The sequence below is a fragment of the Paramesorhizobium deserti genome (genome assembly GCF_001558695.1).
Taxonomy (GTDB): Bacteria; Pseudomonadota; Alphaproteobacteria; order Rhizobiales; family Rhizobiaceae; genus Paramesorhizobium; species Paramesorhizobium deserti.
This window is the reverse complement of record NZ_LNTU01000037.1, coordinates 57,254-287,939: the sequence shown is the minus strand read 5'-3', so window position 1 is coordinate 287,939 and position 230,686 is coordinate 57,254. Positions and strand designations below refer to the sequence as shown.

206 protein-coding genes, 5 pseudogenes and 1 riboswitch (2 of these 212 cut by a window edge) are annotated in these 230,686 nt (G+C 59.6%); of the genes and pseudogenes, 122 read left to right on the top strand and 89 right to left on the bottom strand.

Features of this window, described 5'->3' with window-relative positions; all coding sequences use genetic code 11:
- The 4 genes from ATN84_RS20140 to ATN84_RS26340 form a co-directional block, all read right to left on the bottom strand.
- Positions 1–332, bottom strand: the 5' portion of a protein-coding gene (locus tag ATN84_RS20140) for a (2Fe-2S)-binding protein (RefSeq protein ID WP_153020314.1). It extends 316 nt beyond the left edge of the window; 332 of the gene's 648 nt are visible here — the first part of the coding sequence; it begins with the start codon at positions 330–332; the stop codon falls past the left edge of the window.
- Positions 333–571: 239 nt separating this feature from the next.
- Positions 572–1,477, bottom strand: coding sequence for an AraC family transcriptional regulator (locus ATN84_RS20135; RefSeq protein ID WP_068884038.1), 906 nt, complete (start codon positions 1,475–1,477; stop codon positions 572–574).
- Between the two features lie 117 nt (positions 1,478–1,594).
- Positions 1,595–2,248, bottom strand: a complete 654-nt coding sequence (gene dhaL, locus ATN84_RS20130; protein ID WP_068884035.1) for a dihydroxyacetone kinase subunit DhaL — start codon at positions 2,246–2,248, stop codon at positions 1,595–1,597.
- 45 nt (positions 2,249–2,293) lie between these two features.
- Complete coding sequence (locus ATN84_RS26340) at positions 2,294–4,378, bottom strand: bifunctional sugar-binding transcriptional regulator/dihydroxyacetone kinase subunit DhaK (RefSeq protein WP_082766400.1); 2,085 nt, start codon at positions 4,376–4,378, stop codon at positions 2,294–2,296.
- On the opposite strand from ATN84_RS26340, the gene ATN84_RS27560 reads away from it, so the two are divergent.
- Entirely contained in the window at positions 4,317–4,544 is a 228-nt protein-coding gene (locus tag ATN84_RS27560) for a hypothetical protein (RefSeq protein WP_201026418.1), read from the top strand. The genes ATN84_RS26340 and ATN84_RS27560 overlap by 62 nt on opposite strands.
- Here the strand turns inward: ATN84_RS27560 and dhaL (ATN84_RS20115) are convergent.
- From dhaL (ATN84_RS20115) to ATN84_RS20090, 6 genes are all read right to left on the bottom strand, one after another.
- A complete protein-coding gene (gene dhaL / locus ATN84_RS20115; RefSeq protein WP_068884033.1) occupies positions 4,536–5,177 on the bottom strand; it encodes a dihydroxyacetone kinase subunit DhaL in 642 nt (213 codons plus the stop codon). The two genes, ATN84_RS27560 and dhaL (ATN84_RS20115), sit on opposite strands and share 9 nt — an antisense overlap.
- Positions 5,178–5,189: 12 nt before the next feature.
- A complete protein-coding gene (locus ATN84_RS20110) occupies positions 5,190–6,182 on the bottom strand; it encodes a dihydroxyacetone kinase subunit DhaK (protein ID WP_068884031.1) in 993 nt (330 codons plus the stop codon).
- A gap of 30 nt (positions 6,183–6,212) precedes the next feature.
- Entirely contained in the window at positions 6,213–6,986 is a 774-nt protein-coding gene (locus tag ATN84_RS20105; RefSeq protein WP_068884028.1) for a GolD/DthD family dehydrogenase, read from the bottom strand.
- A gap of 56 nt (positions 6,987–7,042) precedes the next feature.
- Complete coding sequence (locus ATN84_RS20100) at positions 7,043–8,032, bottom strand: substrate-binding domain-containing protein (RefSeq protein ID WP_068884027.1); 990 nt, start codon at positions 8,030–8,032, stop codon at positions 7,043–7,045.
- Positions 8,033–8,121: 89 nt separating this feature from the next.
- On the bottom strand, positions 8,122–9,123 hold the full coding sequence (locus tag ATN84_RS20095) for an ABC transporter permease (RefSeq protein ID WP_068884026.1): 1,002 nt from the start codon (positions 9,121–9,123) through the stop codon (positions 8,122–8,124).
- A gap of 48 nt (positions 9,124–9,171) precedes the next feature.
- Positions 9,172–10,650, bottom strand: coding sequence for a sugar ABC transporter ATP-binding protein (locus tag ATN84_RS20090; RefSeq protein ID WP_068884024.1), 1,479 nt, complete (start codon positions 10,648–10,650; stop codon positions 9,172–9,174).
- A 289-nt stretch (positions 10,651–10,939) separates the two neighbouring features.
- A riboswitch (FMN riboswitch) is annotated at positions 10,940–11,086 on the top strand.
- Positions 11,087–11,200: 114 nt separating this feature from the next.
- Between ATN84_RS20090 and ribB the strand changes: the two genes are divergently transcribed.
- Positions 11,201–11,851, top strand: a complete 651-nt coding sequence (gene ribB, locus ATN84_RS20085) for a 3,4-dihydroxy-2-butanone-4-phosphate synthase (protein WP_068884022.1) — start codon at positions 11,201–11,203, stop codon at positions 11,849–11,851.
- A gap of 97 nt (positions 11,852–11,948) precedes the next feature.
- Here the strand turns inward: ribB and ATN84_RS20080 are convergent, their stop codons facing one another.
- The gene (locus ATN84_RS20080; RefSeq protein WP_068884020.1) at positions 11,949–13,679 is read right to left on the bottom strand and encodes a dihydroxyacetone kinase family protein; all 1,731 of its coding nucleotides are present in this window, start codon (positions 13,677–13,679) and stop codon (positions 11,949–11,951) included.
- Positions 13,680–13,952: 273 nt separating this feature from the next.
- Here ATN84_RS20080 and tkt point away from each other — a divergent pair, with 273 nt between their 5' ends.
- From tkt to ATN84_RS20060, 4 genes are all read left to right on the top strand, one after another.
- Positions 13,953–15,962: a transketolase gene (gene tkt / locus ATN84_RS20075; RefSeq protein ID WP_068884018.1), complete on the top strand. Its 2,010-nt coding sequence runs from the start codon at positions 13,953–13,955 to the stop codon at positions 15,960–15,962.
- Positions 15,946–16,977: a class 1 fructose-bisphosphatase gene (locus ATN84_RS20070; RefSeq protein ID WP_068884016.1), complete on the top strand. Its 1,032-nt coding sequence runs from the start codon at positions 15,946–15,948 to the stop codon at positions 16,975–16,977. The genes tkt and ATN84_RS20070 overlap by 17 nt, the downstream gene beginning before the upstream one ends.
- A gap of 23 nt (positions 16,978–17,000) precedes the next feature.
- A complete protein-coding gene (fba, locus tag ATN84_RS20065; protein ID WP_068884013.1) occupies positions 17,001–18,065 on the top strand; it encodes a class II fructose-bisphosphate aldolase in 1,065 nt (354 codons plus the stop codon).
- A 209-nt stretch (positions 18,066–18,274) separates the two neighbouring features.
- Positions 18,275–19,186, top strand: a complete 912-nt coding sequence (locus tag ATN84_RS20060) for an agmatinase (protein ID WP_068884401.1) — start codon at positions 18,275–18,277, stop codon at positions 19,184–19,186.
- Positions 19,187–19,190: 4 nt separating this feature from the next.
- Here the strand turns inward: ATN84_RS20060 and ATN84_RS20055 are convergent, their stop codons facing one another.
- The 8 genes from ATN84_RS20055 to ATN84_RS20020 all read right to left on the bottom strand — a co-directional run bounded on the left by ATN84_RS20055 (position 19,191) and on the right by ATN84_RS20020 (position 28,347).
- Positions 19,191–19,583 (bottom strand): GFA family protein, encoded by a 393-nt coding sequence (locus tag ATN84_RS20055; protein ID WP_068884011.1) that lies wholly within the window; start codon positions 19,581–19,583, stop codon positions 19,191–19,193.
- 103 nt (positions 19,584–19,686) lie between these two features.
- A complete protein-coding gene (locus ATN84_RS20050) occupies positions 19,687–21,390 on the bottom strand; it encodes a glycerol-3-phosphate dehydrogenase/oxidase (RefSeq protein WP_068884009.1) in 1,704 nt (567 codons plus the stop codon).
- Entirely contained in the window at positions 21,390–22,922 is a 1,533-nt protein-coding gene (locus ATN84_RS20045) for an FGGY-family carbohydrate kinase (RefSeq protein ID WP_068884007.1), read from the bottom strand. The genes ATN84_RS20050 and ATN84_RS20045 overlap by 1 nt, the downstream gene beginning before the upstream one ends.
- A 67-nt stretch (positions 22,923–22,989) precedes the next feature.
- Positions 22,990–23,787: a DeoR/GlpR family DNA-binding transcription regulator gene (locus ATN84_RS20040; protein WP_201026413.1), complete on the bottom strand. Its 798-nt coding sequence runs from the start codon at positions 23,785–23,787 to the stop codon at positions 22,990–22,992.
- 242 nt (positions 23,788–24,029) lie between these two features.
- Positions 24,030–24,977, bottom strand: a complete 948-nt coding sequence (locus ATN84_RS20035; protein ID WP_068884005.1) for a D-ribose ABC transporter substrate-binding protein — start codon at positions 24,975–24,977, stop codon at positions 24,030–24,032.
- 117 nt (positions 24,978–25,094) lie between these two features.
- A complete protein-coding gene (locus ATN84_RS20030) occupies positions 25,095–26,138 on the bottom strand; it encodes an ABC transporter permease (protein WP_068884003.1) in 1,044 nt (347 codons plus the stop codon).
- Positions 26,139–26,161: 23 nt separating this feature from the next.
- Positions 26,162–27,703, bottom strand: coding sequence for a sugar ABC transporter ATP-binding protein (locus tag ATN84_RS20025; RefSeq protein ID WP_068884001.1), 1,542 nt, complete (start codon positions 27,701–27,703; stop codon positions 26,162–26,164).
- Positions 27,700–28,347: a DUF2291 family protein gene (locus ATN84_RS20020; RefSeq protein WP_068883999.1), complete on the bottom strand. Its 648-nt coding sequence runs from the start codon at positions 28,345–28,347 to the stop codon at positions 27,700–27,702. Before ATN84_RS20020 ends, ATN84_RS20025 begins: the two co-directional genes overlap by 4 nt.
- Positions 28,348–29,205: 858 nt before the next feature.
- On the opposite strand from ATN84_RS20020, the gene ATN84_RS20015 reads away from it, so the two are divergent.
- The 7 genes from ATN84_RS20015 to derI all read left to right on the top strand — a co-directional run bounded on the left by ATN84_RS20015 (position 29,206) and on the right by derI (position 36,426).
- Positions 29,206–30,756 carry an FGGY-family carbohydrate kinase gene (locus ATN84_RS20015; RefSeq protein ID WP_068883997.1) on the top strand — a complete coding sequence of 517 codons (1,551 nt, stop codon included), beginning with the start codon at positions 29,206–29,208 and terminating at the stop codon, positions 30,754–30,756.
- Between the two features lie 66 nt (positions 30,757–30,822).
- Positions 30,823–32,334, top strand: a complete 1,512-nt coding sequence (locus ATN84_RS20010) for a glycerol-3-phosphate dehydrogenase (RefSeq protein WP_068883995.1) — start codon at positions 30,823–30,825, stop codon at positions 32,332–32,334.
- Positions 32,335–32,372: 38 nt separating this feature from the next.
- Positions 32,373–33,308: a sugar phosphate isomerase/epimerase family protein gene (locus tag ATN84_RS20005; RefSeq protein ID WP_068883992.1), complete on the top strand. Its 936-nt coding sequence runs from the start codon at positions 32,373–32,375 to the stop codon at positions 33,306–33,308.
- Between the two features lie 41 nt (positions 33,309–33,349).
- Positions 33,350–34,327: a sugar-binding transcriptional regulator gene (locus tag ATN84_RS20000; RefSeq protein ID WP_068883990.1), complete on the top strand. Its 978-nt coding sequence runs from the start codon at positions 33,350–33,352 to the stop codon at positions 34,325–34,327.
- An 83-nt stretch (positions 34,328–34,410) separates the two neighbouring features.
- A complete protein-coding gene (locus tag ATN84_RS19995; protein WP_068883988.1) occupies positions 34,411–35,187 on the top strand; it encodes a DeoR/GlpR family DNA-binding transcription regulator in 777 nt (258 codons plus the stop codon).
- Positions 35,184–35,954: a triose-phosphate isomerase gene (locus ATN84_RS19990; RefSeq protein WP_068883986.1), complete on the top strand. Its 771-nt coding sequence runs from the start codon at positions 35,184–35,186 to the stop codon at positions 35,952–35,954. The genes ATN84_RS19995 and ATN84_RS19990 overlap by 4 nt, the downstream gene beginning before the upstream one ends.
- Before the next feature lie 10 nt (positions 35,955–35,964).
- Positions 35,965–36,426, top strand: a complete 462-nt coding sequence (derI, locus tag ATN84_RS19985; RefSeq protein WP_068883984.1) for a D-erythrulose-4-phosphate isomerase — start codon at positions 35,965–35,967, stop codon at positions 36,424–36,426.
- 3 nt (positions 36,427–36,429) lie between these two features.
- Here the strand turns inward: derI and ATN84_RS19980 are convergent, their stop codons facing one another.
- Positions 36,430–37,446: a LacI family DNA-binding transcriptional regulator gene (locus tag ATN84_RS19980; protein WP_068883982.1), complete on the bottom strand. Its 1,017-nt coding sequence runs from the start codon at positions 37,444–37,446 to the stop codon at positions 36,430–36,432.
- A 207-nt stretch (positions 37,447–37,653) separates the two neighbouring features.
- Between ATN84_RS19980 and ATN84_RS19975 the strand changes: the two genes are divergently transcribed.
- From ATN84_RS19975 to ATN84_RS19960, 4 genes are all read left to right on the top strand, one after another.
- Complete coding sequence (locus ATN84_RS19975) at positions 37,654–38,682, top strand: ABC transporter substrate-binding protein (RefSeq protein ID WP_068883980.1); 1,029 nt, start codon at positions 37,654–37,656, stop codon at positions 38,680–38,682.
- Positions 38,683–38,861: 179 nt separating this feature from the next.
- Positions 38,862–41,090, top strand: a complete 2,229-nt coding sequence (locus ATN84_RS19970; RefSeq protein ID WP_068884396.1) for an ABC transporter permease — start codon at positions 38,862–38,864, stop codon at positions 41,088–41,090.
- Complete coding sequence (locus ATN84_RS19965; RefSeq protein ID WP_068883978.1) at positions 41,087–42,172, top strand: ABC transporter ATP-binding protein; 1,086 nt, start codon at positions 41,087–41,089, stop codon at positions 42,170–42,172. Before ATN84_RS19970 ends, ATN84_RS19965 begins: the two co-directional genes overlap by 4 nt.
- 25 nt (positions 42,173–42,197) lie before the next feature.
- A complete protein-coding gene (locus ATN84_RS19960; protein WP_068883976.1) occupies positions 42,198–43,001 on the top strand; it encodes an inositol monophosphatase family protein in 804 nt (267 codons plus the stop codon).
- A 72-nt stretch (positions 43,002–43,073) separates the two neighbouring features.
- Here ATN84_RS19960 and ATN84_RS19955 read toward each other — a convergent pair whose 3' ends face one another.
- Positions 43,074–44,069: a nucleoside recognition domain-containing protein gene (locus tag ATN84_RS19955; protein WP_068883975.1), complete on the bottom strand. Its 996-nt coding sequence runs from the start codon at positions 44,067–44,069 to the stop codon at positions 43,074–43,076.
- Positions 44,070–44,188: 119 nt separating this feature from the next.
- Here ATN84_RS19955 and ATN84_RS19950 point away from each other — a divergent pair, with 119 nt between their 5' ends.
- From ATN84_RS19950 to ATN84_RS19885, 14 genes are all read left to right on the top strand, one after another.
- On the top strand, positions 44,189–44,656 hold the full coding sequence (locus ATN84_RS19950) for an Lrp/AsnC family transcriptional regulator (protein WP_068883972.1): 468 nt from the start codon (positions 44,189–44,191) through the stop codon (positions 44,654–44,656).
- A 113-nt stretch (positions 44,657–44,769) separates the two neighbouring features.
- The gene (locus tag ATN84_RS19945) at positions 44,770–45,501 is read left to right on the top strand and encodes a TylF/MycF/NovP-related O-methyltransferase (protein WP_068883969.1); all 732 of its coding nucleotides are present in this window, start codon (positions 44,770–44,772) and stop codon (positions 45,499–45,501) included.
- Positions 45,502–45,676: 175 nt separating this feature from the next.
- Complete coding sequence (locus ATN84_RS19940) at positions 45,677–46,744, top strand: HlyD family secretion protein (protein ID WP_068884393.1); 1,068 nt, start codon at positions 45,677–45,679, stop codon at positions 46,742–46,744.
- Positions 46,741–49,509, top strand: coding sequence for a ribosome-associated ATPase/putative transporter RbbA (rbbA, locus tag ATN84_RS19935; protein ID WP_068884395.1), 2,769 nt, complete (start codon positions 46,741–46,743; stop codon positions 49,507–49,509). Before ATN84_RS19940 ends, rbbA begins: the two co-directional genes overlap by 4 nt.
- A gap of 2 nt (positions 49,510–49,511) precedes the next feature.
- Positions 49,512–50,624: an ABC transporter permease gene (locus ATN84_RS19930; RefSeq protein ID WP_068884391.1), complete on the top strand. Its 1,113-nt coding sequence runs from the start codon at positions 49,512–49,514 to the stop codon at positions 50,622–50,624.
- A 278-nt stretch (positions 50,625–50,902) separates the two neighbouring features.
- The gene (locus ATN84_RS19925) at positions 50,903–51,637 is read left to right on the top strand and encodes a DeoR/GlpR family DNA-binding transcription regulator (protein ID WP_068883967.1); all 735 of its coding nucleotides are present in this window, start codon (positions 50,903–50,905) and stop codon (positions 51,635–51,637) included.
- 313 nt (positions 51,638–51,950) lie between these two features.
- Positions 51,951–52,880 carry a deoxyribose-phosphate aldolase gene (gene deoC, locus ATN84_RS19920; RefSeq protein WP_244491154.1) on the top strand — a complete coding sequence of 310 codons (930 nt, stop codon included), beginning with the start codon at positions 51,951–51,953 and terminating at the stop codon, positions 52,878–52,880.
- Positions 52,881–52,885: 5 nt separating this feature from the next.
- Positions 52,886–55,273 (top strand): aldehyde dehydrogenase family protein, encoded by a 2,388-nt coding sequence (locus tag ATN84_RS19915; protein ID WP_425287426.1) that lies wholly within the window; start codon positions 52,886–52,888, stop codon positions 55,271–55,273.
- A 135-nt stretch (positions 55,274–55,408) separates the two neighbouring features.
- A complete protein-coding gene (locus ATN84_RS19910) occupies positions 55,409–55,864 on the top strand; it encodes an RbsD/FucU family protein (protein WP_068883963.1) in 456 nt (151 codons plus the stop codon).
- Positions 55,865–55,877: 13 nt separating this feature from the next.
- Positions 55,878–56,810 carry a ribokinase gene (rbsK, locus tag ATN84_RS19905; RefSeq protein WP_068883961.1) on the top strand — a complete coding sequence of 311 codons (933 nt, stop codon included), beginning with the start codon at positions 55,878–55,880 and terminating at the stop codon, positions 56,808–56,810.
- Positions 56,807–57,682: a carbohydrate ABC transporter permease gene (locus tag ATN84_RS19900; protein ID WP_068883959.1), complete on the top strand. Its 876-nt coding sequence runs from the start codon at positions 56,807–56,809 to the stop codon at positions 57,680–57,682. The genes rbsK and ATN84_RS19900 overlap by 4 nt, the downstream gene beginning before the upstream one ends.
- Positions 57,679–58,707, top strand: a complete 1,029-nt coding sequence (locus tag ATN84_RS19895) for a carbohydrate ABC transporter permease (RefSeq protein WP_068883957.1) — start codon at positions 57,679–57,681, stop codon at positions 58,705–58,707. The genes ATN84_RS19900 and ATN84_RS19895 overlap by 4 nt, the downstream gene beginning before the upstream one ends.
- Before the next feature lie 37 nt (positions 58,708–58,744).
- Positions 58,745–60,199, top strand: coding sequence for an ABC transporter substrate-binding protein (locus ATN84_RS19890; RefSeq protein WP_068883955.1), 1,455 nt, complete (start codon positions 58,745–58,747; stop codon positions 60,197–60,199).
- Between the two features lie 149 nt (positions 60,200–60,348).
- Positions 60,349–61,440, top strand: coding sequence for an ABC transporter ATP-binding protein (locus ATN84_RS19885; RefSeq protein WP_068883953.1), 1,092 nt, complete (start codon positions 60,349–60,351; stop codon positions 61,438–61,440).
- 301 nt (positions 61,441–61,741) lie between these two features.
- Here ATN84_RS19885 and phnF read toward each other — a convergent pair whose 3' ends face one another.
- Positions 61,742–62,461, bottom strand: coding sequence for a phosphonate metabolism transcriptional regulator PhnF (phnF, locus tag ATN84_RS19880; protein WP_068883951.1), 720 nt, complete (start codon positions 62,459–62,461; stop codon positions 61,742–61,744).
- Positions 62,462–62,569: 108 nt separating this feature from the next.
- Here phnF and phnG point away from each other — a divergent pair, with 108 nt between their 5' ends.
- From phnG to ATN84_RS19825, 11 genes are all read left to right on the top strand, one after another.
- Positions 62,570–63,028: a phosphonate C-P lyase system protein PhnG gene (gene phnG, locus ATN84_RS19875; RefSeq protein ID WP_068883949.1), complete on the top strand. Its 459-nt coding sequence runs from the start codon at positions 62,570–62,572 to the stop codon at positions 63,026–63,028.
- Positions 63,028–63,618 (top strand): phosphonate C-P lyase system protein PhnH, encoded by a 591-nt coding sequence (phnH, locus tag ATN84_RS19870; RefSeq protein WP_068883947.1) that lies wholly within the window; start codon positions 63,028–63,030, stop codon positions 63,616–63,618. Before phnG ends, phnH begins: the two co-directional genes overlap by 1 nt.
- A gap of 2 nt (positions 63,619–63,620) precedes the next feature.
- Entirely contained in the window at positions 63,621–64,718 is a 1,098-nt protein-coding gene (locus ATN84_RS19865) for a carbon-phosphorus lyase complex subunit (protein ID WP_068883945.1), read from the top strand.
- A complete protein-coding gene (locus ATN84_RS19860) occupies positions 64,715–65,596 on the top strand; it encodes an alpha-D-ribose 1-methylphosphonate 5-phosphate C-P-lyase PhnJ (RefSeq protein WP_068883943.1) in 882 nt (293 codons plus the stop codon). Before ATN84_RS19865 ends, ATN84_RS19860 begins: the two co-directional genes overlap by 4 nt.
- Positions 65,593–66,366, top strand: a complete 774-nt coding sequence (gene phnK, locus ATN84_RS19855) for a phosphonate C-P lyase system protein PhnK (protein ID WP_068883941.1) — start codon at positions 65,593–65,595, stop codon at positions 66,364–66,366. The genes ATN84_RS19860 and phnK overlap by 4 nt, the downstream gene beginning before the upstream one ends.
- 3 nt (positions 66,367–66,369) lie before the next feature.
- Positions 66,370–67,101: a phosphonate C-P lyase system protein PhnL gene (gene phnL / locus ATN84_RS19850; RefSeq protein ID WP_068883939.1), complete on the top strand. Its 732-nt coding sequence runs from the start codon at positions 66,370–66,372 to the stop codon at positions 67,099–67,101.
- Positions 67,101–67,808, top strand: coding sequence for a DapH/DapD/GlmU-related protein (locus tag ATN84_RS19845; RefSeq protein WP_082766399.1), 708 nt, complete (start codon positions 67,101–67,103; stop codon positions 67,806–67,808). Before phnL ends, ATN84_RS19845 begins: the two co-directional genes overlap by 1 nt.
- Positions 67,805–68,644 (top strand): phosphonate ABC transporter ATP-binding protein, encoded by an 840-nt coding sequence (gene phnC, locus ATN84_RS19840; RefSeq protein WP_068883937.1) that lies wholly within the window; start codon positions 67,805–67,807, stop codon positions 68,642–68,644. The genes ATN84_RS19845 and phnC overlap by 4 nt, the downstream gene beginning before the upstream one ends.
- Before the next feature lie 25 nt (positions 68,645–68,669).
- Complete coding sequence (phnD, locus tag ATN84_RS19835; protein WP_068883935.1) at positions 68,670–69,665, top strand: phosphonate ABC transporter substrate-binding protein; 996 nt, start codon at positions 68,670–68,672, stop codon at positions 69,663–69,665.
- 61 nt (positions 69,666–69,726) lie between these two features.
- Positions 69,727–70,539, top strand: coding sequence for a phosphonate ABC transporter, permease protein PhnE (phnE, locus tag ATN84_RS19830; protein ID WP_153020313.1), 813 nt, complete (start codon positions 69,727–69,729; stop codon positions 70,537–70,539).
- A gap of 54 nt (positions 70,540–70,593) precedes the next feature.
- Positions 70,594–71,733 carry an alpha-D-ribose 1-methylphosphonate 5-triphosphate diphosphatase gene (locus ATN84_RS19825; protein WP_068883931.1) on the top strand — a complete coding sequence of 380 codons (1,140 nt, stop codon included), beginning with the start codon at positions 70,594–70,596 and terminating at the stop codon, positions 71,731–71,733.
- A gap of 66 nt (positions 71,734–71,799) precedes the next feature.
- Here ATN84_RS19825 and ATN84_RS19820 read toward each other — a convergent pair whose 3' ends face one another.
- Positions 71,800–72,237: a VOC family protein gene (locus ATN84_RS19820; RefSeq protein ID WP_068883929.1), complete on the bottom strand. Its 438-nt coding sequence runs from the start codon at positions 72,235–72,237 to the stop codon at positions 71,800–71,802.
- Between the two features lie 288 nt (positions 72,238–72,525).
- Here ATN84_RS19820 and ATN84_RS19815 point away from each other — a divergent pair, with 288 nt between their 5' ends.
- Both ATN84_RS19815 and ATN84_RS19810 read left to right on the top strand, forming a co-directional pair.
- On the top strand, positions 72,526–72,999 hold the full coding sequence (locus ATN84_RS19815; protein WP_068883927.1) for a VOC family protein: 474 nt from the start codon (positions 72,526–72,528) through the stop codon (positions 72,997–72,999).
- 266 nt (positions 73,000–73,265) lie between these two features.
- The gene (locus ATN84_RS19810) at positions 73,266–74,144 is read left to right on the top strand and encodes a lipid kinase (protein ID WP_068883925.1); all 879 of its coding nucleotides are present in this window, start codon (positions 73,266–73,268) and stop codon (positions 74,142–74,144) included.
- 6 nt (positions 74,145–74,150) lie between these two features.
- Here the strand turns inward: ATN84_RS19810 and ATN84_RS19805 are convergent, their stop codons facing one another.
- Positions 74,151–75,065 (bottom strand): LysR family transcriptional regulator, encoded by a 915-nt coding sequence (locus ATN84_RS19805; RefSeq protein ID WP_201026410.1) that lies wholly within the window; start codon positions 75,063–75,065, stop codon positions 74,151–74,153.
- Between the two features lie 92 nt (positions 75,066–75,157).
- Between ATN84_RS19805 and ATN84_RS19800 the strand changes: the two genes are divergently transcribed.
- The gene (locus tag ATN84_RS19800) at positions 75,158–76,237 is read left to right on the top strand and encodes an alpha/beta fold hydrolase (protein ID WP_068884382.1); all 1,080 of its coding nucleotides are present in this window, start codon (positions 75,158–75,160) and stop codon (positions 76,235–76,237) included.
- A gap of 4 nt (positions 76,238–76,241) precedes the next feature.
- Here ATN84_RS19800 and ATN84_RS19795 read toward each other — a convergent pair whose 3' ends face one another.
- Positions 76,242–76,547, bottom strand: a complete 306-nt coding sequence (locus ATN84_RS19795) for a ribbon-helix-helix domain-containing protein (RefSeq protein ID WP_068883923.1) — start codon at positions 76,545–76,547, stop codon at positions 76,242–76,244.
- 191 nt (positions 76,548–76,738) lie between these two features.
- Here ATN84_RS19795 and ATN84_RS19790 point away from each other — a divergent pair, with 191 nt between their 5' ends.
- From ATN84_RS19790 to ATN84_RS19780, 3 genes are all read left to right on the top strand, one after another.
- Positions 76,739–77,134 carry a VOC family protein gene (locus ATN84_RS19790; RefSeq protein ID WP_068884379.1) on the top strand — a complete coding sequence of 132 codons (396 nt, stop codon included), beginning with the start codon at positions 76,739–76,741 and terminating at the stop codon, positions 77,132–77,134.
- Positions 77,135–77,204: 70 nt separating this feature from the next.
- A complete protein-coding gene (locus tag ATN84_RS19785; protein WP_068883921.1) occupies positions 77,205–77,735 on the top strand; it encodes a Twin-arginine translocation pathway signal in 531 nt (176 codons plus the stop codon).
- 79 nt (positions 77,736–77,814) lie between these two features.
- Positions 77,815–79,386, top strand: a complete 1,572-nt coding sequence (locus ATN84_RS19780) for a GMC family oxidoreductase (protein ID WP_068883919.1) — start codon at positions 77,815–77,817, stop codon at positions 79,384–79,386.
- Between the two features lie 110 nt (positions 79,387–79,496).
- On the opposite strand, the pseudogene ATN84_RS27865 reads toward ATN84_RS19780, so the two are convergent.
- Positions 79,497–79,667, bottom strand: a pseudogene (locus ATN84_RS27865) (GNAT family N-acetyltransferase); the annotation flags it as partial.
- A gap of 487 nt (positions 79,668–80,154) precedes the next feature.
- Between ATN84_RS27865 and ATN84_RS19775 the strand changes: the two are divergent.
- Both ATN84_RS19775 and ATN84_RS19770 read left to right on the top strand, forming a co-directional pair.
- A complete protein-coding gene (locus ATN84_RS19775) occupies positions 80,155–81,582 on the top strand; it encodes an OmpA family protein (protein WP_082766398.1) in 1,428 nt (475 codons plus the stop codon).
- A 10-nt stretch (positions 81,583–81,592) separates the two neighbouring features.
- Positions 81,593–82,681, top strand: coding sequence for a hypothetical protein (locus ATN84_RS19770; protein ID WP_068883915.1), 1,089 nt, complete (start codon positions 81,593–81,595; stop codon positions 82,679–82,681).
- A 90-nt stretch (positions 82,682–82,771) separates the two neighbouring features.
- Here the strand turns inward: ATN84_RS19770 and ATN84_RS19765 are convergent, their stop codons facing one another.
- Together ATN84_RS19765 and ATN84_RS19760 are read right to left on the bottom strand one after the other, a co-directional pair.
- Positions 82,772–83,533, bottom strand: coding sequence for an ABC transporter permease (locus ATN84_RS19765; protein WP_068883914.1), 762 nt, complete (start codon positions 83,531–83,533; stop codon positions 82,772–82,774).
- Positions 83,530–84,456: an ABC transporter ATP-binding protein gene (locus tag ATN84_RS19760; RefSeq protein WP_068883912.1), complete on the bottom strand. Its 927-nt coding sequence runs from the start codon at positions 84,454–84,456 to the stop codon at positions 83,530–83,532. Before ATN84_RS19760 ends, ATN84_RS19765 begins: the two co-directional genes overlap by 4 nt.
- 540 nt (positions 84,457–84,996) lie before the next feature.
- On the opposite strand from ATN84_RS19760, the gene ATN84_RS19755 reads away from it, so the two are divergent.
- Both ATN84_RS19755 and ATN84_RS19750 read left to right on the top strand, forming a co-directional pair.
- On the top strand, positions 84,997–85,449 hold the full coding sequence (locus tag ATN84_RS19755) for a (2Fe-2S)-binding protein (protein ID WP_068883910.1): 453 nt from the start codon (positions 84,997–84,999) through the stop codon (positions 85,447–85,449).
- A gap of 3 nt (positions 85,450–85,452) precedes the next feature.
- Positions 85,453–87,672 carry a xanthine dehydrogenase family protein molybdopterin-binding subunit gene (locus ATN84_RS19750; RefSeq protein WP_068883908.1) on the top strand — a complete coding sequence of 740 codons (2,220 nt, stop codon included), beginning with the start codon at positions 85,453–85,455 and terminating at the stop codon, positions 87,670–87,672.
- 83 nt (positions 87,673–87,755) lie between these two features.
- Here ATN84_RS19750 and ATN84_RS19745 read toward each other — a convergent pair whose 3' ends face one another.
- Complete coding sequence (locus tag ATN84_RS19745; protein WP_068883906.1) at positions 87,756–88,685, bottom strand: AraC family transcriptional regulator; 930 nt, start codon at positions 88,683–88,685, stop codon at positions 87,756–87,758.
- Between the two features lie 239 nt (positions 88,686–88,924).
- On the opposite strand from ATN84_RS19745, the gene ATN84_RS19740 reads away from it, so the two are divergent.
- Complete coding sequence (locus ATN84_RS19740) at positions 88,925–89,698, top strand: SDR family oxidoreductase (RefSeq protein WP_425287435.1); 774 nt, start codon at positions 88,925–88,927, stop codon at positions 89,696–89,698.
- A 33-nt stretch (positions 89,699–89,731) separates the two neighbouring features.
- Positions 89,732–90,475 carry an SDR family oxidoreductase gene (locus ATN84_RS19735; protein ID WP_068883902.1) on the top strand — a complete coding sequence of 248 codons (744 nt, stop codon included), beginning with the start codon at positions 89,732–89,734 and terminating at the stop codon, positions 90,473–90,475.
- 10 nt (positions 90,476–90,485) lie between these two features.
- Here ATN84_RS19735 and ATN84_RS19730 read toward each other — a convergent pair whose 3' ends face one another.
- The gene (locus ATN84_RS19730) at positions 90,486–91,457 is read right to left on the bottom strand and encodes an AraC family transcriptional regulator (protein ID WP_068883900.1); all 972 of its coding nucleotides are present in this window, start codon (positions 91,455–91,457) and stop codon (positions 90,486–90,488) included.
- A gap of 96 nt (positions 91,458–91,553) precedes the next feature.
- Positions 91,554–92,480, bottom strand: coding sequence for a LysR family transcriptional regulator (locus ATN84_RS19725; protein WP_068883898.1), 927 nt, complete (start codon positions 92,478–92,480; stop codon positions 91,554–91,556).
- Positions 92,481–92,680: 200 nt separating this feature from the next.
- On the opposite strand from ATN84_RS19725, the gene ATN84_RS19720 reads away from it, so the two are divergent.
- From ATN84_RS19720 to ATN84_RS19710, 3 genes are all read left to right on the top strand, one after another.
- Positions 92,681–93,817 (top strand): iron-containing alcohol dehydrogenase, encoded by a 1,137-nt coding sequence (locus ATN84_RS19720; RefSeq protein WP_068883896.1) that lies wholly within the window; start codon positions 92,681–92,683, stop codon positions 93,815–93,817.
- 179 nt (positions 93,818–93,996) lie between these two features.
- Complete coding sequence (locus ATN84_RS19715) at positions 93,997–95,181, top strand: pyridoxal phosphate-dependent aminotransferase (RefSeq protein WP_244491142.1); 1,185 nt, start codon at positions 93,997–93,999, stop codon at positions 95,179–95,181.
- A gap of 48 nt (positions 95,182–95,229) precedes the next feature.
- The gene (locus tag ATN84_RS19710; protein WP_068883891.1) at positions 95,230–96,756 is read left to right on the top strand and encodes an aldehyde dehydrogenase (NADP(+)); all 1,527 of its coding nucleotides are present in this window, start codon (positions 95,230–95,232) and stop codon (positions 96,754–96,756) included.
- 281 nt (positions 96,757–97,037) lie between these two features.
- On the opposite strand, the gene ATN84_RS19705 is transcribed toward ATN84_RS19710, so the two are convergent.
- Entirely contained in the window at positions 97,038–97,322 is a 285-nt protein-coding gene (locus ATN84_RS19705) for an ArsR/SmtB family transcription factor (RefSeq protein ID WP_244491141.1), read from the bottom strand.
- Positions 97,323–97,531: 209 nt separating this feature from the next.
- Here ATN84_RS19705 and ATN84_RS19700 point away from each other — a divergent pair, with 209 nt between their 5' ends.
- The 4 genes from ATN84_RS19700 to ATN84_RS19685 are packed head-to-tail and all read left to right on the top strand — an operon-like array spanning position 97,532 to position 103,341.
- On the top strand, positions 97,532–98,824 hold the full coding sequence (locus tag ATN84_RS19700; RefSeq protein ID WP_068883886.1) for an NAD(P)/FAD-dependent oxidoreductase: 1,293 nt from the start codon (positions 97,532–97,534) through the stop codon (positions 98,822–98,824).
- A gap of 28 nt (positions 98,825–98,852) precedes the next feature.
- Positions 98,853–99,056, top strand: a complete 204-nt coding sequence (locus ATN84_RS19695) for a YgaP family membrane protein (protein ID WP_068883884.1) — start codon at positions 98,853–98,855, stop codon at positions 99,054–99,056.
- A gap of 44 nt (positions 99,057–99,100) precedes the next feature.
- Positions 99,101–100,108 carry an efflux RND transporter periplasmic adaptor subunit gene (locus ATN84_RS19690; RefSeq protein WP_068883882.1) on the top strand — a complete coding sequence of 336 codons (1,008 nt, stop codon included), beginning with the start codon at positions 99,101–99,103 and terminating at the stop codon, positions 100,106–100,108.
- Positions 100,105–103,341, top strand: coding sequence for an efflux RND transporter permease subunit (locus ATN84_RS19685; protein ID WP_068883880.1), 3,237 nt, complete (start codon positions 100,105–100,107; stop codon positions 103,339–103,341). The genes ATN84_RS19690 and ATN84_RS19685 overlap by 4 nt, the downstream gene beginning before the upstream one ends.
- A 126-nt stretch (positions 103,342–103,467) precedes the next feature.
- On the opposite strand, the gene ATN84_RS19680 is transcribed toward ATN84_RS19685, so the two are convergent.
- The 4 genes from ATN84_RS19680 to ATN84_RS19665 all read right to left on the bottom strand — a co-directional run bounded on the left by ATN84_RS19680 (position 103,468) and on the right by ATN84_RS19665 (position 107,763).
- Complete coding sequence (locus ATN84_RS19680) at positions 103,468–103,953, bottom strand: EF-hand domain-containing protein (protein ID WP_068884374.1); 486 nt, start codon at positions 103,951–103,953, stop codon at positions 103,468–103,470.
- A 25-nt stretch (positions 103,954–103,978) separates the two neighbouring features.
- A complete protein-coding gene (locus ATN84_RS19675; protein WP_068883879.1) occupies positions 103,979–104,191 on the bottom strand; it encodes a hypothetical protein in 213 nt (70 codons plus the stop codon).
- Between the two features lie 73 nt (positions 104,192–104,264).
- Entirely contained in the window at positions 104,265–104,789 is a 525-nt protein-coding gene (locus ATN84_RS19670) for an Hsp20/alpha crystallin family protein (RefSeq protein WP_068884372.1), read from the bottom strand.
- Positions 104,790–105,081: 292 nt separating this feature from the next.
- Positions 105,082–107,763 carry a bifunctional acetate--CoA ligase family protein/GNAT family N-acetyltransferase gene (locus ATN84_RS19665; protein ID WP_068884371.1) on the bottom strand — a complete coding sequence of 894 codons (2,682 nt, stop codon included), beginning with the start codon at positions 107,761–107,763 and terminating at the stop codon, positions 105,082–105,084.
- 219 nt (positions 107,764–107,982) lie between these two features.
- Here ATN84_RS19665 and ATN84_RS19660 point away from each other — a divergent pair, with 219 nt between their 5' ends.
- From ATN84_RS19660 to arcC, 4 genes are read left to right on the top strand one after another with little or no spacing between them, the layout of a single operon-like run.
- Positions 107,983–109,422 carry a YfcC family protein gene (locus ATN84_RS19660; protein WP_068883877.1) on the top strand — a complete coding sequence of 480 codons (1,440 nt, stop codon included), beginning with the start codon at positions 107,983–107,985 and terminating at the stop codon, positions 109,420–109,422.
- 10 nt (positions 109,423–109,432) lie between these two features.
- Positions 109,433–110,659, top strand: coding sequence for an arginine deiminase (arcA, locus tag ATN84_RS19655; RefSeq protein ID WP_068883875.1), 1,227 nt, complete (start codon positions 109,433–109,435; stop codon positions 110,657–110,659).
- Positions 110,660–110,684: 25 nt separating this feature from the next.
- Positions 110,685–111,686: an ornithine carbamoyltransferase gene (gene argF, locus ATN84_RS19650; RefSeq protein ID WP_068883873.1), complete on the top strand. Its 1,002-nt coding sequence runs from the start codon at positions 110,685–110,687 to the stop codon at positions 111,684–111,686.
- Positions 111,687–111,689: 3 nt separating this feature from the next.
- A complete protein-coding gene (gene arcC, locus ATN84_RS19645) occupies positions 111,690–112,607 on the top strand; it encodes a carbamate kinase (protein ID WP_068883871.1) in 918 nt (305 codons plus the stop codon).
- 13 nt (positions 112,608–112,620) lie between these two features.
- Here arcC and ATN84_RS19640 read toward each other — a convergent pair whose 3' ends face one another.
- Both ATN84_RS19640 and ATN84_RS19635 read right to left on the bottom strand, forming a co-directional pair.
- Complete coding sequence (locus ATN84_RS19640; RefSeq protein WP_068883869.1) at positions 112,621–113,463, bottom strand: universal stress protein; 843 nt, start codon at positions 113,461–113,463, stop codon at positions 112,621–112,623.
- A gap of 194 nt (positions 113,464–113,657) precedes the next feature.
- Positions 113,658–116,327 carry a cation-translocating P-type ATPase gene (locus tag ATN84_RS19635; protein ID WP_082766396.1) on the bottom strand — a complete coding sequence of 890 codons (2,670 nt, stop codon included), beginning with the start codon at positions 116,325–116,327 and terminating at the stop codon, positions 113,658–113,660.
- A gap of 503 nt (positions 116,328–116,830) precedes the next feature.
- Here ATN84_RS19635 and ATN84_RS19630 point away from each other — a divergent pair.
- The 5 genes from ATN84_RS19630 (at position 116,831) to ATN84_RS19610 (ending at position 122,608) form a co-directional block, all read left to right on the top strand.
- The gene (locus tag ATN84_RS19630; RefSeq protein WP_068883867.1) at positions 116,831–117,817 is read left to right on the top strand and encodes an ABC transporter permease; all 987 of its coding nucleotides are present in this window, start codon (positions 116,831–116,833) and stop codon (positions 117,815–117,817) included.
- Positions 117,818–117,908: 91 nt separating this feature from the next.
- A complete protein-coding gene (locus ATN84_RS19625) occupies positions 117,909–118,907 on the top strand; it encodes a substrate-binding domain-containing protein (RefSeq protein WP_068883865.1) in 999 nt (332 codons plus the stop codon).
- A gap of 88 nt (positions 118,908–118,995) precedes the next feature.
- On the top strand, positions 118,996–120,564 hold the full coding sequence (locus ATN84_RS19620; RefSeq protein ID WP_068883863.1) for a sugar ABC transporter ATP-binding protein: 1,569 nt from the start codon (positions 118,996–118,998) through the stop codon (positions 120,562–120,564).
- A complete protein-coding gene (locus ATN84_RS19615; protein WP_068883861.1) occupies positions 120,561–121,592 on the top strand; it encodes an ABC transporter permease in 1,032 nt (343 codons plus the stop codon). Before ATN84_RS19620 ends, ATN84_RS19615 begins: the two co-directional genes overlap by 4 nt.
- A 71-nt stretch (positions 121,593–121,663) precedes the next feature.
- On the top strand, positions 121,664–122,608 hold the full coding sequence (locus ATN84_RS19610) for a carbohydrate kinase family protein (RefSeq protein WP_068883860.1): 945 nt from the start codon (positions 121,664–121,666) through the stop codon (positions 122,606–122,608).
- 43 nt (positions 122,609–122,651) lie between these two features.
- Here ATN84_RS19610 and ATN84_RS19605 read toward each other — a convergent pair whose 3' ends face one another.
- Positions 122,652–123,632 (bottom strand): sugar-binding transcriptional regulator, encoded by a 981-nt coding sequence (locus ATN84_RS19605; RefSeq protein ID WP_068883858.1) that lies wholly within the window; start codon positions 123,630–123,632, stop codon positions 122,652–122,654.
- A 223-nt stretch (positions 123,633–123,855) separates the two neighbouring features.
- Between ATN84_RS19605 and ATN84_RS19600 the strand changes: the two genes are divergently transcribed.
- On the top strand, positions 123,856–125,913 hold the full coding sequence (locus tag ATN84_RS19600) for a bifunctional aldolase/short-chain dehydrogenase (RefSeq protein ID WP_068883856.1): 2,058 nt from the start codon (positions 123,856–123,858) through the stop codon (positions 125,911–125,913).
- Positions 125,914–126,026: 113 nt separating this feature from the next.
- Here the strand turns inward: ATN84_RS19600 and ATN84_RS19595 are convergent, their stop codons facing one another.
- Positions 126,027–126,425: a RidA family protein gene (locus ATN84_RS19595; protein WP_068884366.1), complete on the bottom strand. Its 399-nt coding sequence runs from the start codon at positions 126,423–126,425 to the stop codon at positions 126,027–126,029.
- A gap of 450 nt (positions 126,426–126,875) precedes the next feature.
- Here ATN84_RS19595 and ATN84_RS19590 point away from each other — a divergent pair.
- Positions 126,876–127,769: pseudogene (locus ATN84_RS19590) on the top strand (helix-turn-helix domain-containing protein).
- Between the two features lie 44 nt (positions 127,770–127,813).
- On the opposite strand, the gene ATN84_RS19585 reads toward ATN84_RS19590, so the two are convergent.
- On the bottom strand, positions 127,814–129,967 hold the full coding sequence (locus ATN84_RS19585) for a TonB-dependent siderophore receptor (RefSeq protein ID WP_068883855.1): 2,154 nt from the start codon (positions 129,965–129,967) through the stop codon (positions 127,814–127,816).
- Between the two features lie 330 nt (positions 129,968–130,297).
- Between ATN84_RS19585 and ATN84_RS19580 the strand changes: the two genes are divergently transcribed.
- The 4 genes from ATN84_RS19580 to ATN84_RS19565 are packed head-to-tail and all read left to right on the top strand — an operon-like array spanning position 130,298 to position 134,215.
- Positions 130,298–131,296, top strand: a complete 999-nt coding sequence (locus ATN84_RS19580; RefSeq protein ID WP_068883853.1) for an iron-siderophore ABC transporter substrate-binding protein — start codon at positions 130,298–130,300, stop codon at positions 131,294–131,296.
- Positions 131,293–132,336, top strand: a complete 1,044-nt coding sequence (locus tag ATN84_RS19575; RefSeq protein WP_068883851.1) for a FecCD family ABC transporter permease — start codon at positions 131,293–131,295, stop codon at positions 132,334–132,336. The genes ATN84_RS19580 and ATN84_RS19575 overlap by 4 nt, the downstream gene beginning before the upstream one ends.
- Positions 132,336–133,373 carry a FecCD family ABC transporter permease gene (locus ATN84_RS19570; protein WP_068883849.1) on the top strand — a complete coding sequence of 346 codons (1,038 nt, stop codon included), beginning with the start codon at positions 132,336–132,338 and terminating at the stop codon, positions 133,371–133,373. Before ATN84_RS19575 ends, ATN84_RS19570 begins: the two co-directional genes overlap by 1 nt.
- Positions 133,370–134,215, top strand: a complete 846-nt coding sequence (locus tag ATN84_RS19565) for an ABC transporter ATP-binding protein (RefSeq protein WP_068883847.1) — start codon at positions 133,370–133,372, stop codon at positions 134,213–134,215. Before ATN84_RS19570 ends, ATN84_RS19565 begins: the two co-directional genes overlap by 4 nt.
- On the opposite strand, the gene ATN84_RS19560 is transcribed toward ATN84_RS19565, so the two are convergent.
- The 3 genes from ATN84_RS19560 to ATN84_RS19550 form a co-directional block, all read right to left on the bottom strand.
- Positions 134,210–134,698: a nuclear transport factor 2 family protein gene (locus ATN84_RS19560; protein ID WP_068883845.1), complete on the bottom strand. Its 489-nt coding sequence runs from the start codon at positions 134,696–134,698 to the stop codon at positions 134,210–134,212. The genes ATN84_RS19565 and ATN84_RS19560 overlap by 6 nt on opposite strands.
- Before the next feature lie 123 nt (positions 134,699–134,821).
- Positions 134,822–135,811 (bottom strand): pyridoxamine 5'-phosphate oxidase family protein, encoded by a 990-nt coding sequence (locus tag ATN84_RS19555; RefSeq protein WP_082766395.1) that lies wholly within the window; start codon positions 135,809–135,811, stop codon positions 134,822–134,824.
- Positions 135,812–135,848: 37 nt separating this feature from the next.
- Positions 135,849–136,466 (bottom strand): glutathione S-transferase family protein, encoded by a 618-nt coding sequence (locus ATN84_RS19550; protein WP_068883843.1) that lies wholly within the window; start codon positions 136,464–136,466, stop codon positions 135,849–135,851.
- Positions 136,467–136,591: 125 nt separating this feature from the next.
- On the opposite strand from ATN84_RS19550, the gene ATN84_RS19545 reads away from it, so the two are divergent.
- Positions 136,592–137,497, top strand: a complete 906-nt coding sequence (locus tag ATN84_RS19545; RefSeq protein WP_068883841.1) for a LysR family transcriptional regulator — start codon at positions 136,592–136,594, stop codon at positions 137,495–137,497.
- A 58-nt stretch (positions 137,498–137,555) separates the two neighbouring features.
- Here the strand turns inward: ATN84_RS19545 and ATN84_RS19540 are convergent, their stop codons facing one another.
- Complete coding sequence (locus ATN84_RS19540; protein WP_068883839.1) at positions 137,556–138,182, bottom strand: TetR/AcrR family transcriptional regulator; 627 nt, start codon at positions 138,180–138,182, stop codon at positions 137,556–137,558.
- A 120-nt stretch (positions 138,183–138,302) separates the two neighbouring features.
- Between ATN84_RS19540 and ATN84_RS19535 the strand changes: the two genes are divergently transcribed.
- Complete coding sequence (locus ATN84_RS19535; RefSeq protein ID WP_068883837.1) at positions 138,303–140,339, top strand: NADH:flavin oxidoreductase; 2,037 nt, start codon at positions 138,303–138,305, stop codon at positions 140,337–140,339.
- A 43-nt stretch (positions 140,340–140,382) separates the two neighbouring features.
- On the opposite strand, the gene ATN84_RS19530 is transcribed toward ATN84_RS19535, so the two are convergent.
- Positions 140,383–141,156 carry a class I SAM-dependent methyltransferase gene (locus ATN84_RS19530; RefSeq protein ID WP_068883835.1) on the bottom strand — a complete coding sequence of 258 codons (774 nt, stop codon included), beginning with the start codon at positions 141,154–141,156 and terminating at the stop codon, positions 140,383–140,385.
- Between the two features lie 89 nt (positions 141,157–141,245).
- On the opposite strand from ATN84_RS19530, the gene ATN84_RS19525 reads away from it, so the two are divergent.
- A complete protein-coding gene (locus tag ATN84_RS19525; protein WP_068883833.1) occupies positions 141,246–142,070 on the top strand; it encodes a helix-turn-helix transcriptional regulator in 825 nt (274 codons plus the stop codon).
- A 30-nt stretch (positions 142,071–142,100) separates the two neighbouring features.
- On the opposite strand, the gene ATN84_RS19520 is transcribed toward ATN84_RS19525, so the two are convergent.
- The 6 genes from ATN84_RS19520 to ATN84_RS27350 all read right to left on the bottom strand — a co-directional run bounded on the left by ATN84_RS19520 (position 142,101) and on the right by ATN84_RS27350 (position 147,288).
- Positions 142,101–143,633: a tripartite tricarboxylate transporter permease gene (locus ATN84_RS19520; RefSeq protein WP_068883831.1), complete on the bottom strand. Its 1,533-nt coding sequence runs from the start codon at positions 143,631–143,633 to the stop codon at positions 142,101–142,103.
- Positions 143,634–143,642: 9 nt separating this feature from the next.
- The gene (locus ATN84_RS19515; protein WP_244491140.1) at positions 143,643–144,080 is read right to left on the bottom strand and encodes a tripartite tricarboxylate transporter TctB family protein; all 438 of its coding nucleotides are present in this window, start codon (positions 144,078–144,080) and stop codon (positions 143,643–143,645) included.
- Between the two features lie 62 nt (positions 144,081–144,142).
- Positions 144,143–145,126: a Bug family tripartite tricarboxylate transporter substrate binding protein gene (locus ATN84_RS19510; RefSeq protein ID WP_153020312.1), complete on the bottom strand. Its 984-nt coding sequence runs from the start codon at positions 145,124–145,126 to the stop codon at positions 144,143–144,145.
- The gene (locus ATN84_RS19505) at positions 145,123–145,968 is read right to left on the bottom strand and encodes a citryl-CoA lyase (protein WP_068883829.1); all 846 of its coding nucleotides are present in this window, start codon (positions 145,966–145,968) and stop codon (positions 145,123–145,125) included. The genes ATN84_RS19510 and ATN84_RS19505 overlap by 4 nt, the downstream gene beginning before the upstream one ends.
- Complete coding sequence (locus tag ATN84_RS19500) at positions 145,965–147,158, bottom strand: CaiB/BaiF CoA transferase family protein (RefSeq protein ID WP_068883827.1); 1,194 nt, start codon at positions 147,156–147,158, stop codon at positions 145,965–145,967. The genes ATN84_RS19505 and ATN84_RS19500 overlap by 4 nt, the downstream gene beginning before the upstream one ends.
- Positions 147,142–147,288 (bottom strand): hypothetical protein, encoded by a 147-nt coding sequence (locus ATN84_RS27350; RefSeq protein WP_161939600.1) that lies wholly within the window; start codon positions 147,286–147,288, stop codon positions 147,142–147,144. The genes ATN84_RS19500 and ATN84_RS27350 overlap by 17 nt, the downstream gene beginning before the upstream one ends.
- Before the next feature lie 110 nt (positions 147,289–147,398).
- Here ATN84_RS27350 and ATN84_RS19495 point away from each other — a divergent pair, with 110 nt between their 5' ends.
- Complete coding sequence (locus ATN84_RS19495) at positions 147,399–148,082, top strand: IclR family transcriptional regulator (RefSeq protein WP_068883825.1); 684 nt, start codon at positions 147,399–147,401, stop codon at positions 148,080–148,082.
- Between the two features lie 192 nt (positions 148,083–148,274).
- Here ATN84_RS19495 and ATN84_RS19490 read toward each other — a convergent pair whose 3' ends face one another.
- From ATN84_RS19490 to ATN84_RS19480, 3 genes are read right to left on the bottom strand one after another with little or no spacing between them, the layout of a single operon-like run.
- The gene (locus ATN84_RS19490) at positions 148,275–149,624 is read right to left on the bottom strand and encodes a sensor histidine kinase (RefSeq protein WP_068883823.1); all 1,350 of its coding nucleotides are present in this window, start codon (positions 149,622–149,624) and stop codon (positions 148,275–148,277) included.
- Positions 149,621–150,292: a response regulator transcription factor gene (locus tag ATN84_RS19485; RefSeq protein ID WP_068883821.1), complete on the bottom strand. Its 672-nt coding sequence runs from the start codon at positions 150,290–150,292 to the stop codon at positions 149,621–149,623. The genes ATN84_RS19490 and ATN84_RS19485 overlap by 4 nt, the downstream gene beginning before the upstream one ends.
- Complete coding sequence (locus tag ATN84_RS19480; protein ID WP_161939599.1) at positions 150,289–150,666, bottom strand: PepSY domain-containing protein; 378 nt, start codon at positions 150,664–150,666, stop codon at positions 150,289–150,291. Before ATN84_RS19480 ends, ATN84_RS19485 begins: the two co-directional genes overlap by 4 nt.
- 101 nt (positions 150,667–150,767) lie before the next feature.
- On the opposite strand from ATN84_RS19480, the gene ATN84_RS19475 reads away from it, so the two are divergent.
- Positions 150,768–151,043 carry a PepSY domain-containing protein gene (locus ATN84_RS19475; protein ID WP_068883817.1) on the top strand — a complete coding sequence of 92 codons (276 nt, stop codon included), beginning with the start codon at positions 150,768–150,770 and terminating at the stop codon, positions 151,041–151,043.
- Between the two features lie 2 nt (positions 151,044–151,045).
- Positions 151,046–151,603 carry a cytochrome b/b6 domain-containing protein gene (locus ATN84_RS19470; protein WP_153020311.1) on the top strand — a complete coding sequence of 186 codons (558 nt, stop codon included), beginning with the start codon at positions 151,046–151,048 and terminating at the stop codon, positions 151,601–151,603.
- 159 nt (positions 151,604–151,762) lie between these two features.
- Here ATN84_RS19470 and ATN84_RS19465 read toward each other — a convergent pair whose 3' ends face one another.
- The gene (locus ATN84_RS19465) at positions 151,763–152,665 is read right to left on the bottom strand and encodes a proline iminopeptidase-family hydrolase (RefSeq protein WP_068883813.1); all 903 of its coding nucleotides are present in this window, start codon (positions 152,663–152,665) and stop codon (positions 151,763–151,765) included.
- Positions 152,666–152,737: 72 nt separating this feature from the next.
- Positions 152,738–153,514, bottom strand: coding sequence for a LuxR family transcriptional regulator (locus ATN84_RS19460; protein ID WP_068883811.1), 777 nt, complete (start codon positions 153,512–153,514; stop codon positions 152,738–152,740).
- A gap of 128 nt (positions 153,515–153,642) precedes the next feature.
- Here ATN84_RS19460 and ATN84_RS19455 point away from each other — a divergent pair.
- The 5 genes and pseudogenes from ATN84_RS19455 to ATN84_RS19435 all read left to right on the top strand — a co-directional run.
- Positions 153,643–154,527, top strand: a pseudogene (locus ATN84_RS19455) (proline iminopeptidase-family hydrolase); the annotation flags it as partial.
- Between the two features lie 58 nt (positions 154,528–154,585).
- Complete coding sequence (locus ATN84_RS19450; protein ID WP_068883809.1) at positions 154,586–155,524, top strand: ABC transporter permease; 939 nt, start codon at positions 154,586–154,588, stop codon at positions 155,522–155,524.
- The gene (locus tag ATN84_RS19445) at positions 155,521–156,375 is read left to right on the top strand and encodes an ABC transporter permease (protein ID WP_068883807.1); all 855 of its coding nucleotides are present in this window, start codon (positions 155,521–155,523) and stop codon (positions 156,373–156,375) included. The genes ATN84_RS19450 and ATN84_RS19445 overlap by 4 nt, the downstream gene beginning before the upstream one ends.
- Entirely contained in the window at positions 156,372–158,051 is a 1,680-nt protein-coding gene (locus tag ATN84_RS19440) for a dipeptide ABC transporter ATP-binding protein (protein ID WP_068883805.1), read from the top strand. The genes ATN84_RS19445 and ATN84_RS19440 overlap by 4 nt, the downstream gene beginning before the upstream one ends.
- Positions 158,052–158,100: 49 nt before the next feature.
- Complete coding sequence (locus ATN84_RS19435; protein WP_425287424.1) at positions 158,101–159,600, top strand: ABC transporter substrate-binding protein; 1,500 nt, start codon at positions 158,101–158,103, stop codon at positions 159,598–159,600.
- A gap of 88 nt (positions 159,601–159,688) precedes the next feature.
- Here the strand turns inward: ATN84_RS19435 and ATN84_RS19430 are convergent, their stop codons facing one another.
- From ATN84_RS19430 to ATN84_RS19420, 3 genes are all read right to left on the bottom strand, one after another.
- Positions 159,689–162,859, bottom strand: a complete 3,171-nt coding sequence (locus ATN84_RS19430) for an efflux RND transporter permease subunit (RefSeq protein WP_068883802.1) — start codon at positions 162,857–162,859, stop codon at positions 159,689–159,691.
- A 28-nt stretch (positions 162,860–162,887) separates the two neighbouring features.
- A complete protein-coding gene (locus ATN84_RS19425; RefSeq protein ID WP_244491139.1) occupies positions 162,888–164,021 on the bottom strand; it encodes an efflux RND transporter periplasmic adaptor subunit in 1,134 nt (377 codons plus the stop codon).
- Positions 164,022–164,091: 70 nt separating this feature from the next.
- On the bottom strand, positions 164,092–164,697 hold the full coding sequence (locus ATN84_RS19420) for a TetR/AcrR family transcriptional regulator (RefSeq protein WP_068884354.1): 606 nt from the start codon (positions 164,695–164,697) through the stop codon (positions 164,092–164,094).
- Positions 164,698–165,290: 593 nt separating this feature from the next.
- Between ATN84_RS19420 and ATN84_RS19415 the strand changes: the two genes are divergently transcribed.
- From ATN84_RS19415 to ATN84_RS19395, 6 genes are all read left to right on the top strand, one after another.
- Entirely contained in the window at positions 165,291–166,031 is a 741-nt protein-coding gene (locus tag ATN84_RS19415; protein ID WP_068883797.1) for a hypothetical protein, read from the top strand.
- Positions 166,032–166,588: 557 nt separating this feature from the next.
- Entirely contained in the window at positions 166,589–166,840 is a 252-nt protein-coding gene (locus ATN84_RS19410; RefSeq protein WP_153020310.1) for a hypothetical protein, read from the top strand.
- Positions 166,841–166,936: 96 nt separating this feature from the next.
- A complete protein-coding gene (locus tag ATN84_RS19405) occupies positions 166,937–167,203 on the top strand; it encodes a type II toxin-antitoxin system prevent-host-death family antitoxin (protein WP_068884351.1) in 267 nt (88 codons plus the stop codon).
- Positions 167,200–167,616: a hypothetical protein gene (locus ATN84_RS27345; protein ID WP_068883793.1), complete on the top strand. Its 417-nt coding sequence runs from the start codon at positions 167,200–167,202 to the stop codon at positions 167,614–167,616. The genes ATN84_RS19405 and ATN84_RS27345 overlap by 4 nt, the downstream gene beginning before the upstream one ends.
- Positions 167,617–168,005: 389 nt before the next feature.
- The gene (locus tag ATN84_RS27555) at positions 168,006–168,311 is read left to right on the top strand and encodes a hypothetical protein (protein WP_153020309.1); all 306 of its coding nucleotides are present in this window, start codon (positions 168,006–168,008) and stop codon (positions 168,309–168,311) included.
- Positions 168,312–168,338: 27 nt separating this feature from the next.
- Positions 168,339–169,328: a glycoside hydrolase family 26 protein gene (locus ATN84_RS19395; RefSeq protein ID WP_068883791.1), complete on the top strand. Its 990-nt coding sequence runs from the start codon at positions 168,339–168,341 to the stop codon at positions 169,326–169,328.
- A 48-nt stretch (positions 169,329–169,376) separates the two neighbouring features.
- On the opposite strand, the gene ATN84_RS19390 is transcribed toward ATN84_RS19395, so the two are convergent.
- The 6 genes from ATN84_RS19390 to ATN84_RS19365 form a co-directional block, all read right to left on the bottom strand.
- The gene (locus ATN84_RS19390; RefSeq protein WP_068883790.1) at positions 169,377–169,895 is read right to left on the bottom strand and encodes a DUF995 domain-containing protein; all 519 of its coding nucleotides are present in this window, start codon (positions 169,893–169,895) and stop codon (positions 169,377–169,379) included.
- Between the two features lie 27 nt (positions 169,896–169,922).
- The gene (locus ATN84_RS19385) at positions 169,923–170,879 is read right to left on the bottom strand and encodes a glycoside hydrolase family 26 protein (protein WP_068883788.1); all 957 of its coding nucleotides are present in this window, start codon (positions 170,877–170,879) and stop codon (positions 169,923–169,925) included.
- Positions 170,880–170,934: 55 nt separating this feature from the next.
- On the bottom strand, positions 170,935–171,492 hold the full coding sequence (locus ATN84_RS19380; protein WP_068883787.1) for a DUF995 domain-containing protein: 558 nt from the start codon (positions 171,490–171,492) through the stop codon (positions 170,935–170,937).
- The gene (locus tag ATN84_RS19375) at positions 171,489–173,294 is read right to left on the bottom strand and encodes a glycosyltransferase family 2 protein (protein ID WP_068884348.1); all 1,806 of its coding nucleotides are present in this window, start codon (positions 173,292–173,294) and stop codon (positions 171,489–171,491) included. The genes ATN84_RS19380 and ATN84_RS19375 overlap by 4 nt, the downstream gene beginning before the upstream one ends.
- A gap of 68 nt (positions 173,295–173,362) precedes the next feature.
- Positions 173,363–174,349: a UDP-glucose 4-epimerase GalE gene (gene galE / locus ATN84_RS19370; protein ID WP_068883784.1), complete on the bottom strand. Its 987-nt coding sequence runs from the start codon at positions 174,347–174,349 to the stop codon at positions 173,363–173,365.
- Positions 174,349–175,398 (bottom strand): UDP-glucuronic acid decarboxylase family protein, encoded by a 1,050-nt coding sequence (locus tag ATN84_RS19365; protein ID WP_068883782.1) that lies wholly within the window; start codon positions 175,396–175,398, stop codon positions 174,349–174,351. The genes galE and ATN84_RS19365 overlap by 1 nt, the downstream gene beginning before the upstream one ends.
- A gap of 592 nt (positions 175,399–175,990) precedes the next feature.
- Here ATN84_RS19365 and ATN84_RS19360 point away from each other — a divergent pair.
- Entirely contained in the window at positions 175,991–176,941 is a 951-nt protein-coding gene (locus tag ATN84_RS19360; protein ID WP_244491138.1) for a helix-turn-helix domain-containing protein, read from the top strand.
- Positions 176,942–176,948: 7 nt separating this feature from the next.
- Here the strand turns inward: ATN84_RS19360 and ATN84_RS19355 are convergent, their stop codons facing one another.
- On the bottom strand, positions 176,949–177,791 hold the full coding sequence (locus ATN84_RS19355; protein ID WP_068883780.1) for a DUF2182 domain-containing protein: 843 nt from the start codon (positions 177,789–177,791) through the stop codon (positions 176,949–176,951).
- 5 nt (positions 177,792–177,796) lie between these two features.
- Positions 177,797–178,432, bottom strand: a complete 636-nt coding sequence (locus ATN84_RS19350) for a DUF1326 domain-containing protein (protein ID WP_068883778.1) — start codon at positions 178,430–178,432, stop codon at positions 177,797–177,799.
- Positions 178,433–178,750: 318 nt separating this feature from the next.
- Between ATN84_RS19350 and ATN84_RS19340 the strand changes: the two genes are divergently transcribed.
- Together ATN84_RS19340 and ATN84_RS19335 are read left to right on the top strand one after the other, a co-directional pair.
- Positions 178,751–181,156: a phosphoketolase family protein gene (locus ATN84_RS19340; RefSeq protein ID WP_068883774.1), complete on the top strand. Its 2,406-nt coding sequence runs from the start codon at positions 178,751–178,753 to the stop codon at positions 181,154–181,156.
- A 30-nt stretch (positions 181,157–181,186) separates the two neighbouring features.
- Entirely contained in the window at positions 181,187–182,371 is a 1,185-nt protein-coding gene (locus ATN84_RS19335; protein ID WP_068883772.1) for an acetate/propionate family kinase, read from the top strand.
- 4 nt (positions 182,372–182,375) lie between these two features.
- Here the strand turns inward: ATN84_RS19335 and ATN84_RS19330 are convergent, their stop codons facing one another.
- A complete protein-coding gene (locus ATN84_RS19330; protein WP_068883770.1) occupies positions 182,376–183,197 on the bottom strand; it encodes a universal stress protein in 822 nt (273 codons plus the stop codon).
- Between the two features lie 120 nt (positions 183,198–183,317).
- On the opposite strand from ATN84_RS19330, the gene ATN84_RS19325 reads away from it, so the two are divergent.
- The 7 genes from ATN84_RS19325 to ATN84_RS19295 all read left to right on the top strand — a co-directional run bounded on the left by ATN84_RS19325 (position 183,318) and on the right by ATN84_RS19295 (position 189,630).
- Positions 183,318–183,707 carry a hypothetical protein gene (locus tag ATN84_RS19325; protein ID WP_082766392.1) on the top strand — a complete coding sequence of 130 codons (390 nt, stop codon included), beginning with the start codon at positions 183,318–183,320 and terminating at the stop codon, positions 183,705–183,707.
- Positions 183,708–183,847: 140 nt separating this feature from the next.
- The gene (locus ATN84_RS19320; protein ID WP_068883766.1) at positions 183,848–185,254 is read left to right on the top strand and encodes a PAS domain-containing sensor histidine kinase; all 1,407 of its coding nucleotides are present in this window, start codon (positions 183,848–183,850) and stop codon (positions 185,252–185,254) included.
- Positions 185,244–185,861: a response regulator FixJ gene (gene fixJ / locus ATN84_RS19315; protein WP_068883764.1), complete on the top strand. Its 618-nt coding sequence runs from the start codon at positions 185,244–185,246 to the stop codon at positions 185,859–185,861. The genes ATN84_RS19320 and fixJ overlap by 11 nt, the downstream gene beginning before the upstream one ends.
- 103 nt (positions 185,862–185,964) lie before the next feature.
- Positions 185,965–186,345: a response regulator transcription factor gene (locus ATN84_RS19310; protein WP_068883762.1), complete on the top strand. Its 381-nt coding sequence runs from the start codon at positions 185,965–185,967 to the stop codon at positions 186,343–186,345.
- A gap of 162 nt (positions 186,346–186,507) precedes the next feature.
- Positions 186,508–187,095 carry a helix-turn-helix domain-containing protein gene (locus ATN84_RS19305; protein ID WP_244491137.1) on the top strand — a complete coding sequence of 196 codons (588 nt, stop codon included), beginning with the start codon at positions 186,508–186,510 and terminating at the stop codon, positions 187,093–187,095.
- A gap of 18 nt (positions 187,096–187,113) precedes the next feature.
- Entirely contained in the window at positions 187,114–187,560 is a 447-nt protein-coding gene (locus ATN84_RS19300; protein ID WP_068883758.1) for a pyridoxamine 5'-phosphate oxidase family protein, read from the top strand.
- A gap of 771 nt (positions 187,561–188,331) precedes the next feature.
- On the top strand, positions 188,332–189,630 hold the full coding sequence (locus tag ATN84_RS19295) for a PQQ-dependent sugar dehydrogenase (RefSeq protein ID WP_068883756.1): 1,299 nt from the start codon (positions 188,332–188,334) through the stop codon (positions 189,628–189,630).
- 55 nt (positions 189,631–189,685) lie between these two features.
- On the opposite strand, the gene ATN84_RS19290 is transcribed toward ATN84_RS19295, so the two are convergent.
- Together ATN84_RS19290 and ATN84_RS19285 are read right to left on the bottom strand one after the other, a co-directional pair.
- A complete protein-coding gene (locus ATN84_RS19290; protein ID WP_068883753.1) occupies positions 189,686–190,321 on the bottom strand; it encodes a TetR/AcrR family transcriptional regulator in 636 nt (211 codons plus the stop codon).
- A 229-nt stretch (positions 190,322–190,550) separates the two neighbouring features.
- Positions 190,551–190,865, bottom strand: coding sequence for a hypothetical protein (locus tag ATN84_RS19285; protein WP_068883751.1), 315 nt, complete (start codon positions 190,863–190,865; stop codon positions 190,551–190,553).
- Positions 190,866–191,293: 428 nt separating this feature from the next.
- Between ATN84_RS19285 and ATN84_RS19280 the strand changes: the two genes are divergently transcribed.
- Complete coding sequence (locus tag ATN84_RS19280) at positions 191,294–192,172, top strand: helix-turn-helix domain-containing protein (protein WP_068883748.1); 879 nt, start codon at positions 191,294–191,296, stop codon at positions 192,170–192,172.
- A gap of 214 nt (positions 192,173–192,386) precedes the next feature.
- Here ATN84_RS19280 and ATN84_RS19275 read toward each other — a convergent pair whose 3' ends face one another.
- From ATN84_RS19275 to ATN84_RS19260, 4 genes are all read right to left on the bottom strand, one after another.
- Positions 192,387–193,025, bottom strand: a complete 639-nt coding sequence (locus tag ATN84_RS19275) for a CDP-alcohol phosphatidyltransferase family protein (RefSeq protein WP_068883746.1) — start codon at positions 193,023–193,025, stop codon at positions 192,387–192,389.
- Complete coding sequence (locus ATN84_RS19270; protein ID WP_068883744.1) at positions 193,022–193,972, bottom strand: phosphatidate cytidylyltransferase; 951 nt, start codon at positions 193,970–193,972, stop codon at positions 193,022–193,024. Before ATN84_RS19270 ends, ATN84_RS19275 begins: the two co-directional genes overlap by 4 nt.
- Positions 193,969–194,610: a lysophospholipid acyltransferase family protein gene (locus ATN84_RS19265; RefSeq protein ID WP_068883742.1), complete on the bottom strand. Its 642-nt coding sequence runs from the start codon at positions 194,608–194,610 to the stop codon at positions 193,969–193,971. Before ATN84_RS19265 ends, ATN84_RS19270 begins: the two co-directional genes overlap by 4 nt.
- A gap of 319 nt (positions 194,611–194,929) precedes the next feature.
- Positions 194,930–195,826, bottom strand: coding sequence for a DMT family transporter (locus ATN84_RS19260; RefSeq protein ID WP_068884344.1), 897 nt, complete (start codon positions 195,824–195,826; stop codon positions 194,930–194,932).
- Between the two features lie 134 nt (positions 195,827–195,960).
- Here ATN84_RS19260 and ATN84_RS19255 point away from each other — a divergent pair, with 134 nt between their 5' ends.
- A complete protein-coding gene (locus ATN84_RS19255; protein WP_068883740.1) occupies positions 195,961–196,410 on the top strand; it encodes an Lrp/AsnC family transcriptional regulator in 450 nt (149 codons plus the stop codon).
- Here the strand turns inward: ATN84_RS19255 and ATN84_RS27860 are convergent.
- From ATN84_RS27860 to ATN84_RS19225, 5 genes and pseudogenes are all read right to left on the bottom strand, one after another.
- A pseudogene (locus tag ATN84_RS27860) lies at positions 196,411–197,153 on the bottom strand (carbonic anhydrase). It abuts the gene before it with no gap.
- A 125-nt stretch (positions 197,154–197,278) separates the two neighbouring features.
- The gene (locus ATN84_RS19240) at positions 197,279–198,319 is read right to left on the bottom strand and encodes a LacI family DNA-binding transcriptional regulator (protein WP_244491136.1); all 1,041 of its coding nucleotides are present in this window, start codon (positions 198,317–198,319) and stop codon (positions 197,279–197,281) included.
- Between the two features lie 118 nt (positions 198,320–198,437).
- On the bottom strand, positions 198,438–199,937 hold the full coding sequence (locus ATN84_RS19235; protein WP_068883732.1) for a tripartite tricarboxylate transporter permease: 1,500 nt from the start codon (positions 199,935–199,937) through the stop codon (positions 198,438–198,440).
- A gap of 32 nt (positions 199,938–199,969) precedes the next feature.
- Positions 199,970–200,395 (bottom strand): tripartite tricarboxylate transporter TctB family protein, encoded by a 426-nt coding sequence (locus ATN84_RS19230; protein ID WP_068883730.1) that lies wholly within the window; start codon positions 200,393–200,395, stop codon positions 199,970–199,972.
- Positions 200,396–200,485: 90 nt separating this feature from the next.
- Positions 200,486–201,523, bottom strand: a complete 1,038-nt coding sequence (locus ATN84_RS19225; RefSeq protein WP_068883728.1) for a type 2 periplasmic-binding domain-containing protein — start codon at positions 201,521–201,523, stop codon at positions 200,486–200,488.
- 353 nt (positions 201,524–201,876) lie between these two features.
- On the opposite strand from ATN84_RS19225, the gene araD reads away from it, so the two are divergent.
- The 4 genes from araD (at position 201,877) to ATN84_RS19205 (ending at position 206,450) form a co-directional block, all read left to right on the top strand.
- Positions 201,877–203,619 (top strand): L-arabinonate dehydratase, encoded by a 1,743-nt coding sequence (gene araD / locus ATN84_RS19220; protein WP_068883726.1) that lies wholly within the window; start codon positions 201,877–201,879, stop codon positions 203,617–203,619.
- A 21-nt stretch (positions 203,620–203,640) separates the two neighbouring features.
- The gene (locus ATN84_RS19215; RefSeq protein WP_068883724.1) at positions 203,641–204,351 is read left to right on the top strand and encodes a ribonuclease activity regulator RraA; all 711 of its coding nucleotides are present in this window, start codon (positions 203,641–203,643) and stop codon (positions 204,349–204,351) included.
- 27 nt (positions 204,352–204,378) lie between these two features.
- Complete coding sequence (locus tag ATN84_RS19210; protein WP_068883722.1) at positions 204,379–205,281, top strand: dihydrodipicolinate synthase family protein; 903 nt, start codon at positions 204,379–204,381, stop codon at positions 205,279–205,281.
- A 74-nt stretch (positions 205,282–205,355) separates the two neighbouring features.
- Entirely contained in the window at positions 205,356–206,450 is a 1,095-nt protein-coding gene (locus ATN84_RS19205) for an SMP-30/gluconolactonase/LRE family protein (RefSeq protein ID WP_068883720.1), read from the top strand.
- 130 nt (positions 206,451–206,580) lie between these two features.
- On the opposite strand, the gene ATN84_RS19200 is transcribed toward ATN84_RS19205, so the two are convergent.
- Positions 206,581–207,243, bottom strand: coding sequence for a GntR family transcriptional regulator (locus tag ATN84_RS19200; RefSeq protein WP_068883718.1), 663 nt, complete (start codon positions 207,241–207,243; stop codon positions 206,581–206,583).
- A 76-nt stretch (positions 207,244–207,319) separates the two neighbouring features.
- Here ATN84_RS19200 and ATN84_RS19195 point away from each other — a divergent pair, with 76 nt between their 5' ends.
- The 4 genes from ATN84_RS19195 (at position 207,320) to ATN84_RS19180 (ending at position 212,739) form a co-directional block, all read left to right on the top strand.
- A complete protein-coding gene (locus tag ATN84_RS19195) occupies positions 207,320–207,940 on the top strand; it encodes a TRAP transporter small permease (protein WP_068883716.1) in 621 nt (206 codons plus the stop codon).
- Positions 207,940–209,205: a TRAP transporter large permease gene (locus ATN84_RS19190; RefSeq protein ID WP_068883714.1), complete on the top strand. Its 1,266-nt coding sequence runs from the start codon at positions 207,940–207,942 to the stop codon at positions 209,203–209,205. The genes ATN84_RS19195 and ATN84_RS19190 overlap by 1 nt, the downstream gene beginning before the upstream one ends.
- Positions 209,206–209,231: 26 nt before the next feature.
- Positions 209,232–210,221 carry a TRAP transporter substrate-binding protein gene (locus ATN84_RS19185; protein ID WP_068883712.1) on the top strand — a complete coding sequence of 330 codons (990 nt, stop codon included), beginning with the start codon at positions 209,232–209,234 and terminating at the stop codon, positions 210,219–210,221.
- A 361-nt stretch (positions 210,222–210,582) separates the two neighbouring features.
- Positions 210,583–212,739 carry a glycoside hydrolase gene (locus ATN84_RS19180; protein ID WP_201026409.1) on the top strand — a complete coding sequence of 719 codons (2,157 nt, stop codon included), beginning with the start codon at positions 210,583–210,585 and terminating at the stop codon, positions 212,737–212,739.
- 34 nt (positions 212,740–212,773) lie between these two features.
- Here ATN84_RS19180 and ATN84_RS19175 read toward each other — a convergent pair whose 3' ends face one another.
- The 3 genes and pseudogenes from ATN84_RS19175 to ATN84_RS26325 form a co-directional block, all read right to left on the bottom strand.
- Positions 212,774–213,736, bottom strand: a complete 963-nt coding sequence (locus ATN84_RS19175; RefSeq protein WP_068883708.1) for a dihydrodipicolinate synthase family protein — start codon at positions 213,734–213,736, stop codon at positions 212,774–212,776.
- Positions 213,737–213,983: 247 nt separating this feature from the next.
- Positions 213,984–214,679, bottom strand: a complete 696-nt coding sequence (locus tag ATN84_RS19170; RefSeq protein WP_068883706.1) for a GntR family transcriptional regulator — start codon at positions 214,677–214,679, stop codon at positions 213,984–213,986.
- Between the two features lie 402 nt (positions 214,680–215,081).
- Positions 215,082–215,273 (bottom strand): annotated as a pseudogene (locus ATN84_RS26325) (transposase); the annotation flags it as partial.
- Positions 215,274–215,636: 363 nt separating this feature from the next.
- Here ATN84_RS26325 and ATN84_RS19155 point away from each other — a divergent pair.
- Complete coding sequence (locus tag ATN84_RS19155; RefSeq protein WP_068883700.1) at positions 215,637–216,611, top strand: MBL fold metallo-hydrolase; 975 nt, start codon at positions 215,637–215,639, stop codon at positions 216,609–216,611.
- A 7-nt stretch (positions 216,612–216,618) separates the two neighbouring features.
- Here the strand turns inward: ATN84_RS19155 and ATN84_RS19150 are convergent, their stop codons facing one another.
- Positions 216,619–217,524, bottom strand: a complete 906-nt coding sequence (locus ATN84_RS19150; protein ID WP_068883698.1) for a LysR family transcriptional regulator — start codon at positions 217,522–217,524, stop codon at positions 216,619–216,621.
- Between the two features lie 498 nt (positions 217,525–218,022).
- Here ATN84_RS19150 and ATN84_RS27015 point away from each other — a divergent pair, with 498 nt between their 5' ends.
- On the top strand, positions 218,023–218,406 hold the full coding sequence (locus ATN84_RS27015) for a hypothetical protein (RefSeq protein ID WP_068883696.1): 384 nt from the start codon (positions 218,023–218,025) through the stop codon (positions 218,404–218,406).
- Positions 218,403–220,334: a pyrroloquinoline quinone-dependent dehydrogenase gene (locus tag ATN84_RS19140; protein ID WP_068883694.1), complete on the top strand. Its 1,932-nt coding sequence runs from the start codon at positions 218,403–218,405 to the stop codon at positions 220,332–220,334. The genes ATN84_RS27015 and ATN84_RS19140 overlap by 4 nt, the downstream gene beginning before the upstream one ends.
- A 104-nt stretch (positions 220,335–220,438) precedes the next feature.
- On the opposite strand, the gene ampC is transcribed toward ATN84_RS19140, so the two are convergent.
- The gene (ampC, locus tag ATN84_RS19135) at positions 220,439–221,629 is read right to left on the bottom strand and encodes a class C beta-lactamase (RefSeq protein WP_068883693.1); all 1,191 of its coding nucleotides are present in this window, start codon (positions 221,627–221,629) and stop codon (positions 220,439–220,441) included.
- A gap of 193 nt (positions 221,630–221,822) precedes the next feature.
- Between ampC and ATN84_RS19130 the strand changes: the two genes are divergently transcribed.
- Together ATN84_RS19130 and ATN84_RS19125 are read left to right on the top strand one after the other, a co-directional pair.
- Complete coding sequence (locus tag ATN84_RS19130) at positions 221,823–222,785, top strand: TAXI family TRAP transporter solute-binding subunit (RefSeq protein ID WP_068883691.1); 963 nt, start codon at positions 221,823–221,825, stop codon at positions 222,783–222,785.
- A gap of 76 nt (positions 222,786–222,861) precedes the next feature.
- Positions 222,862–224,628, top strand: a complete 1,767-nt coding sequence (locus ATN84_RS19125) for a TRAP transporter permease (RefSeq protein WP_068883690.1) — start codon at positions 222,862–222,864, stop codon at positions 224,626–224,628.
- Here the strand turns inward: ATN84_RS19125 and ATN84_RS19120 are convergent.
- On the bottom strand, positions 224,620–225,651 hold the full coding sequence (locus tag ATN84_RS19120; protein WP_068883688.1) for a helix-turn-helix domain-containing protein: 1,032 nt from the start codon (positions 225,649–225,651) through the stop codon (positions 224,620–224,622). The genes ATN84_RS19125 and ATN84_RS19120 overlap by 9 nt on opposite strands.
- 142 nt (positions 225,652–225,793) lie before the next feature.
- Here ATN84_RS19120 and ATN84_RS19115 point away from each other — a divergent pair, with 142 nt between their 5' ends.
- Complete coding sequence (locus tag ATN84_RS19115; protein ID WP_068883686.1) at positions 225,794–226,861, top strand: alpha/beta hydrolase family protein; 1,068 nt, start codon at positions 225,794–225,796, stop codon at positions 226,859–226,861.
- 77 nt (positions 226,862–226,938) lie between these two features.
- Here ATN84_RS19115 and ATN84_RS19110 read toward each other — a convergent pair whose 3' ends face one another.
- Together ATN84_RS19110 and ATN84_RS19105 are read right to left on the bottom strand one after the other, a co-directional pair.
- Entirely contained in the window at positions 226,939–227,151 is a 213-nt protein-coding gene (locus ATN84_RS19110; RefSeq protein ID WP_068883684.1) for a tautomerase family protein, read from the bottom strand.
- Between the two features lie 30 nt (positions 227,152–227,181).
- Positions 227,182–227,919 carry an SDR family oxidoreductase gene (locus tag ATN84_RS19105; RefSeq protein ID WP_068883683.1) on the bottom strand — a complete coding sequence of 246 codons (738 nt, stop codon included), beginning with the start codon at positions 227,917–227,919 and terminating at the stop codon, positions 227,182–227,184.
- A 95-nt stretch (positions 227,920–228,014) separates the two neighbouring features.
- Between ATN84_RS19105 and ATN84_RS19100 the strand changes: the two genes are divergently transcribed.
- From ATN84_RS19100 to ATN84_RS19090, 3 genes are all read left to right on the top strand, one after another.
- On the top strand, positions 228,015–228,908 hold the full coding sequence (locus ATN84_RS19100; RefSeq protein WP_068883681.1) for a LysR family transcriptional regulator: 894 nt from the start codon (positions 228,015–228,017) through the stop codon (positions 228,906–228,908).
- A 128-nt stretch (positions 228,909–229,036) separates the two neighbouring features.
- Positions 229,037–229,690 carry a glutathione S-transferase family protein gene (locus ATN84_RS19095; protein ID WP_068883679.1) on the top strand — a complete coding sequence of 218 codons (654 nt, stop codon included), beginning with the start codon at positions 229,037–229,039 and terminating at the stop codon, positions 229,688–229,690.
- Positions 229,691–229,761: 71 nt separating this feature from the next.
- Positions 229,762–230,686: the 5' portion of a DMT family transporter gene (locus ATN84_RS19090; protein WP_082766389.1), read on the top strand. 158 nt of this gene lie beyond the right edge of the window; the window shows 925 of its 1,083 coding nt (coding positions 1–925); the start codon lies at positions 229,762–229,764; its stop codon lies beyond the right edge, outside the window.

The window sequence follows — 230,686 nt, the reverse complement described above, 5'->3', positions numbered from 1 at the left end:
GTGCACGCACCGCATGCGCCCTGGTTGCAGCCTTTCTTCGTGCCGGTGAGATCGAGCGTTTCACGCAGGACATCGAGCAATGATTGCCGTGGATCGACCTCCAGCTCTCTCGATACGCCGTTGACAGTGAGCTGGAGCGGCCTGGCCGCTCCGGCATCCGCAACGGTGGACTGCGTCTCTGAAATTGACTGTGCCTCCGCATGAGACATCGCCGCGAGCGATGCGGCGCTACCGGCCATCTGAAGGACGGTGCGACGTGATAATGTGGAAGCGGGGCCCGAGTGCCCGTTCGTTCCTGCCTCACCTGGGGATCTTTGGTGTTGGTTGGTCATCCTGGCCTCCTGGCGAATGCCGCGTGGTGGCATTCGGCCAAACAAGGCCAGCCCTCCGCAGCTTCGACTTCAAACGCTACTTATCGCTCGTTCACGGGCCAGTGCATGGAGTGCTGTTTTTTGTACGCAAGTGCTGTCTTGCGGAAACTGAGCCTTCGGCTCACGCAAGCGTGATCCAAAGCCGCCGAGCAGTTGCGGGAGGAATTTCAATTAGAAGATGTCGTCCGATCAAAGTACGTCTAAAAACGGCGGATACGTCGCCACGTGCCAGGCGTGACACCTTCAACCTTGTGAAAGGCGCGGGTGAAGTGGCTTTGGTCAGTGAACCCGAAATGAAGCGCGATCTGATCGATCGGCAAAGAAGGGTTCATAAGCAGGTCTTTCGCTCGCTCTATTCGCTGGACCAGCAACCATCGCAGGGGAGGCATGCCCACGGTGGTCTTGAATTCCCGCGCGAAATGGCTGCGCGACAGGCCGCATGCACGAGCCAGTTCCCCGAGACCAATATTGCCATCCAGATTGGCCAGCAGCATTTCCTTCGCCCGACGTTCCTGCCATTGGGCCAATCCTCCACGGACCGGCCGCAGGACGACGGGCCCTTCGGCATAGGAGGCGCTCAAATGGGTCGTGAGCGCCAGCGCGACGTGGTCGGCAAACAACTGGCTCACCCTATCCGGCCGCTCGAAGGCCGGAACGAGGCACTCACCCAGATTCCTGATGATGTCATCGTTAAAGGCCACGCCGCTGGCGGTCCGAAGCGCTCCCACCGATGGCAGATCGTGTTCTTCATGAAAGCGCCGCAGCGCCTCATGCGGAAGATACATGGAAACGCAATCCACGGCGCCCCGCGTCAGGGAGGCATGCTCCTCGTTCATATCGAGAAAAAGAAACTGCCCGGCATCGAGCGGCATTGCCGACACCGGTTTGTCGTTGACCCAATATGGGTACTCGGCCAGATAGCGCCGCTGCAGGCACAGAAGATAGCCGTTGCTTCGTTCCATCCGGACCGGAGCTTCGTTTTCAGGTTCGTTCCATCTAAGACGGGTGCCAGTGATTTCCGCCAGTTGCAAAAAGCGGGTGCTGAGAGTCCGAGGCTGCTCAAGTCCGACGAATCTGCCTAAGCTGCGTCCAATCTCGTTTGCCATGCAGCATTCCCCGGGCAGAAAACGTCATCAAAAATAACATTCGCACCAGGCAACTCAAAGTGAATTTGGTGATGCAGCCGAACGGATTGATCGGCCCTATAGCTGATTTTCATTGCCTCACGAATCGCTGCCCTCGGTGAAGGCATCCCGCATGGCATTGAGGATGATAACGGCGGAAGCAGATCCTGGATCCATATGCCCCAATGACCGTTCGCCGAGCCGCGCCGCGCGGCCGCGCGCTGCGACCATCGACCTCGTGGCATTGGCGCCATCCTGAGCGGCGGCAAGGATGCTGCTCCACATCTCGGCGGCCGTGGCCTCTCGGGAAGCGGCTTTCGCGGCAGCTTCTGCGGCAGGAATCCAGGCGTCGAGCATTGTTTTATCGCCGCGCTGTCCCTTGCCTCGATCCTTGATGCCGGTGGCCATGGCTTCGATGATGATTGCCTGATCGGCCGGTGAAAGGCTTTCCAATGGCTTCAGGGCCTGCGCTGCCTTGCGGAAAGCTGTCGCATAGAGTGGCCCGGTCGACGCGCCGACCGCATTGAGGAAGGCCGTCGCGGCTGCGGAAAAGACTTCGGAAGGCAGCATTCGGTCGAGGTCGAGCTTGGCGAGTTCACTGTTGACCGCGGCAAAGCCGAGCGACATCGTGATCCCGTGATCGGCATCGCCGATCGCTCCGTCCAGATCGGACAGATGATCCTGTTTCGCGTCGATGGCGAGGGATATCAGCTGGAACATCCGGCTCAGGCGGCGCGCTGCACTTTCAGACATAAGAGTTCCTCAACTCGACCGAATTCCGCCGTTCACTCCGGCTTCTCAGTTCACTCTCAGAAATGCGGTATCACAAGGATGGTGGAGCAATTCCGACAATTCATTGTCCAGATGCAGGATCGAGATCGATGCCCCCACCATATCCAGCGACGTGCAGTAGTGGCCGATCCAGTTCGCCTCGATGCTGATGTCCTTGGCGCTCAGACGCTGCGCAACACGTCGGAACAGAATGTAGAGCTCCATAAGCGGTGTTGCTCCGAAGGAATTGACAAGCACGGCAACCCGGTCCCCCGGTACCGCGTTCATCTCCGAAAATATCCGGTCCATGATCCGGTCGGTGATCTCGTCGGCAGGCATCATCCGGTCGCGCACGACGCCGCGCTCGCCGTGGATGCCCATGCCAATCTCGATATCGTCCTGCCCGATCTCGAAATTATGCCGCCGGGTCTGCGGCAGCGAGCAGGGCTCGAGCGCCACGCCCATGGTGAATGTCCGGTTGTTCGCCTTGCGGGTGACGGCCTCACATTCGGCGAGGGAAAGTCCCCGGTCACAGGCCGCACCGGCGATCTTGAAGACGAAGATGTTGCCCGCGACGCCGCGCCGTCCCTCGCGGTCCTCAATGGGAGAGGAGGCTATGTCGTCAGTGGTCAAAACGGTGCGAACCTCGATATTCTCGTCCTGCGCCATTTCCGCCGCCATTTCGAAGTTCATGACGTCGCCGGCGTAATTGCCGTAGACAAACAAAACGCCTTCACCGCCGGACGCAGCTTTCGTACATTCCAGGATGGGCGTCGGAGGAGGCGAAGAAAAAATGTTGCCGACGGCGACAGCATCGGCAAGCCCCTTGCCGACATAGCCGAGAAAGCAGGGTTCATGTCCGGTGCCACCGCCGATGACGAGGCCGACTTTGCCCTTGCGGGGACCATTTTTCGCCACCAGGCTTCGGTTCGATCCCTTGATCGGCTGGATGTAGGCAGCATGCGCCTTCGTCACACCGTCCAGCATCTCTTCCACAACGTCATTGGGATTGTTGAGGAATTTCTTGATATGTGTACGGACGTTACTCGTAAGCTGAACCGTTTCTCTGACGCGCGAGCGCTGCGATGCCTTCTGGTCGAATTCCGTTACGCCGTCGGCGTTCAATATGCCTCGCCCTGTTGCTGCGTCGGTGATGAGGACATTCACATACCCCCCTCTGAGAGCGGCCAGGATTGCCGGCACCTTGTCGAACCCTCCGGCGACAGCAATGCGCGTTCCGATGTTCTTCAGCATATCCAGCGAAATGCCAACCGTCCGCTCGTCCAGGGGGCCGGCGACGGGATGCCCATGGGAGTCCACGAACCGGCCGGCAACGACACCAACGGCGTTTTTCGCCAGATAATCCTGGATGGAAACCGATTCAAAGAAGCCACTGGTATGAATGGTGGAATTCGGGCGGAGCGACGAAACCCCGAACAGCGCTTTGTTGGCCCGGGCAAGGACCGCGAACTGTTCTTCCAGCAGAGGCTCCTGCATGAGTGCCGAGCGGACTTCTACGCTGGAGACGATCGCCGGCGCGGTGATGTTAACCAGCCTGGCGCCGATGGCGGTGGCGGCTGCCGAGGCGCAAAGCTCGGGCGTATAGGTGAAAGTCGCACGGGTGCCGCCGGTTGCCTGCACCACCGTCACATCCTGCAGATTGGAGACCGACAGATTTTCCGCAATCGACAGCGTTGTGCGCCCCCAGGCAACGGCAAGCGTATCGCCGGACTTCAGGAGCTTCGTCAGCGCCTGCGCGCCGGCTGAACCCAGGCGGTCTATAATGGTCCGGGAACCATCGTCGCTCGGCACGACAAGGCAATCCGTCAGGCCGAAATGACGCTTTAGTTCCTGTGCGATCGAAAGCGAACTGAGCCGTTCGGGTTCAAGCGAGATGTTGACGATGCCACGGTGACGGGCGTCCGCGAGGTAGCTGTTCACCGTTGCTCGCGATATTCCCATGATCCCGGCGATCTCGCCTTGGGTGCGCCCTTCCTGGTAATAGAGCCAACAGGCCCAGACATAGGGATCATCACCATAACGAAGTGGCATGACCTCCATTCCTTCGGACGGTTCCGCCTTTTTTGCTGCTGCTTTCTTCGTTGATGGCATTCGTTTCGTAACTCTGCGCTCACATCCTGATAACGGTGTCGAAGATGACGGTGATGCGCGGCCGGTTCAAGCGTTTTTGCAACAGTGCACGGCCAAGTGCGGCCTGGCCATGCAGCTCTCGGATTTCAACGCTCGTAGCATGCCCAGGGGCCTGCGGTCAGTGTAGCTTGTCCGATGCGCCGAGCGACAGCTCCTTCAAGATGATGGCGCAGGAAGTGGCACCGGCATCCAGCACGCCAAGCGAACGATCACCGAGCCGGCTGGCGCGACCGATCTTCGCGACAAGATCGATCGTGGAGTCGCGGCCCTGCTCCGCTGCGATGACAAGGGCTTGAAGAGCATCCGAAAATGACTTTCCGGAAGCGGTTGCCATGTCAAAAGCTTCCACGGCGGGCACGAATGTGTCGAGCAGGGTCTTGTCGCCGACCTTGGCGGATCCGATGGACTGGATGCCGGCAAGACCTGCATGAAGCATGTCGCTGAAAGCCTTGGCGTCAATGGCCTCGGCGCCCTCAAGCTTCTCGGCAAACTCAGTGAACATAACACCATAGAGCGGTCCCATTGACCCGCCAATTTCGGTCATAAGCACCGTGCCAAGCGTGTCAAAGGATTCGCCGAGCGAAACCTTCCTGCCTTTGAGCCGTTCGGCAGCCATGCTGAAGCCCTTGGCCATGTTGACTCCATGATCGCCGTCACCGATCTTGCCGTCTATCTCGCTGAGATAGGCGCGGTTCTCGATAATACGGTCGGCCATGGCAAGAACGATGTCGCCGGACGAGGTATTGCTGAATGTCTGCATTTCTAAACTTTCTTACAAAAGCGCTGTGCAATGAACTTCGACGTCGAGGAGTTCCTTTAATTCCGCATCGAGCGCCATGACGGTCAATGTGGCACCGACCATTTCGAGGGATGTAAAATAGTTGCCGACATAGGTGCGGTATATCTTCAGGCCGCGGCCGGTGATTTCCGCTTCGATTGTGTCGTTTAGGATATAAAGCTCATTGAGCGGCGTCGCGCCGAGGCCCGAAACAAGCACCGCGACCTCGGTGCCTTCAGGCAGGGCATGATCGTCGAGAACGATCCTGCACATATCCCTGGCGATCGCATCCGCGGTCTTCAAGGGCTCCACACGCACGCCGGGCTCGCCGTGATGCCCGATGCCGACTTCCATCGTGCCGGGTTCGATCTGGAAGTTCGGATGGCCGACCGCCGGAAGGGTACAGGGACCAAGGCCGACGCCGATCGAGCGGCAATTGTCGATGGCTTTCTGGGCGGTTGCGCGGACTTCCTCAAGCGAAGCACCGCTTGCCGCCCTGGCGCCGCCGATCTTCCACATGAAGATCTCGCCCGCCACGCCGCGGCGCTTTTTCCGTTCTTCCGGCGGGGCTGAACATACGTCATCATTGGCCACGACGGTCGCGACCTCGATGCCCTCTTTAGCGGCCATTTTTACCGCCATCTTCACATTCATGTTGTCGCCGGCATAGTTGCCGTAGAGGCAGACGACACCCTTTCCGCCATTGGCTTCGCGAACGGCGTCGTAGAAGCTCTTGGCCGTTGGAGACGAGAAAAGTTCGCCGACGGCGACTGCGTCCAGCATGTTCTTGCCGGTATAGCCGATGAAGGCCGGCTCATGACCTGAACCACCGCCGGTTATGACGCCGACCTTGCCTTGGTAAGGTGCATTCCTGGCAGCGATCACGCGCGGGTTTTCCGCAAGGCGAACAATATCGGAATGGGCTTTTACGAAGCCTTTGACGGTATCTTCGACGACTTCATCGGGATTGTTGATGAATCGCTGCATAGTGTCTCCTATAAGCTTTGAGCCAGATGCTCACAGTATCGTGTATCCGCCGTCGATCAGGAGATCGGCGCCGGTGATCATCTCCGCGCCCGCGGATGCCAGGAAAACAGCCGCGGCGGCAATCTCTTCCGGATAGGCGAAACGGCCCGCCGGAATGCGCTTTTTGGCGGCTTCGCCCTTTTCGCCGGCCCATGCCTTCTTGCCCAGCTCGGTCAGGACGATGGTGGGTGAGATGGTGTTGACATTGATGCCGTGGCGTCCCCATTCGGCGGCAAAGGTTTTCGACATGCCGATGACCCCGAATTTCGAGGCGCAATAGGCGACGTGCTCTTCGATGGCGACCGTGCCGGCTTGTGAGGCAATGTTGATGATCTTGCCGCCCTGACCGGCTGCAATCATCGCCTTGCCGACGGCTTGGGTGACCAGGAAGGTCCCCTTCAGGTTTATATCGATTGTCTTGTCCCAGTGGTCCAGCGAGAGTTCCTCCGCCGGCGCGAGGAATACGACACCGGCGCTGTTGACCGCGATATCGATCTGGCCAAAGGCAGCAAGAACATCGGCAATCGCCTTATTGACCGAGTCCATATTGGAAACGTCGCAGGCGAACGGTTTTGCGCTACCGCCGATCGCATCGGCTTTGGCGGTGGCGATGGATATGTCGATATCCAGAATAGCGACCTTCGCCCCCTTCGCGGCGAAGGCGGAAGCGATGGCCGCACCGATGCCGGACCCTCCTCCGGTTACGAGGGCAACCTTGCTGGAGAGCGGGAAATTTAGATCGATGTGGGGAGCTGTATCGGTCATTTTTGAAAAGCCTCGGTTGGCGGTGCGGGGCGGAGGTGCCGCCCCGCAATGTTGGCTTACTTGCGGGCTTCCAGGAGCTTGTCGACGTTTTCCACCGTTACCGGGGTCCACGGAACGTTGTAGACGGCTTCCTTGCCATCATTGAAAGGCATGTCTGGGTATTGGGCCCAGATGTCGGATTCCGGTTTGTAGTCACCCTTCCTTGCGTGGAAGATCGCCAGATCAAGTGCCCCTTGCGCCTGTGCACGGGCATCCTGAAGGATGGATGTCATCGTGCCGGCCTTGACGGCATGCAGGGCGTCGGTGATGCCGTCGATGCCGGCAATGGCGAAGTCCTCGGTCTTCAAATTGGCTGCCTTGATGGCCTCGATCGCACCGAGCGCCATTTCATCGTTCTGGCCGATGACGCCGTTGATCTGGCCCGGATGTGCCGTCAGCCAGTTTTCCATCAGCGTTTGGGCTTCGGCACGCGACCAGTTGGCGGTCTGGTCTTCCAGAACCTTTACTTCCGGGCATTCGGCGAGTGCCTTCTTGTTGCCTTCCAGACGGGAGATCTGGGCCGATTGGCCGATCGGTCCTTCGAGGATCACGACGTTGCCCTTGCAGCCGATTTTGTCGAGGACGTTCTTGGCCTCCATATAGCCGGAGACGGTGTCGTCCGAACCGACATAGGATGCGAGAAGCTCGGAGTTCACACGCGTGTTGGATCCGATAACCGGGATGCCGGCATCATGTGCCGCCTGGACGGCGGTTGCGCCTGCTTCGATGTCGATCGGCACGAAGATGATCGCGTCGTATTTCTGCGTGATCATCGTGTTGAACTGCTCCTGCTGGACGAGGGCGTCATAGCGGCCGTCGAATACGGTCAGATCGACTTCACCGTTCTTGATGGCGGGATGCTCTTCCAGGGCGGCCGACCATATCTGCATGAATTCCGCGTTCAGGCCATAGACAGCGGCGCCGACTTTAATCTTCTTATCCTGCGCCAGTGTTGGTGAGGCCATCAATGCGGTCGCTGCCGCAAGCGCAATCAAAAGCTTTTTCATTCTCTTTCTCCTCCGTTGAGTTCCCGGCCACTACACCAGCGTGCCGAAGAGTTGGGATGCGGTTCGACCGCTGCCCTTCGCCAGGGGCTTCAAACCCCCTGATTCCGTTTCTGGTCCAGCATGACGGCGCCGACGATCAGGGCGCCCTTCAGGACCTGTTGGTAATAGGATTGGACGCCCATCAGATCTAAACCGTTGTTCATGACGCCGATGATCAGAGCGCCGACAAGTGTGCCGGTGATGCGGCCCACCCCGCCCGAGAGGCTCGTGCCTCCGATAACGACGGCGGCAATGGCATCAAGCTCGTACGAGATACCGGCCTGCGGCAACGCGGATCCGGTTCGGGCCGAAAGCAGCATGCCTGCGAGCCCGGCAAGGCCGCCCGATATGACGTAAACCGATAGGCGCAGTCGCGAGACATTGATGCCCGACGTAACGGCCGCATGCGGGTTGCCGCCGACCGCGTAGATGTAACGGCCGAAACGCGTGCGGTTCAAAACCCACCACGAGACCAGAAAAACGATCGCGAGCAGCACGACCGGCATCGGTATGCCCAGGATGTTGCCGGTACCGATCCAGCGGAACTCAGGCGTCAGGGCGGGAACCGGGCGGCCGCCGCCATAAAGGAGCGTCATGCCACGCGCCGCCGACAGCATGCCAAGCGTGGCAACGAAGGCCGGCACCGCGAACCGCGAGACGATAATGCCCACGATGGCGCCGCAGGCGATGCCGACCAGAAGACCCACAGGAAGGGCGAGGAGAGCCGGGTAGGGGGCGCCTGGAACGCCGGCCGTCGAGGAGGTGGTGGCGAAACTTGCACTGACGATACCCGCCAGGGCGACAACCGAACCGACCGAAAGATCGATGCCCCGGGTGAGAATGACGAAGGTCATCCCGATCGCCAGAATGCCGTTGATGGACGTCTGTAGCAGCACGTTGGAGATGTTGCCCGCCGTCAGGAAATATTCGTTCGATATCGAAAGAACCAAAGCCAAAAGAAGAAATGCGACGAAGATCCCATATTCCTGGATGATAAGTTTGCGCTGTTCGGAGCCGAACCAGGTGCTGAGCGAACTATTCTCGGTGGACACGGATATTACCTCTTCAATGGCGGCGATGTCGGGATCACGACTGTTAGGTCAGGTGGACAGGTGAACGAGCGATTGCGCGTTCGATTGCTCCCTGTTGTAGATCCCGGCGGATCGCCCACGGCGCATGACCATGATCCGGTCGGACATGCCTAGAACTTCATCAATCTCCGAGGAGATCATGACGACCGTGCCGCCCTCTTCGGCGAACTCGCAGATGATGCGGTAGATCTCGCGCTTGGCGCCGACGTCGACGCCGCGGGTTGGTTCGTCAAGCAGCAGGATTTTTGGCTTGCGATGAAACCATTTGCCGAGAACGACCTTTTGCTGATTGCCGCCGGAAAGACCGGAAACAGGCATCGTGTCCCGCGCGGCCTTGATGTCGAAGCGTTCCACCATTTGCCGGCTGGCATCGGCTTCCATTCGGCGGTTCATGTTGAGGCGAGGGCTGAGCTCCGGAAGACTGGCCATGCAGATGTTGCTGCGCACGCTGCCCGTCAGGTTGAGACCCGTCAGCTTGCGGTCCTCGGTGACGAACGCGATGCCATGGGCCATCGCATCGGACGGTTTCGCGATCGTGATATTCCGGCCGTCGACGCTGATGCGTCCCCTGGAGGTAGGATCAAGGCCGAACAGGCAGTTGAAGATTTCGCTTCGACCGGAACCCATCAGCCCATATATGCCGAGGATCTCCCCCTTGCAGGCCGTAAAGGACACGTCATCGATTTTGCCCGGCGCGGTGAGACCGGATACTTCGATACCGGGGACAACGCTTGGGGCGTTGGTCTTGATGTACTCGTCTCCCAATTCCCGGCCGACGATCATGCGGATGAGCCCGGGCCTGTCGATATCCGCGAGATTGCCGCTGCCGACATAGCTGCCGTCCCGGAAGACGGTGTAGGAGTTGGCGATCTGGAAGATCTCCGAGAGGCGATGGGACACATAGACGATGCCTTTGCCCTCGGTTTTGAGGCGCTTGACGGCCTCGAACAGATGCTGGGCCTCCTTCTCGCCGATAGCGGAGGTCGGCTCGTCCATGAAGATGACTTCGGCATTGTGGCTCAATGCCTTGGCGATCTCGACCAATTGAACCTGGGCAACCGACAGGTTCATCATCAGCTGTGATGGGCGGACATTGAAGCCGAGCCGATCCAGCAAGGCCTGGGCATTGCGGTTCATCGTCTTGAAATCGATGCCACTGAAACGGCCAGACGGTTCACGGCCGAGATAGATGTTCTCGGCAACCGTCATATGCGGCACCGGGCTCAGTTCCTGCTCAATGATAGCGATGCCGGCAGCGAGTGCTTCGGCGGGGGTCGAATAGGCTACTTCCATGCCGCGGCGGCGGATCGATCCTCCGTCGCGCATGTGAATTCCCATGAGGATTTTGAGAAACGTGGATTTTCCCGCGCCATTGCCCCCGCACAAGGCATGGACAGAGCCGGCACGCAGTTGCAAACGCCCGTCAGATAGGGCCGCAACACCGCCGAAGGACTTCCGCAGCCCCTCCACCTCAAGCAGATATTCCAAGGCATGGCCTCCCGATTTCGTCCCGATCTGCGCCGGTTCATAGCCTCAGGCTAGGCGCTGCCTGAGTTGATTTTTACATTATTCGGAAATGCATCGACATTTGTCAACTCTCGTTCAAGAGAATGTTTCTCCCAGGTACCGTCTGCCGTAACCGCGGGTTCGGTATCTCGGATTCGCGTTCCGTGCGCCGAGCGTGTCCGGTCTGGGTACTTCTCGCCGGAATTCGAGCCATCGATCGAAAATCACGCGTTCTTGTCTTGCTTTCCGCTGTTCCCCTGGCCTATCTACGCAATGTTCTCAGGGCGGGGTGAAATTCCCCACCGGCGGTATCGGGAGAGATCCCGGAGCCCGCGAGCGCTTTCGGCAACCCCGAAAGGTCAGCAGATCCGGTGCGATGCCGGAGCCGACGGTATAGTCCGGATGGAAGAGAACAATGTAGCGAACGCCGTCCGTATGTCGGCGGATCGATGCTTGTTCGCCCAAGGGATATTTGGCGCTCGGTCACGAGCACGAAGATGCCGGCCACCGGCTAACCCTTGAAAGGCTTGGAATGACTATCTCTAAAATCGAAGATGCAATCGAGGCGATCGCCCGTGGAGAAATGGTGATCGTTGTCGACGACGAGGATCGCGAGAATGAAGGCGACATCATCATCGCCTCGGACAGCATTACCCCGCAGGCCGTCGCCTTCATGATGAACTACGCCCGCGGCTTGATTTGCGTGGCGATGGAAGGCGAACGTCTGGACGCGCTCGATCTTCCCTTGATGGTGCCGCGCAACACCGAATATCATAAGACGGCATTCACGGTTTCGGTGGACTACATCCCCGGCACGACGACCGGCATCTCGGCGGCCGACCGCGCGAAAACGATCCGGGCGCTGGTCGAAGACAGCGCCCGCCCCGAAGAGTTCGCCCGCCCGGGCCACATCTTTCCATTAAGAGCCAATCCTGACGGCGTTCTCGGCCGAGCGGGGCATACCGAAGCCGCCGTCGACCTCTGTCGTCTGGCGGGGCGGTACCCCTCTGGCACGATCTGCGAAGTCGCCAATGATGACGGGACGATGGCGCGGCTACCCGAGCTCATGCTCTTTGCCGAAAGACATGGCCTGCTTCTCGTCACGATCAAGGATCTGATCGATCATATGGCGCAGCGCAAACAGGCGGCTGGTGCAGTCCTGGAGATAGCGGGAGCAGCCTGAACTCAGACTGCCGGCCGTTCAATCCTTATTCAGCGGGCGGCTTGATGCCCCCGCTGGCCAGCGGCAAGCATCCTTAGCGGAGGATGGTACCGAACGATCAGATCGATAACGCCTGCTGTGCTTGTTCGCTTATGCGGGTCCCTATCACTTTCGCGATTAGCGCAAGGGAGATGGCGCCTGGATCCGGATGGCCAATGCTGCGTTCTGCCAATGGACGTGCGCGCCCGAGGCGCGGGGAAAGCGGCGCCGTCGCCTCCGCTGCTGTCTGTGCGGCGGACGCGGCATCGTTCCATGCTTTCGATAGCGATTGTCCTTCCGATATGTTCTTCTCCAGGGTGCCGACGAAGGGAAGAAGGGCGTCGACCAGCGTCTTGTCGCCGATTTTGGCGCCGCCGATCCGTGTCACGTCGTCGGCCGCAGCACGAGCGCCCCTGGCGATGGCAGATGCGTTCAAGCGGTCTGTATCCGAGAAGGCCCCGCTCCAGGATCTTAAGAGCAATCCCCAGATCGCACCAGATGTGCCGCCCGCCCGATCCGCCCACGCATCGCCTGCAACTGCGAGCGCCGACTTTGCGCCGGCGCCGCTTTCGACTGCCGCATGGATCGCCTTCTTCGCGGCAGTGGCACCCCGGCGCATGCCCTGACCATGATCGCCGTCGCCGGCATGCGCATCCATGAGGCCGAGTTCCTGCTCGTTTTTCTCAAGAGCATCGACAATTACGTTGAAGAGACCGGCCAGGCAGGCCGCGTCCTGTCTCGATGCCTCGGAAGAAGGCGGATAGGCGGGTGCTTCGTCTTCGTCCTTCGGGGTTATGTCAATTTTCTCGGTCCGGAAGGTTTCGCCACGCCGGAATACCGGCGTATCGCAAGGGGCAAGCCATAGCCGCTCGAGTTCATCGTCCAACCAGGTGATCGTCAGGGAGCAGCCCTGCATGTCCAGGCTAGTGACGAGTTCCCCGGCTTCTGCACGCACGATCTCGACATCATGCGAACGCAGTGTCTTCTCCACGGCGTTCCAGAGAACGAACAGTTCCTCATATTTGGTCGCACCAAGACCATTGAGCAGTACCGCCGCCCGTTTTCCGCCGGCAGGACGTTCTTTTAGCAAAGTAGAGACGAGCAGGGTCGAAAGCTCCGTTGCGGACACAAGATCGCGTTCCTGAATGCCGGGTTCGCCATGAATGCCGAGGCCGATCGCCATCCGACCCGCAGGCACCGTGAAGAGCGGTTCCCTGGAGCCCGGCAGCGTGCAGCCGCCAAATGCAACGCCGAGGGACGTGGTGCGCGCATTGGCATGGCGGGTGACGCGCTCCACCTCAGCCAGCGGCATGCCGGCTTCGGCGGCGGCACCGGCGATCTTGAAAACGGTGAAGTCGCCGGCAATGCCCCGGCGCTGGATATGACGGTCCGCGGGCGCGCTGGCGACATCGTCGGTGACGGTCACGATCCTGACGTCTATGCCCTCCGCTTTCAATCGTTCGGCCGCAACACCGAAATTGAGAACATCACCGGCATAATTGCCAAAGCCAAGCAGGATTCCGCCTCCATGATTGGCCTTGCGGCAGACCCGTGCGATTGCCGCCGTCGAGGGGGAGGCGAATATCTCGCCGGCAACCGCCGCATCGGCCATGCCGGGGCCGACATAGCCGGCGAAGGCCGGATAGTGACCGGAGCCGCCGCCGACGATGACGGAAACCTTCCCGCGCGGGACTTTGGTGGAGCGGATGACGCCGCCTCGGACCAGATGGACATAGCGGCTATAGACGTTTGCAAAGCCTGCAAGCGCGGTGGCTGCGAAGTCTTCTGCGTCATCGAGTATCTTGGTCATTCCGGTTTTCTCCCTTCGCCCAGCGTGCCCCTTCCGCTCGAGCACTCCGTGCATCATCTCCACTGTGCAAGCAAGTTTGCGCAAAAGGCGTTTCGTTGCAAAGGCCGTTGGTTGTGCGAAAGGACGGCATTCACACGACCGAATATCACAATCCAACATCCACTTTGGGAATGCTGATTCCACAAAATCATCATAAAAAATGTGATTTTGATATTATGGATTGTTATTTCTGTTCATATGCCGTATTCGAGTGCCCTCATCAAGGAGGATTAGATGCCCACGTCGAAGTCAGGCCTGTTCGAGCTTGCCAATTGCATTCGCGCGCTCTCCATCGATGCCGTCGAGGCGGCGAATTCGGGGCATCCCGGCATGCCCATGGGGATGGCCGATGCCGCAACGGTCCTGTTTTCCAACCATTTGAAATTTGACGTGGCGGACCCGAAGTGGCCCGACCGCGACCGGTTCGTGCTGTCGAACGGGCATGGTTCCATGCTGCTTTATAGCCTGCTCTACCTCACGGGTTATGAGGGAATGACCCTTGATGAACTAAAGAATTTCCGGCAGTGGGGTTCGAAGACGCCAGGGCATCCCGAATACGGCCATACACCGGGCGTCGAGACGACGACGGGGCCATTGGGGCAGGGGCTCGCCGGAGCGGTCGGCATGGCCATCGCTGAGCGTCATCTCTCCGATGTTTTTGGAGCTGACCTCATCGACCACCGAACCTACGTCTTCTGCGGTGACGGCTGCCTGATGGAGGGTGTCGGCCAGGAAGCCATTTCGCTTGCCGGCCATCTGGGGCTTGGCAAGCTGATCGTTCTCTACGACGACAATGGGATCACGATTGACGGTTCGACCTCTGTGTCGTTCACGGAAGACGTTCCGGCCAAGCTGTCGGCTTGCGGCTGGCACGTCCAGCGGGTGGATGGCCATGATCATGCCGCGATCGATGCGGCTCTTTCCCAGGCAATTGCGGAAGACAGTCGGCCTTCATTGATTGCGCTGAAGACGATCATCGGCTTTGGCGCGCCGACGAAAGCGGGCATGAATTCCTCGCATGGCTCTCCGCTCGGCTCAGCGGAAGCGGCGGGCGCCAAGGCCGCCATCGGCTGGAGTTCGGCGCCCTTTGAAATACCGGCAGACCTTCTCGAAAAATGGCGGGCGATCGGCCGACGCGGGCAGGCGGCTCGCAGCCGTTGGACCGACCGACTGTCGGCGGTGGATCCAGCGCTCGGCGCGGAGTTCCGGCGGCGTGTGCTGGGGCTTCTTCCGGAAAGCTTCGATAAGGCCATTGCCGATGCCCGGGCCCGGCTGTTCGAAGCGCCGCAGGCTGTCGCGACCCGCAAGGCAAGCCAGATCGCGCTTGAGACCATCACCACGGCATTGCCGGAAATGCTGGGTGGCTCGGCGGACCTCACGCATTCCAACCTGACGCGGGTACCGGCTGTCGACACGGATTTCGGCCCGCATTCCGCCGGGCGCTATGTCAGCTACGGCGTGCGTGAATTCGCCATGGCCGCGGCCATGAATGGGATGGCGGTGCATGGAGGCGTCATTCCCTATGGCGGCACCTTCCTGGTTTTCTCCGATTATTGCCGCAACGCCATCCGGCTTTCGGCGCTGATGGGGACAAGAGTGGTCTATGTCTTGACGCATGATTCGATCGGGCTTGGCGAAGACGGCCCGACCCACCAGCCGATCGAGCATCTGGCAAGCCTGAGGGCCTTGCCGAACCTGCACATGTTCCGTCCCGCGGATGCCGTCGAAACGCTGGAGTGCTGGGAAATCGCCATGCGCGACGTGAATAAACCCTCCGTTCTGGCACTTTCCCGTCAGAACGTTCCGCAGCTTCGCAGGGAGCCGGACATGGAAAACCGGTCGGCGATGGGCGCTTATGTGATCAAGGATACGGCGGGCGAGCGCGATATAACCCTGCTGGCAACAGGTACCGAAGTCGCGCTTGCCGTTTCGGCGGCGGAAGAACTTGCGAAAGAAGGGATCGCCGCCGCGGTGGTCTCGATGCCGAGTTGGGATCTGTTTGAAGCGCAATCCCGGGAATATCGCCGCGAGGTTCTCGGTAGCGCGCCAAGGCTTGCCATCGAGGCGGCCGCCAAGTTCGGCTGGACTCGCTATGTCGAGAGCGAGGATGACGTCATCGGCATGAGCGGCTTCGGTGCTTCGGCGCCCGCCGATGTGCTCTATGAAAAATTCGGCATCACCAGGGAAGCGATCATGAAGCGGGCCCGTGAATTGACAGGTGCGGTCAATGAATTCACGGCCTGATCTCTCGAAGCTAGAACTCGAAGGCGACGACAACGCCTTCAAGCACAGGCCGGTGCAATCCTATCTCACGGACTGGGCGGCCGGCGACAGGGGCCGTCAATCGGTCGCAAGGCTGCTGGAAGCAATCCTTTGCGGAGCCGCGATTTTGTCCAGGCGCATTGCCGCGGGGCGGCTTCCGGGCGACCCGGGCCGGCTCGCCGGATCGAATGCCGACGGTGACCGCCAAAAAAGCATCGATGTCGGATCACATCAGCTTTTCGTCGACCTCCTTATTGCCGCTGGCGCGGCGCAGGTGCTCTCCGAAGAGGCGGAAGAGCCCATTATGGGGCATGCCGGTGGAACGCATGCGGTGGCGATCGATCCATTGGATGGTTCTGGCAATGTAGGGCTCGGCGCGCCTCTTGGGACGCTTTTTTCCATTCTGCCCTATCAGGCCGGCACGGATCCTTTCCTGCAGCCGGGGCGGGAGCAGGTCGCTGCCGGCTATGTTTCCTATGGCAATTCCGTCGATCTCGGCTTTTCTGTCGGCAAGGGGCTGGTGTCCGCCACCATGGATGCGCGAAGCGGACGCTTCCTCATCCTCGCGGAGGAGATGGCGCTATCCCGCGAAACGGGCGATCTAGCGTTCAACGCATCCGTCTATCGCCATCTGCGCCCCGGCATGAAGGCCTATGTGGACGATTGCCTGCAGGGCAAGAGCGGGCCGCGCGGCCGCGATTTCAATATGCGCTGGTTGGGGGCGGCGGTCGGCGAACTTCACCGGATTCTCCTGAAGGGCGGCCTGTTCTTCTATGTGGATGATTTGCGTCCGGGCTATGAGCAAGGCCGCCTGCGGCACGTCTATGAAGCAAACCCCATCGCTTTCCTGTGCGCGTCGGCCGGCGGCAAGGCCTCGGATGGTTGCCAGCCGATCCTCGAAAAACAGCCGCAAACATATCACGGGCGCACCAGCCTCATATTCGGATCGGCTGACGAGGTCGATACGGTCTGCGGTTACATCGCCCGCCACCAATAACATCGGAGGGAACAAGGAATATCATGGCACGCATTACGCTTCGACAATTGCTGGATCACGCCGCCGAACATGGCTACGGCGTGCCGGCCTTCAACATCAGCAATATGGAGCAGGCGCTGGCGGTCATGGAGGCCGCCGATGCGACGAAGGCGCCGGTCATCATTCAGGCCTCGCGGGGCGCGCGCAGCTACGCCAACGATATCATGCTGCGACACATGATGGATGCATGCGTCGAGATCTATCCTCATATTCCGGTCTGCGTTCACCTCGATCATGGCAACGAACCGGGCAGTTGCATGACAGCCATCCAGTCCGGCTTCACCTCCGTCATGATGGATGGCTCATTGGAAGCGGACGGCAAGACGCCTGCCGACTGGACCTATAATGTCAATGTCACGCGGCAAGTGACCACGATGGCACATCTCGGCGGCATTTCCGTCGAAGGCGAGCTAGGCGTGCTCGGCTCGCTGGAAAGCGGCATGGGCGAACAGGAGGACGGACACGGCGCCGAAGGGCAGCTTTCCCATGATCAGTTACTGACGGATCCGGATGAAGCGGTGAAGTTCGTCGCCGAAACCAAGGTCGATGCGCTGGCTGTCGCCATGGGAACCAGCCACGGCGCTTACAAATTCTCCCGCAAGCCGGACGGCGATGTCCTGGCGATGCATGTCATCGAGGCAATCCACCGGAAGCTGCCGAACACGCATCTGGTCATGCATGGTTCCTCATCGGTGCCCGAAGAACTGCAGGAGATCATCAACCGGTATGGCGGCGCCATCAAGCCGACATGGGGTGTGCCGGTGGAGGAGATCCAGCGGGGTATCCGCAATGGCGTCCGCAAGATCAACATCGATACGGACTGCCGCATGGCAATGACCGGTCAGGTCCGCCGTGTGCTGAGCGAAAATCCGGCCGAGTTCGATGTCCGGAAATATTTGAAGCCCGCGATGATCGCGCTGACCAAACTTTGCTGCGAGCGCTTCGAGCAGTTTGACACGGCGGGACATGCCGAAGACATTACGCCGCTGACGCTTGCTCAAATGGCGAAGCGCTACAAGTCCGGCGAACTGGATCCGGTTTTGGCATAACGCTCGTTGTCGGTGGAGGGCGCCTTTCCATGCTGTTCCATGAGGAAGGCCGGCCCTGTCAATGAGTTCAGGGCCCAGTTTCCAAAAATTCCAAAGCGGGCTAATCTCGTGATCTCGCAGGTCCAGCGTTGATTTTTTCGCTTCTTCAAACGACCCATCCTCAATCCTCAATCCTCAACCCCGAAATCTAGTTGAATCATCATCAGGAAATGATCGCCTCGCCTCACTTTCTCGGCTTCCCCGACCGCCTCGCCGAAGGCCGCATCCCGCGAGCGGTGATTTTCGGAGCCGGTCATGGCAGCACCTATCCCGGCAAGGACAGCAGCGGCTATGCATTGGCCGCCGACGCCATCCGCATCGCCAGCCAGGAGGATGCCGCGCTCGTCGAGCACTGGGATTTCGATCTCGGCGGACCGCTGTTCGATGGCAAGCCGGTCTGTTGCATCGACGCCAGCGACATCCCGACCGCCATGCATGACAACGCCGGCAACCGGGCGCGGATCGAGGCGAAAACGCGCGAGATCCTGGCATTGCCGGCCGTACCGATCCTGCTTGGCGGCGACGATTCCGTGCCCATTCCCTTCATCGGCGGCTTTATCGATCACGGACCGGTCTGGATTCTTCAGATAGACGCTCATATCGACTGGCGTGATGAGCTCTATGGGGAACGCTACGGCTATTCGAGCCCGATGCGTCGGGCGAGCGAGATGCAGCATGTCGCCGGTATCGTGCAGGTCGGCATGCGTGGCGTCGGCAGCGCACGCCACACCGAAATCGAAGCGGCGCAGCACTATGGCAGCCGCTTCGTGACCGCCCGCGAGGTCCACGCCCAAGGTATCGAAGCCGCGCTCCGGCATATTCCGGAAGGAGCGCGGGTCGTCGTTACCCTCGACTGCGACGGTCTTGATCCAAGTATTATGCCCGGTGTGGCGGCGCGTACCCCCGGCGGCCTTACCTATACGCAGGTGATCGATCTGATCGCGGGCCTTGGCAAACGGGCCAGGATCGCAGGGTTCGACCTTGTCGAGCTCTATCCTCCCGCCGACATTGACGGACTGTCGGCTCTGACCGCCGCGCGGCTGCTCGCCAATGTGATCGGCACCATCGTCCGACAGGTTTGAAACCCTACTCCTCAAATCGGCTCGTGGCGTCGCGATCGCGGTCATATCGTCTGGCGAGCGGAAATGGCGGCAACCAGGATTCGCGACGGATAGTCCAGAGTTCATAGGTCGGCTTCAGCTGGTCGGGGGCATCGAGCGATCCCAGATTCACTTCGATTTCGTCTCCGCTGCGCCCGAAAACTGGCGAGCCGCAACGGGGACAGAAAAACCGCCCGGCATAACCGCGTGTTTCGCCCTCGATCGTTACCGCATCCTGAGGGAAGATCGCGGAAGCATGAAAAAGGGCGCCATGATGCTTGCGGCAGTCGAGGCAGTGACAAATGCCGACCCGGCATGGCAGTCCCGACGCCACAAATCGGACATTGCCGCACAGGCAGCCGCCGGTGAAACGGTCCATGCTGCGTCTCCTTTAAAATCAAGCGGTCAGAATGGCTACAACGAACAGCACTGCCATTGCAATTGCCCGCCGCGGAGCGGGACGCGTCTTGAACGATCAAAAATCAGAAGATCAGCCCGTGGCGCGTCTCAAGCAGTGCGACAGTCATTTCGATTTCCTGTCGACGCCTCTCTTCGTTCCAGCTAAGCGCATTTGCGGCGATTGTCGCGATTTCCTCGAGACCGGGCCGAGACAGAAGTCCTTCAATCGCCGTCGTCGTCCGGCGCATGACGATATCCGGGAGATGAGCAATCATCTCCGATCGGGCGATCCAATCGATCTCGCCCCGCGTATAACCCTCGACGTGCTCAAGCGGTGCTTCGTTCTCAAATTCCTGGATGTGGGACAAAATGAGATCGCTCGTGGTTCCATAGCGCGCCAGAAGATTGTCGATGAACTCCGGCTTCATCGCGCTTGCCTTGCTTCGTTCTCCAATCCAGTTCTTTCGGGCGGCGCTATCTATAGGAAATGCGCGTCCGCCCCCGATCGGCTGCATTTGTGTGCTCTGCCGGCGGGGAGCGTCGAGCTGCTTGAGAAGCGTGTCGGCGACTTCTTCCGCAAATCCACGGAACGTCGTCCATTTCCCGCCGACGAGGGACACAATGGAAAAAGGCCGTTCTGCTGTCGGTGACAGGACCGGCGCTGAATGATCACGACTGATCAGCCCGGGCTGGCTGGCGTCCGATGCCGGCAGGGGCCGGATGCCACTATAGGTATAGACGATCTGGCTGCGATCGAAATGCATGTCCGGCAGCAGCGACTTCAGGCTGGCGAGGAAATAGTCGATTTCGTCCTCCTCGCATTGGACGTTGTCCGGATCATCCGACTTGATGTCCGTGGAGCCGACGAGGACAAGGCCGAGGTATTCGTAAACCAGGCAGATGCGACCATCGTCTGCCTCAAAATAGATCATTCGTCCCTTGAGGCTTTCGACGAGTTCGGGGTGCCGGAGCAAAATATGTGACCCCTTTGTCCCGCCGATCAGTTTTGTCGGCTCGCCGAGGCTCGTATTGATCCTGTCGATCCAGGGACCGCCGGCATTGACCACGATCTTCGGGCGAGCGGCAAAGCGGTTATCCAGATCGTCCTTGAAAGTGAGCACGCCGCCATCGCGGCTCTCCAGCTCGGCATAGTTCCTGGCATGGGAACCGGCGTTTGCTTCCATTCCATCCCTGATCAGTTCCCAGACCAGCCGCTCCGGTCGGGTGATCCTGGCGTCGTAATAGATCCCGCCTGCGACGATGCGCGGTGTTATTTCCGGCATTTCCTTGAGCGCGGCATTGCGGAACAGGAAGCGGTGCTTCGGCATGACGCGGTGGCGCGCGCCATAGACATCATAGAGCCAAAGGCCGATCTTTATGAGGAGCGCGCCGCGGCTGCGCGGCGCGGTGGTCGATCCGGCAAGGGTACGCAGCGCCGAAAGCGCTCCCTTCGCATAGGAGAAGGAGGGTATGAAGGTCGCAAGAGGCTCCACACAATGAGGCGCGTTGCGCAGGAGCAGATTACGCTCGAGCGTCGATTGAGCCACGAGCCCCAGCTCTCCGGTTTCGAGATATTTGATGCCCCCGTGGATAAGGCGGGAAGGGGCAGCGCTCGTGCCGGAGCCAAAATCCGCCTTGTCGACGATCAGGCATCTGATCCCTTGCAGGCAAAGTTCCCGGAAAAGACCGGCGCCGTTGATGCCGGCACCGATGATCACGACATCATAATCGCCGGCAGAGCCGGTTTGAGAAACGGCATCTGCGTTTTCCGCGATCTGGTTGTTCATTATTTCATTCCATCAGAGGCGGACGAGGCCAGTTTCTGGAGCTTTGGCCAGACGGGCTTCATCGCTTCGGCCAGTTCGAGAAAGACCTGATACTTGGTCTCGTATGCCGCGCATCGCTCCGGATCCGGCTCGTGAAGTGTTTCTATTTCGGAGAGATCGCGGGGATCGTCAGTCGGCGCGGTATAGACGCCCATGCCAGCGCCAGCGCAGAGGGCGGCGCCCCAAGCCGCGGCTTCCTCCGTTTTTGTTGCCGCCACAGGCATTCCAAGAATGTCGGCGAAAAGACCGGCGATCATGGGATTCCTCGAAATGCCGCCCGTCAGACGGGCTGTTCCAGGTGAGAAACCGTCGCGCAATGCATCGACATGGATTCGGTGGTTGAAGGCGATGCCCTCAATGATGGCACGAATGATATCACTGCGATCATGCCATGCGTTAAGGCCGAAGAAACCTGCGCTGGACGCGCCCGCGAAAGGAGAGCCGAAAAGATAGGGATGGAAAATGACGCCAGCGGCATTCGCCGACATCGCAAGCTCTTGTGCTATCAATGCATGCACGCTTTCGCCGGCCTGTTCAGCGGCTTTCGCTTCCTCGGCGCAAAGCCGCTCAATAAACCAGTCATAATTAGCCGTGGATGCTGGAGAAATGGACATATTGTTCCACTCTCCGGGCATGATGCCATTCCGGCAGAACCAGCGGGCATCGACTTCGGGCCTATATGAAACCGTCTCGTTGATCGAATATGTTCCGGCGACGATCGCTACAACGCCCTCGCGATAGCCTCCGATGCCCAGAGCGGAGGCCGTGACATCATGCAGGCCGGCTACGACCGGTGTTCCTTCGAGAAGTCCGGTCTGCCGTGCCGTTGGACCGGTTACAGTGCCAACAACATCGACCGAGGATGCGATGGGAGGGCGCTTGTCCCATAACGCCTCCAGGCCGAAAAGCGTGAAGGCCGCCTCAGAATAGTTCTGCGATTGCACATCCGTGAAGGACGTGCTCGCCTCGGTGCGATCCGTGCCGATCGTTCCGCAAAGGCGATATCGCAGCCAGTCCTTGGCGGCCATGAAATGGGCTATGCCTGAAAAACGTTCCGGCTCATCGTCCTTGATCCAGCGAAGGATCGCCGAAGGAGCAGAAGCATGCGGATGCTGGCCGGTCAGGGAAAGGGAACGCTCTGCGGTTTCGCCGTCGTTCCACTGATCCGCGATATCGATCGCTCTCGTGTCCAGCGACAGGATTGCCGGTCCCAGTGGCTGGTTGTGGCGATCAAGGAGATAGATGCCGTCACCATGGGCGGTGGCGGCGATCGCGATGATATCGCCAGCCGGCCTTCCCATTCCATCGACGGCTTCCCTGATCGCCTCGGCGGTCGCGGCCCACATGAGTTCCATATCGCGCTCGACATGGCGGGGCTTGGGAATGATCTGCGGAATGCGGCGGCGGGCTACCGAAAGCACGCGTCCATCGATATCGAAGATGACGGCTTTTGTGACGGTCAATCCGCTGTCTATGCCGAGAATGCTCGCCATTCTGTCTTCCTTTATTTCGCAATCAAGCGCATGCCGTCGACATTCTCAGCTGGTTGCCTATATCGCATCAGTCCGGCTGCTTGCCGCCGGCGACGACGACATTGATCCCTTTCGAACGCATTCGGGACAGATGCTCGATTGGCGTATCCTCGTCGACGATAACGGCGTCGAATTCATCAAGCGCGGCAAACCGATGCAAAGCGCGCCGTTCAAACTTGGTATGATCCGCGAGCAGAATTCGTTTGGCGGCCGATTCAAACATTGCACGCTTCGTCTCTATGGTTTCGGGAGACTGGTGAAAGACGATGTCGTCGATGATCGCGGCCAGGGACAGAAAAACCGTATCGGCTCGCAAACGGCGGATTTCGCTGGTGGTGATATGTCCCATGAATGCGTTGCACCAATTGTAGAACTGCCCGCCAAGGCTGATCAGGTTGAGGTCGCGGACCCCTTTGAGTTCGTTGATAAGAACCAGCGAATTGGTGATGACGGTGAGCGGCACTTTCGAAGGCAGCAAGGTGGTCATCTGCTGGACGGTGGTGGAGTCGTCTAGGATAACGGCCTGCCCGGGTTCGACGAAACGCACCGCAGTCTGCGCGATGGATTTCTTCTCGTCGGACTGCCGGGTGGCGCGGTAGACATCGCTCGATTCGATAAGGCTGGTAGGAGCGGCGGTAACAATACCGCGGGTCTTGCGGATGATGCCCCGGCTGACCAGATCATCGACATCGCGATGGGCCGTCATGAGGCTGATACCGAAGCGTTCCGTGAGGTCCTCTATTCGAATTGATCCTTCCGCGATCACGATCTCGGCAATCAATTGGCGTCGGGCGAGCTGCCTTGCGTGCCTGCTGTCGCTTGGCATTTCGTCTGACAGCATTTCCCTGACGTCGACTTTCTTTTTCACGATCGCCCTTTCCATGAAACCTGCCTGTTCGGGTTTCGTATCCGGTATCTCCCGGCAACGCAAAGGTCCCGATGACCCGGTTTCGCATCCAGCTCGCAACCCCAAAAGCCTCGACTGCCGGCACGTTCCATGGCCATTGTTCCAGCCAGCGAATTCAAGTCACCAGGAGGCGCGGTTATGCGCCTCCTGGTGATTTCGGATCATTCGCTGAGAACGAACGGAGCCGTGTACTTGTCGACATTGTCCTTGGTGATCAGGAGGCAATCGAAAAGCTGCTTTTCACGATCAACGCCAGTATTGCCGGTCTTGATGAAGCTGTCGGCCTGCTTGACGGCCTCTGCTGAAAAGACCGCCACAGGCTGAAGAACCGTGTACTGAAGTTCGCCGGCTTTGATCGCGTCAACGGCATCGGGAGATCCGTCGAAACCGCCGACCTTGACCTGATCGAGCTTACCGGCTTCCTTCAGCGCGGCAATCGCGCCGAGAGCCATTTCATCATTGCCGCTGATCACGCCGATGATGTCGGGATGGGCTTGTAGCATCGACTGCATCTTGTCGTGACCTTGGGTACGGTTCCAGTTCGCGACTTCCTTGGCGACTTTTTCGAGATCCGGATATTGAGTGAGAATGGTTTCGTAGCCGTTCGAGCGGGTTGCCGCGTTGTTATCGGACGGGTTGCCGAAGAGTTCGGCATATTTGCCTTCTTCACCGACGGCTTCGACCCACTGTTGCGCGCCAAGCGCCGCGCCCTGCGCGTTGTTGGAGACGAGCTGCGCCTTGGCAAGGCCTTCCTGGTTGATTTCGGCATTGACCAGGAACACCGGAATGCCGGCTGCAACCGCCTTCTTGACCGCCCCGATCGAGCCGTCGGCGTTTGCCGGGTCGAGAATGATTGCGGCGGATTTGTTTGTGATTGCCGTGTCGATCAGGTTGCTTTCCGTGTTGGTGTCGCCCTTATGCGCGCTGACGGTTGCCTTGTAGCCGAGCTTTTCCGCCGTTGCTTTGGCAACTTCACCTTCCGTGAACCAGTAGGGGTTGGACGGGTCGTTGACGATGATCGTCATCAGGTCCTGCGCCCAGGCCGTGCTGGTGAGCAATGGGGCGGCCGCGATCGCCGCGAGAAGTACGCGCTTGCCTTTATTGAACATGATCTCACTCCCTTTCAATGAGCTGAGGTTGCGCCGGTTTCCGGCATTATTCCCCGCGATCGGTCCCTTGTTTGCCTCCTTGCCTATCGCGGAAAAGCCTGGTGCGCCGTCGCTCTATCACCAGCGGCGGCCGTATTTGATGCTGTTGAGCAGGACGGCCATGACGATCACGGCGCCGGTGAAGACGGTCTGCCAGTAAGCGGAGACGCCGATGATCACGAGACCATCCGACAGGAAGCCGATCACGAAGGCGCCGAGCAGGGTTCCGATGACCGTGCCGCGGCCGCCCGTGAGAGCGGCGCCGCCGATGACGACGGCTGCAATGGCGGTCAGCTCATATGTCGTGCCGGCTGTCGGACCCGCGGAGGTGAGCTGGGAAGACAACACGAGGCCGGCGACGGCCGCACAGACACCTGAAAGCATATAGACGATAATCTTTACACGCTTGACCGGGACGCCGGAGAGTTCGGCGGCGTGCTCGTTGCCGCCGGACGAATAAAGCCAGCGGCCAAAGGCGGTTCGCGAGAGAAGGATGCCACAGGCGATCGCGAAAACAGCAAGCACCAGAACGCCAATCGGAAGGCCGGCGAGGCGGTTGAAGCCGAGCCAGTCGAACCCGGTATTGCCGAGTTCCGGGCGCCCGCCCAGATTGTTGTAGGTAAGACCGTTGGTCATCAGCAGTGCGATGCCGCGGGCGACATAGAGAACGCCGAGCGTCGCGACGAACGCGGGGACGCGCAAGTAAGCGATCAGCACGCCGTTGACGGCGCCCACGACTGCGCCGAGCAGGCACGTCAGCACCACCACGACCCAGACCGGCGGATAGAGGATGACGCCGAACTGAGGCAGGGTTACGCCCTGCATGAGGAAACCGGCCACCACACCGGCCAATCCGAGGGTGGAGCCGACCGACAGGTCGATGCCCCCGTTGAGGATGACCAGCAGCATGCCGATCGCCAGCAGTCCAAAGATGGCGACATGCGATGACATGATAAGAAAATTGTTGATGGTGAAGTAGTTAGGCGACATCGACGAAAACACGATGACGATGGCGATCAGCGCGAAGAATGCGCGGCCTTCGAACAGCAGTTCCACCAGGCTTTTCTTGCGCTTGCCCTTTGCATTCGGCTTGCTTGTTTCCACGGAAGTGGTGACCGACATTGTTTGGCGCTCCTTCACTGGGGCTAGTGCGTGACTACAGCCTCACCCGAGGCAGCCATGATTTGTTCTTTGGTGGCGTCAGGGCCGAATTCAGCTGAAATGCGGCCGCGACGCATGACGATGATACGATGCGCGATGCTCAGGCATTCGCCGACTTCGGATGTCGTGTAGATGACGGCGAGGCCCCGCTTGGCCCGTTCGGCAAGCAGCTTGAACACTTCGGCTTTGGCGCCGATGTCGATGCCGCGACTGGGCTCGTCCAAAAGGATCACTTCCGGATCGGTTGCGAGCATCTTGCCGATGACGACCTTTTGCTGGTTGCCTCCCGATAGCGAGCCGATCGCAGCCCCACCGCCGTCGGACTTGATGTGAACCCGCTGAATAGCGTCGCCGACGAGCTGTGCCTCCTTGGTAAAAGACGTAAAGAACACACGCGTAATCGCGCCGATGCTTGCAAGCGAGAGGTTGCGGCCGACGGTCATTGTCTGGACAAGCCCATCACGCTGCCTGTCTTCGGGGACCAGAACGAGGCCGTTGCGAATGCATTCGGCAATGGATTTGCCGGTCACATTCTGTCCCCTCAGCGTGACTTTTCCGGATGAAGGAGAAAGCCGTCCTGCGACAGCTTCCAGAAGCTCCGTTCGACCGGCGCCCATAAGGCCATAGATGCAGACGATCTCGCCTTCACGGACAGACAGGCTGAGGTTGTCGACGACGTTATAATCCGCTCCTGAGGGATCAGGCACACTCAACCCCTCGATCGACAGGGCGACGCTACCGATGGTGTGGTCGGTCGGCGGGGAGCCCAGGTCGAAATTTTCGCCCACCATATGGCGTACGATCCACTCAAGATTGATGTTTTTCCGCTCGGCGTAAGCAGTCATCGTACCGTCACGGAGGACAACTGCATGATTGGTGATCTGCAGGGCTTCTTCGAGGTGGTGTGAGATATAGACGATCGAGACACCTTTGCTCGTCAGGTCGCGAATGACCTTGAAGAGCACTTCCACTTCAGAGGCGCTGAGCGCTGACGTCGGCTCATCCATGATCAGGATACGCGAGTTGACGGAGAGCGCCCGGGCGATTTCGACGATCTGCTGCTGCCCGAGACGCAGGTCCTCGACCAGCGTCAGCGGATCGATGTCTTCCTCGAGCTCGGCCATCAGCGCCTGGGTCTGGCGCTCCTCCTCGGCAAAATCCACGCCCGTTGCCGTCCGGATTTCGCGCCCCATGAAGATGTTGTCGCGCACGTTCATGTTCGGCGCGAGGCTCAGTTCCTGGTGGATGATGGAAATGCCGTGTTCGCGCGCTTCGGTGGATGAGGAAAACGTGATGGGTTTTCCGTCCAGCACGATCTCGCCGGAGGTCGGGCGAACGACGCCGGATAGTATCTTCATCAGCGTGGATTTACCTGCGCCGTTCTCACCGAAGAGCGTCGTTACCTGACCACGATGAATGTCGAAATTCACGCCCTTGAGCGCATGAATATTGCCGTAGGATTTCGCGATGTTGCGCGCGGCGAGCACGACCTCGCCGATTTTCCCCGGGGATTGGTCGTTGCTCATTGTACCTCGAGCCTCACCGGTGTCACGATCCAGCTCTTGGGATTGACCAGCTTGAAGACGCCCACTACGGCGATGGTCTTGCCGGTAAGGGCATTCGGGTCGATGTCGGCGAGCACCGCCTTCTTGACCTGGTTGTTGATTGCCGAACCGGCGTCCTGATACTCGATTTGGTTGGTGAACTGGTCGAACTGAATTGTTCCGGTGGAATCCCTGAGGTCGGTTCCCGTTAGGGCCGGGCCGGTCTGCACGCGGACATTGATCTCCGGCGGCAGGCCCTCGATCGCGACCGTGTTGTAGTGAGACTTACGCTCACCGACCACGCCTGTGAACGAGACAGGAAAAACGGGGCCGGTAGAAGTCGCCACACCGTATTTCTGACCGGCCGTCTGCTTGTCCTCCTGGATTGCCTTCGCGAGTTCGACGGCGTCCACGGCGCGCTTCTCGACGTTTTCCTTGATCTTCGGGAACTCGCTTTCGCCAAAAGTCTGGGCTGAAAATCTCTGTTCGCGAACATCGTGCTGGGAGCCGATCACGATGATCTTCGTGTCAAGCGCCATGGCGCCCAAGACGATCGCGGCTGCTCCCAATGCCCACATGTAGCGTTTCGACGGTCGGGCGGCGTTTCTTCTGATGCGTTCAGTCATGAGCGTATGGCCTCGGCAGTTCCGGTGGGCGCTGATGTTTGATGTCAGTGGCTGGGAATGTTGATCCCCAGGGCGGCTAAAGCGCATGCTCGGCGGTCGCCGCTTCTAATACGGACGCCAATTGCGCATTTCCGCCACCGCTGGCGGTTGATTGTGTTTGCCATGGTTTCCTCCCATCCGAACGCCGAGCGGAAGTCTCCCCATTCCCTCGGCACTCATGACCTTCGCGATCGCTGCGTTATGGTCATGTTAATTAATGCAAGAGATATGTTAAATTCACGCGAGCTGTCAACGGGTCTCATTTCGTATTTTCGGTCCGGGTGCGATGAGCTGCCTCGGTCCCATTCTCGTTTTACGCCGTGGCCGTCCTCTGTTTCGCGCCTGCAGAAAGCGTCTTGAATTGCGCTGCGCGTTAAAGCGATTCCTGATCTTGCAGTACCGTTTTTGAATTAACAGGCTGACATATCTGCAAAAACTCTATTTCATGCAGCTTCTTGCGCGTGACCATAAAAGCGCTTTCCCCGGAAATTCGTTTCCCGGGCCGGAGCGCGCGATATCAGTAACGTTTCGCAAGGTTGTCGATTATTTTACATGAAAAAAAATTCCGGTAGAGAAAAAAATTACGAGACTTGTGTTAAGTTTATGGTATCTCTATTCAAGGTGAATGTTGTCGCGTCCTTTGAGGTGCGGTTGCATGCTCACGAGCAAGGATCCGGCCTCTGCGTCGTGAATGGTCGGCACCAGAATCTCGTCCAGATACCGCATCGGCTTTCGCAGCGAGCGCAGGGAGGAGTGAAATGAGTTCAATCGGTTCGGCGTCTCGATCGGGCGCGCGTGTTTTGCATCGCGAGGTCTGTCGTGGCTGAAAAGGCGGATCTGATTATTGGTATCGATGCAGGCACCTCGGTTATGAAGGCCGTTGCCTTCACACTCGCTGGTAACCAGATAGCGTCCGCGTCGGTCCGCAATGCCTACAATGCCGGGGACGATGGTTCGGTGACGCAGTCACTATCCGGCACATGGGCGGATTGCGTCGCGGCACTTCGTGCCCTCTCGCGGAAAATCAACGATCTTTCCCGAAGGGTGGCGGTCATCGCCGTCACCGGCCAGGGTGACGGCACCTGGCTGGTCGGTAAGGATAATCGGCCTGTTGCCGATGCCTGGTTGTGGCTCGATGCGCGCGCCGCGCCGACGGTAGTGCGGCTGTCAGGGCTTGAGGCGGACCGCGCGCGTTTCGAGGCGACCGGCACTGGTCTCAATACCTGCCAACAGGGCAGCCAGATGGCGCATATGGACCGCCATAGCCCGGAACTGCTCGATGTCGCCGAAGTGGCCATGCACTGCAAGGACTGGCTCTACCTGAACCTGACGGGTGTGCGTGCGACCGATCCGTCGGAGGTCAGCTTCACCTTCGGGAATTTCAGAACCCGCAATTATGATGCGGTCGTTCTCGAGGCACTCGGCCTCAGCCACAGGCGCAAGCTGCTCCCCGAAGTTCTCGAAGGAACGCAGACGACCCACCCGCTGAGTGCGGAAGCCGCATCTACCTGCGGCCTTGCCGCGGGAACGCCGGTCTGTCTCGGCTATGTCGATATGGTGATGACGGCGCTTGGAGCCGGGATAAGAAGCGGTGGAGAGAACGCCGCTTGTTCGGCGATCGGCTCCACCGGCGTCCACTTGCGCGCCAAGGCCGTTGGCGACGTGACATTGAACGACGAGAAGACGGGCTATGTGATCACTCTGCCGATCCCCGGCATCGTCACCCAGGTTCAGACGAATATGGGGGCAACGATCAATCTCGACTGGTTGCTGCAGATAGGAGCGGATCTGCTCGCGGAGTTCGGAGTCGAGGTGGAGCTCAACGACCTTATTGCAAGGGTGGATCACTGGTTTGCGTCAAGTACGCCAAGCGACATCGTCTACCATCCCTACATATCCGAGGCGGGCGAGCGCGGACCGTTCGTCGATGCTGAGGCGCGGGCCAATTTCAGCGGACTCTCCAGCCGGCACCGCTATCCCGATCTGGTTCGGGCCGTGATCGAAGGTCTCGGGATGGCAACGCGCGACTGTTACGCGGCGATGGGGGCTTTGCCGCCGGAAGTTCGCATCAGCGGCGGTGCCGCGCGCTCCAGGGCCCTTCGCCAGATTCTCTCGGCCGCCATCGATGCGCCGGTGCGGGTCAGTTCTCGCGAGGAGGCCGGTGCCGCCGGTGCCTCCATGATGGCTGCCGTCGCCATCGGCGCCTATCGGAATATGGATGATTGCATAGCCGACTGGGTAACGCCGCATCTGGGAGATGCTGAAATCGCCGGCGAGGCGGATACGGAACGGATGCAAAGACTGTTCAAGGCCTACAGGACCATTCGCATGGGCGTGGCGCCTGCCTGGGGCATCCTGGCAAATCGTTGATTTAATCGAGTGTGAAGGCTTCCCGGCATGCGGTGATCGTGTCTGGCGGGTGCCAAGGAGCGGTAAATGACTGAAACCGAGACCTACGACCTCTTCGTGATCGGTGGGGGTATCAATGGCGCGGGCATCGCTCGGGATGCGGCCGGCCGCGGACTGTCGGTTCTCATGTGTGAGAAGGATGACCTTGCCGAAGGCACGTCTTCGCGTTCCGGCAAGCTCGTCCATGGCGGATTGAGATATCTTGAATATTATGAGTTCCGCCTTGTCCGTGAAGCGCTGATCGAACGGGAAGTGCTGCTGAACTCCGCCAGCCATATCATCTGGCCGATGCGCTTCGTACTGCCTCACAGCCCCGATGACCGTCCGGCGTGGCTCGTTCGCCTCGGCCTTTTTCTCTACGATCATCTGGGCGGGCGCAGGAAGCTGCCGGGCACCCGTACCATCGATCTGCGCCGCGATCCGGAAGGTGCTGTAATACAGGACCAGTATGAAAAGGCGTTCGAATATTCGGACTGCTGGGTGGATGATGCGCGCCTGGTGGTCTTGAATGCCATTGATGCCGCCGAAAAAGGCGCAAAGATCCTGACCCGCACGGCCTGTATCAGCATTCGTCGCGAGAACGGGATGTGGACGGCGCAACTGCGTGACAGCCAAAAAGGTACCGTTACCAGCATTCGTGCCCGTGCCGTCGTCAATGCAGCCGGTCCCTGGGTCAATGATGTGATCGGAAGGATTGCCGGCGCCAACAGCCGTCGTTCGGTCCGCCTCGTAAAGGGAAGTCATATCATCGTGCCGAAGTTCTGGAGCGGCCAGAACGCCTATCTGGTTCAGAACAATGACAAGCGCGTCATCTTCATCAACCCTTATGAGGGCGACAAGGCCCTGATCGGGACTACCGATATTCCCTATGACGGAGCGCCCGAAACGGTGACCGCCGATGAGGCGGAAATCGATTACCTGATCACGGTCGTCAACCGCTATTTCAAGGAGAAGCTGCGCAGATCCGATGTGATCGAAAGCTTTTCCGGCGTACGCCCGCTTTTCGATGATGGCCAGGGCAACCCCTCGGCTGTTACCCGCGATTATGTATTCGATCTCGACGAGACAGACGACGTGCCGTTGCTCAATGTTTTCGGCGGTAAGATCACGACCTTCCGCAAGCTCTCCGAGCACGCCTTGCAGCGGTTGCAGAAATACTTCCCGAAAATGGGAGGTGACTGGACAGCCAGGGCCGTCTTGCCAGGCGGAGAAATTCCAAACGCGGATTACGTGGCGTTCTTCGAGACATTGCGCACGGATTATCCGTGGATGCCGCGTGATCTCATGGAGCACTATGGCCGGCTTTATGGAACCCGGTCGCGCGAAGTGATCGGCAAGGCGACCTCGCTAGACGGGCTTGGCCGCTATTTCGGCGGCAATCTCTATGAGGTGGAGGTCCGCTATCTCGCGAGAAAGGAGTGGGCGCAGACCGTGGAAGATGTGGTGTGGCGGCGCACCAAGGAGAGCTTGCGCATGACGCCTGAGCAGAAGGCGGATTTTGCCGAATGGTTTCAGTCAGAGCTGGCAAAAGCCGCGTGACCGCGCGGCAAGTGCATCAATATCCCCGGAGATAAGACATGCCCCTCACTCTGTCGCTAAACACAAATCCACTCGTCAACCGGTTTGCGGATCCGGACGATCTCATCGATACGGTGGCGCGGGATCTGAAGATCAGAGATCTGCAACTGACCCATGAGTTCATCAACCCGAGCTGGCAGGCGTCAACGATCAGCCGGCTGTCCCGCCAGATGGAAAGGGCTTTGCAGCGCACCGGTGTGCGTGTCACGTCGGGCATGACCGGCCCCTATGGCCGCCTCAATCATTTCGGACACCCTGATCGGGACGTGCGACGCTACTATATCGACTGGTTCAAGACATTCGCCGACATCATCGGAGATCTCGGTGGCACGTCCGTGGGCACGCAGTTCGCGATTTTTACCTATCGCGATTACGATGATCCGGTTCGCCGGGAGGAACTCATCAAGATTGCGATCGACTGTTGGGCCGAGGTCGCGGAGCACGCCAGCACGGCCGGTCTCGGCTATGTTTTCTGGGAGCCGATGAGCATCGGGCGCGAATTCGGCGAGACGATCAAGGCCTGCATGGAGTTGCAGGACCGGATCGCCACGACGAAGATGGCAATTCCGATGTGGATGATGGCGGATATCGATCATGGCGACGTCACGTCCGACAATCCGGATGACTACGACCCCTATGCGTGGGCGCGCGCCGTGCCGCCGGTCTCGCCGATTATCCACATCAAGCAAAGCCTGATGGACAAGGGCGGGCATCGTCCTTTCACGGCCGAGTTCAATGCCAAGGGCAGAATACAGCCCGAGCCGCTGCTGAAAGCCCTTCAGGAGGGCCGGGCCGTGGACAACGAAATCTGCCTCGAACTGTCATTCAAGGAACGCGAGCCGAATGACCGGCAGGTCATTCCGCAGATTGCCGAGAGCATTGCATTTTGGGCGCCTTACATCGATACCGGCGCATCGGATATTCATATCGCCTGAGGCCCAGGCGGGTCGAGATTGTGGAGATAGAAGCATTCGCCATGTCAGCTTATGAAAGCTCCCTGGCTGTAAGAGCTGCCTGGCTGCACTATGTCGGCGGGTTGACCCAATCCGCGGTGGCGAAAAGGCTCGGCATCCCTTCGGTGAAGGCGCATCGGCTGATTGCGCGTGCCGTTGCGGAAGGCGTGGTCAAGGTGAGCATTGAAGGCGAGATTGCCGAGTGCGCCAATCTGGAAATGGAGCTTTGCACGCGGTTCGGCCTGAACTACTGCGAGGTCGCACCGGAAATCGATGGAGACGACGGCCTCGCCCTCACGACGCTTAGCCATGTGGGCGGCCGTTTTCTCAGGCGAGAGATCGAAACCGGGGAAAGCAAGGTCATTGGTTTCGGACATGGCCGGACCCTGTCCGCCGCGGTGCGCCAGATGCCGCGGATATCAGCCAGCGGCAAGACATTCGTATCGCTCCTGGGCGGTCTGACTCGCAACTATGCCGCCAATCCACATGACGTCATGCACCGGTTGGCGGAGAAGACTGGAACGCAGGCCTATGTCATGCCCGTGCCGTTCTTCGCCAATTCGGAGGAGGACAGGGATGTCTTCCTTGCCCAGCGGGGCGTACGGGAGATTTTTCAACTGGCAAGCAGCGCCGATCTCAAGATCGTTGGTATCGGCAGCGTGGACGCCGACGCGCATCTCTTCAAATCGGGGATGCTGGAAAGGCAGGAGGTCGAGGAGATCGCCGCACTAGGCGGGGTCGGCGAGCTATTGGGGCATTTTTTCGACAGTAGAGGCCGGATCCTGCAAACTTCCGTGACGGCGCGCACCCTGGCCGCCCCGTTGTCCGATGCCGCCGAAGACCGGCTGGTGGCGATTGCAGGGGGACCGATGAAAACAGCGGCGATCAGCGCGGTTCTTCACAGCAACAAACTTCATGGCCTGATCACGGATGAGGCGACCGCGAAGGCATTGTTGGGGCGACAGGAGAATGCACGCGAGAAATCGAAAGAAATCACATAAATTATGTGACTCTGTGACAATTAAATGTTATCTCTGGCGCGTACGATGATGTCCCGGTGCCTCTTGTCGGCAGGATTTGGCTCATGAAACGCGAAGAACGCAGGCAGGAAATCATAAATCTTCTGGTCGAGAACCGGGCCGTCGATCTCGACGACCTGGCCGAGCGTTTTGCCGTCTCGAAAATGACCATTCACCGTGATCTCGATGATCTCGAGGCCGCGGGGGTTCTTCGCAAGGTTCGCGGTGGTGCGACCATCGACGCGGGCACCCAGTTTGAAAGCGATTTCCGCTTCCGGCAGATGCAGGACGCCGAAGTCAAGCAGGCGATCGGCCGTGTTGCGATCGATCTCGTGGAGCCGGGGATGACCGTTATCGTCAACGACGGATCCATGGCCGCCGTCTTTGGCGAGATGCTTCTCGAAAGGCGGCCACTGACAATCGTGACGAACAATGCAGCGATCATGGAGAGGGTCAAAGGCGAGAGCGGCATCAGGCTGATTACTCTGGGCGGGGTCTATTCACCGAAGTTCAATGCCTATCTGGGGATCATGACCGAAGAAGCCCTGTCGCGATTGAGGGCGGACATTGCCTTTGTGTCAGCGCCGGCAGCGTCCGGCCGGTATGCCTATCACATGGATGAAGACGTCGTTCGGACGAAGCGCGCGATGATGAAATCCAGCAGACAGACGTGCCTTTTGATCAACAGCCGGCGTTTTGGTCATACCGCCCTGCATGTGCTGGGGGATCTTTCGGAGTTCAGCACCATCATATCGGACAAGCCGTTGCCGGAAGAAGCGTTGGCCGAACTCGTTCGGGCCGGCACAACAATCAAGATCGCAATGCGGGAGGAAGACGTTTGAGCCAGGAAAGGCGTTATTGGGTCGGAACCAGCTGGAAAATGAACAAGACGCTGGCTGACGCGCTGGCGTTTGCCGCCGGCCTGAAGGCAGCGGATTCCGAACGGGACCCACGGATACAGCGATTTGTCGTCCCGCCCTTCACCGCGGTGAGGCAGGTAAAGGAGGCCTTGGACGGCACTTCCGTCAAGGTTGGCGCGCAGAATATGCACTGGGCCGACCAGGGTGCATGGACGGGTGAGATCTCTCCCGTGATGCTCAAGGATTGCAATCTTGATATCGTGGAACTCGGTCATTCGGAACGCCGTGAATATTTCGGGGAAACCGATGAAACGGTCGGGCTGAAGACCGAAGCAGCCGTCCGCCATGGGCTAGTGCCCCTGATCTGCATCGGCGAGACACTTGACGACCGGGAAAGCGGCAGGGCGGCGGAAATATTGGCGCGCCAGGTGCGCGGTGCCTTGTCTCGTCTTGAGGGCGGGCAGAAGCATGCCGATATTCTCCTCGCCTATGAGCCCGTTTGGGCTATCGGCGAAAAGGGCATTCCGGCTACTGCCGATTATGCGGATGCCCGCCATGCCGAAATCGCTGCCATTGCCGAGGAGATCGTGGGGCGGAGAGTTCCCTGCCTCTATGGCGGTTCCGTGAATCCGGGAAACTGCGAAGAACTCATCTCTTGCCCGCATATCGACGGGCTCTTCATCGGTCGATCGGCCTGGCAGGTCGAGGGCTATCTGGACATCCTGGCGCGTTGCGCCGCAAAAATCTGAGGAGACATCCATGAAACTTGCAATTGCCGGAGACAGCGCAGGTGAAGGACTTGCCAAAATCCTTGCCGATTACCTGAAGGATCGCCACGAGGTCGCGGAAATCTCCCGCACCTCCGACGGGCCCGATCCGTTCTATGCAAATCTGTCGGACCGGGTTGCATCCGCCGTCTTGGCCGGAGAATACGACCGGGCCATCCTCGTTTGCGGGACCGGCATCGGTGTTTGCATTTCGGCGAACAAGGTCCCAGGTATCCGGGCCGCCTTGACCCATGACACCTATTCCGCCGAGCGCGCCGCCCTTTCCAACAATGCGCAGATTATCACCATGGGCGCGCGAGTGGTCGGCACGGAACTCGCCAAGGCGATTGCCGATGCCTATCTCGCCCAGACCTTCGACGAGAACGGTCGTTCCGCGGGCAATGTGAATGCCATCAACGAGGTCGATAGCAAGTACAGCGCAAGGAAGATCTGACTTCTATCCCTTGCGGATCGACTGACGCCAGACCATTGATGCGGGAAGGCGGATAAAAGAGGGAAGGGGCTGGGCATCGCTCCTTCCTCCCTGATCGAGCCAGGCCACAGCCCTTGCCGCAATATCGTCGATGGGCTGGGAAAACGTTGTCAAACCATAGGAAGACCAGCCGGCCTGCTCTATGTCGTCGAAGCCTGCGACACAGAGATCTTCCGGAATGCGGAGACCGAATTCCTGGCGCGCTGCGTCCATAAAGCCGCAGGCGATCAGGTCGGTGACACAAAAGACCGCGTCCGGGCGTTCCTTTCGCGTCAAAAGCCGATGCGCCAGAACCCGTCCGCTATCATAACAGGTAAAGCCGTGGCGCTCTGTCATCACGTCCAGTCCCATGGTCGCGGCGGCGGCAATGAAGCCCTTTTCCCGGGCCATCAGGCTGGGCGTTCCCGCTGCCGAATTGGCGAACGCAAGGCGCCTGCAGCCAGCACGAAGAAAGGCCATGAGAACAGCGCCCATTGCCGCGGCTTCATCGAGATTGATATGGAGCGGACCGTCATGCTCATCGTCCCGATTAATGAGAACGAGCCGCTGGCCGTTGTTTAAGCAAAGCCGGGTAATCGACTTGTCAGGCATGCCCGAAAGAATGATGGAACCGTCGGCCCGGTATCGTATCGCCTGGCGAAGCGCCAGATCAACGCTGCCGTCAAGCCGGTCGGTGTTGATGACCATGGCCACCTTGCCGACGTTCTGGAGATGCTGGGTCAGGGCCTTCATCAGGTTGGCGCGATATGGCGTGCCGAGATCCGAACCGATCAGGCAAACGATGCCGCTTTCCTGTCTGGTCAGGCCGCGCGCCAGTTGATTGACGTGATAGCCGAGCGCCTCGGCCGCCTCCAGCACCTTGCGCCGCGTTTCTTCCGATACGCTTGCTCCCGGCGTGAATGTACGCGATACGGCCGATCGCGATACGCCCGCACGCGCGGCTACTTCTCGGGCGCTGACAGAGGAGTTGCGGAGTTTCATCTTGTGCACACGGTGTTGGAAGATTGGCTCTTTGCACAAGCAATTTGCATATAGTTGCACCGCTGTGCAATGGGTTATTTTCCACTTTTATTGGCGTTATGTTGAAAAAATTCGCGACTGTCTTGACATTGATGATTTTAAGAGAAAATCTTTGCACACGCTTGCAATAGCGTCGACATGGAGGTGTCGTTTATAGGGAGGAATATAATGCGCTCGATATTTATCGCCATGGCGGCCCTCGCCGCCAGCCTGCAATGGTCCCCTTCAGCCGCTCTCGCAGCGGGCTCGCTCAATCTCATCTGCAGTGCGGATGTCGTCATATGCGAGTTGATGAAGGACAATTTCGAGAAGAATACGGGCATCCAGGTCAATATGGTCCGGCTTTCCTCGGGTGAAACCTATGCAAAGATTCGCGCCGAGGCGCGCAATCCGAAAACCGATATCTGGTGGGCGGGAACCGGTGATCCGCATCTGCAGGCGGCTTCCGAAGGATTGACGCAGGAATATAAATCACCGCTCCTGGATCAATTGCACGATTGGGCGAGAAAGCAGGCGGAGAGTGCCGGATTCCGTACGGTCGGCGTCTATGCCGGGGCGCTCGGCTGGGGCTACAACACCGATATCTTCGCCAAAAAAGAGCTGAAAGAGCCAAAATGCTGGGCGGATTTGCTGGATTCTTCCTATAAAGGGGAGATTCAGATTGCCAATCCGAACTCATCGGGAACAGCCTATACGGCGCTCGCCTCGCTGGTCCAGATCATGGGCGAGGACCAGGCGTTTGATTATTTGAAGAAACTCAACGCCAACGTCTCGCAATATACGAAATCCGGTTCGGCCCCGGTTAAGGCGGCGGCGCGCGGCGAGACAGCTATCGGCATTGTTTTTCTGCATGATGCCGTCGCGCAGAAGGTCGAGGGTTTCCCGGTCCAGATCGTCGCCCCTTGCGAGGGCACGGGATATGAAATCGGTTCGATGTCCATCATCAAGGGTGCCCGCAATCTGGAGAATGCCAGGAAATGGTATGACTGGGCGCTATCGGGGGAAGCTCAGTCTCTGATGCGGGAAGCGAAGTCATTCCAGTTGCCGTCCAACAGGAATGCCACCGTGCCGCCCGAAGCGCCGAAATTCGAGAACATCAAGCTCATCGATTACGATTTCACGAAATACGGCGATCCGACGGTGCGCAAGCAGTTACTCGAACGCTGGGACCGCGAGATTGGCGCAAACGCCAATTGATCGTTGCCAAGCCGTCTGCCTGGTCGCCCGACCGGTGGCAGGCGGCACCTTTTCGGTGAGAACGGCTCCTGCGGCGCCAGGCGTCAATGACCGTTCGACCCGTTGTTTCCACGCAAGTCCGTGCGGGATCGCCTCTCTCCGCCTTTCCCGGACTTGCTCTTGATATGGACAGCAGCATCGTGAACCGTCGTGACCGCAGACTTGCCATTGTATTTGGAATAGCGCTTGCCGGACTTTTTCTGGTGCCCTGGTACAGGATCGAAGCCGGCTTCCATGGCTTTGGCTGGCTTGACGCTTTTCCCTTCGGAGCAGATCAAGCACCCATGGTCGTTGAGATGATGAACGGCCGCTGGTGGCTCTCCGCCATCGCTACCCTGTTTGCGTTCGCGGGCGGTGCATGTTTCCTGACAGAAGAAAAAAAACGGGCGAACTTGCTTGTGTTTTCAGGAGCGGCCGGCCTGATTTTCCTTGCTCTGCAGGGACTTGCCATCGGGTTCAGTGGCTGGACATGGCTCTTTACTGAAAGGCTGTTTGGTCCCTTGACCACCGGCCAATCTTCCATGGGGGCCGGCGCGGGTTTGGCGACCCTGGCTTTCACGCTGCTATTTGCCTTTGGCTTGGCGGAGCGAGGCGTGCTGAAAGGTGACGCCTTCATCACCGCGGCGATATCGCTGCTGGTCCTTCTCGTCGGCATATTTGTCTTTTATCCGGTCGGCAGCATGTTCGTAGGCTCGCTGCAGAGCTTCGACGGTTCATTCGACCCCTCGGGATTTATTCGCAACATCAAGGATCCCTCGATCTGGAGCCTTGCATGCCTCGGCGGCGGCGAACGTTGTGGCATCGCATGGCGTACATTCTGGCTGGCAATCATGACAGCCTGCGGTTCCACGCTGCTCGGGCTTGCCTTTGCCCTGGTTGCGACACGTACTCGCTTTCCGTTCAAAAAAGGGCTGCGACTTTTGACCGTCCTGCCCATCATTACGCCGCCATTTGTCATCGGTCTGGCGTTGATCCTGCTCTTCGGCCGTGCGGGGGTGGTCACCCAAACCCTGTCACAGCTTTTCGACATTGAACCGGGGCGGTGGCTCTATGGATTGACCGGCATCTGGATAGCGCAAGTCTTGTCGTTCACGCCGATTTCCTTCCTGGTGCTGGTCGGCGTGGTCGAGGGTGTGAGTCCATCGATGGAAGAAGCTTCGCAGACGTTGCGTGCTGGTCGCTGGCGCACCTTCTGGAATGTATCGCTGCCCCTGATGAAGCCGGGCCTTGCCAACGCATTCCTGATCGGCTTCATCGAAAGCATGGCTGATTTCGGCAATCCGTTGGTGCTTGGCGGCAGCCATGGTGTCCTGTCGACGGAGATCTTCTTCGCCGTGGTCGGCTCGCAGAACGATCCCTCGCGTGCCGCCGTTCTGGCGATCGTCCTCTTATGCTTCACACTCACCGCATTTCTGGCGCAACGCTTCTGGCTCGCCGGCAAGGGATTCGCCACCGTCACGGGCAAGGGTGACGCCGGCGCCCATGTCGCCTTGCCGCGTGGACTTTCAATCGGGGTCCACGCCATCGTCATCCCCTGGATCTCATTCACGCTCATCGTCTACGGCATGATCTTTTTCGGCGGTTTCGTGAAGACCTGGGGGCTCGATAATTCGCTGACATTCGCGCATTACGAGCGCGCCTTTTCGGTCGGGTTTCAAAATGGTGCGATCGTTTGGACAGGCGTGGCCTGGAATTCGTTCTGGACAACGATGGAAATCGCACTGATTTCCGCACCGCTGACGGCCGCCGTCGGATTGCTGACGGCCTATCTGATCGTCCGGCAGAAATTCGTCGGCCGCAATCTGTTCGAATTCGCGCTGATGATGAGCTTCGCCATACCGGGCACGGTCATCGGCATCAGCTATATCATGGCCTTCAACCTGCCGCCGATCGAGATGACCGGCACGGCGCTCATCCTTATCGCCTGCTTCGTCTTCCGCAACATGCCGGTAGGGGTGCGCAGCGGTGTGGCTGCAATGAGCCAGCTCGACAAGAGCCTGGACGAGGCGTCACTGACGCTTCGCGCCTCCAGCTTCCGAACCATCCGGAAAGTCATCCTGCCATTGCTTCGGCCGGCGATCGCGGCCGCCCTGGTCTATTCCTTCGTGCGGGCGGTCACCTCGATCAGTGCCGTCATCTTCCTCGTCAGTGCGCAGTATAATATGGCGACCTCCTATATCGTCGGCCTGGTCGAGAACGGTGAATATGGCGTCGCCATTGCCTATTCCTCCATGCTGATTGTCGTCATGGTTGTCATCATCGCCGGTTTTCAGCTTCTCGTCGGCGAACGCAGGCTGAGACGTGAGAATCGCATTGCAGGACCTGCTGCCGTGCGGACAACACCTATTTCTCAGGAGAACCCAGCATGATTACCCGACCGACAAGCAACAGCGATGGCAATCGCGCCGGAGCCGTTGTGTTTGAACATGTTCGCAAAAATTTTGGTACCTTCACCGCCATTCCGGATTTGTCGCTTACCATCGAACCAGGAACGCTGGTGACATTGCTGGGGCCGTCCGGTTGCGGCAAGACGACAACCCTTCGCATGCTTGCAGGACTGGAGCATCCCACTTCAGGTCGCATTCTCATCGGTGGCAAGGACGTAACGATGCTTCCGGCCAACGAGCGCGATGTTTCCATGGTCTTTCAGTCCTACGCGCTCTTTCCGCATATGAGCGTTCTGGAGAATGTCGCTTATGGGCTGGAATCCTCGGGTCTGAAGGCCAGGGAGGCACGCAAGAAGGCGGAGGAGGGATTGGCCCAGGTGGGGCTCGCCGGATATGGGGACCGTCTGCCGGCCGAGCTTTCCGGTGGCCAGCAGCAGCGTGTCGCCGTTGCCCGTGCGCTCGTTCTCGAACCGCAGGTGCTGCTTCTCGACGAGCCACTTTCCAATCTTGATGCCCGATTGCGCCGACGCGTTCGCACCGAGATCCGCGAATTGCAACAGCGCCTGGGGTTCACAGCCGTCTATGTTACCCATGACCAGGAAGAGGCCCTGGCAGTTTCCGACCGCATCATCGTCATGGTCGAGGGACGTATCGAGCAGGAGGGGCCGCCGCGCGATCTCTATGAAATGCCAACCTCCGCATTCATCGCCGATTTTATGGGTGAGGCGAATGTCGTTGCCTGCGAGGTACTTAAAATCGAGGGGAGGGACGCGCTGATCCGTGTCGGGCGCCTTGACCACCGCGTACCCGCCCGTGACGCGGTCGCAGGCCCCGCCAAGCTTGCTGTCCGCCCAAACGCGATAAAGCTGGGACTTGCCGATGACGCTGCTTTTGCCGGCCGCATCAAGCACGCCGCCTATCTCGGCGATCATGTGGAATACGAGGTCGAGACCGATATCGGAACGCTGTTCGTCGTGGATCCGGCGACAGAGCGCTGCTTCGAGCCAGCGGCCCGGGTCGGCATCGGTTTTGAGAACCGCGGCATCGCCCTGATCAACGCCTGATTATCATCTTTGAAGGAAACCTTTCATGCTTTTTTCCCCTGGCCTCGACATCGATGCCCGATTTTCCCTGGCCAGAACTCTTGCCCGCGAAGCTGGAGCCCTGGCGCTTACCTATTTCAATATCCGGGAAAATTTGATTGTGGAGACGAAGGCCGATCCACAGGACGTGGTGTCCAAAGCAGACCGCGAAGTGGAGCAGCTTATCCGGGCCGGCATTGCTGCCGCCCACCCGGACGACGGGGTGCTTGGTGAGGAATATGGGTTCGCTCCCGGCACATCCGGTTTCACCTGGGCTATCGATCCGATCGACGGTACCAGCCCGTTCGTCAATGGCATTCCGTGCTGGTGCGTTTCGATCGCAGTGCTCCATGACAGTCAGCCCGTTATCGGCGTCATCTATGCCCCTTGCAATGAGGAGCTCTATGCGTCGGCGCTCGGCCAGGGGGCAACGCTCAACGGCAAGAAGCTGGAGTTGGACAGGAGCCGCAATATCCGCAACGGCGTAACCGGAATTGGCGCAAATCATCATGTCCAGTCCGATGTCGTGGGTGCGATGGTCGTCAACCTGCTGAACGCACGTGGCACGTTCATCCGCAACGGTTCGGGAGCGCTGATGCTGGCATACGTCGCTGCAGGAAGACTGGTCGGCTATTACGAACCCTATATGCATGCCTGGGATTGCCTCGCAGGCTATTGTCTGGTGCGGGAGGCAGGCGGATCGTTCCATCCATTCCCGGCCGAGGGGGAGGGGCTGACCAAAGGCGCCCCGGTTCTGGCTGCCTGTCCTGGCGCGATCGACGATCTCAGAGAGCTCGCTGCGCTCGTTTAAGGATACACACGATTTTTCCCGTCGGCAGTCCCGGATTCCGTTGGCTGCCGACGTCCCGCGTGAACCGGATCATCAACCGCCAATGCCTGATTCCGACCGGGCAAGCTGACGTTCTTGCCTGTGGAAGAATGCATCGAAAAACACATTGTCAGAAGCTGATTTAATGGCCCGGGCGATCAACGCAGTTGCCAAAACGGCAAATATGATGCGACCGACAAACACGCTGGTGAAATCCGCGCCGAGAGCGACGACGAGCAGTGTGTCTTCTATGACGCTGTGGGCAAAGCCCATGAATACGCAGGCGAGGAAGATCTGGCGTGGCTCAACGCTGGCCGTGCGGGCCTCGCGGATCAGGAGCCCCCCACCATAGGAAATTCCAAGAAACAGACCGACTGCCGTGAAGGGGACGGCTTGTGCCTGGATGCCGGCGAGGCGAAACAGCGGTGCAAGCCCTCTGTTCAGCCAGCCCAGAATGCCCGACACCTTGAGAAGCTCCATCAACCAGCTCAGCGCGAGCAGAATGACGAACATGCTTGCCAGGGTTTTGAGCATGCTCAGAAAAAAGCCGCCCCAACCAGCGCTCTCGTTCATTGGTATCCACACGGGCTTCAGCGGTGCCGACAACCATCCGGTCGCTGCAAATATCTGGTGCAGAATAATGGCGAAGAGCAGACCGCCGCCAATGCGAAGCGCCGCAGTGACGATGAAACCGGGTCCCGCCTTCTGAATGATGCGCTGTTCGATCGGAATGGCATGCGCGAACAGCAAAAGAGCTGAAAGAATGGTCATGTCAGCCGTGCTGAGCGTCGAAACCGGCGCCAGCGTGAACACGGTCACCACGGCGCCCCAAATCCCCACCAGCAATCCCGTCAACCAGGCAAGGGCGAGTTCGGGCGGCAGCCCGACCAGCGTCATGAGTGGCGCGAAATATGGAGAGATCGCCCGGATGACGCCAAGCTCTTGCAGCAATTGTGTGATTATCGCGATGGGGACGATAATGCGAACCAATTCCCAATAGATTTCAATTGTTTCCAGCGTCTTTTGATAAAACGCAACGTACCTTCTCATCGCGATTTCTCCGTGTTTGACGCTGGATAAGTAGCGTGAGAAAGTTCGCATTTGTGGTCAAAATCTCCACATCTGTGCAATAAAATTGCAAGCAATGAAGGCAGTAGCAGGGGACCGGAATGGATCGGATCGACAGACATCTTCTCAAGCTGTTGCAAGAGGACGCGTCGCGCACCAATGCGGATCTGGCGGAGGAGGTCGGGCTTTCTCCCTCAAGCTGCCTGCGCCGCATAAGGCGCCTCAAGTCGACCGGTGTCATCAGCCGTATCGTCGCGCTTCTCAATCCAGCCAAGGCCGGCAGGGGGATGAAAGCTATCGTCATGGTCGAGCTGGAGCGCCATGGTGAACAGCACGTGCGGCGCTTCCTCGATCTCGCCTCCAGGGAGCCGGCGATAATCCAGGCCTATAGTGTGAGCGGTGAAACCGATGCCATTCTCATGCTACGCTTGGCGGATATGGAAGAGTTCGACGCGTTGTGTGAGCGCCTTTTCCGGGACCAGAGCAATGTCGCGCGCTTCTATACCAGCTTCGTTCTGCGAACCGCCAAGGAGATAACCGCTATCCCGCTCCAGGAGGCATGGAGATAGCCAGGTTCCGCACCAAGACGCGCCAAATGTGAACAGTTTGTCCGGCTTGACTGGTTGCATATCGGGCCCACCCAATCGATAAATAACGGCGCGGAGGGCTGTTGGGAGGAAACATGCCCTATCTGAGTTCTGTCGTCTGGCGTATGCGCCACATGCTTGAAACTTCGCGATTGAGCGCCACGGCGCGGTCGGTGCGACGGGATCGTCTCACCTATCTTTCACCCTGGAAGCTGAGACGTCTCGAGAGAGCGCTTAAGGACGTTCTGAAAGAGAACGTGCCGGGCGATATCGCCGAATTCGGCATTGCGCTGGGCGGAAGCGCAATCATTCTTTCAGAACAGGCAGGGCAGCGCGGACGCCGATTTCACGGCTTTGATGTCTTCGGAATGATACCTCCACCCAAGTCGGAGAAGGACGGCCGGAAAGCAGCGGATCGCTACAAGACAATCGCCAGTGGAGCGTCAAAGGGAATTGGAGGCGATATCTATTATGGCTATCGCGACAATCTCTATGATGAAGTCTGCCGTTCTTTCATGAAATACGGCCTCGCCGTCGATGGGTCGATGGTCAGCCTGCATGAAGGATTATTCGAGAATACCCTCCCGGCGGCAGGGCTGGAGAAGGTTGCCTTCGCTCACATCGACTGCGACTGGTATGACCCGGTCACCTATTGCCTCAACAGCCTGGCGGACCGGATAAGTCCGCGCGGTATCATCCTGATCGATGACTATCACGACTATGGAGGGTGCCGAACGGCGACAGACGAGTTCCTGCAGGTCCGTCCCGATTTCGCATTCGAAGACGGGACCAACGTCATTCTCCGCCGGACAGGATTGAATGCCTGAACACCGGGAGTGACCACGCCGATCAATCCGTTGATTCAGGTCAAGGTATGTACCGGAGGCTCACATAGAGTTTCGCGGAGTTCAATCCGTGAAGCGAAGGAGACCTCCGGATGGCTTATGAAAGAGCGATCTTCGTGGCCGGACCGGTGTGGTTCAGCACCGGCGCATGTCGGCCATGAAGATTACCAGGGGTTGGACCGTTCCTGCTCTCGCCGCGCTTCTTGCAGGCGGTGGCTATTATGCGTGGACCACTTACGCGAAACCCGGTCTGCCCGACGGCATTGCCTCCGGAAACGGGCGTATCGAGGCCGTCGAGATCGATGTGTCGACGCGCATGGCTGGACGGATCAAGGATATCCTGGTCAGGGAGGGCGAGTTCGTCGAAGCCGGACAGGTCCTTGCCAGAATGGACACAGAGCAATTGGAAGCGCAGCGCCGACGCGCCGAGGCGGAATTCAAGCGGGCCGGCATCAGCATCGATACAGCGAGAAGTCTCGTCACGCAGCGCGAGGCCGAACGCGCCGCCGCCGAGGCGGTGATCGCGCAGCGCGAGGCGCAGCAGGATGCAGCCGACAGGAAACTCGCCCGCTCCGAACAACTGGCCCGGACCGACAATGTATCGCTGCAGATCCTGGACAACGATCGCGCTTCCGCGATGGAGGCGAAGGCTGCCGTCAATGCGGCGCGGGCCCAACTGGCGGCGAGCGATGCGGCGATCAGCGCGGCGCACGCACAGGTGGTCGATGCGCAGGCCGCCGTCGATTCCGCCCAAGCGGCGATTGAGAGCATAAGCGCCGATATCAACGATGCCGTCTTGCGATCGCCACGGGCTGGCCGTGTGCAATATCGGATCGCCGAACCAGGCGAGGTGCTTGCCGGGGGAGGCCGCGTGCTCAATCTCGCCGATGTGGGCGATGTTCACATGACCTTCTTCCTGCCCACCGCGCACGCCGGCCGCATAGCGATGGGCACCGAGGCCCGTATCGTGCTCGATGCCATGCCTCAATATGTCATTCCGGCGAAAGTGAGCTTCGTCGCCGATGTGGCGCAGTTCACGCCGAAGACGGTGGAAACCGAGGAAGAACGCCAGAAGCTGATGTTTCGCGTCAAGGCGCAGATCTCGCCGGAACTGCTGAAGAAATACATCGAATACGTCAAGACCGGCCTGCCCGGAATGGCCTATGTGAAGGTCGATCCGGAAGCCGAGTGGCCGGCATCGCTGCAGCAGGTCGTCGTGCCGTGAGCGACCGCTTGAGCGATGCCGGTTCCGCCGGAGGCGCGGTGGCCCGATTCAAGGATGTTGGCCTGTCCTACGGCAAGGTTCGCGCGCTCGACGGCATCACGCTCGATCTGCCGCCGGGCTGCATGGTCGGTCTGATCGGCCCGGACGGCATGGGCAAATCCAGCCTTCTGTCATTGCTTGCCGGCGCGCGCGTCGTGCAGGAAGGCCGGATCGAGGTGCTGGGCGGCGATATTGCCGACCCGCGCCATCGCCGGAACAGCTATTCGCGGATCGCCTACATGCCGCAGGGACTGGGCAAGAACCTCTACCCCACCCTGTCGGTTTTCGAGAATATCGATTTTTTCGGCCGGCTTTTCGGCCATGACCGGAAGGAAAGGGAGCGCCGGATCGCGCAATTGCTCGAACGCACGGGCATGGCGGCCTTCGCCGAGCGCCCGGTGGGCAAGCTTTCCGGCGGCATGAAGCAAAAGACGGGCCTGTGCTGCGCACTAATCCACGACCCGGATCTCTTGATCCTCAATGAGCCGACCACCGGCGTCGATCCGCTTTCGCGCCGCCAGTTCTGGGAGCTGATCGACGATATCCGTCGCGACAGACGGGGGATGAGCGTCGTCGTCGCGACCGCCTATATGGAAGAGGCGGCGCGCTTCGATTGGTTGATCGCGATGGAGGATGGGCGCATCCTGGCGATGGGGACGCCTGCCGAACTGCTCGCCGAAACCTGCACCGACAATCTCGATGCCGCCTTCATTGCCCTGCTTCCGGAGGAAAAGCGCCGCGGGCATCGGGAAGTGATCATACCGCCGCGGGATGCTGGAGATAGCGAGATCGTGATCGGAGCGAACAATGTAACCGTCCGCTTCGGCGATTTCACGGCGGTCGACAATGTCAGCTTCGAGATCGCGCGCGGCGAGATCTTCGGCTTTCTGGGGTCCAATGGCTGCGGCAAGACCACGACCATGAAGGTGCTCACCGGCCTCCTGCCGGCCAGCGAGGGTACGGCCACCCTCTTCGGCCGCGAGGTCGATCCGACGGATATCGGCGTGCGCCGACGCGTCGGCTACATGTCGCAGGGCTTCTCCCTCTATAACGAACTGACGGTCCGGCAGAATCTCGACCTGCACGCAAAGCTCTTCTCGATACCGCATGACGCGATTGCCGGCCGCATCGAGGAGATGGCGAAGCGCTTCGGCCTCGAAGGGGTGCAAGACGTGCTACCGGAGGCGCTTTCGCTTGGCATGCGCCAGCGGCTTTCACTCGCCGTCGCCATGATCCATTCGCCAGAGATACTGATCCTCGACGAGCCGACCTCCGGCGTGGATCCGGTCGCCCGCGACAGTTTCTGGCAGATCCTGTCGGACCTTTCGCGTGAAGAGAAGGTGACGATCTTCGTATCGACCCATTTCATGAACGAGGCCGAGCTGTGCGATCGTATCTCGCTCATGCATGCCGGCAAGGTGCTGGTGAGTGACACGCCCGCCGCCATCATCGCCCATAAAAAGGCCGGCAGCCTGGAAGAAGCCTTCATCAGCTATCTCGAAGACGCCATAGGCGATGAAAAAAGCACGGCTCGCACGTCTTCGATGCCGACGCAGGGCGATACCGAAGCCATCCCTGCGGCGTCGCCTGTCCGCCGTTCATTCGATCCCAGGCGGATGTTCGCCTATGCCCGCCGCGAGACGCTGGAACTACGCCGCGATCCGATCCGGGCCACGCTCGCGATTCTCGGTTCCGTGCTGCTGATGTTGGTCATCGGCTACGGCATCAGCATGGATGTCGAGGATTTGACCTTCGCCGTTCTCGACCGCGACGATACCCCGATCAGTCGCGATTATGTGCTTCAGCTCTCTGGCTCGCGCTATTTCATCGAACAGGCGCCGATCACCGATTACGCGGATCTCGACCGGCGCATGACCAATGGCGATCTCAGCCTTGCGATTGAAATTCCTCCTGGCTTCGGACGGAAGGTGGCGCGGGGAAATGATGTTGAGGTTGCCGCGTGGATCGATGGCGCGATGCCGACGCGCGCCGAGACCGTCAGCGGCTATGTCCAGGGCATGCACCAGACCTGGCTTACGCAGAAGGCGCGTGAGCTCCACGGCGATGCGGCGACGTCAGGCAACTTCCGGTTCGAGATCCGCTATCGCTACAATCCCGATGTGCGCAGCGTCGTCGCGATGGTTCCCGCCACCATTCCGCTTCTCCTGCTCATGATCCCCGCGATGCTCTCCGTCCTGAGTGTGGTGCGGGAAAAGGAGCTGGGCTCCATCACCAATTTCTTCGTCACGCCGGTGACGCGTGTGGAGTTCCTGCTCGGCAAGCAGTTGCCCTATATCGCGCTCGCCATGCTTAATTTCTTCACGCTGTCGGCTTTCGCGGTTGCGGTCTTCGGGGTGCCTTTCACCGGCAGTTTTTTCACATTGACGGCGGCGGCGCTTCTTTACGTGATCTCCACGACGGGCATGGGTCTGGTGATCTCCACCTTCATCAGCAGTCAGATTGCCGCCATTTTCGCCACGTCGCTGATAACGATCATTCCCGCCGTTCAGTATTCCGGGCTGATCGATCCCGTCTCCTCGCTGGAAGGCATGGGCGCCTTCATCGGCAAGATCTATCCGACTACCTATTTCGTGACGATCGCGCGCGGGACCTTCTCGAAGGGGCTGGATTTCGGCGATCTCGCCGGCTCCTTCATTCCGCTGCTCGTGGCCGCGCCGGTGCTCCTCGGCCTCGGGGTGGCCCTTCTCCATAAGCAGGCGAGATGATCATGCGCTTGGCCAACATCGCCAATCTGGGGATCAAGGAACTGCGCAGTCTGCGCCGCGATACCATGCTCCTCGTCCTGATTGTCTATGCCTTCACGGCAGCGGTCTATACGGAGGCGACGGCAATACCCGAAACGCTCAACCGCGCCGCGATCGCGATCGTTGAGGAAGATCACTCACCGGTTTCCTCGCGCATCGTCACCGCTTTCTATCCACCCTATTTCACCGCCCCGCGCTTTATCGGCCAGTCGGAGATGGACGACCGCATGGATGCCGGACTGGACACCTTCGCGCTTGACATTCCGCCGAATTTCCAGCGCGACCTCTTGGCCGGTCGTGCGCCGACGGTGCAGCTCAATGTCGACGCCACCCGCGTCGGCCAGGCTTTCACCGGCGGCGGTTATATCCAGTCGATCGTCTCGGGCGAGGTCAACGAGTTCCTGAACCGCTACCGGGCCGAAGCCGACATTCCGGTCGATCTCACGCTGCGCGCGCGGTTTAACCCGGAGCTCAACAAGGGCTGGTTCGGCGGGGTCACCGAGTTGATCTCCTCCATCACCATGCTGTCGATCGTGCTCACCGGCGCGGCACTCATCCGCGAGCGCGAGCACGGAACGATAGAGCATCTCCTGGTGATGCCGGTCACGCCCCTGGAGATCATGATCAGCAAGGTGCTCTCGATGGGGCTCGTGGTTCTGGCGGCCTCGGCGGTCTCTCTTATCCTGGTGGTCGAGGGCGTGCTTGGCATGCCAATAGCCGGCTCCATCCCGCTGTTCTTGGCAGGAACGGCGCTGCATCTCTTCGCCACCACATCGCTGGGCATCTTCCTCGCCACCATTGCGGGGGCCATGCCGCAGTTCGGTCTTCTGCTGATGCTCGTCCTGCTGCCACTGCAGGTTCTGTCGGGCGGCATGACGCCACGCGAAAGCATGCCCGAGATCATCCAGACCATCATGCTCGCCGCGCCGAACACGCATTTCGTCGCTCTGGCCCAGGCCATCCTGTTCCGTGGTGCGGGGCTGGGCGTGGTCTGGCCGCAGTTCCTGACGTTACTCGTCATCGGGATGGCGCTTTTCATCTTCGCGCTCGGGCGGTTCAGAAAGTCGCTGAATTAGCAGACGACTTTCCGTCACAGGCTATTTTGCCCTCTGGATCAAAAGTTGGGACAGAACCCGGTCGCGGGTGCTTTTCATGCCGCGCGCCATCACCTGCGCGGGAGGCTGAATAGGGAATGCGCGATCCGCATCTTCAGGGGGAGCGTGTCAAGTCAAAACCTTTTGCGGGAGATCGCCTTCGGCGCATTTGCAGCTTGCCTCAATTTGTTATAATTATCACAAATGTTGGAATTTGATTGCGGGATTTCCGGGTGGAGGTCCAGCCTCGAGGAGGGCAGATGGTTAGCCGCAAGGCAAAACGCATAAGGGAATTATCCGAGGCTCTGGCGGAGCGTCGGGTCCTGCATCTGCGGGATGCCGCACTCCTTCTCAATGTTTCGGAAATGACGGTCCGCCGGGATGTGGCTGAAAACCCCGGACAATTTGGTTATCTCGGCGGTCATATCGTTCCAGCCGCCGATATCGATGGCGACGTGCCCTATGAATTGGCCCGGGCAGCCGACAGCCATGCCGCCGCCAAGCGCGAAGCATGCATACATGCAGCCAGCCATATCCGTCCCGACGAAACGATATTCATCGACTGCGGCACGACACTGGTGAACCTGATAGATTATATTCCCACGGAATATCCAATAACTGCAGTATGTTACGCCCTGAATGTCGCTGAAAAGCTGACGCGAAGAGCCAATATCAATCTTGTACTGCTCGGTGGGCTTTATTACCCGTCTTCGGCATCCTTTTCCGGAGCGATAGGTCTCGAAACCCTGAACTCCCTCGGCATCAACAAGGCCTTCATTTCCGCTGCGGGTGTCGATGTGAGCCGGGGTGCGACATGCGCGCATTTCCACGAGGCGCCGGTGAAGCAGAAGGCTATCTCGCTGGCGCAAAAGAGCTATCTGGTGGTCGACAGCAGCAAGATCGGCAAGCTGAAGCCTGCTTTTTTTGCGCCCCTGGACGCCTTCCAAGCCATTATCACCGAAGAAGGGGAGGTGGATCTCTCCAGGTTCGGATGATCCGCCGAAACACCTTTATTTTTGAAATTCCGAATATACGCTTGACGAGAGGATTGTTTGGTGGAAATGTAACAAAAAATATGGAAAAAAAATAACAAATGGATTTGCTGTCTGAAGCGGTGGCTTGTCCTTGAAGAGCTGATAACAGGCTGTCCGATCGCCTCGTTATCGCTATGGGGTGGGATTGTTGGAGGATCTCGGTGTGAAGGAAACGGCCATGAGATCGGCTGCGTCGGAAAATGTCCGCACTTTGCCGGCGGCCGGCTCCACTGCAGCGGAGCCGCAGACCAATCACTGGCCGCGCAATCCCGGAATGGATCTCGATCTCTCCTGGGCGCTCGATACCCGTGTCAATCTTTCCGCCGGGGAACGGCGTGTCGCGACGCTGCCGGGCCGCAGGACTGTCAAGAAGGATGCGCAGGCGGCCTGGCTTCTCAAGGCGGTGACCTGCATCGATCTGACCACGCTCAACGGCGATGATACGACGGAGCGCGTGAAGCGGCTCTGCGCCAAGGCGATGTCGCCTGTGCGGCAGGACATTCTCGATGCGTTGGGAATGGGCGATCGCCGCATCACCACAGGCGCGGTCTGCGTTTATCATCGGTTTGTCGCCGCCGCCGTCGAGGCGCTTCAGCATTCCGGCATTCCGGTTGCCGCCGTCTCTACCGGGTTTCCGGCGGGTCTGACCCCGCACCATCTCAAGGTGAAGGAGATCGAGGCATCGGTTGCCGATGGCGCCAAAGAGATCGACATCGTTATCACCCGCGAGCATGTGCTGACCGGTAATTGGCAGGCGCTCTATGAAGAAATGAAGGATTATCGCGCGGCCTGCGGTTCGGCTCACGTGAAGGCGATCCTGGCGACGGGCGACTTGAAGACGCTGCGCAATGTGGCGCGCGCCTCGCTGGTCTGCATGATGGCGGGTGCGGATTTCATCAAGACGTCGACCGGCAAGGAGGGGGTCAATGCGACACTGCTCGTCACCCTCGTCATGCTGCGCATGATCCGCGCTTATGAGGAGCGCACCGGTTTCAAGGTGGGCTACAAGCCCGCGGGCGGCATTTCGACCGCGAAGGACGTGTTGAACTATCAGTTCCTGATGAAGGACGAGCTTGGCCGCGAATGGCTGGAGCCTGATCTCTTCCGCATCGGCGCTTCGAGCCTGCTCGCCGATATCGAACGCCAGCTGGAACATCATGTCACCGGCGCCTATTCCGCCTTCAACCGGCACCCGATTGGATGAGCCCGATGAGCAGCGTTGCAGAATATTTCGACGAGATGTCCTACGGTCCCGCTCCTGAAGCCGATACGGAAGCCCGCGCCTGGCTGGAGCGGCATAAATCGACATTCGGCCATTTCATCAACGGCGCCTTCATTCCTTCCGCATCGGGCGGGCAATTTGATACATTCGAGCCCGCCACCGGCGCGCGTCTGGCAAAGCTCGCCGTCGGAGATAGGGCCGATGTGGACAAGGCGGTCGCCGCCGCCCGCAAGGCACAAACATCCTGGGCGAAGCTGTCTGGTCATGCCCGCGCGCGTCATCTCTATGCGCTGGCTCGCATGATCCAGCGCCATGCGCGCCTGATCGCCGTCATCGAGGCGCTCGACAATGGCAAGCCGATCCGCGAGACACGCGACATCGACGTTCCGCTCGCCGCCCGGCATTTCTATCATCATGCCGGCTGGGCGCAGATCCAGGAGACGGAATTTGCCGATCATGTGCCGGTCGGCGTCGTCGGCCAGATCATCCCATGGAATTTCCCGTTCCTGATGTTGGCCTGGAAGGTGGCGCCGGCACTGGCGCTGGGCAACACTGTCGTGCTGAAGCCGGCGGAATTCACCTCCCTGACCGCGCTTCTCTTCGCCGAACTCGCCGCGATGGCGGGCTTGCCGGCGGGCGTGCTCAATATCGTCACCGGCGAGGGGGAGACGGGTGCGCTGATCGTCGATCATGCGGATATCGACAAGATCGCGTTCACCGGATCGACGGAGGTCGGTCGCATCATTCGCGAGCGCACCGCCGGCAGCGGCAAATCGCTGACGCTTGAACTCGGCGGCAAATCGCCTTTCATCGTCTTCGATGATGCCGATATCGATGGCGCCGTCGAGGGCGTGGTCGACGCCATCTGGTTCAATCAGGGCCAGGTCTGCTGCGCCGGCTCGCGCCTCTTGGTGCAGGAAGGCATTGCCGATCTCTTCCACGAGCGGTTGAAACGTCGGATGCTGACGCTGCGTGTCGGCCCGCCGCTCGACAAATGCATCGACATGGGCGCGATCGTCGCCCCGGTGCAACTGAGCCGCATCAAGACGCTGGTCGGCAAAGGCATAGCGGAAGGCGCTGTGCTGCATCAGGCCGAGATCGAGATGCCGAAGAGCGGCAGCTTCTATCCGCCGACGCTGCTTTCCAACGTTCAGCCGACTTCCATTGTGGCGACGGAGGAGATTTTCGGGCCGGTCGCCGTTTCCATGACCTTCCGCACGCCTGAGGAAGCGATCCAGCTTGCCAATCACACCCGTTACGGCCTTGCGGCGAGCGTGTGGAGCGAGACAATCGGCCTTGCACTGCATGTCGCGGCGAAGCTTGCGGCCGGCGTGGTCTGGGTCAATGCCACCAATCTCTTCGATGCTGCGGCCGGCTTCGGCGGCAAGCGCGAATCCGGTTTCGGGCGCGAGGGCGGGCGCGAAGGCTGCTTCGAATATCTGAAGCCGAAGGCCTGGCTGAACCGTAAGCCGCGCAATGCTCCGGTCGAATTCCAGTTGAAGCCCGTCACGGGCGACTTTAGTCTTTCGGCTATTGACCGCACAGCGAAGCTTTTCATTGGCGGCAAGCAGGCGCGGCCGGACGGCAATTATTCGCGCTCGGTGCTTTCGCCCGAGGGGAAGCCGCTCGGCGAGGTCGGCGAGGGAAATCGCAAGGATATCCGTAACGCGGTCGCAGCCGCCCGGGCGGCTTCCGGCTGGGCAACCGCGACCGCGCACAACCGTGCGCAGATCCTCTATTACATCGCCGAGAATCTGAGCGGCCGCAGCACCGAGTTCGCCGAGCGGATCGGAGCGATGACCGGTGTCTCCGCCGCCAATGCCAGGGCGGAAGTGGAAGCCTCGATCTCGCGGCTCTTCACCTATGGCGCCTGGGCCGACAAATATGAGGGCGCGATCCACACGCCGCCGCTTCGTGGCGTGACGCTGGCGATACCGGAACCGAACGGTGTGGCGGGCGTGATCTGTCCTCCGGAGGTGCCGCTCCTGGGCTTCATCAGCCTTGTTGCGCCGCTGATCGCCGTTGGCAACCGCGTCGTCGTGGTTCCGAGCGAGCCCTATCCGCTGGCGGCGACGGACTTCTATTCCATTCTCGAAACGTCGGATGTGCCGGCTGGCGTGGTGAACATCGTGACCGGTTCCTCGACCGAACTGGCCAAGACCCTTGCCGCACATAACGATGTCGATGCCGTGTGGGCTTTCGGCACGCCGGAGCTTTCGACACAGGTGGAAAAACTCTCGGTCGGTAATCTGAAGCGGACATTCGTCGATTACGGCAAGGCCATCGACTGGATGGATGCCTCTGCCGCCGAGGGTGTCCTGTTCCTGCGCCGGGCGGTCGATGTGAAGAATATCTGGATCCCCTACGGCGAGTAGGACCGAACCTGGCGCACCGGCGGGAGGAGAACGCACGGAGGCCGGGTAGGGAGCAAGAGTTGGAGAAACCGCAAGATCATACGGTTCCCCGGGATGTGACAGGCATTGTCGCGAAATTGCATATGGGAGGTTTTGATGCTGAAGAATATTGATCCGGCCTTGAATGCGGATGTGCTTTATGCGCTGCGCTCGATGGGCCATGGCGACACGTTTGTCCTCACCGACACGAATTTCCCTTCCGATGCCATTGCACGGCAGACCCGGCTGGGGAAGCTCCTGCGCGTCGACAATGTCTCCACCGCTCGCGCCATGAAGGCGATCCTGTCGGTACTGCCGCTCGACACGCCGTTGCAGCCTTCCGTCGGGCGCATGGAAGTCATGGGCGCGCCGGATGAGCTTCCGCCGGTGCAACGGGAGGTGCAGGCGGAAGTCGACAAGGCTGAGGGGAAGAGCGCACCGATGTACGGCATCGAGCGCTTTGCCTTCTATGAGGAAGCCAAGAAGGCCTATTGCGTGATCACCACGGGTGAGACGCGGTTTTACGGCTGCTTCCTGCTCACCAAGGGCGTAATCCCGCCGGAAGCCGTTTAAGGCGGAGGCGAGCATGAAAACCGGCGTTTCGATCCTTGGGATTTTCGTTGCCGATACGGCTTATCTCGCCAAGCGCATGCCCAATATTGGTGAAACCATCACCGGCAGCGGCTTTTCCGTTGGGCCGGGCGGCAAGGGATCAAACCAGGCTGTCGCAGCGGCGCGCGCCGGTGCCCAGGTGTCGTTCATCTCCAAGATCGGCCGCGATACTTTTGGCGAGATGGCGCTCAAGACCTATGCGGAAGCCGGCGTAACGCCGAAGCTCGTGCAGATGGACGACATGCCAACGGGCGCCGCCTTCATTTATGTCAACGAAACCGATGGTAACAACGCCATCATCGTCTACCCCGGTGCTGCCGGGACGATCGGCATCGACGATGTCGAAGCTGCGCGTGAAACCATCGAAGGATCGGCGGTTTTCGTCACACAGCTGGAGCAGCCGGCCGTCGCCGCACAGCGAGCGCTCGAGATTGCTCATGCCGCCGGAGTTGTTACCGTGTTCAATCCGGCGCCGGCCGAGCCCTTTCCGGATACGATCTATCCGCTTTGCGATTACGTCGTACCCAACGAGACGGAGGCCGCGGCGATCGTTGGCTTTCCGCTAACGACGCTGGCTGACGCCAAGAGGGCAGGGGATTTCTTTCTCGCCAAAGGCGTGAAGGCGGCGCTGATCACACTTGGAGAACGCGGCGTGCTTTATCACGACGCCGGACAATCCGTGCATGTTCCAGCGGTTTCCTCCGGCACCGTCATTGATACGACGGGAGCGGGCGATGCGTTTGTCGGCGGGTTCTCCGCGGCGCTTTCGCGTGGCTTCGATCCGGTGGAAGCGGTGCGCTTCGGCTGCGCCACGGCGGGTATCGCCGTCACACGGCGTGGCACCGCCCCCGCCATGCCATGGCTTGACGAAATCGATGCGCTGCTGCAGCCGACAGGTGCGGCATGACCCGCAACGATCCGATCAAGCACGTCTTCATCTGGCCGGCACTGTTGATCGTGCTGGTGATTTCTATTTTTCCGCTGATCTATTCCCTGACGACGAGCTTCATGAGCCTGCGGCTCGTACCGCCGATACCGCCGCGCTTCGTCGGCTTCGACAACTATACGGCACTTCTGCAAAATCCCCGCTTCTGGCATGTGGCGTGGACCACGTCGATCATCGCCTTCATTGCGGTCGCACTGCAATATGTCATCGGCTTCGCGGTCGCGCTGGCACTCAACGCGCGGGTTCCCGGCGAAGGGCTTTTCCGGATCGGCTTTCTGCTGCCTATGCTGGTGGCGCCGGTCGCGGTGGCGCTGATCGCGCGCCAGGTGCTCAACCCGACCATGGGGCCGCTCAATGAGCTTATGACCATTTTCGGGTTTCCGAACCTTCCGTTCCTCACACAAACGAAATGGGCCCTCGGCGCGATCATTGCCGTTGAAGTGTGGCAGTGGACGCCCTTTGTCATCCTGATGCTTCTTGCAGGGCTGCAGACCCTGCCCGACGATGTCTACGAGGCGGCGGCGCTGGAGAATGCAAGCCCGTGGCAGCAGTTCTGGGGTATCACCTTCCCGATGATGTTGCCGATCTCCGTGGCCGTTGTGTTCATCCGGTTGATCGAGAGCTACAAGATCATCGATACCGTGTTCGTCATGACGGGCGGCGGCCCAGGTATTTCTACCGAAACGCTGACCCTTTTCGCCTATCAGGAAGGCTTCAAGAAGTTCAATCTCGGCTACACCTCGGCCTTGTCGTTTCTGTTCCTGATCTTCATCACGATCATAGGTCTGGTCTATCTCGCCATCCTGAAACCCTATCTGGAGAAGCACAAATGAGCGTGCGCACTCTCAAGGGAAACGGGCGCTGGTGGGCATTGGCGGGATGCCTGCTTTGGCTGGCCTTCACTTTCTTTCCGCTCTATTGGGTGGCGATTACGTCTTTCAAGACGCCGCTCGGCGTTGTCGGCGGGCCGACCTATATTCCGTTCGTCGATTTCCAGCCGAGCCTGTCCGCCTGGAGAGAGCTTCTTTCCGGCGAGCGCGGCCAGTTCTACAACACCTTCATCGCATCCACCATTATCGGTCTCTCGGCGTCGCTCATCGCCACGGCGGTGGGCTCGATGGCCGCCTATGCGCTGGTGCGCTTCACCTTCCGGGTAAAGCTGCTGTCGGCGCTGTTGTTCGTGGTCGTCGCATTCGGCGGCTATCTGATCTGCTACAACATCTTCCGCATCGGCCAGGCATTGTCGCTGATCTATGCATTCCTGGCGGCGCTCTCGCTTGCCGTGGCCTCCAGCCGGCTGCGGCTGCCTGGACCGGTGCTCGGCAATAACGATATCGTCTTCTGGTTCGTCAGCCAGCGCATGTTTCCGCCGATCGTCGCGGCCTTCGCGCTGTTTCTGATGTATACGGAAATGGGCAAGATAGGGTTGAAGCTGGTCGACACCTATGTCGGCCTCACCTTTGCTTACATTGCCTTTTCATTGCCGATCGTCATCTGGCTGATGCGCGATTTCTTCGAGGCGCTGCCGATCGAGGTCGAAGAGGCGGCGATGGTCGACAATGTGCCGTCCTGGCGGATTTTCATCGGCATCGTGCTGCCGATGTCGAAGCCGGGTCTGATCGCCACTTTCATGATCACGCTCGCCTTCGTCTGGAACGAGTTTCTCTTCGCTCTCTTCCTTACCCATTCGAAATGGCAAACGCTTCCCATCCTCGTCGCCGGGCAGAACAGTCAACGCGGGGACGAATGGTGGGCGATATCGGCTGCCGCTCTGGTCGCAATCATACCAATGGTGATCATGGCGGGAATTTTGAGCAGGTTCATGCGGTCCGGCCTGCTTTTGGGAGCAATCAAGTGACCGTTTAGGTATCGGAAGTTAATCCAGGGAGGAACACATGAGGAAATTGTTATTCGGTTCAACGGCCATGGCATTGCTCGCAATGTCCGGCGTCACATCGGCGAGCGCCTGCGAGCCGGACTATAGCGGGGTGACGCTTTCCGCCGTGACGCAGACCGGCCCCTATATCGCCTCGGCATTGCAGCTTGCCGCCAAAGGCTGGGAGGAAAAGACCTGCGGCAAGGTGAATGTGGTGGAGTTCCCATGGTCGGAACTCTATCCGAAGATCGTCACGTCGCTGACCTCGGGCGAAGACACTTTCGATGTGATCGCTTTTGCTCCGGCATGGGCGCCGGATTTTACCGACTATCTCTCGGAGATGCCGCAAGCGATGCAGACCGGCGCGGACTGGGAGGATATTGCTCCAGTCTATCGCGAAGCCTTGATGGTGTGGAACGGCAAGGTCCTCTCGCAGACCATGGATGGCGACGCGCATACCTATTCCTACCGGATCGACCTCTTCGAGAATGCCGACAACCAGAAGGCGTTCAAGGACAAATACGGCTATGATCTGGCGCCGCCCAAGACCTGGAAGCAATATCTCGACATTGCCGAATTCTTCCAGCAGCCGGACAAGGGCCTGTGGGGCACCGCCGAGGCATTCCGCCGTGGCGGCCAGCAGTTCTGGTTCCTCTTCAGCCATGTGGCGGGCTACACCAGCCATCCCGACAATCCGGGCGGCATGTTCTTCGATCCGGATACGATGGATGCCCAGGTGAACAACCCCGGCTGGGTTCGTGGCCTCGAGGAATATATTCGCGCCTCCAAGCTCGCGCCACCAAACGCGTTGAATTTCTCCTTCGGTGAAGTGAACGCGGCATTCGCCGGCGGCCAGGTCGCGGAATCGATCGGCTGGGGTGATACCGGCGTTATCGGCGCAGATCCAAAGCAATCCAAGGTCGCCGGTAATGTCGGTTCGGCATCATTGCCGGGATCGGATGAAATCTGGAACTACAAGACCAAGAAGTGGGATAAATTCGACCACGTCATCCAGACCTCCTTCATGGCATTCGGCGGCTGGCAAGCGGCGGTTCCCGCTTCCTCCAAGAACCAGGAAGCGGCCTGGGACTATATCAAATATCTGACCAGCCCGGATGTATCCGGTCAGGCTGCGATAACCGGTGGAACCGGCGTCAATCCATACCGTATCTCGCATACGACCAATATGGATTTATGGTCGAAGATCTTCAGCGAGCGCGAGGCGAAGGAATATCTCGGCGCGCAGAAGGATGCGGTGACGGCCCAGAACATCGCCCTCGACATGCGCCTGCCGGGCTATTTCTCCTATACGGAGATCCTCGAAATCGAGCTATCCAAGGCACTTGCAGGCGAGGTCACGCCGCAACAGGCGCTCGACAGCGTCGCCGAGCAGTGGAACAAGCTGACCGACGAATTCGGCCGCGATAACCAACTCGCCGCTTACCGTGCCTCGATGGGCCTGCCGCAGAAATAAAGCGGGTCATCTCTTTTCCGCCCCGGCGAGAGCCGGGGCGGGCTTTAACAATCCGATCCAGCCGTTTCAGGAAACGGCCGGTGGGTCACCACAAAATGAAATAAGAGCCACCGCAGCAACAGGGCCGGGGCTCGGGAAAAGGGCAAGACATGTCCCAAGTGCGTCTGGAGCAGGTCACCAAATCCTTTGGCGGCGTTTTGGTCATACCGCCACTCGATTTGGTTATCGCGGACAAGGAATTCGTGGTTCTGGTCGGCCCCTCCGGTTGCGGCAAGACAACGACATTGCGGATGATCGCAGGTCTGGAACAGGCCACATCTGGGGAAATCCGCATAGGGGACCGCGATGTCACGACGCTTCGCCCGGGGCTGCGCAATTGCTCGATGGTTTTCCAGAACTATGCGCTCTACCCGCATATGACGGTTGCCGAAAATATCGGCTACGGCATGAAAGTGCGCGGAACACCAAAGGCCGATATCGACAGGGCAGTGGCGGAAGCGGCGCGCATCCTCAATCTCGGCGCCTATCTCAACCGCAAGCCGAGCGCGCTTTCCGGGGGGCAGCGTCAGCGCGTGGCGATCGGCCGTGCGATCGTGCGGCAGCCAGACGTATTTTTGTTCGACGAACCGCTATCCAATCTCGACGCCAAGCTGCGCATTGAAATGCGCACCGAGATCAAGCTTTTGCACCGCCGGCTGCAGACAACCATCGTCTATGTCACGCATGACCAGGTGGAAGCCATGACCATGGCGGACCGCGTCGTGGTCATGAGCCAGGGGCGCATAGAGCAGGCCGCCGATCCAATCACGCTCTATGAGCTGCCGAAGAATCTCTTCGTCGCTGCCTTTATCGGCGCGCCGAGCATGAATTTCATCGAGGGTACGCTGGAAAGAGGCGGAGACAATCTCGTCTTCCACGCCGACGGTGGTGTGGCTATCCCTGTTCCAAACGGCCGGGCTGCGCTTGTGGCGGAAGCTATCGGTCAACCGGTCGTCCTCGGTATCCGGCCAGAACATACGATGGTCGCCGATCCGTCGTTTCCAACCGTTCCCTTAAAAATCGCCGATATCGAACCGCTCGGGCCCCATACGCTGGCGATCGGCAAGATCGGACCGGCCGCCTTCACGGCCCAGGTTCCGGCAGGCACGAGAATCCGTCCGGACGATACCATCAGCGTGCCGATTGATCATGAAAAGATGCATTTCTTCCTGAAGAGCACTGGCGAAGCCATCGGCCGGTAAACAGGCGATGGCATGAAAAACGGGGCCAGGGTTCAAGGGGCGGCATCGGCTGGGACTGCGCTTCGGCAATTGCCGCTCTTGTGACGAGGAGCGTCGGCCTCATCGGCCTTGCTGCTCCAATCTCGCAGGTTTGTTTGCTTCGGCTCCCGGCGGGCGCCGTCTCGCATGGCCCGCCTTTTAGGGTGTGGCTCTGCTTGTCGGGATGGATCAGGCACGCCGATGGCTCTTATCCATACTCACAGCGACCTGTAGCTGACTTTACGAGCGGGCTCTCACCTTGGTCGTCTCCGACATCCGGACTTCAGGGTTTGAACACCAGTACGATCCTGTCGGCGAGGAAGCGTGTGCGGATGATCTGGACAGGCGCATCGTCAAGGTCGACATCGATCGCGTTGCTGACAAGGACGATCGAATCCGCGGCACATTGAAGGGATTCGGCATCTGCCGGGGAAACCCGTTCCGCCGTCAGGCGTGTCTCTCGCCTTCGGTAATCGTGGAGCCCATGCTGTTTCAGCGCCTGGGTAACCGAGCCGGTTTCGGCATAAGCTGCGATGATGTTGGGAAAGCGGTCGCTGGGAAAATAGCCCGTCGAACGTGAAACCGGCACGCCGTCCACGACTGTCATTTTTTCCAGTTTGTAAAGCGAGGCCCCGGGTTTGAGCTGAAGCAATGCCGCCTGAGTTCTGTCAGCCGCGACCCGCTCGGAGTTGATCAGGCGTCCCGCCGATTCCAGCGATTGCCGAGTCATATTCTCCGAAAAACGCGCCCGGGTGCCGATGGGATAGGTAATGCGGGGCTGGGTTTCATTGATGAAGGTGCCGCGGCCGCGCTCGGCCCGTAGGACCCCTTCATCGGAAAGCGCTGAAATCGCCCGCCGCACCGTATGGCGGTTGACACTGAATTCCTTGGCGAGTTCGGTCTCAGGCGGCAGACGGTCGCCATAGCTGCCCTCGGCAATCGCCGCCCGCAGCCCGTCCGCGACCCGCCGCCAGCGGGAAATGCCGTCATCCATCACATTCATCGCAGAAGGTCTCCTGAAAAATTCGGGCGCTGTCATCGACCCGTCATCGATTCCGGGCTATAAATCAGAAAAGATCAGTTGTCTACACAAATAGACAAATTGGAGTGCATGATGACATCACCCGCCGACATAGCGCGTAAGCGCGCGCTCGATGCGCTGGCATCGATGCCAGCGCAGGCGCTGAAGGAGCGTTACGAGACTATTTGTGAGCGCGCGCCGCCGGCGCTCGCCGTTCGAGGGCCGGAGATCGGCGCGATCATGGTTCGGGGCCGCATTGGCGGCGGCGGAGCCCCGTTCAATATCGGAGAAGCGAGCGTTACCCGCGCGACGGTGAAGCTTCCGACCGGCGAGGTCGGCCATTCCATCGTGCTCGGGCGCGATACGGAAAAGGCCCGCGCCGTCGCGCATCTCGACGCCCTGCGGCAGGTGCCGGAATGGGAGCCTATCGTCGAGCGGGATTGCGTCGCGCCGGCGGTCGAAATGGCCGAGGCAGAGCGCCTGAAGCTGGCCGAGGAAACCGCGGCGACGCGCGTCGATTTCTTCACTCTTGCGCGGGGAGAAGACTGATGCGGGCGGATATTTTCGACGGCGGCTTTGCCGATCCGGTATTTACCTCGCAGGCGGTGTTCCGTGCGGTGATGGATGCATCCGCGCGTCCCGGAACGATAGCCGATCTGGGCGATGTGGCCCAAGCGCCTGCGCCTGTTCCTGCCGCCACGGCTGCGATCCTGCTGACGCTTGCCGATTTCGACACGCCCGTCTGGTTCGAGGGTGCGGATTCAACGGCGGCGAGCCAGTGGCTGTCCTTTCACACCGGGGCGGTGACGACGCCGGATGCGGCGGCGGCCAGCTTTGCCGTGCTTGAAGAAGGTAGCGATGCGAGCACTTGGTCCCAATTCGCGCAGGGTACGGCGGACTATCCGGACCGGTCGGCAACGCTGCTTCTCCCCCTTGCTGGTTTGGAAGGTGGGCGGAGTCTGACCCTGAGCGGGCCCGGCATTGAGGGGAGAGCGGTCATCGCGCCGCGCGGACTTCCCGAAGATTTCATCGAGGTGATGCAGGCGAACAGGAGCTGCTACCCCCTGGGGTTCGACGTCGTCCTCGTCTGCGGAACGCAGGCGCTCGCCTTGCCCCGCACCGTCAGGATCGAGGTGTAGCCATGTATGTTGCTGTAAAAGGCGGCGAGGCCGCCATCGAAAAAGCGCACAGGCTGCTGGCGGATCGCCGGCGCGGCGAGCGCACCGTTCCGGCGCTGACGCCGGAGCAGATCGTGGGCCAGCTTTCGCTTGCCGTCGATCGCGTCATGGCCGAAGGCTCGCTCTACGATTCCGAACTTGCCGCGATGGCGGTGCGCCAGGCACGGGGCGATCTGATCGAAGCCATCTTCCTCCTGCGCGCCTATCGTACGACGCTTGCGCGCTTCGGCGTGTCGCGGCCCATCGATACGGCCGCTATGCGCATCGAGCGGCGGGTTTCCGCCACCTACAAGGATATTCCGGGCGGGCAGTTGCTGGGTCCGACCTTCGATTATACCCATCGCCTCATCGATCCGGCGATGGCGGAAGATCTGCCCGTGGAGGAGCCCGCACGGCGCCCCTCATCCGAGGAGACGGCTTTACGCGTCACGGATATTCTCAACAGCGAGGGCTTGATCGAACCGGACGCACGTTCCGAATCCGAGCCCGGCGATCTGACGCGCGATCCCGTATCCTTCCCGGCGGGGAGGGACCTCCGCCTGCAGGCGCTGGCGCGGGGCGATGAAGGCTTTCTCCTGTCGCTCAGCTATTCCACGCAGCGCGGCTATGGCCGCACCCATCCCTTCGTCGGCGAGGTACGGATCGGCCTGGTGGATGTCGAGATCGACAGCCCGGAACTGGGCTTTGCCGTGAAGCTCGGATCGATCCGCGTCACCGAATGCCAGATGGTTTCCCAGTTCACGGGATCGGCGGAAGAAGCCCCGCGCTTCACCCGCGGTTACGGCCTCGTCTTCGGCCAGTCGGAACGCAAGGCCATGGCAATGAGCCTCGTCGACCGGGCGCTTCGGGCCGATGAGTTCGACGAGCAACGGCTGGCCCCGGCGCAGGACGAGGAATTCGTGCTCGCGCACTGCGACAATGTCGAAGCAACCGGCTTCGTCGAGCATCTCAAACTGCCGCATTACGTGGACTTCCAGGCCGAACTTGACCTTCTCCGGCAACTCCGCCGCGAAAGCCACCCTTTGCAGCATGAGGAAGAAACTCAGGAGGCGGCTGAATGACGCTCCCGGCCTATAATTTTGCCTATCTCGACGAACAGACGAAGCGCATGATCCGGCGCGCGATCCTGAAGGCGATCGCCATTCCCGGCTATCAGGTGCCGTTCGCCTCGCGTGAAATGCCGATGCCCTATGGCTGGGGCACCGGCGGCGTGCAGGTGACGGCCTCCATTCTCGGCCCCGATGATGTGCTGAAAGTCATCGACCAGGGGGCGGACGACACCACCAATGCCGTCTCCATCCGGGCCTTCTTCGCAAAGACCGCCGGGGTTGCTACGACGACCCGGACGGCCGGGGCAACCGTCATCCAGACGCGGCATCGCATCCCCGAGACGCCACTGAAGGCCGGGCAAATCCTCGTCTATCAGGTTCCGATCCCGGAGCCGCTCCGCTTCCTCGAGCCGCGCGAGACCGAGACGCGCGTGATGCACGGGCTGGAGGAATATGGCCTCATCCAGGTGAAGCTCTACGAGGACATCGCCCGGCACGGCCACATCGCCACCACCTATGCCTATCCGGTGAAGATCGAAGGCCGTTATGTGATGGATCCGTCTCCGATTCCGAAATTCGACAATCCAAAGATGCGCAACTCCCCGGCGTTGCAGCTTTTCGGCGCTGGCCGCGAGAAACGCATCTATGCTCTGCCGCCTTTCACTGAGGTCGTGAGCCTCGACTTCGAAGATCATCCGTTCTCGGTCCAGCGCTTCAGCCAGCCCTGCGCGCTCTGCAACGCGACGGGTGTCTATCTTGACGAAGTGGTCACGGATGATCGCGGCGGGCGGATGTTCGTCTGTTCCGATACCGACCATTGCGAGACCCGGCAGGCTGACGGCCACAGGGGCCCCGGTCTCCCGCAAACCCAACAGGAGGACGCGGCGTGAGCGACCCGATACTTTCCGTCCGCGATCTGGAACGGCGTTACGCTTCCTTCATCGGCTGCACGAAAGTCTCCTTCGATGTCTGGCCGGGAGAGGTGGTTGCCATCGTCGGGGAATCCGGCTCGGGCAAGACGACGCTTCTCAATTGTATCTCCGGGCGGCTGGAGCGCTCTTCCGGCTCGATCCGCTATCGCATGCGGGACAACCGCTTTCCCGACCTTGCCGAGCTTTCGGAGGCGGAGCGCCGGTTCCTGATGCGCACCGACTGGGGCTTTGTCCACCAGAGCCCCGCCGAAGGATTGCGCATGCGCGTTTCGGCGGGGGCCAATGTCGGCGAGCGCCTGATGGCGGTCGGCGAGCGGCACTATGGCCGCATCCGGGAAACGGCGAGCGAATGGCTTCAGCGCGTTGAGATATCGCCTGATCGCATCGACGACCAGCCGGTGGCCTTTTCCGGCGGCATGCGCCAGCGTCTGCAGATCGCGCGCAATCTCGTCACCCATCCGCGCCTCATCTTCATGGACGAGCCGACCGGCGGCCTCGATGTCTCGGTGCAGGCGAAGGTGCTCGACCTACTGCGCGGGCTGGTGACGGACATGAGCCTTGCCGTCGTCATCGTGACCCACGATCTTGCCGTTGCCCGCCTCCTGTCGCAACGCATTATCGTCATGAAGAACGGCCGTATCGTCGAGACGGGCCTGACCGACCGGGTGCTGGACGATCCCCGGCACGCCTATACCCAGCTCCTCGTCGCCTCGATCCCGGAGTCCTGATCCATGGTTCTGCAAGAGAAAAACAAGGACGCGGTGCTGTCCGTCCGCAATGTGGCGAAGTCCTTCACCATGCATCTGCGGGACGGCCTTGTCCTGCCGGTGGTCGAAAACGTGGCTTTCGACATTTTCCCGGGGGAATGCGTCGTGCTGGCCGGCCCGTCAGGCGTCGGCAAATCGTCGATCCTGCGGATGGTCTATGGCAATTATGCCGTCGATAGGGGCAGTATCCTTGTGCGCCCCGGGGCTGGTGAGGAGCCTCGCGACCTCGCTTCCGGCGATGCGCGCCTCGTCCTGGAGCTGAGGCGGGGCGTCATCGGCTATGTCAGCCAGTTCCTGCGGGCGGTGCCGCGCGTGGCGGCGCTTGACGTGGTGGCTGAACCACTTGTTACCCGCGGCGTCGACCGCGCGGAAGCAAGAGACCGCGCGGCGCATCTGCTGCACCGCCTGCACCTGCCGGAAGCGCTGTTTTCCCTGCCGCCCGCCACCTTTTCCGGTGGCGAGAAGCAGCGCGTCAACATCGCGCGCGGCTTCATCACGGATCATCCTATCCTGCTCCTCGACGAGCCCACCGCCTCGCTGGACGCGGCCAATCGTGACGTGGTGATCGGCATGATCCGCGAAAAGCTCGGGTCCGGCGTCGCCATTCTCGGCATTTTCCACGACCAGCCGGTGCGTGACGCGGTGGCGACGCGGATGATCGATATTTCCGGCTTTTCGGCACGGAGGGCAGCGTGATGCCGAAGCTCTCGGAAACCGTTCCCCATATCGACGAGATGGCTAGCGTCAGCCAATCGACGCTCGGCCGCTACACGGAAGTGGCGGCCCGGACGCGCCTGAGCGAGACCGTACTAGGCGACTACTCCTATGTCATGGAAGATTGCTCGATCTGGTGCGCCGAGATCGGCAAGTTCGCCAATATCGCATCGGCGGTCCGCATCAATGCGCCCAATCATCCGACATGGCGCGCCACGCTGCATCATTTCACCTACAGGGCGGGTGATTATTTCGAAGAGGCGAGCGATGAGGAAAGCTTCTTCGAATGGCGCCGCAACCGGCGTGTCGTCATTGGCCATGACGTCTGGATCGGTCATGGCGCGACAATCCTCTCGGGCGTCACGATCGGTAATGGCGCGGTAATCGGCGCGGGCGCCGTTGTTTCGCGCGATGTTGCACCATACACGATCGTCGGCGGCGTTCCGGCGCGGCTGATCCGCAATCGGTTCAGCGCGGATCTGGGCGAGCGCATGGACCGCCTCGCCTGGTGGGACTGGCCTCATACGCGGCTTGCAGAGGCGCTCGAAGACTTTCGCAAGCTCCCGGCTGAGGAGTTCGTGACCCTTTACGAAGGGAAAACCGAAAATTTCATCAATCTGTCATCCAACGATCATCAACAGGTCAACAAATTGAAGCCTAAGCTTGGAAAACAGGGAGAAAACGCATGATAGCGGTCGCGGTTTCCAACCTCTCGAAAAGCTATGGCAATACCTGTGCCTTGAAGGATGTCAGCCTCACGCTTGCCCGGGGTGAAATGGTTGCGCTGATTGGCGCTTCCGGGTCGGGCAAGAGCACGCTCATCCGTCATATTGCGGGGCTCGAAGCCGGGGATGGTGGGGCAGGGCGGATCGAGATTTTCGGCGAGCTGACGCAGTCGGCGGGGCGATTTTTGCGTCGTGGCAAGCGTAGCCGGGTGGCTGTCATATTCCAGCAGTTCAATCTCGTCGGCCGTCTGTCCGTGCTCATGAATGTGCTTATCGGGCATCTGGGGCGGACGCCGCGCTGGAGGGGGACGCTAGGCCTGTTCAACCGGGCTGAAAAGGCCAAAGCCCACAAGGCACTGGAGCGTGTGGGTATTCCGCAGGTCGCGGCGCAGCGCTCTTCGACACTCTCGGGCGGCCAGCAGCAGCGTGCGGCAATTGCCCGTACGCTCGTTCAGGAAGCCGAGATTCTCATCGCCGATGAGCCGATCTCCGCCCTCGATCCGTCTGCCGCCCGCCGGGTAATGGACGTTCTTGCCGATATCAATGCCAAGGACGACATCACCATCCTGGTGTCGTTGCATCAGGTCGAATATGCCCGCCGCTATTGCCGGCGCACGATAGCCATGCGCGACGGTGCCATCGTTTATGACGGCCCATCGTCCGCCCTTTCCCCCGATTTCCTGGCCGAGCTCTATGGCGCGGCATCGGAAGAACTCGTCCTGCCGGATATTCCGGCGGGCGACCAGACCGCCCCCTTGGCGGAATCCAGAAAACGCCGGGCCACGCTTTTGCCGGCCTGATCCACTTCAAAACCGGAGAACACAGATGAACGCGATACTGAAAAGCATGGCGGCGATGTCCGTTGTCTTCACCATGACCTCCGCAGCCTTTGCGCAGGACACGATCAATTTCGGGATTATCTCAACGGAATCCCAGCAGAACCTGAAAACCGTCTGGCAGCCATTCCTGGACGACATGAAGGAGAAGACCGGTCTCGACGTTAAGCCGTTCTTTGCGTCGGATTATGCCGGCGTGATCGAAGGCATGCGCTTCGACAAGGTGCAGGTCGCCTGGTACGGCAACAAATCGGCGATGGAAGCTGTCGACCGCGCCAATGGTCAGATATTTGCTCAAAGCGTGCCGGTGGGCGGGGAGCCGGGCTACTGGTCTGTCGTCATCGTTCCCAAGGACTCGAAGATCCAGACGATCGATGACGTCCTGACGTGCGATCATTCCGTGAATTTCGGCCTTGGCGACGTCAACTCGACCTCCGGCTATCTGGTGCCGATGACGTTCATCTTCGCGAAGAACGGCCTTGATCCCAAGCAGTGCTTCAAGAACGTGACGAACGCCAATCATGAAACCAACGCGATGGCTGTTGCCAACAAGCAGGTTGATGCCGCCACAAACAACACCGAAAACATGGCGCTCATCAAACAGAACAACCCGCAGGCGTTCGAGAACATCCGGGAAATCTGGCGTTCGCCGCTGATCCCGTCCGACCCTATCGTGTGGCACAAGGAATTGCCGGAAGAAACCAAGACGAAGATCCGTGACTTTTTCCTCACCTATGGCACGGAGAAGTCAAAGGGGAATATCGAAGAGGAAAGGAAGGTCCTCGCCGGTCTGAAATGGGCGCCGTTCCGCGCATCCGACGATAATCAGCTTCTTCCCATCCGCATCATGGAGCTGACCAAGTCCATCGGCCAGACGGAAGCGGACGCGAAGCTGAGCGCCGAGGAAAAAACCGCGAAGGTAAAAGACCTCACCGAGCAGAAGGCGAAGTACGAGGCCGAGCTCGCCAAAGCCACCAACGGCTGATCTTCTATTCGTTATCGAGGCGGGCTGATGAAGCCCGCCTTTATTTTAAGGAGTGAACGCAATGGGTGATTTGACATTGGCAGCGGCCAAGGTGGAGCCGAAATCTGCCATGCAGGGCCGCGGCGGTTACCGCAATAGCATCGTTCTAATCGTCCTGGTCGCGGCGCTCACCTTGAGCTGGGCCCCGGCTGAGATGAGTCGCTGGACCTATCTTTTCACCGATGCTGGAAACATGGCCCAATATGCCAGCGGCTTCCTCCGGCCCGATTTTTCGGATTGGCGGTACTACCTCGAAGAGATCGTTGTAACAATCCAAATCGCGCTATGGGGCACTTTTCTCGCCGTGGTACTGTCTGTCCCCTTTGGCATTCTCTCTGCAACCAACATGGCACCATGGTGGATCCGCCATCCCGTCCGGCGGCTGATGGATTTCTTCCGGGCGATCCATGAGGTGGTGTTCGCGGTGCTGTTTGTGGTCGCTGTCGGCCTTGGACCGTTTGCCGGGGTGATGGCGCTTTTCATCCATACGACCGGTATCCTGGCCAAGCTCTTTTCCGAGGCCGTCGAGGCCATCGACCCGCGCCCTGTGGAAGCGATCCGCACGACCGGGGCCTCGCGGGTGCAGCAGGTGATCTTCGGCGTCATTCCGCAGGTGCTGCCGCTCTGGATTTCCTTTTCGCTCTATCGGCTCGAATCCAATATCCGCTCCGCCACGGTTCTAGGGCTTATCGGCGCCGGCGGCATCGGCCAGGTGATGTTCGAGACTATCCGCGGCTTCTATTACTCGCAGGCCGCGGCAATCCTGATCATCGTCGTCCTGACGGTCACGCTGATGGACCTTGTATCGCAGAAGCTGCGCAAGCTGGTGATCTGACCGTGTCACCTTCCACTTCAACAGCCTTCAACCTCCACGCCGGATTATCCGATTATGAATGATGAAACCGTCTTCTCCAATTGCAACATCGTCCTACCCGACCGCTTGCTGAAAGGCTCCGTGCTTGTCCGTGACGGGCTGATCTGCGACATTTCCGCCGGCAGTTCCACGTCCGGCATGGACCTGGAAGGCGACTACCTCATTCCAGGCTGCGTGGAACTTCATACAGATCATCTGGAAACGCATTTCCAGCCGCGCCCGAAGGTCCGTTGGAACATGGACGCGGCCTTGCAGGCGCACGACGGACAGATAGCAACCGCCGGTATAACGACGGTTTTCGATGCATTGAGGGTGGGATTGGACGGCGACACAGAGCTTCTGGCCTCCGATATGTCGGCCATGGCCGATACGATCTCCGCCGCCCATGCGGGCAAGCGGCTGCGCGCCGAGCATTTCATTCATCTGCGCTGCGAGGTATCGGTCTCGGACGTGGTGGATCATTTCGATGGGATAAAGGCCAACGACCGCGTCCGCCTCGCATCGCTGATGGATCATGCGCCGGGGCAGCGCCAGTTCGTGAATCTGGAAGCCCACCGGATCTATTATCAGGGCAAGAAGAAGATGAGCGACGAAGAATTCTTCGCTTTCCGCGAAAGGCGCATCGCGGAAAGCGAGGCGAACTCGCCGCGCAATCGGCGCATCATTGCCGAACGCTGTCATCATCAGTCAATCGCCATCGCTTCGCATGACGATGCGACGGCGGAGCATGTGGCGGAAGGCGTCGAACTCGGCGTCTCGCTGGCTGAATTCCCGACGACGGTCGAGGCCTCCCTCCTGTCGCGTCAGGCAGGGCTACAGGTTCTCATGGGCGCGCCCAATGTCGTGCGCGGCGGATCGCATTCCGGCAATGTTTCGGCGCTGGAATTGCTGGAGAACGGAGCACTGGACATACTGTCGTCCGATTATGTTCCCTTCAGCCTGCTACAGGCGGTCTTTCTTCTGGCGGAAAAGCGCGTTCTCGATCTGCCGTCGGCGGTTCGCCTGGTTTCGGACAATCCGGCCCGCGCGGCGAAGCTCGATGACCGCGGGCGGATCGAGGTAGGCCGCCGGGCCGACCTCGTGCGTGTGCGCGCCGAAGCCGGTCTTCCTCCTCAAGTCGCGGGTGTCTGGCGGGAGGGCAGACGGGTCGCCTGACGGGCGGGTCGGTCCCGGACGCTCGCTGACATTGGTCACCTCCGGCCATTTGTCTTGGTTTAAAGCTCAGCTGAGTTCCTGTGCAAGTCCGATGAGAAGCCCTTCAGGCCCACGGATGTAGCAGAGCCGATACACCTCTTTATACTCGACGACTTCGCCAACGAGCTGCGCGCCGTGCGTGCGGAGCCTTTCGAGGGTATCGTCGAGGTCGTCCACGGCGAACATGACGCGAAGGTAGCCCAGGGCGTTGACCGGGGCATCGCGGTGATCTGCGACGACAGGCGGCTCGAGGAAGCGGGAGAGCTCGAGCCGGCTGTGGCCATCCGGTGTGCGCATCATCGCTATCTCGACGCGCTGATTGCCCAGTCCAGTGACGCGTCCGGCCCATTCTCCTTCGATCGTGGCCCGCCCTTCGAGTTCGAGGCCGAGTTCGCGAAAGAAATCAATCGTCGCTCCGAGGTCTTCGACGACGATTCCCACGTTATCCATCCGCTTGAGCGCCATGTTTCCAATCTCCAGGGTGCCGTTCCAATCCACAAGGTGTCGCCCAGTCTAACATTGGACGCTTGAGGTGTCCCCAACACCGGCGGCCATCCGGGGGCGATCCGCGGTTGTCCACGTCAGACGCTTGCATCATGGGTCGCCTCAAACCGTCATCCCGGTTTCAAACGCTCTCTTGGCGGGGCTTGGCTATTGTCTGCCTCAAATAGCATACATGGACTTGATGAAAGACATGTTTTGCCTCTTATTTCTGAGAGGAAATGGCAATATGAAGAATGAAAGGACCAAGCAATGGCAAAGAACACGATTTGCTTATGGTACGACAGGGACGCCGAGGCCGCCGCCCAATTCTATGCCAAGACCTTTCCCGACAGCGCGGTGGGTGCAATCATTCGTGCACCCGGAAACTATCCGGATGGCAAGCAGGGAGACGTGCTGGTCGTTGAATTCACCGTAGCCGGTATTCGTTGTATTGGTCTCAACGGTGGCCCCATGTTCAAGCATAACGAAGCCTTCTCATTTCAGATCGCAACTGACGATCAGGAGGAAACGGACCGCTACTGGAACGCCATTGTTGGCAATGGTGGACAGGAAAGCGACTGTGGCTGGTGTAAGGACAAGTGGGGCGTATCCTGGCAGATCACGCCGCGCGTATTGACCGAAGCACTCGCGGCAGGCGGCGATCAAGCAAGGCGTGCGTTTGATGCGATGATGACCATGAGGAAGATAGACGTCGCGACGATCGAAGCGGCGCGACGCGGCTGAGACACTAAAATTCGATTTGCTCCGCGATCCGCAGGGCGTCATCGACCCTATGTGGAGATATCGAAATGTGCCTTCGAGTATCGTGTGGCTCATTGGAAGCCACACAGCTCGCGGGCTACAGCGAATGATGAAGCTGCTCGCTACGAGATATCCCATGCGTGGTGCCTGCCAGGGTCCGCAAACATCGTTCAGAAGCGAAATAGTGGAAATGGCGGGGTAGGGCTGCCTATATGCGCAGTTCCCGACCACTTGCTTACACCGAAGGAATGAAAATCATCGCCAGACGCGCACTTCTTCTCGTCAATCCAAAGGCACGCCGTGGCCAGGAGTCGATTACACCTGTCGTGAAGCGACTTGAGCGCGGTGGATTGACGGTCAATATCGAGCCATTCGAGGCGCTGCCAGAGATCGCACGAGACATCGTACGCCTTCGCCATAGCGCTGATCTGGTCATCGTGTGCGGTGGAGACGGTTCGGTCTCATCGGCAGCCGTCGCGGCCATGGAAAGCGGCCTGCCGATGGGTATCATGCCGATGGGGACGGCGAACGATCTTGCTCGCACGCTCCACATCCCGATGGATTTGCTGCAGGCTGCTGATGTCATCGTCCAGGGACGTCAGCGCCGGATCGATGTAGGAACCGTCAACGGCCATGCGTTCTTCAATGTCGCCAGTATCGGCCTTAGCACCGAACTTGCGCAAGGCCTTGATCCGGCACTCAAAAAGCGCTTCGGCCGGTTTGGTTATGCGCTGGCGGCCATGAAGGTATTAGCCAGGGCCAATCACTTCCACGCCAGGATTACTGAGAAGGGGACGACGATCGAGGCTGAGACCTATCAGATCGCCGTTGGCAATGGCCGGCACTATGGTGGCGGCAATGTCGTGGAGGAAACGGCGCAAATCGATGATGGCCGTCTTGATCTTTACAGCCTGGAGATGACCAACCTCTGGAAACTGGCGCTGATGCTGCGTTCCTTCCGCTCGGGCAAGCACGGAGCATGGGAAGAGGTTCGCACGGCCAGATGCGTGGAGTTCGATATCGAGACAAAAATACCGATGCCGGTCAACACCGATGGTGAACTCGTTACATCCACGCCGGCGCATTTCAAGGTGCACCCCAAGGCGATCTCGGTCTTTGCTCCGTAGGTGACGTCACCCCGATCTCTCTAACCGCAAGCCTCGCAACGTTTCGAGAAACGAGGTGACCACCGATGAAGGTTCGCCCCGCCGCCACAGCACGGCAAGGTCCACCTCCAGCGGACTGGCCGTCTGGCGGAGGTCACGATAGACGACTCCGACCTGGCGCAGGTTGCGCATGGAGGCTGGTACCAGAGCAATCCCAAAACCTGCCGCGACAAGGCCGATGATCGTATGCATCTGTACCGCTTCCTGCGCGACACGCATGGAAAAGCCCGCGCTCTCGCAGGCCGCGACCAGGCGAGCATGAAAGCTAGGTCCTTCATGTGCCGGAAAGGTGACGAAGGGTTCTCCTGCTAGATCGCTCAGCGTAAGCACCGGGCGGGCAGCGGCGGGATGGTCCTCCGGCAGTGCCACGACGAGCGGCTCGGTGAGAACCGAGAGATATCGCAGGTCGTCGGCGCCGGCCACGGGCGGCCTTGCAAATCCCACATCCGCTTCGCCCTGCTGCAGGGCCCGGACCTGTCGCATGGTTGGGCGTTCCTGCAAGTGGATATCGACATCGGGAAAACGCGTCCTGTAAACGCGCAGCAGGCGGGGCAGGAAATCGTAGATAGCTGCGCCCACATAGGTGATACGCAGCGATCCGACGAGGCCGCGGGCAGCCCGTTGCGCCGCTTCGACGGCCAGATCCGCCTGGGCGACCGCCTTGCGCGCCTCGTCGAAAAAAACCAGTCCGGCTTCCGTGAGGCGGATCCGCCTGCTACTGCGGTCGAAGAGTTCGACGCCCATACGCGTTTCGAGCTTCTGGATGGATTGCGAGAGCGGCGGCTGCGCCATGCCCAGTCGGGCGGCAGCCCGGCGGAAATGGAGTTCCTCGGCAACGGCGATGAACTGTCGGAGCATTCTGAGTTCGATATTTGATATCATGGACATATCATACGATACTGAGAATCGATCTGGAAATATCATGAGAAAGGTTCATCTGTCCTTCCATTGGTTGTGAAATGAAAGGACCCGATATGCCATCGATCATCAAAACCGCCATCGCCGGCGCATTTGCCGCCGGCTCTCTTTTCGCCGACGCCGCGCACGCCGAAATCAGCCGCGAGGACTTCAAGGTCGCAGGCGAGCCCGGTATATCTCTGAGCGTACGCGAGGTGCGCGATACGCTGGCATCAGCGGAAAAACCGCCGGTCATTCTCCTGCACGGCGCCCGCGTGCCGGGAATTCCCTCTTTCGATTTGCCTGTGGAGAACGGTTCCCTGGCGGCCGATCTCGCGCGTGCCGGTCACCGCGTCTTCATCATGGATGCACGCGGCTATGGCGGGTCGAGCCGCCCCGGTCAGGATGGACCGCAGCAGGGTGAGCCGCTTTCACGGTCCCATGAAGTGGTACGCGACGTTGCGGCCGTGGTTGAAGCGGTCGAGCGCCGCACTGGTGCGCCCAAGGTCGCGCTCCTCGGCTGGGCGACGGGCGGCCACTGGGTCGGCATGTATGCCAGCAATCATCCGGAAAAGGTGAGCCACCTGGTGATCCACAACGCCCTTTATGGCGCTCATGCCGGCCATCCGACCCTAGGGCCGGGAAGCAGCATGGCTGATCCTGAGGCACCGGGCCAGTTCAACGTTGCGAGATTTGGTTCTTACCGGCTGAACACCGCTGCGTCCCTCCTACCGTCCTGGGACAACTCGATACCGATCGATGATAAGGCCAGTTGGCGCGATCCCGAGGTCATCCGCGCCTATCAGGAGGCCGCTCTCGCCTCCGATCCGACCGCTTCGGATCGTGATCCTCCTGCATTCCGTGCCCCGTCGGGGGCAATGGCGGATTCCTTCGATCTCGCATCCGGCCGAAAGCTATGGGATGCAGGACCGATCAGAGCACGCGTACTCATCATCCGCTCGAACCGTGATTTCTGGAGCAGGCCGGAAGATGTGGCCGGACTTGCCCGCGACCTGACGCAAGCAGCCGAGGTCCGGGCGGTGACACTTCCGGAAGCTACGCATTACGTTCACCTCGATCGTCCGGAGCGCGGCCGCGCCACCTTCGTCAACGAGGTGTTGGATTTCCTTGCGGCGCCGGTCGCTGCAACCGACTGATACACTATTCGGCGGCAACGATCCGGAGGGCCCGTTGTGGCTGTCCCTTGTTGCCGCCCATCAGGTAGATCAGACAACTCGTGCGCAGCAGCGAACTGAAATTCGAAATCGAACCATTGATCTCCAGCGCCTCGTCATAAAGCGTCGACAGAAAACGGGCTGTGGAAAGGCTCTGTTTCTGCGCAATCTCGTCGATCAGCAGCCAGAACGCCGCTTCGAGTTGAATGCTGGTCGAATGCCCGCCGATACGGATGGAGCGGTTGATCGGACGGTATCTTTCGGGGTCCTGACCCGCATAGATCTCGCACATGGGTTCCTCCCTTTTTTTATTATGATTCTAATATGCCGCTGCCGCGTGCCGTCGTCAAATGCCGTCTGCGGGCGGAACATATCGGCCCGGATAGCGCAAATTTCGTGTTTCTTTTTTGCGTGCGGTAATCGGCTGCTACCAACACTCCGCAATCGCGGATTAGCATCACCCCATAAAAGGAGACAATGACGTTGGCGAAAGCAATCCATTCGATGGTTCGCGTCCTTGACGAAGCGCGTTCTGTCGATTTCTACAGCAAGGCATTCGGGCTCAAGGTGGCGGACAGGCTGGATTTCGACACCTTCACGCTCGTCTATATGAGCAATGACGAGAGCGAGTTCGAGGTCGAACTGACGATCAACAAGGGGCGTACTGAACCCTATGCCCTTGGCGATGGCTACGGCCATCTTGCGGTTTCGGTGGGCGATCTCGATGCGGAGCATGCGCGGCTGGCGGCTGCGGGCCTTGCTCCCAACAAGATCGTCGAATTCAACCGCGACGGCGCGCTGCTCGCGCGGTTCTTCTTCATCACCGATCCCGATGGCTACAAGATCGAGGTTTTGCAGCGTCACGGTCGTTTCAAATAACGGAGCCGCGCCCCGGAGGAGGGGCGCGGCCCGACCGGCTGGCAGGCGAAGGAAATGGGAGGATAGCCAGATGGCCATGGTCCATGAAAACCGGCGCGGCATCTCGCGCCGGGAATTGCTAAAACGCGGAACGATCGGTGCGGCCCTGATCATATCGGGTCGTGCGGTCATCAGCCCCCGGGATGCCTGGGGGCTGGAGACGACGGCGCTCAAGCCGGAAACGACGGCGACCCTGATCGTGCTGGCGCGCGACATCTACCCGCATGACCAGCTCGCCGACCGCTTCTATGCGATCGCGGTCAAGGGGCAGGACGCCAAGGCGGCCGAGGATCCGGCACACAGGACTTTGATCGAGGACGGCATCGCCGATCTCGACAGGCGCGCCGGCAGCGGCGGCTATCGTGGCCTTGGATGGGAGGACGACCGGGTCGCCATCCTGCGTGACATCGAGACAACGCCCTTCTTTCAAGCGGTGCGCGGCGATCTTGTGGTGAGCCTCTATAACCAGAAGGAGATCTGGCCGATCTTCGGCTATGAGGGCGAGTCCTATTCAAAGGGCGGCTATATCGACCGCGGCTTTAACGACATCCAATGGCTTTGACCGAATGCGCCCGCGCCGGAGGAGGTGGCGGGCAGGCGGTGCATGAGCGCCGTCGGGCATACAGTTTCGGGAGGATAGCATGGCAGCCCCTTATGATCTCAACGACGACAGCGTGGTCGTCATCATCGGTTCCGGTGCCGGCGGCGGCACGCTCGGCAACGAACTTGCTCAGAAGGGCATCGATGTCGTCGTGCTCGAAGCGGGCAGCCGCATCGAGTATGAAGATTTCATCAATGACGAATGGGAGAGTTTCGCCCAACTCGCCTGGCTTGACCACCGCACCACCGGCGGCGGCTGGCGGGTACACAAGGACTTTCCCAATCTGCCGGCCTGGATCGTCAAGGCGGTCGGCGGCACGACGACCCATTGGGCCGGCGCCTCGTTGCGCTTTCAGGAACATGAGTTCAAGGACCTGACGACCTATGGCAAGATCGAGGGCGCCAACCTGCTCGACTGGCCGATCACTCTTGCCGACCTCGAACCTTATTATGCCAAGGCTGAGGACAAGATGGGGGTGACCCGCACCAATGGCATCGAGGGCCTGCCGGGCAACAACAATTTCAAGGTGTTCAAGGCCGGCGCCGACAAGCTTGGCTACAAGGAATGCAATACCGGCCGGATGGCCATCAACTCCGCCGAACGCGACGGCCGCATGGGCTGTCAGCAGACCGGCTTCTGCTTCCAGGGCTGCAAGTGGGGCGCCAAATGGTCGACGCTCTATACCGAAATCCCGAAAGGCGAGGCGACCGGCAGACTGGAGGTCCGGCCGAATTCCCATGTGGTGAAGATCGAGCATGACAAGGCCGGAAAGGTGACGGGCGTCGTCTATGCCGACACGGACGGCAAGCTGCATGAGCAAAAGGCCCGCATTGTCTGCGTCGCGGGCAATTCGATCGAAAGCCCCCGGCTGCTCCTCAACTCGCATTCGTCGATGTTCCCGGACGGGCTGGCGAATTCCTCCGGCCAGGTTGGCAAGAATTACATGCGGCACACGACCGGTTCGGTCTATGCCGTGTTCGAAAAGCCGGTCCACATGTATCGTGGTACGACCATGGCCGGCATCATCCGAGACGAGGCTATCCACGACCCGTCGCGCGGCTTCGTTGGCGGCTATGAGTTGGAAACCCTGTCGCTCGGCCTGCCCTTCATGGCAGCCTTCCTCGATCCCGGCGGCTGGGGCCGTTCCTTCACCTCGGCAATGGACAACTATCCCAACATGGCCGGCATGTGGATCGTTGGTGAGGACATGCCGCAGGAGCAGAACGCGGTGAAGCTGCACCCTGAACTGAAGGACCAGTACGGCATGCCGATCCCCGATGTATCGTTCACCGACCATCCCAACGATATCGCCATGCGCAACCATGCGTATCAGCGTGGGCAGGCGCTCTACGAGGCCGTCGGCGCAATCCGCAGCTTCCCGACACCGCCCTATCCTTCGACGCATAATCTCGGCACCAACCGTATGAGCGAGAAGGCGTCGGACGGCGTAGTCAACAAATGGGGACAGACGCACGATATCAGGAACCTGTTTATTTCCGACGGTAGCCAGTTCACCACGGGCGGCGCGGAAAACCCCACGCTGACGATCGTGACGCTGGCGATCCGTCAGGCGGACCATATCGCCGGGGAAATGGCCGCGGGAACTATTTGACGCGAAAACGGTCAACCACGGTTGAGCGTATGGTTATTGCAGGATTTGCGGTGACCATACGTTATATCCGCTCCATCAGTAGCAAACGAGAACGACAAAATCCTTCGTCTTCAGCTTAAGGCGTGCGCCGCCAATCCATGAACCCAAGGCCCGTCTTTCCGGTTGAGGAAGCGGCGTCCCTTTGACATGGTTGTAACCGTTCCGAATACGCCGAGGCGGCATTGCTGAAGAAATTTGGCCAATAAGCCGTCCTTTTCGCGCGTATCGACGCGGGCGAACCGCGTCCCTACAGGCCGGAGCGGTTGGACAAGGCCGCATGGGGGAAGGTCGCCGATTCTGAAAAACCGGCAATTGTTTCTGTTTCGCAATATTCGATCGCGAACATGTGTTCGACTTTAGCCATACTGCTGATCTCGAACGAAACGCTTGTGCCTCCGATTCCGTCGCCGTTGCAGAAAAGAACGAAGTCCGACGCCGATCAATAAATAGTCTGAAAATATATAATAGGGAAAATTGTAAAATTACTGGCGACATGAGTTCAGTGAATATTTAACCAGTTCCCGAAAATGCGATGGTTGGTTTAACTATTTTGCGTAACATCTGGATTATTCTTGACGAGGATTAGCGATGTCTACTTTCAAGTGATTGGTCGAGTTGGCCAATCTCGCGAGCGTAGGGTTGCTGACCGAGACGTGATCACGAACACAGCTTGCCCGGCGCCAGACGCCCAAGGCAGCCGGGTCAACCAGATGTGGAGAATATGAGAACATGCATAGACCCAACAAATGGTGGTGGGGAGCCGTTCCCCTGGCTGGACTTTGGGCCTACACGGCCGCAACCCACACGGAACCGATGCAACGGGATTTGTCCCAGCGGTCAGCAAGTGCTCTTGGGCAGGTGGCGCTGGACAAGCCCTCGCTGAACTTCAGTGGCCGCGATGGAACCCTTTCAGCAAATGCGTTCTCATTTCGTGACATTAGCGAGGCCGCGACAGCGGTCGGCCATACGGCAGGTGTGCGGCTTGTCAAAAACGAGGCCAAATTGGTTCCCACGGTGCAGCCTTACAATTTCGGCATCGAAAAGACAGGCAACACCATCACATTAACAGGCAATGTTCCCCGGCCAGATATTCGCCAATCCATTCTGGACAGCTTCAAGGCTGAAAACCCATCCGCCAATGTGGTCGACAAGCTTACCTATGCGCTGGGCGCACCAGCAGGTTTTGAAAACGCAGCCAAATTTGCGGCAAAGCAGCTTTCGGATCTGAGCACAGCTTCAATGACGCTCAGCAACGGCACTTTGTCGGTTAACGGCATTGCTCAGGACCGGACCAATCTCGCCAATTTGATGACGGCTTTGAAAAGCCCTCCGCAGGATGTGGCGCTGGGACAAGTCAATGTGCAGGGCAATTCTCCTGACAGCACGGTGAAGACAGCTTCGGTGCAGCCATCCGATGACACGGTGTTCAGCGCCGTACGCAACGGGCAGGAAAAAACGCTGACCCTGGGCGGCAACTATCAAAATGATCAACAACATCAGGAGATACTGGCCGCGGCGAAGCGTAATTTTGCGTCCCATACCGTCATCGACAATATGACGAAAGCGGAAAACGCACCCACTGATATACTAGCCGCTGCAACTCTTGCCCTGCCGCATCTGTCGCGTCTCAGCGATGGAGCGCTGCATATAAACAACAAGACTGTAAATTTGAGTGGCAGCGCGCTTCATGAGAATGCAGCCCAAGCGATCAAAAGCGCGATCACCGGTCCCCTTCCGAACGGGTATACGGGGCAGGCCGATATCGCGATCGCCAAACCAGGGGCACCCATCGACAATGCCGGTTGCCAGTCGTTGTTCAGTGAGATTACCCATAACGATACAATCCACTTTGAAACAGGCAGCGCGCGGATCGACAAGGATTCCGCGAGAGTTCTCGATTCCGTCGTAGCCACTGCGCAACGTTGCCCAAGCGGCAAGGTCGAGATCCAGGGATATACGGACAGCGAGGGGTCGCCTAAAGCCAATCTCGCGCTTTCGCAGCAACGTTCCAACGCCGTGAGGCAATATATGGTCAATGCCGGCGTCGACGGCTCGCGCCTTACGGCGGTCGGCTATGGACAGGCCAAGCCCATTGCTTCCAATGACACCCAAAGTGGTCGAGCCAAGAACCGCCGTATCGAATTTCTCGTGAAGTAGGAGAACAGTCATGCTGTATCTGACCCAGTTTCATTCTTTATGGCTGCTCCTGGCCCTCATTCTTGGCGGCATCATTGGGTGGCTCAGTTTTCTCCATGAGAAGCCCGGCTGGTCCGGAGCAGGCTGGTTGGGCATCGGCATTCCCCTGTTTCTGATCGGCCTTGCGGTCGCGGTTTTCAAGCTGCTACCAGGGGAAGCTGGTTATTGGCTCGATCTCGCCTTGTTGTTTTTCGGCGCCTACATCATCGGCTGCCTGCTCGGCAGCCTGTTGCGCGGTCTGCTCACCGGCCGTGCTGAGCCCGCCGTTGGTGCAGCAGCGGCCGCCGCCGTCGGAGCAGGGACGATCGCGCCCCGCGTCGCCCCTTCCTCGATCGGGATCAGCCACCCCGGCAAGAAGCCACCTGCACTTGTATTGCAGAACGCAACCGATAAGGACGACTTGAAGCTGATCAAAGGTGTCGGGCCGCAAAACGAGCGCATATTGAATGCCCAAGGCATCCATACATTTCGCCAGATCGCTGCCTGGTCTCCCGCAGAAGCCGAATGGATGGGCCACCATATGGCGTTTCCCGGCCGTATCGAGCGGGAACTTTGGATCGAACAGGCAAGGGTTCTAGCCGGGGGCGGCGAGACCGAGCACTCCAGGGCGGTTCGGGCCGGTCTGCCGGTGGACGACAAGCCGATGGGTGACATGGATATCGCCAAGCTCAAATCCGGCCTGTCGCAAGTGCTGGATAAGGTTGAGGGTGAGGATCAGCATGAGGGTCGTCGCCCCTTTGGAACGGTAGAGCCTCAAGGCGTTGCTGATGATTTGAAATTGATCAACGGAATAGGCCGGCAGAACGAAGCGCGGCTGCATGGTCTCGGTATCTGGCATTTCAGCCAGATAGCGGCCTGGGACCGCGATAATATCAATTGGATCGGCAGTTACCTTGATTTTCCCGGCCGCATCGATCGCGAGCAATGGGTGGGACAGGCCAAGATATTGGCCACGGGAGGCACGACCGAATTCGCGGAGCGTGTGAAACGTGGTGAAGTTGCAAGTTCCGAAGACGATGGCTTCAAGGGACAGGACAACGTCGAGAAGATCAAACGTTAAACCACGTGTGAAACGCGCGCCATGCGCCCCATATCCGGCGCATGGCTTTGGGGGAAGACAAGTGCTCTCAAATCATGGGCCGGATCTGGCTCATGTCTTCAATCGATAGCCGGTCTTGAAAATCCACCACACAATAGCGAGGCAGATCGCGAGGAAGAGGCAGATCATCGCGATGCTGACGCCGACGCTCACATCCGCCGTCTCGTAGAAGCTCCAGCGGAAGCCGCTGATGAGGTAGAGCACGGGATTGAGGAGCGTCAGGTTGCGCCAGAACTCAGGCAGCATGTTGATGGAATAGAAGGAGCCGCCCAGGAAGACGAGGGGGGTGACGATCAGGAGCGGGATCAGCTGCAGTTTCTCGAAATTGTCGGCCCAGATGCCGATGATGAATCCGAACAGGCTGAAGGTGACTGCCGTCGCGACGAGGAAAAACACCATCCAGAAAGGATGACGGATCTCGATCGGCACGAAGAGATGCGCCGTGGCGAGGATGATCACGCCCAGGATCAGCGATTTTGTCGCCGCCGCGCCCACATAGCCGATGACGATCTCGATGAAGGAAATGGGTGCCGACAGCACCTCGTAGATGGTGCCGACGAATTTCGGGAAATAGATGCCGAAGGAGGCATTCGAGATCGAATTCTGGAGCAGCGTCAGCATCATGAGGCCCGGCACGATGAAGGCGCCGTATTGGACGCCGTCCACCTCCTGGATGCGGCCGCCGATCGCCGCTCCGAAGACGACGAAGTAAAGCGAAGTGGAGAGCACCGGCGAGACCACGCTCTGGAGGAGCGTGCGCCGCATGCGCGCCATCTCGAAAAGATATATGGCCTTGATGGCTTCGAAATTCACCGTGCTTCCTCCACAAGGCTGACGAAAATATCCTCGAGCGAGCTCTGCTCGGTATCGAGGTCCTTTACCGCGATGCCGGCCCGGTTGAGGTCGGCAAGCAGCGAGCCGATGCCGGTGCGCGCGGCCTGCGTATCATAGCGGTAGACGAGGCGGCGCCCGTCATCCTCCACGTCGAGGTCGTAGCGCGAGAGCGCCTCGGGCAGGCCTGCAATGCCGTCGGCAAGCTCGAGCGTGAGCTGCTTCTTGCCAAGCTTGCGCATGAGTTCCGTCTTTTCCTCGACCAGGATCAGCCGGCCCTTGTTGATGACGCCCACCCGGTCGGCGATTTCCTCCGCCTCCTCGATATAATGGGTGGTGAGGATAATGGTGACGCCGGTTTCACGCAGGCGGCTGACCAACTGCCACATGTCCTTGCGCAATTCCACGTCGACGCCGGCGGTGGGTTCGTCGAGGAACAGGATCTTGGGCTCATGCGCCAATGCCTTGGCGATCATGACGCGCCGCTTCATGCCACCCGAAAGCTGCATGATCTTGTTGTCCTTCTTGTCCCAGAGCGACAGGTCCTTGAGGATGCGCTCGCAAAGCGCCTGGTCCGGCTTCTTGCCGAAGAGGCCGCGGCTGTAGTTGACCGTGGCCCACACCGTCTCGAAGGTTTCCACATGCAATTCCTGCGGCACGAGCCCGATCAGCTGCCGGGCGGCGCGGAAATCCTTGATGATATCGTGGCCCTGCACCGTCACTGTGCCGGTGGTGGGGTTGACGATGCCGCAGACGATGGAAATGAGCGTCGTCTTGCCAGCGCCGTTCGGCCCCAAGAGCGCGAGGATCTCGCCGTTGCGGATGTCGAGATCGACCCCGTGAAGGGCGGTGAAGCCCCCCTCATAGGTTTTCGAAAGATTGGAAATGGATATGGCGTTTGGCATGGGACCGTGGCTGAAAGGAAATGGAAGGAACAGGTTCACGCGCCAAGCGGGACGCGTGAAACACGCGCCCGGCCAAAGCGCGCCAGATATAGGCAAGTTGCCCGTCCGTTACCATAGCAGATGTGTGACAGGCTGACACTTCCTGACAAAATGCTGGCGCTGGTTAAGCCGGACTGAGCTCGGCCGCGCTTTAACAACACCCATCACCAGGCCATTTGCGGCGTGCATCGCGATCACTGCGTCGTCGCTTGATCCAGCCTGAACGAAACCGGCAATTTTTCGTGATACCGGCTTCCCGGCATGAACCCGCCCATCCGTGCGAGCACGCCGCCCAGTTTCCCGAGATCCGTCTTTGTGGCGAAGGGCTTATCCGGACGATCGCGAAGGTAAAACGGACTTCAAAGCATAGCTCGTCCGTACCACTCTTTCTATGGTGGGACCGTCCTGCAGAGGTGCCCCCGCCAGCGTCTCCGATGCGAACCGATGCGCAGCGATCGTCACCTATCTCGCAAGCCGATAGCCATACGAGGAGAAGCATTCATGACAGCGTTTACGATCAACGGGCGCGCGGTGGATATCGACGCCGAACCCGATACGCCGCTTTTGTGGGTGATCCGGGAGCATCTGAAGCTCACCGGCACCAAGTTCGGCTGCGGTATCGCGCAGTGTGGAGCCTGCACGGTTCATATCGACGGCGCACCGACGCGCGCCTGTGTGACCTGGCTTGAGGACGTGGAGGGCCGGCAGGTGACGACGATCGAGGGACTGTCGCCGGATGCCAGCCATCCGCTTCAGAAGGCCTGGATCGCGGAGCAGGTGCCGCAATGCGGCTATTGCCAGTCCGGGCAGATCATGCAGGCCGCGGCTCTTCTTGAGAGCAATCCCAGTCCGACACGTGAGGAGATCATCGAGCACATGGACGGCAATATCTGCCGCTGCGGAACCTATGTGCGCATCATCAGCGCCATTCAGCGCGCTGCACGGGAGGCCTGAACGATGACCAAGACAGCCAAGCTCCACAGCCGCACGATCTCGCGGCGCAGTTTCCTGATTACGGCTGGCGGCTTCGGCGTCGTGGTCGCCTTCGGCGGCCTGCCCGGGAATGCCTTGGGTGCCACAGTGGCGCCAGCCGCCGAGGGCAACTACCATCCGAACGCGTGGGTGAGCATCGCGGCCGACGGTATAGTCAGCATCATGTCGCCGGCTTCCGAGATGGGACAGGGCATCATGACGACGCTGCCGCTGCTCATTGCCGAGGAGATGGACGCCGATTGGGACAAGGTCCGCATCGTGCAGGCTCCGTCCGACGCGGACACTTACGGCAATCCGGGCTTTTACGGCGTTCAGCTCACCGGTGGCAGCGAATCCACGCGCGGCTATTACGACCTGCTGCGGCTGATCGGAGCGCAGACCCGTAAGATCATCCAGGCGAGCGCGGCCGGCATGCTGAACGTTTCGGCAAGCGAGCTTACGACCGAGCCGGGCAGGGTCGTGCATGCACCGTCGGGCCGCTCGCTCGGCTACGGCGAAGTCGCTGCGACCGGCGAACTTCCCGATCCGCTGCCGCAGGCGAGCGAGGCCGATCTGAAGACGCGCGAAGAATGGCGCTATATCGGACGCCGCGACATCCCCCGCGTCGACGTGCCCGCGAAAGTCGACGGCACCGCGATTTATGGCATGGACGTGCAGCTTCCGGATATGCTGTACGGCGCGGTATTGCGCGCGCCCGTCCAGGGCGAACAGCCGGAGGCCATCGACGATACCCAAGCCAGGGCTGTGCCGGGCGTTACACAGATCGTTCCGCTCTCCTATGGCGTCGGCATTATCGGCGAGACGGTGGAGGCGACGAAGCGAGCGAAGGACCTGCTCAATGTGACATGGAGCACGTCCTCACGGATCCGCAACTATACGAGCCGCCAGCTTCTGGAACATTATCGCAGCGTGGGGCGCGACCTCTCCCAAACCGGTGTCAACGCATTCGCCGAAGGTGATGCGGAGGCCGCGATCAAAGGGGCCGCCAGGGTCATCGAGGCCGATTACATGAGCGATCTCGTCTACCACGCCACAATGGAGCCGATGAACGCCACAGCGCTGGTTACCGGCGATACCGTGGAGATCTGGGCGCCGACACAGGGTCCGACGGGTACGCAGGGCTTTGCCGCGGTGGTTGTCGGCACGACACCGGACAAGGTCAAGGTGAACGTGACCCTGCTCGGCGGCGGTTTCGGCCGCAAGGCCGAGGCGGACTTCATCGTCGACGCCGTGTCCCTGGCCAAAGAGGTGGAAGGCCGCCCCGTCAAGGTCATCTGGAGCCGTGAAGACGACGTCCGGCACGACAAGTTCCGGCCTCTCGAGGCGCAGCACATTCAGGTCGGGCTCGATGCCGATGGCAACATCACCAGCTGGCGGCATCGCATCGTGGCGGATTCCATTTTCGCCCGGACGATGCCCGACCTGTTCAAGAGCCAGGGTGGTCACGACGACGTCGTGACCGAGGGCGCGCATTTCAACTATGCCGTTCCCGCTCATCGCATCGACTATATTCGTCAGGACAACGGCCTGGACATCGGCTTCTGGTTCGCTGTCGGGGTGGGCTACACGAGGTTCGGCATCGAATGCGTCATCGACGAGATCGCGGCGACCAGGGGGGCCGATCCCCTGCAGCTTCGGCTGGAGCTTCTGCGGGATCAACCGCGGGCACGTAACGTCATCGAGACCGTCGCCCGGATGGCCGACTGGGACCGCGAGCGCGACGGTCGGGCACTAGGCATCGCCTATTCCGACGCTTTCGGTTCCCATTGCGCACAGATCGCCGAGGTGTCGCTCAACCGGCAAACCGGCGAAATCCGGGTACACAAGGTCTGGTGCGCGGTGGATCCGGGGGTGGCGATACAGCCGCGCCATATCGAAGGCATGATCATCGTTGGCATCACGAACGGAACCAGCCACGCGCTGTTCGAGCAGATCAACATCGTCGATGGCGAAGTGCAGGAGTCGAACTTCGACACCTATCGGGTCATACGCATGTCCGAGGCGCCCGACATCGAGGTGGCGGTGGTCCCGACGGCTGGAAGTCCGGTGGGTGGCATGGGCCAGGTCGGCCTGCCGCCGGTCGGCCCGGCGATCGCCAACGCGGTTGCGCGGCTTACCGGCGGCGTACGGCTCCGGCACTACCCGTTCCTGCCCGAGCGGGTGCTGGCGGCGCTCAACGCCTGAGTTCGAAGGCGCACCTATCCCACAGCAAAGGACCGGTCGCCGAGCAACTCGGGTGGCTGGTCAATCGCGAGGACCTGCTGGCGCTAAAAAAGCGTGCCCGTGCCTGCTCCCTGTTCGGCTTCGACGAACGACCTACCTCGCGCGCGAAGGGCATCACGTTTCGGTGGCGCTTTGAACAAACGGCCGTAATCGCGTGTGAACTGGGAGACGCTTTCGTAGCCCACCTCGAACGCGGCGCCGCTGGCCGACAAGCCTTCATCCAGCATGAGGCGGCGCGCCTCGATGAGACGAAGACGCTTCTGATATTGCCCCGGCGTCAACGATGTCATGTGCTTGAAGTGTTTATGGAAGGCGGTCAGGCTCATCGCAGCGGCAGATGCCAAGCGATCGACGGGCAAGCGCGATCGGTATTCTGCTCTCAGGATCGCGACAGCAGCCGCGAGGCGGCTTGCGTAGCTGTCTGGATCGGCGATAGCCCGCAAGGCTGCCCCGTGTGGTCCCGACAAAAGCCAATAGTGCAGCTCCTGCATGATGCCGGGACGCAGCAGCGGCACTGCATCGGGCCGGTCGAGCAAGCGCACCAGCCGCGATACGCAATCAAGAATTGCGGCATTGGTGTCCTCGGCAAACAGGGTGCGTGTCTTGGATGGTCGCTGTGGACGGGGGCTGCCTAATTGTATCGTGAGTTCGCGCAGCATCGTCATCTCGATGTCGACCGCGATGGCCAGATAAGGCTCGCTGTGGCTCGCCTCGATGATACGCCCGACGACCGGCATATCCGCGCTCACGATCACCGACTGACCGGCGGAAAAGACCTGCTGTTCCCGCCCCACAGTCATGCGCTTTGTGCCTTGCAGAACCAGGCATACCAGCGGCCGATACACTGAATGAAGATCGCCAGGTAGCGATTCAACGCACATCATTCTGAGGCCCGGCACAGGCGTCAGCGCCAAGCCGTCACTGTTGGAATTTTGGCCGGCATAGCTCCGAACAGCCTGTTTGAGCAAGTCCATGTGATCTCTCCTGTAGCGTGGCTAAATCCTAGCACGTCCATGCGTAAACATCACGCTAGCTGTAGAATCGAGCAAGTTTTGCGCAGGCCTTGGCAAGCTCCCGATCGGCCCACGCGGTATGCAATGTCGGACAAAAACCAACGCACTTAAAAGGAAAGAGGCTTACAATGTCTGGACAAAACAAGATGCCGAGACGGACGGTGCTGGCTGGTGTTGCGATGGGTTCCGCAGCATTGGCGATGGGGCCGGCCTCCGCTCAAACGACGGGTCAGATGCCGGTGTCCAACGGCAAGACCGCCTTGGTGACCGGCTCTTCGAGAGGTATCGGCGCTGCGACCGCCAAACGCCTCGCCCGTGACGGATATGCTGTCACGGTCAATTGCGAGAAGAATCGCGATCTCGCGGCGGGCATCGTGAGAGAGATCGAAGCGGCGGGCGGGCGCGCCATCTGGGTGCAAGCCGATGTCAGCGACCCAGATGCGGTGCGGAGCCTGTTCGACGAGACCGAGCGCGCCTTCGGCGGGGTGGATGTGGTCGTGAGTAATGCCGGCATCATGCGTCTCGCTCCGTTCAGCGAGATGACCGATGCCGATTTCAGTCGGATGGTCGACGTCAATCAGAAAGGCAGTTTCTTTGTTCTGCGCGAGGCGGCACGACGGGTGCGCGACGGCGGACGCATTCTCGCGCTCTCATCGAGCATTACACAACTGCGCAGGCCGACCTATGGACCCTATGCAGCAACCAAGGCGGCTCAGGAACTCTTCGCGAATGTCCTTGCCAAGGAGCTTGGTGGACGCATGATCTCGGTGAATGCGATGGCGCCGGGCGTCGTGAACACCACGCTTTTCACCGATGGCAAGACACCGGAGCAGATCGCCGGCTTCACTGCCCGCACTCCGCATGGTCGCATAGGCGAACCTACCGATATCGCCGACGCAATTGCAGCGCTCTGCAGCGGTGACGGGGTCTGGATCAACGGTCAAACGGTATTCACCAACGGCGGCATCGTCTGACCTCGAACGACTGGAGCATATGGAGCACAGACAATGAAGACGACGGAAAATACGATTCTCATCACGGGCGGCGGATCCGGGATTGGCCGGGAACTGGCACGGCGCTTCAACGAGCTTGGAAATACGGTGATCGTTGCTGGTCGCCGCAGAGAGACGCTTGAGGAGACGATCGCCGGCCGGGATCACATGCACGCAATGGTCCTCGATGTCGAGGAGCCGGAGGCAATCAGCGTCTTTGCCGGGCGCGTGACGGCCGAGTATCCGGCGCTCAACGTCCTGATCAACAACGCGGGCATCATGCGCCGGGAGGATCTGACCAGGACGGGTGATCTGCGCGATGCGGAGAAGACGATCGTCACCAATCTGCTCGGGCCGATCCGGCTGACCAATGCGCTGATTGGCCATCTTGGAAGCCAACCGAACGCCGTGATCGTCAATGTATCGTCGGGCCTCGCGTTCGTTCCGCTCAGCGGCACGCCGACCTATAATGCCACCAAGGCGGCTGTCCATTCCTATACGGTGTCGCTGCGCGAGCAACTCAAGGGCAAGGTCGAGGTGATCGAGCTCGTGCCGCCCGCCGTTCAAACCGAGCTTACGCCCGGTCAGTCGACACGCGACGGCTACATGCCGCTCGATGATTTCATCAACGAGACCATGGCTCTGTTCCTGCAGAAGTCGACGCCCCGGGAAATTCTGGTGGAGCGTGTGGGATTTCTGCGCTGGGCGGAGCGTGACGGGCACTTCGATCAAGCGGTCGAGATGCTCAGCGCCCATTGAATGTTGCGTTCTAGCCCATGACGAATTCAGGCAGGTCGGCGGCGGCTTTCTTCCCGTTGCGCGTCCGCAAGGCCCGATCCCCGTCACGGCTATATTGCCGTGGCGAACAACCCATGGCCCGCTTGAAGGCGGTGCTGAAGGCGCTTTCGGATTCGTAGCCGAGGGATAGCGCTATGACGGAGATCGGATCGCTGGAATTTTCCAACCGATCTCCCGCCAGCACCATTCGCCAGCGCGTCAGATACTCCATGGGCGTCTCGCCGACCGTTTCCCTGAATCGCAAGGCGAAAGTCGATCGCGACATGCAGGCCCGCTCTGCCAGCTCCTGCACCGTCCAGCGATGCGCGGGGTCGGCGTGCATGGCGGTGATCGATGCACCGATCTGTCTATCCGCAAGAGCGGAAAGCCACCCCACGTCCCCAGGCTTTTCTGCCAGATGTAAGCGTAAGGCCTGAATAAGCATCATGTGGGCGAGGTGCTGTGCGATGAGAAAGCCGCCTGGGGCACGATCATGCAGCTCCTGCATCATTCGCTTCACGGACCAGCGCAGCGCAGCCTGATCGGATTCCCTTCGGATATGAACGATAGGCGGCAGCATCGCCATCAGCGCGCCCGCATTATGTCCGCTGACGGCGAAGCGGCTACCCGCGAGAAAGAAGTCCCCGCCGCCGTTATAGGTAACGACACCGCCGTCGCGCGCAGGTGGAAAGATAGTGCCAGCATCTGTTGGCGCCAGCCTCATGTCGCTCGCAATGCGGAAGGGCCGTCCGCTCGGCAACACGAAACAGTCCCCCTCTTCCAGGCGCAGAGCGTCGGCAACGCCCTCGACGGACAGCCAGCACCCGCCGGAGATCACGGCGTAGCACTTGATGCGGTCGTGCTGATCGGCGAACTGGATCGACCAATCTCCTCCCGCGTCAAAGCCGGCGGATACGTAACTCCGCGGTTTGAGAAGCGACAGCACGTCAGACAGCGGATCCATGGACAATTCCGGACGATCACGAAGTTGGTGTAGCTTTTTTAGTATAGCTCGTATCGGCCAGTGCTATCAACCTAGCCCATTTCCAGGGCGCTGGAGCTACTCAGAGGGCAATTTTGCCGGCTTTGCCGGTGCTGGCGTCCTAGGTGGCACGGTTCCTGCCACCAGTTCGGCGATGAATCGCGTCGCATGTTCCGGCAGATCATGTGAACGACGTGTGATAACCTCATAGGGGTCGCTTTTCGAGCGTAGATGCATGGGCAGGGTGCAGGCCATGCCGAAATTGACAAAAAACGCCGCGACATCGCTTGAAAGCAACGCAACCGTATTGGGGTTCCCCTGGATTAGCGCCATCGTCGTCAGCGCCGATCGCGTTTCCAGAAGGGTGGGTGGAAAGGCAAGGCCAGCATGCCGATATTCCTGTTCCAGCGAAATCCGCATGGGCGTGGCGCTCGTATAGACGATCCACCGCGAGTCCGCGAGATCTTCAAGCTGGACCCGCTTGCGTCCAACCAGTGGATGGGCCGGGTTGGCGACGACTGTCAGGAGTTCGTCATGGAAGGCGGTGACATTGTAGAGCTGCGGTGTCGCGCTGACCGAACTGCGGCCGATCACCAGGTCGAGAAGCCCACGGTCGAGCTGGCGCAAGAGTTCGGCGCTGGTGTCCTCAAGGATTTCGATGGATGTCTGGGGAAAGCGCTGCAGGTGCCGCTGGATGATCTCGGTGACGAAAGGAACGGCTCCCATGATCGTTCCGATCCGCAACCGGCTCCAACTGCCGGCAGACATCCCGTTCAGTTCCTGCTCCATCTTGTCCAGCTGCGCCAGCATGGTCTTGGCGTTGCGGATCACGCACTCGCCCGCGGCGGTTGGAAGAAGGCCACGATTGGTTCGATGAAAGAGCTTCTTGCTCATCAATTCTTCGGCTTCCTGAAGCGCCTTTGTGGCTCGCGGTTGACTCATGCCGATCACCTCGGCCGCGCGCTTCAAAGAGCCATTGTCATCGATTGCGGAAATCAGAAGCATCTGACGTAATGAGAGCCTGACAAGAGGCAATGGACGCGTGAGCAATGGCAAATTCTCCTTTTGTTATATCTGTATCCGAAGATAACGGATTTACAGAGTGTCATACGACCGTATTCTGAGAAAATGACGTCGAATTTCCGCTCTGAGCTGCCAGCTTCGGTGGCTCGAGGTTGCCATATGGATATATCGAGGGGAGGGCCATGGGCCTGATCAATTATGTGACCCGCGTGCAGTTCGGTTACGGTGAACTCGCCACTTTGAGGACGGAACTGGAGATTGCCGGAATCTCGCGACCGCTCGTTGTTACAGACAAGGGCGTGCGTCAGCTCGGTGTGCTGGAGAAGATCGAATCGATCCTGAATGCGGCTCCGGTTGGCGTTTTCGACGAAACTCCCGGGAATCCCAATGAAGCTGCGGTCCGTGCAGCGGCCGAGCTGTTCAACAGGGTCGGAGCCGACGGCATTATAGCTATCGGCGGGGGATCGGCGCTCGATCTCGCCAAGGCCGTTGCCATTCTCGCCGCCCATGGCGGCGCGTTGAAGTCTTATGCCGCGATCGAAGGCGGAATGGAGAAAATCACCGCAAAAACATGGCCAACCATTGCCATTCCGACGACTGCTGGAACCGGCAGCGAAGTCGGCCGCGGCGCCATCATCATCCTCGATGACGGGCGCAAGGTCGGTCTGCTGTCTCCCTATCTGGTTCCGAAGGCGGCCATTGTCGATCCGGAGCTTACACTCAGCCTGCCTGCGACCCTGACCGCGGCGACCGGCATGGACGCCATTTCGCATTGCATCGAAACCTACCTTGCCCCGTCCTTCAATCCGCCAGCCGATGGGATCGCGCTTGAGGGATTGCGGCGCGGCTGGGCGAACATCCGCCTGGCGACGGAACAGCCGGGTGATCGGGACGCGCGGGCCAATATGGCAATCGCGGCGACCATGGGCGCCATGGCGTTTCAGAAGGGTCTGGGCTGTGTCCATAGCCTGAGCCATGCGCTCGGGGGGATCAACCCGAAGCTGCACCATGGCACGCTCAATGCCATTTTCATGCCGGCGGTGCTGGATTTCAACCGTACCGCACCGACGTCGATCAGCGAGAATAAATATGCCCGCATCGCCCATGCGATGGCACTGGCCTCCGGCGAGGAGATCGGCGCCGCGATCAAAGGCATGACCAGGACAATCGGTTTGCCGACCGGCCTTTCCGAGCTTGGCGTTACCGGGGATCTGTTTGATCGCATTATCGCCGGTGCGCTGGCCGATCACAGCCACAAGACCAATCCGCGCGAAGCAACCGCCGAAGACTATCGCGCGATGCTCGAGGCGGCTTTCTGAAATCATGACCTCAACCGAAACCATGCATGGAGCGTGGACAGCACGACTCGTCCCGGCGCATTGTCCGCTTCGCAAGCTGGCCACAAAAATCTGAACATGCTGCTTGGCATTATTCGGGTAAGGATGCGATCCATCGGCGCGGTGGCGCCATGAGATCCACAAATATGAGAGGTTATATCTTGCCGCAGCAATTTCCCGCTCAGGCGCGAGCGCAAATCCAGGCTTTGTCCAGTTCGCTGATACGTGATGTGGCGAACAGCGCGATGAACCGTACCGATGTCGTGCCGTTCTGGTTCGGGGAATCCGATCAACCCACTCCGTCGTTCATCCGCGAGGCCGCGGCACAGTCTCTTTCACGCGGCGAGACCTTCTACACCCAGAACCTCGGTCGTCCGTATCTGCGCGATGCCATCGCCGATTACATGACCCGGCTACACGATCGCGCGATCGCCAGCGATCGGATCGGTGTGATTGCATCCGGTGTGACAGCCCTCTCGATCGCATCCCAGCTTTTGCTGTCACCGGAAGACAGGGTGGTGGCGATTACGCCGCTCTGGCCGAACATCACCGAGATTCCACGCATTCTCAGCGCCAGTGTCGAGCGCGTGGCACTGAACGTGCACAACGGGCGCTGGACGCTTGATCTGGACCGCCTCCTCGACGCGTTGACGCCGAACACGCGCATGGTGATTATCAATTCGCCTAACAACCCTACCGGCTGGACCATCACCGACGAACAGATCGCGGTCGTCACCGCGCATTGCCGCAAGCATGGTATCTGGATCATGGCCGATGACGTCTACGAGCGTCTGGTCTACGATACCTCGCGGCGTTCGGCGCCGAGTTTCCAGCGCCATTGCGAGCCGGATGATCGCCTGATTTCGATCAACAGTTTTTCGAAAGCCTGGAGCATGACCGGCTGGCGCTTGGGTTGGTTGACCTGTCCGACGGGACTGGTCGCGGATCTGGCGAAGCTGATCGAGTATAATTTCTCCAGTGTTTTCGAGCCAGTCCAGCGCGCCGGTGTCATTGCCTTGCAGAGGGGAGAGAGCGAGGTGGAGGCGATGCGCGATCGGCTGGCGAAGACACGGCGGTTGCTGGAAGGCGCGCTGATGGACCTACCCGGTGTCGAAGCCCCGGAAGCCGGCGGCGCGATGTATATGTTCTTCCGCATTGCGGGGCAAACGAACTCTCTTGAAACCGCCAAGCGGTTGGTAACGGAGGTTGGCCTTGGTCTCGCCCCCGGATCGGCTTTCGGTCCGGAAGGAGACGGTTGGCTACGCTGGTGCCACGCGGTTGCAGATGAGGCCAAACTCTTGGACGGAGTGGAGAGGCTCGCCTCGTTCATCAGGAAAAATCGTTAAGCCGATCCTCTCTCAAACCTACTCAAAACGACAAAGGAGATGTTGCAAATGACTGATCGAGCTGAATTCACACCCCATGGAAAACACCTGATCGCGGGAGAGTGGATCGCGAGCAAGGAGCAATTTTCTTCTGAGCCAGCGCATGGCCCGACCCACTCGTTTTCAGTGGGCACGGTCGATCTGGTCAATCAGGCGGCCGAAGCCGCCGAGGAGGCCTTCTGGAGTTATGCATATTCCACACGCGAGTTCCGCGCGAACTTCCTTGAAGCGATCGCTGACGAAATCGAGGCGCGCGGCGTGGCGATCACGCAGATTGGCACGCAGGAAACAGGGTTGCCCGAAGCGCGCCTGAACGGCGAGCGTGGGCGCACCACCAGCCAGTTGCGGCTGTTCGCCAGCCATATCCGCAAGGGTGACTACCTCGACCGTCGCCACGATCCGGCACTGCCCGACCGTCAGCCCGCCCCGCGTCCCGATATTCGCCTTGTAGAACGCCCGATTGGTCCGGTAGCGGTTTTTGGAGCCTCGAATTTCCCGCTGGCCTTCTCGACCGCGGGCGGCGATACGGCGGCGGCGCTAGCCGCGGGTTGTCCGGTTGTCGTCAAGGGGCACTCCGCCCATCCAGGCACTGGTGAGATCATCGCCGAGGCGATCCATGCCGCCATCGCCAAAACCGGCGTCCATCCCGGCGTCTTCAGTCTGATCCAGGGCGGCAGGCGGGATGTGGGAACCGCGTTGGTCCAGCATCCACTTATCAAGGCTGTGGGCTTCACCGGCAGCCTTGCGGGAGGGAGGGCGCTTTTCGACCTATGTGCTCAGCGCCCCGAACCAATTCCCTTCTTCGGAGAACTCGGCAGCGTAAATCCGATGTTCGTCCTGCCCGGCGCCGCGAAAGCCCGGGCCGAGGAACTTGGCACCGGCTGGGCCGGATCACTGGCGATGGGAGCTGGTCAGTTCTGCACCAATCCCGGTATCGCCGTCGTGCTGGAAGGATCCGATGCCGACCGATTTGTCGCCTCTACGACAAAGGCGCTGTCCCAGGTCGGCCCGCAGACGATGTTGACCGATGGTATCGCTAAAGCCTATCGGGATGGTCAGGCCAGGTTCAAGGGCCGTAACGCGGTGAAACCGATCTACGAGACCGTTTCGGAAGGCCGGGAGGCCAACCCGAATCTTTACGAGATCACGGGTGACAAGTTCCTGGCCGATCATGCGCTGTCGGAGGAGGTTTTTGGTCCGCTGGGTCTGGTGGTCCGTGTCGGCTCGGTCGACGAGATGCAGCACATGGCGCGCAATTTCGAGGGACAGCTGACCGCGACGATCCATATGGATGCAGCCGATACCGAGGCGGCACAAAAGCTCGTTCCCGTTCTGGAGCGAAAAGCGGGGAGAGTACTGGTAAATGGCTTTCCGACCGGGGTGGAAGTCGTGGACTCCATGGTTCATGGCGGGCCCTATCCGGCCTCCACGAATTTTGGCGCGACATCGGTCGGCACCATGTCGATCCGCCGCTTCCTGCGTCCGGTCAGCTACCAGAACTTCCCTGAGGCACTTCTGCCGGAAGATCTGCGCTAGCGCATAGGTCCGAAAGTTGGGATCGATTTTCGGAAAGCTTGGATAGCGCAGTTTCAATGACTAATAGCGCCGTGCGTCTAGCTGACGCACGGCGCTATAGTATCCATAATATCGGGACTGAGTTTCGGCTTTAGAAACCTCTTCTTCATGCGTGGTCGCGGGAGAAGCAAGCTCCCGTGGAAAGCGGGGCGGGCATTTGGTACACCGCCTCATTCAGTGCCGGCTCATGCTCTTCGGAAGTCGGTGGTGGCGCTCTCCTCCCCCCTCCTATCTGAAGCCGTTCAATCCGGACTGCAGAACGCCTTGTGGAGTGCTTCCACGACCGTGAGCACTTCCGGCCGGGCAATCCTGTAATAGACGGTCGTGCCTTCGCGCCGTGCTTCAACCAGGCCGTCCGATCTGAGCCGCATGAGCTGTTGCGACATTGGTACCTGCTCAATGCCGAGTTCCGAACGCAATTGCCCAACGGATTTTTCCTCGCCTCCAAGCGCACAGAGCACAAGCAGTCGCTGCGGATGCGAGAGGCTGCGCATCAGGTCTGCTGCCTCGTTCGAGGCCGGGATCATGTCTTTTACATTCATACTCTTGAATTTAAAATATTTGAATGTTACATGCAAGTACGAAGCCGATCCCCGTGGGAGAGCGGGTGGCCTGGATTGGTGTTCGAAGGTGCATGGCTGTCTGTTCTTTCCTGTGTTTGAGCCGGATCAAGGCCACGACCGCTTTGCAGTGAAAAGATGCGGGATCGGGTCATTCCGCGCAAGGAGGAAATGCCATGTCCCACATCGTTGTGTTAGGCGCTGGTCTTGGCGGCGTTATCATGGCCTATGAAATGAAAGAGAATGTTCGGCCGTCGGATAAGCTGACGGTTGTCAATCTCGGTTCGGTCTACTCTTTCGTTCCGTCCAATCCATGGGTTGCAGTCGGATGGCGCAAGCCGGAGGAGATTACCGTTGATCTGGAGCCGATCTTCAAACGCCTTGGTATCGGCTTCAGGCCGGAAGGCGCAAAGCGCGTCCATCCTGAGAAAAACCGGATTGAACTGAATGACGGGTCATCCATCGATTATGATTATCTGATCATCGCCACCGGCCCCGATCTCGCCTTCGACGAGATTCCCGGTCTGGGGCGTGACGGTTACACCCAGTCCATCTGCCAATTGAGCCATGCAGTCGAGGCGAAAGGCGCCTTCGATGATCTCTTGAAAGCACCCGGGCCGATCGTCGTCGGCGCGGTGCAGGGCGCTTCCTGTTTCGGCCCGGCCTATGAGTTCGCCTTTATCCTGGATACCGCACTCCGGCAGGCCAGAAAACGAGATCAGGTGCCGATCACCTTTGTAACGCCGGAGCCTTATATCGGCCATCTCGGTCTCGACGGTGTGGGCGATACCAAGGGGCTGCTGGAAAGCGCGATGCGCGAACGACACATCAAATGGATCACCAACGCCAAGGTGACCAAAGTCGAAAAGGGCCGGATGTATGTCGAGGAGGTCGACGAATCCGGCATGACGAAGACCCGGCATGAGTTGCCATTCGCATTCTCCATGATGCTGCCCGCCTTCCGCGGCGTGCCGGCCATCCTGGGAATTGAGGGACTTACCAATCCGCGCGGCTTCGTCACCATTGACAAGTATCAGCGCAATCCGGCTTTCCCCAATATCTTCGCGCTCGGCGTCTGCGTGGCGATCCCGCCCGTGGGCAAAACACCCCTTCCCGTCGGGGTGCCCAAGACCGGCTTCATGATCGAATCCATGGTCACGGCGACGGCGGAAAATCTCGGAACGCTTCTTAGAGGTGATCTGCCAAGGGCGGTAGCGTCATGGAATGCAGTATGCCTCGCCGATTTCGGCGACGAGGGTATCGCCTTCGTGGCACAGCCGCAGATTCCGCCGCGTAACGTCAACTGGTCCTCACAGGGAAAATGGGTTCACGCGGCCAAGATCGGCTTCGAGAAGTACTTCCTGCGCAAGGTCCGGCAAGGCAAGGCAGAAACTGTCTACGAAAAGCTGACCTTGCATTTGCTCGGCATTCAAAAACTCAAGGAAATCGAACTTGAGCCGGCAGAATGACGGCCCCGTTCATAATTGGAGAAGAACGATGACAATCGATCGTGCAGTGATGATGTTTGCGGGCACTCTCGTGCTCGTCTCGCTGGCGCTGGGCTTCTACGTCAGCGCCTATTGGTACCTGCTGACCGCCTTTGTCGGGCTCAACCTGATGCAGGCATCGGTGACCGGCTTCTGCCCGGCGGCAATTGCCTTCAAGAAGCTCGGCTGCAAGCCGGGCGCGGCCTTCAAATAGGATATGGGTTCGTGATGCGCGTTCCTGGCTCTCGGGAGAATATCATGCGATGGTTCGGAGGCCGCCGCCTTACCCTGCTGACCCTTCTCTCGACTATCGTTGCCTTGCCGGCGGCGGCCGGCGAATTCGCCGTCAAGACGGAACGCATTCCTGAAATGAAGGCGGTATTCGGACAGGTGCGCAGCCGCATGGTGGTTCCCGCGCGGGCGCGCACCGGTGGGACGATCCGCGAGATCAGCGTATCCGAGGGTAGCGAAGTCCGGGAAGGGCAGGTGATCGCCGTCGTGGTGGACGACAAGATCGCGCTTGAACTCGACGCCGCCCAGGCAAGAATCAAGGAGATCACGTCACAGCTCGACAACGCGAAAATCGAGCTCGACCGCGCGCAGCAGCTCTTTTCGCGCGGGGTCGTCTCGAAGGGGAATGTCGATCAGGCGAGGACGCAGTTCGATGTGGCGACCAATCAGCTGGCGGCCGCGCAGGCCAACAGGGCCGTGCTGGAACAGCAGGCCAGAGAAGGTGAGATCCTTGCGCCGGCGACGGGGCGTGTGCTCAGCGTGCCGGTGACGCTCGGTTCCGTCGTGCTGCAGGGCGAGGAGGTGGCGCGGATTGCTACAGGGAAATATTTCCTCAGGCTTTCGCTGCCGGAGCGTCACGCCACGGAGATCAAGGAGGGCAGTACGGTCCTTCTCGGCCGACGAGGCCTTGCCAGCACGGATGAGAGCGAGACGGCGCAAGAGAGCCGGATCGCCAAGGTCTATCCCGAGATATCCGAGGGGCGCGTCATCGCTGACGTCGAGGTCGAAGGGTTGGGAGATTATTTCGTCAACGAGCGCACGCTGGTGTGGATTCCCGTGGGCAGCCGCGATGCCATTACCGTGCCGCCGGAAGCGGTGAAAACGCTCCACGGGGTGGACTATGTCAGCCTGGCAACCGCCGATGGCCCGATGGACGTCGTCGTCATCCTGGGCGAGCCCTTCGCGGACGGCAGCGGATCACGCGTGGAGATCCTGAGCGGCGTGCGCGCAGGCGACAAGGTGCTCATTCCATGAAACTTGGTATCGCCGGCGGGCTTACCCGCGCCTTCATTGCCTCTCCATTAACGCCGCTCTTCCTGCTGGCAGCCTTCGCGCTCGGTCTGGTGGCGCTGATAACATTGCCGCGCGAGGAGGAGCCTCAGATCTCCGTGCCGATGGTCGATATCCACGTCCAGGCCAATGGCCTGAAGGCGGAAGATGCGGTCAAGCTCGTGACCGAGCCGCTGGAAGCGATCGTCAAGAGCATCGACGGTGTCGAGCATGTCTATTCCCAAACCCAGGATGACGGCGCGGTGGTCACGGCGCGTTTTCTCGTTGGCACGAGCGCGGACGCCGCGATCCTGCGGGTGCATGACAAGATACGCGCCAATATGAATCGCATCCCGGTCGGCATTCCCGAACCGCTGATCGTCGGCCGCGGCATCGACGATGTGGCAATCGTCGTCGTGACGCTTAGCCCGAAACCGGAGGCGGCGGACCGCTGGACGGCCAACGGGCTCACGCGTCTTGCACGCGAATTGCAGGTAGAGGTCGCGAAACTGCCGGATATCGGTCTGACCTACATCGTCGGAGAACAGCCGGAGGAAATCCAGGTCGAGCCCGACCCTGAAAAGCTGTCGCTCTATGGCGTCACGCTGCAGCAGCTTTCCGCCAAAGTCGAGGGCGCCAACCGTTCGTTCCAGGCGGCGATCGTGCGCGAACAGGGCGGACAGCGCACCCTTTTGGCCGGTCAGACACTGCAGACCCAAAGCGACATAGGCAATCTTTTGATCACGGCGCGCGACGGTCGTCCCGTCTATGTGCGTGACGTGGCCAGGGTCGCGCTTGCCGCGGAGCCGAACGAGAGCCGGGTGACCGAGGTGCGTAAGGTGGCAAACGGTCTGGAACGGGTGCCGGCGGTGTCTCTTGCCATCGCCAAGCGGCCGGGAACCAATGCCGTCGCTATCGCAGAGGCAATCACCCATCGCCTGGACGAGGTGCGCGGTCAGATCTTCCCTGACGATGTGGAGATGACGATCACCCGCAATTATGGCGAGACCGCCGACGAGAAGGCAAACGAACTGCTCTTCCATCTGGGGCTCGCCACGGTCTCAATCGTGCTCCTCGTCGCCTTCTCCATCGGTTGGCGCGAGGCGCTGGTCGTGGCCGTCGTTATCCCGACGACGATCCTGCTGACGCTGTTTGCCTCACGCATCATGGGCTACACGCTCAATCGTGTGAGCCTTTTCGCGCTGATCTTTTCGATTGGTATCCTGGTCGACGACGCCATCGTGGTGATCGAGAATATTGCCCGTCACTGGGCGATGAGAGACGGTCGCCCGCGCGCGCCGGCGGCGATCGACGCTGTGGCCGAGGTGGGCAATCCGACCATCGTGGCGACCCTCACCGTGATCGCGGCGCTTTTGCCGATGCTCTTCGTGTCGGGGTTGATGGGGCCTTATATGAGCCCGATCCCGGCCAACGCCTCGGCGGCTATGCTGTTCTCCTTCTTCGTCGCGGTGATCCTCACACCCTGGCTGATGCTGAAGCTCGCGGGAAGGGGAGATGCTGCCATCCACAGTCACGAGGATGCCCATGGCGGGCGGCTTGGCAAAGCCTATATCGCCATGGCCCGGCCAATCCTCAAGACACGGTTTCGCGCGTGGACCTTCCTGATTCTGGTGGGGATTGCGACCATCGCCTCGCTGGGTCTCATCTACACCAAGCATGTGACGGTGAAGCTGCTGCCTTTCGACAACAAGACGGAGCTTCAGGTCGTTGCCGACCTGCCCGAGGGCGCATCGGTGGAGGACACCGATCGTGTGCTGCAGCAGGTTGTGAACCGTGTCGCAGCCATTCCGGAAGTCATCTCGTTCCAGACCTATGCCGGCACGGCCGCGCCGTTCAATTTCAACGGGCTGGTGCGCCATTACTATCTGCGTTCTTCGCCGGAATTGGGTGATGTGCAGATCAACCTTCTTCCTAAGGGTGAACGCGACCGGCCGAGTCATGATATCGCGCTCGATATTCGCAACCGTCTGCAAGGGCTTGATTTCCCCGAGGGTACGGTGCTCAAGGTGGTCGAGCCGCCGCCGGGCCCCCCTGTCATGGGGACATTGCTCGCCGAAATCTATGGGCCCGATGCCGATACGCGGCGGGCGGTTGCGGCCAAGGTGCGTGAGGCGTTCGAAAGCGTTCCATTCATCGTCGACGTGGACGATTCCTACGGCATTCCACATGAACGGGTGCGGTTTGAGATCAATCAGGACAATCTCGAATACCATCGCGTGGAGCAGGGGGATGTCTATGATGCCATTCGTGCCCTTTATTCCGGCACCACCGTCGGATATTCTCATCGTGGCGGCGGACGGCAGCCTATCCCTATTCGCGTAGCCCTCCCCAAGAGCGAGAAGGTCGTGGGCGAGCGTGCTCTCGCAACCCCGGTCCCGGCCAATGCGCTGCCCGGCGAACGCGGTGTGGTCGAGCTCGGCGACATCGTGACGGTGAAGCGTGAACCAGCCTCCTACCCGATCTTCCGGCACAATGGCCGTCCGGCCGAGATGGTGACGGCGGAGCTCGCGGGCCAATTCGAGGCACCAGTCTATGGCATGATGGCAGTGGACGAGGCGATCCAGAAGGCCGATTGGGGCAATGTGCCAAAGCCCGAGATCGCGTTACACGGCCAGCCGGACGACGAGTCGCATCCCACGCTCCTGTGGGACGGCGAGTGGGAGGTGACCTGGGTCACCTTCCGCGACATGGGTGCCGCCTTCATGGTCGCCATCCTGGGCATCTATATCCTTGTCGTCGCTCAGTTCGGTTCGTTCAAGCTGCCGCTCGTCATCTTGACGCCGATCCCGCTTACCTTCATCGGCATCATGGTCGGGCACTGGCTGTTCGGCGCGCCATTCTCGGCCACGTCCATGATCGGTTTCATTGCTCTCGCCGGCATTATCGTGCGCAATTCGATCCTGCTGGTCGATTTCATCCGCCATGCTCGCACGCCGGAGCGGCCATTGCTCGACGTGCTTCTGGAGGCCGGCGCCATCCGTTTCAAACCGATCCTGCTCACGGCAATCGCTGCGATGATCGGCGCGGTGGTCATCCTCGCGGATCCGATCTTCCAGGGCCTTGCGATCTCGTTGCTCTTCGGACTTGCCTCGTCGACCGCGCTGACCGTGCTGGTCATTCCGGCGATCTATGTGGTGCTGAGGGGAAAACGGGAAGGGGCAACGGTCGATCCGCATCCTGTTTCAGCTACTTCCTGACGATATAGAACGACAGATCGATAGAGCAGGCGAATTGGTTTCCAGGCTGCTGCCTAAACAATAAGGGCCGGATGATTATCCGGCCCTTATTGTCGCTGTGTGCGACCTGTTTTTGTCATTCGCAATTCATTCCTGCATGAACTGCTTGATCTCGTCCGGTGTTACGGCTCCATTCTTATCCGCATCGATACTGTCGAATATCCGCTTATGAATGGCCGAGACCTCATCGAACGAAAGTGCACCATCGCCATTGGTATCGGCAATTGCGAAGAAGATCTTCATCACGAGAGGCCGCATCGGCCGCATGGGCATTCCACCCATCATCCCAGGCATCATGCCGCCACCCATCATGTTGGGGCCCATCATGTTTGGTCCGCCCTGACCCATCATCATGCCCGGGCCCCGTTGCCCCATCATTCCGGAATAAGGGGGCTGTCCGTCCTGCGGTGTGGCGGGATCGGTCGAAGGTGCCGGCGCGGTTTGAGCCAACACGGTATGGTGCTGTTCATGAGGCGTGTCGGCCTGCGCGGCTGTTCCCACACTGGTTCCGGCGATCACACCTGCGGTAAACACAAGAGCGGCCGGTAATGCGGATCCGTACTTGATGTACATAAGAACCTCCATTCGTTGAAGATGGTTATCCAGGCACGGACTCTTGCCGACCGATCGAAGCATCAACGGAAACGGTGGGCATCCCGGCTGGAGATATATGCTCTTCGTTCAGGAAATCGCCGCTCAATCCGAAATACCGGGCGATCGCGGTGTCCGAGTGGCCGAGATCACGCAGGACGGCAATGGAAACAGCGAGATCCACATTCATCCGAAGAGGCGATATAGATTTTTGTTCCATTTGTGTTTTCCTGTTTCTTCTCGCGACCACACCCGCCGGCATGCTTCGCGCGCCGGCGGGACTGCGGCTGTCTTTACGCGGCCTTGATTTCGATCTTCTTGTCCGCCTTTTGAGCCTGCTCCGTCTTGGGCAGTTTTACCGTGAGGATACCCTTGGCGACGCTGGCCTCGATCTTGTCTGTATCGACACCTTCAGGAATCCTGAAAGAGCGCTGGAAGGAACCGTAGCGGCGTTCGGACAAGTAATAATCGCCTTCCTTTTCCTCTCTCTCTTCCTGCTTTTCGCCCTTGATCGTCAGTGTGTGGTTGGTGAGCTTGATGTCGATATTCTTCTCGTCGATGCCGGGAAGTTCGGCGGTGAGCTCATATTCGTGGTCTTTCTCGACAAGATCCATTGCCGGCGCGATCTGCCAGGCGGAACGACTGAATTTCGGAACTTCGATATCGAGCGCCGCGGATGGCAGGCGCCAGCCGAACGGATGAAAATTATCGAAGAGGCGGTCGACTTCCCGGCGCAGATTGTCGAGAGACGTCCAGCCTTCCGAAGACTTGACTGATTTATCGGATTTCACCGGCAGTTTTGTGGCAGTTTCGGCCATGGCTTCACACTCCTTGTTTTCTCCAAGAAACATCAGATGCTGCCGTCTCCGCCCATTATAGCGGGTTTTCCCGCGAGATATGTGGGAGGAGGCAAGCGGTCCGCCAGTATCGTTGCCAGTTGGAGATGCCCCATGCGCCGGTCTTAGGCGCACACTTTTCAACAACCGGCCGTACCTGACATCTGCATCAAACTGCAAAAGCAATTGTCGGACTTTGATGCGCGTCAAGCTTCATTGCGGAACTGCAATGGGTTTTGCGCCAAAGCGCCGATATTCCGTGATGCAGGGCTGGTCATCGCAGCCGGAGCGTTGCAATCCTCACGTCAGGCTCCGTGGCGTGGCGCGCCAGTTCGAAGCCGAACTCCTTGGCCATGGTCAGCATTTTAGTGTTTTCGTCGAGGATCAAACCATTGATGACAGCGAGGCCGTCGGCCCGTGCGTAGTCGATAACGTGCCTCAGAAGAGCCCAGCCAAGTCCGTGGCCCTGCAGGTCGGTTCTAACGAGAAGGCCGTATTCGGTCGCCTCCTTGTCCGGATCCGACGACAGGCGCACAATCCCGGCCAACTCACCTGTATCCTTCCGCAGAGCGACGAAGGCGATTTCGCGCTCGTAGTCGAGCTGGGTAAGCCGCAACAGCATCTCGTCCGGAAAATGCTGACGCGGCGCAAGAAAGCGGAAGCGTATATCCTCCGGCGATACTTGGGCCAGAAAAGCGGGATAGAGCGAGACGTCCGCGGGTTTGATGGGACGCAGATGATACTCCTGTCCGGCCAGAACGAGGTCTTTTTCCCAAGCCGCCGGATAGGGCCGAATGGCGAGCGCCGGATTGGGGCCTGTGCGTTCGACATCATTCGGTTCGATCTCGATGCGCGCATCGAGCGCGACGATCCCTTCACTGTCGGCAAGCAGCGGATTGATATCCACCGAGACAATGCAGGGAAAGTCGACGACCAGTCGGGACAGGGCGTTCAGCGCGCGAATGATGCCTTCCCGGTCGGCCGGCGCACGGTCGCGATAACCGGCAAGCAGCCTGCCGATGCGCGTGGAATCGATCAGGTCGCCGGCAAGGACATTGTCGAGCGGGGGAAGGGCGATCGCGGTGTCGTCCAGGATCTCGACGGCCGTGCCGCCCGCGCCGAAGAGCACGGTGGGGCCGAATATCGGATCACGTCCGATGCCAAGGATGAGCTCCTGCGCGTTTTTCCTGGTGATCATGGGCTGCACGACGAAGCCGTCGATCTCTCCGGCGCTTCCCATCGCCTGCAAGCGCTTCTTGATATTTCTCACCGCATCCATGGCGGCCTGTGGTGTCGTGATGTCCAGCACCACGCCGCCGACATCCGATTTGTGGGTGATGGTCCCGGACATCAGCTTCACGGCCACCTTGGACCAGGCTGAAAGCAAATGTTCCGCCGCGTTTTTTACCTCTTCGTTCGTGCGGACGACAATTGTTTCGGGAACGGGAATCCCATAGGCCTTGATCACAGCTTTGGCTTCGGGCTCCGTCAGCATGCGCCGGCCCTTGGAAGCAGCGTGTCGAAAAATATCGAGAACGGCGTCATGATCGCCATCGACATCTTCGCCGCGGCTTGAGGGGACCCGCATCAAGGCCTTCTGCGCCCGCGACCAATCGCTGAGATAGGAAACCGCCGCTGACGCCGCGGCGGGGGTCTGGAAACCGGCAATACCTGCGTCCTGAAGGATACGACGCCCTTCGCGCGCGGTCTTTTCTCCCAGCCAGCAGGTGAGCACGGGCTTGTCCGCAATCGTTCCGCCCTGGGCGAGCTTCGCGACGGCCTGTGCCGCTTCGGCCGGGGAGGAGAGCCCTGTGGGGCAGTTCATCACCAGCAGCACATCGGTCGCCGGATCGTTTGCAACGGCCGTAATGGCAGCGCCATATCGTTCGGCGGGCGCGTCACCGATGATGTCGACCGGATTGGCACGCGACCAGTTGGCGGGCAGCGTCGTATCGAGCTTTTCCATGGTTTCCTTGGAGAACTCCGCAAGCTCGGCATCGAGATCGGCAAGCGTGTCGACGGCGAGTACGCCGGCACCGCCACCATTGGTGACAATACCGACTCGCGACCGTTCGAGCTTTGGAAAACGGGCAACCGTTTCGGCGGCGTCGAAGAGCTCGCCGAGCCCTCGCACGCGGAGGATGCCGGCGCGACGGAGCGCCGCGTCAACCACCTTGTCGGAACCGGAAAGGGCTCCGGTATGGGTGGTTGCCGCTTTCGCCGCGGCTTCGTGCCGGCCGGCCTTGACGGCGATGACCGGCTTGAGGCGCGCGGCGGCCCGGGCAGCCGACATGAACTTGCGCGCATTGGGAATGCTTTCGAGATAAAGCAGGATAGCGCTGGTTCCCGCGTCACCGGCAAGCAGGTCGAGATAGTCGCTTACGTCGACATCGGCCATGTCGCCGAGCGAGACGATGTGCGAGAAGCCGATCCCTTCATCCGCCGCCCAGTCGATGAGCGAGGTTGCAATCGCTCCCGATTGCGACAGGACGGCTATATTGCCGGCGCGCGGATTCATATGGGCGAAGCTGGCGTTCAGCTTCGCTGGCGGGACGATCAGGCCCACCGTATTGGGTCCGATGACGCGGAAGAGATGTGGCTTGGCTGCGTCCAGCATGGCCTGGCGCAAACCATTCCCGTGCGTCAGTCCGGCCGTGATCACTACCGCCGCTCGCGTTCCCTTGTCGCCGAGTTCGTGGATAATACCGGGGACTGTCTTAGGTGGGGTGGCGATCACCGCCAGGTCGGGGGCTGCCGGCAATTCGCTTGCATCCGCATAACAGGGCCGGCCGCCAATCTCGCGATATTTCGGGTTGACCGGCCAAATGTCACCCTCGAAGCCTCCCGCGATAATGTTGTCCAAGACGATCTGGCCGACGGAGCCTTGCCGGGCGGAAGCGCCGAACAGGGCTACCGATTTCGGGTTGGCTGCATATTCGAGATTGCGGATGGTCATGAGACGCTCACTTGCCTTGGCCTTATTATCCATTCTGACAATAGTCATCCTGATGGCAACATAACGCGCCGGCATTGCGTGTAATCAAAGATAGGTGGTCCCGCCGCGGCATGGCCGACGGGCGCATTTGTCCTGAATCAAGGTTCGCCAGGAAATGGCCACCTACAAAGAGCTATGAAGGCCAGATGTGGCCTGTCTATTCTCGCAGGAGGCACAATAATGGCCATCACGACAACTGAAGCAGACGCGCCGCGCAGATTTCGCTTTCCCTCCGCATTCACGATCCTCTTCGGCCTCATCGTCCTTGTGGCCGCGCTCACCTGGATCATCCCGGCAGGGCAATATCAACGCGTCCTCAATCCGGCGCTCGACAAGGAGGTGCCGGTCGCGGGAACATATGCGCCGACAGACGCCAACCCGCAGGGCATCTTCGACATCATCATGGCGCCGATCGACGGCCTCTACAACCACGCGACGGGACAGGCCAATGCCATCGATGTGGCGCTGTTTGTGCTGGTGATCGGCGGCTTCATCGGCGTCGTGAGTTCTACAGGCGCCATCAATGCCGGCATTCGCGGCGCCATGACGGCGCTGAAGGGGCGGGAGAAATGGATGATCCCCGTGCTGATGGGTTTGTTCGCTTTTGGTGGAACCACCTACGGCATGGCCGAAGAGACGCTCGCCTTCTATATGCTGCTTCTCCCTATCATGATCGCCGCGCGCTACGATGCGGTGACGGCGGTGGCCATTATCCTGCTCGGCGCGGGTGTTGGCGTGTTGGGATCGACGGTGAACGCCTTCGCGACGGTCATCGCCTCGGATGCCGCCGGTGTTCCCTTCACGCAGGGCATCGTGCTGCGCTTCGTCATCCTGGGCCTTACCTGGCTCGCCTGCGTGATCTATGTGATGCGCTACGCCGAACGCGTGCGGCTCGATCCCACCAAGTCGCTCGTCTACGACCGCAAGGCCGATAACGAGAAGCACTTCCTCGCCGGCCACGAGGGCGAGGGGGCGATGGAATTCACAGCCCTGCACAAGATCGTGCTCGCTATCTTCGGGTTGACCTTCGTCGTCATGATCTGGGGCGTGCTTTTCGACGGCTGGTGGATGGGCGAGATGACCGGCCTGTTCCTCGCCTCCGCGCTTCTCATCGGCTTTATCGCCCGCGTCGGCGAGCAGAATTTCGTCGACGCCTTCTTGAGCGGCGCGCGCGATCTTCTCGGGGTCGCTCTCATCATCGGGCTCGCCCGCGGCATCGTCGTCATCATGGATGCGGGCAAGATCACCGACACCATCCTGCATTGGGCGGAAGTCTCGACGGCGGGCCTTTCCAAGGTGGTGTTCGTCAACGTGATCTACTGGATCGAGGTGCTGCTCTCCTTCTTCGTGCCGTCGTCCTCCGGCCTTGCAGTGCTCAGCATGCCGATCATGGCGCCGGTGGCGGATTTCGTGGGCACCGGGCGCGATCTCGTCGTCACCGCCTATCAGTCGGCCAATGGCATCGTGAACCTCATCAACCCGACCTTCGCGGTCGTCATGGGCGCGCTTGCGATCGGCCGGGTTCCTTACGAGCGGTGGATCGCCTTCATGTGGCCGCTGCTCATCATCCTGACGGTGATCATCACGGGTTGCCTCAGCATTGCAACCATTCTTGCCTGAGGAGACCGACATGTCCCTGACTTATGGTGTGCATTCCGAAGTGGGTAAGCTGCGCCGGGTAATGGTGCACCGACCGGGTACGGCCCTGGCGCGGCTCACCCCTTCCAACTGCCACGAACTGCTTTTTGACGATGTGATCTGGGTGAAGCAGGCCCGTGTCGAGCATATGACCTTCGTCGATGCCATGCGCTACCGCGGCGCGGAAGTGGTCTTCCTGCGTGACATGCTGACCGAAACCATGCGCATCCCGGAGGCGCGGCGCTGGCTGCTCGACCGCCGCGTCAACGACAATACGGTCGGGGTGGGGCTGGCCGACGATCTGCATGCATATCTGATGGAGATCGATGCCGATATGCTTTCGAGCATTCTCATTGGTGGGATGAACAGGGCCGAGTTGCCGGTGAAGACCAGCAGTGTGGTGGCGTCAGTGCTGGCGCCGGAGGATTTCGTCCTTCCGCCACTGCCGAACCATATCTTCACCCGCGATACCACGTGCTGGATCTACGAGGGCGTCACGCTCAACCCCATGCGCTGGAATGCAAGGCAGCTGGAGACGGTGAACATCGCCGCCATCTACCGCTTCCATCCGGATTTTCGTGACGCCGGCTTCCCCACATGGTTCGGCGATCCCGATCAGAGCTTCGGCCTGGCCACCGCTGAAGGCGGTGACATCATGCCCATCGGCAACCGCACTGTGCTGATCGGCATGGGCGAGCGGACGACCGCGCATGCCGTTGGCCAGATAGCGCGCGCGCTTTTTGCACGAGACGGGGCGGAACGCGTCATCGCCTGCAAGCTGCCCAAGGAGCGGTCGAGCATGCATCTCGACACGGTCTTCACCTTCTGCGACCGTGATCTCGTCACCATTTTCGCCGAGGTGGTGAACGGTATTGAGGCCTTTTCCCTGCGCCCCGGCGAAAAGGCGGGAACGGTCGATGTCCGCGCGGAGGAAAAACATCTGACCGAAGTGGTGGCGGAAGCGCTGGGCGTGAAGAAGCTCCGCGTCGTGGAAACGGGCGGCGACGCCTATGTTCAGGAGCGCGAGCAATGGGACGACGGCAACAACGTCGTGGCGCTGGAGCCGGGCGTCGTCGTGGGTTACGACCGCAATGTCTACACCAACACATTGCTCCGGAAGGCCGGCGTCGAGGTCATCACCGTGCCAGGCGCCGAACTCGGCCGCGGGCGCGGCGGCGGGCATTGCATGACCTGCCCGCTTATCCGCGATCCCGCCTGATCTTCATATTCCCGAGGTGATTACCATGCCGATCAATCTTCATGGACGCAGCGTCCTCTCGCTCCTCGATTTCAGGCCGGACGAACTCCGTTTCCTCCTGAGGCTCGCCGCCTCGCTGAAGGAAGCGAAATATGGCGGCTATGAGCAGCAAAGGCTGAAGGGCAAGAACATCGCCCTGATCTTCGAAAAGGATTCCACCCGCACCCGCACCGGCTTCGAGGTCGCGGCCTATGACCAGGGCGCGCATGTCACCTATCTCGGGCCGTCGGGCACGCAGATCGGCCACAAGGAATCCATGAAGGACACGGCCCGCGTACTGGGACGTATCTATGATGGCATCGAATATCGCGGCTTCGGTCAGGATCTGGTCGAGGAACTGGCGCGCTACTCCGGCGTGCCCGTCTATAATGGTCTCACCGACGAGTTCCATCCGACCCAGATCCTGGCCGATTTCATGACCATGCGCGAATATACCCATAAGCACCTCTCAGCGACTTCCTTCGCGTTTATGGGCGATGCGAACAACAATATGGGCAATTCGCTCATGGTAGGGGCGGCGCTCATCGGCATGGACGTTCGTCTCTGCGCGCCGCGGGAATATTGGCCCGATACCGATCTCATCGAGAAATGCCAGGAGATCGCATCGCGCACGGGTGCAAGGATTACCCTTACCGAGGACGTGAAGCAGGCTGTGGCCCATTGCGATTACGTCTATACCGATGTCTGGGTCTCCATGGGTGAGCCGCAATCGGCCTGGGCCGAACGCATCGAGAAACTGCAGAAATACCGCGTCACACGCGAGGTGATGGAGGCGACCGGCAATCCGCATGCGAAATTCATGCATTGCCTGCCGGCCTTCCACAATCGCGAGACCAGGACGGGCGAAAAGATTTTTCAGGAATACGGCATCGACTGTATGGAGGTGACGGACGAGGTGTTTGAATCGCCTGCCTCCGTCGTTTTCGATCAGGCGGAAAACCGGATGCACACCATCAAGGCGGTGCTGGTCGCCACGATCGGGAACTGAACGATGCTTGCAGTGATCGCCCTTGGCGGCAACGCGCTTTTGAAACGCGGCGAGCCGCTGACGGCCGAGAACCAGCGTGCCAATGTAAAACGCGCGGTGACAGCGATCGCAGAGGTCGTGAGTGCCGGCCATCGCGTCGTGGTCTGCCACGGCAATGGTCCGCAGGTGGGCCTGCTCGCACTCCAGTCGGCCGCCTACAAATCCGAGGAGGCCTATCCGCTTGACGTGCTCGGTGCGGAGACGGAGGGCATGATCGGCTATCTGATCGAGCAGGAACTGGAAAACGCGCTGCCCGACGGTCCGCGGGTTGCCACGCTGCTCACCCAGGTCGAGGTTGATCCGGCCGACCCTGCCTTCGACAACCCGACGAAGCCGGTCGGGCCGGTATATGAAAAAGGTGAGGCCGAATGGCTTGCAGCCACACGCGGCTGGGTGATCGCGCCAGATGGTGACAAATACCGCCGCGTGGTCGCCTCGCCGCTGCCGAAGCATATTCCCGACGTTTCCATCATCAAGCTTCTGCTCGATCAAGGCGTGATCGTCATCTGCGCCGGCGGCGGCGGCATCCCCGTTGTTCGCCGGGCGGACGGCAGCTTGACCGGCGTTGAGGCGGTGATCGACAAGGATCGCGCCGCCGAGCTCTTGGCCCGCAATCTGGGAGCCGATGCTCTCGTGATGTTGACGGACGTGGATGCCGTCTACCAGAACTGGGGCGAACCAGGCCAGAAGGCTATCGGCGAAATATCGCCCGACGAAATCGATGCTGAAGACTTTCCCGCCGGCTCGATGCGACCGAAGATCGAGGCCGCCTGCAATTTCGCCCTGGTGACCGGCGGCATGGCCGGTATCGGCGCGCTGCAGGATGCCCTCGGCATATTGGAAAGGCGCGCTGGAACAGTGATCGCCGGCCGGCCAGAGTAGGCCGGCTCATCGATCAATGCGCCATGAACAGCGGCACGGGAACATCATCGAGCAGCGATTGCGTGACGCCGCCCAGAATGGCCTGCCGGAAGCGTGAATGGACGAAGGCTCCCATGACCATCATATCGACCGACTCGTCAATGACGAGTTTGCGCAGCCGCGCCGCGGCGTCGCCTTCGATGGCCGAAAGCATTTCGATATGCGGTTCGCAAACGCCGTGTTGAAGAAGATATGTGCAAAGATCAGCACCCGGCGCCATGCGTGAGAGATCCTTCTCGCCCGTGACCGTTATGACGAAAATCGCTGCCGCCTGCTTGAGGAAGGGCAGGGCGTCGGCGACCGCTCGTGCCGAGCGAGCGCTGCCGTCCCAGGCGATGGCGATGCGCTGGGGCACGGCATTTCCTCCTGTTTTCGGTATGATCAGGATAGGACGGCCACTATCGAAGATAACGTCTTCTATCGCAATGCGTTGGGCATTGTCGTCGATCGCCGCGGCATCGAGAATGGTGACGTCATTCACCCTGGCCAGGCGCACCAGGCGACCGGTTCTGGGCTCAAGGGGTGAGAGCGTGTGCTCTGTGGTGCAGGACACCCCCGCCTTGCTGACGATCTCCCTCGTGCTGCTTGCCGATTGTCGGGTGATTTCCTCGTGCCGCTGAATCTCGCTCTTGAGAATGGCGGACACGGACCCGCCGGTTCTCGTTATCGGCAGATAGAAGGCCGATGGCAAGGTACACACGGTCAGACACGCGCCGTGCTGCTTTGCAAGGGTAATTGCGAAAGTGAGCGCTGGTGTCGCCGAGAAATTCTCTCGCGCGGCTATGCCCACGAGAATGCTTTTTATTTGTTCAGCCATGGTTTCAGCTTTCCATAATTGCCCGTCGACCGTCCTCACTTGCGTTGATGTGAGGACGTCGTTTCAAGCAAGCGCCTTTTCAGGATTGGACGTCCGTTTGCCTCAGCTGGCGTGGACGACATCCTTTCAAGTATTAATTTAACTGGAACGGCGGGAATGGGCCTTGACCCGCATCAAGGGATGAAGCCTGCGGATTATTTTTCAATCTGTCTGGATTGCTCTGTCGCCAATGTGGCGGGCCGCATGGTTCTCCGCCTGCCATCCCATCGTTTTTCCAATTCCATGACAACCAGCACAGTGGAGGCAATCAGCAGGAGAATGCCCCAGTCTGCAAACGAAACGGGGCCGATCTGCAGGACCTCGCGCAGACCGGGCGTGTACATCGCCCCGATATGCAGTCCCTGCGCCACAAGCACGCCCAGGACGAGCAATGGATTTGCGAACAGGGACTGATGGAACACCGAATGATGCTCTGATCGGCTGTTGAACGTCTGGAAATTCTCAAAGAGAACGAACAGGAGAAGCAGGAGGTTGCGTGCTTCAGTTTCTTCGTAACCGTGCTGAAGCAGCCACCAGAAGACGGCGAAACCGCCAAGCCCTATGACAAGTGTGGAATGCCACAGGCGGCGGATCATGACGCGGTCGAAGATCGGTTCCTTGGGATCACGTGGCGGATAGGTGAGTTCGTCGCCTTCCGCCTTTTCCGCCGCGAGCGCAACGTCCTGGATGCCGTTGGTAACGAGGTTCAGCCAGAGGAGTTGCACGGGAAGGAGCGGCATCGGCAGACCCAACGGAAAGGCAAGCAGGAAAAGCACGACTTCGGCCGCACCCGTTGATACCAGCATGAAAACGACCTTACGGATATTGGCATAGGCCACCCGGCCCTCCCGCACGCCGGCCACGATCGAGGCGAAATTGTCGTCGGTAAGGATGATGTCCGCGCTCTCCTTCGCGACATCCGCGCCTTTGCGTCCCATCGCGACGCCGACATGGGTGTGCTTGAGCGCCGGAGCATCATTGACGCCGTCCCCCGTCACCGCCACGAAATGTCCGTTACGCGCCAGTGACAGGACGATCGACAGCTTCTGCGCCGGGTCGACGCGGGCATAGATGCGGGCGTTGCGGGTCAGGCGATCAATCGCATCCGGGCCTTCCGCCTCCGCGTCGCGGACATCCTGGCCCGTCACCACCTGGTGGGGCGCGAAGTGAAGGCCGGCATCCCGGGCAATGGCGCTCGCTGTTCCCGGATCATCACCAGTGACCATGATCACCTCGATACCGGCCTCGTAGCAGTCGCGTATCGCGGCTGGCACCTCCGGTCGCACCGGGTCCTGCATACCGGCAAATCCCAGGAAAACCAGATCAACGAGATGACGGGCACCATATCGGCCGTCCGGTTCGGACGCGATCTCACCCTCAGCGAAGGCCAGGATGCGCAGTCCGCGGGCGGCCATATCCTCTTTCTGTCGGATGAGGGCTTCCCGGTCGATGGCAACAGCAGTGCCGCATGCGCTCATCCGATCGCACATGGCGATCAGCGTCTCTGGAGCGCCTTTCACGAATACGCGGATACCTGCCTTGCCCTCGTGGAAGGAGGCGGCATATTTCAGATCGGGCTCGTAAGGGATGCGCGTGAGAAGGGGATAGGCCTGTGTCGCCTCTTCCAGAATGATGCCCGTCTGCCGAGCCGCGGCAAGCAATGCCACGTCGACCGTGTCGCCGTAGCCTTTCCAGCCGTTGCCGTCTTGCACCAGGCGGCCCTCATTGGGCAGTGCGGCTGCTCTCAGCAAGCCGGCAATTCGCTCTCGGCCCGGTTCTGCACACGCATGGAGTACGCGATCGACATTGTCAGTGTCGTTTTGTGGCCTGTAGGTTACGCAGGTTCCGTCAGGCAGGCGGATGTCGGTGACCGTCAACTGGTTCATGGTCAGCGTACCAGTCTTGTCGGTGGCGATCAGCGTACAGGAGCCAAGGGATTCGATTGCCGGCATCTTGCGTATGATGACGTTTGCCGCCGCCATCCGCCGCATGCCGATCGCAAGCGCGACCGAGATCGCCACCGGAAGCCCCTCGGGTATGGCGGAGACGGCGAGGCCGATGGCCATCAGGAAAAGGTCGGAGAACGGCATGGCGCGGATGAGCCCGACAGCGATCAAAGCCGCAACCGCGACCCCGACGGCGAGGGCGATCATCCGGGAAAACCTCTCAAGACGGATCATCAGCGGAGGTTGGGAGACTGACGGCCTGTTGAGGTGCGCGGCTATTTTGCCGAGCTCAGTCTCCGCGCCGGTCGCGGTCACGAGGCCGCGCGCCCGGCCACGGGTGACCATGCTGCCGGCGAAGGCTGTTACCTGTTTCTCCCCAACGGTCTTTTTCACAGGCGCGGACTCACCGGTCAGCAGCGACTCGTCGCACTGCAGGTCCTCTGTCTGAAAAAGCTCGATGTCGGCCGGCACGCGTGCGCCTGCCTCGAGCAGCACGATATCGCCGGGGACGATCTGGCGCGCATCGATCTGGCGCTCGACACCTTCGCGCAGCACGGTCGCGTGAGGCTCTTCGAGATCGCGCAAGGCCGCTGCCGCTCGTCCGGCCGAATACTCCTGCACCGCGCCGATAGTGCCGTTCAGCAGGAGGACCGCACCGATGAAGATCGCGTCCTTGATGTCATTCAGCACCAGCGAGACGAGGGCCGCAGCAAGCAGGATATAGATGAGCGGGCTGAGAAACTGGCGCAGAAAAACGCGGATGAGCGAGACGGATTGCGGTTGCGGCAGCGCATTGGGACCAAAACGCGTGAGGCGTTCGGCTGCTTGTGCTTCGCTCAGTCCTAAGGCCTGTGCCGTCTGCGACATGGGCACCATCATTCTGCTTCCCAGGCTAACGCGCCACGAATGCAGGCAACGCGGCTTTATCGATCACGGAGCGGACCACCCTGCCGGGGAGGTGCTAGCACGTGTTCGGCACTGCCTTGATGATCATCGCGGCTCTTCCCAACAAGCGGACTTCCGCTCAGGCCTTCTTCTTACCGACAACAGGGGAAGTCGCCTTGCGCTAGGTCAAGCAGGCGGACTCCGAAGCCCTAATCCATGCGGCAATGCCGCGTTGTGATCGATTGGCCCCCAAATGAACGATTTCCTCCTTTGCAAATATTTGACAATATTCGGTAACATATCGACAAATGTCATAACCTGCATTATTGATGGACCGCAGGAGAGAGGGACGGTGGCTGCAAAGCGAAATATGTTGACAAGCGACAACTCGCTCTGACAAATGTCAGTACAAGGTGACATAATTCAATCGAACGCGATATCTGATTGATCGCAGGTTCGTCCAGGGGTGGGAGCCCCTGATATCGGGAGGAGATGACGTGTCGTCGTATGGCGTAGACAAGCAGACGCTTTTTCTGCTGTTGATCAATTGCGCGGTACTTGCCGCTGGAGCGGCCTTCGCCGGAGCCAACTTCATGGACAGCTACAATCTGCAGTCCATGGCGGCTCAGGTTCCGGAGCTCGGTCTTCTGGCGCTCGGCGTCATGCTCGCCATGGTGTCCGGTAATGGTGGCATCGACCTTTCCGGCATTGCTCTGGCCAATCTCGCAGGGATTGTTGCCTTTTTGTTAACCCGCCATTTCATTCCGGCCGCTGAGGCGCCGCTATTGTTTTCCTGGGTCTTTGCCGGGCTGGCGCTTGCGGTCGGGTTGGTTGGCGGGCTGATCAATGGAACCATGATTGCCTATGCAAGGCTGACACCGTTGATCGCAACGCTCGGCACGCAGCTCGTATTTACTGGCTTTGCGGTGTTTTTGACCAATGGATCGGCGATTAGCCTGGGTTATATCGAGCCGCTCGACAATTTCGGCAACATGCCGGTTCTGGGCGTGCCAATGTGCTTTGCGTTGTTTCTCGCCATTGCCGCATTGCTGGCTTTTGTCCTGAAGTACACCCCGTTCGGCGTAAAGTTGATGCTGTTGGGCAGCAATGCCAGGGCCGCCCGTTATGGCGGTATCAACGAGAAGCGCATGCTGCTTGTCACTTATACGATCTGCGGGGTTCTCGCTTCGATCGCCGGGATCATCATTGCCGCACGCAACTCTTCGGTAAAGTGGGATTATGGTGGATCATACGTGCTCATCGCCATTCTTATCGCCGTGCTTGGCGGCGTGAAGCCCGAGGGTGGATATGGCAAGGTCTTGTGCGTGCTTCTGGCTGCGACAGCGCTTCAGATTCTCTCAAGCCTGTTCAACTTCATGAACATTTCCAATTTCTTCCGCGACCTGGCCTGGGGCGTGTTGCTGCTGGTGCTTCTGGCGTCGGCGCAGGTTCACATCGATTATTGGTTGCGACCGAGGAGATGACCAATTCCCCGATGGCTGGCGGGGAGGAGTCTCGCGCGGGCCCGAGGGAATGAAATACAGGAATAAGCGTCTTAATAACTGGAGGAGAAACATGCGTATAATTTCCAAATTGGCTGCCTGCACGATGCTTACCGGCGCGATGATGGCCGGAGCCGCGGTTGCTGAGGACAAGCCGTCCATTGTGACGGTCGTGAAGGTCACCGGTGAAAACTGGTTCACCCGGATGAATGAAGGCGTCGATGCCTATGGCAAAGACAATGCCGATGTAAGTGTCAGCCAGGTCGGTCCGGCCAGGGCGGATGCTGCCCAGCAGGCGCGCATTCTGGAAGATCTGGTTGCAAAGAACGTTTCTGCGATTGCTGTCGTGCCGATGGATCCATCCGCACTTGAAGGCGTGCTTCGTCGCGCTGCTCAGCGCGGCATCAAGGTCATCGCGCATGAAGGCGACAGCCTCGTAAATGTCGACGTGGATATCGAGGCATTCGACAATAAGGCGTTTGGTACACGTATTAACGAAGCTCTTGCAAACTGCATGGGTAAGTCGGGCAAATGGACCTCCTTTGTCGGTTCACTGGGCAGCTTGACGCACAACCAATGGGTCGATGCCGGGGCGGAAAACGCAAAGCAGTATCCGGAAATGGAGCTGGTTGCCGAGAAGAACGAATCCTTCAACGACGCCAACAAAGCCTATGAAAAGGCCAAGGAAATTCTCCGCAAATATCCGGATATCAAAGGCTTCCAGGGCTCGTCGGCTATTGACGTGATCGGCATTGGCCGCGCCGTTGAAGAAGCCGGACTTCAGGATAAGACCTGCGTTTATGGCCTTGGACTGCCAAAGGACACCGGCCCCTATCTCGAAACGGGCGCCGTTGACCAGATCTTTTTCTGGGATCCGAAAAACGCCGGCTATGTGATGAACAAGGTCGCCGATCTGGTCCTCAAGGGCGAGGAGATCAAGGACGGCATGGATCTCGGCGTTCCGGGATATGAGAAAATGACCGTGATCAAGGGACCGGGCAAGGGCATCATCGTGCAGGGGCAGGCCTGGGTGGATGTCGACAAATCCAACTACAAGGATTTCCCGTTCTGATTAAGGGAAAGCCAGCCTGGTCGTATTCCGGGGCTGTTTGCACCAAGACAGCCCCGGAATGAGCGTCTGAGAGTCTCGGGAATTATCCATGCCTGCTACAGATTCAACACCTGCATCTCCGCCCCCCTTTCTTGAAATCAGAAACGTCAAGAAATCCTTCGGCGGCGTCAAGGCGCTGAAAGACGTCAGCCTTGTTATCGAAGCAGGCCAAATTTATCACCTGATGGGTGAGAATGGCTGCGGCAAGAGCACGCTGATCAAAATCCTCTCCGGCGCACAGCCTGCCGATGAAGGGCAGATCCTGATTGATGGTGAGCCAACCGGCGCACGCGCGGGCGATATCGGTGCCATCGGCTCTTTACGTGCCGGAATTGAAACGGTCTATCAAGACCTGTCGTTGCTGCCTAACCTTTCCGTGGCGGAAAACGTGGCCCTCACGGAACAGCTGGTGGAAGCCTCCGGAAGACTTGCGCGAAAGCTCGATGTTTCCGCGTTGCATGAAACTGCGCGACGCGCATTGGCGGAAGTCCATCTGCCAACGGATCCGGCTTTTCTCAAGCGTCGGACGGATACGCTGCCGCTTGCCACGCGTCAGCTCATTGCCATCGCCCGCGCCGTCGCTTCGGAAGCGCGTCTGGTTATCATGGATGAGCCGACCACGTCGCTGACGCGGCAGGAGGTCACCAATCTGCTGCGGGTCGTTGAGCGGCTGCTAAGCAAAGGCGTTGCCGTTCTTTTCGTGACCCATAAGCTTGATGAGTGTAAGTCGCTCGGCGGTCGCGCAATCATCATGCGTGATGGCCTGAAAGTTGCCGATCTCGACATTGCAACCCATAGCAAGGCCGAGTTCAGCCACTGGATGACGGGCCGTGAAATCAGCGAGACCCGATATCGCACGCACCCGAAATTGGGCGAGGTGATGTTGGAGGTCGAGCAACTCGGTGACGAACAAAATTTTCAATCCGTTTCGCTCAGCCTGAGGAAAGGTGAAATACTAGGTATTACCGGGCTGCTGGATTCAGGAAGAAATGAACTGGCTCTCGCTCTCGCCGGCGTGGTGCCTGCTCAATCCGGCCGAATAAGGTTGAACGGCAAGGAAATTGCACCCCAATCAGCCGCTGACGCTATCCGATACGGCATTGGCTATGTGCCGGAAGATCGCCTCACGGAGGGGCTGTTTCTCGAAAAGCCTATTCAGGACAATATAACACTGCCAATCCTCGATCGGCTGCGCAATGCATTGGGTGTTATCAGTTCCAGACGCGCCCGACAGGTCGCTGAGGAACGCGTTGCCGATCTGCAGATCGTGGCGCCGGATGTTTCGATCCCCGTCCAATCGCTTTCAGGCGGCAATCAACAGCGTGTTCTGATCGGGCGCTGGCTGACCATCAATCCGCGATTGCTCATTCTGCACGGACCGACAGTCGGTGTGGATGTCGGATCGAAAGACACGATCTTCCGCATCATCCAACGCCTGGCCGACGACGGGATGGGCGTTATCATCATCAGCGACGATTTGCCGGAGCTTCTGCAGAACTGTGATCGCATCCTTGTCATGCGCCAGGGCTGTGTCGTTGCCGCGCACAATGTCGATGGATTGACCGAAGACGCGATCTATCAGTCCATGGCGAGCACTGCAAAGGGGATCGCGCAATGACCGAAATTGCATCGGCAGGGACGTCCAGCGCTCAGCACAGGGGCATTTTGCTGCGGATCTGGGACCTTATGGGAAGCAGGCCTGAACTGTTCACGCTTTCGCTGACAGTGATTACCTGCCTCGTCGTCGTGGCGGCGAACCCAGATTTTCTTCAGATGAGCAATATGGTCGATATTCTACGCGCTTCGGTGGTGCGTGGTCTCTTCGCTATGGGCGTGCTCGTTGTTCTGGCATCGGGCGGCATTGACGTTTCCTTTACCGCCATAGCCGCTTTCGTCATGTACGCGCTGACCATGCTGGTGACAAACTGGTTCCCGGAAATGCCGATGGCGATCATTTTGATCCTTGCGGCTTTCGGCGGCGCGTGCTTTGGCGCGCTGAACGGCTTTCTCGTTCAAAAACTGCGCGCGCCCTCGCTGATCGTCACGATTGGCACGCAGTACGTTATACGCAGTTTTCTTCTGACCTTCGTTGGCACGGCATTGTTCATGAACATCCCCGCCGCGATGGATGCCTTTGGCAAGGCCTCTCTGTTTACGCACCGGGCAACGAATGGGGTTGTTTCCGTCTTGCCGGCGACGGTGTTGGTCCTGGTCGTTGCCGCCTTGGCGACATGGTTTATTCTTGAGCGCACGCTGATGGGGCGCGCGATCTTCGCGGTCGGTGGCAACCCATCCATTGCTGAACGCCTCGGCATCAATCTCTTCCGTGTGCGTATTTTTGTCTTCGCTTATGCAGGCTTGCTGGCCGGTATTGCCGGGGTGGTCCATGTCTCCAGCAATCGTCTTGCCAATCCTTTTGACCTGGCCGGAATGGAGCTTGAGATTATTGCCGCGGTTGTTCTCGGAGGCGCGCGTATCACGGGCGGATCAGGCACCGTCGTCGGAACATTGCTGGGCGTTTTGCTGATAACACTCGTCAGCAACGTGCTGATTTTCGTGGGCATCCCAAGCACCCTGCAACTTGTCATCGTCGGCGTTTTCATCCTGCTTGCAGGCACAATCTTTGCGCTGCGCAATCGAAGCTAATTGAACAAGAAATCAGCGGCGGTCCGCAGCAGTGCTGCCGGCTGTGCCGCGCGCGATCCGGGGAGGTTCTCATGTCTCACGATGTATCTGTCATTGGTCTCTACATTCTCGACGTTCTCGGACGGCCGGTCGATGCAATTCCGCCGGGCGGTAATGTGGAGTTCATCGATGAGATCAGGCTTACGGTTGCCGGAACCGCTGGCGGAACGGTTGTTGATCTCGCGAAACTCGGCCTGAACTGTTTGGCGGTTGGCGCCGTGGGTGACGATGAGAAAGCTGATTTTGTTCTGGCGACGCTGCAGCGTTTCGGTGTCGACACGGCACAGATGCAGCGGCTGAAAGGCGTTCCGACATCTTCGACGATCCTGAATATCCGCCGCAACGGCGATCGTCCGGCGCTGCATGCGCGCGGCGCGTCGGATCATTTCGAGATTGCCGATAGCGCGCTTGATGCGGTTCTGGCGCCGCCGATTGTCCATCTTGGCGGGACCGGATTGCTGGCGAAGCTTGACGGTGAGCCTAGCCGCAAATTGCTTGCCGAAGCGAAAGCGCGGGGCCGGACGACAACGTTCGATCTGTTGGGCGCCAATGACGACACGCTCGATCTCATTTCTCCGCTTTTCTCCTACATCGACTATTTCATGCCATCGATCGAAGAGGCAAAGCAGATTTCAGGTGCGGACGATGTCGAAGGCGCGGGGCGGTTTTTCCTGGAGCGCGGTGTGAAACACTGCGTATTCACCCTTGGCGGAGACGGCGTTTGCTACATGGATGCTTCGGGCGAGATATTGCGCCAGCCGGCATTCCAGATTGAAGTCGTGGATACGACAGGCTGTGGCGACGCTTTCGATGCGGGCTTCATTACGGGACTGCACCGCAAAATGGACGTGAAGACAGCACTGAATTTTGCGCAGGCATCAGCCGCTCTGGTGGCCACGGGACTTGGCTCCGATGCCGGCATCCGTTCTTTTGAGGATACGCTGGCATTCATGAACAGCGCGCCAATCAAGCATTGATCGGATTGTGCGGGCTGTGAGATACGGCCTGCGCCACTTCAGCCTATGTGGAGAGCAAAAGCTCGGCGGTTTCAAAATCCGTCACCAGATGTGTGGCGTAGCCGCCTGCGAGCACCGCGTGGATTGCATCCACCTTGTTCGTGCCGCCCGCAACGCAGAGCCTGCGCGGGACACGGCGCAGCTCATCAAGTTCGATGCCTATCACGCGCTGGTCAAGTTCACGGACGACCTGCTTGCCCGCCTTGTCGATGAAGCGGCAGATCAGTACCGCGACAGCGCCGTCGTTCGCATATGCCTCTATTTCTTCATCGCTGGTCACGTCGGCTATGCGCATCGTGCTTTCGGCAGAAAGCCCACCGACGCCGAAAACGATCATGTCTGATTGCGCGATAAGCTCGAATTGTCTTACCAGTGCGGGCTCGCCCATCAACGCGTCACGCAACTCGGCACTGCTCAAAACAGCAGGCGCCAGCATGTTGACGCTGGTCGCCCCTAAATTGCGCGCCATGATCGATGTACATAGCTCGGCCGAAAACTCCCGCTTGCCGATCGATGAGCCCGTGACCTGTACGACGGTAAGGCCCTCGATTGGGCGGGAAAGCGCAATTGCATCGGCAATGGCAAGCACCGTCCGGCCCCATGACACGCATATGGTGTCGCCAGGCTTCACCATGCGCTCCATAAGCCGGGCACCGCCGGTTCCAAGCGCCCGCAAGCGATTTTCCGCTGGAGCTGTCCTCTCGCTCGGGATAACGAGAACCTCCTCCAGACCATACTGGGAAGCGAGCTTGTGCGCTATTTCCGTGCGGGCGAGAATTTCCGGATTCATCAGAATTCTCACCACGCCCCGCTGCCGCGCTTCCTGCAGATAATTCACGATCGTGGCGCGGGAAACTCCCATCTTCTTCGCGATATCGTTCTGAGTAAGCTGGTCCTCATAATAGAGCCAGGCCGCCCATATGACAGCGTCGTCAAATTCAGTCGGGATGGCATGCGTAGACGGCTTCAGATCGTCCGATGTCATGCTGATTTCCTGATGTTGGTCATGAATCTGAGTCGCATAGAAAAGCGTTTTAATCAACAAGCCAATCAAGCGAGTTGACTAATGTCAGTATATAGTGTCAATTGTTTAAGAGCGAGGAGATATCTCCATAAATCTTTGTAATATCATGGAAATAAGTGAGTTTCCGTGAGCGCATACCTCTGCGCCTTTTTAGGTCGCAGATTGCCAACCGAGGAGCGAACAGATGAAATCGAATTGGTCGGACGCGGATTACGCCGCGGTTGTCGGTGCTTATGAGAAGGCCGGCATCAATCGCGATATTGCGATCCGCACATATACCACGCGTCTGTTGGGTTCTGAGCCGAAACTCGTCCTGCATGGGGGCGGCAACACGTCAGTCAAGACAACGCTGACCGACCATGACGGTACTCCCGTTGAGGTGCTCTGCGTAAAGGGCAGCGGTTGGGATATGGGCAAGATCGAGCCTGGCGGCCTGCCGGCGCTACATCTTGAGCCGCTGAAAGCCATGGTGAATTATGAAACGCTCAGCGATGACGACATGGTGATGTTGCAGCGTCGGCTGCTTCTCGATCCGTCTTCACCCAATCCATCGGTTGAAGCAATCCTGCACGCGATCCTTCCCTTTAAACATGTAGATCACACGCATGCCAATGCGATCGTCGCGCTGACCAACCAGCCGAACGGGGAAGTGATCATCCGCGAACTGTTTCCCGAAATGATCATAGTGCCCTATGTCATGCCGGGCTTTGATCTGTCGAAGGCCTGTTTGAAGGCATTCTCCGAGCGTCCGGATGCGCCCGGAATGGTTCTTCTCAAGCATGGCATATTCACATGGTCTGAGGATCCGCGTACGGCCTATGAAAACATGATTGAGGCCATTGATAGGGCAGAAAAGCGTATTGCCAGAGGTGATCCCTATCCCTTTGGCCGGGCAAGCACCCAAAGTCGGAGAGATGGGCTCGCCACTGTCGCGGAAATAGCGCCGATCTTGCGTGGAGCCATAGCTCTTCCAGGCAAAGACGAAGGGCGTCCGCGCCGTTTTATCATGGAGCATCGCGCGAATGACGACATTCTCGACTTCTGCGGCGCTCCCAATGTTGCGGATCTTGTTCGGCGCGGCAATGCGACACCGGAACACGTGATCCATATCAAGCGGTTTGGCATCGCCTTACCCGCGCCGAGGGCCGACGACCTGGAGCGATGGGGTCGGACCGTCAAAGATGCGGTAACGACTTATGTCGCTGACTATAAAGCTTATTTCGAGCGCAATAATGCGCGCGTCGGCAGCGGAAAGACGATGCTCGATCCGATGCCGAGGGTCTTTTATGTTGAAGGTATCGGCTTGTTTGCTGCCGGGCCAACACAAAAATCCGCGCGCATCGGCGCGGATGTCGCGGAAGCGACGATTGAGGTCATACGCGGTGCTGAAGGGATCGATCGGTTCGAGGCCCTGAGTGAGGAAGATCTTTTCGACATAGAATACTGGTCACTCGAGCAGGCCAAGCTCGCTAAACAAACCGAGAAGCCGCTCAACAGGCAGGTTGCCGTCATCACCGGCGGGGCAGGTGGTCTGGGTCTTGCGATTGCACGGCAATTGAGAAGCCAAGGTGCCGAAATTGCCTTGATTGATATCGATGCGGAACGCGTAAGCGCTGAAGCGAAACGGTTGGGCGGCAAGGCTGTGACCTGTGATCTGACCGACCCGTTGGCCGCCGACAAGGCGATCGCGGAAATAACGGCAACCTATGGCGGTGTGGATATACTGGTGTCCAACGCCGGAGCAGCCTTTCAAGGTGCGCTGGCAGCGGTGGATGATGCGTTGTTCAAGTCGGCTTTCGATCTGAATTTCTGGAGCCATCACTATATTGCCCGCGCTGTCGTCAAAGTCATGAAGCGTCAGGGGACTGGCGGTTCGATCGTCTTTAACGTCAGCAAGCAGGCGGTGAATCCGGGGCCCGATTTTGGCCCTTACGGCACGTCGAAAGCAGCCCTAATGGCATTGATGCGTCAGTATGCTTTGGAACATGCAGCTGACGGGATCACCGTGAATGCCGTTAACCCGGACCGTATCCGAACCGGCCTGATGACGGATGAAATGGTTGAAGAACGCGCGCGGGCGAGGGGCGTCGCACCGAAAATATACATGCGCGGCAATCTTCTCAGGCGCGAGGTGCTGGCAGATGATGTCGCGGAGGCATTCCTGCATCTTGTTACAGCCCGCACATCGACAGGGGCTGTCATCACCGTCGATGGGGGAAATGTTGCCGCGATGATGCGCTAAGCGGATGCGACCTGGGCCGCATCCGCAGCGTCGTTGCCGAGCCTGCGAGCCGTGACCGTCCCCCGTGATTGCTTGGGCGATCCTTCGGCAGGCCTTTTATCTCAAGGAATCAATCAGGTAGACTGGGGAATTCGCGCGATGACTTTGATCTCGAAATCGAAGCCCGCCAGCCAGTTTACACCCACGGCAGTCCAGTTCGGGTAGGGCGGTTTGCCGATCACCTTCAGCCGAACGGCGTTAACCGTCTCGAACTGCCTGGCCGGATCGGTATGGAAGGTAGTTACGTCAACGACGTCGTCGAACGTGCACCCTGCGGCCTTCAAGACGGCCGCCAGATTGTCGAAGGCAAGCTGGACTTGTTTCTCGAAGACGGGCTCGGGCGAACCGTCCTCACTGCTGCCGACCTGACCCGAGACAAACAGAAGGTCGCCCGAGCGTATCGCCGCGGAATAGCGGTTGATCTCGTAGAGCGCCTGCCGACCGGCAGGGAAGATGGCATCGCGTTTGGTCATTACGTTGGTCCTGTTCTTGATTTGGCAGTCGGGATCCTCGGCCATCGCAACGCGTCGTCATCGGGATGATGAAAGACTTTCGTTTCGCTTTGGGAGGTTGGGATCATCTGCACTGGCGTTTCCGGGCGCATTGAGATACGCTCCGTATGTCAACTTATTGCAACATACGTGTCGTATGTCAATACACATGCGCACCGTATGTTATTTGTGCGAACGGATGTCGGGTCAGGAACGGCAAGACTGGGACCAACGGGGGGATACATCACGCGCCTTGCCATGACGAATAAACATGATATTTATTCTCATATTAAGAGAGCGCTCAGACCAATATGCGTGATCGCCGCTCGTTCCTGAACGCCGTTGGAGAAGCCTGGCTACAATGAGATCCCTTGTCGAAATACCACGCCAGGGTATTCCATCTATCCTGGTAAGTGCTGACGGCCTCCGGCAATGAGCTATCGGCATTCGATGACCTGCTATACGGAAGGCATTCGGGCGGTCGCGCCGGTCAAATGGCGCGGTCTTGACGGAATGATGAGTGTTTTCTGGGATGCGGAAGGCCAGTCCGGGGCCAGGGCCTATTACCTCTCGCCCGATCCGCGCATCGTCATCTTTTTCAACGACGTCGCGTCCCATATCCGGATGACCAACAAGGACGGAGGATTAGGACGATACGATCGTCCCATGACGCGTGCCATCTATGTGCCTGCAGGCGTCCCCCTGTGGACCAATTTCACCTCCTCCCATCGCTTCTCGCATCTGGATCTTCATCTGCACAAGGACTGAGTGCTGAGGTTCCTTTCACCGTCTGTGGGAAGATCGGTTGCACTGACGGCATTGCGCCGTCCGGTGGAAATTCAGGATATTGGTGCTATCGAAACGCTGGCCGGCTTGCTGGTCGATGAAGTGTCGAACCCTTCGAAACATGCCGTCTACGCTGAAAGCCTTGTCGGCAGCATTGTAGCCGGTCTGCTGGATATTCCCGAGCAAGACAGCGGGCAAGCCAGTGGCAGGCTCACCCAGGCGCAGATGAACAAGCTGATCGCGCGCATCAATGCCCGCAGCGATTGCCGCTTGACGATCGCCGAAATGGCGACGACGGTTGGCCTGTCCGAGAGCTGGTTTGCCCATGTCTTCAAGCAGACGACGGGCAGGACGCCGCTGCAATGGCAGCTCGCAAGGCGCATCGAGCTTGCGCAAAAACTGTTACGCGAGAGCGATCTGACGGTGGCGGGAGTTGCGGCCCAACTCGGGTTTTCCGATCAGGCCCATCTGACAAAGGCGTTTCGGCAGATTGCGGGAGAAACGCCAGCGGCTTGGCGGCGGACGCACCAAATCCGCTGATGCCGGTATGTTCCACCCGAAACTGGCCGGGTGGGACGGGGTAGCTACCACGTCTGGCGCAGCGTTGCGTAAACCGTGCGGCCGGGATTGTAGTAGTATGCGCCGCCATCATCATTGGCGATATGCTTCTCGTCGAAGAGATTGCTGGCGTTGATCTGGAGCGTCGTATTCTCCTGAATCTTATAAGTGAAGGCGGCGTCAAAGACCACGGCGCCGTCCGACTTCCGGGTATTTGCGTTATCGAAGTAATACGAACCGGTATAGCGAGCACCGAGCCCGAAGGTCATGTCGCCGCGAGTGCCGTTGCCTTCCAGTGTATAGGTGCCCCACATCGAAGCCAGGTGCTCCGGAACCTGCGCGAAGCGCTTGCCATCGTACTGGCCGTCACCGTCTTCGACGATCCTGGAATCGATGTAGGAATAGGCGGCGATCAGGTTGATGTTATCAGTTATCTCAGCCTTGGCCTCGAGATCGATGCCACGGTGCCGGACCTTGTCGACCGTTGCCGGCAGGTAGGTCGGAGCCTCGAAGGTCGTAATGTTCTCCATCGTTAGATCGTAGACGGACGCGCTGAACAAGGCGGGGAATGCATCCGGGCGATATTTGACCCCGACTTCATACTGCTTGCCGGACGTGGGCTCGTTCCCCGTGCTCGGTGGCGCGACGGATTCTGCATAGCTTGTAAAGACCGCCAGTTCGTTGGTGATCTTGTAGCTCAAGCCGAAGCGCTTGCTGAGTTCGCTGTAATCGCCCGTCGCCGTGGTGCCTGCGAGCCGGTTTCTCTCTTCAAGGTCAAGCCAATCGTTGCGAAGACCGATGCTCACGGTCAATTTGTCGAAGAAGGTCAGATCCTGCTGGAGGTAGATCGCCTTCGTTGTCTGGTCGTTTGTTCTGCTGGTCGTGGGCGGAATGGTGCCGGGCACACCGGAATAGACCGGATTCTCCCAATCGATGCCAGACGCCGTCCCACCCCAGATCGGCGGATATAAAGCATAGTTGTTGTTCTCGGATTTGATCTTGTTGTGATCGACGCCGACAAGCGTACGGCTTTCCACCTGGTCGAAGTTCGCTTCATAGAGGAAGTGCGCGTCGACGACGAACTGTCGGTTGGAACCATCGCCGCCGAAGAAGATGCGATCTGCCATGGTATCCGATGGGTCGCTGGCACCCAAGGCATCGTAAACATAGGCGTAGCCGAATCCGGTATCCGCCCTGCTGTAGCGCGCGTTGGAGTGGAAGGTCAGACCATTGCCGAAATCGTGGTTGAACATGACACTATACGTGTTCCTGTTCGTCGTATCGTAGTTATAGCCCGGCTCGCCGAAGAAGCGATCCCTGTCGAAATCCGTAAATCGCGGATGGCCGCCGCCGCTGGGGGTGCCGTCCTTATCCAGGTGATCGAAAACGAAAGTCAGGCTGGTGGCATCGGTCGGGCGCCAGGTCAGGCCGCCCATGATGAAATTTTCGTCGTCCCGCGAATAATCGTATTCAGCGTCCGACCGCTGGAACTTTCCGGTCAGGCGGTAGGAGAGGGTGTCGTCCTTGGTGATGTTATCGCCGAAATCGAAACCTGTCTCCTTGTGCTTGAACGAACCGCCCGTGCCATAGACCTCGCCGAAACGCTCGGTTCTAGGTGTTTTGGTAACATAGTTCACCGACCCGCCGGGATCGGAAACCCCGAAGCCCGTGGAATTGGCTCCCTTCAGCACCTCGACGCGCTCGAAGGCATAGGGCTCCTCCCGGATCCCGCTCCAGGTTCTGCCGATGACCAGTCCGTCGCGATATGTAAAGGGCGCGAAACCGCGGATTTTGAAATAGTCGAAACGATCATCCGAGCCGTAGAAATCCGTCACCACACCGGCGGTGTATTGCACGACCTGCTCGATGCTCTCCGCGCCGCGCTCCTGTATTTCCTTGGAGGTGATGACGGAGACAGTAGCAGGCGTTTCCAGGATATCCGCCGGCATCTTGCCGACGCCCGTGGTCTTTGTTGCGACGATCGACCTTGCATCGTCGTCGCCGCCGTCACTATCGACAACAATGGCGTCGAGAACGGTGATGGAACCTGAATCTTCAGTCTCTTGAGCCAGCGAACTCACTGGCGGAAAGGTGATGAGTGCCGTGCAACCCAGTAACAGCGCATACCGGTAGCTGGCTCTTCCCCGCCTGTGGTTGCCGCCTGTCGTTTCAATTTCCATGATCAAGTTCCAGAATTTGATTATCGTTGCCCACTACCGGCGGGCGCCGGCATCACCCACGGCTTCCCAGAGCTCCATGATCCCCAAGCATCCCCCGCGTCCGGACGCCCCAAACATTCCAGCATGCCATGAGCCGGTAGCGAGGGTGTCTGACGTAGCCTCGCGCCTATTAACTTGAGCGTGTTTATCCAGTATTGTAAATTTCCCTGTTTTTGTAGGAATCTACGGAAACTTCGGTGCTCTTCTGCACAGGCGCCGATAGCTGGCTTGACGTTGCCTGATGAACCTGAGAGTAAAAGTCAACTTAAAACATCATGGAGAGTTTCGCCAATGCTGCGGTTCTTCCGCTTGTCGGTACTGCTTGCCGCGACATGGGTATCGGTCATTGCATTCGGTTGGGCATGGGCCGGGGAGAACACCTCTTATCCCATCGTCATCAAGCATGCTCTGGGCACGACGATCATCCCCGAAAAGCCGAAGCGGGTTGCAACGGTTGCCTGGGCGAACCATGAGGTGCCGCTGGCGCTCGGAATTGTGCCTGTCGGATTTGCAGCAGCCAATTTCGGCGATGATGACGGCGATGGGTTGCTGCCCTGGGTTGCCGAAAGACTGGCCGAGCTCGGCGCTGAGAAGCCGGTGCTGTTCGATGAGGGTGACGGCATTGATTTCGAGGCGGTGGCTGCCACCAATCCCGATGTGATACTGGCGTCCTATTCCGGTCTGAGCCAATCAGATTACGACATGCTGAGCCGGATCGCTCCGGTCGTCGCCTATCCTGAATCCCCCTGGGCGACCGACTGGCGCGAGATGATCCGCTTCAACAGCGCCGGGCTGGGCATGATGGCCGAGGGTGAGGCGCTGATCGCGCGGATCGAGGGTGAAATAGCCCGCAGCGTCGCCCGACATCCCGGACTTAAAGACAAGTCGGCGATGTTCATCACCCATCTGGACACGACAAATCTAAGCATAGTCAACTTCTATACAGCCAACGATACACGCGTGAAATTCTTCCGGGATCTGGGATTGAAATCGCCGCAAAGCGTTGTCGATGCATCGAAGCCCGGGCAGTATTCAGGCGGAATCAGCGCCGAAAGGATCGATGCCTTCGACGATGTGGATATTGTCGTAATCTATGGCGGTTCGGAGTTGCAGAAGGCGTTGGCCGCCGATCCTCTGACATCGCGAATGCCTGCCGTCGAGCATGGTGCGCTGGTCATGCTGGGTCACGATCCATTGGGAACGGCGGCCAATCCGACGCCATTATCGATCTCGTGGGTTCTTGATGATTACGTGGACCTGCTGGCCAAAGCTGCCGCAAGAACCAAATGATTGCCAGCGGCATCACAACTTCGGGACGGGCGATTCCCTCCTACCGGGCCAATGGAATCAAAGTGCTGTGGCTGTTTGCGATGGTCGCAGGCCTCGGTCTTCTGCTCACCCTCTCGGTCGCAGTCGGCACGCGCTACGTCGGATGGGCTGACATCATGGCTGCGCTCGGCGGCAAGGTCGACAGTATCGATCAGGCGGCGGTGGCTGTGCGCATTCCGCGAACCCTGCTTGCGGGTCTGGCCGGCGCATCGCTTGGACTTGCCGGGGCGATCATGCAGGGGGTGACGCGCAATCCGTTGGCCGATCCCGGCATATTGGGCGTCAACCTTGGCGCCTCGCTGGCTGTCGTGATTGGTGTCGCATGGTTCAATATCGCATCGGCCGACGCCTACATCTGGACTGCGGTGCTGGGGGCCGGCGTCTCGGCGGTTTTTGTTTACACGATCGGTTCGCTGGGCCGTGGCGGGGCAACGCCGCTGAAGCTGGCGCTGGCCGGCGTCGCAACTTCGGTTGCCTTTTCCTCAATGGTGCTTGCGGTTGTCTTGCCGCGGGCCGACATCGCCGGGGGCATTCGTTCATGGCAGGTCGGGGGAGTAGGCGGGGTGACCTTCAGCGCCATCGCGCATGCCCTGCCGTTCCTTGTCGCGGGCTTCGCGCTTTGCCTCATATCGGCGCGAAAGCTGAACTCGCTCGCCCTGGGCGACGAACTGGCAGCGGGGCTGGGCGAGCGCGTGGCGGTGGCGCGGGCGGTGGCGGCGTTCGGTGCGATCCTTCTTTGCGGTGCGACCACCGCTATTTGCGGACCGATCGGCTTCGTCGGGCTGGTCGTGCCACATATCTGTCGCCTGCTGGTCGGGGTCGACCATCGCTGGCTTTTGCCGTTCTCCGCGCTGGCAGGAGCATGCCTGCTGCTGGCCGCCGATATTGTCGGCCGTATCATTGCCCGCCCCAACGAACTTGAAGTCGGCATTGTTACGGCCTTTGTCGGCGCGCCGTTCTTCATCTGGATCGTCAGACGCCAGCGGGTTCGTGATCTCTAATGACGCTGTCCTCTCCCATCGATATCGTCATCCATGGCCGCCGCAGCCGCGCGGGCAGGCGTCGAATGGTGATCGTGCTTCTGCTTGGCCTGATTGTTGCGCTCGTTGCCATGACCTTGATGCTCGGCCAAAACTACACGGCGCCGGGCGATGTCCTGCGTGTGCTACTGGGCCAGGACGTGACGGGCGCCGCCTTCGCCGTCGGGCAATTGCGCCTGCCTCGCGCGGTTCTGTCACTACTGGCCGGGCTCAGTTTCGGGATGGGCGGCGCGGCCTTCCAGATCATGCTGCGCAATCCGCTTGCCAGCCCTGATATAATCGGCATCAATCTTGGCGCCAGCGCCGCGGCTGTCTTTGCCATCGTTATTCTGCAGTTGAATGGTCCGGCGGTGTCGATCTTTGCCGTGACGGCAGAGCTGGGTGTGGCGCTTGCGATTTACGCGCTGTCCTTCCGCAATGGCGTTGCCGGCACCCGACTGATCCTCGTGGGAATCGGGGTTGCCGCCATGCTGGAAAGCTTCATCGCCTATACCCTGTCCCGTGCCCCCGCATGGAACCTGCAGGAGGCGATGCGCTGGCTCTCGGGCAGCGTCAATGGCGCGCAGATCGGCCAGGCGGTTCCCGTCCTGCTGGCGCTTGCGGTTTTCGGCGGGCTGCTTTTGAGCAGGGCGCGCGATCTGGACACGCTGAAACTGGGCGATGATACCGCTGCGGCACTCGGCACCAACATCGCCCTGACCCGCGTCATCGTGATGGTCGCGGCCGTCGGCATCATCGCCGTCGCCACCGCCGTGACAGGTCCGATCTCTTTCGTGGCGTTTCTTTCCGGATCGATCGCCGCTCGCATGCTTGGCGGCAACGGATCGCTGCTGATCCCGTCGGCCCTGGTCGGCGCCGTGCTGGTCTTGCTTGGCGACTATGTCGGACAGTTCCTGTTGCCCGGCCGCTACCCCGTAGGCGTTGTCACAGGCGCGCTGGGGGCGCCATACCTGATCTATCTCATCATACGGCTCAACCGAAGCGGAGGTTCTTTATGACCGCCCACACCCTGACCGCCAGTCAGCTTTCGGCCGGATATGGCGACGCCGTCATTTTGGAAGGGCTGGACCTTGACGTGCCGGCCGGCAAGATCACCGCCATTGTCGGCGCCAATGCCTGCGGGAAATCCACATTATTGCGCACGATGTCCCGGCTCATCTCGCCGCGTCGGGGGCATGTGCTGCTTGATGGCAAGTCGATTCATCGCATGCCGCCAAGGCAATTGGCACGAACGCTCGGCCTGTTGCCCCAGTCGCCCATCGCGCCGGAGGGCATCACTGTCGCCGATCTGGTCAGCCGCGGACGGCATCCTCATCAAGGGATGCTGTCGCGCTGGACCCGCGGGGATGACGAGGCCGTGGCGGCAGCCCTGGAGGCGACCAAGACGGCAGCACTGGCCGACCGTCCGGTCGATAAACTGTCCGGCGGCCAGCGCCAGCGGGTCTGGATCGCCATGGCGCTTGCACAGCGCACCGATGTTCTGCTGCTGGATGAGCCGACCACATTCCTCGACATCAGCCATCAGGTCGAAGTGCTGGACCTGCTGATCGATCTCAATCAGGCGCGCGGCACCACGATCGTCATGGTGCTGCATGACTTGAACCTTGCCGCGCGCTATGCCGATTACCTTGTCGCAATGACGGGAGGGCGTCTGCACATCTCCGGCAAGCCGGAGGAGGTGCTGACGGAAGAGACTGTGCACCATGTCTTCGGCCTTGAAAGCCGCATCATCACCGACCCTATCTCGGGCAGACCAATCATGCTCCCGATAGGTCGGCACCGGATGACAGCGGGGCAAATTGTCGATCCTGGAACGGACCGCCGTCCTGCCACACTATAGACCCAGTTCAGAGAGCCCCGGATGATCCAGAGGGCGCGGGCCCTGAGGCCAATGGAATTTCCTGTCCGCTTGCCGGATCGGCCGATCATTGATGCTAGCGAACCGAACTTGCATCAGTCCTTGTGGATTAAATTCCCAGTTTTCATTTCCATATGAGCGAAACCAGTTACCGGCGTCGTCATGCCACTCATAGGCAAAGCGGACGGCAATGCGGTTCTCCGTGAAAGCCCAAAGTTCCTTGATAAGACGATAATCCAGTTCACGAGACCATTTGCGCGTGAGGAATTCGACGATCTCAGAGCGGCCGACGGGAAACTCCGCCCTATTGCGCCAGCGACTATCTGGCGTATAGGCGAGCGAGACGCGTTGCGGATCGCGTGAGTTCCACGCATCTTCCGCCATCCGGACCTTCTGGACCGCCGTCTCATGGGTAAATGGGGGAAGCGGCGGCCTGTTTTCAGAAATGTTGTCTGCCGAAGACATAGGGGTCCCTTTCAATTTTGCCGTGTCAGTTGCTGAAGCTCGATGTCGCCGAAACGACGCGGTGGGGCAGCGCGTGAGTTGCGTTGCCCTGAATGGCTCGCGTTTGCCAAACGCTGCATGAATCTATCCTGCAGACGCGCCTTCTGCCTGGTCCCAGGAGCCCGTCATGCCTGAAAAGGGAGATTCTCCGTTCTCCTGTGCACTCCATCTCAACGTAATCGCGCCGGGACGGTAGACTACGCGGCGCGGCCTGAAACTCCAGAACCGCTCACTGCCCTGGAAAAATTCGCTTTCATCCTGCTTGAGTTCCACCTCGGCATCACCTGAAAGCTGCAATAGATCGCCCGTTGCAAAATCCAGGAACAGGAGGCCAGCCTTGCCGTTCATGAGAATGTTGCCAAGCGTGTTGAAGAAACGGTTGCCGGTGAAGTCGGGGATCGTCAGTCGTCCGTCATCACCGATGCGTACAAAACCGTGCTTGCCGCCACGATGCGAAACATCGACCTGCCGGTGACCGTCATCGCGGTCTGCGTAACTGGCGACAAAGAATGTATCGGCCGCGGAAATCATCGCGCGGGTGCGCTCGTCCAACTGCTCCATCCAGATCGCACTTGAAGGTTCCTTCTTCCCGGTGTCCTCAAAATGGAAGTCCCGAAGCCGAATATATTTCGGGCAATTTCCGAAACTGTGCTCCACCATCAGGGTAAAGCCGTCCGGACCATCGCGGCGCAGCGTGCCATTGGCCCGATTTCTCCGCCGGGTATGAAGCTCGATACCCAGAAGCCCGATACTGTCACCGTCTTCCAGCCCGGAATCGGCAGGATCATCGGGATCACGCTTCGCCCGAACATCGAGAAGCTTCGGCTCGGGCGAGACGGCGAAGCCAGGGTTGCCTGTTGCAAGCGTCGCCCATGCATCGCCATGCCGGTCCACCGCGCCGAGCAATAGAAAAGGAAGCTGCGCCATGAATTCCCGATGCTGGTCGGGCATGAAGTCACGGATGACCTTATTGCCGATCGCAGCCATCCTGTCTGCGGCGCCAATGCTCTCCTGAATGGCAATCTCGCCGGGGTGGAAGGGCGAAGATATCTGCTCAGATTCATGTTCAGACATGGGCCGCCTTTCAAGCATCAGAGGGCTCGCAATGGCTTCAATTCGCCGCCGCAAGACCGACGGGCGACTTCCGGAAGGGCAGGAAGCCGGGCAGGCCTTCCATTCGCATAAGCCAGTTTCCGACATTCAAGTGGGCTGAGATATCGACATTCCCCTCCGGGGCGCGAGCGATGTAGCTATAAAGGGCCACATCAGCAATCGTGGGATGATCGGCGGCGATCCAGTCGCGTTCCTGAAGTTCGGCGTCGAGTATGTTCAAGATGGCGTGGGCCCGCCCGATAACTTCCTCAGGGTTGAACCTGGCTCCAAACAGGGTGATCAGGCGTGCTGCGGCAGGGCCGAATGCGATTTGTCCCGCGGCAACCGAAAGCCATCGCTGGACTGCCGCCGCCCCGACAGGATCTTCCGGCAGCCAGTCTTTCCGGCCAAGCTTCTTCGCCAGATAAACCATGATGGCGTTGGAATCGGCGATCAGAATGCCGCCATCATCGAGAAGCGGAACCTGCCCGAAGCGGTTAAGTCCGAGATATTCCGGCGTTTTATGCGCTCCCTTGAGAAGGTCGAGCTCGATCAGCTCGAGCTCTATACCGAGGAGGGAGCAAAACAGGCGCACGCGATGGGAATGCCCGGACAATGGGTGGTGGTAAAGCTTCATCTCCAGCCTTTCAAGGGAACATTGAAATGGGTTCGAGCGCACTATGGATTATTCTGATATGATGATAGAACCGCCAAAGAGAAGAATTGTCTGTTTCACTGTATGAAATAATTCATCGAGGAAAAATGGATCGCTTCCAGGCACTGCAGGTATTCGTAAGGGTTGCGGAAACCGGGAATTTCGCGAAGGCGGCGCGGCAGCTCAACCTCAATCCTCCAGCGGTCACCCGTGCCATCGCCGGATTGGAAGCAGTCATCGGCACGCGTCTCTTCATCCGCACCACGCGCTCCGTGATGCTGACCGAAACAGGGCAGCGTTATCTCGAGGATTGCCGGCGCATCCTTTCCGATATCCAGGAGGCGGATGCCGCCGCGGCGGGTTCCTTTTCCCGGCCATCGGGAACGCTGACGGTAACCGCCTCGGTCCTGTTTGGCCAGATTTACGTGCTGCCGATTCTGCTGGAATATCTGGATATTTATCCGTCAGTAACAGTGCGATCGCTTTTTCTCGACCGTGTCACCAATCTGGTCGAAGAGGGCATCGACGTCGCGGTCCGCATCGGCCACTTGCCGCTATCCAGTCTCAGTGCCGTTCGTGTTGGAACGGTGCGCCGTATCATATGCGGATCGCGGGATTATTTCCGCCGACAAGGGATGCCTTCCGTGCCCGCCGATCTGGCGGCGCATCAAATCGTCGCCGCCACCAGCGCATGGGCGTCGCCGGATTGGCGCTTTGGACGAGACGGACGAACAAGCGTCCGCGTAACCCCGCGGCTCATGTGCAACAATAATGAAGCCGCGATCGAGGCTGCGGTTAGAGGCTGGGGCTTGACGCGAATCCTTTCATATCAGGTCGCTCCACTTATCGCGGAAGGCAAGCTCATCCCGATACTGACCGATCACGAGGAGGAGCCGCTGCCGATCCACATTGTCCAGCCGGAGGGAAGAAGGGCGGCGGCAAAGATCAGATCGTTCGTCCAACTCGCCGCCAAACGGCTCAGGGAAAACAGGATGGTCAATCCACCGCAGTAATAGCGCGTCCTTGTCGTTCTTTGATTACGACATCTGCTCGGGAGAGCGTTTGCCCAACCTACTCCGCGTATCCATGACGCGAATAAAAGCGGTCGAGCTCGCGCTTCTCCGGCGTCTGACCGGTGAAGATTTCCACATATTCCGGGATGCGCTTCATGCGGACGGGGATATCTTCGCTCGTCTGCATCGAGATATATCCGATCTGCACCAGATAAATCGTGCGTGCCCTGACATCGGCCCGTGACTCATCCTCCCCGAAACGGACGAACATGCGTGCCAGGGTATCGAGACGCTGCTGATCGGCCTGCCGAACCTCAGCCAGGATTTCGGGAGACTGGAGGGCCCAACTCCTCACGGCGAACTCGAATTTCGCGTCGAAGATCTCGGTATCCAGCCAGCAGTCGAAAACGTTCAGCATAGCCTCGGCGATCGTTTCGGCATAGGCATCGGCCCGTTTGATGAGATTGCCGGTGTTTTTCTCGCGCCAGCGCGAGACGAGGGTATCAAGCAGTTCCTCGCGATCCCTGAAGAACCAGTAGAAGCTCGTTCGTGACAGATTGAGCTTTTTTGCCAGTGGCATGATTTTGACGGCATCGACGCCGGATACCAGCAAGGACTCGTATGCCGCCTCCAACCAGAGATCCGGGGAACCACGCCAGCCGCTTTCGTTCGAGGTCTGCTCCATCGGCATTTTCTATCAAGGTTGTACATAACCGTCAATGTAGGGTACGTACATGATCATTTAATTGACACTAATGTACATTCCTGACTATGCTCCCTGAAAACCTCCAGATGGGAACCGGGCATGTCGAACGATCCTCTCCTTCAGCCCTATCGGCTCAAGTATCTCACGCTGCGCAACCGCATCATCGTGACCTCCCATGAACCGGCTTACCCGGAGGACGGAATGCCCAAGGCGCGCTACCGCGCCTATCATGTGGAGCGCGCCAGGGGCGGTGTTGCTATGACGATGACGGCAGGCTCGGCCGCCGTCTCGAAGGACAGCCCGCCGGTCTTCAACAATCTTCTCGTCTATAAGGACGAGGTGGTGCCGTGGATCAAGGATCTGACCGATGCCGTGCACGAGCAGGGGGCGGCGATCATGATCCAGCTCACCCATCTGGGGCGGCGAACGCGATGGGACAAGGCCGACTGGCTGCCGGTCGTCTCACCGTCGCATCATCGCGAGACTGCTCACCGCGCCTTCCCGAAGAAGCTGGAGGATTGGGATATCGAGCGGATCATCGGGGATTATGCCGATGCGGCCGAGCGGATGAAGGCCGGCGGCATGGATGGCATCGAATTGCAGGCTTACGGGCACCTGATGGACCAGTTCTGGTCGCCGCTGACCAATGAGCTCGACGGCCCTTACGGCGGTTCTCTCGACAACAGGCTGCGTTTCACCTTCGATGTGCTCAAGGAAATCCGCAAGCGTGTCGGTCCCGATTTCATTATCGGTGTCCGCTACACGGGCGACGAGATGCTCGAAGGCGGACTGACCAGGGAAGATGGTCTGGAAATCTCCAGGCGTCTCAAGGACAGCGGCATGATCGATTTCCTGAACGTCATCAGGGGGCATATCGATACCGACGCCGGCCTGACGGACGTCATTCCGATCCAGGGCATGGCAAATTCACCGCATCTTGATTTCGCCGGTGAAATTCGTGCCACCACCGGCTTTCCGACCTTCCATGCCGCGAAAATCCCCGATGTGGCGACCGCGCGGCATGCAATCGCCTCGGGCAAGCTCGATATGGTCGGCATGACCCGCGCTCACATGACGGACCCGCGTATCGTTCGGAAAATCATCGAGAAGCGGGAAGAAGAAATCCGGCCCTGCGTGGGTGCGAACTATTGCCTGGACCGCATCTATCAGGGTGGCGCCGCCTATTGTATCCACAATGCGGCAACAGGCCGCGAACTCACGATGCCGCATGAAATCGCGAAGGCCCGTGATCGCAAGAAAGTTGTCATCATCGGCGCGGGGCCGGCCGGGATGGAGGCGGCGCGGGTGGCGGGCGAGCGTGGTCACGAGGTCGTTGTCTTCGAGGCAGCGAACGATCCCGGCGGCCAGATTCGCCTGACCGCGCAGAGCGAGCGCCGCAAGGAGATGATCTCGATCATCGACTGGCGCATGGCGCAGTGCGAGAAGCTCGGCGTCGCCTTCCGTTTCAATAGCTGGGCCGAAGCCGGAACCGTCCTGGCGGAAAAGCCCGATGTCGTCATCATTGCAACCGGCGGCCTACCGCATAACGAGGTGTTGAAGAGGGGCAATGAGTTTGTCGTTTCCTCCTGGGATATCATCTCGGGTGATGTGAAACCCGGCAGTACCGTTCTCATCTACGATGACGCGGGTGATCACGCCGCGCTGCAGGCGGCGGAAGTCCTTGCCAATGCCGGGGCAAAGGTTGAGATCATGACGCCCGACCGCTCGTTCGCGCCCGAGGTCATGGCGATGAACCTCGTGCCCTACATGCGTTCGATGCAGAAACGGGATGTCATCTTTACGGTGACCTACCGTCTGGAGGCCGTCGAAAAGAACGGCAATCAGCTCATCGCCCATATCGGCAGTGACTATGTCGGTGTTGCGAAGCAGCGCGCGTTCGACCAAGTTGTTGTGAACCACGGCACCATTCCGCTTGATGAACTGTACTTCGAGCTGAAACCTGCCTCGAGCAATCTCGGAGAAATATCGCACGATCAGCTGATTACCGGGCAACGGCAATCCGTCATGCGCAATGCGGAAGGCAAATTCCAGCTCTTCCGCATTGGCGATGCGGTTGCCGCGCGCAATACGCATGCGGCAATCTATGATGCGCTCCGCCTTCTAAAGGACATCTGACCAAAAAGACGGTTACGGCCATTGGCTAATCCCTGAACGGTTCTCACCGAGACCGTTTCACTGCTTCGAAAAGCGCGACGTCGATGCAATGGCTCCCGTCGGGTTCCGTATCGAAATAGCGTGACGCCTGACCGGAAACAGCGCGCTGGAGCGAGCGGATCGCATCCACATGCAGCTGTGGAGTATTCATGCGCTCGACCCATGCCCTGAAGTCGAGGCGCAACCGAAACGCCGCGACGAAACGCGGTTGAAGTCCCGCCCGGACGACAGCCGCCTCCCATTCGGCCCGCGTGTAGTTGCGCACATGCGAGCAGTCGCGCAGGAGTTCGAGCGCCTGGAAATAGGTGTCGATGAGTGGAATGCCTGAGGTGACCGTATCGACGATTACCAGCAGTCCCCCAGTCTTCAAGACGCGCTCGGCTTCCCGCAGGGCCGCATCGAGATCGCGCCAGTGATGCGCGCTGAAACGGCTGAGCACCACCTCGAAACTGCCATCGTCGAAGGGAAGGCTCTCGACCGTACCCTGCCGCGTCGTGACATTATCCAACCCGCGCTCACGCGAGGCGTGGGCGACCACGTCGAGCATCTCCGGCGACAGATCATAGGCGACGATTTCCTTCACCAGCGGCGAGACGTTGAAGGTCACATGGCCACCGCCGCAACCAAGGTCGAGCACACGCGCATCCTTTCGATCACGCACCAGCGCCACCATCGCATCCAGGTCCGGGCTTTGCGCGTGGATGGCGCTTTTCAAATAGGCCTCGGCCCTTGACCCGAATTGCCCTCCGACGAGGGCCTCATGACTGTTTTCCAACATTGCTGCCTCCATTGTTTCATCGTGGACGCCCGGTAGCACGGCGGTTAAACTGGTTTCAGATCCAAAAATATACTGGTAAAAATCTCACCATGATACGGTCAGCCCCACCAACGCAGCGTCAGGAACTAGGCGATTTCGCGAGGTCCGTCAGGGAGAGGCTGCTGCCGTCGGATATCGGTCTTCCTCCCGGCGGACGGCGTCGCACACCCGGCTTGCGGCGAGAGGAGGTGGCTCAATTGGCGGGCGTCAGCGTCACCTGGTACACTTGGCTGGAGCAGGGCCGCGATATGTCCCTCTCTCCGCAGGCGCTCGCCCGGCTCGCCAGGGCGCTTCGGCTCGGCCGGGCCGAACGGGCCTATATGTTCGAGCTGGCCGCAAAGCGCGATCCCGACCAGACCGAAAGCGAGACAGATCACGTCCCGCCGGCCATGCTCACCTGTGTCAATTTCATCGCCTCGCCGGCCTATGTGCTCGATCGAAGCTGGACCGCCCGTGGCTGGAATGCCGATGCCGAACGCCTCTTCCTCGGCTGGCTCGACGGGCCGGGAGACAAAAACCTGCTGCGCTATATCTTCCTTCATCCGATGGCGCGGTCCCTGATCCGGGATTACGACAATAGGGCGAGGCGAGTGGTCGCCGAGTTTCGCGCGGATGTGAGTGCTCACGTAGACGATCCTCAAATCATCCGGCTAATCGACGAGCTCAGCGCAAGCAGCGAACCGTTCAGGCGCTATTGGCACGAACGCGTCGTGCTGGAGCGTGAGGGCGGCGAAAGAACATTCGATCATCCCGAGGATGGCTTTTCATGCTTCGAGCAGGTGAGCTTCGCCCTCTCCGGGCACCCCGAACTGAAGCTCGCGATGCTCGTTCCGGCAAAGCATCCGGAAACGGTCGGACCAGTCGAGGACCTGTAATTGCTCCGACTGCAAATCCGGTAAAGCACTTCACTGTCCGGTCAGATCGTCTCCGGTTTGGGGAACTCTTGCGAAGCGAACATAACGCCTCAGCAAGATCGGCAGAACAAAGCCGACGATCGCGCAAGCCCAGATAGCGATCGAAAGAGGACTATCGATCAGAGCCCACCAGTTGCCGTCCGATATTGTCAGTTCGCGGCGCAGGTTAGTCTCCATCAGCTTGCCGAGCAGAACGCCGAGGATCACCGGTACCAACGGGATATCGGCCTTGCGAAACAGCCAGCCAATCACACCGAAGGCGACCATCACCAGAAGATCGAAAGTTGAACCGGAGATCCCGTAGATGCCGACGAAAGAAATCATGGCGACAGCAGGCATGAGATAGCGCGTAGGCACCCGCAGCACCTGCACGAAAAACTTCACCAACGGCAGGTTCAGCGCCAGCAGCATGATGTTGGCGATGAAAAGTGCGGCGATCAGACCCCATACGACATCCGGATTCTTCTGGAAAAGAAGTGGGCCGGGGGTGATGTTGAGAGCGAGCAGCAGCGACAGCAGCACCGCAGTGGTGCCAGACCCGGGCACGCCGAGCGCCAGCATTGGCACCAACGCACCGCCGGCGGCGGCATTGTTGCCCGCTTCCGGCGCGGCCACGCCGCGCGGGTCGCCCTTGCCGAAGGTGCCATTCTTGTCAGAGATCTTCTTTTCAACCGTATAGGCGAGGAACGATCCCAGAGATGCTCCCGCGCCAGGCAACACGCCGGCGATGAAACCGATCACGGTGCTGCGCATCATGGCCGGCGTCACGTCCTTCATCACCTTGGCCGTCGGCATGCTGCGGCCCATCTCGACGCGGCCCGCATCCACGCCGCCTCCCGCGCGGTGCTCGAGGAAAATGAACACCTCGGAGAGCGCGAACAAACCCACGATCACCACAAGGAAATCGATGCCGTCGTAAAGATGGATGTTATTGAACGAAAACCTTGCCACACCTGTCTGGAGATCGACGCCAATCATGGCAATCAGCAGCCCGATCCCCATGGCGAAAGCCGCCTTCATCTGATTGCGGGCGGCCACGCCGCCGATCGTGGCAAAGGCCAGCGCGAAGAGCGCAAAATACTCGGCCGGTCCGAACAGGAGCGCAACTTTCACCAGTTGCGGCGCCAGATATACCAGACCCCACGTTGCGAAGAATGCGCCGACGAAGGAAGCAATGCCGGAAATCGCCAGCGCTTCGCCCGCACGCCCGGCCCGCGCCATCGGATAGCCGTCGAGGCAGGTCATCATCGCGGGTTCATCCCCGGGAATGTTGATCAGGATCGAGCTGATCCGCCCGCCATACATCGCCCCGTAATAGACGGATGTCAGCAGGATCAGCGCCGGTGTCGCAGGCAGGCCGAGGGAGAAGGCAAGCGGGATCAGGATCGCAACCCCGTTGGAGGGACCAAGCCCGGGCATGGCGCCGATGATTGTGCCCAGAAGACAGCCGATAGCGGCAAGGGCAAGGTTTTCGAAGGTGAGAGCGATCAGGAAACCGTCGCCAAGGGAAGCCAGAATATCCATGTCCGCCTCTCAGAAGCCGAAGGGGCCGCGGGCCAGAGCAAGCCCGAGGATCAGATGAAAGACCGCATAAATTCCGAGCGAGATCGTAACTCCCGCCAGCGTGGCACGAAGCGGTGATGCACCGAGCCGCCAGGCAAGATAGCCGGCGGCGAAAAAAGTCGCGATGATAAAGCCAAGCTGCGGCAGGAGCTCGGCATAAGCTACGAGCACCACTGTTCCGGCTGCCACCTCCATCAGGCCAGGCAAGGCAGGCCAATCGGGCTCCGGATCGGGGCGCAGCAACATGCCAAGGCTGGCAAGGCCCAGCAGCACGCAGATGATCAGCGGGAAAATCCGGGGTCCTACGGGATCCGAGATGAAGGGCTCTTCGATCAGCGTGGCACGCCATGCAAAGAATACGGCGATTGCTAATCCGGTGGCTCCTATCAGCCGGTCGGTGATACTCATGCCATCCTCCCTCTGGCTTGAATTGTGCGGCGCGTCGATCGGCGCGCCGCACCGCATTCATCTCACTTGATCAGGCCGATCTCGCGAGAGAGATCCTGGATCTCGGTGATCGATTTCTGCACGAAGGCCTCGAAATCCGCGCCTTTGAGATCCAGCGGAGCAAGGCCGTTCGTCTCCATGACCTTCTTCCACTCCGGTGAGGCATAGAGTGTCGAGACGGCGTTCACCCAGAAATCATATGCTTCGGCGCCCATCTCGCCGGGTCCGTAGAAGCCGCGCCAATTGGCCCCGATCGCGTCGATGCCCTGTTCACGGGCCGTCGGAAACTGTCCGAAATCTCCAGGCATGCGCTCCGGTGCAAGGACGGCGAGCACCTTGATGTCGCCGGAATCGACAAATCCTTTGGCCTCCGAAGCGTCGCCGCTGAAGGCTTGTACCGAACCGGCCAGAAGCTGGGTGATCGCCTCTCCACCGCCTTCAAATGCGACGTATTTCACCTTCCTGACATCCTGGAAACCGGCTTTTTGTGCTGCCATCAGCACCTTGAGATGATCCCAGCCGCCTACCGCCGAACCGCCGGCAAAGGCCACCGAAGCCGGATCGGCTTTCAATTGGTCGATAAGCTCCGGCAAGGTATTGATGGGAGAATTCTTGCTGACGGCGATGATGCCATAATCGGCGCCGACCGAGGCGATCCAGCGGACTTGGTCCACGCTTGCGCCGGGGAAAGCGCCTTGGGCAAGCCGCGTGGCGGTGGCGGAGGAGGCAGCGACAATCAGGTTGTTGTTGGAATTGCGTTTGCCGGTTACTTCCGCGAAGGCGACACCGCCGGATCCGCCGGTCAGGTTCGTCACCTGCATTGTACCCTTGATCAAACCGAGATCCTGCAGGGTCTTGCCGACCTGACGACAGGTGAAGTCCCAGCCGCCACCCGGGTTGGCGGGTGCGATGCATTCGGTGTTGCCGGGGTCGAATGCGAAGGCGACCCCCGGCAGCGCCATCATCGTCACTACGGCAGCGGCCCGACACAAAGTTCTCAAGCTCATTGTATTTCCTCCCTTTGGTGTTGAAGATCGAGCGACCTGAGTTCTGGCCCCTCATAGGTGTAGAGAAACCGGGGCGGGACCGGCCCCTTGTTGCGTCCGCCCTGCTGGGTCTGTTCCCACGCATGGGCAAGAATCCCAACCGATCGCGACAGGCAGAAGAGCCCGCGCGCAAGCGGCGGCTCGCAGCCGAGTTCAGCAAAGATCACGGCGGTGGCGCCGTCGATGTTCATTGGCACCGGTCGAGCGCGACCTTGACCGAGATAAGCCTCGACCGCGCTGCCTATTTCAGCAAAACGGCCCGAGACAGTGCCGCGCGCGGCAGCCTCGCGGACCAGTGCCAGAAGGCGTGGCGCGCGCGGGTCGCCCTCCTTGTGGAACCGATGTCCGAAACCCGGCACGAACTTCGTGCGCTTGGTCTGCCAGTCTGTGACAGCGGCGGCGGTCGCATCCTTCAGGCTCTTGCCGGCTTCCGCGCGCTGATCGATGTCATAGTAAAGCTCGAGTGTCTGCTGACCTGCTCCGCCATGCACGTCGCCGAGAAGGTTCACCGCGCTCGCCATTGCGTTGTTGAGCGGCAAACCACAGGTAACCGCCATTCTTGCTGCGGCAATCGACGGGGCCTGCGGGCCATGATCGACGGCTGCGACGAGCGCCGCTTCCAGCAGCGCCGCCTCGTCGGCGCTTGGCAGACGCCCCGAAACCATGAGCCAGATCATAGCGGGAAAGCTGACGTTTCCGATGAGCTCTTCTATGGGAAAGCCACGAAAGCGAATGACACCCGGTCGCATTTCGATGACCGATGTGCGCCACCAATCGCGGACTTCAGTCGCGTCTTCCGTCATGTCTCGCCCCTTTCCCGCATTGCCGCGATTTCCTCATGAGTGTAGCCCAATGTTCCAAGGATTGCTTCGTTATCTGCGCCAAGCACGGGCGGTGGACCATCCACCGACGGGGGAGCGCCATTTATCTTTATGCCGGTGCGCAAGACCGAGACCGGCCGGCCGACGCCGGGAACGTCGTCGAACCGGGCCACCATTCCGCGATCGCGGATCACCTCATGCTCCAGAACTTCAGGCAGTTCCAGAACCGCGCCGGCGGGTACCCCGAGCTTGTTCAATTCGCGCGCCCATTCGCGCGCGTCCCGTCCCTTCAGCGCATCTTCGATTTCAGCCTTCAAAGCCACGCGGTTGCGCTTGCGCTCCTCGCGCGTGGCGAATTCAGGGCGATTCAGCAGGTCCTCCCGACCAATGTACCGGGCCAGGATCCGCCACTGCTCGTCCTTGTTCGCGGCGATGTTGAGCGGCCCCGTGCCGGTCATGAAGGTGCCGGAGGGTGCCGAGGTCAGGTTCTCATTTCCGTTGGGCGTGGGGCGCTGGCCTGCGATCAGCCAGTTTGAAACGGCCCAGCCCATCGTTGCGATAAGGGACTCCAGCATCGAGACATCGATGAAGCCGCCGCGCTTGGGTGCATTCAGCGCCGCGGCAATTGCAAAGGCGGCGGTCAGTCCGCCTACCGTGTCGGCAATGGGATAGCCGACCCTTAGGGGTGCGCTGTCCTGGTCGCCGGTGATCGCCATTACACCGGAGGTGCCCTGGATGATCTGGTCGTAGGCCGGACGATGCGCCCAAGGCCCGGTTTGGCCGAAACCGGAGATGGCGCAGTAGATGAGGCTTGGCCGTATCGACTTGAGCGTCTCATAGCCGACACCGAGCCGCTCCATCACGCCTGGACGATAGTTTTCGACGAGCACATCCGCCGTGACGACGAGACGCCGCAAGACCTCGCGTCCCGCCTCGGTCTTGAGATTTGCGGTCACGGATTTCTTTCCGGCATTCTGGGCGAGAAAGGACACGCCCATGCCGATCCTGTTCAACTCCGGATCCGCGCCAAGCTGCCGTGCCAGGTCGCCGGTCTCCGGTACCTCCACCTTGATCACCTCCGCGCCAAGATGCGCCAGTTGATGGCAACAGAACGGTCCTGCCAATACATTGGTCAGATCGAGGACACGAATACCGTCAAGCGGGGTGAGCATGTTTTGAAATTCCAAAGTCGAGCGGGGTAATAGCGAGGATGATCGCGACGCCAATGATGGCCCGGGCCCGGACGGATGTGATGAGCGTAATCACACCCGAAAGTGTGAAGGCGTGGATCGACAGCTTCATGGGCTCCTCCTCCCATATATCGTTCTACTGAATGGAACATTATTGCGACTGTCAGAATGATATGCTAGAAAGTTCCGAAATTGTCAATCTCAGCGGGAGGGAGGCGCGACATGGCCGAAGTTAAAGGCGTTGAGGCCGTCGAGCGTGCACTGCAGATTCTGGATTGTTTTGATCCGGGCTCGCCCGAGTTGAGCCTGGCCGGGATCGCGAAGAAGACAGGACAGTATAAGAGCACCATCCTTCGTCTCGCCGTCTCCCTGGAGAAATTCGGCTATCTCATAAGGGGTGAGAATGGGCGCTTCCGGCTGGGGCCGACCACATGGCGCCTCGGCTCTAACTACCGTCAGAGCTTCGATCTTGCAGGCATCGTTCGCCCAGAGTTGAAACTGCTCGCCGAGGCAACCAACGAGACCGCTTCTTTCTATGTTCGTGAGGGCATGAGCCGTATCTGCCTTTATCGGAGTGAGCCGACCCGGGCGATCCGTCACTCCATCACCGAAGGCGCTAGCATGCCGCTCGACCGCGGCGCCACCGGAAAGGTTCTACTAGCCTTTTCGGCAGATATGGAGGAGGGGGATCCGTCGATCCGGTCCTCGGGGTTCGCGATCTCGCGCGGTGAGCGTGATCCTGAAGTGGCGGCCGTATCGGTCCCGCTTCGCTCAGCCACGGGCAGACTTGTGGGTGCGATCGCGGTCTCGGGCCTGATCACACGGTTCAACGAAGATCGATGCGCTGATCTCGTTGCTGCTCTTGTCGAGAGCCAGAAACGGCTGACCGCTCAAATCAGCGCCTGAAAACAAAAAAATCGAACCGTTTTAACGTGTCCCGTTGTAGTAAATGAGCTGCGTTATCGGGATTTGAACATGGGAGCGGAACCGGAGACATGATGCCTGCGGAACTGCTCTATGCCTCGCGCGGAAATTTATGAGGACACGTCGTCTGGTGCTCCGACGCGATCGCAGCCTTTCTCGTATGGGATCCGGGGTTCAGCTTGTGAAGAGGATTTCGGCGCGAAAGCCACCCTCGACGCGGTTGCCAAGCGTAACCGACAGCCCATAAACCTCGGCTATCTCACTGACAATCGCCAGCCCCAGACCCGTTCCGGGCTTCAGGTGATCAAGCCGCATCCCCCTGCGTGTCAGTTCGGGGAGCCTATCCTCCGGTACACCCGGGCCGTCATCTTCAACGACAAGCCGCCAGTCGGCATCATCCTTCTCCATTCTCACCCAGATTGCCTTCCGGGCCCATTTGGTGGCGTTTTCGAGCAGGTTTCCTACCAGTTCGTGGAAATCGTGCGGATCGATGGGCAGCCGCAGCGTCTCGGGAATATCCGTATGCCAGGCAAGCTTTTCACCGGCTCCCGATCGTTTAAGCGCGCGGATGACGTCTGTGATAATTTTTGCTGCGTGCGCATCGTCACGGCGCTGTTCAGGTGTGGGAGTAATTCGAGCCCGGGCGAGTTCGTGATCGACATGTGCGAGCATGGCATTCGCCAGTTGGTCCAGTTCATCGGCCATGGCGGTTTGGCCCTTTTCACGCAAGGTGAATGCATTGTTGGAAAGAATAGTCAGGGGGGTTTTCAATCCGTGGGCGAGATCGCTCGCCCTTGCACGCGCCTTGTCGATGGCGGCTGATTGGATCTCCAGGAGGTGGTTGAGCTGGTCCGCCAGTCCGCGGAGTTCCTTCGGATAGGGACCGGGAAGACGGTCGGCGCGCCGGTCGCGGATGAGGTGGAGATCGGCGGACATTCTTCCTAGGGGTTTTAGACCGAAGGCGAGCTGGACGAGCGACATGACGACGAGAAACAATGCGAGTGCCATGATATAGGGGAGGATCGCCAATGCGAATGTCCAACGTGCCGCATCGATCTCGGTGGCATCGATCGCCACGGAGATTCTGATCGGGCGCGTGCCTTCAGGAGCTGCAACAACGACCACCCGCTCCTGCACCATCACGTCGCGATGCTCCGGACCTTCCAGCCGATAGGTGTGGATCGTTCCGGGCGAATGGGCGTCGTCGGGCAATGGCAATGCGTGGTCAAAGAGCGAGGGCGATCGCAATTCGCTTTTTCCCGTGGGATCGTCGATCTGCCAGTAGAGACCGCTGTAAGGGATAAGAAACCGGTTATCAGCGGGACTTGCGGGAACCAGGAGCCGACCGTCCGGACCAAACTGCAGCGCGGCCGCAAGCCTGCTGATATGACTGGTGAGTTCATTTTGAACGCGTCGGCTATAGCTGTCCGCGAAAATCTGGATTAGCACGGCCGAGGCCGCGGCAAGTGACAGCGTTACGGTCAGAAGCGAAATCAAGACGAAACGCCTGCGAATGGAGATCATGTCGCTTCGTCCTGGGCGATCTGATAGCCGAAACCCCGACGGGTGAGGATCGCGTCCTTGCCGAGCTTCTTGCGAAGACGGCCGATCAGCACTTCGACAGAATTGCTCTCGCGTTCGAAATCCTGCGCATAAAGCTGCTCGGTCAGTTCCATTTGCGAAACAGCCCGATCCCGATTTTGCATCAACACGGCGATGCAGCGGTATTCGAGAGGCGAGACTTCGACCGGCAGACCATCGACCGTCACGCTCTTCTGGCGTATGTCGATGGAGATCGGGCCGGAGGAGAGGACAGGGTTTGCCTGACCCGCATAGCGACGCAGCACGGCCCGCAGCCGTGCCAGAAGCTCCGGCATGCGGAATGGTTTGGCAAGATAATCGTCGGCCCCGGCGTCGATACCCTCGACACGCTCCTCCCAGTTGCCGCGCGCGGTGAGTATGATGACCGGCATGTTGTGTCCGTTGGATCGCCAGCGCTTGAGGATCGTCAGGCCGTCCAGCTTCGGCAAGCCGAGATCGAGGATCACGGCAGCAAAGTTTTCATGCTCCCCGGCGAACAAGGTAGCCTCGCCATCCTTCTCATGGGTGATGACATAGCCTGCCTTTGACAACTGGGCGATGATATCGCGGGCTATCAGCGGATCGTCTTCGGCGAGAAGCAGGTGCATCATTCATTCTCGATTTCGACAAGTTTGCCCGTCGCTGCATCCACCTCGACCTCGGTCATCTGACCTGTCGGACGCAGAATGCGGAATTCATAGACAATATTGCCATGTTCCTGGTCCACCGTGACACCGATCAATTCACCGGGCCATCTCTTGAGGATATCAGCCTTGAGGGTCGCGAGTGACAGCAACTTTCCCTGTTGCACGAGACTGCGGATCCGGTCGAGATCGGCGCCCTCCAACTTCTCCTTCGGCGGGCGAAGATCTTCATCGGCATGGGCCGTCATCCAGCCCACCAGAAGAACTGATGCGAGGAACAGGGCGATCAGGGGCAGACGCAGGACATACATGATCGAGCAATAATCTCTCGAAACTGACAAAAGACTTACAGCCGCTCTCAGCTAATTGTCAGCCGGAAATTTCTAACGTCCGCCGCAGCCGATGGGCAATGACGCCTCTCGGGCTTTGACGGAGACGGTTTATGAAAAAGCTCATTTTAGCAACCCTCGTTCTCACGGCGGCTGCGACCGGTCTGGCGCGCGCGGAAGAAGATCATAGCTGCGGCAACACGCCTAAAGACAAGTGGCTGAGTGAGGACGTCATCAAGGAAAAGGCGAAGGCAGCTGGTCTTGAAGTACGCCAGGTGAAGGTCGAGAAAGGCTGCTACGAAGTCTACGCGAAGGACTCCAAGGGAAAACGCGTCGAAGTTCTCTACAATCCCGCCAATGGCGAGATCGTCGGTAACGAAAGCGACTGACCATGGCGACGATCGAGAGAATGGCGGCGGACGATCGTCCGCCGCAGATAGTAAGAGTTTGGGACCCGTTCGTGCGGATATTCCACTGGTCGCTAGTCGGATTGTTTGCCTTCTCCTTCCTGACTGGCGATGAATGGAAGAGTGCCCATATCTACTCAGGCTATGCGATCATCTTATTGCTAGCGCTTCGGGTAATCTGGGGACTTGTCGGCTCCCGGCACGCTCGTTTCTCGGACTTTGTCTATCACCCGTTCATCGTACTTGGATACCTGCGGGATACGTTGAACCTGCGTGCCCGGCGTTATATCGGGCATAACCCGGCGGGAGGCGCAATGGTGATCGCGCTTCTCGTGATGATCTCGGGCATCGCCACCACTGGTTATATGATGACGACCGATGCCTATTGGGGCATCAAGTGGGTGGAAGAGACGCATGAAACCTTGGTCTATCTCACCGTCGGGATGATCGCCCTTCATGTAGCAGGTGTGGTGCTGGCAAGCCTCGAACATAAGGAAAATCTGGTCCGGGCAATGTTCACCGGCAGGAAAAGAGCAGATTGATCCGTTGATTTGCCTATCGCACGAAAAATGACGGTGGCTGCCTGCAACGCCCTGTCTCTGCAATGAATTCAGCGCCGGTTGCATCCTCCTGCCTCGCCCCCGCCTTTTCCACGAGCGGGGGCAAAGTGATCGCGATCGGCGAGGTTGCGGTTCAGGGACTTAATCGAATTCCCTGAGGAATTCGGAGACGGTCTTCAGGCACAATTCTCTCTCTTCGACATGCGGCATATGAGCCGATTCTTCGAAAATGACCCAGCGGCAGCCGGGCACGTTTTCGACATAGGGGCGCACGACCAGCGGTGTCGCTTCGTCATGGCGGCCTGAAATCAGAAGCGTCGGCGCGATGATCGCGTGCAGCCGATCCTCGATCGTCCAGTCCTTCATCGTACCGATGACATGGAATTCGGTAGGGCCGTTCATGTTGCGGTAGACGGTGTTGTCCTCATCCATGATCGCGAAGGTGCGCGCCACTTCCTCGGGCCACGGTACCATCCGGCAGACATGGCGATCATAGAAGACTCGTGACGCGGCGATATATTCGGGAGCGGTCAGCGTGCCTGCCTCCTCGTGGCTAAGCAGCGTGGCCTGAACCTCCGCTGGCAATTCCTCCCGGAGCCGGTTTGCTTCCGCCACCCAGGTTTTCATGTTGGCGGGAGAATTGGCGATCACCAAGGCCTTGAGGCCGCCAGGCTGGCGAACGGCGTGTTCCGAGCCTAGCATGCCACCCCAGGATTGGCCTAGAAGGGCATAGCGATCCTGGATGCCCAGATGAGCCAGCAGGCAGTCGAGTTCTTCGAGAAACAGCGAAACCGTCCAGAAATCCTGCCCCTTTTCCGGCAAGCGCGTGGAATTGCCGTTGCCGAGCTGATCGTAGTGAATGACGGTTCGACCATCCAGGGCCGCAATCTCCTTGAAGGAATCGACATAATCATGCGTGCAGCCCGGTCCGCCATGGGCGACGACGAGCGGCAGTCGCTTCTGGGAAAGCGGGCCGGTGATGCGGTACCATGTGCGATAGTCGCGAAACGGCAGATAGCCTTCGCGGGACGGAATGTCGGCCACGCCTGTTCTCCCTGTCTTGTTGCAAGGAGAAAATCATAACGGCGCTCAAGGGCGCGCGGCAGCTATCATAACTTATAGGGCAGGGGGCCTCTCCAACAGGCGGCATTGGGTGGCGCGGACGACGGCTTGCGTCCTGTTTTTTGCGCCCAGCTTGCGGGCCGCCGAATTGAGATGCATGACGACCGTCGGCACAGACCGGTCTATGATGCGGGAAATTTCCTTCGCCGAAAGTCCATAAGAGGAATAGGAGAGACATTCCCGTTCCCGCTCGGTCAGGCGCACACCCGATCCATTCAGCACCGTGTCGTCGAAGAGTTCATACGCTGCTTCGTGAAAGACCTGCGCAAGCAGGTTGAAATCGGCAAGCACCCGCATTGCATCGCGCATGAAGTCGCGCTGCGCACCGTATCGCACACCGGTCACGGTTGCATAATCCCCGCGTGGCATATGGACCGGCACGGTGACGCCAGCCAACATGCCATGCTGGCGCAGGAAATCGCTGACGGGTTTGGTTTCGTCGGTCAGAAAGCGGGTGATCCTGGTTTCCACGTCCGGATCATAATCCCAGAAGAAGGGAACCGAGGTCCGCATCGCGAGGCGCTGAACGGGATCGATGCGGAAATACTCCCTGTTGCACCAGTAATCGTACATGTCTCCGGGGACATTGCGCAATTTGAGCAGGGAAGGGATTTCGACCTGGCCGCCGATATCGCATGGCGTCGGCGTATAGTCATAGATCAGCGCCTCGAAACCCATCATACGCATTGCATCGAAGGCTTCATCGATCCTGTCGTCCAGCGTCTCCCGCACCGACAGGCGATTTGTGATGGCACTGATTTCGTCAAGCATCCCACCCTCCGGCAAGGCGGCCCCACAGGTACCCTATCACTTCTTATAGCTGGTACACATGGTGCGATGCGATAAAATCAGTCATGCTCAAAAATTGGTCAAGGTAATTCGAAAGGGTGTGACTGATTATGTGGCGTGAAATCGCTCCCGACGAATGCATCGAGGTCGAGATCGACGGCTTCAGGGTCGTCACCTACAGTTTCGGCAGCGGAGACGAGACGGTTTTCTGCCTGAACGGCGGCCCCGGCCTTCCCTGCGATTATCTGCGGGAAGCGCATTCTTGCCTGATCGACAAAGGTTATCGCGTCGTCGCCTTCGATCAGCTCGGCACCGGAGCATCCGACCGGCCGATGGACGCATCGCTCTGGAGGATCGAAAGATATGTCGAGGAAACGGAGACGGTGCGCCGTAAGCTCGATCTCGGCAAGGTTCATCTGCTCGGCCATTCCTGGGGCGGCTGGCTCGCCATCGACTATGCACTGAAATACCGCGAGAACCTCAAGACGCTGATCCTCGAGGATACGGTGGCAGATATGCCGCATCTGATATGCGAATTGGAGCGGCTTCGGGCAGCGCTTGGCTCCGAGACCGTTGCCATGATGCAGAAGCACGAGGCTCAGGGGACGATCGACCACCCGGAATATCTGGCTGCGATCACGGTGTTGAACTATCGCCATGTCTGCCGTTTGCCGGAGTGGCCGGCACCGGTGCGTCGTTCGCTCGACGATTGGAACATGAGCCCCTACATGACCATGCAGGGCCCGAACGAGTTTCTCTATACCGGCAATCTGAAAGACTGGAACCGTATTCCGGATCTGCCCGGCCTGGACCTTCCGGTGCTGATTACCGTGGGCGAGCATGACGAGCTGACGCCGGCCTGCGCCATGCGCATGAAAAATGCGCTGCCGAATGCCGAACTCCACGTGTTCCGCAATTCGAGCCACATGCCCTTCTACGAGAACCCGGAGGCGTACTATACCGCACTGACGGCTTTCCTCTCCCGGCACAGGTCAAGCCTCGTGACGGGCGACCTGCATCATAAGCCCCAAGACAGAGGCGAATGTCGAACCGATGCATCGATATAAGTTCGTTCTCTACCGGCCGCTGCAATTTCTGCCCGTTCTTTTCGGTATCAGTATCATCACATTCGTGCTCGTGCGCCTTATCCCCGGAGATCCGGCGCGTGTTCTTCTCGGAACCAGGGCGACGCCAACGGCGATTGCGCGCATTCGCGAGCAATACGGCCTCGATGAGCCGCTTTGGCTGCAATATTTTTATTTCATCCAGAACCTAGGGCGCGGGGAGATGGGCAAGTCGATCCTTTACAAGATCGATGTGCTACGGCTGATCGCCACGCGCATCGAGCCGACACTCATGCTCGTCATCACCAGCGTCGTTCTCTCCATCCTGATCGCGCTTCCGATGTCGGCGATCGCGGCCCGTCGCCAGGGTCGGCTGCCCGATCAGGCGGTGCGGGTCGTCTCGACCATGGGGATCGGATTCCCACCGTTCTGGCTTGCGCTCATGCTGATTATCTTCTTCAGCGTGAAACTCGACCTGTTTCCCGTTTCGGGCTATGGCAACACGCTTCCCGAAAAGCTCTGGCACCTGGCATTGCCGAGCCTGACGGTTGCCCTTTCGCTGTCAGCCGTCGTTACCCGCAGCCTTCGGGCAGCGATGATCCATTCGCTGCGGTCGGATGTGGCGACGGCTGCCCGGGCGCGCGGCATGCCGGAAAGCATCGTCTTCTGGCGTCATGTGCTTCCGAACTCGCTCGTGCCGACGATCAACCTTCTCGCCGTCAATATCGGCTGGCTGATCGGCGGGACCGTAATTGTCGAAAGCGTGTTCGCCCTGCCGGGCATGGGGCAATTACTGGTCAGGGCGATCTTCTCGCGCGACTATATGGTCGTCCAGGGTGTCGCCATGGTGTTTGCCTGCGCGACCGTCCTCATCAATTTTCTCGCGGATATCATCACCGTGACGGTCGATCCGAGGGTGAAGCTATGAGCGTGTCGGCTACCCGCTTTTCCGTGTCGACGAGTCTCAACCGCTGGTTTGGACAGCATCTTTCGCTGGCGATCGGGGCAGGGATGCTGGCGTTCTTCATCATCATGGCAATCGCCGCCCCCCTGATCGCACCCTATGATCCTGTGGTGCAGATGGCGGATGCGCGCCTTCAGCCTCCGTCGCTCAGCCACCCCTTCGGAACCGACAATTTCGGGCGTGACATCCTCTCGCGCGTCATTTGGGGCACAAGGATCGACCTTCAGATCGCGTTCATCGGAGTTGTCTTCCCGTTCATCATCGGAACCATGCTCGGCACCATTGCCGGCTTTTTCGGCGGGTTGGTCGACACCGTCTTCATGCGCATTGTCGATATCATCCTCGCCTTTCCCTTTCTGGTGCTGATGCTCTCCATCATCGCCATATTGGGGCCGGGTCTCACCAGCTTCTATATCGCCATGGCGCTGGTGGGCTGGGTTTCCTATGCACGCCTCGTGCGGGCGCAGATCCTGGTGCTGAAAAACAGCGACTATGCCGTCGCCGCCGTCAGCCTCGGCTTCAGCCGTATGCGCATCATGTTCCGCCATCTGCTGCCGAATGCGATCGCCGGATCGCTGGTCTTCGTGATGTCGGATGCCGTGCTCGTGCTCCTGAACGGCGCCGCCATCAGCTATCTCGGCCTCGGCGTTCAACCACCGGCCGCCGAATGGGGGATCATGGTGGCGGAAGGCCAGCCTTTCGTCACAACAGCGTGGTGGATCACCTTCTTTCCCGGGCTTTCGATCGTTTTTCTCGCCTTCGCCTTCAGCCTGCTCGGTGATGCTCTCGGCGATCTGCTAGGAGTTCACGAATGACGGCGCCGCTTCTTTCAATCCGCGATCTCGTCGTGAATTTCCACGGTCAGGGAGCTCCAAGGACGCTGATCGATCATGTCTCGGTCGATCTGGCGGAAGGAGAGATCCTCGGTCTCGTCGGCGAAAGCGGTTCGGGCAAGAGCCTGCTCTGCCGTGCGGTCATGGGCCTGTTGCCCTCGCGTAGGCTGATGATCGATGGTGGCCTTGTCGCGCTTTGGGGACGCGATCTCGTCAAGGCGAGCCCGGCCGACATGCTGGCCGTTCGCGGGCGGGAGATCGGAATGATCTTCCAGAACCCGACGAGCCATCTCGATCCGGTGATGAAGATTGGGGACCAGATCGCCGAAGGCATCCGTTTCCATCAGGGGGCAAGCGCCAGAGAGGCGCGTGAGGCTGCGGTCGAGATATTGCGGCAGGTCGGCTTTCCCGATCCTGCCCGGCAGTATGACAACTATCCGCATGAGTTCTCAGGCGGGATGCGGCAGCGTGCGATGATCGCCGCGGCCCTTTCCTGCCGCCCGAAAATCCTGATCGCCGACGAGCCGACGACCGCGCTCGACGTGACCATCCAGGCGCAGATTCTCGAACTTCTGCTTGATCTCCGCGAACGCCTGGGGCTTTCGGTCATCCTGATTACCCATGATCTCGGAATCGTCGCCCAGACCTGCGACAGGATCGCCGTGATGCGCGACGGCAAGCTGGTGGAACAGGGGCCGAAGCGACAGGTTCTGCGCGCGCCGAAGCACGATTACACGCGGATGCTGATCGGCAGCCATCCGTCGCTGCCAGCCGGCAACATAGCGAAACCGTGCAACGTCGGCCCAGCTGTTCGTCAAAAGGAACGCCCCCTCCTGGAGATCGATGATTTGCACGTGCGCTTCGACACGGGCGGCTCACTGTTTCGTCCGGGCCGGAAGACCGTCAGTGCCGTCAAGGGGGTGAGCCTTCAGGTCATGCCGGGCGACGCCATCGGCATTGTTGGGGAATCCGGTAGCGGCAAGAGCACGCTCGCCCGCGCCATTCTCGGCTTGGTGCCGCTTTCCTCCGGCCATATCGCCTTCGATGGGGTTGATATTGCCCAACAGCCACGCAAGGCGCTTGCAAAGCTCAGGCGTGAGACGGCCATGGTGTTCCAGGACCCGCTCAATGCGCTGAACCCGCGTCTGACGGTCGGCGAAACTCTGGGCGAAGTCCTGAAAATCCACGGCACACCGGTTGCGGAAATTCCCGGTCGCATCAATGAGCTGCTGGATCTCGTGCATCTCGGACGGGAATTCGCTGGGCGCAAACCGCGCAGCATGAGCGGTGGCCAATGCCAGCGCGTCGGGATCGCACGCGCGCTTGCAGTCAATCCGCGTCTCATCATCGCCGATGAATGCGTGGCAGCGCTCGATGTGACGATCCAGAAGCAGATCGTCGATCTCTTTGCCGAATTGAAGGCGCGCATGAATCTCACGCTGCTCTTCATCGCGCATGACCTCGCGATCGTCCGCAATCTCTGCGAGCGCGTGCTGGTAATGTACCACGGCGAAATCGTGGAGGAGGGGCTATCCGCGGATATCTTCGCGCGGCCCCAAAGGCCCTACACCGCTGCGCTGATCGATGCGGTTCCCGATATCGATCCGGACAAGAAGCTTCTGGCGCCCAAGACCGATGTGGAGCCTGCTGCCGCCTGAACCACCACCAATCAACAAAAAAGGGGAATATCAGATGTTGAAGAAATGGATGAAAATCGGACTGGTCTCCGTCATGACCTCGCTTTCGGCCGGGATCGGAATTGCCGAAGCCGCCGGCGTGCTCACCATCGGCCGCCGTGAGGATTCCTCGACATTCGATCCGATCAAGACCGCGCAGAATATCGATTTCTGGGTCTTCTCGAATGTCTATGACGTTCTGGTCCGCGTCGACAAGACCGGTACCAGGCTGGAGCCCGGTCTCGCCGAGAGCTGGGCGGTATCGGATGACGGGCTGACCTACACTTTCAAGATGCGTGACGCGAAATTCTCCGACGGCAGCCCGATCACGGCCGAGGACGCGGCTTTCAGCCTCATCCGCATCCGCGACAATGAAGGCTCGCTCTGGAGCGATTCCTATAAGGTCATCGACACGGCGGAAGCGGCCGATCCGAAGACGCTCGTCATCAGGCTCGCCAGCCCTTCGGCGCCGTTCCTGTCGACGCTTGCCATGCCCGGCGCCTCGATCATTTCTAAGGCCGGCATTGAATCGCTGGGCGAGGAGACCTATGCCGAAAGCCCCATCGCCTCGGGCGCGTTCGTCGTGAAGGAGTGGCGGCGCGGCGATCGGGTCATCCTCGAGAAGAATCCGAATTTCTGGGAGGCCGATCGCGTCTCGCTCGACGGTGTTGAATGGATCTCCGTTCCCGACGACAACACGCGCATGCTCAACGTTCAGGCCGGCCAGCTCGATGCGGCGATTTTCGTGCCGTTCTCACGCGTCGAAGAATTGAAGAAGGACCCGAACCTGACGGTCCATCTCGATACGTCCACCCGCGAGGATCACCTGCTGATCAACCATTCGCACGGTGACCTGGGCAAGAAGGAAGCCCGCGAAGCGCTGGATTATGCGATCGACAAGAAGGCGGTCGTCGATACCGTGACGTTCGGCCTTGGAGACGTTGCGAATTCCTTCGTCCCCAAAGGCGCGCTCTATTATTATGCGGACAATCTGCAGCGCCCCTATGACCCGGAGAAGGCCAAGGAGCTGTTGACCGTTGCCGGTGTCAGCAATCTGACCCTCGACTATCTGGTCAACGCAGGCAACGAGGTCGATGAGCAGATTGCCGTTCTGCTGCAGCAGCAATTGCGGAAGGTCGGTATCACGGTGAACTTGCAGAAGATGGACCCGAGCCAGACCTGGGACATGCTCGTCGCGGGTGATTATGATCTCTCGGTCATGTACTGGACCAACGACATCCTCGATCCCGACCAGAAGACGACATTCGTCGTTGGCCACGATGCCAATATGAACTACATGACCCGCTACGAGAACGACAGGGTCAAGGATCTCGTGGCCGCCGCTCGTCTGGAGATGGATCCCGCCAAGCGCGAGCAGATGTATATCGATATCCAGAAGATGGCGAAGGATGACGTCCACTGGATCGATCTCTATTACAGCCCCTACATCAACGTGTCGCGGAAGAATATCGAGAATTTCTATCAAAACCCGCTCGGTCGTTTCTTCCTTGAAGATACCGTCAAGAATTGATGGTGTCAGCAGCCGGTTGCGCTTTCTGACAGCCGGCTACGGGATGGACATGCCCGCCTGAAAACCTCAGGCGGGCATTTTCGTTGGATCACTCTGCGGCCAGGGCTTGCTGATAATTCTCTTTCTCCGATTGCTCCTGCAATGGAGGTTCGTTGGCCGCGCGGGATTTCGGCTCGCGGCCAAAGAACAAGGCATAGGCCGCTGGCAGCACGAGGATGGTCAGCACCGTCGCGACCAGAATGCCGCCCATCATCGCATAGGCGAGGGGGCCCCAGAATACGCCGCGCGAGATCGGGATCAGCGCCAGTACGGCCGTCAGCGCGGTCAGCACGATCGGGCGGAAGCGGCGCACGGCCGCGCCGACGATTGCCTCCTGCCTGGGCAGGCCGGCCGCGATATCCTGATCAATCTGGTCGATAAGGATGATCGAGTTGCGGATGATGATGCCGAGCAGTGCAATGACGCCGAGGATGGCGACGAAGCCGAACGGCGCACCGCTGATCAGCAGCGCGGCCGCCGCGCCGATGATACCGAGCGGGCCCGTTGCCAGCACCAGCATCGCCTTGCCGAAATGCTGTAGCTGCGCCATCAGGAGGACGACGATGACCAGTAGCATGATCGGCGCCTTGGCGGCGATCGATGCCTGGCTTTCGGCGCTATCTTCCGCGCCGCCCTGGATTTCGACCTTATAGCCCGGAGCGAGCCCGTCACGCAGGCCCTGCAGCTCGCTATAGAGTTTTAGCGCCATGTCATTCGACTGCATGTCGTCCGGCAGCGTGGCGCGAACGGTGATGGTCGGCAGACGGTCGCGCCGCCACTCGACGCCCTGCTCCATGACGGGAACGACCCTGGCGATCTGCGACAGCGGGATGAAGCCGCCGAAATCGGTGGGGATATAGACCGAATTGACAGCTGACAGCAGCTTGCGGTTCGCCTCCGGCTCGCGGGCGACGATGGAGACGGTTTCCTCGCCGTTGCGGAAATCGCCGAGCGGAGCGCCGTCGGTGGTCGCCTGCAGCATCTGGCGGATGCGCTGCGAGGTCACGCCGAGCGCGCGGGCCCGATCCTGGTCGACCACCAGCTTCATCGCCGGTACCGGTTCCAGCCAATCGTCATGGACCGCGCCGAGCATCGGGGTTTCGGAGAATTTCTGTTTCACCTGATCGGCGATGCGGCGGACCTCGGCCCGGTCGGGTCCGGTGATGCGCATCTGCACCGGCCAGCCGGTCGGGGGACCGAGGAACAGCCGGTCAACCTTTGAGCGGATCGACGGGAATTCCTCGGCAAGCAGGGTACGCAGCTTGACGATCAGCCGCTCACGGGCCGGCTCGTCCTTGGCCATTATCAGGAGCTGGGCAAAATTCGGATTACGCAACTGCTGATCGAGCGGCAGGAAGAAACGTGGCGCGCCCTCGCCGATATAGGTTGCGATGAAGCGCTTGTCACCATCGTCCATCATGCGGGCTTCCAGCGCCTTGGCCTGGGTCTCGACCTCCTTGATGCTGGTGCCTTCCGGCAGCCAGAGGTCCACGAGAATTTCCGGACGCGACGATTGCGGGAAAAAGTTCTTCGGGATGAACTGGAAGGCCAGGAGGCTGCCGGCGAAAGTGGCGAGCGTCAGCGCGATCACGATGATACGATGGCGTACCGCCCAACCGACCGTGGAGCGCAGGCGGCGATAGAAGCTGGTATCGAAGACATCGTGATGATTGCCGGCGTGATGACGCTGCTTCAGGATCATATAGCCGAGCCAGGGCGTGAAATAGACGGCCACGAACCAGGAGATGACGAGCGCGATGGTAACCACGTAGAACAGGGAGCGGACATATTCACCGGCGGTCGATGCGGCAAAGCCGACCGGAATGAAGCCGGCGGCGGTGATAAGCGTGCCGGTCAGCATGGGAAAGGCGGTGGAGGAATAGGCAAAGCTGGCCGCGTCGATCTTGACCAGTCCTTCTTCCAGCTTTCGCTCCATCAACTCGACAACGATCATCGCGTCGTCTACGAGAAGCCCCAGCGCGATGATCAGCGCCCCCAGGGAAATACGCTGCAGATCGATGCCAAACTCATACATCACGGCGAAAGTCGCGGCGAGAACGAGCGGAATGGCAATGGCGATGACAAGGCCGGAGCGCCAGCCGATCGACAGGAACGACACGACAAGCACGATGATGAGCGCTTCGCCGAGCGCCTTCATGAACTCGCCAACAGCGTCGGTCACGACCTCCGGCTGATTGGCGATCTGGTTGATCTCCACGCCATGGGGCAGGGACGTCTCGAACTGCTTATAGGTCGCCTCGACCGCCTCGCCGACGTCGATGACGTTGAAACCGTTGGCCATGACCACGCCGATCTGGACGCTATCCTCGCCATTGAAGCGAAACTTGCGGGCAGCGGGGTCCTCGAGCCCGGCGGTCACGGTCGCGATATTGCCAAGACGGGTGACCTGATCGCCCGATCGCAAGCGCAGTTCGCGGATATCCTCGACCTTGTCGACATCGCCTTCCACCGAAATGCGCACGGATCGCTCGCCGGTATCGACATTGCCGGCGGGGTCGATGTCGTTCTGGCCGGCCAGGGTGTCGCGCAGATCGTTGAGCGTCAATCCGCGCTCGGCCAGGGCTTTGGACGAGACGTCGATGAATATCTTCTCCGGCTGATCGCCGATAATGACGGCCTTTTCCACACCGGGCGTGGCCAGCAGCATGTCGCGGGCCTGAATGGCATATGTCTTCAGCTCGGGATAGCTGTAACCTCGCCCGGTCAGCGAGTGCAGCGTGATGAACGTATCGCCGAACTCGTCATTGAAATAAGGGCCATAAAGCCCGGCCGGCAATTCGGCGCGGATGTCGCCGACCTTCTTGCGAACCTGGTAGAAGGCGTCGGCCACGTCGTTCCCATCGGTATCTCCCTTGATCTGGAGCGTGATCACGGCACTGCCGGCGCGGGTATAGGAACGTACGAAATCGAGATGCGGCGTTTCCTGCAGCTTGCGCTCGATCTTGTTGACGACCTGGTCCTGCATTTCCTCGATCGACGCGCCCGGCCAGGCCGCCTGGATCACCATGATACGGAAGGTGAAATCCGGATCCTCCTTCTGACCCATGTTCATCAGGCCGAAGGCGCCTGCCAGAATGATCAGGCCGAACAGGAAGCGCGCAATGCTCGGATGGCCGATTGCCCAGCGCGAGAGATTGAAGGAGCGCTTTTCCGCTTGGGACGTATTCGTCGTGGGTGTATCTGTGGAAGACGTGGTCATGGCGTCAATTCGCTTTCGAGAGCGGGGATCAGCGCGTCAGGCTGGCGGTGGCGTCGCTTTCGACGGTACCGGCCTGCTGGCTCAGGGCATCCTGCGGCAGCTTGACCTTCAGGTTCTCACGCATGAACTGCGTGCCCGCCGTCACGACAAGATCACCGGGCTTCAGGCCTTCGGCAATACGGGCGTCCGTACCGTTGAAATCCGCGACTTTCACCGGGCGGGCGTGCACCGTCGCGGTTGTAGGCTCGACGGTCCAGACCAGAACCTGCTCACCTTCCTTGGCAAGGGCGCTGAGCGGAACAGAGACCATCGAAGGGCCGTCGTCTGCAGAGGCGGACACCGATGCCGTCATGCCGAGCAGTACACGAGGATCATCGGGCAGGCTGACGCGTACGGCAAAGGTGCGCGAGCGCGGATCGGCGCTGCCGGCGATTTCCCGCACGGCACCGGAAAGAGCAAGGCCTTCATTCGACCAGACGGTCACCTGAACCGTCTTGCCAGGCTTGAAGGCGAAAATATCGTTTTCAGGCACCGCGACCTGCACTTCCTTTTCCCCGTCGGCGGCGATGGTGATTACCGGATTGCCGGCGCTCACGACCTGGCCGACTTCGGCGTTGACCGCCGTGACGATGCCGGTCCGGTCCGTGCGAAGCGTGCCATAGGCCACCTGGTTGCGGGCCTGGTCGAGCGCCGACTGAGCCGCGTCCCTGGCTGAAACCGCCTGGCTGTAGCTGAGCTCAGCCTGTTCGAGCTGTGATTTGGGAGAAAATTTTCTGGCGAAAAGATCTTCGGCGCGCTTGCGCGCGAGCGCCGTTGTTTCCACCTGCCGCTCGGCGGCCGCAAGGTTCGCCTCGGCGGAGCGGACCGAAAGTACGTAGTCGGTCGTATCGACCCGCGCCACCGGCTCGCCCGCCGTTACACGGTCCCCGATATTGACGAGCCTTTCGGTGATCTTGCCGTTTACGCGGAAACCGAGCGCCATTTCGCGACGGGCGTGCACGGAGCCGGAATAATCCAGAGCCCGGTTCGTCCGGGTCGCGGCAACCTCGATCACCTTTACGGGCCGGATCGTCTCCGCGACAACCTCGGCCTTCTCTTCCGAGCAGCCGGCAAGGGAAAGAGCCGCGGAAACGAGTATCGATGCTACAATCGCGTGCTTCACGACATTTTCTCCCACTTGGTGCGAGCGCTGGTGAATTTCAAATGATCGATGCGGGGAAAGCCGCAGGCGATCACGCTTTCAGCGCTTTGATAGCAAAATCGACGAGTTCTTCGGGACGAGCTCGGTTTTCCTTGGAAAGACACTGGACAACCAACTGCGGGTGGCACAGCGTCACTATGCTGGCGCCGAAGCATTTCGAGGCAACGCCGGCATCCTGCTCAGTGAATTCGCCGGCTTTAATTCCATCCGCGATGACGCGGGCGAGAACCTCGTTCAACCGATCGATGTGCTTGTCGATGACGTGCCAATCGCGCTCGATGGCGACGATGACCATTTCATGGACCTTTTCCTCATCCATCATCGTCTCGACGGTGAGACGGTGCTGATCAAGCGCATAGCGGCGCAGCCGCTCGCTCGCACTCAACGGCAACTCGGCTGTCTGGAGCGCGAGTTGATAACTCCCGTCCAGAATCCGTGTGCAGATCGCCTGATGGATCTCAACCTTCGAAGCGAAGAACCGGTAGATATTCGCAGTCGACATGCCCAGCTCCTTGGCAATGTCGGCCACCGTAGTCTTGCTGTAACCGAAGTGCCGGAACAGCCGTTCCGCAGCGTCCAGAATCCGGGTGACGTTTTCCTGCCGGCCAACAATTTCCGACGTTGAAGAATCTGTCATCGATACCTCTGATGAATGACGAAATTCGAATTTCGTCATTCGTAAAAAATAATTACCCTGCTGTCAAGCGACGGATTCTCGCGCATCGCTTAAATGATGCCTGGACGATCTCCTCGAATGGAAATCGAGAATACGGATCACCCGGATTCGTCGTTGGGCGGACGAAACGCCGTACGGTCGGTCATTGCAGGAATATGTGAAGGGATAAAACGAACAGTACGATCGGTGCAAAGCCGATCTCTGCGGCGGTGCGCTATCGTCCAAGCGCCATACCGTCCCGCAAGTCGCCCACCAACCGTTCGCAAATAAATCTCTTGCCTCCTGCCGGAGCACCGCCAGACGGGAGGAATTGGGCAACGCCTACTTTCCCCGACGGGGCGTCAGCCCCTTGGTAGCGCAATCTCAATGCCCATGGCCGCGACAAGCACGACGAGTAGCATCAACGCTCCAAGGACGGCGATACCGAGCGTCAGGTTGGAATGCCTTCCCAAATGAGCCATTCGGAATCCTCGGGTTGACAAACTGTTGAGGAAAGTGCGACGAATTTATGATGGTTTTGTGACAAGTCGCGAACATGAGGATCAAGTGATCTCATGAGTGTCCGATCCACAGGCAGTCCGCATAGAGACTTTCCGTTCACGACGGATGTGCTCGCGAGGTGGAATTGGGTTTTCGCGTTATCCTGTGTTGCCTCAGCACTGCTGCTCTGTGCAAGTTTCATCCAGGACATCGTTCTCTATTCCGGAACGGAAGCGGATTTATCCAATAAAATTTGGTTACTTGACGTGGATTCCGAAGAAAGTGCTTTCACCTGGCTTTCGGTGATCGTGGCGTTTTGCGCAGCCGGGTTGCTTTTTCGGGCAGGGAGCGAGGCGTCAATGCGCAATAGCCGGTTTATATGGCATTGGTACTTTCTCGCTGCTCTTTTTATGCTGCTGTCATTCGATGAATTCGCAGGCATTCATGAGAAGATTTCCGCCGTTCTGTCTTTGAGGATGGAGAATACCGGCCTGTTGTATTTCGCTTGGGCTGCGCCGGCAGGCGTTATCAGCGTGTTCGGATTAGCGGTCTTTGTTCCGTTCATCCGATCATTTTCCCCACGGCTCGCAGTCCTTCTGGTGATTTCCGCCGTGGTATTTCTGAGCGGGGCTGTCGGGTTTGAGATGATCGGCGGCAGCGTTGCGGAACTGGAAGGTGTCGGATCATTTCGTTATCGAATATTGACGAACTTCGAGGAAGGCCTCGAAATGGCCGGGATGTTGATCTTCATCTTCGTCGTGCTCTCCCATCTGGAAGGCAACGAAACCTCACCTCGCGTTCTGGCGGCGCGTTAAAATTGCCCTTTGATGCTTTGACAATCTGATGCGCGGGGGAATCAACAGTTGCTGGCGCAATCCTGCGGCATCTGTGTCATGCGGGATGAATATAGACTGACCTTTAATGACGCGAACCACGCCGGATCGAGGAAAACACTATGAAGAGATGGCTCGTTTTCGGCGCTGTTGCGATCGTCTTTCCAATCATATGCGGCTTTGTCCACGCGGTGACGGCGAACCTCCTCGTATACGAGTTCCGAAGATATCGAAAAGCTTCAGGCGATTCTGAAGCGGCCCGATATTGACGGCATTCAGATTGTCTATACCTGGAAATCGCTTGACCCGGCAAAGACGGATGTGATTTCTCTGCAATCGAGCGGGATCTTGCCACCGCAGGCGCATCGGGCAAGAAACTCTTTTATCCAGATGCAGGATCGTTTCTTTTCCATCCGATGCGAGAAATGTGCCCGATTATCTCCTGATCGAGCCACAATATGACGGTGGTCTGGTTGCCCAGATCGACAGAGGGGCAGCCCGTCGGTCATGGCTGGGGCGCCATGTAGTGGAATTCCGCCGTGCGTAAGCGTTATCAGGCACTACTCAAAGCCTTGGCCCATAGATTGGACGGCTGGGTGTTCGGCGTGAACCTGCCGGAAACCGCGGTTGATGTCGATGAGAAGCACGACAAATCCGGTTTCAGCTGCGATGCCTATTTCGATGCCGAGATGCAGAATCCGAAAACGACGAGGGTTCCAGCTCATCTGGTCGCGCCCGAACCGGGACTGATATTCCCGGTTAAGGCCCCGCCGTCCCAGGCGAGGCCTTAACCACGGAATACACAGCATTTACAACAATGCTGTAAATGCTGGATATGTATCGGTTCTGATGCTATAGTGTCCTTGCAAAATCATCTGGAGATCAACATGCCCCACACCGGTGGTTCCTATTCGACAAGCGATCTTTCCCGGAAGTCCGGCGATATCATCGCCGAGGCATTGCGCCATCCGGTCACGATCACCCAACGTAACAAGCCGCGCCTCGTCCTTCTTAACATCGATGACTACGAACGGCTGATGCGGCAATCCGATGCCCGTTCAGTCGGCACACTCAAAACCATGCCAAGTGAGCTGCTCGACGAATTCGAGGCGGCGGTGGACGCCTATGCGGGGACCGACGAGCCCAACCGGTGAGCAACTATGATGACATCCAGACCGCGGCGGTCATCCGTTATCCCTATTTATGGGCACGGCAAGCCCGAAAAGGGGCGACAGAGGGGCGGAAGGACCGGCCAGTCGCCGTCGGCGTGAGGCTTGCCCGACCTGACGGCGACCTGGTTCTGTTTTTCCCGATCACGACCAAGCAGCCCGAGCAGGCTCGCTTCGCGGCTGAAATTCCGGCCATGGAGAAGCGGCGGGCCGGACTCGATGCAGATCTACACCTCTGGATCGTACTCGATGAATTCAACACCGATATCGTTGGCCGCTCCTTTTACATCGAGCCCGAGCCTCCGATCGGGCAGTTCAGCAAAGCGTTCTTCCTTCCCCTCCTCCGCGAGTTCATCGCGCGCCGCAAATCGTTCACCGAGATCAGCCGTATCAGATAGCACACTCTGAGATTCCTTCCCGGACGAGTGGGGTTGAACGTCTACTCCGGCCTGCCCCTGAGAAGTGGTGGTGTACCATTCCGATGTCTTCGATGAGTTTGTGGCGTTCGTTGCGGGTTTGCCATAAATCAGCGTTCGCCGATCCTTTCAAATTATGATATGTAGCGAGGATGAGCGCGTGGCCGGGAAGGCCAGGCCCGGGAATGTCGATCTCTGGCAACCGTGGCTTTCAATCGAGATGACTGCACGCAAGCAGACCATCCAGACGCCAATTCTTAAAAAACTCATCCGCGAATGCCGCTAATTTTCACCTTCATTTCCACGGTGATTTAAGCGGCTTCCGATACCGTCCTTCGCATAACACGAAAAACCAATGGGAGTGCTATGCGATGAAAACACCGACACAAAACCAGGTAGGCAAGTTCAGAAAATCGACAGTTCTGGTTGGTCTTGCTGTGGCCTTGAACCTTCTTGCCGGGTGCTCGGTCATGCCTGACAGTACCCTGACCACATCGTCGGTGTCGCAGGTTGGCTATCCCGGCGTATCTCTTGCTCGGAAAAAGCCGGCACAGAGCAGAAAGGTCATAAAGAAAGCAAGCTTCAAGCCGGCTGGTCGCAGCTATCTCGGTCGTGCGCCCTATATCTGCACCCCAAGCGGCTTCGGAAAGACCTCGCGCTGCTTCCTTCGGGGATAAGACTGATCACGTAGCGGAGCTATCCAGATGCGTGCCAGTATCGTAGTCTTGCTCTTCGCGGCCTGGTGTCTTGCGGCACCCGGCGTGGGTTCTGCGGAGCGAAGCGCCGGCATTGACAGAATGAAGACAGTCTCGATCGGTCCGACGGAATCCACCGCCCGGCCGCACCGGAATGCGCCATTATTGCTTGGCGTCTATGATCCGCATGATCGGTTCCAGGATTCGAACCGTCCGCGGATCGAGCATGTCTTCATTTACTGGCAGGCCATCGACCAGGCGATGCTGGCGAAGAAGATGCGCCTTGCCCGCGAGAAAGGGCGGATCCTTATGGTCACCGTGGAGCCCTATACAAAGGCGGCGAACTGGCGCGACGGAGGTGATCGGCTATTTGCCGATATCGAGCAAGGTGCGTTCGATCCCCAGATCGCGGCGGTATGCGGCGCGACAGGTGATTTTCCAGGCGATCTCTGGATCCGCTGGGGACATGAGATGGAAGACCCTACCGGGCGCTATCCATGGGCCCGTCATGATGCCCGGGGCTATATCGCGGCCTATCGGAAATTCGTTGATGCATGCCGGAAAATGACGCCGCGCGCCCGTTTCATCTGGTCGCCCAAGGGCGAGCGCGGCCTCGCCGCCTATTATCCCGGCAACGACTATGTCGACATGGTCGGCGTGTCGTTGTGGGGGTTGGAGAAATGGGATCTGGACCAATACGGGCGTCGGCAGGGCTTTGCCGAGACCTTCAGCGAGAAATACCGGCGTGTCGAGCGCTTTGGGAAGCCGATCGTCATAGCGGAACTGGGAGCAGCCGGAGGAAAGGCGTACCGCCAGAAGTGGTTCTCTGAAATTTCCGGCCTCTCCGCGGGCCGCAATCCTTTTCCGCTGCTGGCCGGCATTGTCTATTTCAACGACAAGGAGCCATACCATTGGCCGCAGGGATATGGATCGCCGGACTGGCGCATAAGCACGGCGGCCTTGGGAGACGGTCAGCCATTGGCCGCCTCCTTGAAATAAAAAGTCCGGGACCGAACGGGCATGGCTCGAACGATCCCGGCAAGAACCCTACCTGGTGGCCGACAGCCGAGCCTCGATTTTGTTCAGACGCGAGCTGACATAGTTGCCACTGCGCAATTTCGCGTATTCGTCGCCGTTTTTTACACGGGCGTGTTTGAATACGTACCAATCTCCGTCGGGTTCGCGCTTCTGGAAGATGACATTGCCTTTCTTCCGATGGCTGAAGCATGTCAGCGCCGGCGCCGTACCGCTTTTGGTGTGCCAGTCGGCCCTGAAGCAGAGCTTGCCCGGCTGGGTGATGAACCAGGTGCCAACACCATACGAGCCCGCTTTTCCGTTGCCCGACACGGCGGTAAACTTGCGCCCCTTCACCGAGAAATAACCCGCGCCGTCTTTCCAGATCCAGGACCGGTTGTGATAAAGACGGTAAAGTTCCGCGCTGGTGAGCGGGGTGGCCGTGCTTGCATCCATATTTGTTTTGCTTGGTGCGGCCATGGCGCTAGGAATTGCCATTCCCAAGCCACCAAAAACTGCACCGGCGATCAGTGTCATACAAAACATCGACATTTCTTTACTCCCGTATGGGTTCATGCCTCAGTTCGAGGCGTCCTGGACAACCCGCCAGTCCGGACGCCCGTAGCCATCCGGCCACGGATAGACTTCGCGATCGTTGAAATAGACGACAGCGGTCAATTTCGGGAACTCGGGGTGCGGCTGCGCCACGGTCTGCGCCCAGTCGCGCACATAGGGCTGGTCACCCTCATAGCCGAGCTCGGCCACGACGATGGGCTTGCCCAAATCCTTGACACGCTCATATCCCGGCGTCAGCAGCTCGACGAATGTCCGGTTCCTGCCGGCCTTGTCATTGTCGTATGTCTGGTAGCCAAAGACCGACAGGCCGATCACGTCCACATATTCGTCACCGGGGTAGAAAGCCTCCAGACCCTCGTTGCCCTTCGGCGACCACATGTATTTGGCGTTATCGAGATGCTTGCGGCACACTGTCACCACCCGACGGTACGCGGCGACATAGTCCTGCGGACGCCAATGCGCCCAGGTGAACTGGTTATCCGTCTCGTCCATTTCCTGGGCCCAGCGGATGGTGACCGGGCTTTTCAGCTTCGCCGCTTCCGAGCAGACCGCCGCCATGTTGGCATCATACTTGCCGCTCAGAATCCCCTTGGAAAGTTCCGGAGGAGAGAGCCGCCAGTCGACGGACCAGGACCATGGCTCCACCGTGATCATGAGCGATCGGCCGCGCTGTTGCGCATATTCGTCGGCGATGGAAAGCGTGGAGAGATCCACGTCTTCCCAGGGCAGGAACAGATGTTCGATCTTGGAATTCGGATCCGCGCTGAAATCACCATGCGGATCGTATGCGCCGAAATCGATGGACGACTGGGTTATGACCGGCCGCTTGTCGGACGGAACATTGGCCGTTGAAGAGTTGGCGTCAGGAATGCCGCGCGGCGCGTTGTTTGCCGCCATGACAGCGCCCGACATTGCCAGTACGACACATGAGAGCGCAATTATTTTCGGTGTCTTTTTCATTGTATCCCTCCAATATCGGTATTCACCGCCGGATTTTGCGTTTTAGGCGGTTCATTCACTGGACGTGCTTGTCCTGCGGCGGATCCTGCATCGCCTCCAGCTCGGCGGAGACGAGATCTTCCCTGACGAGCTTGTTGAACTCGTCGTCATCCGTCGGTTCGGCATTCTTGAAAACATACCAGTCGCCGGAGGGTTCTTTTTTCTGATAGACCGTTCCGTCATGGGTCTTGTGGCTGAAACAGGTCTTGTCGGGAAACGTGCCGGCCTGCGTATGCCATGCGGCCTTGAAGCAGAGCTTGCCGCTGTCGGTGACGATCCATCGGCCTTCGGCCCAGGTGGTGCTCGCGCCAGATCCGGCAACGGCCTTGAAAGTGCGACCGTCATCCTGCATCAGCCCCGCGCCATCAGCCCATCTCCAGCTCTTGTCGCGATAAAGCGTATAAAGCTCGACGCCTGTCATCACGCGCGCATTTTGGGGCACGACGGTTTGTTCGGTAGCCCAGACCTGACCGGAGGACAGGACGAGGCCCGCCAGGATGCATGAAACTCCACGAAACCACCCGTGAAACCGGCCGTGGCCCGATGTCTCCTGATTGGTGTAGCTGGTCTTCATTGTTCGATCTCCGTCGCACGGTTCCGCGGTATTTCGGAACGCCATCTCGGCTTGAAAACGGTTTTGCGTAGTCTTTCGCCGCCAATTCCGGCGCCCGCCACCGAATAGCGCTCTTCGAAAATGGTCAGCCTTCCTGCGCCCCAGGCGAGGGCCTCAAGCCCGTCTTTTCCATGCTCGGCTGTGGCGATCCCTGGCAGGATGATCAGCGAAAGGAGGCTGGCCGCCATCGCGGGGCGGTATATGCGCTTTTTCACCCTTACGGTGTTCTCCCGCGCATGCTGGATGACGATGACCAGAAAAAGCGTCGTATAGAGCACCGCATTGATGATGGCGAAGAGGTAGAAGCCGCGGCTCTCTCCTGCATCGCTTATGAGCAGGACCGGCAATACGGACGCGATCGAGAGAAAGCCGTATGGTGCGAGAACCCGCAGGGGCAGCGGATCCACTTCCGACGCGCCTTTCGGGGTGACCCGGAAATCGACGAAGGAGCCGGTGATCCAGTCACGCGCGGCAGCCATCGTCCCGGCAAGCGCCCAGGGCCAGCGGGCAAAGAGGAAAAGGATGAATTCCCAGCTCAGGACCTTCGCGTCGAATGGACGAAAGGTGCCGCCCGCCCGCCAGCGATAGGCCATCAGAACGAGAATGATGGAAAGCGGTGCGAAATGCGTGAGGAAATCGGGATATGTCACGCCAACGAAGTTCTGCCCTTTCACCAGCGCGATGATCGGCATGGCGAACATCAGTGCCATGAACAGCGCAAAAAGAGGGTACCAGAACTGCGAGAACAGAAACTGGAACTTGAGGCGCAACGGCAGCCGGCCGACGAGTTTCGGCGACCATTCAAGGAGCAGCATCACCAGGCTGCGCGACCACTGGAATTCCTGCGTGACGAGATCGCCGAATGTGCGCGGTCCGTCGCCATGCGCAATGGCGTCGAGCGCGTGTACGCCGCGCCAGCCATGGGCGTTCATCATCAGCGTCGTCGAGTGATCTTCGGCGAGCTCGGGGCCAAGGCCGCCGATCTCCTTCAGCGCCGCGGTGCGCACCGCGTAATGGGAGCCGATGCACAGCGGCGCCAGGCCCGCATTATAGCCGGATTGAAGCGAGCCGTGCATGCTTGCCTCTGCGTAGAGCCTGCCACGCGCCGACCAGCTTTCGGTGGCGTTGCGGTCGCAGATGCTCGGGGCCGAGACATAGCCGACGGCGGGGTCGGCGAACGGACGCAGCATCTCATGGAGATAGCCGGGTTCGGGAACATGATCCGCATCGAGCTGGGCCACGAAATCATAGCGGTCGTAGCCATAATTATCATAGAAGAAGGCGAGATTGCCTTCCTTGCAGCGGGTGCGCCGCGGCCATGATGTCCGGTGATAATCGGCCCGGCCCTTGCGGGTTGAGACGAAAACGCCGTGCCTGCGGCACCAGTCGAGTGTCTCGGGCGAGGGATCCTCGTCGGCGAGCCAGGTATCGTGCGGCACGTCCTGGTCAAGCATCGCCCTCAAGGTTTCCGCCACCACGGGGAACGGCTCCGACGGCGCTTTGGTCACGACCATGGCGACGCGGCTGCCGGCGGGCAGTCGCAACGGACCGTTCGGCTTGAGGCCTCGATAAAATACAGCGATGAAATAAGCCGGCAGCAACGTCACCCAGACAAGAATGGCGGTGACCGTAACGGAGCCGAGAATGCTGATGTGATGTTCAGGCTGCAACCACCAGGCCCAGAAATAGGCGAGGGCGGCAACCCAGACCGCCACCCCCGCCAGATATTCGAGCCGCCGGTAGCCTGACAGAACGGCGACCATCGGTGGCTCGACCCCCACCTCGACCTGCAGATCGCGGGACTTCGCCAGGTCCTTGGTCGCGACATGCCTCATGGTTGCGCCTCCAGCCCGAAAAAGGGCGCGGCGGTTCGCACGATGGTATCGAGATCGGAATATTGAGGCGAAAAGCCCAGTGTCGCGCGGGCCAGGCTCGGATCTGCGTAAAGCGCCGGCGGATCGCCCGCCCGTCTCGGATGGATTTCGATCGGGACGCTCCGTCCGGTGACCCGGTTGATCGCGTCGAGGATTTCCCTGATCGAGGAGCCTTGGCCGGTTCCCAGATTGACGGCGAGATTATCGCCGCCTTTCGCCAGATGGTCGAATGCCAGCACATGCGCCCGTGCAAGATCGCAGACATGGATATAGTCGCGAACGCATGTGCCGTCCTCGGTCTTGTAATCGTCCCCGAATACCTCCAGCCGCGAAATCCTGCCGCTCGCGGCAAGCAAGGCTCGCGGGATGAGATGGGTTTCAGGATCGTGCCATTCGCCAAGCTCGCCGTCCGGGTCCGCTCCGCAGGCATTGAAATATCTCAGCGCCACATAGCGCAGGCCGAAGGCAGCGGCATAATCGGCAAGCATGTGCTCGGCGATCAGCTTGGTCTTGCCATAGGGGTTGATCGGAGCCTGCGGCGTCGTCTCGGCGATCGGGAGGGCTGCGGGCACGCCATAGGTGGCGCAGCTCGAGGAGAAAATGACCTTGTCCAGCCCTGCCTGGCGGCAGGCATCGAGCAGCGACAGCGTGCCGCTGACATTGTTGCGGTAATATTTCGAGGGATCCGCGACCGATTCACCCACATAGGCCGAAGCCGCGAAATGAATGATGGCGGCGGGTTCGTATTGCGTAATCGTGCGCGCCAGATGGAGCGTATCGAGCATCTCGCCGTGAACGAACGGTCCCCAGCACACCGCCGAGCGGTTGCCCGTCGACAGATTGTCGTAGACGACAGGCTCGATCCCCCTGGAGCTCAGGAGCTTGGCGGTATGGCTTCCGATGTAGCCGGCGCCACCCGTGACGAGGATTCGCGGCGTGGACATCAGGCTACCTTGACGAGTTCCCGGCTCGTGTGTGCGAGAAGACGGTCGAAATAAAGGATCGTCTCCTTCAACCCGGCCGATAAAGGCACCTTCGGCTGCCAATCCAGTTCACGCTTGGCGAGCGAGATATCCGGCCGGCGCTGGCGCGGATCATCGACCGGCAGCGGGTGGTGGACGATCTTCGAGGACGACCCGGTCATCTCGATCACCCGCGTGGCAAGTTCGCCAATGGTGAATTCGCCGGGATTGCCCAGATTGACGGGCCCCTGGAATGAGGGTGCTGAATTCATCAGCCGAATAAAGCCCTCGATCAGATCATCGACGAAGCAGAACGAACGGGTCTGCGAACCATCGCCATAGATCGTTATGTCCTCACCCCTCAGCGCCTGGACGATGAAGTTGGAAACGACGCGGCCGTCATCGGGTCGCATGCGGGGACCATAGGTATTGAAGATACGTGCGATCTTGATCTCGGTGCCGTATTTCTTGTGGAAGTCAAAGAACAGCGTTTCCGCGCAGCGCTTGCCCTCGTCGTAGCAGGAGCGGGGACCGAACGAGTTGACATTGCCCCAGTAGCTTTCGACCTGCGGGTGAATGTGCGGATCGCCATAGATTTCAGAGGTCGATGCCTGGAAGATGCGCGCATTATGCTGCACGGCCAGTTCCAGGAGATTGAGCGAACCCAGGACGCTCGTCATCATCGTATGGATCGGGTCGGCCTGATAATGCGGAGGCGACGCCGGACAGGCGAGGTTGTAGATCTCGTCGATCTCGACGGCGATCGGCTCGACGATGTCCTGATTGACGGTGCTGAACGTATCGAAACGTGTCAGATGCCTGACATTGCGCCTGAGGCCCGTCGAGAAATTGTCGACACAGATGACGCGGTGGCCGGCGCGCAGAAGGCGTTCACAAAGATGCGAACCAAGAAAGCCCGCTCCGCCGGCAACAAGGATGCGCCTCTGCACCTGATTTTTGGATAACAAACGGGTGTCATTCGGCGCCGAGTTAACGGCAGAGCGGAAACGTGTTTTATACAAGTTGCCCATAATAACCCCACTATTTTTATGCCCCTTATTTCCATTTCAGTAAATAATAAACAATTAAATCTTCAATCCACCTAGTAGTGGCATTAAAAATATTTGCTTACTACCTAAGAACTATAAGAAGGAGCCTTTTTACTTCATACATACCCCCTTTGGGATTGTCGTTATCTCAAAATCCGGAAAATTATCACGGCGTACATTTCTACGGGGGCGGTGCACTCTTCGCTCGACTGCATCGTCCAAAGGACGATGAGGAACAACGTTTGGAGGAATTGATTTGTATGAGTCCGGTGATCCCAGCGTCCGGCGAGTACCAAAAAAGACACAATGCGCACAAATGCTGATTTAGGGGAATGGACGGAGGGCTTGATTCTACAGGGAGAACTCTGTGAATAGTTGCCCATCGAGCTCTGAGGAAGACGGCAAACGATTTTCTCCGATCCCGATATCACCGGATTTTGAGCGGCGGCGCTGGCCGCGCAAGCCATCCTATCGCGGGCGATCCGGTCCGCCTTCCGCGCCGGCTCTCGAACCATTGCGTTTCTCGACCCGAGATCTGACGCCCGCGGATCAGTTCGGCGCCTGGCAGATGCACATGGAATCGCTGGTCGAGATCAGCCTGCCGGACGGCGTTTCTCCCGACGATGGGTTTCCGGCCGATCAGACGGTATGGAATCTCGGCGGCATGCTTTTCGTCAGGCAGCGGATGCCGGCCCATAGCTACATGCGCTCCGCCGCCAGGCTGCGCGCCAGCCTGATCGACCACTGGTATGTCGGCATATTGCACAGCGGCCGGACCTGGACCGAGGTGGATGGCTTCGTTGCCGAAAACGAACCGGACAAGGTGGAATTCAGGTCACTCGGCCATCCGTTTCGCGGCCGCATGACCGAATCCGAAGCGATTTATCTCTACATGCCCCGCGATCTTTTCGCTGATACGCCGGGCATCGTGGACATGGCCAACAATTCGATCCTGTCGGATAGCCTCGCCAGACTTCTGATCGAATATGTCAGCGGCCTCGAAGCAACGCTGGATGGTCTGGTGGCCGAGGATCTGCCGAGAGTCGTGCAGACCGTGCGCGACATGGTGGTCAACTGCCTCTTGTCTCCGGCCTGCGCGACAACCGAGCAGCAGACGGATATCGGACTGATGGAGCGTGCCCGCCAGCATGTCCACCGCAACCTTCATTCGCCCGAGCTTACGCCCGATGCCCTTTGCCGGGTTCTGGGAGTTTCCCGGACGCGTCTTTATCAGATGTTCGAGCCGAGCGGCGGCGTTCACCACTATATACGCAAGCGGCGGCTTCTGGCGGCGCATGCAGCCCTCAGTGATCCGGCGAACAATCAGCGCATCCTCGATATCGCTCAATCCACCGGTTTCGATTCAGCGGCCAATTTCAGTCGGGCGTTCAGTCAGGAGTTTGGTTACAGCCCTCGCGAAGCTCGCAAAGCGATCATTCCGGGGCAGCCGGTCCAGACCGGGTCTCATCCGGAAAAACAGGAGCCGTCCTCCTTTGACGCATGGCTCAGGCAGTTGGGAAACTGATGTTCGGTCAAGCGCCGACGGCGGTAGCCAACAGCAGCCATGTACCGACTGCGATCAAGACCGCTCCCGCAATACGTGGGAGCCAGCGCCCTGTTGGGACAAGCTTTTCAACAAGAACATAGATGGCAATGGCGGCAATCCACAGCGGGTTCATAACGCCGCCGACGAACAATAATCCCATCAATGCCCAGCAGCATCCGACGCAATAGACCCCGTGGCGAAAGCCAATGGTCAGGGAGCCGAGCGGATCGCGGCGGAAGCCTCCGTGATGTTGAATGAAAGCGATCGGGTTCTGGCAATGGGTGAGGCAGGCGTTCTTTACCCCTGTCCACTGAAAAAGGCCGGCGGAAACGAGGACAAGTCCGGTGAATGCCGTGCTGGTGCTTGCCATCATCGGGGTAATCAGCAAAGTGCGCTCCAGCACCCATTGAGCGATCGTCGCGGCAAGCGAAAATCCCGTCCAGGCAAGCAGATAGCCGCCGGCGAAGAAGCCGGTGGCCGCCAGTGGCTTGCCCTGGAGGGCGCTCTGTCGCCCGACACGGGCATAGAGCAGGATCATCGGGGACGCGGACGGCGTCATCATGCCGATCATCATTATCGTCCACATGGCAAACGTGAACATGAAATCGGAAGCGTTCCAGGCGCGCAGAACTGGTTCAAGCACCGCGCCATTGGACATATCCATGTCCATGTCAGGCATCGACATGGTGCCGGCATCCATCGGCTGCATCTGCATTCCATTGACGAGCCAAAGGACATAGATCCAGGCCAGCAGCGTCAGCGCAGCCAATGATGTTGCGGCGATCGCTCGCTCCCGCCGCAAGATTTTTTCCAGTGCGGCTTCAGACATGGCGTTTAGTGGACGACGCCACTTTCCGTCATGTGCAATCTCGCGAACTGGGCATGCGAGTTCTGGAGCGACAGCCGCACGGGTCCTTTCGTCTCCGCCGAGCCTCGCCCGACTTCGCAGACGTCATATTCGAAACCTTGCGGCAGGTTGATGCGTGCGCGGTGTTCGGCGCCGGTTATGGGATTGAGGATCGGTTCGCCTTGCGCTTCGATCCATCCCGGAACATTCAACCGGGCCATGCGGCCATCGACATCGATTTCGAATTCGATCCTGGCAAAGACCGGGTCGTGAACTTTCGAAAACGTCGTCGAAAAGACCTGAAAGAATGTAGCGCCAGGCTCGGTGTCGAGCCCGCTCATGATCCGCAGCAGCGCCTCGCGTTGTTCCGGTGTGGCGCGTTCATCGACGATGGGAACGACTTCGCCATTGCCCTCGTGGATCGCCCCCGGCCAGGAAACGATCAGGGCGCATTTCAACCCGTCGAGTTTCGTATCGCCATGGTGGCCTTCCTCGATGTCGATTGCCCCGATCGCGTGGCATTTCCCCTGGGTGGGCATCGCATTGAACTGGCAGGGGCATCCATATGCACAGTTGCAATGGACAAATTCACGGCCCTTCAGCGTCCATTTGATATCGGTCATTTCCTCCTCCCAATATCCCGCTCTTCGGCGTGCAGTTTTCTGCTGATCAATTAAGCGCCTCATTCGTTGTTTTGTCGAGTGTCAGCCGCGCTGCGCGGCTACGCTGATAGGCGAATTCAACATGCTGAAATAGGCGGAAACCAGCCAAGACAGTCCGCGGATTCTTCATTTTTTTCCCGGTTTTGATCTGAAACAACCCTGTTTTGGGCACTTCGGATATCGTGTTAAAGTGCACTGGCTTCCGAACGAAAGCCATGGTCGCGCGTTAGGTCTTCACGACCGCAACAGACAAATCCGTTTACCACGAGGATGTCCGAAATGCTCGAGCATGCTGAAGCACAAGGCGGGTCCAAACGGCTGTCCCAACAAGAACTGAAGCGGATCGACGCCTATTGGCGCGCCGCGAACTACCTGACGGTCGGCCAGATCTATCTGCTCGACAACCCGCTCCTTCGCGAACCCCTGCGCATTGAGCATGTGAAGCCGCGTTTGCTCGGCCATTGGGGAACCTCGCCGGGCCTGAGCTTCGTTTATGCCCATCTCAACCGCGTTATCCGGAACCAGGATGCTGATGTCATCTATATCTGCGGTCCGGGGCATGGCGGCCCGGCGATGGTCGCCAACACCTATCTCGAGGGCACCTATAGCGAGCTCAATCCCGATATACCGCTCGATGAAGAGGGGATGCGGAAGCTCTTCCGGCAATTCTCTTTCCCCGGCGGGATTCCGAGCCATGCCGCGCCGGAAGTCCCGGGATCGATCAACGAGGGCGGCGAGCTTGGCTATGCGCTTTCCCATGCCTATGGCGCCGCATTCGACAATCCGGACCTGATCGTCGCCTGCGTCATCGGTGACGGCGAAGCCGAGACGGGCGCGCTGGCGGCCGCCTGGCACTCCAATAAGTTCCTCAATCCCCGCCACGACGGCGCGGTCCTGCCGATCCTGCATCTCAATGGCTACAAGATCGCCAATCCGACGATACTGGCGCGAATTCCCGAAGACGAGCTGCGTGCGCTGTTCATCGGCTATGGATATAAGCCGCTGTTCGTGGAAGGCGAGGACCCGACCGTTATGCACGAGCGGATGGCCGCGGTTCTTGACGAGGCGATGCGGGAGATCAAGTCGATCCAGCGGGAGGCCAGGCATGGCGGGGATCAACAGACCGGCCGCCCCCGATGGCCGATGATCGTCCTTCGAAGCCCGAAGGGCTGGACAGGGCCGAAGGAAGTCGACGGATTGAAGACGGAAGGCTTCTGGAGGGCGCACCAGGTGCCTCTGGCGGGGCTTGCCGACAATCCTGAACATCTGAAGCTCCTGGAGGAATGGCTGCGGAGCTATCGTCCGGAGGAACTGTTCGACGATGCTGGCTCGCCGTCTGCCGAAATCCGTGACACCACGCCGAAAGGAACGCGGCGCATGAGCGCCAATCCGCATGCCAACGGCGGCCTCTTGCGCAAATCGCTGGAAATCCCGGATATGAAAGCGCATGCGGTGGAGTTCGCCGCGCCCGGCGCGGCAAAGGCGGAAGCGACCCGGGTGATGGGAGGCTTCCTGCGCGACGTGATGCGGACAAACGCGGCGTCCCGCAATTTCCGCGTCGTCGGGCCTGATGAGACCGCTTCGAACCGTCTCCAGGATCTTTTCGAGATTACCGAGCGCGCCTGGATGGAGAAGATCCTTCCCGAGGACGTTCATCTCGGCCGTGACGGCCGTGTTCTCGAGATTCTCTCCGAGCATACCTGCCAGGGCTGGCTCGAAGGCTATCTGCTGACAGGAAGACATGGCTTGTTTTCCTGCTACGAAGCTTTCATCCACATCATCGATTCCATGTTCAATCAGCATGCGAAATGGCTGGACGCAAGCCGCGACATCCCGTGGCGGCGGCCGATTTCATCGCTGAACTATCTTCTCACCAGCCACGTCTGGCAGCAGGACCATAACGGCTTCAGCCACCAGGACCCGGGTTTTGTCGACGTCGCGCTGAACAAGAAGGCCGATATCGTCCGCGTCTATCTGCCGCCCGACGCCAACACCCTGCTTTGCATTACCGACCACGTGCTGCGCACCTGGGACCGCATCAACATCGTCGTTGCCGGCAAGGCGCCGTCATGGCAATGGCTGTCGCTCGATGAAGCGAAAGCGCATTGCAAGACCGGGATCGGCGTCTGGAACTGGGCGTGCCAGGGCGACGGGGCCGACCCTGATGTGGTGATGGCCTGCGCCGGCGATGTGCCTGCCCTCGAAACCCTGGCCGCCGCCCAGATACTCAAGGAGCATATGCCGGAACTGAACATCCGCGTCGTCAATGTCGTCGACCTGATGACGCTGCAGCCGAAGGAGGTTCACCCGCACGGCCTCTCCGACCGGGATTTCGACGCGCTTTTCACGGCCGACAAGCCCGTCGTTTTCGCCTACCACGGCTATCCCTGGACGATCCACCGGCTGACATACCGAAGGACAAACCACGGCAATATTCACGTACGCGGCTACAATGAAGAGGGAACGACCACGACGCCCTTTGACATGACGGTGCTGAACGGCCTCGACCGGTTTCATCTGGTCCAAACCGTCATCGACCGGGTGCCGGCCGCGCAAGCGGCAGGCGCGAAATTGAAGCAGCTGATGGAGGCGAAGCTTCTGGAGCATCACGACTATATTCGCGCCCATGGAGAAGACATGCCTGATGTGCGCAACTGGCACTGGGAGGCGGAAGCTGCGGGATAGCCGGATGGTGCACGGCAGGGGACTGACGTCATGAGCGATGCCATTCTCGTTCTCAATGCCGGTTCATCGAGCCTGAAATTTGCTGTGTTCGGGAGCCAACCCGATCTCCCGCTCATGATGAAAGGCGGGATTTCATCACTGCATGATGCTCCCGTCCTGAAGGTCAAGACGGCCGACAAGGGAGAAGCCGAGGAGATCCCGCTGGAGCCGGGCGCACTCGGGATCAAGGCCGCCGTCGAGCAGATCGTCGCGGAAATCACCGCTCACGGGCTCCACCCTGGCATAGGGACGGTGGGTCACAGGATCGTTCACGGCGGGCGCGATTTCACGGCCGCGACGATTCTTGACGCGCCGGTGCTCGCCGCCCTTCGAAATCTGATCCCGCTTGCGTCGATCCATCAGCCGGCCAACCTCGATATCGTCGCGGCGGCGGCGAAGCTGTTTCCCGATACGCTTCAGGTCGGGTGTTTCGATACCGCCTTTCATGCCGGCCGTCCGCAACTGGCAAAACTTTATGGGCTACCGCGCGAATTGACAGAAGACTGCATAATATCTTTCGGATTTCACGGGATCTCCTATGGCTATATTGCCTCGAAGCTTCGGGAACGCTACGGGCCGGAGGCAGGTGGACGGGTGATCGTCGCGCACCTTGGCAGTGGCGCCAGTCTCTGTGCCATGGATCAGGGGAGGAGCATCGCCACGACGATGGGATTTTCCCCGCTCGACGGCCTCGTCATGAGCACCCGTTGCGGAACGCTCGATCCCGGTGCCGTTCTCTATCTCCTGCAGGAACGCAAACTGTCCGTCGAGGCGCTTTCGCGGCTGCTTTACCAGCAGTCGGGACTTCTCGGGGTTTCCGGCATTTCGGGCAACATGCGAAGCCTGCTCGATGCGGATGACGAACACGCTGCGCAGGCAGTCGATCTCTTCGTTTATCGGGCCGGCCGCGAAATCGGTTCGCTGGCCGCTGCCGTCGGAGGTCTGGACACGCTGGTTTTCACGGCTGGCATCGGCGAAAATTCCCCTGAGATCCGGAAACGGATTTGCCAGGCGGCCGGCTGGCTCGGCGTCGCGATCGACAAGGAGCGCAACCGGCGAAACGAGGAATGCGTCAGCGCTTCGGGTTCATCCGTCGACGTCCTGGTCATTCCGACGGACGAGGAGCGGGCAGTCGCGAAGGAAACGCTGTCGCTCATAACCGCGCACCGTTTATGAAGCCTTAGTTGGACAGAAGGCGATGGAGCGATCCGTCCTTGAGGAGGGAATCGGTCATGCCGCCGAATATCCATTCGCTTACGCGGCTGCGACCGTAGCCTCCCGCGACGATGAGATCGGCTCCGATGTCATGCGCCAATCCGATAAGCGCCTCGGCTCCCTGGTCATCTTCCCGAACATTGCTGCGCGCCTTGACACCATGTTTCGTCAGGAAACGGACGACATCCTCAGCGCCTTCGCGGGCAAGCTGCCAGTCATTCTCCACAACGGTCGCTACAAGCACCTCGCTGGCGCCGGCGAGGAACGGCATGGCGTCGACGACGGCCCGCCGCGCCTCACGCGTATCCTTCCATGCGACAAGGACTTTATCCGCGGAAAGCGGCGCCAGATTATCCGCCGCGAACAGGACAGGCCGTCCTGCGGACAGGATCAGTTCTCCCGCATTCACCATTCGGGAATGGTTGCCACGGTTTTCAGGCGCAGCGGTAGCGGTTACGATCAGATCGGCCGCCCTGCCATTCATGGCAAGAAAATGGGTCGGGTCTCCTAGCTCGCCGCGCCAGAAGATGTTTTCGCCATTGCCGGTCACGGTCAGGAACTCTTTTTGCAATTCCTCGAGACGTTGCTCGATTTCCGCCGTGCGCAGGCGCAACAGTTCGACCGCCACCACGCCACTATCGTCACCGGGAATGACGACATGGGCCTGAGCGGCCGCAAGTGCGATCAAATCCGCCCTGAACCGGTTGGCTAAGCCCTGGGCAAATGTCAGCGGTGGGGTAGCCGGAGCATCTATGTCGAGCTGAACCATGATTGTGTTGAAGACCATTTCTCGCTCCTTCGCATTGAAGAGTAAGATCATCACGACGGGGCAGGATACGCCTTGACGTGCGTCAAGGCGAAGGGGAGCGGAGCCGCTACCATTATAACAAATGAATGGAGAACGATGATGAAGATCACCACCGCCGAACACAAAGCCAGGCTTTCCCATGTGCGTCTCGAACTCGCACGGGAAAAGGACCATCCCGAAGGCGACAGGACCATCGGATATGATCTTGTTGTTCCACTTGCATCGGACGGTCGTCTCGACCCTGCGGCATGGAAGAAAGGACAGACCGCCTGCCGGGTGCGCCGTTTCCGACCGGGAGAGGAAGACCGCATCGGGCACCTGCGCCGCAAGCCGGGAGGCCAATGGTTTTTCGATTATGTGGAAGGCGAAGAAGACGATGAGATCGGCTTCCGTCTCGGTGAGGAACACTTTGCGGCCGGCGAATATGTTTCGATCCGCAGTGACGGCGTAATGCACACTTACCAGGTGAAGCTCGTGGAAGCTGTTTGAGCGCTATTCGTTGGATTTCCGATCCGGTTTACCTTCGGGATGATTTCTTCGGGGAGGGCGCGGCAGAACATCCCAGCTTTTGACCTTGGCCATTCCGTAAGTCAGGCCTAGATTGCCAGCGCTCAGGGCCCTCTGAGCGCATTTCGGAGTGGCAAGTGGATTTGACTGCATTCGACACGATATGGCTGCTTCTGCTCCTGGCGCTGGCTGCTTTCGGCGCGGCTTTCCTGAGCGGGAGGATAGCGGGCTTTCTGGTCCTGGTTCTGGGCGCAGGCGCGCTCTTTGTGGCAGGGGTGCTTGGCGTGCTCCCCGGGCTCAATCTAGTAGAGATGGTTTTATCCCTTTTGTTCTCGGTGGCGCTCGTTTTCATTGGCGCCGGATATCGCGAGGCAAGAAAAACGGCTCAAAGCGCTCGGGAACAGCTTGCTTCCCGCGAGGCGCATCTCCGTTCGATCCTGGACACGGTGCCCGATGCGACAGTTGTGATCGACATGCGTGGCATCATCATCTCCTTCAACAAGGCGGCGATCCGCCAGTTCGGCTATGCGGAGGTGGAGGTCGTCGGCCAGAACGTCAAGATCCTGATGCCCGAACCCTATCAGGGTGAGCACGACGCCTATATTCATCGCTACCTCGATACGGGCGAGCGCCGGATCATCGGTATCGACCGCATCGTGGTCGGGCGGCGCAAGGATGGCTCGACCTTTCCGATGAAACTAGCCGTCGGTGAAATGAAGGCCGGCGGCCAGACATTCTTCACCGGCTTCATCCGCGATCTTACCGAACGCGCCGAATCGGAGGCGAGGCTCGAGGAGATCCAGGGCGAGCTCGCCCGTTTGGCGCGTCTCAACGAACTGGGCGAGATGGCCTCGACGCTCGCGCATGAGCTGAACCAGCCGCTCTCGGCCATCGCTAACTATGTCCAGGGCTGCAATCGCCTTTTGAGGAACATGGATGACGTGCTGGCCGCCCGCATGCGCGAAGCACTGGAGGAAACCGCCCGGCAGTCACTGCGCGCCGGGCAGATCATTCGTCATCTGCGCGAATTCGTGACCAGGGGCGAAACCGAGAAGCAGCCGGAAGATCTCCACAAACTTATCGAGGAAGCCGGTGCACTGGCGTTGGTGGGGGCCCGCGAACTGGGCGTGCGAACCGTTTTCGACTTCAAGGCCAACCGAAGGATATTCCTCGTCGACCGTGTGCAGATCCAGCAGGTTCTCATCAATTTGATGCGCAATGCGATGGACGCTATGAAAGACAGTGAGCGTCGCGAGCTGGTGGTCAAAACCGAATCGGTCAACGAGAGTGAGGTAATGGTCGAGATCTCCGATACTGGTCCCGGCGTGCCGGAGGAAGTGGTGGCACAACTTTTCAGGCCGTTTGTCACCACCAAGCCAGGCGGCATGGGAATAGGTCTTTCCATCTCGCGAAGGATCGTAGAAGCGCACGGGGGCGAATTGACCATGCAACGTAACAAAAATGGGGGAGCCAGCTTCCGTTTCACGCTTTTGGCGGACAAGGAGCAGGAGCTTGGAAATGAGCAGTGAAGTAGTGATCCATATCGTCGACGACGAAGAACCGGTCAGAAAATCCCTGGCGTTTCTTCTGACGATCTCCGGATACGCTGTGCGCGTCCACCCATCAGCGATATCCTTCCTGGCGGGCGCCAAGGATTTGAGCAATGCCTGCCTGATTACCGACCTGCGCATGCCCGAGATGAGCGGCCTCGATCTGTTGCGGCGGCTGCGTGAAGAAGATGCGATGCTGCCTGCCATCGTCATCACCGGTCATGGCGATGTGCCGATGGCGGTGGAGGCGATGAAGGCAGGCGCGATGGATTTCATCGAAAAGCCGTTCGAGGACGAAATCCTGCTCGATGCGGTTGGCCGGGCCATTGCCGAATTGGAGAAACGTCCCCGCGACAACGATACCATAGCCCAGATCCGGATGCGCCTTGGCGAACTTTCCGATCGTGAGCGGCAGGTCATGGCCGGTATCGTGGCCGGTCTTCCCAACAAGACCATCGCCTATGACCTCAATATCAGTCCGCGAACGGTCGAGGTTCATCGCGCCAATGTGATGAGCAAGATGAAGGCCAGGAGCCTGCCCGAGCTCGTGAGAATGGTTCTGGAAGCCGGCGATTCTTCCTCCTGACCAAGACCTGTTTTTCCAACGCTTTGATCTATCGCAAGGCGACTGTCCGTAATGGCAGCGCATAAATTCCGATGGCGCACTCCAGCCAAACTAGGAAATGTCCTTGCTGATCGCTGATACATTTATTCTCATCGTCGCGTCCGACCCGACATTTCGGCAATCGCTGGCCTTCGTTCTCGAAGCCGAGGGATGCCGCGTGGATTTGACGGATCAACTGCCGATCGCCGATGAGACCATGGGCGAAAGAATGGCACGCTATGACTGCATCGTCGTGGACGATCGGTCGGTCGGTCCAAAACCCAGCGATATCGCGAAATTGCGGATACTCGGCAAACCCGTCGTTCTTCTGGTCAATCACCTCCCGGACGTGGCGGAAGGGGGAGCGATCCGCCTGGTGGAAAAGCCTCTGCTCGGCCGTACGCTTGTCGAGGCGGTTCGTGCGCTATTGGGGCGTGATGACCTGCTGGCGCCGGCGGCTACGTAGTTTCCCGTAGGGACATAACCGAATTTTTCCGCAACACGATCTGCGTCATTGATTGCCTACACAACCGGAGGCTCTCAGATGCTTGCTCACAACGCCATTCATTCTCATTCAGCAGTCCTTTCCAAGGCTGGGCACATCGCTCGCAATGACATGCCGGGACAAATGGCTCCGGCCTTCGCGACACAGCCGCATCAGGTTCTCTTCTGCTCGCCGAACAAGGAAATCTACGCCCAGGGCGAACGGGCGACCGCGCTCTACCAGGTGGAGTTCGGCGCCGTCCGCATCTACCGCCTTCTCTCCGATGGCCGCCGCCAGATCAGCGCCTTCCACGTGGCGGGCGAGGTGTTCGGGTTCGAGGCCGACGGTCATCATCGTTTCTTCGCCGAAGCCATCTGCCATTCGGCAATCCGTGTCTGTCGTCTGCCGATCGATGCCGATCTGTCCCGCGATATTCTGCCGTCCGCGCTGCTGGCGCTGGTGCGTGCGCAGGAGCATTTGTTGGTGATCGGCCGGCAGAACGCCACCGAGCGCGTGGCCGCGTTCCTGCTCGATCTGGCCGAGCGCCAGGGCGATCTGCCGCAGATCGAGCTTGCCATGTCGCGCACCGATATCGGCGACTACCTCGGGCTCACCATCGAGACCGTCTCGCGCGTCTTCTCCAAGTTTCGCGAAAACGGCCATATCCGGCTTCAGGGCGCACGCACCGTCGTGCTTTTGAAGCCGGACGCACTGCGCGCAATGTGTGTCTGAGCGAGGGGAGGCCGGGCGATGTGGATTAGAACGCTGTCCGATCCCGACTGCACCAGGGTTCTGGCATCCAATCATCTCGGTCGCCTCGCATGCGTCAATGACGGTCGGCCTTATATCGTGCCGATCTACTATGCCTACAGCAACAACTGCCTCTATGCATTTTCGATGCCGGGCAAGAAAATCGATGCGATGCGGGAAAATCCTCTGGTCTCCGTCCTGGTGGAACAGCAGGACGGAGGCCGGGAGTGGAAAAGTGTCCTTGCCAGTGGCCGCTATGAAGAGCTTCCAGACCGTGTCGGCTATAAGGTGGAACGTGATCATGCGTGGTCGCTTCTGAGCAGGCACGCCTTCTGGTGGGAACCAGGTGCTTTGAAACCGGTAACGCCGCCTGTATCCGATCATTCGCCGCATGTGTTCTTCTGTATTCACATCGAGCAGATCTCGGGACGGGAAGCGTGCGAATAGTACTCCAGGGCAACCATCGGCTGTCTTATCTGGATCAAAGAAGGGCCTGAGCGCACCGCGATAGGTGCGAAAACCATGAATTCATCCCACGGCGTGATTTCACAATTGACTGGGGCACGATCGCATCCCGCCAGTTTCACATTTCTTGTCTTGCTGTTTCTCGGGGTGGCGCTGGCCGCCGCCGGACGCGATGATCTTCTCGCAACACATGGCTGGATCGTGGCGCTACAGCATCGGCCTGAAAGTCGGAATCGATTTTCAGAAAGCCTGATGCGTAGATTCAATAACTTACAGCGTCCTTTGTGCGTCCTAACGGACGCATGGCGCTGGAAGCGCGATCATAGGCATGGTCGCCCTGCCGCGCACCCATGATGCTCCGGAGCCGTCTCCGGCGCGTCCTAGCGCATTCTCTACGATGAAGATCGGCCTGCCGAACTCTCGGACGCCATTGGTTCGTGCAGCGCTGCGGATAAAAAAAGCCCGCCGCGGGAGGAGATACGGCGGACTAATCCGGTCCACGGTGCGGGAGAATGAACGCGCCGCGTGATGTGGGCATTGCATCTGAGGAAGCCAATAGCCAACATCTATAAAGATACGAATTGCATAATGATTCGGCAAGTTCTTAGAATGATAAATTCATCAGCAATAGTGCCGATGCGGCTCTGCTGATCGTGATCCGCATCCTCTGAAAGGCAAAAATATTATAAATATCGTTGGTACAAACCCGACCGCGCTTCGTATAGAGTGCGCACGCCAAATGAAGGGGGATCAATGAGTCTGTCAGCTATCTTCGCTCGCCTCGTTGCATGGATCGGTGCCGTCGCGATCTTTTTGCGGCACAGAAATGACAATCTGAAGGAGCAGGCCTTCGGCAGCAAACCGGCCATTCCGCCGGCAAAACCGCAAGGTATTCCGACGTTGAAAATGCCAACCGCGAAGGGTTGGGCCGAGGGGCAGACGCCGGTTGCCGCCGCGGGGCTCAAGGTGAACGCGTTCGCAGCCGGCCTGAAGCATCCCCGCTGGATCCAAGTGTTGCCGAACGGCGACGTGCTGACCGCCGAGGCGCTGAGCGTGCCGGGAGGCATCAAGTCGGTTTTCGATTATGCCCAGTACAGCACGATGAAGCGCGCTGCTGCGATCGGCGAAAGCCCTAATCGTATCACGCTGTTGCGGGATGCGGATGGCGACGGCGTGGCCGAAACCCGCGAAGTGTTTCTCGACAAGCTGAACCAGCCCTTTGGCATGGCTCTCCTCGGCGATACGTTCTATGTCGGCAACACCGACGGTGTGGTGGCATTCCCCTACAAGGCCGGCGAAACCCGCATTGCCGCAAAGGGGCAAAAGCTGAACAGCCTCAAGCCGGGCGGGCACTGGACGCGAAGCTTGCTGCCGAGCGCCGACGGTAAGAAGCTCTATATCGGCGTCGGTTCGCTTACCAATATCGCCGATGAGGGTATGGCGGCGGAGGAGGGCCGGGCGGCCATCCACGAGCTCGACCTCGAGACCGGCAAGAGCCGCATCTTCGCCTCCGGCCTGCGCAATCCCGTGGGGCTGGCGTGGGAACCGACGACCGGTACGCTGTGGACGGTCGTCAACGAGCGTGACGGTCTCGGAGATGAGACGCCGCCCGATTATCTGACATCGGTGCGCGACGGCGGTTTCTACGGTTGGCCCTACTGCTACTGGGACAGAATTGTCGACGATCGGGTGCCGCAGGACCCGGCCATGGTCGCCAAGGCGATAAAGCCGGATTTCGCGCTGGGTGGGCATACTGCCTCACTCGGCTTGTGCTGGCTCCCCACCGGCACGCTGCCCGGCTTCCCTGAGGGCATGGTCATCGGGCAGCACGGTTCCTGGAACCGCAGCAAGCTGAGCGGCTACAGGGTGGTGTTCGTTCCCTTCGAGAACGGCCGTCCGGCCGGACCGTCGCGTGACATCCTTACCGGCTTCCTCTCACCTGACGAGCGGGCCTCCTATGGGCGGCCGGTCGGTGTTACAATCGGCCCTGACGGCTCGCTGCTCGTCGCCGACGATGTGGGCGATGTGATCTGGCGAGTGACGGGGGCTTGAAGCATATCCCCCTCGCACTTCGAAAGGGGGATATTGTCGTGAAGTGCAGGGATATTTAGAGGCTCCGGACCTTCGGTTTACTCCTTTCCCCATCGCGAGAGGGGTGTACCAGCAGCCCCTCCAGCAGGAGCTTGATGGCCTGGACCGCCTTCTTCGAAGTCGCTTCCGGGTTGGTTACATTGGCGATCCACAGCGCGGCGTTCAGCATGGCGCCGTTGATGAGTTGCGCCATCGCTTCCGGATCCGTCACGGTGATCGTGCCCTCGTCGGCCAGATGCTGCAAATCATCGGCCATCGAGCGGATGCAGGCCGCCTGGATCGCCCATGTCGTGGGGTCGCCCAGAACCGCCGGTCCGTCGCGCAGCACGATGCGCTGGATTTCCGGATCGAGCGCCATCTCGATATAGGCAATGCACCCATCGATAAAGCCGTCCCAGCGGGTCGGCGCGTTTCTTGCCACCGCCGTGAGCCGCTCGTTCATCTCGGCGTCAATTTCAGCGATGACCGCTTGCAGCAGGCCCTTCTTGTCGCCGAAATGATGATAGAGCGCGCCGCGCGTCAGACCAGCAGCGGCGGTGAAATCGTCCATCGAGGCATCCGCGTAGCCGACTGTGCCGAACGCGTGGCGTGCGGCCGTAACCAGCTTGGCCCTGGTTTCTGCAATCATCTCGCTACGTGGCTTGTGCGCCATATCCTTCCTTTCGCATATGGTGGCGTATATCTTTATTGACATACGGAATGTATGCAATTGTCTCGTTCACATACGTCTCGTATATATCAGAGGCAATCGCGCGAAATCAAGGACTCCGACAATATGCAACCCCTGTAGCGAGGGTCGACATATAAAGTCTTGTTGATATGTTCTGCTGGTCAGGGAAGACTTGGATATAGATGGTTTTCCCGCAGCCAAGCTGAAACCATTATGGCGTTTTGGGCAGATATTCCCTAAGCTGGCTTTTCTGCATTGCGTCATGGACTTCATCCGGGGACAGCGAGGCAAGGCGCGTCAGAACGCCGAGGGCCGCGGTCAGGAGCTGCCGTTCGATTTCCGGAAGGGTCGAGCGCTCCGAGAGGTCGGCGGCAAGCTCGATCGTGGCGCGGGGGCCGAATTCATTTCCGTCCTGCGCTGAAAGCTGCAGCCGAACCAGGCCGCTCACCGTCGCGCCGTCGAAACCTTCATGACGCTGCAATCCTGAAACCTGAACATCTGTAATCGAGCGGTTGTTATAGTTCATTTGTGCGTCCTCCCGTATACTTTCCATATACGCGCCCCTCCGTTACTGCCCCTGTAAGTTGAGCCAATAGATCACGTAATTTTGGGACAGTACAGCCTATATTGCTATAGAACATTTAAAATCCTTTGTTGCTAAAATACAGTAAGATCGCCTCTCTCCCGTCTCGGCCACTTTTTCGTCATAAAGTGGACAAGGAAGCCCCAATTTTTTGCCACTTTACAGCCAAAAGTCATTCGCCCATTCTCCTTAGGCGGGTTGGGAATCAGGATGGCTTACGCATCCACCCGCATAGGCGGGAATTGAGGCGATTATAGTGGCACCGGCAAATCGGGTATCGTGCAGTTCCGTCCGCGGCCGGCGCAGACAGGCATTGGATGGGACCCTCTTGATACATCGTATGCAAAGCATTGATCGAAAGGCGGCGATCAGTGTTTGCCGCACATGAAACCATCAATGCCTGCTCCGGCAAGGGCCACGCGGAAGGTCCCGGTCACATTTTCGATATCATCCCGAAGGATGCGGGCCCACGGTTGACCACACGCAGGGGAGGGGCTGCCTATTGCGTGCGATTGCCGGGATCGCAGTCGTTTCTGACAAAAACTCATCTGGTGGAAATCACGCTCGCGCCCGTAAGGGGGCTGGAATACAGGATTGAGGCCGGCGGGGCTTGCGCGTTCGATGCGCCGGCCGGCGCGGTCTTCATCAGCCCCGCAAATATGCGCAGCCATGCGCGTTGGGCCTCGGTAAAGGAAAGCGCGATCATTGCGCTCAAACCGTCTCGCCTGCGGAAACTGGATGCAGTCGATTTGCGAATGCCCGCGCCCGGCACGGCCGATGCTTTTGCCCTCGAGATCGCGCAGAAGCTGAAGGCGGCGCTGGTGCAGAACGCCGATCCGCAACATGTTGATGGGTTGATTACTGAGATCATCGTTCATCTGTTGCGCAACGGTGTCGATGACCAGCCCGCGGCGAGGGCCAGGACCGAACTCTCGCGCTACAATGCGAAGAAGGTACAAGCCTTCATGCGCGAGAACATTGCGCAAAAAATCACTGTGGCCGATCTGGCGGAAATCTGCGGTCTTTCGCCCAGCCATTTCATCAGCGCCTTCACCGGGACGTTCGGTCAGGCGCCCTATGGATATCTCCTCGGCATGCGCCTGGCCCATGCCGAGCGGCTGCTGGCCGAGCGCGACATGTCCATCGCGCAGGTCGCCTATCTCAGCGGCTTTTCCAGCCAGAGCCATCTGACCTCGGCCATGAAAAAGATCAAGGGCGCGACACCGTCCCTAATCCGGAACCGTAAATAATGCACCGGCTCCATGGTCGGGCGGAACAAATTCGGAAAAGGTATGAAGGCGTTACTCCGATGGTCTTCTACGACGACTTTACCTTTGGGGATACGGGCGTTTCCTCAACTTTATCGCCAAACTTCGCAGACGACAAATTATCTGTACACCATTGTTGTATAACGATAACAAGAGAATGGTTCGGCTAATTCAAGTATATCGGTAACTTGTCCGTTCAGCTGCGCAAGTGGGTGAGCAGCCGTGATGCACGGCGCAATGTCGTAACCACGGCGCCAATGGTGACAAGCCAGAGAGCAACGATAAGAACTTCGTTGCGTCCGTTCCACAATGGCTCGAACAGTGACAACAATGCCGCGGCCGTCATCACCGCCATACGGTGAGGCTTCGCCATGGGACCGGAAAAATCGGGCTGGGCTCCGGAAACCCGGCCAAGCTCGCGCGTATAGGCGGTGAACACCGCAAAGGCCGCGGCCGCCCAGCCAAGGGCGGGCTCACCAATGCCATAGCCCGCACCCGCAAGGATCAGAATATCGGCGATCCTGTCTGGAAACTCGTTCCAGAATGCCCCATCGGATGCCTTCTTGCCGGCTTCGATGGCAACCATGCCGTCAAGCAGATTGCAGAGAAGCCTGAGTTGGCAGAAAGTAGCTGCACAGATCAACAGTCCGCCGCGTATAGCGCCTTCGGTTGACCCCGCAAGCCAGAAAGCAGCACCGGAGACAGCCGCCATGCTGATGCTTGCCGCGGAAATCTGGTTGGGCGTGATCCGTGTCGCGGCGAGACGCCGGGTCAGCGCCGCCGCCCAGGCGGTCTTGCGGCTTGCCAGCGGCCGGCGGTTCATATCCTCGATCATGTCAGCGACCACCAGTAACGGACGAGATGAAAGAATATCGGGGCTGAAAAAATGACGGAATCCAGCCGGTCGATGAAGCCGCCATGACCGGCGATAATGTGTCCCCAGTCCTTGACCCCACGGTCACGTTTGATCGCTGACATCACCAGCCCGCCGAAAAAGCCCATCAGGGCGATGACGAGCGCGAGAAGACCAGCCTGCAGGATGGAGAAAGGTGTCATCCACCACAGGCCGGCCCCGATCAGCGTGGCGCTGATGATACCACCAATGAAGCCCTCCACGGTTTTCGACGGGGAGAGGAAAGGGGCAATCTTGCGACGGCCGAGGAGCTTGCCCCAGACATATTGCAGAACATCACTCAATTGCACCACGGCCACGAGGAAGGCGATAAGCAGTACGTTGCGTCCCTCATAGCCGGGGATTTGCAGGCTGAGCAGGGCGGGGACATGGGAAACACAGAAAACGCAGATCATAAGCGCCCATTGCACCTCGGCAACGCGGATCAGGTAATGATCGGTGTCGCCGCGCAGCGCCGATATGATCGGCATCAGCAGAAAGGCATAGACAGGGATGAACATCGAATAGAGCCCATACCAATCCACCCAGACAAGGTAATACTGGATGGGCAGCACTAGGAAAAACGCCGCCGCGAGCGCCCAATGATCGGCGCGGCGGACATTGGTAAGCGTGATGAACTCACGCAGCGCCGCGAAGGAGCAGAAGGCGAACAACAGGATGACGCCGTCACGGCCGCCGATGAAGGCGATCGCCATCAGGACGACCATGGCCCACCAGGCTTTTATGCGGGCATTGAGGTTCTCGATGACGGCATTCGAGCCATCAGGGGAAAGACGGCGCTGCAGTACATAACCGATGAGGGACGCGGCCACGAGAATTCCGGCGATACCGGCGAGGAGGGTCAGGAGATCGGCATGTGCCTGATTCATGTGCTAAGCGCCGTTGACTTGGACGAGAGGGATATGAGGGCAGACCGCGCTCGCGCGAGAAAGTCGTTCTTGTCTTCGGTTTCGCCGACATGCATCGGCGCACCGAAGGTTACGCTGCAGATCAAGGGAACGGGAATGAACTCGCCCTTCGGCATCACCCGGTTGAGATTATCGATCCAGACCGGAACGAGCTCCACGCCAGGACGGGCTTTTGAGAGATGATACAGTCCGCTCCTAAACGGCAGCAGCGGCTCGTCTGTCTGATTCCGCGTGCCTTCGGGAAAGATGATCAGCGATGCCCCGGTATCGAGCGCTTCCGTCATGATGTCAACGGGAGCCTGTTTGCGGCTCTCCTGTCCACGGTCGATGAGCACCGCGTTGAACACGTCGCAGCCGATGAAACGGCGAACCCGAGATTTCAGCCAGTAATCGGATCCCGCTACAGGCCGCGTCATCTGCCGAAGCTGGTTCGGCAGCACGGTCCAGATCAGGATGAAATCGCCATGGCTTGTATGATTGGCGAAATAGATGCGTTGCCGAAAGGTCGGCTCGCTTCCCTGCCACACACCGCGGACCGCCGTGATGAAGCGGGCAAACAGGATGATCGCCGTCGTGGCAACCTGTCTTACCAGTGTCATCCCTTCAGCGCCCCCATCCCCAATATTAGTGCAGCTTTCGGTCGGCGGCTGACATTATCGCCAGTCTATTTTGATGACATAATGGCTGGGGACACGCAATGGCGAAGCTGCTGAATATTCATTATCAGGTGATAAGCTCTATGATGGCAGTGTACGATTGATTTCCGTTAATAAATAGTAGTATAGCGCAATATAATAATGTTCTGCACGAGGTTTTCTATTCCATCCGATTTGGCGATTATCCTGGCTGTCGATATTGGCTAACAAGCACATATTTTCATGCGAAGGGCTCACGCGACAGACGTTGGTTTTACAATGCTCAGCCTGCTTGATGTCGGAGGGGGCGGGGCAGGGTCCAGCCGAATGTCATGCCCGCCACAGCCATCAGGATTGCCGCCGATCCGGCGAGTTGCGCGGGCTGCAGCAGATGCCCGAAGGCGATGCGATCCACGGCGAGAGCGGCAACCGGATAGATGAAGGAAAGCGCGCCGGTCAGATGCGTCGGCAGTTTCTGGGTCGCACTATAGAGAAGAATGTACATCAACCCGGTATGTATCGCACCCATGGCGATCAGGAGCGCCCATTGATAGGCTTCCGCAGGCAAGCCGCTGGTACCGGCAAAGGGTAGAAGCATCGCGATGCCAGTCACGACCTGGATCAATGCGATCAGATGCGGCGGCGTGCCTTTCAGCTTCTTCGCAACCAACGCCGCCAGAGCATAGAAGAACGCGGCGCCGAGTGCCATGGCGATACCGGTCAGATAATCGGCGCCGGTGGATGTGCCCGATGGCTTGGCCTGGACGATTGCGATCATCCCGGCAAAGGCGATAGCCAGCCAGAAGAGCTTGGTGACCGTGATCCTTTCCCTGAAGAATAGTGCACCAATAGCCAAAAGCATGAAGGGCTGGGTGTTGTAGACGATCGTCGCGATCGAGATGGAGGCATGGGAATAGGCTGCGAACAGCAGCAGCCAGTTGACGACGATCGCAACGCCGCCGAGTAAGGCCAGCGCGAACAGCCGCCATGTCAGGGTCCCCGCGCGAAAGTGACCGAGAAAACCGCAGATGACGAGAAGTGTCAGCGCTCCGAAGAGGCATCTCCACAGCACCACATCGATTACCGGTTGTCCCGACATCAGCACAAACCAGCCGATCGTTCCCGATATCAGCATGGCCGCGGCCATCTCGATGCTGCCGGTCTTGATATCCTTTTCCATCACGCTCACCTTGTTGAACAACGGTGAGAGGATAGAACCGGATACTGCCATGGTATATGGATTATGTAAGGAGAAAATGCTAACTTGCCTAATCATCAAAGCCTAATCGCGCGCTTTTCCTTATGAGGGGGCTCATGCTTGACGATCTGGACCGCCGTCTTCTCGATATTCTCTCCGCCAATGCGCGGATCTCGCTGAAGGAGCTGGCGCAGGAGGCAGGCCTCTCCTCGCCAAGCACCGCCGACAGGTTGCGGCGGCTGGAAGACCGGGGTGTCATCACGGGCTTCACCGTCGATGTCAGTCCGGCGGCGCTCGGTTACAGCCTTCAGGCAATCGTGCGGGTGCGGCCGATGCCCGGCATGCTGCACATCGTGGAGAAGCTGATCCGGGATACGCCGGAGTTCATCGAATGCGACAAGGTGACGGGCGAGGACTGTTTTATTGCCAAACTGCTGGTGCGTGATATGGAGCAGCTCGATGGTATTCTCGACCGGGTTGCCGAGCGGGCGGAAACCAATACATCCATCGTCAAATCATCGCCGGTGAAGCGTAGGCTGCCGCCGCTCGGCAGCGGCGGCAGATAACTAATTTTCAAGGATCGGCCGATGATGCGAGAGCTGAAGCGGCCGGGCATTATAGGGATAGAGCGCTGCAAATCGCGCGATCTGATCAGCCGAAATCTCTACCGGCTCGACCAAGATCATCCAGTTTACGGCTTCGCTGCATGGAGGTGTGGTCAATGAGCCGCTGTAGCGGATGTAGTGAAGCGTGCCTGGAAGCAGGTCCTTGACGGGAAGATAACCGCCGGGGATTTCAACCGCTTTCCCAGGGACTTCCGGTGCAAGCCTCAAAATTTGCTCGAATGCTTCATTGCGGCGGCCCTCCTTCATCAGAACGCCGATTACTGCGATCTCGCCATCATCGAGATGATGGACGAAATGGCATTCGAGCGGAAACCGCACGCCCTTCAGAAGATGCTCACCGGGTGATGAAAATGACATTGTATGAGATTGTAATGCTCTTCATCCATCACCAACTGACTGGCATTTCCTGCCGTCACGAGCACGGTATGACCGTTGTTTTGGACTGAGGTGAAGTGATCCCCATAGTCGATCTCGAGTTGGGGCAGCGAAGCCTTGATGCCATGATCAAGATTGATCGGGGACTGATTGAGGCCGATATCGCAACTGCTATATTCAGCAGACAGTTCGCTCCAATGCTGCGGATGATTGTCTTCATAGTCCCAATGGGGCTCGGCCGCAGTTGCGGGCCGACAGAAGGGAAGGCACAAGCCAGTCAAGGCTTTGAGCAGATTTCGTCTATTCATAATAATATACCTGGATGCTGAAAATGGCGATTTCATACAGGATTTCGGCGCTGGGGTAAATCAGCGCGCGAATATCAGGCCGCAATTGAAGGTCATGCAGGAATAGGGGCTAGCTCGCTAACCCCTCAGGCGCTTTCACGCTCGATAACTTCAAAGCCGACATCCACACGCCGCGTCTCGATGGGGTTCCCCGCAATACGGGCGAGCAACGCTTCGGCGGCCCGGCGCCCCAGGAGGGAACGATCCACCCGGATCGTCGAAAGGGTGGGGAAGGTATACGCTGCAAAATCCTGATCACTGAAGCCGATGACGGCGATCTCGCCGGGGATCTTCAGGCCGCGTGCCTGCGCTTCGATCAGCGCCCCATGGGCGAGCAGGTCGGAACTGCAGGATATGGCGCCGTTGGAGAACCCTTGCTCCAGCAATTGCTTCAACCCGTCACGCCCGTTGGCAATCGACGCGGGGGTGTCGAAACAAACAACCGGCGGGCTCGAATAGCCGAGCGCCATCAGCTCCTGGGCAAAGGCGTCCTTGCGCCTGAGGGCACGCAGATCGCCGGCCGTGATGACCGCGGCGCGTGGATAACCCTTCTTCTGCACATAACGCGCCGCAGCCCGGCCCGCTTCCCAGTGCGAGAAGCCGACGCATACGTCGATCGGCGTTTCGGATTCGTCCCAGACCTCGACAACGGGCAATCCGCTGGCCAGCAGCATCCGGCGGCATTCGGCCGAATGGTGGACGCCGGTCAAAAGCATGCCTTCGGGCTGCCGGCTGAGCAGGCTCTGCACCATTGCCTGCTCATCTTCCAGCGAGAAGCCGGTCTCGGCCAGAATGACCTGGTAACCAGCATTGCGCGTGACCTCGATGAGCGGACGCAGGAAGCTGCTATAGGTCAGATTGGTGATCGACGGGATCAAGGCGGCGATGATACCGCTGCGCCGCGACGCCAGCGCGCCTGCCACCAGATTGGGCACATAGCCCGTGATCCGGATGGCCTCCTGGATACGCGCCAGTGTTTCGGGCGCCACCTTGCCCGGATGGTTCAGGGCACGGGAAACGCTGACCTGGGAAACACCGGCAAGCCGCGCAACCATTTCCATGGTTACGGGCCCGGATTTCTGTGTGCCGGTGGCCGAAGCGCCGGGCTGTTGCTGCGGTCGTCGCACTGCGGTCTATTTCCAATAAATGGCAGGGAAGGTCGTTCGCAAATGCCGCCGTCCCCGCCAACCTTTCTGGCATGAACCGCCGCCTGCCCGCAATAGGCAGCGATTCCGGGACTTTATATCATGTCTCGTCATGATGGCGTGCTCCGCTCCGGGACATCCAGACGGACAGGCCTATGGAAATCGCGATCAATACCCAGAGGACCACGGCGATCCAGCTTTTGGTGAAAAAGATCGAGACCGTCCCGAACGATTCCAGGCTTTTCAGGAAATAGATTTCCGCCGAGGGTCCAAGGATGAAACCGATGACGAAGGGCGCGATTTCAAGCCCGATATGATAGGCGAGATATCCGAACAGGCCGAAGATCAGCAGCGTCCAGACATCGAACATGATGCCGTAATTGATGGTGTAGGAACCGACCACACACATCATCAGGATGATCGGCAGCAATATGTATTTCGGCACCGTGACGATCTTGGCGATATGGCGGATCGCGAAATACATGATCGCGAACATGCAGACATTGGCGAAAAGCATTGCCACGATCATGGCATTCCAGATCTCCAGGTTATCGCCGATGAACAGCGGGCCGACCTGGATGCCCTGGAGCGTGAAGGCGCCGATCAGGATCGCCGTGGTGGCGTCTCCGGGAATGCCGAGCGAGAGAAGCGGGATCAACGCGCCCCCGGTGAGCCCGTTGTTGGAAGTTTCCGAAGCGATGATGCCTGCCGGATTGCCCTTGCCGAATGATCTCGGATTCTTGGAAAAAGCCTTGGCCTGGCTATAGGACATGATCGAAGCAGCACTTCCACCCACCCCCGGCAGCAGGCCGACAAAGGTGCCGATGGAGGCGGAACGGAAAAGGTTCTTCCATTGCCCGCTGAAGACCGACAAATGGAATTTTTTACCCTGGTCAAGCGCGATCTTCCTAGCGCCCGCGTTTTCCGGAACACCGGCCTCGGCTTCGATGAGGATGCTCGAAAGAGCGAAGACGCCAATCAGGACCGGCAGCAGTGAGAAGCCGCTGCTTAGATATGGCTCCATGAAATCGAACATCAGCCGGTATTCGCCGTTGCCACCCCTGGAGACGTCATAGGCGCCGATCAGGCTGACAAGAATACCGAGCACGCCGCTGAAGATGCCGATCAGCATGCTGCTGCTCAGCGCCGCCATGACCGTAAGCGCAAGGAAGATGATCAGGAATTTTTCGACATAGGAAAACTGGATCGCAAAATCAGCCAGGGCCGGTGCGAAAAGATAAAGGACCACAAGGCTGAACAGGCCGCCGAACAGTGATGCGAATATCGCAACCTTGAGCGCCGATTCCCCTTCGCCGCGCTGGGTCATGGGATAGCCGTCAAAGGTGGTTGCGATCGACGCGGGGGTTCCGGGGATATTGAGCAGGATCGCCGGTACAAGCCCGCCCGAAATGCCGCCGACATAAAGACCGAGCAGCAGGGCAAGTCCGTTTTCCAGCCCCAGCGAATAAGTCAGCGGCAGACAGACCGCGACGGCCATGGTCGCGGTCATGCCGGGAATGGCGCCAAAGATGATTCCGATCATGGTGCCGCAGAGGATCAGAACCAGGAAAAGCGGCGTTATCAGCGAAAGGAAATCCATGACATTTATCCGATGCGATTGTCGTGCGGCGCTCAGGGCAGGGTGAGGTTGAAGACGGTAGAAAGCATGTACCAGACCACTGTCGGGGCAATCACCGCATTGACGGCGGTGATGACGATATACCTGCGCGTGCGCTGATGCAGATAGAGCAGCGACATCAGGAATAGGAAGGGAATCGAGGCGATCAGGAAGCCATAGCCTTCATTGGGAAAAAGGTCCCCGATCTGCGGCATTGCGAGAAAATAGAGCACGGTCAGCGCGATCGTTCCAAAGAAACGCAGATGATCGATGCCCGCCGGCCAGTGGGGACCGGTCGTCAGCGCACCCCATATCGCCCGCCAGCGCGTAGCCAGGATCGCCAGCAGCAGAATGCCGAGAAGGATCGAGATAAGCGTCGGAAAGACCAGATGCGACGTCTCGAAATTGATGGAAACACGTGGGAAAGACGTGAAGTTCATGAGAATTCTGCCGTGATGTGCACACCATTCGCCTTGGCGAAACAAGAAATGAAAGGGCGCCGGCAGTGGTTGCCGGCGCCTTCGCCTCCGCTATTCGCGGATCGCTTCGATCACTTTCCTGTAGTCGTCGCGCTTCTTTTCGAGATAGGTGGTCGCCTCCTTGGAAGGCATGAAATGCGGGACGAAGAAGGCGTCCTTCATCGACTTTTCGATCGCGCCCTCGGCATAGATTTCCTTCAGGCCGGCATCGATCGCCTCGACGAGAGCCGGATCGATGTCCTTGTTGTAGATAATGAAGAAGTCCTTGTCGAAGGTGAAGTCCTTCTCGCCATCCAGCGTCACACTGGACTTGGGCGTGGCATATTGCAGGAGGGCTTCGCGGCTGGTTCCGCCGAGCCCCGCTTCATTGACCTGATCAAGGGTCTCCTGCGCCGCCGTCAGCCAGATGAAGCGCATGGCTTTCTGGTCGTCCTCGGGCAGGCGAGTGTATTGCTCGTTCGACTGGACCGATCCGTTGATCACATCGGCCTGACCGTCGAACAGGAGCTGGTCCTTGTCTGCCTGGGAGCCGGTATTGACGGGGACGAGGTTCTTTTCGCTGCCGGGCTTCTTGATCTTGGCTGCGTTCTTCAACGCCGAGAATCCGATTTCCGACACACCACCGGGCTGAATGGCGACGCGGACGCGTGTGCCTTCAGCCGCTGCGTCGAGAACGTCGGAGATCGACTGATAAGGCGACTTCTTCGGCACGAGATAGGCATTGCCGGGATTGATCGTCAGGGTAGGGCCGATCTTGTAGGTCGCGAAGATGTCCTCATACCCTTTGACGCCGTAGAGATGCCCCAGATACGACTGATCGTGATGGATCATGATCGTCGTGCCGCGCCGGTCGCGCGCAATCGCCTTGAATGCCTCGGTTGGGCCGACGGCATCCACCTTGGCATTGATGCCAAAGTGCTTTGATATGGCATCGGCGACGAAGGACGCCGCCTGATAGGTGTCGCCGCCGGTCGAGGTCGAGCCGATAACCACGCGGAGATTCTTCGGCAGGTCCTGTGCGAGACCGCTCGTGGCCGTCACAAGCGCGAGGCCGGCCGCGAGACCGAGTTTGGTGAACAATCCTGTCATGTCTTCCCTCCCAGAATTTGTTGATTGAAGGCTCTTTCCGGAGCCGGTTCCTTGATCACGGCCGGGCTCCTCCCCAGCTCGCTGCGAATGGCGGCCATGTCGGCGCATTAATGGAAGGCAGCGTCCGTCGAGCTTCCGTTATGTATGCGCATACATAAGCTGTTTGCACACCTCGGAAGGACATGTCAAGGCGATTTACCGTCAAAACATTGGAGATAATGATTGGAAAAAATTCATTCTCCCATTTATTTGGACAGGGTTGATCTTAATAATGAAAGCGCATACACAAACCGCTGCCGATGAGGAAAGCTCTGGCTTGAGGTGCTGTAGGTACGAATAGGGAGGCTGAATGAATGAGTAAAACGCAGGGAAAAAACCCTCGTGATCTGCGGAGCGCGCGCTGGTTTGCTCCCGACGATTTGCGCAGTTTCGGCCACCGGTCGCGCCTGATGCAGATGGGCCTCGGGCAAGAGGACTGGGAGGGAAAACCCTTCATCGGCATTCTCAATACCTGGTCGGAACTCAACCCTTGCCACGCGCATTTCCGCCATCGCGCCGAGGATGTGAAGCGCGGCGTATTGCAGGCAGGCGGCATTCCGGTCGAACTGCCGGTGATCTCGGTCGATGAGAGTTTCACCAAGCCGACATCGATGCTCTACCGCAACCTCCTGGCCATGGAAGCCGAGGAGCAGATTCGTTCGCACCCGCTCGACGGCGTCGTACTGATGGGCGGCTGCGACAAGAGCACGCCCGGCCTGGTCATGGGTGCGCTTTCGGCTGGCGTGCCGATGATCTATCTGCCGGCGGGGCCGATGTTGCGCGGCAATTATGCCGGCAAGATTCTCGGCTCCGGTTCGGATGCATGGAAATACTGGGACGAGCGGCGCGCGGGCAACATCACTGACGCGCAATGGCATGGCATCGAGACCGGGATTGCCCGCTCCTACGGCACCTGCATGACAATGGGAACGGCTTCCACCATGACGGCGATCGCCGAGGCGATGGGGCTTTGCCTGCCAGGTGCGTCATCCATCCCGGCAGCCGATTCGAACCACATCCGCATGTCGGCGGCCTGCGGGCGCCGTATCGTGGAGATGGTGTGGGAGGATCTGACGCCCGATAAGATCGTCACCGACGCTTCGATCCGCAACGCGGCGATCGTGGCGATGGCGACGGGCTGCTCGACAAACGCGGTGGTGCATCTCCTGGCGATGGCGCGACGCGGCAAGGTGGCGCTCGATCTTGAGGATCTCGACGCGCTCGGCCGCGTCACGCCGCTCATCGCCAACGTCCGTCCGTCCGGCAAGGACTATCTCATGGAGGACTTCTACTATGCCGGCGGCTTGCGTGCCCTGATGAGCAGGCTTTCCGATCGGCTGGACCTCGGCGTGATCACGGTGACGGGCAGGACGCTGGGCGAGACGCTGGAAGGCGCCGAGATCTACAATGACGACGTGATCCGCCCGCTTTCCAATCCCGTTTATCATGAAGGGTCGCTTGCGGTGCTGCGCGGCAATCTCTGCCCCGATGGCGCGGTGATCAAGCCGGCCGCCTGTGACCAGCGGTTCCAGTATCATGAGGGGCCGGCGCTGGTCTTTGACAGCTATCCGGAAATGAAAGCCGCGGTGGACGACGAAAACCTCGACGTTACGCCAGATCATGTCCTGGTGCTGCGCAATGCCGGGCCGCTGGGCGGTCCGGGCTTCCCCGAATGGGGCATGCTGCCCATCCCCAAGGCGCTCATCAAGCAGGGCCATCGCGACATGCTGCGGATTTCCGATGCCCGCATGTCCGGCACCTCCTATGGCGCCTGCGTCCTGCATGTGGCGCCGGAATCCCACATCGGCGGCCCGCTCGCCCTGCTGCGTACCGGCGATATCGTGCGGCTCGATATTCCGGGCCGGCGGCTCGACATGCTGGTGGACGAGGCCGAACTGGAGGCCCGCCGCGCCGCATGGGTCGCTCCCAAGCCGCCATATGAGCGCGGATATGGCTGGATGTTCTCCCGTCACGTTACGCAGGCGGACAAGGGCTGCGATTTCGATTTCCTCACCGCCGCCTTCGGTCCGGCCGCGGGCGAACCGGACATTTATTGAGACGCCACAGGAGCAGAAGCAATGAACCCCGATACGCATGCCAAGCTGATGACCGTCTCGACGGCCACCCTTTGCACCGCGCTGTTCAAGCGCGGGCTCAGAAACCAGTTCATTCAGGATGTCCGTCCGGTGAAGCCGAAGGGACGTAATATGGTCGGCCCCGCATTCACCCTTCGCTATATTCCCGCCCGTGAGGATTTGAACCAGCTCGAGGTGTTCCGTAATCCCGAGCATCCGCAACGCGCCGGCGTGGAACAATGCCCTCCAGGCGCGGTCCTGGTGATGGATAGCCGCAAGGATGCGCGCGCGGCCTCGGCAGGTGGCATTCTTCTTACGCGGCTGATGGTTCGCGGCGTCGCCGGCGTCGTGACCGATGGCGGCTTTCGCGATAGCCCTGAGATCGCCGAAATGGCGATGCCCGCCTATCACACGCGCCAATCAGCGCCGACAAACCTCACCCTGCATCAGGCCATCGATCTCAATGTTCCGATCGGCTGCGGCGATGTCCCGGTTTTTCCGGGGGACATCGTCGTAGGTGACGACGAGGGCGTCATCGTGCTGCCGGCGCATCTCGCCGACGAGATTGCGGACGAGGCGGTGGAAATGACCGCTTATGAGGATTTCGTCATGGAGGAAGTTGCCAAGGGCCGCAGCATCATCGGTCTCTACCCCGCCACCAAGGAAGAGTCGAAACAGGATTTCGCCAAATGGCGCGCCGCCAACGGGCGCTGATCGGCTGGAACAGCTTGGATATTGATTATGACAAAACTTAACGAAGCCCTTACCGGTATTTCCGGGATTCTCGTCACGCCCTATGACAGCGAGGACCGGATCGCGCCGGCCCTGCAGGGGGCGATCGTCGAGCGCGCCATCGCTGCCGGCGTCCATATACTGGTGGCCAATGGCAATACCGGCGAATTCTATGGTTTGACCATGGATGAGGCTGAGCGGATGGTCCATTCCGCCGCCGAGCACATCAATGGCCGCATACCGCTTCTGGGCGGTGTCGGGCGCAGTGTCCACGACGCCTGCCATCTGGCGAAGGTGTCGAAAAAGGCCGGTGCGGATGCCCTGATGGTGCATCAGCCGCCGGATCCGTTCTCCGCGCCGCGCGGCTTCATCGAATATGTTCGTCGCGTCGCCGATGCGGCCGAGGGCCTGCCTCTGATGCTCTATCTGCGTAATGACGCGATCGGCACCAGGGCGATCGCCGAGCTCTGCGCGATCGAAGGTGTCGCGGGCGTCAAATGGGCAACCCCTAACGTGCTCAAGCTCTCCGAGGCCATCAGTGCCACCGATCCGTCGATCATCTGGGTCGGCGGGCTCGCCGAGATATGGGCCCCACCGCTTTACGCGGTCGGCGCGCGGGGCTTCACCTCTGGCCTCATCAATGTCTGGCCGGAGCGTTCCGTCGCCATTCACGCGGCACTTGCCCGTGGCGATTACGAGGCGGCGGCATCGCTGATCGCCGGCATGAAGGTGTTCGAGGAAATCCGAGCCGAAGAGCTGAACGGCACGAATGTGACGGGCGTGAAAGCCGCGCTGAAGGCCCTTGGCCACGATTGCGGCCATGCGCGCCCGCCCTCGGCCTGGCCGCTGACGGAGGCGCAGCAGCAGCGGCTCGACGCCTTCATTACTGAACAAAAGGTGCCGCGCTTCTGAACCGGAGGGGCGGACAAGGCCTGGATTTACAGGCCAATGGATTACGTGGTGGCAAAAATGGAGGAGGAATTGCCATGGGAATGACACGTCGGAACATTCTGTCACTTGGCGGCGCGGGGCTTGTCGCCGCCGCTGCCGGTAAAGCCTGGGGGCAATCGCTTCCGGCCATATTGAACCAGCGCTATCCCGACCCTTCGGTCGAGATTCTGGACCCGAGCTTTGCCAAATACCGCATCTATTCGGCCTCGGTGGAAAAGCTTGGCACGGGCATGCGCTGGGCCGAGGGACCTGCCTATTTCCCCGAAGAGCGTTGTCTTCTCCTGTCTGATATCCCCAACAACCGGATCATGAAATATGACGAGGTGAACGATACCTTCACCGTTTTCCGCTCTCCCGCCAATTTCTCCAATGGCAATGCCAGGGACAGGGAAGGGCGGCTGATCACCTGTGAACATTCGATCACACGTCGCGTCACGCGTACGGAGAAGAACGGCTCGATCACCGTCCTCGCTGACGCGTTCGAAGGCAAGCGGCTCAATGCGCCAAATGATGTGGTCGTCAAATCGGATGGAACCATCTGGTTCACCGATCCGCTTTTCGGCATCAACGGCTATTATGAGGGCGAAAAGGAAACGCCCGAGCAGTCGACGACGAACGTCTACCGCATCGATAGCGACGGCAAGCTGACCGCAATCATCACCGATCTCGTGAACCCGAACGGGCTCGCCTTCTCGCCGGATGAAAAGAAGCTCTACGTAGTGGAGTGGAAGGGCACCCCCAACCGCAGCATCTGGAGCTATGACGTCGGCGCGGACGGCACGGTATCCAACAAGGCCAAGCTGGTCGATGCCGCCGATTTCGGTGCGCTTGACGGCTTCCGGGTGGATCGCGACGGCAATCTGTGGTGCGGCTATGGCAGCAACGGCGCGCTCAAGGACGAGCCTACCGGCACCGATACAGCCGGACGCAAGATCTATGAATTGAAGGGCAAGCCGGAAGACCTCGATGGGGTCATGGTCTTTAATCCCGAAGGCAAGCCGATCGGTTTCATCCGTCTGCCGGAGCGTTGCGCAAACCTCGCCTTTGGCGGGCCGAACGGCAACCGGCTTTATATGGCAAGCAGCCACTCCCTCTATGCGCTCTACGTCGGCGCGCAGGGCGCCGTTTGACATCACTCATCAGTCTGCCGGCGAGGTCATGTTTTCGCCGGCAGACTGCTTTATAGAGTGAAGTGATTTCCGCCGCTATATCGACGGCTCCGCTCCGATGGAGATTCATTCCATCGGAGCGGAGCCATCTTCATGGAACCTTGAGGGCGCTTACCAGATCGTCGCGGACCGCCGCGACATGCTCGGCAAGGAAACGGGCGGCGCGGTCGAAGCGGCCTGACCGGCAGAGGTGGATAAGCTCGGCGTGTTCATCCATTGCCCGTTGCATGGCGGCCATGTTGGAAAGCTGTATGCGGGTATACCGATCACTCGTCTGGAGAAGAGAGGCCACGATCTGCTGGGTGCGAGGCATGTCCGCCAGATGGTACATGGCCATATGCAGCTCCGCATTCAACCTGCCGTAGTCGTTGACGGCGTTTTCTGAAATGGCCTTGACGTAATTCTCGTGCCTGTCATTCAGACGATTGAAGTCCTCCTCGGTCAGCTTCGGAGCTGATGCCAGCAGCAGGCGCGGCTCCAGCAGGATCCGAAGCTCGAAGACATCATCGATCTCAGTGCGCGACAGGTCTGAGACCACCGCGCCCCGCTGCGGCAATATCTTGACCAGTCCTTCAGCCTCGAGCTGAAAGAGCGCCTCCCGGATCGGAATGCGGCTTACACCGAAGGATTCGGCCAGCGCATCCTGACGGAGCTGGGTCCCCGCGGCATAGCGGCCGGACAAAATCCCCTGCCTGATCTCTTCAAGCAGAGCTCCCGAAAGCGTGCGGTGTTTAAGAGATGGCTTGACCTGCATCGGTGAAAAAGAACTCCGGGGCTATTGACACCTGAAATGTATAAAATCTACGTTATAAAAAAACAAGGGAACGTGGATGCAGTCAGTATCACCTTCATCCAGATCACGGCCTTTCGCGCCCGTGCGCTTTGTCATATGCCTTTCCGAAGCAATATTCGCCTGCGAGAAAGCCGTGGTCGGCGGATTGATGGCGCTGCTGCTCACCCTCATTCTCCTGAATGTGGGGACGCGTTACGCGGGGATGCCCCTCTACTGGGTCGATGAGGCGGCCGTCTATGTGATGGTATGGCTTGCCTTTATCGGGGCTTCGGCGCTGACTAGGCTGAGGCTCGATTTCTCGGTCACGCTCCTCTCCGACAAACTCTCCCAGAACAATGCACGCCGGATGAAGGCTGCGGCCAGCTTCTTCGGCACCGTGTTCGCTTTCGCTCTTGCCGTCATGTGCTGGCGGTGGATGGATCCCGTCGGGATCGCGTCCGCCGGTTTTGACGCCAAGTCCTATGCCGGGCAGACCTTCAATTTTCTCTATACCGAAAAGACGCAGACACTGCGCTGGCCGACCTGGGCTATCAGCATGGTCATCCCGATTTTTGCCATCACCATGCTGGTCCACACGCTGGCCAATTTTCTTGAAGATCTCGGTCTTTCGCCCGCTCGTTCTCGTTCTGGCTTCACCAATGCGGAGAGCGTGAACTGATGGTCACCACCAGCGTCTTTGTGTTTTTAATGCTGATCGGCGTGCCGATCGGCTTGTGTCTCCTGCTGGTGAGCATGGCCTATATTCTCGACAGCGGGAATATGCTGCTTTTCGACAGCCTGCCGGTGCAGCTATTCGGCGGCGTCGACAATTACGGGCTTATCGCCATTCCGCTATTCGTCCTGATCGGTGAAGTGATGAACGGCGGCGGCATCACCCGCCGGATCATCGACATGACGATGGCTTTCATCGGCACCCTGCGCGGCGGTCTTGCCTATGTGAACCTGTTCGCGAACATGTTCGTCGCGTCGATCCTCGGATCCGCCACGGCACAGGTCGCGATCATGGCGCAGATGATGGTGCCAGAGATGGAGAAGAAGGGCTACGACAAGACCTTCGCGGCCGGTCTTACCGCCTATGCGGGCATGCTGGGTCCCATCATTCCGCCCTCGATCATGTTCGTCGTCTATAGCGTTCTGGCGCAGGTTCCGGTCGCCGCCATGCTCATGGCCGGACTGGTGCCCGGCATATTGCTCACCGTGCTTTTCTGCGTCGTGATCGCGTTGATGGGCTTCGTCTACGGCTATCCGAAGGGCGAAAAGATGACGATGCGAGCCCGAGTGAAGATCGTCCTCGGCGCCTTGCCGACGCTGCTCGTCCCGATCATTATCGTCGGCTCAATCCTCGCCGGCATCGCCAACCCGACCGAGGCGGCCGCCGTGGGCGTGGTGGCGGCGTTCATCGTCGGCCGTTACTGGATCGGCGAACTCTCCTATTCGCAGCTTCCGATGATGCTGCTGCGGGCCGGCATCTATTCCGCCGTCGTTCTCTTCCTGGTTGCCGCAGCAGCCGTATTCTCCTGGGTTCTCGTCTACGGGATGGTTCCGCAGAAAGTAGCGGCATGGGTGCAGACCGTGGCGTCCGACCCGATCACCTTCATGCTCCTTGTGAACGTCATCCTGCTGGTGATCGGAACGGTCATCGACGGCGCGCCGGGGCTGATCATGACGGTGCCGATCCTGCTGCCGATCGCTACGGAGGTCTATGGAATAGACCCGATTCATTTCGGCGTCGTGGCCGTCATCAACCTCGTGCTCGGCTTTCTGTCGCCACCGGTCGGGCTTTCCTTCTTCGTCGCTTCCGCTGTCACGGGCGCGAAGCCGGGCAAGATGTTCATCGTCACGCTGCCGTTCTTTTTCGTCGCGTGCCTGCTGCTCGTCCTGCTCTCGATCTTTCCCCAGCTTTCCACCTTCTTTGCCGGGTAACCGCTAACCTTCAGAGGAAAAGAACCATGAACATAACCCGCAGAAATTTCATCAGTACCGCTTCGATGGGCGCCGCCATTCTCGGCATGCCTTCGATTGTGCGTGCTCAGGAAAAGAGAACCTTCCGGCTTGGCATCACCACCCCGCCCGGGCACCCCTGGAACAATGCGGCGCTGAAAGTCGGCGAGATGCTGAAGACCGAAACCAATGGCCGCCTCGATCTTGCGGTATTCCCCGCAAACCAGTTGGGCACCGAGGCGGTGATGATGCAGCAGATGCAGACCGGCTCGCTCGATTTCGGTTGGATCATGACGGCGGAACTTGGCTCCCGGATTCCCTCGATCGCGGCTATCAACGCCCCATGGGTCGTCGATTCCACGGCCAAGGTGGCCAAGCTCGTTCGCGATCCGATCGCCATGAGCCTGCTCGATGTTCTTCCTGCGGAAACAGGTACGATTGGACTTGCATGGGGCATCACCACCATGCGCGTCGTCTTCACCGCAAAGGAAATCGGCGGGCTCGATGATCTCAACGGTATGAAGCTGCGCATCAACACGACGCCGGCCTATAAGGATTTCTATGAACTCCTGGGTGCCGCGCCGACGCCGATCCCAACCCCGGCCGTCTTCGATGCCATGTCCAACGGACAGGTGGACGGGCTCGAGGCCGATCTCGATTTCTCCTGGAACCAGCGCTTCGACAAAGTATCGAAGACGATGCTGAAAATGAACGCGATTTTCATGCCATGCGTCGCACTGGCCTCCGGACGTGTGTGGCAGGGGCTGCCCGAGGCGGATCGCGAGCTCGTCACGCGGCTGACGAAGGTCGCGCTCGACGAGCAGATCGATGCGACGGTTGCCGACGAGCCCAAGCGGCTCAAGGAGTTCGGCAAGGTGATCACGATCAAGGATGTCGAGGTCGCCGATGCCGGTAAGATCATCGCTGAATACGACAAGATCTGGCTGCCGAAAGCTCCGGTGCTGGCAGATCTGAGAAAGGTCGGCGCTACCCTTTGATGGCAGAACACGAGGAATTCAAAACCTGCGCCGGGAGTGAACCAAGGGTGTGGCGGCTGGTTGCGGATATCTTCTGTTTTTCGGTGGAAGGCGAGTGTTCGCCTTCCGACTTGGCGCGCCCGAGGCTGGATCGGGCGCGCTCGATCAGCAAATCTCGTTCCAGTTATGTAATGGCATTCACAAGAGCGGGAGGCGGATCACACCATCGCCACAAACCTATTGGAATAGGGGGCGATATTCACGGACGGAGGTAATATTGCGCCTCGCTCACACACCGATAGCTGGCTTATGGATGCTCTTGCTTGCCAGCTTTCCCGTTCATGCCGCCGTTACGTTGCAAAACGAAAAATGGTCTGTAACGTTGGAACCGGAGACCCTCGCCATCATGGCGCAGCCGGCCGGCACGTCGGCTGTCGATGTTTCGGTGGGCGGTCCGCTCCACTCCGTCGCGGGGCTGGAGGCCGATCCGGACCATGCAAGCTGGCGCTGGGACGACGGCGCCTACACGATTTCGCTTCATCTGAATGGCGACGATCTCTCTCTTTCAATCGCAGCAAAGCAGGCCGGCAGCCTGCCGATCCTGCACCAGCCAGCCACGGCCATGGGCAAGGGGCTGATCTTTCCACTCGCCGAGGGCTCCTACATTCCTGCCGATGACAGGATCTGGCGGGATTTCCTGCTCGACCACATGTCGGAGTTCAACACGTCGCAGGATATCAGTCTTCCGCTATGGGGGTTGGATCATGGGACATTCTCGCTGTCCTGGTTATTGACCAACCCGCTCAACAACGCAGCAAGATTCATGCTCGATGGAGACGGGCTTGCGCTTTTGCTGGATCATGATTTCACGACGCTCGACCCCGGCTCGCCGATGACGATGATCCTCCATTTGGGGGATTCCAATCCGTTGGCCGGGGCGCAGCGTTATCGCGCCTGGCTGATCACGGAAGGCAAATATCAAACGCTCAAGGACAAGATCGCGGTTGAACCGCAAGCCGCGAAGCTGATCGGCGCCCCCCATACCTATCTCTGGGACGGAGGGCTTCTGTCGACGGGCGACGTAAAGGACTGGCAAAGGCTTCTTTCGACTTTGACGGGCGAGGACAGGCTGGCCGCTGATCTGCGCGGCAACTTCGATGCAGAAGCTCGCGCGACGCTGAATGAGGCAAAAGGCAAACCCGACCATTACCAACAGCGCGTGCTCGTGCGCGCATTCAACGACGCTCTGGACGCGCTGGCGCGGAAGAGCTGGCAGACGGCTGCGCCCGATATGGAACTTCTGGCCCGGCGATATGGCGAATTGAGGAGCGAGGTTGTCGAAGCATTCGGTGATGCGCTCGACCCTGATCCCGCCCGTTGGGGCGGCGGCATTTCCATCTCGACGATCAAAAAGTTCCAGGACGCGGGTTTGAAGCACCTGTGGGTCGGTCTCGGAGAGGGATGGGAGGGTGGCCTGTGGCACCCAGAAGCCGTCAGAGCCGGCGTTGATGCCGGTTATCTTGTGGCGCCATACGATTCATATGACACGGCCCTGAAACAGGGGGACAATCCAAGCTGGACGGCCGCCCATCTGGGAGATGCCGCCTATCGCGATTGCGCAATCACGCACAAGGACGGTTCGCTTCAAGCAGGCTTCCAGAAGCGTGGCCATTATACGCGGCCAGATTGCGTCCGCCCGCTGATGGAAGAGCGAATGTGGTCGATCCTGTCGGTCGTCCCTTTCAACAGCTGGTTTCTCGACGTCTATGCAACAGGGATGGTCTTCGACAGCTATCCGCCGGGACGGCCGATGTCACAGGCCGAGAACGTGGCAGGCAACGTAGCGAGCATGCGGTGGATCAGCGAGACGCTGAAGCTGCCGCTCGGCTCTGAGGACGGCAATGCCACGACCGCGGAGGGCGTTCTCTTCGCCCACGGCATGCAGACGCCGGTTATCGGCTGGGGCGACAAGGACATGCAGAAGGACAAGTCTTCGCCTTATCATCTCGGGATCTGGTATCCGGAGGAGCAGCCGCAGATATTCTTCAAGGAAGTGCCGGTGAAGGAACCCTACCGCACAGTCCATTTCGATCCAAGAACACGGCTACCGCTCTATCAGGCCGTATTCCATGGTTCGATCATCACCACGCATCACTGGCTGTTCGACAGCCTGAAGCTGACGAATGTCCGCGCCGAAAACGAGCTCACTCAGCTTCTGTACAATGTTGCGCCGCTCTATAATCTCAGCCTTGATACGCTGGATAACCGTTTGTCGGACATCAAGCGTCAGGATTCCTTCTTTCGCCCCTTGCACCAGCGTCTCGCCACTCAACCCCTGGTCGACTTCCGCTGGCTCACGAAAGACCGGCTCGTCCAGCAGACCACATTCGAAGACCGCACGAGACTGATCGCCAATTTCAGCCGAAAACCCTATCGGCATCACGGCATCGTGTTGCAGGCGCGGTCCATAGCAGCCTATCCGGCTGGTGGGGAAAAGCCCGCTATCTATGAGGTGGACGCACCGAAGAAACATCCCTGATGGCGGCAGCCTTTGTGCCAGCTGTTCCTTCCCCTCACGCCGCGAGCTTATATTCCGCCTGAAGCGACCTGCTCCACCGGGCGTACCATTCGTTGAACAGCGCGAACTGCTGCTCGACATAGCCGCGCTGGCTCTCGCTCAGTTCATCCGTCTCGTTGAAATGCAGCGTGTATTCCTTGTCGCCCTTCAGCACCATCATGTGTTTGAAATAGAGGACCAGATCCGGCCCTTCGTCAAAGGACGAGAGCACTCCGAGCGCCGCTTCAAGCTCGAGCGCCAGGCGGCGGGCTTCGAAATCGCCTTGCGCGGCGGCCGTGGAAAGAGCGCAGAGATGCAGGACTTCCTTCGGCAGCACATTGCCGATGCCGGTGATGGCGCCGGTCGCGCCGCAATTGACGAATCCATGGAAAACGGCCGTATCGACGCCGACCATCAGGGTAACCTCGTCATCCCGACTGGTGATGTTCTCGGCGGCGTAGCGCATGTCGTCCGGACCACCGAACTCCTTGAAGCCGACGAGGTTCGCATGCTCCGCCCGTAGCGCGAAGAACAGATCCGCGCGGGTTGCGAAGCCGTAATAGGGGCTGTTGTAGATCACGGCCGGCAGATCGGGTGCTGCCGACAGGATCGCCTTGAAATGGGCCTTCTGGGCGGAGATGACCGAGCCCCGCGACAGGACGCGGGGAATGACCATCAATCCCTTGGCGCCCACTTTCTGGGCATGCGCCGCATGGGCCACCGCCTGCCTGGTATTGACGGCTCCGGTCCCGACGATCACTGGGATGCCGGCCTTCACCAGCCGCTCCACGCCTTCCATGCGCTCATCGTCCGTCAGAAGCGGCCAGTCGCCCATCGATCCGCAATAGACAACGGCGGACATTCCGGCCGCGATCAGTTCTTTCGCCTTTCGGACGAGAGCGTCGTAGTCGGGTGCGCGGTCCTCCTTGCAGGGCGTCATCAGGGCAGGGATGCAGCCGGAGAAGATTTGGGAAGCCATCGAAGATCTCCATCTAGAGCATTTCCAGGAAAACTGTGGAACGGTTTTGCCGGGGGAAAGCAGGCCTGCTTTTCCCGCGGAAATGCGACAAAACAAACACTTGGAGCGGTTCCGCCGATTCCATCAAAACAGGAACCGCTCCAAGCAGGTTGCAACGGGCCGGAGTTTCCTCCGTCATTCCGGTTCAGATTACATCATGTATAATTTTTGTCGACAAAATAGTGAGCGCGTTCGAAAGATTCCTCTCTCACAAGGGAATATTGGCGGTAGCGCCCCGTGAAATCATGCTCTGGATCTGGCTGACGATCTGATCGGCATGGGCCTTGGCGAGGCGATCGCAGGCATTGATGTCTCGCGCCTCGATGGCTGCGATCATCTGCTCGTGCTCACCGACATAGCGTTTCGGCAACTGATCGTTGAAAGACGAATAATAGAGCCGGAGAATGCGCTGATCCTCGTCGAGAAGACGACAGAAGAGGCCGGTGAAATAGGAGTTTCGTCCCGCTTCCGCGATCGCCGCATGAAACTCCCGGTTCGTGGCGATCATTGCCAGCGCGTCCTGGCGTTCTACCGCCCGGGCAAAGTCCTCCTGTCTCGAACGGATGATCTCGAGGTCCGCGGATGTGTGATACTCGCCCGCCAGTCGTGTCGTCACGCGGTACATGAGGGTGAGCGCGTCGAAGAATGTGTGGAGGTTGAAGAAATCGATATTGGCGACGACCGTCGACCGGTTTGGGAGGGGAGTGACCAATCCTTCGCCGGCCAGGCGCACCAAGGCCTCCCGGATGGGCGTTCGCGACATCGACAGCCGCTCGGCTAACTGATTTTCATCGATCGGGCTTCCCGGCGGAAGCACCAGATCGAGGATTTCTTCCCGCAGGATGTCATAGACATATTGAGCGCCTGATCCGCGTTTTCGTTCCCTCGTCGGCTTGTCCGTCATGGCATCCCTTTTATCGCGCACCTGATCCCGTGTCGTCAGGACTTCATAGCATCTGCTGGCGGGCGCGGGATATATGCGTGTGCGTGAGCGTGTCGATCCGTACGCCAGCTACGGATCAGAAGATCATCGCCAGACGATCAGCCTGTGTCTGATGAGGAACACCATCATGCGGGCTGACATGTAGTGACGCTTGGATGCAGAAGGATAAAGGCTATGCCGGAGCGGTTCCCGTGGTGTGGAAGCCGCTCCGGACATGATCATGCAGCGCACCGCTTCACCACCTCACCCTGAGGCCGACATTGCCAGAGATGACATTGCTGTCAGTGAAATTATCGATTGAGGTTTTGGCGCGGGCTTGGCCGTAGATTGAGAATTTTTCGTTATTTCGGTTGTAGGAGCCGCGACGCGGGTGCGCCGGCGGATTTCCTTCATGATCCGCACCAGCGGATTGTTAGTTCTAATCTTGAGCCAATCGCTGTCGGGGAAGGCGTAAAAGGTCAGGGTCTCATCAATATGCGACTCGATTAAATCAGCCGCTTTCCCGAGCTTCTGGCGGCGTGGAGCCTCGATGATCATCGCTGACTTCTCCTGCGCGGGATGATGTGGTGGAAACGCCCTCCATACGGATCAAGGTAGCAAATCGCCCTCTGCGGTCCCATAGAGGTTGGCGATGCCGTAGGCATGGATGCGGCGGGTCTGGCCGGTTGGGTCGTCTGCCATTGGTTCCCGTAGTTGACGGCGAGGCCCATGCGGGCGATGACGCCGTCGCCGTCATTCAGGGTGACGTTTGCGTGGAAGCGGAGCGCGTGCGCGCCCAAGAGGACTGGCATTGTATCTGTTTGCGGAACAATCCTTATCGAACCCCCGCACTAATCGCCGCATTCGCCGTGGTTTAGATCAGTCGGCGAACCCACCCCTTGCCGGAACGATGAAGGCGATTGATCGGGAGAAATGAAGATGTATACGCGTAGAAACCTGTTGCGGGGCGCCGCCGCCCTGGCTGTGCTGAGCACGGGCATGAGCGGTTTTGGCCCCGCTTTGGCAAAAGCACCGTTCCAGACATTCCAGGCGCCGGGGTTTTACCGGTTGCGGCTCGGGCGCTTCGAGGTGACGGCGCTGTCGGACGGGACGGTTCCGCTGCCGCTGCCGGAACTCTATACCAATACGACCAGCGAGCACGCCCGATCGGCTCTTGCCGCGGCGTTTCAGGAGACGCCGACGCAAACTTCGGTCAATGCCTTTCTCGTGAATGCCGGAGACCGGCTTGTCCTCATCGATGCCGGCACCGGTTCCTATCTCGGGCCGACGCTGGGCAAGCTCATGGGAAACCTCAAGGCAGCGGGCTATCAGCCTGATCAGATTGACGATATCATCCTCACCCATATTCATACCGATCATTCCGGCGGACTGAGCGCGGAGGGTGATCGCCTGTTCCGTAACGCTACTGTGCGGGTGAATGAGCGGGAGCTCGATTTCTGGCTCAAGACGCCTGTGGCGGAGAGGCCGGCCAGCGCGCCGCCGCAGCACTTTACCGAGGCGCATGAGAGCCTGCAGCCCTATCTCGACGCCGGCAGGATCGAGACGTTCGCGGACAATGGCGAAGTGCTGCCTGGCATCGGTTCCATCCTGCGGGCAGGGCATACGCCAGGGCACAGCTCGATCGTCATTGAGGATGGCGGGCGGAAGCTGGTGTTCTGGGGCGATATCACCCATGGCGACGCCCTGCAGTTCGACGAGCCCGGTGTCGCCATCGAGTTCGACGTCGACCAGAAGAAGGCGGTGGAAACGCGCGCGGTGGCGTTGGACGAGGCGGCCAGCGAGAGATACATGGTGGCGGGCGCTCATATCGCCTTTCCCGGCATCGGCCATGTGCGGCGCGACGAGACGAATTACGACTGGGTGCCGCTCAATTATTCCGCATCCGCGGGCTGACGGGCGGTCAGGCCTCCAGGTCCAGCCGGGGCAGGAGGAAATCCATGAAGGCCTTGAGCTTCGGCGGCTGCACCCGGCCGCCGGCCCTCAACGCGTATAGTCCGAATTCGGGCCCCGACCACTCCGGAAGAACCCGGACGAGCCGACCCGCGGCGACATCGGCCCTGACGAGCACGTGGTTCGACAATTGCAGCCCATCCCCGGCCAGGAGAAAGCCGTGCAATCCTTCCGGATCACCGGCGACGGCGACGGGGCGGATGGGAAATTCGCTGCGTGATCCCTCCCTGATCAGCGGCCAGGCATGGACGGGCCTGTCGAAATAGATCTGCGTGACAAGGCAGGCGTGGTTCTCCAGTTCCGACGGATGCTCGGGCTTTCCCCAGCGCTCGATATAGGATGGCGCGGCATAGATACCCATCCGCAGGCTGCCGAGCCGCCTTGCCGTGAGTGAGGAATCCGGGAGCGGTCCATCCCAGACCCGGAACGCGACATCGATATCCCTGGCGATGATGTCGGTCACTTCATGGCCGAGGAACAACTGGGGGAAGACGTCGGGATGGATCTCGCGGAATTCGCTGAGGATCGGTACCAGCGCGCGGGTGCCAAGCCAGTGCGGCGCGGTGATCTTGAGCCAGCCGCGCGGGTGTTGCTGCAGTTCGCCGACGGCATTCTCGGCGTCCTCGATATCCTTCACCAGCTTTCGGCAATGCTCGAAATAGATCGAGCCCGCTTCGGTGAGCCTGAGGCTGCGCGTCGTCCTGTTCAGAAGTTGCGCGCCGAGCCGGCGTTCGAGCTCCTGGACCTTTCTGCTGATCCTCGCCTTGGGCGTTTTCAATGCCCGGGCGGCGGCGGTGAAGCTTCCCTCCTGCACGACCTTCACGAAGGCGATGGTATCGCTGAAGTCACGCAACATGGGATGCTCCTGCAAATTCCGATCGTTTTTCTTGTTAGATTCCAGCCGTTTTGGGCGAAATCCAAGCCTTAAAACATAGGCGTATCAGGCGGATTTGCCGGTTGTCGGCTGAACACGCGCTCGCGTCAAGGCCGCTTGGCAAAAGTGAGAAGCGGGCTTCTCGCTCCCAGTCCGGTGATGAAACACCGAATCATCTCCCGATATTTCATCAAAACGGTTGTGTGCAGCCGTGCATCTGCGTCGGCCGCTGGGCTAGGCGGATATACCGAAGGAGAATTTGAAGTGATTTCAATATAAATAGAAGAATATGATATAATTCAGAATTAACGGAATAATGCATCAGTATTGACTTAAGTATTTCTTCATGATCTGCCTCTAGCTTGCTGATAAAGGTAATGGATGATGCGCGCCGGTTCTGATCTGGAGGCGTGCGGCCATTTCTGAACTGAAGATATGCTGGGCGGTGACAATTCTCAGCCAAGACATGGAGTGACGACAATGAGCCGGGCAACAAGTGCCGGTCTGATCGCCCTCGGGGCGGCGGCTGGTCTCATTCTATCCCTTATCGCCTATACCACCCGTTCGAGTGGGATAAACGGCACCGGAGGCGCTCTCCTGGTCATTGCCTCAAGCGCAGCGATCCTGCTTGCCGCAATGGCGATCGCGATGTGGCCCAAGATGCGGGGTTGGCTGCGCGGGACGCTCATCTTCCTGCTGCTGCTGGGAATTCTCGGGACGGCCCTCGCCGCTTATTTCCTGGACAGCAAATGGCTCTTGCTCGCGATGGCGGTCTGCCTGATCGGCTGGCTTCTCGCCACCAGGCATCAGGATGCTCCGGCCAGCCGCGGCGCACGTACGGTGAAAGGAAAGGCAACCTCATGAAAAGGACCGTCTCTCTTTATTCAAGCCTCGCACTGAAGTGTTCGGGGCTTGCATTGGCGACCGCGCTTGGGCTGGCCTCGGCAAAGGCCGACGACAATACTTGGTCGACCTTCAATGGTGACCTCAAGGCGCAGAAATATTCTCCCGCGGACCAGATCACGCCTCAGAATGTCGGCACGCTGAAAAAGGCCTGGGAAGTCCATACCGGCGACGTGTCGGACGGCAGCGGCGACGTGCCCATGTCCGTCTGGTCGGCAACGCCGCTTTTCGTCAACGATACGGTCTATGTCGGCACGCCGTTCTACAACATCGTCGCCATCGAGCCTGATACGGGCAAGGTGAAGTGGACCTATAAGAGCCAGGCGGTCCTGAAGGCGCTGACCCAGCCCGATATGAAGAACCGCGGCGTCGCCTATTGGGAAGCCGAAAATCCGGTCGAGGGACAGGCCTGCCAGAAGCGGGTCTACATCGGCACAATGGATGCAAAGCTGCATGCGGTCGATGCCGATACTGGCCGCCCCTGCGCGGATTTCGGACAGAACGGCATTCTCGACATCAATGTCTGGAACAAGGTCAACAACATATGGCCGCTTTCCCTCCTTCAGCCGCCGACTGTCTACAAAGACAAGCTCATTGTAGGTTGGGCAGGCCGTGACTGGACGGATACCGCCGATCCTCCGGGCTCGGTGTTCGCCATCGATGCCAGGACGGGCGAGCTCGAATGGACCTTCGATGCAATCCCCAAGGAGATGTGGTCAAAAACAGGCACGTCCAATGTCTGGGCCAGCATGTCGATCGATCCGGATCGTAATATTCTTTATCTCCCGGTCAGTTCTCCCAGCCCGAATTTCTATGGCGGCAACCGGCTCGATCCGATTCCGCTCGCAACATCCGTGACGGCCGTCGATACGGAGACGGGAAACGTGATCTGGAGCCGTCAGCTGGTGCACCACGATATCTGGGACTTCGACACCAACTCACCGCCGACGCTGATCGACATCGAGAAGGACGGACAGAAGATTCCGGCTCTGGTGCAGACCTCCAAGCAGGGCTTCCTTTATGTCCTTAACCGCTATACCGGCGAGCCGGTCTACCCGATCGAGGAACGACCGGTTCCTGCGTCCGATGTAGAAGGCGAGGTGGCGGCCAAGACACAGCCTTTCGTCGCCCGTCCGCAACCGGTGGTGAATGAAAAGTGGCCCGGCGTGTTCTGGCTCGCCGATGCACTGAGCTTCGGCTATTGCAGCCGCAAGGCGAAGGAACTGCGTTATGACGGCCCCTTCACGCCGCCAAGCCTGAAAGGCACCCTCACTTATCCCGGCACCATCGGCGGTGTCGAATGGGGCGGTGGTGCGGTGGATCCTGAAAGCCAGACATTCGTCGTCAATCACACCCAGGTGGTGCAGATTTATCAGCTTATCCCGAGAGACCAGTATAACCAGGTCACCAACAACGGAGCACACGAGACCGGTGGCTATGCTCCGATGCGGGGCAGCCCCTATGGTTTCCGTCTGTCGAACTTCCTTAACCCGCTCGGCATGCCATGCTGGAATCCGCCCTACGGAGAAATGTCAGCCTACGATCTGAAGACGGGCGACCTCCTGTGGCGTAAGCCTCTGGGCGCCGTCCAGCAATGGGGCTTCTACATGCCCGACTCCTGGGGCTCCGTGACCATAGGTGCACCGGTGATCACCAAGGGTGGCCTCATCTTCATCGGTGCCTCCATGGATTCCAAGGTCAGAGCCTATGATGTGAAGACCGGCAATGAGGTATGGAAAGCACTGGTGGATGCTCCGGCGGTCGCCATGCCTGCCGTCTATACCTACAAGGGCAAGCAATATGTGGTCTTCGTAGCCGGCGGCAATTCCATTCTGACGCCGCGCGTCAGCGATCAGGTCATTGCCTTCACCCTGCCGGATGGGAAATAAATCGCAGCCGCCTCCTTCGGTGGGCGCTGCCTCTACCTTGAAAGCCCGCTGCGTGCCTGAAATGCGCGTGGCGGGCTTCGTCTTGCCGATCGCCGAAAGATGGGTCAGCGAGCGCTGGCAGAGCCTGTCTCGCGGTCCAGCGCCTGCAATATCCGGTAGCCGGCCTTCACCCGCTCTGGGATGGGATAAGCCTTGTTCGCCAGGATCACGACGCCGATCCTCTTGGTGGGAACAAATGCGGCATAGGCGCCGAAGCCGCGCGTGGAACCGGTTTTGTTGAGAAGGATATCCTCCTGCGGCGGCAGCGGCGGGTCCAGCTTCTCGGCCTTGTTGGCCTTGCGCGCCATGCCAGCGGAATTCCCCTCAAGCAGACGGTCAAGCGCGACAGGGTAGGGATAAAGTTCCCACCCTAGGCTCTGCGTCATCGGACGGATCCAGTAATAACCGGTGTGGGTGGCCGCAATCGCTTTTCGCAAGGCGGGATTGAGCTTCGACGGGTCGATATTCTTCTCGACGAATTTGATCAGGTCGGCCGAGGTTGTCCGTACGCCATAGGCTTCTGAATCCAGGACACCCGGCGACACCCGCACCGGCTTGCCGTCCTTCAGATAGCCGTATGCATAATCGCCCATGCGGTTTTCAGGGACTTTGACATAGGTGTTCCTCAAGTCCAGCATCGCAAGCAGCTTCTTGCTCATCAGCTCGTCATAAGGCGCGTTCATGCTTCTGGCGGTGAGATAACCGAAGAGCCCGATGCTCGGGTTAGAATATTGCCGGTGCGTGCCGGGAGCATAATCCGGGCGCCAGTTCCGGTAATAAGCGAGCATCTTTTCGTCTGTCGTGACATCCTTCGGGAACTGGAGCGGCAGGCCACCCGCGGTATAGGCGCCAAGCTCGAGAAGGCTGATCCTGTCGAAGCTACTGCCGTTGAGCGCCGGCCAATATTTGCTCGCCTTGTCGGTGAAGGAGAGCTTGCCCACCGCTTCGGCATAGCCGGCAAGCGTCGCGTTGAAGGTCTTGCTGATCGAGCCGATTTCAAAAAGCGTGTTTTCGGTGACTTCCCTGTCATTCTCCTTCGAAGCGACGCCGTAATTGAAGAAATATTGCCTGCCTCCGGCCGTAACTGCCACGGCCAATCCCGGCACGGCATATTCCTTCATGACAGGTAGAACCGCTTCACTCACGACCTGCTGGAGCCGGTCCCGGACATCGCTGCCGGCCGCGTTGACATCGGCGCCGATGAACAGCGTGGCAGCTGCGAGAACGCCAGATTTCAGAAGGAAGCTTTTTGTCATGGCAGCCAATACCCTCATATCCGTCTGATCGGCCGCGCGTGCAGCCGGTTTTGAAGTGCAGCCGATATACCTGGCCCGAAGTGACTGGACAAACGAGGATACCTTGCGGGAGCCATTAGAAAAACTTGGGCATTGGCCAAACGGGATGGCACCTGCTATGCGGGAGCAGTAAAGACAGGGAGGACATCCAGCAATGCTTCATTCAGCCGTCAAAGTCGTGCTCACCTCGGCCCTGGTCCTGGGGTTCGCCACCACCGCCGCAAATGCCGAAACCCGCATAACCTATAAATCCGCCAAGGCAGGCTCGTCCTATTACCAGATGGGGGTCGAGGTCGCCGAGGCCATAAAAAAGGGCACCGACGGCAATATCATCATGACCATCGAGGAGAGTCAGGGCTCGGTGCAGAATGTGATGGAAGTGCGTGCACGCGGCGGCGACTATGTCTTCACGACACCGCCGGCGCTGGTCGATGCGGCGCAGAAGGGAACGGGCGCCTTCGAGGGCAAGGGCAACCCGAAATTCGCCGAAATCCGCGCCCTGTTCCCGATCCCCTCGCTAGCCATGCACTTCGTCATGTCAAAGGCCTCGGGTACGGAGGATTTCGCCGGCATGGAGGGCAAGACCATTCTGCTCGGCAAGGGATCGTTTGGCGCGACCGAGGGCGAGAAATATCTTCAGCTATTCGGCCTTGACGGCAAGGTGAAGATTGCCGACGCGGAACTCTCCAATGCCGTCGACGCGTTGAAGAACGGACAGATCGACGGCTTCGTCACCGCCGGTTCGTGGCCCGCGCCCAATGTCGTGGAGGTCGCGGCGAGCACCGAGGTCAATATCCTGTCGCTGACGCCTGAGCAGGAAGCCGAGACCAAGCGTACACCGTTGACTATCCCTGCCGGCACCTATGCCGGCCAGGACAAGGACATTCTGACGACGTCTCTGCCCGTCGTTGCCTATGCCACTGCAGCGATGGACGACGAGACGGCCTATCAGCTCACCAAGACCTTCTGGGAGCAGAAGGCGGCGATGAGCGGCTCGGCGCCCTGGTGGAAGGGTGTCGACAAGGGCCTGCTGGCCAACATCACCGGCAAGCTGCACCCCGGCGCCGTCCGCTACTACAAGGAAGTGGGCTTTGAATTGAGCGACGGGCAGATGTAGGCCTTATCGCGATGGGCGCGGCGGATGCCGTGCCCTTGTTCTTTCGCCCGCCGTTCCATTCCCGCCCGACCAATCGATGACCAAACGCATTCTTCTTGCGGCTCTCGCCGCGCTGCTTGTCGCCTTTCACCTGGGGCTGATCTTTTCCGGCCTCGTGCCGAACCTCGTCAGCCGGCCGCTGCATATGGCGCTGATCCTGCCGTGGCTCCTGATTTTCGTGCCTTCGAGCGGCCTGAAGCGCCTTTCGGGCTGGGTGCTGGCGGTGGCGGGGATCGCGGCGTGCCTTTGGGTGGCGGTGAATGAGGGAAGCCTCGCCGACCAGTACGGTTTCCTCGAAGGCCCGGTGCAAACCGGGATCGCCATCACACTGCTTGCCGTGGTGCTGGAGACGGCGCGCCGCGCCATTGGCTGGGCGCTGCCGAGCGTCGCCGCGCTGGCGCTGCTCTACGGCCTGTTCGGTCAATATATCCCGGGTGAGTTCGGTCATGCTGGAACGCCGCTTGCCAGCTTCCTCGGCACATTGACGATCGCCGAGGGCGGGCTGTGGGGCAGCCTGACCGGCATCTCGGTCGGCACGGTCGCGATCTTCGTGATCTTCGGCGCGGTGCTGAATGCCGGTGAAGCGGGGCAGGGCTTCATGAATGTTGCAGCGGCCGCCGCCGGCCGACTGAACGGTGGCGCAGGCAAGGTATCCGTGATTTCCTCGGCCCTGTTCGGCTCCATCTCCGGCTCGGCCTCTGCGAATGTAGCCTCCACCGGCGCCATTACCATTCCGGCGATGGTCGGGCTCGGCTACCCGAAGCGGCTCGCCGGCGCGATCGAGGCGGTGGCCTCCTCCGGCGGGCAGATCATGCCGCCGCTGATGGGGGCAGGGGCCTTCGTGATGGTGGAACTGACCGGCACGCCCTATACCGACATCATGGCGGCGGCGGTCCTGCCGGCGATCCTCTATTTCCTCGCCGTATGGGTCGGGATCAATGCCTTCACCACACGCTATCCGCTGAAGGGGTTACCGGCGGATCAGAAACCGGCGCCACGCGACGTACTCGTCACCTCCGCCTTCTTCCTGGTGCCATTCTCCATCCTTCTGTGGGGCATGTTCTGGGCCCGTTACACGCCGCAATACGCCGCCGCTTTCGCGATACTTGCCGGGGCCGTCCTGCTCCTGTTCGATGGCAAGCTGCGCTTCAACCCGCGCGAGGCGCTGGTCCGGTTCGAGAATGCCCTGGTCGGCGCGGCGCGGCAGGTATCGCTGATCGCGGCAATCATCCTTTGCGCTTCGGTGATTATCGGCGTGCTGTCGATCACCGGCCTTGGCGTGAAGATCACCTCGCTGATCCTTTCGGGTGCGGGCGGCATGTTGTGGCCGTCATTGTTCCTCACCGCTGCCGCCTGCCTCATTCTCGGCATGGAAGTGCCCACGACGGCGGCCTATGTCATCTGCGTTTCGGTGGCCGGGCCGGCGCTGACGCAGCTCGGCCTGGAGCCGTTGCAGGCGCATCTCTTCGTGTTCTGGTTCGCACTCCTGTCGACCATCACGCCGCCTGTTTGTGGCGCGGTCTTCATCGCTGCCGGGATGGTGCGCGAGGATTGGCTGAAAGTGGCCTTCACGGCGATGGCGCTGGGTATAGGGCTTTATCTGATCCCGCTGGCGATGATCGCCAATCCGAACCTTCTTGCAATGGCCGAAGCGCCGGTTGAGGCAATCCTTGCCGCCGTCAAGACCGCCGTCGGCCTCACCTGCGTTTCCTACGGCCTGATCGCGGCTTACCGGCTGCCGGTCCGGGTTGTACTCGTGGCGGCAGGGCTAGGCATCCTGTTTGTGCCGTTCGGTTCACTGTAGGGATTCCGGCGATCGGTTCTTGTCGCGCCAGGAAGCGGGACTGAGGGACGTGACCCGCCGGAACTCGCGGTTGAAGTTCGATTTCGTCTGAAAGCCGGATTCGAACATCGCCGCGGTCACGGACATGTCAGTTTCGCGAAGCAGCCGGCAGGCCTCGGCGATCCGGAAGTCGTTGATATATTGCGAGACGTTTCTGCTGGAGAGCCGGTTGATCGCGCCTGACACCTGCCGGGCCGGCACGCCAGCCCGTCGCGCCAGGCGTGACAAGGTCAGGTTCTCGTCGCGGGACAGTTTCTCCTTGACCAGCAGGTGATCGATCCGCTCAAGGATTTCCCGGTCCTGCGCGGCCTGCGCTGCGGCATCGTTCATGTCCGCGACCGGGGAGGGGAGTGCTCGCGCGCGGGCAGCGACGGTGGCGGTCAGCCCGAGAAGGAGGAGCCCCAGAAGATTGGCATTGCTCACCATCAGGGCGACATTCGCCCCCTTGCTCCATTCGAAATCCATGAAAACGGCAAGGTCGAAGAGGGCTGACAGGCAGAGCGATGCGGCGGCAATGACGAGGGCGCGGTGCGCCGAGAGGACGCGGTCGAGACGCGCCTCGTCTAAAGCGTCCGGCCCGGTCCTGCCGAGGTTTAGTATGGCCAGTGCATATCCGACGAACAACGCGATCAGGGCAAAGTCGATCAACCCGGGCGCCATTGCCAAGAGCGCAATGACCACGATCGGTGGCGCGGCGTGGAGCCAGCGGGCAATGCCGGTTCGCGCTTCTTCACGGTGCATGAGGCTGCGGAAGCTGGCCATCACCAGCGGCGGCAGACAACTCGCCAGCACCGGCAGCATGTAGCGCAGTTCGGTAATGCCATAGCCCCACCGCAAGCCGACGGCGAGCGACTGCAAGGCGCAAAGACCGATCAGGGCCAGGAACGGCCGATTGCCTTTTGACGGTTCCTGGCTGTGCAGCATCTCGATAAGGCGGATCACAAGCAACAGGGCAACGACGAAGGGAAGTGGAATAAAGATCAAGGCATGCTCTCAGAGGTGGCGGTCGATTGGGGAATAATGACCTAAATCGCGATGAGGGACGACCTGAATCACGATCGAGAACGTGGGCGGGCACAGGTTCTGCGATGGATTGCCGATCCTTTGCAACAAGCGAGAAACACCCATGAAACTCCCGTATTTTCTTTCCGCCGTCCTGTTCACCGCCGCATTCACCGTTCCCTCCGAAGCTGCCGAAGTCGGCGTAGACGAGATAAGCGTTTCCGCGCCTCAGCGCGGTCGGGATCTCGCTGTGACGATCTGGTATCCCGCTACAACGGGCGGCGAACCCGCCCTTATCGGCGACAATCAAGTCTTCAAGGGAGCCCCGGCCTTGCGCAATGCAACGCTTGTCCAAGGGCGCTTTCCCCTGGTGGTGATGTCGCATGGATCGGGCGGCCGCGTGCAGGGCATGAGCTGGCTTGCGACGGAACTTGCCAAAGCGGGCTTCGTCGTCGCCGGTCCCAATCATCCCGGCACCACCAGCGGCGACTCGACGCCGGCCAATACGCCGAAAGTATGGGAGCGCACGCAGGATCTCTCCGCCCTGATCAACAGCCTGACCGCAGATCCGCGATGGAGCGGTATCATCGATGCCGATCGGATCGGCGTCGTCGGCTTTTCACTCGGAGGCGCGGCGGCAATGGAGATTGCCGGCGCCCGCGCCAATCTCGAAACATATGCCCGCTACTGCGACACATATACGAAATGGGACTGCGCCTGGTTCGCGGGCGGCAGGGGCTACATCAACGAAAAGGAAGTGCAAGTGGACAAGCTTGATCTACGGACGATCGACAAGGCACGTTTCGAGCAGTCGAACCGGGACCCTCGCATCCAATCAGCCGTCCTGGTCGATCCGGGTCTCGCGCAGGCCTATGACGAGCAAAGCCTGAAGGAAATCAAAATCTCGATGAATTTCATCAATCTCGGCAGCCCCGGCACCATTCCCGAGGGTGTAATCGCCGATCATCTGGCGACGCTGACGCCTCATGGAACTTATGCCTCCGTTACTGGCGCCGATCATTTCAGCTTTCTGCCGGAATGCAAGGAAGGGGCTGCCGAGTTCTTGAAATCGGTAGGGGAGGTCGATCCGATCTGTGAAGACGCTGGTGATCGGTCCCGCGCGGATATTCATTCCGAGCTGATCGGCCTTGTAAGGAGCGCTCTGCAGCGGGACCTCAAGGACCAGTTCTGAGTGGGAACAATCGGCTCGATCAGGAATGTGATGAACCGAAGCGGGCACAACGGTGCCCGCTTCGGTTTTCATTGGCTTCAGTCCTTGGCCCGGTATTCCTCCGGCATGACGAACACCTCGTCCGCCCGCCCGTATCCGCCGTCGGGCACTTCCTCGATGAGAACCATGGTGGTCGGGCGTGCGACCTCCCCGAAATAGCTGACCATCAGTTCGGTCGTCTTGTGGATCAGATCTTCCTTCTGCGCCGTCGAGAGTGAAGCCTGGGGCAGTTTGTAATTCGCGAAAGGCATAAACTTTTCCTTTGATTTGCAGGGTAGGGGTTACACAGCGCCGCCATTGGCGCGGATGGTTTGTCCGTTGACCCAGCCGCTTTCAGGTCCGGCGAGGAAAGCGATGGCATCGGCAATGTCGTCAGGCTGGCCGAGGCGACCGAGGGGGATCATCCGGGTAATGTTTGCGACCAGCTCCTCGGACTTGCCCCGCATGAAAAAATCCGTCTCGATCGGACCGGGCGCGATCGCATTCACTGTAATCCTGCGCGGCCCCAATTCCTTGGCAAGCACATGCGTCATGGCCTCGATCGCGGCTTTCGTCGCGGCATAAAGGCTGTAGCCCGGCTGGTAGAAGCCGACCACGCTCGATGACAAACTGATGATCCGTCCGCCGTCGCGCAGCCGCCGGGCAGCTTCGCGCATACCGCGGAAGGTGCCGCCCAGATTGACTGCGCAATGCTCGTCGAAATCCGCGTCCGTAGCGTCGGCCAGCGGCGACAGTCGCATCATGCCGGCGTTGTTCACCAGAATATCGGCCGGGCCGAAAGCAGCCTCGGCGGCGTCGAACAGCTTGGTCATGCCGGCAGGATCACCGATATCAGCCTGGATCGCGACCGCCTTGCCGCCCGCCTGTTCGATATCCTTTACAACCTGGCGAGCGGCGGCTTCGTCGCGTGCGTAGTTCACAACGACGGCACAGCCGTCATGGGCGAGCCGGCGGGCGATTGCCGCACCGATGCCCTTGCCGGCGCCGGTTATGATCGCGGTTTTGTCCTTCAGACTCATTCTTGACCTCCATTGTTAGGTCAAGAGATAAAGAACCCTTCTGGCGGAATAATCTCCCTTTTACTGACAAGTAAATTCGGATATCACGAACAAACATGGATCGCCTCGATGCAATGCGTCTTCTTGTCCGGGTTATCGACCGCGGCAGCTTCACAACTGCTGCGGCTGATCTGAATATTCCGCGTTCGACGGCGACCGAAGCAATCAGGCGGCTCGAACGCGATCTCGGTAGCCGCCTCCTCGAACGCACCACGCGTCATGTAGCGCCCACCCCAGAGGGGGAAGACTATTACCGGCGCTGCCTGTCGATCCTCGCCGACATCGATGAGGCGGAAAGTGCGCTGCGCGGTGGAGAACCGGCAGGCGTGCTGCGGATCGACGCCCACGGCACGCTGACGCGGGCGTTTCTGCTGCCGCGTCTGCCGGAATTCCTGGAGAGATATCCTGGAATCCTATTGCATATAGGGCAGGGCGACAGGCTGGTCGATCTGGTGCGCGAAGGCGTGGATTGCGTGATCCGGGCAGGCGAGCCCGACGACAGTGGCATGATCATGCACAAGCTTCCCGATATTCCCGAAATGACTTGTGCCAGCCCGCGTTATCTGGAAGTTCACGGCCTGCCGGCCTCGCCTGACGATCTCAATGGACACCAGATGATCGGCTTTGTGTCGTCCCGCACCGGACGAGTGATGCCGATGGAGTTCCAGACCGGCGGAGAGACGAGGGAGGTGACGCTCTCCTGCCGCGTCACAGCCAATGATGCGGAGACGGCGCATCATCTGGCGCGGATGGGATACGGGTTGATTCAGGCGCCCCGCTATCGGTTCCGGGAGGATCTCGCGCGCGGCACCCTTGTCGAGGTCCTGCCGAATTATCCACCGCCGCCTTTACCGCTCGCCGCCTACTATCCGCAAAACCGGCAATTGTCGCCGCGTGTGCGGGTTTTCATCGATTGGGTCGCGGCGGTATTTGATGCTGCGGAACTCTAGCTCATCGGGGTGAAGAAACGCATCTTTTGAGCTGTGATTGAACTGACGCGGGGATTATCTCGCGCGTCAGGTGTCGGAATCTCGTTCAGCCAATCGTCTTCAAGACGAACAAGCCATGGAGAACAACGATGATCCCCACCATTACCGCCTTTGAACGCTCACCCGATCGCGGCAAGGGGCTGGCGCGCGACATGCGCGTTCGCTGGGCGCTTGAGGAAGTGGGCCAGTCCTACGACGTTCGTCTTCTTTCGTTCAAGGCGATGAAGGAAGCCGCGCATCTCGCGCTTCATCCTTTCGGGCAAATTCCGACCTATGAGGAAGGCGATCTCGCCCTGTTCGAGTCCGGTGCGATCGTGCTCCATATCGCCGAGCGCCATACGGGCCTGCTGCCGGGCGACGCGAATGCCCGGGCGCGCGCGATTGCGTGGGTGTTCGCCGCGCTCAACACCGTGGAGCCGCCGATCTTCGACCGCACCCTCACCATGATTCTCGAGCGCGACGAGCCCTGGTACGAGCAGCGCCTGCGCGCGCTCGAGAACAGCATCCGAAAACGGCTGGAAAGCCTTTCGGTTCGCCTCGGCGATGCCGACTGGCTCGATGGCGCATTCAGCGCCGGTGACCTTTTGATGGTGACGGTGCTGCTCAGGTTGAAAGCATCATCAGGTATACTGGACGAATATCCGAACCTCTCCGCCTATGTTGCCCGCGGCGAGGCACGGCCCGCATATAAACGTGCCTTCGCCGCTCAGCTGGCGGTTTTCACCGCCGCATCGGCCGACTAAAAAGGGGCCGCTCTTGGCGCGAAGCTTTAAGCGTCATTCTCGAAAATGGGCAGCGACGATCGCGAAAGTCCATGTATAATTTCCATATGTCCGGGAAGAATGACCAGTCCCCTCGTTTTCCGGGCGTTCCGTTCGCCCTTGGCGCCGCGCTGCTGTTCGGAGCCACGGCTCCTGTCTCCAAACTATTGATCGGCTTCGTCGATCCGTGGTTGTTGGCTGGGATCCTTTATCTGGGTGCGGGTATTGGCCTCGCCGCGGTCCATTGGGGTCGAGCCTCGCTTGGCTTCGCGAATGTTGAGGCGCCGCTGACGAAGTCTGATCTGCCATGGCTTGCGGCGGTGGTGCTTTTTGGTGGAATGCTCGGACCCTTGTTCCTGATGTTCGGGCTGTCGTTAACGACGGCTGCTTCTGGATCGCTGCTGCTTAACCTGGAAGGGCTAGCGACGATGGTCATCGCCTGGGTCGTCTTCCGTGAAAACGTCGACAGACGGTTGCTGCTTGGTGCCGCAGCGATCCTTTGTGGCGCCGTTCTGCTATCGTGGAACGGCGAGGGGCTTAGCCTCGATGCCGGCGGTCTGCTTATAGCGCTGGCTTGTCTGTGTTGGGGTATCGACAATAATCTGACACGCAAATTGTCCTCGGCCGATCCGGTCCAGATTGCCATGATCAAGGGTCTGGTTGCAGGCTGCACCAATTTCGGCCTGGCTCTCCTGGTTGGCGCGACCCTGCCGTCCGTTGGACTGATTTTCTCAGGTGTGGTGGCAGGGTTCCTTGGCATCGGGGTAAGCCTGGTCTTGTTCATGCTCGGCCTGCGTCATCTCGGCACGGCGCGGACAGGAGCCTATTTCTCTTTGGCACCCTTTATCGGCGCGGCGCTGGCCCTGCTGCTCTTTCATGAAGGGTTGACCCCACAGTTCATCATCGCGGGCCTGCTAATGGCCTTTGGACTGTGGTTGCACCTGACCGAACATCATGATCACTGGCACGATCACGGGA

Bases quoted from the DNA above. Each gene is read 5' to 3' on its own strand.
- ATN84_RS20135 (WP_068884038.1), bottom strand. From the start codon at position 1,477: ATGGCAAACGAGATTGGACGCAGCTTAGGCAGATTCGTCGGACTTGAG.
- dhaL (WP_068884035.1), bottom strand. From the start codon at position 2,248: ATGTCTGAAAGTGCAGCGCGCCGCCTGAGCCGGATGTTCCAGCTGATA.
- ATN84_RS27560 (WP_201026418.1), top strand. From the start codon at position 4,317: ATGACCTCCATTCCTTCGGACGGTTCCGCCTTTTTTGCTGCTGCTTTC.
- ATN84_RS26340 (WP_082766400.1), bottom strand. From the start codon at position 4,378: ATGCCATCAACGAAGAAAGCAGCAGCAAAAAAGGCGGAACCGTCCGAA.
- dhaL (WP_068884033.1), bottom strand. From the start codon at position 5,177: ATGCAGACATTCAGCAATACCTCGTCCGGCGACATCGTTCTTGCCATG.
- ATN84_RS20110 (WP_068884031.1), bottom strand. From the start codon at position 6,182: ATGCAGCGATTCATCAACAATCCCGATGAAGTCGTCGAAGATACCGTC.
- ATN84_RS20105 (WP_068884028.1), bottom strand. From the start codon at position 6,986: ATGACCGATACAGCTCCCCACATCGATCTAAATTTCCCGCTCTCCAGC.
- ATN84_RS20100 (WP_068884027.1), bottom strand. From the start codon at position 8,032: ATGAAAAAGCTTTTGATTGCGCTTGCGGCAGCGACCGCATTGATGGCC.
- ribB (WP_068884022.1), top strand. From the start codon at position 11,201: ATGACTATCTCTAAAATCGAAGATGCAATCGAGGCGATCGCCCGTGGA.
- ATN84_RS20080 (WP_068884020.1), bottom strand. From the start codon at position 13,679: ATGACCAAGATACTCGATGACGCAGAAGACTTCGCAGCCACCGCGCTT.
- tkt (WP_068884018.1), top strand. From the start codon at position 13,953: ATGCCCACGTCGAAGTCAGGCCTGTTCGAGCTTGCCAATTGCATTCGC.
- ATN84_RS20070 (WP_068884016.1), top strand. From the start codon at position 15,946: ATGAATTCACGGCCTGATCTCTCGAAGCTAGAACTCGAAGGCGACGAC.
- fba (WP_068884013.1), top strand. From the start codon at position 17,001: ATGGCACGCATTACGCTTCGACAATTGCTGGATCACGCCGCCGAACAT.
- ATN84_RS20060 (WP_068884401.1), top strand. From the start codon at position 18,275: ATGATCGCCTCGCCTCACTTTCTCGGCTTCCCCGACCGCCTCGCCGAA.
- ATN84_RS20055 (WP_068884011.1), bottom strand. From the start codon at position 19,583: ATGGACCGTTTCACCGGCGGCTGCCTGTGCGGCAATGTCCGATTTGTG.
- ATN84_RS20050 (WP_068884009.1), bottom strand. From the start codon at position 21,390: ATGAACAACCAGATCGCGGAAAACGCAGATGCCGTTTCTCAAACCGGC.
- ATN84_RS20045 (WP_068884007.1), bottom strand. From the start codon at position 22,922: ATGGCGAGCATTCTCGGCATAGACAGCGGATTGACCGTCACAAAAGCC.
- ATN84_RS20040 (WP_201026413.1), bottom strand. From the start codon at position 23,787: ATGCCAAGCGACAGCAGGCACGCAAGGCAGCTCGCCCGACGCCAATTG.
- ATN84_RS20035 (WP_068884005.1), bottom strand. From the start codon at position 24,977: ATGTTCAATAAAGGCAAGCGCGTACTTCTCGCGGCGATCGCGGCCGCC.
- ATN84_RS20030 (WP_068884003.1), bottom strand. From the start codon at position 26,138: ATGTCGGTCACCACTTCCGTGGAAACAAGCAAGCCGAATGCAAAGGGC.
- ATN84_RS20025 (WP_068884001.1), bottom strand. From the start codon at position 27,703: ATGAGCAACGACCAATCCCCGGGGAAAATCGGCGAGGTCGTGCTCGCC.
- ATN84_RS20020 (WP_068883999.1), bottom strand. From the start codon at position 28,347: ATGACTGAACGCATCAGAAGAAACGCCGCCCGACCGTCGAAACGCTAC.
- ATN84_RS20010 (WP_068883995.1), top strand. From the start codon at position 30,823: ATGACTGAAACCGAGACCTACGACCTCTTCGTGATCGGTGGGGGTATC.
- ATN84_RS20005 (WP_068883992.1), top strand. From the start codon at position 32,373: ATGCCCCTCACTCTGTCGCTAAACACAAATCCACTCGTCAACCGGTTT.
- ATN84_RS20000 (WP_068883990.1), top strand. From the start codon at position 33,350: ATGTCAGCTTATGAAAGCTCCCTGGCTGTAAGAGCTGCCTGGCTGCAC.
- ATN84_RS19995 (WP_068883988.1), top strand. From the start codon at position 34,411: ATGAAACGCGAAGAACGCAGGCAGGAAATCATAAATCTTCTGGTCGAG.
- derI (WP_068883984.1), top strand. From the start codon at position 35,965: ATGAAACTTGCAATTGCCGGAGACAGCGCAGGTGAAGGACTTGCCAAA.
- ATN84_RS19980 (WP_068883982.1), bottom strand. From the start codon at position 37,446: ATGAAACTCCGCAACTCCTCTGTCAGCGCCCGAGAAGTAGCCGCGCGT.
- ATN84_RS19975 (WP_068883980.1), top strand. From the start codon at position 37,654: ATGCGCTCGATATTTATCGCCATGGCGGCCCTCGCCGCCAGCCTGCAA.
- ATN84_RS19965 (WP_068883978.1), top strand. From the start codon at position 41,087: ATGATTACCCGACCGACAAGCAACAGCGATGGCAATCGCGCCGGAGCC.
- ATN84_RS19960 (WP_068883976.1), top strand. From the start codon at position 42,198: ATGCTTTTTTCCCCTGGCCTCGACATCGATGCCCGATTTTCCCTGGCC.
- ATN84_RS19955 (WP_068883975.1), bottom strand. From the start codon at position 44,069: ATGAGAAGGTACGTTGCGTTTTATCAAAAGACGCTGGAAACAATTGAA.
- ATN84_RS19950 (WP_068883972.1), top strand. From the start codon at position 44,189: ATGGATCGGATCGACAGACATCTTCTCAAGCTGTTGCAAGAGGACGCG.
- ATN84_RS19945 (WP_068883969.1), top strand. From the start codon at position 44,770: ATGCCCTATCTGAGTTCTGTCGTCTGGCGTATGCGCCACATGCTTGAA.
- ATN84_RS19940 (WP_068884393.1), top strand. From the start codon at position 45,677: ATGAAGATTACCAGGGGTTGGACCGTTCCTGCTCTCGCCGCGCTTCTT.
- ATN84_RS19930 (WP_068884391.1), top strand. From the start codon at position 49,512: ATGCGCTTGGCCAACATCGCCAATCTGGGGATCAAGGAACTGCGCAGT.
- ATN84_RS19925 (WP_068883967.1), top strand. From the start codon at position 50,903: ATGGTTAGCCGCAAGGCAAAACGCATAAGGGAATTATCCGAGGCTCTG.
- deoC (WP_244491154.1), top strand. From the start codon at position 51,951: ATGGATCTCGATCTCTCCTGGGCGCTCGATACCCGTGTCAATCTTTCC.
- ATN84_RS19915 (WP_425287426.1), top strand. From the start codon at position 52,886: ATGAGCAGCGTTGCAGAATATTTCGACGAGATGTCCTACGGTCCCGCT.
- ATN84_RS19910 (WP_068883963.1), top strand. From the start codon at position 55,409: ATGCTGAAGAATATTGATCCGGCCTTGAATGCGGATGTGCTTTATGCG.
- rbsK (WP_068883961.1), top strand. From the start codon at position 55,878: ATGAAAACCGGCGTTTCGATCCTTGGGATTTTCGTTGCCGATACGGCT.
- ATN84_RS19900 (WP_068883959.1), top strand. From the start codon at position 56,807: ATGACCCGCAACGATCCGATCAAGCACGTCTTCATCTGGCCGGCACTG.
- ATN84_RS19895 (WP_068883957.1), top strand. From the start codon at position 57,679: ATGAGCGTGCGCACTCTCAAGGGAAACGGGCGCTGGTGGGCATTGGCG.
- ATN84_RS19890 (WP_068883955.1), top strand. From the start codon at position 58,745: ATGAGGAAATTGTTATTCGGTTCAACGGCCATGGCATTGCTCGCAATG.
- ATN84_RS19885 (WP_068883953.1), top strand. From the start codon at position 60,349: ATGTCCCAAGTGCGTCTGGAGCAGGTCACCAAATCCTTTGGCGGCGTT.
- phnF (WP_068883951.1), bottom strand. From the start codon at position 62,461: ATGAATGTGATGGATGACGGCATTTCCCGCTGGCGGCGGGTCGCGGAC.
- phnG (WP_068883949.1), top strand. From the start codon at position 62,570: ATGATGACATCACCCGCCGACATAGCGCGTAAGCGCGCGCTCGATGCG.
- phnH (WP_068883947.1), top strand. From the start codon at position 63,028: ATGCGGGCGGATATTTTCGACGGCGGCTTTGCCGATCCGGTATTTACC.
- ATN84_RS19865 (WP_068883945.1), top strand. From the start codon at position 63,621: ATGTATGTTGCTGTAAAAGGCGGCGAGGCCGCCATCGAAAAAGCGCAC.
- ATN84_RS19860 (WP_068883943.1), top strand. From the start codon at position 64,715: ATGACGCTCCCGGCCTATAATTTTGCCTATCTCGACGAACAGACGAAG.
- phnL (WP_068883939.1), top strand. From the start codon at position 66,370: ATGGTTCTGCAAGAGAAAAACAAGGACGCGGTGCTGTCCGTCCGCAAT.
- ATN84_RS19845 (WP_082766399.1), top strand. From the start codon at position 67,101: ATGCCGAAGCTCTCGGAAACCGTTCCCCATATCGACGAGATGGCTAGC.
- phnC (WP_068883937.1), top strand. From the start codon at position 67,805: ATGATAGCGGTCGCGGTTTCCAACCTCTCGAAAAGCTATGGCAATACC.
- phnD (WP_068883935.1), top strand. From the start codon at position 68,670: ATGAACGCGATACTGAAAAGCATGGCGGCGATGTCCGTTGTCTTCACC.
- phnE (WP_153020313.1), top strand. From the start codon at position 69,727: ATGGGTGATTTGACATTGGCAGCGGCCAAGGTGGAGCCGAAATCTGCC.
- ATN84_RS19825 (WP_068883931.1), top strand. From the start codon at position 70,594: ATGAATGATGAAACCGTCTTCTCCAATTGCAACATCGTCCTACCCGAC.
- ATN84_RS19820 (WP_068883929.1), bottom strand. From the start codon at position 72,237: ATGGCGCTCAAGCGGATGGATAACGTGGGAATCGTCGTCGAAGACCTC.
- ATN84_RS19815 (WP_068883927.1), top strand. From the start codon at position 72,526: ATGGCAAAGAACACGATTTGCTTATGGTACGACAGGGACGCCGAGGCC.
- ATN84_RS19810 (WP_068883925.1), top strand. From the start codon at position 73,266: ATGAAAATCATCGCCAGACGCGCACTTCTTCTCGTCAATCCAAAGGCA.
- ATN84_RS19805 (WP_201026410.1), bottom strand. From the start codon at position 75,065: ATGATATCAAATATCGAACTCAGAATGCTCCGACAGTTCATCGCCGTT.
- ATN84_RS19800 (WP_068884382.1), top strand. From the start codon at position 75,158: ATGCCATCGATCATCAAAACCGCCATCGCCGGCGCATTTGCCGCCGGC.
- ATN84_RS19795 (WP_068883923.1), bottom strand. From the start codon at position 76,547: ATGTGCGAGATCTATGCGGGTCAGGACCCCGAAAGATACCGTCCGATC.
- ATN84_RS19785 (WP_068883921.1), top strand. From the start codon at position 77,205: ATGGCCATGGTCCATGAAAACCGGCGCGGCATCTCGCGCCGGGAATTG.
- ATN84_RS19780 (WP_068883919.1), top strand. From the start codon at position 77,815: ATGGCAGCCCCTTATGATCTCAACGACGACAGCGTGGTCGTCATCATC.
- ATN84_RS19775 (WP_082766398.1), top strand. From the start codon at position 80,155: ATGCATAGACCCAACAAATGGTGGTGGGGAGCCGTTCCCCTGGCTGGA.
- ATN84_RS19770 (WP_068883915.1), top strand. From the start codon at position 81,593: ATGCTGTATCTGACCCAGTTTCATTCTTTATGGCTGCTCCTGGCCCTC.
- ATN84_RS19760 (WP_068883912.1), bottom strand. From the start codon at position 84,456: ATGCCAAACGCCATATCCATTTCCAATCTTTCGAAAACCTATGAGGGG.
- ATN84_RS19755 (WP_068883910.1), top strand. From the start codon at position 84,997: ATGACAGCGTTTACGATCAACGGGCGCGCGGTGGATATCGACGCCGAA.
- ATN84_RS19750 (WP_068883908.1), top strand. From the start codon at position 85,453: ATGACCAAGACAGCCAAGCTCCACAGCCGCACGATCTCGCGGCGCAGT.
- ATN84_RS19745 (WP_068883906.1), bottom strand. From the start codon at position 88,685: ATGGACTTGCTCAAACAGGCTGTTCGGAGCTATGCCGGCCAAAATTCC.
- ATN84_RS19740 (WP_425287435.1), top strand. From the start codon at position 88,925: ATGGGGCCGGCCTCCGCTCAAACGACGGGTCAGATGCCGGTGTCCAAC.
- ATN84_RS19735 (WP_068883902.1), top strand. From the start codon at position 89,732: ATGAAGACGACGGAAAATACGATTCTCATCACGGGCGGCGGATCCGGG.
- ATN84_RS19730 (WP_068883900.1), bottom strand. From the start codon at position 91,457: ATGGATCCGCTGTCTGACGTGCTGTCGCTTCTCAAACCGCGGAGTTAC.
- ATN84_RS19725 (WP_068883898.1), bottom strand. From the start codon at position 92,480: ATGCTTCTGATTTCCGCAATCGATGACAATGGCTCTTTGAAGCGCGCG.
- ATN84_RS19720 (WP_068883896.1), top strand. From the start codon at position 92,681: ATGGGCCTGATCAATTATGTGACCCGCGTGCAGTTCGGTTACGGTGAA.
- ATN84_RS19710 (WP_068883891.1), top strand. From the start codon at position 95,230: ATGACTGATCGAGCTGAATTCACACCCCATGGAAAACACCTGATCGCG.
- ATN84_RS19705 (WP_244491141.1), bottom strand. From the start codon at position 97,322: ATGATCCCGGCCTCGAACGAGGCAGCAGACCTGATGCGCAGCCTCTCG.
- ATN84_RS19700 (WP_068883886.1), top strand. From the start codon at position 97,532: ATGTCCCACATCGTTGTGTTAGGCGCTGGTCTTGGCGGCGTTATCATG.
- ATN84_RS19695 (WP_068883884.1), top strand. From the start codon at position 98,853: ATGACAATCGATCGTGCAGTGATGATGTTTGCGGGCACTCTCGTGCTC.
- ATN84_RS19690 (WP_068883882.1), top strand. From the start codon at position 99,101: ATGCGATGGTTCGGAGGCCGCCGCCTTACCCTGCTGACCCTTCTCTCG.
- ATN84_RS19685 (WP_068883880.1), top strand. From the start codon at position 100,105: ATGAAACTTGGTATCGCCGGCGGGCTTACCCGCGCCTTCATTGCCTCT.
- ATN84_RS19680 (WP_068884374.1), bottom strand. From the start codon at position 103,953: ATGTACATCAAGTACGGATCCGCATTACCGGCCGCTCTTGTGTTTACC.
- ATN84_RS19675 (WP_068883879.1), bottom strand. From the start codon at position 104,191: ATGGAACAAAAATCTATATCGCCTCTTCGGATGAATGTGGATCTCGCT.
- ATN84_RS19670 (WP_068884372.1), bottom strand. From the start codon at position 104,789: ATGGCCGAAACTGCCACAAAACTGCCGGTGAAATCCGATAAATCAGTC.
- ATN84_RS19665 (WP_068884371.1), bottom strand. From the start codon at position 107,763: ATGACCATCCGCAATCTCGAATATGCAGCCAACCCGAAATCGGTAGCC.
- ATN84_RS19660 (WP_068883877.1), top strand. From the start codon at position 107,983: ATGGCCATCACGACAACTGAAGCAGACGCGCCGCGCAGATTTCGCTTT.
- arcA (WP_068883875.1), top strand. From the start codon at position 109,433: ATGTCCCTGACTTATGGTGTGCATTCCGAAGTGGGTAAGCTGCGCCGG.
- argF (WP_068883873.1), top strand. From the start codon at position 110,685: ATGCCGATCAATCTTCATGGACGCAGCGTCCTCTCGCTCCTCGATTTC.
- arcC (WP_068883871.1), top strand. From the start codon at position 111,690: ATGCTTGCAGTGATCGCCCTTGGCGGCAACGCGCTTTTGAAACGCGGC.
- ATN84_RS19640 (WP_068883869.1), bottom strand. From the start codon at position 113,463: ATGGCTGAACAAATAAAAAGCATTCTCGTGGGCATAGCCGCGCGAGAG.
- ATN84_RS19635 (WP_082766396.1), bottom strand. From the start codon at position 116,327: ATGATGGTGCCCATGTCGCAGACGGCACAGGCCTTAGGACTGAGCGAA.
- ATN84_RS19625 (WP_068883865.1), top strand. From the start codon at position 117,909: ATGCGTATAATTTCCAAATTGGCTGCCTGCACGATGCTTACCGGCGCG.
- ATN84_RS19620 (WP_068883863.1), top strand. From the start codon at position 118,996: ATGCCTGCTACAGATTCAACACCTGCATCTCCGCCCCCCTTTCTTGAA.
- ATN84_RS19615 (WP_068883861.1), top strand. From the start codon at position 120,561: ATGACCGAAATTGCATCGGCAGGGACGTCCAGCGCTCAGCACAGGGGC.
- ATN84_RS19610 (WP_068883860.1), top strand. From the start codon at position 121,664: ATGTCTCACGATGTATCTGTCATTGGTCTCTACATTCTCGACGTTCTC.
- ATN84_RS19605 (WP_068883858.1), bottom strand. From the start codon at position 123,632: ATGACATCGGACGATCTGAAGCCGTCTACGCATGCCATCCCGACTGAA.
- ATN84_RS19600 (WP_068883856.1), top strand. From the start codon at position 123,856: ATGAAATCGAATTGGTCGGACGCGGATTACGCCGCGGTTGTCGGTGCT.
- ATN84_RS19595 (WP_068884366.1), bottom strand. From the start codon at position 126,425: ATGACCAAACGCGATGCCATCTTCCCTGCCGGTCGGCAGGCGCTCTAC.
- ATN84_RS19585 (WP_068883855.1), bottom strand. From the start codon at position 129,967: ATGGAAATTGAAACGACAGGCGGCAACCACAGGCGGGGAAGAGCCAGC.
- ATN84_RS19580 (WP_068883853.1), top strand. From the start codon at position 130,298: ATGCTGCGGTTCTTCCGCTTGTCGGTACTGCTTGCCGCGACATGGGTA.
- ATN84_RS19575 (WP_068883851.1), top strand. From the start codon at position 131,293: ATGATTGCCAGCGGCATCACAACTTCGGGACGGGCGATTCCCTCCTAC.
- ATN84_RS19570 (WP_068883849.1), top strand. From the start codon at position 132,336: ATGACGCTGTCCTCTCCCATCGATATCGTCATCCATGGCCGCCGCAGC.
- ATN84_RS19565 (WP_068883847.1), top strand. From the start codon at position 133,370: ATGACCGCCCACACCCTGACCGCCAGTCAGCTTTCGGCCGGATATGGC.
- ATN84_RS19560 (WP_068883845.1), bottom strand. From the start codon at position 134,698: ATGTCTTCGGCAGACAACATTTCTGAAAACAGGCCGCCGCTTCCCCCA.
- ATN84_RS19555 (WP_082766395.1), bottom strand. From the start codon at position 135,811: ATGTCTGAACATGAATCTGAGCAGATATCTTCGCCCTTCCACCCCGGC.
- ATN84_RS19550 (WP_068883843.1), bottom strand. From the start codon at position 136,466: ATGAAGCTTTACCACCACCCATTGTCCGGGCATTCCCATCGCGTGCGC.
- ATN84_RS19545 (WP_068883841.1), top strand. From the start codon at position 136,592: ATGGATCGCTTCCAGGCACTGCAGGTATTCGTAAGGGTTGCGGAAACC.
- ATN84_RS19540 (WP_068883839.1), bottom strand. From the start codon at position 138,182: ATGGAGCAGACCTCGAACGAAAGCGGCTGGCGTGGTTCCCCGGATCTC.
- ATN84_RS19535 (WP_068883837.1), top strand. From the start codon at position 138,303: ATGTCGAACGATCCTCTCCTTCAGCCCTATCGGCTCAAGTATCTCACG.
- ATN84_RS19530 (WP_068883835.1), bottom strand. From the start codon at position 141,156: ATGTTGGAAAACAGTCATGAGGCCCTCGTCGGAGGGCAATTCGGGTCA.
- ATN84_RS19525 (WP_068883833.1), top strand. From the start codon at position 141,246: ATGATACGGTCAGCCCCACCAACGCAGCGTCAGGAACTAGGCGATTTC.
- ATN84_RS19520 (WP_068883831.1), bottom strand. From the start codon at position 143,633: ATGGATATTCTGGCTTCCCTTGGCGACGGTTTCCTGATCGCTCTCACC.
- ATN84_RS19515 (WP_244491140.1), bottom strand. From the start codon at position 144,080: ATGAGTATCACCGACCGGCTGATAGGAGCCACCGGATTAGCAATCGCC.
- ATN84_RS19510 (WP_153020312.1), bottom strand. From the start codon at position 145,126: ATGAGCTTGAGAACTTTGTGTCGGGCCGCTGCCGTAGTGACGATGATG.
- ATN84_RS19505 (WP_068883829.1), bottom strand. From the start codon at position 145,968: ATGACGGAAGACGCGACTGAAGTCCGCGATTGGTGGCGCACATCGGTC.
- ATN84_RS19500 (WP_068883827.1), bottom strand. From the start codon at position 147,158: ATGCTCACCCCGCTTGACGGTATTCGTGTCCTCGATCTGACCAATGTA.
- ATN84_RS27350 (WP_161939600.1), bottom strand. From the start codon at position 147,288: ATGAAGCTGTCGATCCACGCCTTCACACTTTCGGGTGTGATTACGCTC.
- ATN84_RS19495 (WP_068883825.1), top strand. From the start codon at position 147,399: ATGGCCGAAGTTAAAGGCGTTGAGGCCGTCGAGCGTGCACTGCAGATT.
- ATN84_RS19490 (WP_068883823.1), bottom strand. From the start codon at position 149,624: ATGATCTCCATTCGCAGGCGTTTCGTCTTGATTTCGCTTCTGACCGTA.
- ATN84_RS19485 (WP_068883821.1), bottom strand. From the start codon at position 150,292: ATGATGCACCTGCTTCTCGCCGAAGACGATCCGCTGATAGCCCGCGAT.
- ATN84_RS19475 (WP_068883817.1), top strand. From the start codon at position 150,768: ATGAAAAAGCTCATTTTAGCAACCCTCGTTCTCACGGCGGCTGCGACC.
- ATN84_RS19470 (WP_153020311.1), top strand. From the start codon at position 151,046: ATGGCGACGATCGAGAGAATGGCGGCGGACGATCGTCCGCCGCAGATA.
- ATN84_RS19460 (WP_068883811.1), bottom strand. From the start codon at position 153,514: ATGCTTGACGAAATCAGTGCCATCACAAATCGCCTGTCGGTGCGGGAG.
- ATN84_RS19450 (WP_068883809.1), top strand. From the start codon at position 154,586: ATGCATCGATATAAGTTCGTTCTCTACCGGCCGCTGCAATTTCTGCCC.
- ATN84_RS19445 (WP_068883807.1), top strand. From the start codon at position 155,521: ATGAGCGTGTCGGCTACCCGCTTTTCCGTGTCGACGAGTCTCAACCGC.
- ATN84_RS19440 (WP_068883805.1), top strand. From the start codon at position 156,372: ATGACGGCGCCGCTTCTTTCAATCCGCGATCTCGTCGTGAATTTCCAC.
- ATN84_RS19435 (WP_425287424.1), top strand. From the start codon at position 158,101: ATGAAAATCGGACTGGTCTCCGTCATGACCTCGCTTTCGGCCGGGATC.
- ATN84_RS19430 (WP_068883802.1), bottom strand. From the start codon at position 162,859: ATGACCACGTCTTCCACAGATACACCCACGACGAATACGTCCCAAGCG.
- ATN84_RS19420 (WP_068884354.1), bottom strand. From the start codon at position 164,697: ATGACAGATTCTTCAACGTCGGAAATTGTTGGCCGGCAGGAAAACGTC.
- ATN84_RS19415 (WP_068883797.1), top strand. From the start codon at position 165,291: ATGAGTGTCCGATCCACAGGCAGTCCGCATAGAGACTTTCCGTTCACG.
- ATN84_RS19405 (WP_068884351.1), top strand. From the start codon at position 166,937: ATGCCCCACACCGGTGGTTCCTATTCGACAAGCGATCTTTCCCGGAAG.
- ATN84_RS27555 (WP_153020309.1), top strand. From the start codon at position 168,006: ATGAAAACACCGACACAAAACCAGGTAGGCAAGTTCAGAAAATCGACA.
- ATN84_RS19395 (WP_068883791.1), top strand. From the start codon at position 168,339: ATGCGTGCCAGTATCGTAGTCTTGCTCTTCGCGGCCTGGTGTCTTGCG.
- ATN84_RS19390 (WP_068883790.1), bottom strand. From the start codon at position 169,895: ATGTCGATGTTTTGTATGACACTGATCGCCGGTGCAGTTTTTGGTGGC.
- ATN84_RS19385 (WP_068883788.1), bottom strand. From the start codon at position 170,879: ATGAAAAAGACACCGAAAATAATTGCGCTCTCATGTGTCGTACTGGCA.
- ATN84_RS19380 (WP_068883787.1), bottom strand. From the start codon at position 171,492: ATGAAGACCAGCTACACCAATCAGGAGACATCGGGCCACGGCCGGTTT.
- ATN84_RS19375 (WP_068884348.1), bottom strand. From the start codon at position 173,294: ATGGTCGCCGTTCTGTCAGGCTACCGGCGGCTCGAATATCTGGCGGGG.
- galE (WP_068883784.1), bottom strand. From the start codon at position 174,349: ATGTCCACGCCGCGAATCCTCGTCACGGGTGGCGCCGGCTACATCGGA.
- ATN84_RS19365 (WP_068883782.1), bottom strand. From the start codon at position 175,398: ATGGGCAACTTGTATAAAACACGTTTCCGCTCTGCCGTTAACTCGGCG.
- ATN84_RS19360 (WP_244491138.1), top strand. From the start codon at position 175,991: ATGGAATCGCTGGTCGAGATCAGCCTGCCGGACGGCGTTTCTCCCGAC.
- ATN84_RS19355 (WP_068883780.1), bottom strand. From the start codon at position 177,791: ATGTCTGAAGCCGCACTGGAAAAAATCTTGCGGCGGGAGCGAGCGATC.
- ATN84_RS19350 (WP_068883778.1), bottom strand. From the start codon at position 178,432: ATGACCGATATCAAATGGACGCTGAAGGGCCGTGAATTTGTCCATTGC.
- ATN84_RS19340 (WP_068883774.1), top strand. From the start codon at position 178,751: ATGCTCGAGCATGCTGAAGCACAAGGCGGGTCCAAACGGCTGTCCCAA.
- ATN84_RS19335 (WP_068883772.1), top strand. From the start codon at position 181,187: ATGAGCGATGCCATTCTCGTTCTCAATGCCGGTTCATCGAGCCTGAAA.
- ATN84_RS19330 (WP_068883770.1), bottom strand. From the start codon at position 183,197: ATGGTCTTCAACACAATCATGGTTCAGCTCGACATAGATGCTCCGGCT.
- ATN84_RS19325 (WP_082766392.1), top strand. From the start codon at position 183,318: ATGAAGATCACCACCGCCGAACACAAAGCCAGGCTTTCCCATGTGCGT.
- fixJ (WP_068883764.1), top strand. From the start codon at position 185,244: ATGAGCAGTGAAGTAGTGATCCATATCGTCGACGACGAAGAACCGGTC.
- ATN84_RS19305 (WP_244491137.1), top strand. From the start codon at position 186,508: ATGGCTCCGGCCTTCGCGACACAGCCGCATCAGGTTCTCTTCTGCTCG.
- ATN84_RS19300 (WP_068883758.1), top strand. From the start codon at position 187,114: ATGTGGATTAGAACGCTGTCCGATCCCGACTGCACCAGGGTTCTGGCA.
- ATN84_RS19295 (WP_068883756.1), top strand. From the start codon at position 188,332: ATGAGTCTGTCAGCTATCTTCGCTCGCCTCGTTGCATGGATCGGTGCC.
- ATN84_RS19290 (WP_068883753.1), bottom strand. From the start codon at position 190,321: ATGGCGCACAAGCCACGTAGCGAGATGATTGCAGAAACCAGGGCCAAG.
- ATN84_RS19285 (WP_068883751.1), bottom strand. From the start codon at position 190,865: ATGAACTATAACAACCGCTCGATTACAGATGTTCAGGTTTCAGGATTG.
- ATN84_RS19275 (WP_068883746.1), bottom strand. From the start codon at position 193,025: ATGATCGAGGATATGAACCGCCGGCCGCTGGCAAGCCGCAAGACCGCC.
- ATN84_RS19270 (WP_068883744.1), bottom strand. From the start codon at position 193,972: ATGAATCAGGCACATGCCGATCTCCTGACCCTCCTCGCCGGTATCGCC.
- ATN84_RS19265 (WP_068883742.1), bottom strand. From the start codon at position 194,610: ATGACACTGGTAAGACAGGTTGCCACGACGGCGATCATCCTGTTTGCC.
- ATN84_RS19260 (WP_068884344.1), bottom strand. From the start codon at position 195,826: ATGGAAAAGGATATCAAGACCGGCAGCATCGAGATGGCCGCGGCCATG.
- ATN84_RS19255 (WP_068883740.1), top strand. From the start codon at position 195,961: ATGCTTGACGATCTGGACCGCCGTCTTCTCGATATTCTCTCCGCCAAT.
- ATN84_RS19235 (WP_068883732.1), bottom strand. From the start codon at position 199,937: ATGGATTTCCTTTCGCTGATAACGCCGCTTTTCCTGGTTCTGATCCTC.
- ATN84_RS19230 (WP_068883730.1), bottom strand. From the start codon at position 200,395: ATGAACTTCACGTCTTTCCCACGTGTTTCCATCAATTTCGAGACGTCG.
- ATN84_RS19225 (WP_068883728.1), bottom strand. From the start codon at position 201,523: ATGACAGGATTGTTCACCAAACTCGGTCTCGCGGCCGGCCTCGCGCTT.
- araD (WP_068883726.1), top strand. From the start codon at position 201,877: ATGAGTAAAACGCAGGGAAAAAACCCTCGTGATCTGCGGAGCGCGCGC.
- ATN84_RS19215 (WP_068883724.1), top strand. From the start codon at position 203,641: ATGAACCCCGATACGCATGCCAAGCTGATGACCGTCTCGACGGCCACC.
- ATN84_RS19210 (WP_068883722.1), top strand. From the start codon at position 204,379: ATGACAAAACTTAACGAAGCCCTTACCGGTATTTCCGGGATTCTCGTC.
- ATN84_RS19205 (WP_068883720.1), top strand. From the start codon at position 205,356: ATGGGAATGACACGTCGGAACATTCTGTCACTTGGCGGCGCGGGGCTT.
- ATN84_RS19200 (WP_068883718.1), bottom strand. From the start codon at position 207,243: ATGCAGGTCAAGCCATCTCTTAAACACCGCACGCTTTCGGGAGCTCTG.
- ATN84_RS19195 (WP_068883716.1), top strand. From the start codon at position 207,320: ATGCAGTCAGTATCACCTTCATCCAGATCACGGCCTTTCGCGCCCGTG.
- ATN84_RS19190 (WP_068883714.1), top strand. From the start codon at position 207,940: ATGGTCACCACCAGCGTCTTTGTGTTTTTAATGCTGATCGGCGTGCCG.
- ATN84_RS19185 (WP_068883712.1), top strand. From the start codon at position 209,232: ATGAACATAACCCGCAGAAATTTCATCAGTACCGCTTCGATGGGCGCC.
- ATN84_RS19175 (WP_068883708.1), bottom strand. From the start codon at position 213,736: ATGGCTTCCCAAATCTTCTCCGGCTGCATCCCTGCCCTGATGACGCCC.
- ATN84_RS19170 (WP_068883706.1), bottom strand. From the start codon at position 214,679: ATGACGGACAAGCCGACGAGGGAACGAAAACGCGGATCAGGCGCTCAA.
- ATN84_RS19155 (WP_068883700.1), top strand. From the start codon at position 215,637: ATGTATACGCGTAGAAACCTGTTGCGGGGCGCCGCCGCCCTGGCTGTG.
- ATN84_RS19150 (WP_068883698.1), bottom strand. From the start codon at position 217,524: ATGTTGCGTGACTTCAGCGATACCATCGCCTTCGTGAAGGTCGTGCAG.
- ATN84_RS27015 (WP_068883696.1), top strand. From the start codon at position 218,023: ATGAGCCGGGCAACAAGTGCCGGTCTGATCGCCCTCGGGGCGGCGGCT.
- ATN84_RS19140 (WP_068883694.1), top strand. From the start codon at position 218,403: ATGAAAAGGACCGTCTCTCTTTATTCAAGCCTCGCACTGAAGTGTTCG.
- ampC (WP_068883693.1), bottom strand. From the start codon at position 221,629: ATGACAAAAAGCTTCCTTCTGAAATCTGGCGTTCTCGCAGCTGCCACG.
- ATN84_RS19130 (WP_068883691.1), top strand. From the start codon at position 221,823: ATGCTTCATTCAGCCGTCAAAGTCGTGCTCACCTCGGCCCTGGTCCTG.
- ATN84_RS19125 (WP_068883690.1), top strand. From the start codon at position 222,862: ATGACCAAACGCATTCTTCTTGCGGCTCTCGCCGCGCTGCTTGTCGCC.
- ATN84_RS19115 (WP_068883686.1), top strand. From the start codon at position 225,794: ATGAAACTCCCGTATTTTCTTTCCGCCGTCCTGTTCACCGCCGCATTC.
- ATN84_RS19110 (WP_068883684.1), bottom strand. From the start codon at position 227,151: ATGCCTTTCGCGAATTACAAACTGCCCCAGGCTTCACTCTCGACGGCG.
- ATN84_RS19105 (WP_068883683.1), bottom strand. From the start codon at position 227,919: ATGAGTCTGAAGGACAAAACCGCGATCATAACCGGCGCCGGCAAGGGC.
- ATN84_RS19100 (WP_068883681.1), top strand. From the start codon at position 228,015: ATGGATCGCCTCGATGCAATGCGTCTTCTTGTCCGGGTTATCGACCGC.
- ATN84_RS19095 (WP_068883679.1), top strand. From the start codon at position 229,037: ATGATCCCCACCATTACCGCCTTTGAACGCTCACCCGATCGCGGCAAG.